At 69.4% G+C, this 230,686-nt stretch carries 207 protein-coding genes, 2 tRNA genes, 3 pseudogenes and 2 riboswitches; of the genes and pseudogenes, 119 read left to right on the forward strand and 93 right to left on the reverse strand.

The window, feature by feature from the left end:
• The first annotated feature begins 383 nt into the window (after positions 1-383).
• From ssd to FHX42_RS18930, 8 genes are all read left to right on the forward strand, one after another.
• Positions 384-1,487, forward strand: coding sequence for a septum site-determining protein Ssd (gene ssd / locus FHX42_RS18895; protein WP_182545775.1), 1,104 nt, complete (start codon positions 384-386; stop codon positions 1,485-1,487).
• Positions 1,487-2,656 (forward strand): TadA family conjugal transfer-associated ATPase, encoded by a 1,170-nt coding sequence (locus FHX42_RS18900; protein ID WP_182545776.1) that lies wholly within the window; start codon positions 1,487-1,489, stop codon positions 2,654-2,656. Before ssd ends, FHX42_RS18900 begins: the two co-directional genes overlap by 1 nt.
• Positions 2,650-3,483 (forward strand): type II secretion system F family protein, encoded by an 834-nt coding sequence (locus tag FHX42_RS18905; protein WP_328796414.1) that lies wholly within the window; start codon positions 2,650-2,652, stop codon positions 3,481-3,483. The genes FHX42_RS18900 and FHX42_RS18905 overlap by 7 nt, the downstream gene beginning before the upstream one ends.
• Positions 3,483-4,214 carry a type II secretion system F family protein gene (locus FHX42_RS18910; RefSeq protein WP_182545777.1) on the forward strand — a complete coding sequence of 244 codons (732 nt, stop codon included), beginning with the start codon at positions 3,483-3,485 and terminating at the stop codon, positions 4,212-4,214. Before FHX42_RS18905 ends, FHX42_RS18910 begins: the two co-directional genes overlap by 1 nt.
• Positions 4,215-4,254: 40 nt before the next feature.
• Positions 4,255-4,500, forward strand: coding sequence for a DUF4244 domain-containing protein (locus tag FHX42_RS18915; RefSeq protein WP_182545778.1), 246 nt, complete (start codon positions 4,255-4,257; stop codon positions 4,498-4,500).
• Positions 4,500-4,919 carry a TadE family type IV pilus minor pilin gene (locus FHX42_RS18920; protein ID WP_182545779.1) on the forward strand — a complete coding sequence of 140 codons (420 nt, stop codon included), beginning with the start codon at positions 4,500-4,502 and terminating at the stop codon, positions 4,917-4,919. Before FHX42_RS18915 ends, FHX42_RS18920 begins: the two co-directional genes overlap by 1 nt.
• Complete coding sequence (locus FHX42_RS18925; protein WP_182545780.1) at positions 4,916-5,275, forward strand: Rv3654c family TadE-like protein; 360 nt, start codon at positions 4,916-4,918, stop codon at positions 5,273-5,275. The genes FHX42_RS18920 and FHX42_RS18925 overlap by 4 nt, the downstream gene beginning before the upstream one ends.
• Before the next feature lie 221 nt (positions 5,276-5,496).
• Positions 5,497-6,120, forward strand: a complete 624-nt coding sequence (locus tag FHX42_RS18930; RefSeq protein WP_182545781.1) for a bifunctional DNA primase/polymerase — start codon at positions 5,497-5,499, stop codon at positions 6,118-6,120.
• A 16-nt stretch (positions 6,121-6,136) separates the two neighbouring features.
• On the opposite strand, the gene FHX42_RS18935 is transcribed toward FHX42_RS18930, so the two are convergent.
• Positions 6,137-8,467 (reverse strand): DEAD/DEAH box helicase, encoded by a 2,331-nt coding sequence (locus tag FHX42_RS18935; protein WP_182545782.1) that lies wholly within the window; start codon positions 8,465-8,467, stop codon positions 6,137-6,139.
• A 376-nt stretch (positions 8,468-8,843) separates the two neighbouring features.
• Between FHX42_RS18935 and FHX42_RS18940 the strand changes: the two genes are divergently transcribed.
• The 8 genes from FHX42_RS18940 (at position 8,844) to FHX42_RS18975 (ending at position 18,868) form a co-directional block, all read left to right on the forward strand.
• Positions 8,844-11,237, forward strand: a complete 2,394-nt coding sequence (locus tag FHX42_RS18940) for a sodium-translocating pyrophosphatase (protein WP_182545783.1) — start codon at positions 8,844-8,846, stop codon at positions 11,235-11,237.
• A gap of 126 nt (positions 11,238-11,363) precedes the next feature.
• Positions 11,364-12,020 (forward strand): hypothetical protein, encoded by a 657-nt coding sequence (locus FHX42_RS18945; protein WP_182545784.1) that lies wholly within the window; start codon positions 11,364-11,366, stop codon positions 12,018-12,020.
• An 84-nt stretch (positions 12,021-12,104) separates the two neighbouring features.
• Entirely contained in the window at positions 12,105-12,689 is a 585-nt protein-coding gene (locus tag FHX42_RS18950) for a hypothetical protein (protein WP_182545785.1), read from the forward strand.
• Between the two features lie 188 nt (positions 12,690-12,877).
• Positions 12,878-15,793: a type I DNA topoisomerase gene (topA, locus tag FHX42_RS18955; RefSeq protein ID WP_182545786.1), complete on the forward strand. Its 2,916-nt coding sequence runs from the start codon at positions 12,878-12,880 to the stop codon at positions 15,791-15,793.
• 17 nt (positions 15,794-15,810) lie between these two features.
• The gene (locus FHX42_RS18960; RefSeq protein WP_182545787.1) at positions 15,811-17,028 is read left to right on the forward strand and encodes a DNA polymerase III subunit delta'; all 1,218 of its coding nucleotides are present in this window, start codon (positions 15,811-15,813) and stop codon (positions 17,026-17,028) included.
• A gap of 172 nt (positions 17,029-17,200) precedes the next feature.
• A tRNA-Thr gene (locus FHX42_RS18965) sits at positions 17,201-17,274 on the forward strand.
• 197 nt (positions 17,275-17,471) lie between these two features.
• Entirely contained in the window at positions 17,472-18,302 is an 831-nt protein-coding gene (locus FHX42_RS18970; RefSeq protein WP_182545788.1) for a DUF4231 domain-containing protein, read from the forward strand.
• A 170-nt stretch (positions 18,303-18,472) separates the two neighbouring features.
• Positions 18,473-18,868 carry a hypothetical protein gene (locus FHX42_RS18975; RefSeq protein WP_182545789.1) on the forward strand — a complete coding sequence of 132 codons (396 nt, stop codon included), beginning with the start codon at positions 18,473-18,475 and terminating at the stop codon, positions 18,866-18,868.
• 143 nt (positions 18,869-19,011) lie between these two features.
• Here FHX42_RS18975 and FHX42_RS18980 read toward each other — a convergent pair whose 3' ends face one another.
• Positions 19,012-19,500 (reverse strand): inorganic diphosphatase, encoded by a 489-nt coding sequence (locus FHX42_RS18980; RefSeq protein ID WP_182545790.1) that lies wholly within the window; start codon positions 19,498-19,500, stop codon positions 19,012-19,014.
• A gap of 144 nt (positions 19,501-19,644) precedes the next feature.
• Between FHX42_RS18980 and dacB the strand changes: the two genes are divergently transcribed.
• The 10 genes and pseudogenes from dacB to folK all read left to right on the forward strand — a co-directional run bounded on the left by dacB (position 19,645) and on the right by folK (position 30,729).
• Positions 19,645-21,666 carry a D-alanyl-D-alanine carboxypeptidase/D-alanyl-D-alanine endopeptidase gene (gene dacB, locus FHX42_RS27490; RefSeq protein WP_182545791.1) on the forward strand — a complete coding sequence of 674 codons (2,022 nt, stop codon included), beginning with the start codon at positions 19,645-19,647 and terminating at the stop codon, positions 21,664-21,666.
• A gap of 189 nt (positions 21,667-21,855) precedes the next feature.
• Positions 21,856-22,917: a zinc-dependent metalloprotease gene (locus FHX42_RS18990; RefSeq protein WP_328796415.1), complete on the forward strand. Its 1,062-nt coding sequence runs from the start codon at positions 21,856-21,858 to the stop codon at positions 22,915-22,917.
• A 21-nt stretch (positions 22,918-22,938) separates the two neighbouring features.
• Positions 22,939-23,931 carry a tRNA lysidine(34) synthetase TilS gene (tilS, locus tag FHX42_RS18995; protein WP_182545793.1) on the forward strand — a complete coding sequence of 331 codons (993 nt, stop codon included), beginning with the start codon at positions 22,939-22,941 and terminating at the stop codon, positions 23,929-23,931.
• A gap of 35 nt (positions 23,932-23,966) precedes the next feature.
• Positions 23,967-24,524 carry a hypoxanthine phosphoribosyltransferase gene (hpt, locus tag FHX42_RS19000; protein WP_182545794.1) on the forward strand — a complete coding sequence of 186 codons (558 nt, stop codon included), beginning with the start codon at positions 23,967-23,969 and terminating at the stop codon, positions 24,522-24,524.
• A 285-nt stretch (positions 24,525-24,809) separates the two neighbouring features.
• Entirely contained in the window at positions 24,810-27,329 is a 2,520-nt protein-coding gene (ftsH, locus tag FHX42_RS19005; RefSeq protein WP_182545795.1) for an ATP-dependent zinc metalloprotease FtsH, read from the forward strand.
• Between the two features lie 164 nt (positions 27,330-27,493).
• A pseudogene (locus tag FHX42_RS27495) lies at positions 27,494-27,691 on the forward strand (GTP cyclohydrolase I); the annotation flags it as partial.
• Between the two features lie 894 nt (positions 27,692-28,585).
• Positions 28,586-29,002: pseudogene (gene folE, locus FHX42_RS19015) on the forward strand (GTP cyclohydrolase I); the annotation flags it as partial.
• A complete protein-coding gene (folP, locus tag FHX42_RS19020; protein WP_182546109.1) occupies positions 29,002-29,856 on the forward strand; it encodes a dihydropteroate synthase in 855 nt (284 codons plus the stop codon). The pseudogene folE and the gene folP, both read left to right, overlap by 1 nt.
• Complete coding sequence (gene folB / locus FHX42_RS19025) at positions 29,849-30,238, forward strand: dihydroneopterin aldolase (RefSeq protein WP_182545796.1); 390 nt, start codon at positions 29,849-29,851, stop codon at positions 30,236-30,238. Before folP ends, folB begins: the two co-directional genes overlap by 8 nt.
• Positions 30,235-30,729: a 2-amino-4-hydroxy-6-hydroxymethyldihydropteridine diphosphokinase gene (folK, locus tag FHX42_RS19030; protein ID WP_182545797.1), complete on the forward strand. Its 495-nt coding sequence runs from the start codon at positions 30,235-30,237 to the stop codon at positions 30,727-30,729. The genes folB and folK overlap by 4 nt, the downstream gene beginning before the upstream one ends.
• On the opposite strand, the gene FHX42_RS19035 is transcribed toward folK, so the two are convergent.
• On the reverse strand, positions 30,726-31,670 hold the full coding sequence (locus tag FHX42_RS19035) for a MerR family transcriptional regulator (protein ID WP_182545798.1): 945 nt from the start codon (positions 31,668-31,670) through the stop codon (positions 30,726-30,728). The two genes, folK and FHX42_RS19035, sit on opposite strands and share 4 nt — an antisense overlap.
• Positions 31,671-31,769: 99 nt before the next feature.
• Between FHX42_RS19035 and FHX42_RS19040 the strand changes: the two genes are divergently transcribed.
• From FHX42_RS19040 to FHX42_RS19100, 14 genes are all read left to right on the forward strand, one after another.
• Positions 31,770-32,276 carry a DUF3180 domain-containing protein gene (locus FHX42_RS19040; RefSeq protein ID WP_328796416.1) on the forward strand — a complete coding sequence of 169 codons (507 nt, stop codon included), beginning with the start codon at positions 31,770-31,772 and terminating at the stop codon, positions 32,274-32,276.
• A 213-nt stretch (positions 32,277-32,489) separates the two neighbouring features.
• Complete coding sequence (locus FHX42_RS19045) at positions 32,490-33,497, forward strand: DUF6779 domain-containing protein (protein WP_182545799.1); 1,008 nt, start codon at positions 32,490-32,492, stop codon at positions 33,495-33,497.
• A 69-nt stretch (positions 33,498-33,566) separates the two neighbouring features.
• Complete coding sequence (locus FHX42_RS19050) at positions 33,567-34,790, forward strand: PrsW family intramembrane metalloprotease (protein WP_328796417.1); 1,224 nt, start codon at positions 33,567-33,569, stop codon at positions 34,788-34,790.
• 127 nt (positions 34,791-34,917) lie between these two features.
• Positions 34,918-35,847, forward strand: coding sequence for a Rossmann-like and DUF2520 domain-containing protein (locus FHX42_RS19055; RefSeq protein WP_182545800.1), 930 nt, complete (start codon positions 34,918-34,920; stop codon positions 35,845-35,847).
• On the forward strand, positions 35,847-36,758 hold the full coding sequence (gene panC, locus FHX42_RS19060) for a pantoate--beta-alanine ligase (protein WP_182545801.1): 912 nt from the start codon (positions 35,847-35,849) through the stop codon (positions 36,756-36,758). Before FHX42_RS19055 ends, panC begins: the two co-directional genes overlap by 1 nt.
• Positions 36,759-36,786: 28 nt before the next feature.
• Complete coding sequence (gene panD / locus FHX42_RS19065) at positions 36,787-37,278, forward strand: aspartate 1-decarboxylase (RefSeq protein ID WP_182545802.1); 492 nt, start codon at positions 36,787-36,789, stop codon at positions 37,276-37,278.
• Between the two features lie 68 nt (positions 37,279-37,346).
• Complete coding sequence (locus FHX42_RS19070; protein WP_182545803.1) at positions 37,347-38,147, forward strand: type III pantothenate kinase; 801 nt, start codon at positions 37,347-37,349, stop codon at positions 38,145-38,147.
• A gap of 164 nt (positions 38,148-38,311) precedes the next feature.
• On the forward strand, positions 38,312-39,823 hold the full coding sequence (lysS, locus tag FHX42_RS19075; RefSeq protein WP_182545804.1) for a lysine--tRNA ligase: 1,512 nt from the start codon (positions 38,312-38,314) through the stop codon (positions 39,821-39,823).
• A gap of 187 nt (positions 39,824-40,010) precedes the next feature.
• Entirely contained in the window at positions 40,011-40,361 is a 351-nt protein-coding gene (locus FHX42_RS19080) for a histone-like nucleoid-structuring protein Lsr2 (protein ID WP_182545805.1), read from the forward strand.
• A gap of 846 nt (positions 40,362-41,207) precedes the next feature.
• On the forward strand, positions 41,208-41,342 hold the full coding sequence (locus FHX42_RS27180; protein ID WP_268898429.1) for a hypothetical protein: 135 nt from the start codon (positions 41,208-41,210) through the stop codon (positions 41,340-41,342).
• Between the two features lie 77 nt (positions 41,343-41,419).
• Positions 41,420-42,511, forward strand: coding sequence for a FecCD family ABC transporter permease (locus FHX42_RS19085; RefSeq protein ID WP_182545806.1), 1,092 nt, complete (start codon positions 41,420-41,422; stop codon positions 42,509-42,511).
• Positions 42,508-43,608, forward strand: coding sequence for a FecCD family ABC transporter permease (locus FHX42_RS19090; RefSeq protein WP_182545807.1), 1,101 nt, complete (start codon positions 42,508-42,510; stop codon positions 43,606-43,608). Before FHX42_RS19085 ends, FHX42_RS19090 begins: the two co-directional genes overlap by 4 nt.
• A gap of 29 nt (positions 43,609-43,637) precedes the next feature.
• Entirely contained in the window at positions 43,638-44,489 is an 852-nt protein-coding gene (locus tag FHX42_RS19095) for an ABC transporter ATP-binding protein (protein WP_182546112.1), read from the forward strand.
• A gap of 267 nt (positions 44,490-44,756) precedes the next feature.
• Positions 44,757-47,327, forward strand: coding sequence for an ATP-dependent Clp protease ATP-binding subunit (locus FHX42_RS19100; protein WP_182545808.1), 2,571 nt, complete (start codon positions 44,757-44,759; stop codon positions 47,325-47,327).
• A gap of 162 nt (positions 47,328-47,489) precedes the next feature.
• Here the strand turns inward: FHX42_RS19100 and FHX42_RS19105 are convergent, their stop codons facing one another.
• The 4 genes from FHX42_RS19105 to FHX42_RS27895 form a co-directional block, all read right to left on the reverse strand.
• A complete protein-coding gene (locus tag FHX42_RS19105; protein WP_182545809.1) occupies positions 47,490-48,005 on the reverse strand; it encodes a putative immunity protein in 516 nt (171 codons plus the stop codon).
• A 235-nt stretch (positions 48,006-48,240) separates the two neighbouring features.
• On the reverse strand, positions 48,241-48,927 hold the full coding sequence (locus tag FHX42_RS19110; RefSeq protein WP_182545810.1) for a DUF899 domain-containing protein: 687 nt from the start codon (positions 48,925-48,927) through the stop codon (positions 48,241-48,243).
• A gap of 59 nt (positions 48,928-48,986) precedes the next feature.
• Positions 48,987-49,151, reverse strand: a complete 165-nt coding sequence (locus tag FHX42_RS19115; protein ID WP_182545811.1) for a hypothetical protein — start codon at positions 49,149-49,151, stop codon at positions 48,987-48,989.
• Positions 49,152-49,173: 22 nt separating this feature from the next.
• Positions 49,174-49,458 carry a Scr1 family TA system antitoxin-like transcriptional regulator gene (locus FHX42_RS27895; protein ID WP_407926282.1) on the reverse strand — a complete coding sequence of 95 codons (285 nt, stop codon included), beginning with the start codon at positions 49,456-49,458 and terminating at the stop codon, positions 49,174-49,176.
• Between FHX42_RS27895 and FHX42_RS27185 the strand changes: the two genes are divergently transcribed.
• Positions 49,396-49,530, forward strand: a complete 135-nt coding sequence (locus FHX42_RS27185; RefSeq protein WP_268898430.1) for a hypothetical protein — start codon at positions 49,396-49,398, stop codon at positions 49,528-49,530. The two genes, FHX42_RS27895 and FHX42_RS27185, sit on opposite strands and share 63 nt — an antisense overlap.
• 36 nt (positions 49,531-49,566) lie before the next feature.
• Here the strand turns inward: FHX42_RS27185 and FHX42_RS19120 are convergent, their stop codons facing one another.
• The gene (locus FHX42_RS19120) at positions 49,567-50,307 is read right to left on the reverse strand and encodes a DedA family protein (protein ID WP_182545812.1); all 741 of its coding nucleotides are present in this window, start codon (positions 50,305-50,307) and stop codon (positions 49,567-49,569) included.
• Positions 50,308-50,493: 186 nt separating this feature from the next.
• Here FHX42_RS19120 and FHX42_RS19125 point away from each other — a divergent pair, with 186 nt between their 5' ends.
• Together FHX42_RS19125 and FHX42_RS19130 are read left to right on the forward strand one after the other, a co-directional pair.
• On the forward strand, positions 50,494-53,667 hold the full coding sequence (locus FHX42_RS19125; RefSeq protein ID WP_182545813.1) for a BTAD domain-containing putative transcriptional regulator: 3,174 nt from the start codon (positions 50,494-50,496) through the stop codon (positions 53,665-53,667).
• A gap of 94 nt (positions 53,668-53,761) precedes the next feature.
• Positions 53,762-55,312, forward strand: a complete 1,551-nt coding sequence (locus tag FHX42_RS19130; RefSeq protein ID WP_182545814.1) for an SLC13 family permease — start codon at positions 53,762-53,764, stop codon at positions 55,310-55,312.
• Positions 55,313-55,511: 199 nt separating this feature from the next.
• On the opposite strand, the gene FHX42_RS19135 is transcribed toward FHX42_RS19130, so the two are convergent.
• Positions 55,512-56,342 (reverse strand): ABC transporter permease, encoded by an 831-nt coding sequence (locus FHX42_RS19135; protein WP_182545815.1) that lies wholly within the window; start codon positions 56,340-56,342, stop codon positions 55,512-55,514.
• The gene (locus FHX42_RS19140) at positions 56,339-57,304 is read right to left on the reverse strand and encodes an ATP-binding cassette domain-containing protein (protein WP_182545816.1); all 966 of its coding nucleotides are present in this window, start codon (positions 57,302-57,304) and stop codon (positions 56,339-56,341) included. The genes FHX42_RS19135 and FHX42_RS19140 overlap by 4 nt, the downstream gene beginning before the upstream one ends.
• A gap of 150 nt (positions 57,305-57,454) precedes the next feature.
• Between FHX42_RS19140 and FHX42_RS19145 the strand changes: the two genes are divergently transcribed.
• Positions 57,455-58,471, forward strand: a complete 1,017-nt coding sequence (locus tag FHX42_RS19145; RefSeq protein WP_182545817.1) for an endonuclease/exonuclease/phosphatase family protein — start codon at positions 57,455-57,457, stop codon at positions 58,469-58,471.
• Between the two features lie 165 nt (positions 58,472-58,636).
• Here the strand turns inward: FHX42_RS19145 and FHX42_RS19150 are convergent, their stop codons facing one another.
• From FHX42_RS19150 to FHX42_RS19185, 8 genes are all read right to left on the reverse strand, one after another.
• Positions 58,637-58,951, reverse strand: a complete 315-nt coding sequence (locus tag FHX42_RS19150) for an antibiotic biosynthesis monooxygenase family protein (RefSeq protein WP_182545818.1) — start codon at positions 58,949-58,951, stop codon at positions 58,637-58,639.
• Between the two features lie 27 nt (positions 58,952-58,978).
• Entirely contained in the window at positions 58,979-60,922 is a 1,944-nt protein-coding gene (locus FHX42_RS19155) for a YhgE/Pip domain-containing protein (protein WP_182545819.1), read from the reverse strand.
• Positions 60,919-61,632: an ATP-binding cassette domain-containing protein gene (locus FHX42_RS19160; protein ID WP_182545820.1), complete on the reverse strand. Its 714-nt coding sequence runs from the start codon at positions 61,630-61,632 to the stop codon at positions 60,919-60,921. Before FHX42_RS19160 ends, FHX42_RS19155 begins: the two co-directional genes overlap by 4 nt.
• Before the next feature lie 70 nt (positions 61,633-61,702).
• Complete coding sequence (locus FHX42_RS19165; RefSeq protein WP_182545821.1) at positions 61,703-62,230, reverse strand: 2'-5' RNA ligase family protein; 528 nt, start codon at positions 62,228-62,230, stop codon at positions 61,703-61,705.
• A complete protein-coding gene (locus FHX42_RS19170) occupies positions 62,230-63,147 on the reverse strand; it encodes an HhH-GPD family protein (protein ID WP_182545822.1) in 918 nt (305 codons plus the stop codon). Before FHX42_RS19170 ends, FHX42_RS19165 begins: the two co-directional genes overlap by 1 nt.
• Positions 63,148-63,322: 175 nt before the next feature.
• On the reverse strand, positions 63,323-64,396 hold the full coding sequence (gene disA, locus FHX42_RS19175) for a DNA integrity scanning diadenylate cyclase DisA (protein ID WP_182545823.1): 1,074 nt from the start codon (positions 64,394-64,396) through the stop codon (positions 63,323-63,325).
• The gene (radA, locus tag FHX42_RS19180; RefSeq protein ID WP_182545824.1) at positions 64,393-65,802 is read right to left on the reverse strand and encodes a DNA repair protein RadA; all 1,410 of its coding nucleotides are present in this window, start codon (positions 65,800-65,802) and stop codon (positions 64,393-64,395) included. Before radA ends, disA begins: the two co-directional genes overlap by 4 nt.
• A gap of 57 nt (positions 65,803-65,859) precedes the next feature.
• On the reverse strand, positions 65,860-66,474 hold the full coding sequence (locus FHX42_RS19185; RefSeq protein WP_182545825.1) for a copper chaperone PCu(A)C: 615 nt from the start codon (positions 66,472-66,474) through the stop codon (positions 65,860-65,862).
• A 270-nt stretch (positions 66,475-66,744) separates the two neighbouring features.
• Between FHX42_RS19185 and FHX42_RS19190 the strand changes: the two genes are divergently transcribed.
• The 6 genes from FHX42_RS19190 (at position 66,745) to rlmB (ending at position 71,648) form a co-directional block, all read left to right on the forward strand.
• Positions 66,745-67,233 (forward strand): CarD family transcriptional regulator, encoded by a 489-nt coding sequence (locus FHX42_RS19190; protein ID WP_182545826.1) that lies wholly within the window; start codon positions 66,745-66,747, stop codon positions 67,231-67,233.
• A 14-nt stretch (positions 67,234-67,247) separates the two neighbouring features.
• The gene (gene ispD, locus FHX42_RS19195) at positions 67,248-67,952 is read left to right on the forward strand and encodes a 2-C-methyl-D-erythritol 4-phosphate cytidylyltransferase (RefSeq protein ID WP_182546113.1); all 705 of its coding nucleotides are present in this window, start codon (positions 67,248-67,250) and stop codon (positions 67,950-67,952) included.
• Positions 67,949-68,425: a 2-C-methyl-D-erythritol 2,4-cyclodiphosphate synthase gene (gene ispF / locus FHX42_RS19200; protein WP_182545827.1), complete on the forward strand. Its 477-nt coding sequence runs from the start codon at positions 67,949-67,951 to the stop codon at positions 68,423-68,425. The genes ispD and ispF overlap by 4 nt, the downstream gene beginning before the upstream one ends.
• Before the next feature lie 113 nt (positions 68,426-68,538).
• Entirely contained in the window at positions 68,539-69,234 is a 696-nt protein-coding gene (locus tag FHX42_RS19205; protein ID WP_182545828.1) for an HAD family hydrolase, read from the forward strand.
• Positions 69,235-69,293: 59 nt separating this feature from the next.
• Entirely contained in the window at positions 69,294-70,685 is a 1,392-nt protein-coding gene (cysS, locus tag FHX42_RS19210; RefSeq protein ID WP_182545829.1) for a cysteine--tRNA ligase, read from the forward strand.
• 3 nt (positions 70,686-70,688) lie between these two features.
• Entirely contained in the window at positions 70,689-71,648 is a 960-nt protein-coding gene (gene rlmB, locus FHX42_RS19215; protein ID WP_182545830.1) for a 23S rRNA (guanosine(2251)-2'-O)-methyltransferase RlmB, read from the forward strand.
• A 1,059-nt stretch (positions 71,649-72,707) separates the two neighbouring features.
• Here the strand turns inward: rlmB and FHX42_RS19220 are convergent.
• The gene (locus FHX42_RS19220) at positions 72,708-72,938 is read right to left on the reverse strand and encodes a hypothetical protein (protein ID WP_182545831.1); all 231 of its coding nucleotides are present in this window, start codon (positions 72,936-72,938) and stop codon (positions 72,708-72,710) included.
• Positions 72,939-73,070: 132 nt separating this feature from the next.
• Complete coding sequence (locus FHX42_RS19225) at positions 73,071-75,434, reverse strand: MMPL family transporter (protein ID WP_182545832.1); 2,364 nt, start codon at positions 75,432-75,434, stop codon at positions 73,071-73,073.
• Between the two features lie 130 nt (positions 75,435-75,564).
• Between FHX42_RS19225 and FHX42_RS19230 the strand changes: the two genes are divergently transcribed.
• Complete coding sequence (locus FHX42_RS19230) at positions 75,565-76,155, forward strand: TetR/AcrR family transcriptional regulator (protein WP_182545833.1); 591 nt, start codon at positions 75,565-75,567, stop codon at positions 76,153-76,155.
• 303 nt (positions 76,156-76,458) lie between these two features.
• Here the strand turns inward: FHX42_RS19230 and FHX42_RS19235 are convergent, their stop codons facing one another.
• The 6 genes from FHX42_RS19235 to FHX42_RS19260 form a co-directional block, all read right to left on the reverse strand.
• Positions 76,459-77,043 carry an ester cyclase gene (locus FHX42_RS19235; protein ID WP_182545834.1) on the reverse strand — a complete coding sequence of 195 codons (585 nt, stop codon included), beginning with the start codon at positions 77,041-77,043 and terminating at the stop codon, positions 76,459-76,461.
• Positions 77,044-77,147: 104 nt separating this feature from the next.
• Positions 77,148-78,062 carry a HesA/MoeB/ThiF family protein gene (locus FHX42_RS19240; RefSeq protein ID WP_182545835.1) on the reverse strand — a complete coding sequence of 305 codons (915 nt, stop codon included), beginning with the start codon at positions 78,060-78,062 and terminating at the stop codon, positions 77,148-77,150.
• Between the two features lie 77 nt (positions 78,063-78,139).
• Entirely contained in the window at positions 78,140-78,847 is a 708-nt protein-coding gene (locus FHX42_RS19245) for a hypothetical protein (protein WP_182545836.1), read from the reverse strand.
• Between the two features lie 328 nt (positions 78,848-79,175).
• Positions 79,176-80,393, reverse strand: a complete 1,218-nt coding sequence (locus tag FHX42_RS19250) for an acyl-CoA dehydrogenase family protein (protein ID WP_182545837.1) — start codon at positions 80,391-80,393, stop codon at positions 79,176-79,178.
• A 74-nt stretch (positions 80,394-80,467) separates the two neighbouring features.
• Entirely contained in the window at positions 80,468-80,857 is a 390-nt protein-coding gene (locus tag FHX42_RS19255; RefSeq protein ID WP_182545838.1) for an SCP2 sterol-binding domain-containing protein, read from the reverse strand.
• A 987-nt stretch (positions 80,858-81,844) separates the two neighbouring features.
• Positions 81,845-82,696, reverse strand: coding sequence for a phospholipid scramblase-related protein (locus FHX42_RS19260; protein WP_182545839.1), 852 nt, complete (start codon positions 82,694-82,696; stop codon positions 81,845-81,847).
• Between the two features lie 139 nt (positions 82,697-82,835).
• Here FHX42_RS19260 and FHX42_RS19265 point away from each other — a divergent pair, with 139 nt between their 5' ends.
• Both FHX42_RS19265 and FHX42_RS19270 read left to right on the forward strand, forming a co-directional pair.
• Positions 82,836-84,269: an MBOAT family O-acyltransferase gene (locus FHX42_RS19265; protein ID WP_182545840.1), complete on the forward strand. Its 1,434-nt coding sequence runs from the start codon at positions 82,836-82,838 to the stop codon at positions 84,267-84,269.
• Positions 84,270-84,507: 238 nt separating this feature from the next.
• Positions 84,508-84,846, forward strand: coding sequence for a hypothetical protein (locus FHX42_RS19270; protein ID WP_182545841.1), 339 nt, complete (start codon positions 84,508-84,510; stop codon positions 84,844-84,846).
• A gap of 71 nt (positions 84,847-84,917) precedes the next feature.
• Here the strand turns inward: FHX42_RS19270 and FHX42_RS19275 are convergent, their stop codons facing one another.
• Positions 84,918-85,577, reverse strand: coding sequence for a class I SAM-dependent methyltransferase (locus FHX42_RS19275; protein ID WP_328796418.1), 660 nt, complete (start codon positions 85,575-85,577; stop codon positions 84,918-84,920).
• A gap of 182 nt (positions 85,578-85,759) precedes the next feature.
• Between FHX42_RS19275 and FHX42_RS19280 the strand changes: the two genes are divergently transcribed.
• A complete protein-coding gene (locus tag FHX42_RS19280; RefSeq protein ID WP_328796419.1) occupies positions 85,760-86,332 on the forward strand; it encodes a CGNR zinc finger domain-containing protein in 573 nt (190 codons plus the stop codon).
• A gap of 31 nt (positions 86,333-86,363) precedes the next feature.
• Here FHX42_RS19280 and FHX42_RS19285 read toward each other — a convergent pair whose 3' ends face one another.
• Positions 86,364-86,696, reverse strand: coding sequence for a sporulation protein (locus FHX42_RS19285; RefSeq protein ID WP_182545842.1), 333 nt, complete (start codon positions 86,694-86,696; stop codon positions 86,364-86,366).
• Between the two features lie 107 nt (positions 86,697-86,803).
• Here FHX42_RS19285 and FHX42_RS19290 point away from each other — a divergent pair, with 107 nt between their 5' ends.
• Positions 86,804-88,102: an alginate O-acetyltransferase AlgX-related protein gene (locus FHX42_RS19290; RefSeq protein WP_328796420.1), complete on the forward strand. Its 1,299-nt coding sequence runs from the start codon at positions 86,804-86,806 to the stop codon at positions 88,100-88,102.
• Here FHX42_RS19290 and FHX42_RS19295 read toward each other — a convergent pair whose 3' ends face one another.
• The 5 genes from FHX42_RS19295 to FHX42_RS19315 all read right to left on the reverse strand — a co-directional run bounded on the left by FHX42_RS19295 (position 88,103) and on the right by FHX42_RS19315 (position 94,506).
• Positions 88,103-90,289: an AfsR/SARP family transcriptional regulator gene (locus tag FHX42_RS19295; protein ID WP_182545844.1), complete on the reverse strand. Its 2,187-nt coding sequence runs from the start codon at positions 90,287-90,289 to the stop codon at positions 88,103-88,105.
• A gap of 217 nt (positions 90,290-90,506) precedes the next feature.
• Entirely contained in the window at positions 90,507-91,385 is an 879-nt protein-coding gene (locus tag FHX42_RS19300; protein WP_407926283.1) for a metal ABC transporter permease, read from the reverse strand.
• A gap of 17 nt (positions 91,386-91,402) precedes the next feature.
• Complete coding sequence (locus FHX42_RS19305) at positions 91,403-92,254, reverse strand: metal ABC transporter ATP-binding protein (RefSeq protein ID WP_182545846.1); 852 nt, start codon at positions 92,252-92,254, stop codon at positions 91,403-91,405.
• Between the two features lie 16 nt (positions 92,255-92,270).
• Complete coding sequence (locus FHX42_RS19310) at positions 92,271-93,224, reverse strand: metal ABC transporter solute-binding protein, Zn/Mn family (RefSeq protein WP_328796421.1); 954 nt, start codon at positions 93,222-93,224, stop codon at positions 92,271-92,273.
• 178 nt (positions 93,225-93,402) lie between these two features.
• Positions 93,403-94,506 carry an ABC transporter ATP-binding protein gene (locus FHX42_RS19315; protein ID WP_182545847.1) on the reverse strand — a complete coding sequence of 368 codons (1,104 nt, stop codon included), beginning with the start codon at positions 94,504-94,506 and terminating at the stop codon, positions 93,403-93,405.
• A gap of 208 nt (positions 94,507-94,714) precedes the next feature.
• Here FHX42_RS19315 and FHX42_RS19320 point away from each other — a divergent pair, with 208 nt between their 5' ends.
• Entirely contained in the window at positions 94,715-95,815 is a 1,101-nt protein-coding gene (locus FHX42_RS19320; protein WP_182545848.1) for a LacI family DNA-binding transcriptional regulator, read from the forward strand.
• Positions 95,816-95,975: 160 nt separating this feature from the next.
• Here the strand turns inward: FHX42_RS19320 and FHX42_RS19325 are convergent, their stop codons facing one another.
• From FHX42_RS19325 to FHX42_RS19360, 8 genes are all read right to left on the reverse strand, one after another.
• Entirely contained in the window at positions 95,976-97,607 is a 1,632-nt protein-coding gene (locus FHX42_RS19325; protein ID WP_182545849.1) for a polyamine aminopropyltransferase, read from the reverse strand.
• 48 nt (positions 97,608-97,655) lie between these two features.
• Positions 97,656-98,081: a DUF350 domain-containing protein gene (locus FHX42_RS19330; RefSeq protein ID WP_182545850.1), complete on the reverse strand. Its 426-nt coding sequence runs from the start codon at positions 98,079-98,081 to the stop codon at positions 97,656-97,658.
• A 21-nt stretch (positions 98,082-98,102) separates the two neighbouring features.
• The gene (locus FHX42_RS19335; protein WP_182545851.1) at positions 98,103-99,173 is read right to left on the reverse strand and encodes a hypothetical protein; all 1,071 of its coding nucleotides are present in this window, start codon (positions 99,171-99,173) and stop codon (positions 98,103-98,105) included.
• Positions 99,170-99,607, reverse strand: coding sequence for a DUF4247 domain-containing protein (locus FHX42_RS19340; protein ID WP_182545852.1), 438 nt, complete (start codon positions 99,605-99,607; stop codon positions 99,170-99,172). The genes FHX42_RS19335 and FHX42_RS19340 overlap by 4 nt, the downstream gene beginning before the upstream one ends.
• Before the next feature lie 24 nt (positions 99,608-99,631).
• A complete protein-coding gene (locus FHX42_RS19345) occupies positions 99,632-100,240 on the reverse strand; it encodes a DUF4178 domain-containing protein (protein ID WP_182545853.1) in 609 nt (202 codons plus the stop codon).
• 151 nt (positions 100,241-100,391) lie between these two features.
• On the reverse strand, positions 100,392-102,956 hold the full coding sequence (gene otsB / locus FHX42_RS19350; RefSeq protein ID WP_220480589.1) for a trehalose-phosphatase: 2,565 nt from the start codon (positions 102,954-102,956) through the stop codon (positions 100,392-100,394).
• A 135-nt stretch (positions 102,957-103,091) separates the two neighbouring features.
• A complete protein-coding gene (locus FHX42_RS19355; RefSeq protein WP_182545855.1) occupies positions 103,092-104,549 on the reverse strand; it encodes an alpha,alpha-trehalose-phosphate synthase (UDP-forming) in 1,458 nt (485 codons plus the stop codon).
• Positions 104,550-104,765: 216 nt separating this feature from the next.
• Positions 104,766-106,208: a threonine/serine exporter family protein gene (locus tag FHX42_RS19360; protein WP_182545856.1), complete on the reverse strand. Its 1,443-nt coding sequence runs from the start codon at positions 106,206-106,208 to the stop codon at positions 104,766-104,768.
• Between the two features lie 307 nt (positions 106,209-106,515).
• Between FHX42_RS19360 and FHX42_RS19365 the strand changes: the two genes are divergently transcribed.
• Positions 106,516-106,591: transfer RNA gene (locus FHX42_RS19365), tRNA-Thr, on the forward strand.
• A 1,036-nt stretch (positions 106,592-107,627) separates the two neighbouring features.
• Here FHX42_RS19365 and FHX42_RS19370 read toward each other — a convergent pair.
• Genes FHX42_RS19370 through FHX42_RS19395 form a run of 6 tightly spaced genes read right to left on the reverse strand, consistent with a single transcriptional unit; the run spans position 107,628 to position 111,625 of the window.
• Positions 107,628-108,047 (reverse strand): hypothetical protein, encoded by a 420-nt coding sequence (locus FHX42_RS19370; protein ID WP_182545857.1) that lies wholly within the window; start codon positions 108,045-108,047, stop codon positions 107,628-107,630.
• 49 nt (positions 108,048-108,096) lie between these two features.
• Positions 108,097-108,750, reverse strand: coding sequence for a hypothetical protein (locus tag FHX42_RS19375; RefSeq protein WP_220480590.1), 654 nt, complete (start codon positions 108,748-108,750; stop codon positions 108,097-108,099).
• A gap of 1 nt (position 108,751) precedes the next feature.
• Positions 108,752-109,405 carry an urea transporter gene (locus FHX42_RS19380; protein WP_220480591.1) on the reverse strand — a complete coding sequence of 218 codons (654 nt, stop codon included), beginning with the start codon at positions 109,403-109,405 and terminating at the stop codon, positions 108,752-108,754.
• 42 nt (positions 109,406-109,447) lie between these two features.
• Positions 109,448-110,629 (reverse strand): hypothetical protein, encoded by a 1,182-nt coding sequence (locus tag FHX42_RS19385; RefSeq protein ID WP_182545858.1) that lies wholly within the window; start codon positions 110,627-110,629, stop codon positions 109,448-109,450.
• Between the two features lie 53 nt (positions 110,630-110,682).
• Complete coding sequence (locus FHX42_RS19390) at positions 110,683-110,991, reverse strand: hypothetical protein (protein WP_182545859.1); 309 nt, start codon at positions 110,989-110,991, stop codon at positions 110,683-110,685.
• Positions 110,984-111,625 carry an SAV_915 family protein gene (locus tag FHX42_RS19395; RefSeq protein WP_182545860.1) on the reverse strand — a complete coding sequence of 214 codons (642 nt, stop codon included), beginning with the start codon at positions 111,623-111,625 and terminating at the stop codon, positions 110,984-110,986. Before FHX42_RS19395 ends, FHX42_RS19390 begins: the two co-directional genes overlap by 8 nt.
• 739 nt (positions 111,626-112,364) lie before the next feature.
• Between FHX42_RS19395 and FHX42_RS26795 the strand changes: the two are divergent.
• From FHX42_RS26795 to FHX42_RS19415, 4 genes and pseudogenes are all read left to right on the forward strand, one after another.
• Positions 112,365-112,742, forward strand: a pseudogene (locus FHX42_RS26795) (DUF5753 domain-containing protein); the annotation flags it as partial.
• Positions 112,743-112,844: 102 nt separating this feature from the next.
• Positions 112,845-113,033 carry a DUF397 domain-containing protein gene (locus FHX42_RS26800; protein ID WP_182546118.1) on the forward strand — a complete coding sequence of 63 codons (189 nt, stop codon included), beginning with the start codon at positions 112,845-112,847 and terminating at the stop codon, positions 113,031-113,033.
• 217 nt (positions 113,034-113,250) lie between these two features.
• Positions 113,251-113,973 (forward strand): GAF and ANTAR domain-containing protein, encoded by a 723-nt coding sequence (locus tag FHX42_RS19410; protein WP_182545861.1) that lies wholly within the window; start codon positions 113,251-113,253, stop codon positions 113,971-113,973.
• 51 nt (positions 113,974-114,024) lie between these two features.
• Entirely contained in the window at positions 114,025-114,744 is a 720-nt protein-coding gene (locus tag FHX42_RS19415) for a GAF and ANTAR domain-containing protein (RefSeq protein WP_328796423.1), read from the forward strand.
• A gap of 160 nt (positions 114,745-114,904) precedes the next feature.
• Here the strand turns inward: FHX42_RS19415 and FHX42_RS19420 are convergent, their stop codons facing one another.
• Positions 114,905-116,029: a hypothetical protein gene (locus tag FHX42_RS19420; RefSeq protein WP_182545862.1), complete on the reverse strand. Its 1,125-nt coding sequence runs from the start codon at positions 116,027-116,029 to the stop codon at positions 114,905-114,907.
• Between the two features lie 186 nt (positions 116,030-116,215).
• On the opposite strand from FHX42_RS19420, the gene FHX42_RS19425 reads away from it, so the two are divergent.
• The 6 genes from FHX42_RS19425 to thpD all read left to right on the forward strand — a co-directional run bounded on the left by FHX42_RS19425 (position 116,216) and on the right by thpD (position 122,328).
• Positions 116,216-117,412 (forward strand): aminotransferase class V-fold PLP-dependent enzyme, encoded by a 1,197-nt coding sequence (locus FHX42_RS19425; RefSeq protein WP_328796424.1) that lies wholly within the window; start codon positions 116,216-116,218, stop codon positions 117,410-117,412.
• A 308-nt stretch (positions 117,413-117,720) separates the two neighbouring features.
• Positions 117,721-118,461, forward strand: coding sequence for a S1 family peptidase (locus FHX42_RS19430; protein WP_182545863.1), 741 nt, complete (start codon positions 117,721-117,723; stop codon positions 118,459-118,461).
• 348 nt (positions 118,462-118,809) lie between these two features.
• Positions 118,810-119,364, forward strand: a complete 555-nt coding sequence (gene ectA / locus FHX42_RS19435; RefSeq protein ID WP_182545864.1) for a diaminobutyrate acetyltransferase — start codon at positions 118,810-118,812, stop codon at positions 119,362-119,364.
• Positions 119,365-119,500: 136 nt separating this feature from the next.
• A complete protein-coding gene (gene ectB / locus FHX42_RS19440; protein ID WP_182543164.1) occupies positions 119,501-120,748 on the forward strand; it encodes a diaminobutyrate--2-oxoglutarate transaminase in 1,248 nt (415 codons plus the stop codon).
• Between the two features lie 77 nt (positions 120,749-120,825).
• The gene (locus tag FHX42_RS19445; RefSeq protein ID WP_182545865.1) at positions 120,826-121,218 is read left to right on the forward strand and encodes an ectoine synthase; all 393 of its coding nucleotides are present in this window, start codon (positions 120,826-120,828) and stop codon (positions 121,216-121,218) included.
• A 210-nt stretch (positions 121,219-121,428) separates the two neighbouring features.
• Entirely contained in the window at positions 121,429-122,328 is a 900-nt protein-coding gene (thpD, locus tag FHX42_RS19450) for an ectoine hydroxylase (RefSeq protein WP_182545866.1), read from the forward strand.
• 191 nt (positions 122,329-122,519) lie between these two features.
• Here the strand turns inward: thpD and FHX42_RS19455 are convergent, their stop codons facing one another.
• A complete protein-coding gene (locus FHX42_RS19455; RefSeq protein WP_328796425.1) occupies positions 122,520-123,560 on the reverse strand; it encodes an ADP-ribosylglycohydrolase family protein in 1,041 nt (346 codons plus the stop codon).
• Positions 123,561-123,871: 311 nt separating this feature from the next.
• Between FHX42_RS19455 and FHX42_RS19460 the strand changes: the two genes are divergently transcribed.
• Entirely contained in the window at positions 123,872-126,730 is a 2,859-nt protein-coding gene (locus FHX42_RS19460; RefSeq protein WP_182545867.1) for an AfsR/SARP family transcriptional regulator, read from the forward strand.
• Between the two features lie 768 nt (positions 126,731-127,498).
• On the opposite strand, the gene FHX42_RS19465 is transcribed toward FHX42_RS19460, so the two are convergent.
• Positions 127,499-128,314, reverse strand: coding sequence for an SGNH/GDSL hydrolase family protein (locus FHX42_RS19465; protein ID WP_182545868.1), 816 nt, complete (start codon positions 128,312-128,314; stop codon positions 127,499-127,501).
• A gap of 459 nt (positions 128,315-128,773) precedes the next feature.
• Here FHX42_RS19465 and FHX42_RS19470 point away from each other — a divergent pair, with 459 nt between their 5' ends.
• From FHX42_RS19470 to cutA, 4 genes are all read left to right on the forward strand, one after another.
• Entirely contained in the window at positions 128,774-130,051 is a 1,278-nt protein-coding gene (locus FHX42_RS19470) for a hypothetical protein (protein ID WP_182545869.1), read from the forward strand.
• A 10-nt stretch (positions 130,052-130,061) separates the two neighbouring features.
• Positions 130,062-130,775: an ESX secretion-associated protein EspG gene (locus FHX42_RS19475; protein WP_182545870.1), complete on the forward strand. Its 714-nt coding sequence runs from the start codon at positions 130,062-130,064 to the stop codon at positions 130,773-130,775.
• 62 nt (positions 130,776-130,837) lie between these two features.
• Positions 130,838-131,515 carry a DUF3159 domain-containing protein gene (locus FHX42_RS19480; RefSeq protein ID WP_407926274.1) on the forward strand — a complete coding sequence of 226 codons (678 nt, stop codon included), beginning with the start codon at positions 130,838-130,840 and terminating at the stop codon, positions 131,513-131,515.
• A 65-nt stretch (positions 131,516-131,580) separates the two neighbouring features.
• On the forward strand, positions 131,581-131,898 hold the full coding sequence (gene cutA / locus FHX42_RS19485; RefSeq protein WP_182545871.1) for a divalent-cation tolerance protein CutA: 318 nt from the start codon (positions 131,581-131,583) through the stop codon (positions 131,896-131,898).
• On the opposite strand, the gene FHX42_RS19490 is transcribed toward cutA, so the two are convergent.
• A complete protein-coding gene (locus tag FHX42_RS19490; RefSeq protein WP_182545872.1) occupies positions 131,889-133,172 on the reverse strand; it encodes a helix-turn-helix domain-containing protein in 1,284 nt (427 codons plus the stop codon). The genes cutA and FHX42_RS19490 overlap by 10 nt on opposite strands.
• A gap of 388 nt (positions 133,173-133,560) precedes the next feature.
• On the opposite strand from FHX42_RS19490, the gene FHX42_RS19495 reads away from it, so the two are divergent.
• Positions 133,561-133,812, forward strand: a complete 252-nt coding sequence (locus FHX42_RS19495) for a hypothetical protein (protein ID WP_182545873.1) — start codon at positions 133,561-133,563, stop codon at positions 133,810-133,812.
• 57 nt (positions 133,813-133,869) lie between these two features.
• Here the strand turns inward: FHX42_RS19495 and FHX42_RS19500 are convergent, their stop codons facing one another.
• Together FHX42_RS19500 and FHX42_RS19505 are read right to left on the reverse strand one after the other, a co-directional pair.
• Positions 133,870-134,823 (reverse strand): N-acetylglucosamine kinase, encoded by a 954-nt coding sequence (locus FHX42_RS19500; RefSeq protein WP_182545874.1) that lies wholly within the window; start codon positions 134,821-134,823, stop codon positions 133,870-133,872.
• A 150-nt stretch (positions 134,824-134,973) separates the two neighbouring features.
• Positions 134,974-136,035 carry an SIS domain-containing protein gene (locus FHX42_RS19505; RefSeq protein ID WP_182545875.1) on the reverse strand — a complete coding sequence of 354 codons (1,062 nt, stop codon included), beginning with the start codon at positions 136,033-136,035 and terminating at the stop codon, positions 134,974-134,976.
• Positions 136,036-136,298: 263 nt separating this feature from the next.
• Here FHX42_RS19505 and FHX42_RS19510 point away from each other — a divergent pair, with 263 nt between their 5' ends.
• On the forward strand, positions 136,299-137,057 hold the full coding sequence (locus FHX42_RS19510; RefSeq protein ID WP_182545876.1) for a GntR family transcriptional regulator: 759 nt from the start codon (positions 136,299-136,301) through the stop codon (positions 137,055-137,057).
• Here the strand turns inward: FHX42_RS19510 and FHX42_RS19515 are convergent.
• A complete protein-coding gene (locus tag FHX42_RS19515) occupies positions 137,038-137,997 on the reverse strand; it encodes a threonine/serine dehydratase (RefSeq protein ID WP_182545877.1) in 960 nt (319 codons plus the stop codon). The genes FHX42_RS19510 and FHX42_RS19515 overlap by 20 nt on opposite strands.
• A 148-nt stretch (positions 137,998-138,145) precedes the next feature.
• Here FHX42_RS19515 and FHX42_RS19520 point away from each other — a divergent pair, with 148 nt between their 5' ends.
• Positions 138,146-139,099 carry a hypothetical protein gene (locus tag FHX42_RS19520; protein WP_182545878.1) on the forward strand — a complete coding sequence of 318 codons (954 nt, stop codon included), beginning with the start codon at positions 138,146-138,148 and terminating at the stop codon, positions 139,097-139,099.
• A gap of 231 nt (positions 139,100-139,330) precedes the next feature.
• Entirely contained in the window at positions 139,331-140,464 is a 1,134-nt protein-coding gene (locus FHX42_RS19525; protein ID WP_182545879.1) for an alpha-lytic protease prodomain-containing protein, read from the forward strand.
• A gap of 76 nt (positions 140,465-140,540) precedes the next feature.
• Here the strand turns inward: FHX42_RS19525 and thiE are convergent, their stop codons facing one another.
• Positions 140,541-141,215, reverse strand: a complete 675-nt coding sequence (gene thiE / locus FHX42_RS19530; protein WP_182545880.1) for a thiamine phosphate synthase — start codon at positions 141,213-141,215, stop codon at positions 140,541-140,543.
• 89 nt (positions 141,216-141,304) lie between these two features.
• Positions 141,305-141,413, forward strand: a riboswitch (TPP riboswitch).
• Here thiE and thiO point away from each other — a divergent pair.
• The 3 genes from thiO to thiG all read left to right on the forward strand — a co-directional run bounded on the left by thiO (position 141,405) and on the right by thiG (position 143,486).
• A complete protein-coding gene (gene thiO / locus FHX42_RS19535) occupies positions 141,405-142,520 on the forward strand; it encodes a glycine oxidase ThiO (protein WP_182545881.1) in 1,116 nt (371 codons plus the stop codon). Its footprint overlaps the riboswitch before it by 9 nt.
• Positions 142,517-142,717 (forward strand): sulfur carrier protein ThiS, encoded by a 201-nt coding sequence (gene thiS, locus FHX42_RS19540; protein ID WP_182545882.1) that lies wholly within the window; start codon positions 142,517-142,519, stop codon positions 142,715-142,717. Before thiO ends, thiS begins: the two co-directional genes overlap by 4 nt.
• Positions 142,718-142,721: 4 nt before the next feature.
• Positions 142,722-143,486: a thiazole synthase gene (gene thiG, locus FHX42_RS19545; RefSeq protein ID WP_182545883.1), complete on the forward strand. Its 765-nt coding sequence runs from the start codon at positions 142,722-142,724 to the stop codon at positions 143,484-143,486.
• Between the two features lie 64 nt (positions 143,487-143,550).
• Here the strand turns inward: thiG and FHX42_RS19550 are convergent, their stop codons facing one another.
• From FHX42_RS19550 to thiC, 6 genes are all read right to left on the reverse strand, one after another.
• Entirely contained in the window at positions 143,551-144,759 is a 1,209-nt protein-coding gene (locus FHX42_RS19550; RefSeq protein ID WP_182545884.1) for an ABC transporter permease, read from the reverse strand.
• A complete protein-coding gene (locus FHX42_RS19555; protein WP_182545885.1) occupies positions 144,760-145,449 on the reverse strand; it encodes an ABC transporter ATP-binding protein in 690 nt (229 codons plus the stop codon).
• A gap of 16 nt (positions 145,450-145,465) precedes the next feature.
• On the reverse strand, positions 145,466-146,368 hold the full coding sequence (locus FHX42_RS19560; RefSeq protein ID WP_182545886.1) for a hypothetical protein: 903 nt from the start codon (positions 146,366-146,368) through the stop codon (positions 145,466-145,468).
• 242 nt (positions 146,369-146,610) lie between these two features.
• Positions 146,611-148,584 carry an FUSC family protein gene (locus FHX42_RS19565; protein WP_328796429.1) on the reverse strand — a complete coding sequence of 658 codons (1,974 nt, stop codon included), beginning with the start codon at positions 148,582-148,584 and terminating at the stop codon, positions 146,611-146,613.
• Positions 148,585-148,781: 197 nt separating this feature from the next.
• Positions 148,782-149,654 (reverse strand): bifunctional hydroxymethylpyrimidine kinase/phosphomethylpyrimidine kinase, encoded by an 873-nt coding sequence (gene thiD / locus FHX42_RS19570; RefSeq protein WP_182545887.1) that lies wholly within the window; start codon positions 149,652-149,654, stop codon positions 148,782-148,784.
• Between the two features lie 156 nt (positions 149,655-149,810).
• Positions 149,811-151,463, reverse strand: coding sequence for a phosphomethylpyrimidine synthase ThiC (thiC, locus tag FHX42_RS19575; protein ID WP_182545888.1), 1,653 nt, complete (start codon positions 151,461-151,463; stop codon positions 149,811-149,813).
• A 453-nt stretch (positions 151,464-151,916) separates the two neighbouring features.
• On the opposite strand from thiC, the gene FHX42_RS19580 reads away from it, so the two are divergent.
• A complete protein-coding gene (locus tag FHX42_RS19580; protein WP_235987577.1) occupies positions 151,917-152,330 on the forward strand; it encodes a Uma2 family endonuclease in 414 nt (137 codons plus the stop codon).
• A 19-nt stretch (positions 152,331-152,349) separates the two neighbouring features.
• On the opposite strand, the gene FHX42_RS19585 is transcribed toward FHX42_RS19580, so the two are convergent.
• Positions 152,350-152,925, reverse strand: a complete 576-nt coding sequence (locus tag FHX42_RS19585; protein ID WP_182545889.1) for a peptide deformylase — start codon at positions 152,923-152,925, stop codon at positions 152,350-152,352.
• Positions 152,926-153,050: 125 nt separating this feature from the next.
• Between FHX42_RS19585 and FHX42_RS19590 the strand changes: the two genes are divergently transcribed.
• Together FHX42_RS19590 and FHX42_RS19595 are read left to right on the forward strand one after the other, a co-directional pair.
• Positions 153,051-153,491, forward strand: a complete 441-nt coding sequence (locus FHX42_RS19590; RefSeq protein WP_328796431.1) for a DUF3263 domain-containing protein — start codon at positions 153,051-153,053, stop codon at positions 153,489-153,491.
• Positions 153,488-154,156, forward strand: coding sequence for a LytR C-terminal domain-containing protein (locus FHX42_RS19595; RefSeq protein WP_182545890.1), 669 nt, complete (start codon positions 153,488-153,490; stop codon positions 154,154-154,156). Before FHX42_RS19590 ends, FHX42_RS19595 begins: the two co-directional genes overlap by 4 nt.
• Positions 154,157-154,196: 40 nt before the next feature.
• Here FHX42_RS19595 and FHX42_RS19600 read toward each other — a convergent pair whose 3' ends face one another.
• The 7 genes from FHX42_RS19600 to moeA all read right to left on the reverse strand — a co-directional run bounded on the left by FHX42_RS19600 (position 154,197) and on the right by moeA (position 163,898).
• Positions 154,197-156,419 (reverse strand): AAA family ATPase, encoded by a 2,223-nt coding sequence (locus FHX42_RS19600; RefSeq protein WP_182545891.1) that lies wholly within the window; start codon positions 156,417-156,419, stop codon positions 154,197-154,199.
• 33 nt (positions 156,420-156,452) lie between these two features.
• Complete coding sequence (gene pssA, locus FHX42_RS19605) at positions 156,453-157,391, reverse strand: CDP-diacylglycerol--serine O-phosphatidyltransferase (RefSeq protein WP_182545892.1); 939 nt, start codon at positions 157,389-157,391, stop codon at positions 156,453-156,455.
• Complete coding sequence (locus FHX42_RS19610) at positions 157,388-158,104, reverse strand: phosphatidylserine decarboxylase (protein WP_182545893.1); 717 nt, start codon at positions 158,102-158,104, stop codon at positions 157,388-157,390. The genes pssA and FHX42_RS19610 overlap by 4 nt, the downstream gene beginning before the upstream one ends.
• Positions 158,105-158,584: 480 nt before the next feature.
• Positions 158,585-160,549: a M48 family metallopeptidase gene (locus tag FHX42_RS19615; protein ID WP_182545894.1), complete on the reverse strand. Its 1,965-nt coding sequence runs from the start codon at positions 160,547-160,549 to the stop codon at positions 158,585-158,587.
• Positions 160,550-160,606: 57 nt separating this feature from the next.
• Positions 160,607-161,161, reverse strand: coding sequence for a hypothetical protein (locus FHX42_RS19620; RefSeq protein WP_182545895.1), 555 nt, complete (start codon positions 161,159-161,161; stop codon positions 160,607-160,609).
• A 1,105-nt stretch (positions 161,162-162,266) separates the two neighbouring features.
• A complete protein-coding gene (locus FHX42_RS19625; protein WP_182545896.1) occupies positions 162,267-162,629 on the reverse strand; it encodes a hypothetical protein in 363 nt (120 codons plus the stop codon).
• A gap of 42 nt (positions 162,630-162,671) precedes the next feature.
• Positions 162,672-163,898: a molybdopterin molybdotransferase MoeA gene (gene moeA, locus FHX42_RS19630; protein WP_328796434.1), complete on the reverse strand. Its 1,227-nt coding sequence runs from the start codon at positions 163,896-163,898 to the stop codon at positions 162,672-162,674.
• Between the two features lie 109 nt (positions 163,899-164,007).
• Between moeA and FHX42_RS19635 the strand changes: the two genes are divergently transcribed.
• The 5 genes from FHX42_RS19635 (at position 164,008) to FHX42_RS19655 (ending at position 170,418) form a co-directional block, all read left to right on the forward strand.
• Positions 164,008-164,685, forward strand: coding sequence for a TIGR00266 family protein (locus FHX42_RS19635; RefSeq protein ID WP_182545897.1), 678 nt, complete (start codon positions 164,008-164,010; stop codon positions 164,683-164,685).
• A gap of 167 nt (positions 164,686-164,852) precedes the next feature.
• Positions 164,853-165,056 (forward strand): cold-shock protein, encoded by a 204-nt coding sequence (locus FHX42_RS19640; protein ID WP_182545898.1) that lies wholly within the window; start codon positions 164,853-164,855, stop codon positions 165,054-165,056.
• Positions 165,057-165,154: 98 nt separating this feature from the next.
• Positions 165,155-166,372 (forward strand): serine/threonine protein kinase, encoded by a 1,218-nt coding sequence (locus FHX42_RS19645; RefSeq protein ID WP_182545899.1) that lies wholly within the window; start codon positions 165,155-165,157, stop codon positions 166,370-166,372.
• A 223-nt stretch (positions 166,373-166,595) separates the two neighbouring features.
• Positions 166,596-168,260, forward strand: coding sequence for a chaperonin GroEL (groL, locus tag FHX42_RS19650; RefSeq protein WP_182545900.1), 1,665 nt, complete (start codon positions 166,596-166,598; stop codon positions 168,258-168,260).
• Between the two features lie 157 nt (positions 168,261-168,417).
• A complete protein-coding gene (locus FHX42_RS19655; RefSeq protein ID WP_328796437.1) occupies positions 168,418-170,418 on the forward strand; it encodes a beta-N-acetylhexosaminidase family protein in 2,001 nt (666 codons plus the stop codon).
• A gap of 5 nt (positions 170,419-170,423) precedes the next feature.
• Here the strand turns inward: FHX42_RS19655 and FHX42_RS19660 are convergent, their stop codons facing one another.
• Positions 170,424-170,648: a PspC domain-containing protein gene (locus FHX42_RS19660; RefSeq protein ID WP_182545901.1), complete on the reverse strand. Its 225-nt coding sequence runs from the start codon at positions 170,646-170,648 to the stop codon at positions 170,424-170,426.
• 218 nt (positions 170,649-170,866) lie between these two features.
• The gene (locus FHX42_RS19665) at positions 170,867-171,424 is read right to left on the reverse strand and encodes a suppressor of fused domain protein (protein ID WP_182545902.1); all 558 of its coding nucleotides are present in this window, start codon (positions 171,422-171,424) and stop codon (positions 170,867-170,869) included.
• 119 nt (positions 171,425-171,543) lie between these two features.
• Here FHX42_RS19665 and FHX42_RS19670 point away from each other — a divergent pair, with 119 nt between their 5' ends.
• The 6 genes from FHX42_RS19670 (at position 171,544) to FHX42_RS19695 (ending at position 178,356) form a co-directional block, all read left to right on the forward strand.
• Positions 171,544-172,437, forward strand: a complete 894-nt coding sequence (locus FHX42_RS19670; RefSeq protein WP_182545903.1) for an AAA family ATPase — start codon at positions 171,544-171,546, stop codon at positions 172,435-172,437.
• A complete protein-coding gene (locus tag FHX42_RS19675; protein ID WP_182545904.1) occupies positions 172,434-173,558 on the forward strand; it encodes a vWA domain-containing protein in 1,125 nt (374 codons plus the stop codon). Before FHX42_RS19670 ends, FHX42_RS19675 begins: the two co-directional genes overlap by 4 nt.
• 126 nt (positions 173,559-173,684) lie before the next feature.
• Entirely contained in the window at positions 173,685-174,236 is a 552-nt protein-coding gene (locus tag FHX42_RS19680; protein WP_182545905.1) for a (2Fe-2S)-binding protein, read from the forward strand.
• Positions 174,233-176,683: a xanthine dehydrogenase family protein molybdopterin-binding subunit gene (locus tag FHX42_RS19685; protein ID WP_182545906.1), complete on the forward strand. Its 2,451-nt coding sequence runs from the start codon at positions 174,233-174,235 to the stop codon at positions 176,681-176,683. Before FHX42_RS19680 ends, FHX42_RS19685 begins: the two co-directional genes overlap by 4 nt.
• On the forward strand, positions 176,680-177,534 hold the full coding sequence (locus tag FHX42_RS19690; protein WP_182545907.1) for an FAD binding domain-containing protein: 855 nt from the start codon (positions 176,680-176,682) through the stop codon (positions 177,532-177,534). The genes FHX42_RS19685 and FHX42_RS19690 overlap by 4 nt, the downstream gene beginning before the upstream one ends.
• A 27-nt stretch (positions 177,535-177,561) precedes the next feature.
• Positions 177,562-178,356, forward strand: a complete 795-nt coding sequence (locus tag FHX42_RS19695; RefSeq protein WP_220480643.1) for an SRPBCC family protein — start codon at positions 177,562-177,564, stop codon at positions 178,354-178,356.
• A 133-nt stretch (positions 178,357-178,489) separates the two neighbouring features.
• On the opposite strand, the gene FHX42_RS19700 is transcribed toward FHX42_RS19695, so the two are convergent.
• From FHX42_RS19700 to FHX42_RS19715, 4 genes are all read right to left on the reverse strand, one after another.
• The gene (locus tag FHX42_RS19700; RefSeq protein ID WP_328796440.1) at positions 178,490-179,476 is read right to left on the reverse strand and encodes an o-succinylbenzoate synthase; all 987 of its coding nucleotides are present in this window, start codon (positions 179,474-179,476) and stop codon (positions 178,490-178,492) included.
• Positions 179,477-179,628: 152 nt separating this feature from the next.
• The gene (locus FHX42_RS19705) at positions 179,629-180,225 is read right to left on the reverse strand and encodes a suppressor of fused domain protein (protein ID WP_182545910.1); all 597 of its coding nucleotides are present in this window, start codon (positions 180,223-180,225) and stop codon (positions 179,629-179,631) included.
• Positions 180,226-180,314: 89 nt separating this feature from the next.
• A complete protein-coding gene (locus FHX42_RS19710) occupies positions 180,315-181,976 on the reverse strand; it encodes a DNA repair helicase XPB (protein ID WP_182545911.1) in 1,662 nt (553 codons plus the stop codon).
• A gap of 445 nt (positions 181,977-182,421) precedes the next feature.
• Positions 182,422-183,450 carry an ABC transporter substrate-binding protein gene (locus FHX42_RS19715; protein ID WP_182545912.1) on the reverse strand — a complete coding sequence of 343 codons (1,029 nt, stop codon included), beginning with the start codon at positions 183,448-183,450 and terminating at the stop codon, positions 182,422-182,424.
• A gap of 712 nt (positions 183,451-184,162) precedes the next feature.
• Between FHX42_RS19715 and FHX42_RS19720 the strand changes: the two genes are divergently transcribed.
• From FHX42_RS19720 to FHX42_RS19735, 4 genes are read left to right on the forward strand one after another with little or no spacing between them, the layout of a single operon-like run.
• Positions 184,163-187,405 (forward strand): sensor histidine kinase, encoded by a 3,243-nt coding sequence (locus tag FHX42_RS19720; RefSeq protein ID WP_182545913.1) that lies wholly within the window; start codon positions 184,163-184,165, stop codon positions 187,403-187,405.
• A 20-nt stretch (positions 187,406-187,425) separates the two neighbouring features.
• On the forward strand, positions 187,426-187,830 hold the full coding sequence (locus FHX42_RS19725) for a roadblock/LC7 domain-containing protein (RefSeq protein WP_182546127.1): 405 nt from the start codon (positions 187,426-187,428) through the stop codon (positions 187,828-187,830).
• Positions 187,831-187,861: 31 nt separating this feature from the next.
• Positions 187,862-188,605 (forward strand): DUF742 domain-containing protein, encoded by a 744-nt coding sequence (locus tag FHX42_RS19730; protein WP_182545914.1) that lies wholly within the window; start codon positions 187,862-187,864, stop codon positions 188,603-188,605.
• Positions 188,586-189,188 (forward strand): GTP-binding protein, encoded by a 603-nt coding sequence (locus FHX42_RS19735; protein WP_182545915.1) that lies wholly within the window; start codon positions 188,586-188,588, stop codon positions 189,186-189,188. The genes FHX42_RS19730 and FHX42_RS19735 overlap by 20 nt, the downstream gene beginning before the upstream one ends.
• Positions 189,189-189,296: 108 nt before the next feature.
• Here FHX42_RS19735 and FHX42_RS19740 read toward each other — a convergent pair whose 3' ends face one another.
• Positions 189,297-191,561, reverse strand: coding sequence for a helicase-associated domain-containing protein (locus FHX42_RS19740; protein WP_182545916.1), 2,265 nt, complete (start codon positions 191,559-191,561; stop codon positions 189,297-189,299).
• Between the two features lie 99 nt (positions 191,562-191,660).
• Here FHX42_RS19740 and FHX42_RS19745 point away from each other — a divergent pair, with 99 nt between their 5' ends.
• The 4 genes from FHX42_RS19745 to FHX42_RS19760 all read left to right on the forward strand — a co-directional run bounded on the left by FHX42_RS19745 (position 191,661) and on the right by FHX42_RS19760 (position 194,900).
• Positions 191,661-191,873, forward strand: coding sequence for a hypothetical protein (locus FHX42_RS19745; RefSeq protein WP_182545917.1), 213 nt, complete (start codon positions 191,661-191,663; stop codon positions 191,871-191,873).
• Positions 191,874-191,955: 82 nt separating this feature from the next.
• Positions 191,956-193,416, forward strand: a complete 1,461-nt coding sequence (locus FHX42_RS19750; protein WP_182545918.1) for an NAD-dependent malic enzyme — start codon at positions 191,956-191,958, stop codon at positions 193,414-193,416.
• A gap of 48 nt (positions 193,417-193,464) precedes the next feature.
• The gene (moaC, locus tag FHX42_RS19755) at positions 193,465-193,971 is read left to right on the forward strand and encodes a cyclic pyranopterin monophosphate synthase MoaC (protein WP_182545919.1); all 507 of its coding nucleotides are present in this window, start codon (positions 193,465-193,467) and stop codon (positions 193,969-193,971) included.
• On the forward strand, positions 193,968-194,900 hold the full coding sequence (locus FHX42_RS19760; protein ID WP_182545920.1) for a molybdenum cofactor biosynthesis protein MoaE: 933 nt from the start codon (positions 193,968-193,970) through the stop codon (positions 194,898-194,900). The genes moaC and FHX42_RS19760 overlap by 4 nt, the downstream gene beginning before the upstream one ends.
• 578 nt (positions 194,901-195,478) lie before the next feature.
• Here the strand turns inward: FHX42_RS19760 and FHX42_RS19765 are convergent.
• The 3 genes from FHX42_RS19765 to moaA form a co-directional block, all read right to left on the reverse strand.
• On the reverse strand, positions 195,479-196,141 hold the full coding sequence (locus tag FHX42_RS19765; protein ID WP_182545921.1) for a LysM peptidoglycan-binding domain-containing protein: 663 nt from the start codon (positions 196,139-196,141) through the stop codon (positions 195,479-195,481).
• A 1-nt stretch (position 196,142) separates the two neighbouring features.
• A riboswitch (cyclic di-AMP (ydaO/yuaA leader) is annotated at positions 196,143-196,299 on the reverse strand.
• A 618-nt stretch (positions 196,300-196,917) separates the two neighbouring features.
• The gene (locus tag FHX42_RS19770; protein WP_182545922.1) at positions 196,918-197,229 is read right to left on the reverse strand and encodes a MoaD/ThiS family protein; all 312 of its coding nucleotides are present in this window, start codon (positions 197,227-197,229) and stop codon (positions 196,918-196,920) included.
• 5 nt (positions 197,230-197,234) lie between these two features.
• Complete coding sequence (moaA, locus tag FHX42_RS19775) at positions 197,235-198,293, reverse strand: GTP 3',8-cyclase MoaA (protein WP_182545923.1); 1,059 nt, start codon at positions 198,291-198,293, stop codon at positions 197,235-197,237.
• Between the two features lie 183 nt (positions 198,294-198,476).
• Here moaA and FHX42_RS19780 point away from each other — a divergent pair, with 183 nt between their 5' ends.
• From FHX42_RS19780 to FHX42_RS19800, 5 genes are all read left to right on the forward strand, one after another.
• Positions 198,477-198,881, forward strand: coding sequence for a TOBE domain-containing protein (locus FHX42_RS19780; protein ID WP_182545924.1), 405 nt, complete (start codon positions 198,477-198,479; stop codon positions 198,879-198,881).
• Entirely contained in the window at positions 198,878-199,633 is a 756-nt protein-coding gene (gene modA / locus FHX42_RS19785) for a molybdate ABC transporter substrate-binding protein (RefSeq protein ID WP_182545925.1), read from the forward strand. Before FHX42_RS19780 ends, modA begins: the two co-directional genes overlap by 4 nt.
• Before the next feature lie 77 nt (positions 199,634-199,710).
• Complete coding sequence (locus FHX42_RS19790) at positions 199,711-200,466, forward strand: ABC transporter permease (RefSeq protein WP_220480594.1); 756 nt, start codon at positions 199,711-199,713, stop codon at positions 200,464-200,466.
• On the forward strand, positions 200,463-201,554 hold the full coding sequence (locus FHX42_RS19795; protein WP_182545927.1) for an ATP-binding cassette domain-containing protein: 1,092 nt from the start codon (positions 200,463-200,465) through the stop codon (positions 201,552-201,554). Before FHX42_RS19790 ends, FHX42_RS19795 begins: the two co-directional genes overlap by 4 nt.
• A 38-nt stretch (positions 201,555-201,592) precedes the next feature.
• Positions 201,593-202,357, forward strand: a complete 765-nt coding sequence (locus FHX42_RS19800; protein WP_182546128.1) for an HAD-IIA family hydrolase — start codon at positions 201,593-201,595, stop codon at positions 202,355-202,357.
• Positions 202,358-202,405: 48 nt separating this feature from the next.
• Here FHX42_RS19800 and FHX42_RS19805 read toward each other — a convergent pair whose 3' ends face one another.
• Positions 202,406-202,807, reverse strand: a complete 402-nt coding sequence (locus tag FHX42_RS19805) for a YccF domain-containing protein (protein ID WP_182545928.1) — start codon at positions 202,805-202,807, stop codon at positions 202,406-202,408.
• Between the two features lie 62 nt (positions 202,808-202,869).
• Positions 202,870-203,646 carry a PhzF family phenazine biosynthesis protein gene (locus FHX42_RS19810; protein ID WP_182545929.1) on the reverse strand — a complete coding sequence of 259 codons (777 nt, stop codon included), beginning with the start codon at positions 203,644-203,646 and terminating at the stop codon, positions 202,870-202,872.
• Between the two features lie 131 nt (positions 203,647-203,777).
• Here FHX42_RS19810 and FHX42_RS19815 point away from each other — a divergent pair, with 131 nt between their 5' ends.
• The gene (locus tag FHX42_RS19815; protein ID WP_328796448.1) at positions 203,778-205,433 is read left to right on the forward strand and encodes an AMP-binding protein; all 1,656 of its coding nucleotides are present in this window, start codon (positions 203,778-203,780) and stop codon (positions 205,431-205,433) included.
• Between the two features lie 89 nt (positions 205,434-205,522).
• On the opposite strand, the gene FHX42_RS19820 is transcribed toward FHX42_RS19815, so the two are convergent.
• Positions 205,523-205,738, reverse strand: coding sequence for a hypothetical protein (locus tag FHX42_RS19820; protein WP_182545930.1), 216 nt, complete (start codon positions 205,736-205,738; stop codon positions 205,523-205,525).
• Positions 205,739-206,059: 321 nt separating this feature from the next.
• Between FHX42_RS19820 and FHX42_RS27500 the strand changes: the two genes are divergently transcribed.
• Positions 206,060-206,455 (forward strand): cold-shock protein, encoded by a 396-nt coding sequence (locus FHX42_RS27500; RefSeq protein WP_182545931.1) that lies wholly within the window; start codon positions 206,060-206,062, stop codon positions 206,453-206,455.
• 35 nt (positions 206,456-206,490) lie between these two features.
• On the opposite strand, the gene FHX42_RS19830 is transcribed toward FHX42_RS27500, so the two are convergent.
• Complete coding sequence (locus FHX42_RS19830) at positions 206,491-206,988, reverse strand: DUF2771 family protein (protein ID WP_182545932.1); 498 nt, start codon at positions 206,986-206,988, stop codon at positions 206,491-206,493.
• Between the two features lie 66 nt (positions 206,989-207,054).
• Positions 207,055-207,906 (reverse strand): glutaminyl-peptide cyclotransferase, encoded by an 852-nt coding sequence (locus FHX42_RS19835; RefSeq protein WP_328796450.1) that lies wholly within the window; start codon positions 207,904-207,906, stop codon positions 207,055-207,057.
• 57 nt (positions 207,907-207,963) lie between these two features.
• Between FHX42_RS19835 and FHX42_RS19840 the strand changes: the two genes are divergently transcribed.
• The 3 genes from FHX42_RS19840 (at position 207,964) to FHX42_RS19850 (ending at position 212,251) form a co-directional block, all read left to right on the forward strand.
• Positions 207,964-208,800, forward strand: a complete 837-nt coding sequence (locus tag FHX42_RS19840) for a DUF3027 domain-containing protein (protein ID WP_328796452.1) — start codon at positions 207,964-207,966, stop codon at positions 208,798-208,800.
• On the forward strand, positions 208,797-211,760 hold the full coding sequence (locus FHX42_RS19845) for a sacsin N-terminal ATP-binding-like domain-containing protein (RefSeq protein ID WP_182545934.1): 2,964 nt from the start codon (positions 208,797-208,799) through the stop codon (positions 211,758-211,760). The genes FHX42_RS19840 and FHX42_RS19845 overlap by 4 nt, the downstream gene beginning before the upstream one ends.
• A gap of 272 nt (positions 211,761-212,032) precedes the next feature.
• Complete coding sequence (locus tag FHX42_RS19850) at positions 212,033-212,251, forward strand: hypothetical protein (RefSeq protein ID WP_182545935.1); 219 nt, start codon at positions 212,033-212,035, stop codon at positions 212,249-212,251.
• A gap of 54 nt (positions 212,252-212,305) precedes the next feature.
• Here FHX42_RS19850 and FHX42_RS19855 read toward each other — a convergent pair whose 3' ends face one another.
• Positions 212,306-212,857, reverse strand: coding sequence for an ESX secretion-associated protein EspG (locus FHX42_RS19855; RefSeq protein WP_182545936.1), 552 nt, complete (start codon positions 212,855-212,857; stop codon positions 212,306-212,308).
• Between the two features lie 79 nt (positions 212,858-212,936).
• Entirely contained in the window at positions 212,937-213,236 is a 300-nt protein-coding gene (locus tag FHX42_RS19860; protein WP_328796453.1) for a DUF2530 domain-containing protein, read from the reverse strand.
• 104 nt (positions 213,237-213,340) lie between these two features.
• Here FHX42_RS19860 and FHX42_RS19865 point away from each other — a divergent pair, with 104 nt between their 5' ends.
• The 4 genes from FHX42_RS19865 to FHX42_RS19880 all read left to right on the forward strand — a co-directional run bounded on the left by FHX42_RS19865 (position 213,341) and on the right by FHX42_RS19880 (position 217,410).
• The gene (locus FHX42_RS19865; protein WP_182545937.1) at positions 213,341-213,772 is read left to right on the forward strand and encodes a MarR family transcriptional regulator; all 432 of its coding nucleotides are present in this window, start codon (positions 213,341-213,343) and stop codon (positions 213,770-213,772) included.
• Positions 213,773-213,794: 22 nt separating this feature from the next.
• A complete protein-coding gene (locus tag FHX42_RS19870; protein WP_328796454.1) occupies positions 213,795-215,117 on the forward strand; it encodes an MFS transporter in 1,323 nt (440 codons plus the stop codon).
• A gap of 531 nt (positions 215,118-215,648) precedes the next feature.
• On the forward strand, positions 215,649-215,915 hold the full coding sequence (locus tag FHX42_RS19875) for a hypothetical protein (protein WP_328796456.1): 267 nt from the start codon (positions 215,649-215,651) through the stop codon (positions 215,913-215,915).
• 1 nt (position 215,916) lies between these two features.
• A complete protein-coding gene (locus tag FHX42_RS19880) occupies positions 215,917-217,410 on the forward strand; it encodes a sodium:solute symporter family protein (RefSeq protein ID WP_182545938.1) in 1,494 nt (497 codons plus the stop codon).
• A gap of 96 nt (positions 217,411-217,506) precedes the next feature.
• On the opposite strand, the gene FHX42_RS19885 is transcribed toward FHX42_RS19880, so the two are convergent.
• The 4 genes from FHX42_RS19885 to FHX42_RS19900 all read right to left on the reverse strand — a co-directional run bounded on the left by FHX42_RS19885 (position 217,507) and on the right by FHX42_RS19900 (position 222,308).
• Positions 217,507-218,136, reverse strand: a complete 630-nt coding sequence (locus FHX42_RS19885; protein WP_182545939.1) for a superoxide dismutase — start codon at positions 218,134-218,136, stop codon at positions 217,507-217,509.
• Positions 218,137-218,268: 132 nt separating this feature from the next.
• Positions 218,269-219,765 carry a glutamate-cysteine ligase family protein gene (locus FHX42_RS19890; RefSeq protein ID WP_182545940.1) on the reverse strand — a complete coding sequence of 499 codons (1,497 nt, stop codon included), beginning with the start codon at positions 219,763-219,765 and terminating at the stop codon, positions 218,269-218,271.
• Positions 219,766-219,956: 191 nt separating this feature from the next.
• Entirely contained in the window at positions 219,957-220,892 is a 936-nt protein-coding gene (locus FHX42_RS19895; protein WP_182545941.1) for an aldo/keto reductase, read from the reverse strand.
• Between the two features lie 96 nt (positions 220,893-220,988).
• Entirely contained in the window at positions 220,989-222,308 is a 1,320-nt protein-coding gene (locus tag FHX42_RS19900) for a multidrug effflux MFS transporter (protein ID WP_182545942.1), read from the reverse strand.
• 172 nt (positions 222,309-222,480) lie between these two features.
• On the opposite strand from FHX42_RS19900, the gene FHX42_RS19905 reads away from it, so the two are divergent.
• Positions 222,481-223,287, forward strand: coding sequence for a TrmH family RNA methyltransferase (locus tag FHX42_RS19905; protein ID WP_182545943.1), 807 nt, complete (start codon positions 222,481-222,483; stop codon positions 223,285-223,287).
• 4 nt (positions 223,288-223,291) lie between these two features.
• Entirely contained in the window at positions 223,292-223,906 is a 615-nt protein-coding gene (locus tag FHX42_RS19910) for a DUF2537 domain-containing protein (RefSeq protein ID WP_182545944.1), read from the forward strand.
• Positions 223,907-224,104: 198 nt separating this feature from the next.
• Here FHX42_RS19910 and sepH read toward each other — a convergent pair whose 3' ends face one another.
• From sepH to FHX42_RS19925, 3 genes are all read right to left on the reverse strand, one after another.
• Positions 224,105-225,058, reverse strand: coding sequence for a septation protein SepH (sepH, locus tag FHX42_RS19915; protein ID WP_182545945.1), 954 nt, complete (start codon positions 225,056-225,058; stop codon positions 224,105-224,107).
• A gap of 213 nt (positions 225,059-225,271) precedes the next feature.
• Positions 225,272-226,414 carry a phosphoserine transaminase gene (serC, locus tag FHX42_RS19920; protein WP_182545946.1) on the reverse strand — a complete coding sequence of 381 codons (1,143 nt, stop codon included), beginning with the start codon at positions 226,412-226,414 and terminating at the stop codon, positions 225,272-225,274.
• 254 nt (positions 226,415-226,668) lie between these two features.
• Entirely contained in the window at positions 226,669-227,232 is a 564-nt protein-coding gene (locus FHX42_RS19925; RefSeq protein WP_182545947.1) for a sigma-70 family RNA polymerase sigma factor, read from the reverse strand.
• 131 nt (positions 227,233-227,363) lie between these two features.
• On the opposite strand from FHX42_RS19925, the gene FHX42_RS19930 reads away from it, so the two are divergent.
• Together FHX42_RS19930 and FHX42_RS19935 are read left to right on the forward strand one after the other, a co-directional pair.
• Positions 227,364-228,128 (forward strand): zf-HC2 domain-containing protein, encoded by a 765-nt coding sequence (locus FHX42_RS19930; protein ID WP_182545948.1) that lies wholly within the window; start codon positions 227,364-227,366, stop codon positions 228,126-228,128.
• Positions 228,129-228,251: 123 nt separating this feature from the next.
• Entirely contained in the window at positions 228,252-230,519 is a 2,268-nt protein-coding gene (locus tag FHX42_RS19935; protein ID WP_328796460.1) for a heavy metal translocating P-type ATPase, read from the forward strand.
• Positions 230,520-230,686: the final 167 nt, after the last annotated feature.

Here is a 230,686-nt window from a genome sequence, read left to right on the forward strand (position 1 = left end):
CGGATGGCTGCTTACCTGCTGCTCATATTCCTCCGAATGGACGGAAAGCATCACTCGGTGGGGAGGGGATACAGTATGGGGGGTCCGGTACTCCCGGACCGGTTCAGCTCGACCCCCCGGAGCTGAACCTTCGGCGGCCCCCGTCCCTCCCCCCTGGCGGGGGTCGCCCTTTCTCTTCCGCTCTTCCCCGCTGCCCCTTTCCTCGCGCCGTTGTCGACGGACCGCCCGATCCCCGCGGTTTTCCGCTTCGGCTGCTTCGTGCCGTGAGCTTGTTCGTCCACAGGGGCCGGAGTTGTCCACAGGCGTGGGAAATGAGGGTGGGCAGCGGATCGGCACCGCGCCAGGCTGGACTCAAAGCCAGATCACTTCGGGGAGAGGTCGAGATGTCCACGACGCAGCCGCTGTTGGTCACCACGGACGAGGGACTTGCCGAGGAGGTGTTCCGACTCGCCGCCGTGGCCGGGTGCGACCTTCGGCGGCTGACCGATCCCGCCGCCGCGGGGGCGGAGTGGCGCAGTGCCTCCCTGCTCCTGCTGGACGGGCCCGCCGCCACCGCGGTCGCCGGTGGCGGGGTTTCGCGCCGTACCGGGATCGTGATCATAGGAACCAAACCTCCTCCCGACCTGTGGCGCGTGGCCTTCGAACTGGCAGCCGAGCGGGTCGTGGAACTTCCCCGGGACGAGACGTACCTGGCCGATCTGCTCGCCGAAGGCGTCGAGGCCTCCGCACCGCGAGCGGGGCGGGTGCTGGCCGTCATCGGAGGGTGCGGAGGAGCGGGTGCCTCCACGCTCGCCACGGCCACCGCCGTGGTCGCCGCTCGTCAGCGGCGGGACTGCCTGCTGCTGGACTGCGATCCACTCGGCGGGGGCCTGGACCTGGCGGTGGGCGCCGAAGCTCTCGGCGGACTGCGCTGGTCCGGACTCAGCGTTTCCGGAGGTCGGGTGTCGGTCGGTGCCCTCCACGAGGCGTTGCCGCGACGCGGAGTCGGCTCGGGTGCGCTCACGCTGCTGTCCTGCGATCGGGACAACGCGACGCGGGGACGGACCCCCGGGGCCGTGCGATCCGTGATCGCCGCGGGTCGTCGAGCGGGGGAGACGGTCGTCTGCGATCTGCCGCGAGTCCTCGACGAACCCGCCGCGGAGGCGGTACGCCAAGCCGATCTGACCACCGTGATCGTTCCCGCGCAGGTGCGGGCCTGCGCGGCGGCGGCCGGGCTCGTGACCGGGCTGCGCGACGTGACCACGGCGCTGTCGCTGGTGGTGCGCGGTCCCGCGCCCGGCGGACTCAAGGTCGCCGACGTCGGGCGGGCGGTGGGCCTCGACGTGCTCACCGCCATGCGGTCCCAGCCCGGTCTTCCCGCGACTCTCGACCGGTCCGGGCTGTGCTCGTCCGGGGCGGCGCTGCGGGGACCGTTGGCCCGGGGTGCGCGCGAGATCCTCACGGCCCTGGACGGTGAGCTCGAGGCGAGCATGTCGGTGGGGGCGTGATGAGTGCCGACCTCGTGGAGCGAGTTCGTGCCCGCCTGGTCGTGGACGGAGCCGAAATCACCTCTTCGGCGGTTGCCACCGCCGTGCGGGAGGAGGCCGGTGGGCTGGTCGGGGACGCCGACGTCCTGACCGCGATGCGGATGTTGCAGCGGGAGTTCCTCGGAGCGGGCGTACTCGAACCGCTGCTGCGTGACCCGGACGTGACCGACGTGCTGGTGACCGGACCGGAGGCGGTGTGGGTGGACCGGGGCGCGGGACTGACGCGATCGTCGGTCACGTTCGCCGACGAGGACGGGCTACGCCGGTTGGCACAACGGCTCGCCCTTTCCGCCGGACGCAGACTCGACGACGCCCGACCGTGGGTGGACGCCTGGCTGTCGCATCTCGGAGTGGCCCACGCGGTGCGACTGCACGCCGTACTCCCGCCCGTGTCCGCGGACGGAACCTGCCTCTCCCTGCGCGTCCTGCGCCCGGCGGTGCACGACCTGCGGTCCCTGGAGCGGATGGGCACCTTCGACGCCCCCGCGGGACACGTCCTGCGCTCGATCGTCGCGGCCCGGTTGGCCTTCCTGGTCGTCGGCGGGACGGCGAGCGGCAAAACCACGTTGTTGTCCGCGTTGCTGTCCGAGGTCGATCCCCGTGAGCGGATCCTCAGCGTCGAGGAGGCGGGGGAGCTGCATCCCGAGCATCCCCACGTGGTCCGGCTGATCACGCGGCCCCCGAACATTGAGGGGGCCGGGGAGGTCCGGATGCGCGATCTCGTGCGGCAGGCGCTGCGGATGCGCCCGGACCGCCTCGTCGTCGGCGAGGTTCGCGGATCGGAGGTCTGTGAGCTGCTGAGCGCGCTGAACACCGGCCACGACGGTGGTGCGGGCACCGTCCACGCCAACTCACCGCTGGAGGTTCCGGCACGGCTGGAGGCACTGGCCGCGCTCGGTGGCATGGGACGCGCCGCGCTGCACAGCCAGCTGGCCGCCGCCGTCCAGGTCGTGCTGCACGTTCGCCGGACTCCGTCGCACGGGCGGCACCTGGCGGGAATCGGGGTGCTGCGGCGCGATCGGGAGTGGGTCCGGGTGCTTTCCGCCTGGGACCGCGATACCGGGTGGGGCCCCGGCCGTGATCAGCTCGCCGAACTGCTGAGCAGCGCGGGGGGTGTGCCACAGTGCTGAGTTCGTCCGTGCTGTCCACGCCCGTCGCCGCCCTGGTGGTTCTCGCGGGATCGTTGCTGTGCTGGCCACGCGTCCGTGTCGTCCACCGTGTACGAGACGGACGCTCGAAGCTGCCGAGAGGCACGCTGCCGTGGCGCCCGCGTGGCACGAGCCTCGTCCTGATCCCCGCCGCGGGGGTGCTGGGTGCCGTGGTGGCGGGGGTCGGCGGGTGCTGCGCCGGAGTCGCGCTGGCGGGACTGGGCAGGTGGTACTGGCGAACGCGCCGCGAGCTCCGGCGGAGCCTGGAGCACACCGCCGACTTCGCCAACGGCGTCCGCCTGTTCGTCACCGAGCTCCGGGCCGGAGCGCACCCGGCCACTGCTGCCGCCGGCGTCGCCGCCGAGGCGGTCACCGGAGTGGCCGAAGTGTTCGGTGAGCTGGCCGCGGCCGGGCGGCTCGGTGGTGACGTGTCCACAGTGCTGAGTGACAGCGATCGGGTGTCGGTGCAGCTGCGCGCTCCGGTGGGCCGGTTCGCCCGCTCCTGGGAGCTCGCCGAGCGGCACGGCATCGCCCTGGCCGAGCTGCTCGACGCGGTGCGGCGCGATCTCGAGCACCGCGTCGCTTTCATCCGCGACGTCGAATCGAAGATGGCCGGACCGAGAGCGACCGCCGCCGTGCTGGCCGGCCTGCCCGTCCTGGGGCTGTTGCTGGGGCAGGCGGTGGGGGCGGCACCGCTGGCCGTGCTGACCGGAGGTTCGTTCGGCCAGGTGCTGCTGGTCGTCGGCGTCGGACTGCTCTGCGGCGGTCTGGTGTGGACCGTTCGGCTGACCGGGGCGGTGGTGCGGTGATGACGCTCGCCGTCGCGTCGCTGTTGTCGGCTGTCGGGCTGTTGTTCGTTCCCGTTGTCCCCGCCGAGGCCAGGTTGCGTAAGTGGCTGCTACCGCGGCGCACCGACGAGCCGGGAGCGCGGAGGAGGTTCGCCCCGAACGTCGGCCCGCGCAGCGTGCTGCCGCTGGTGACCGGTATCTGTGCGCCGGTCGGCGGTGTGCTCTTCGGGTGGCCCGTGGCCGTGGTGGTCGTCGCGCTCGGTGGTGGCTGGTGGTACCGGGCGGGACGGGGCCACCGGCGGGAGACGAACGAACCGCTGAGACTGGCGGCGGGGTGGGACCTGCTGGCCACCGGGCTCCGGGCCGGGATGCCGCTCCCCGTCGTCGTCCGCGCGGTCGCGGCCGAACTCCCCGACGAGCCGGCCGACGCGCTGCGGCAGGTGGCCGACTCGCTCGCGCTCGGGGCCGATCCGGTGGCCGCGTGGGAACCCGCGCTCCGACATACCGACACCGCCGGGCTCGCCCACGCGGCCCGGCGGACAGCGCGCACCGGCAGCGGGCTCGCCGCTGTTGTCGAGGACATCGCCTCCCGCGCCCGGTCCTCGATGGCGGAACAGGCGCAGGCGCGGGCGCAACGGGCGGCCGTGTGGGTCTCGGCCCCGCTCGGACTGTGCTTTCTCCCCGCTTTCCTGTGTCTGGGGGTGTTGCCGGTGGTGGTGGGGATGGTTCACGAGATCAGCAGCGCGTGGTGAGAGAAGTCGTCGACCACGCCCAGCGGAAGAGGAGGCAGTGATGATCTTTTCGACGGCGACCGTCGAGGTGTTTTCGGCAAGGCTCGGACGGTGGCTGCGCGACCGCGCGCTTTGGGCGCGGATCCGGCCGCTGCTGCGCGACGAGGGCACCAGTACGGCTGAATACGCTATCGGGACCTTGTCGGCAGCCGCGCTGGCTTCGGTGCTTTATGTCGTCGTCACCAGTGACGCCGTGACCGACGCGCTCACCTCGCTGATTCAGCGTGCCCTGGAGGTTCGCTTCTGATGGGCACCGATGCGTCGGAGCTGTCGGAGCGGTCCCGTCGGGACTCCGGTGCGGTGACCGTGGAGGCGGCGTTGGGGATCTGCTCGATCGTGGCCGCCTTCGCGGTGGCGTTGGCGGGAATGGGAGTGGTGATCGGTCAGCTTCGTTGCACCGACGCCGTGACAGAAGCGGCCCGCCTGGTCGCCCGCGGCGACCGGGAGCGGGCGGCGAAGGCGGTGCGCCGGATCGCCCCCGAGGGGGCGAACCTGACGGTGACGGTGCGCGGAGACGAGATCACGGCCGAAGTCACCGCTCCTTCGCTCGGTGGGATTCCGGGGATCCACCGGTTGCGCGCCACCGCGTTCGCCGTGATGGAACCCGGTGCGTCGGGTGGTTCCGCCCGTTCACCGGGACACGTCGACGAGGAGGTGCCGCGATGAACCGTCGAAGTCGTGATCGAGGTGCGGCCACCGTGTTGTCCGCGGTGGTGTCGACGGGGCTGTTGGTGGTGTTGTGGATGGGTGTGCAGCTGGGTGCGGTGTTGCTCGGCCGGCACCGCGCTGAAGGCGCGGCCGATCTTGCCGCGTTGGCTGCGGCGTCCCATGTCTCCAGCGGTTCCGAGTTCGGTTGTTCCCGAGCGCGCTGGGTGGTTTCCAACATGAACGCCACGATGGTGTCGTGCAGGTGGGACGGCGAGGACGCACTGGTGCGGGTTCGCACGGCCCTGCCGGGGATGTTGTCCGAGTTCGGCTCCGTGTCCGCCCGCGCACGCGCCGGTCCCGTCGCACGAGCGTGACCCACGGCGACGCCGCTCGCGGAGCGGTCCCGGTACGGCGCGACTCTTAGGCTCCACCGATCACCGGTTACGTTCGTCGCTGTTCGAATACCGGTCGTCGACGCGGGACTATGGAAACCGGGGCCGCATGACGTTAAGTAGTGATGTGAGCCACGTGGCCACGACAACGGAGTCGGGGGTTCACCACGTGGTGCTGACTACTCGTCAAGGAGGCGACAGGAATGGATTGGTCGGCGGACGGTTGGCGTGGAGCCTTCCGGGTCGAGTCGCGCGTGGAGGCAATGGAGCTCACCTCACGCGGCTGGCCTGTGCTGCCAGGAACCTATCCGACGAACTCCGGGTGGGCCGGTCGTGAGGGCGAGCACGCCGAGGACGCCCGGGGTCCCGTGCCGATCCATCGGGACTGGCGGCAACGGATCGATACCCGACCGGACGAGGTCGTGTCGTGGTGGTCGGGTGAGCCGTACAGTCTGCTCCTCGCCACCGGCCCCGGCGTCGAGGCGCTCGAGGTCGGTACCGAACTCGGCCGTCGCACGGCAGCGGTGCTGCGTGGGCTGGACGTGCTGGTGCCGATCGTGGCGACGCCGGGAGGACGTTGGTACTTCCTGACCCGGGGTGGTCAACGGCTGTGTTCCGAGCTCGACACCGAGCCGGACGTCCGGCTGCACGGGGAGGGGAGCTGGGTGCCGATGCCTCCCACCGTCTTCCCCGTCGGACTCGTGCACTGGCGGGTCAAACCGCACATGTGCGGTTGGCGGTTGCCGGATCCCGAGTTGGTGCAGAACGCGCTGTGTGCCGGCCAACCGGGCGAGGCCGCGGCACCGCTGCTCGCCGCTGCTGGTTGACGGTGTGGGTAGCCGGTCAGTCACCGGCCTCACGGGCGGTTGCCAAGGCGTCCAGCACAGCCACCGCTCCAGCCTTGTCCAGCGGTTCGTTGCCGTTCCCGCACTTCGGCGACTGAACGCAGGACGGGCAACCGGCCGGACACTCGCAGGAAGCGATCGCCTCCCGCGTCGCGGCCAGCCAGGGAAACAGTGCGGCGAAACCGCGGTCGGCGAATCCGGCGCCTCCCGGATGGCCGTCGTGCACGAACACCGTCGCCTCCCCGGTGTCCTCGTGCCGTGCGGTGGACACGCCGCCGATGTCCCAGCGGTCGCAGGTCGCGAACAGCGGTAGCAGGCCGATCGCCGCGTGTTCGGCAGCATGGAGCGCGCCGGGGACGCGTGCCGGTTCCAGCCCGGCACCCCCCGGCGCGCTCCTCCTCAGCACGTCGTCGTCGAGGGTGTACCAGACGGCGCGGGTCCGTAGCGTGTGTTCGGGCAGCTCCAGCGGCACCTGGTCGAGGACCTCTCCAGAGGGAAGCCGGCGCAGGTATCCCACGACCCGGGAGGTCACCTCCACCTCGCCCAGGTTGATCGAGACCTGCTCGGTGACCCGGTGCCGCCGCACCGTGCTCAGGATCGAGATGTCGGTCTCCTCCCGTGCCGAGGTGGACCACTCCGGGTCCTCGGGGTGGACGAGGGCCAGTCCGCCGTCGAGGTCGAGCTCGTCGACGACGAAGGATTCGCCCCGGTGCAGGTACACGGCCCCGGGATGCACCATCGTGCGCGCTGATTCCGGATCCACCGTGCCGAGCATCCGCCCCGAGTCGCCTTCCACCACCGCGATCTGTTCCCCGCCCGAGCCACGCAGTTCCACCGTCCGGTGTGGACGGTCCTGCGACGTCCAGTACCAGCCTCGCGGGCGGCGGCGCAGTACTCCCGCCTCGGTCAGCGCCTCCACCGCGGAGCGGGCGGCGGTGGTGTCGAAGAACTCCAGCCCCGCCTCGGTCAGCGGGAGTTCGGCGGCGGCGCAGGCCAGGTGGGGTTCCAGCACGTAGGGATTGGTCGGATCCAGCACGGTCGCCTCGACCGGCCGCTCCAGCACGGTGGAGGGGTGGTGCACCAGGTAGGTGTCCAGGGGGTCGTCCTGGGCGACGAACACGACCAGCGCTCCCTCACGCTCGCGGCCGGCTCGGCCCGCCTGCTGCCAGAAGGAGGCCAGCGTGCCCGGGTACCCGGCGACCACCACGGCGTCGAGGCCGGCGATGTCCACACCGAGCTCCAACGCGCTGGTCGAGGCCACCGCCAGCAGTTCCCCCTCCAGCAGGGCCCGTTCCAGCTCGCGGCGTTCCTCCGGCAAGTAGCCGCCGCGATAGGCGGCGACCTTGTCCGGGAGGTCACCGGCCACTTCGGAAAGGGCTCGTCGGGCCGTGAGCGCGGTCAGCTCCGCACCGCGCCGCGACCGGACGAACGCCAGGCAGCGCGCGTTCTCCACGACCAGGTCGGTGATGATGCGTGCCGCTTCCGCGCCCGCCGAGCGGCGCAGCGGAGCACCGTTCTCACCGGTGACCTCCTCCATCAGCGGTGGCTCCCACAGCGCCACCGTGCGCCCGCCGCGTGGTGAGCCGTCCTCGGAGACGGCGTGGCACTCCACCCCCGTCAGTCGCAGCCCCAGCGCGGCGGGGTCCGAGACGGTCGCGGAGGCGAGCACGAACACCGGGTCCGCGCCGTAGTGGCGGGCGATCCGGCGCAGCCTGCGCAGCAGGAGCCCCACGTGCGAGCCGAACACGCCTCTGTAGGTGTGGCACTCGTCGACGACGACGTAGTCCAGCCCGCGCAGGAACCGTGCCCATCGGGTGTGCCGGGGCAGGACGCCGTGATGCAGCATGTCCGGATTCGTGAAGACCCAACGTGCGTGCGCCCGCACCCAGTCCCGTTCGGCCCCCGGCGTGTCGCCGTCGTAGCTCGCCGCACGGACTCCGTGCCCGGCGAGGTCGATCGCCGCGCGTAGCTGGTCGGCGCCGAGCGCCTTGGTGGGGGCGAGGTACAGCGCCGTGCTGTTCGGGTCGGCGTGCAACCGTGCGAGCACGGGGAGCTGGTATGCCAGCGACTTCCCGGACGCCGTTCCGGTGGCCACGACGACGTCGTTGCCGGCCCGCGCCGCTTCGGCCCCCTCGACCTGGTGGGTCCACGGACGTGCCACCCCGCGTTCTCGCAGGGCTTCGACCAGTTCGTCGGGAGCCCATTCCGGCCAGGCGGTATGGGCGGCCGGGCGTTCGGGAAGGTGCTCCGCATGGCGCAGCGGTGATTCACCCACCGGTGTCCCGGCCAACACCCGATCGAGCAGTCGCCGTCCACTGTCCTGTCCCACGCCACGAGCCTCGCACAGCGCCGGAGTGGGGATGCGACCACGCGCTGAGTTCCGTCCGCGCGTGTCGGCACACACGATCGTGTGCTTTTCGGGTACACGGTGCAGGTGCTGCTACCTCATTTCACCCGTTCGGGCCAAATCACGATGTCCCCGTTTGGGTGATCGACAGGGGTTGTGAATCGGTGCAGTGCGCGAAAAACCCACGTCAAACAGAGTGACGAATCACACCGTGAGGTAAGCCACTCGCAGTCTGAATAGACTCCCCGGCCACGACGTCGCTCACGGTCGATCCGTTCGGCAGGGGCGAGGCCGCTACCGCGCACCGGAGCCGCACCCCGTCTCCGGTGAACGAACCGAGCACAAACCAGGAGGACGGATGTCCCCGCTCACGGAGGTCCGCTACGGCTGGACCCAGGGCACCGCACCATCGGGGTCGCCCCCCGCAGACCCCGCACCGCTTCCGACGGCGGCCCCGGACACGTCGGGTATCCAGCTCGACGGCGCCGACTACACGATTCTCGGCGTCGTCGGCGCGATCGCGCTGGCCGCGCTGGTATTCGCCTTCGTGCTGCGCAGGGAGGTGTTGGCGGCCGGTCAGGGCTCGGCGCGAATGCAGGAGATCGCCAGGGCCGTGCAGGAGGGCGCCGCCGCGTACCTCAACCGGCAGTTCAAGACCCTGGGCGTCTTCGCCGGGATCGTGTTCCTGCTGCTGTTCGCGCTGCCCGCCGAGACCCTGGCCCAGAACGTCGGCAGGTCCGTGTTCTTCCTCCTCGGCGCGGCGTTCTCCGCCGCCATCGGTTATCTCGGCATGTGGCTGTCCACCCGCGCGAACCTGCGTGTGGCCGCGGCCGCCAACGACCCGGCCAGCGGGCGTGGCACGGCGATGCGGGTGGCTTTCCGGACCGGTGGCGTGGTGGGGATGACCACCATCGGGCTGGGCCTGCTGGGCGCGACCCTGGTGGTGCTGGTCTACGCCGGTGAGGCACCGCGTGTGCTGGAGGGCTTCGGCTTCGGCGCCGCGCTGCTGGCGATGTTCATGCGTGTCGGCGGCGGCATCTTCACCAAGGCCGCCGACGTCGGCGCCGACCTGGTCGGCAAGGTCGAGCAGAACATTCCCGAGGACGACCCGCGCAACGCCGCCACGATCGCCGACAACGTCGGTGACAACGTCGGCGACTGCGCGGGGATGGCGGCGGACCTGTTCGAGTCGTACGCCGTCACGCTGGTCGCCTCGCTGATCCTGGGCACCGCCGCGTTCGGGACGAAGGGACTGCTGTTCCCCCTGATCGTGCCCGCGATCGGTGTCGTGACCGCGGTTCTCGGCGTCTACATCACCAAGGCCAGGACCGGAGAGAGCGCGTTGACCGCGATCAACCGCTCGTTCTACATCTCGGCCGGGATATCCGGGGTGCTCTGCGCGCTCGCCGCCGTGCTCTACCTGCCCGGTTCGTTCGCCGAACTCGGCGGGATCTCCCCGCAGCTGCGCGACCAGCCGGGGAGCCCGGCGCTGATCGCGCTGGTCTCGGTGATCATCGGCATCCTGCTCGCCGTGGTCATCCTCAAGATCACCGGCTACTTCACCTCCACCGAACACCGCCCGGTGCGCGACGTCGGCAGGTCCTCGATGACCGGTTCGGCCACGGTCATCCTCACCGGGATCTCGGTCGGGTTCGAGTCCGCCGTCTACACCGCCCTGGTGATCGCGGCGGCCGTGTACGGCGCGTTCCTGCTGTCCGGATCGCTGGCGGTGGCGCTGTTCGCGGTGGCGCTGGCCGGGTGCGGACTACTGACCACGGTCGGCGTGATCGTGGCCATGGACACCTTCGGCCCCGTCGCCGACAACGCCCAGGGCATCGCCGAGATGTCCGGCGAGTTCGAGGGCCCCGGAGCCGCCGTGCTCACCGAGCTGGACGCGGTGGGAAACACCACCAAGGCCATCACCAAGGGGATCGCGATCGCGACCGCGGTCCTGGCAGCGACCGCGCTGTTCGGCTCCTACCGGGACGCGATCAACACGGCGCTGGCCGAGATCGGCGGCACGCTGGCACGGCAGGAGTTCTCCGTCTACGCGCCGAACGTGCTGGTCGGTGTGGCCATCGGCGCGGCCGTGGTGTTCCTGTTCTCGGGACTGGCGATCAACGCGGTCTCCCGCGCCGCAGGAGCGGTCGTCTACGAGGTGCGGCGGCAGTTCTCCAGCAAGCCGGGAATCATGGACGGCACCGAACGACCCGAGTACGGCAGGGTGGTCGACATCTGCACCCGGGACTCGTTGCGTGAGCTGGCCACTCCCGGTCTGCTCGCGGTGCTGGCCCCGATCGCCGTCGGCTTCGGTCTGGGCGTCGGTTCGCTGGCCGGCTACCTCGCCGGAGCCATCGCGGCGGGCACCCTGATGGCGATCTTCCTGGCCAACTCGGGCGGGTCCTGGGACAACGCCAAGAAGCTGGTCGAGGACGGTTACCACGGCGGGAAGGGATCCGAGGCGCACTCGGCCACGGTCACCGGCGACACCGTGGGTGACCCGTTCAAGGACACTGCCGGGCCGGCCATCAACCCGTTGCTCAAGGTGATGAACCTGGTCTCGGTCCTGGTCGCCCCCGCCGTGGTGACCTTCGCCGTCGGGCCGACCGCGTCACCGGTGGCGCGGATCACGATCGCGGTGCTCGCCACGGCGGTGATCGTGACCGCTGTGGTGGTGTCCAAGCGGCGCAGCACCGCCATCACCGACGACAACGCCGAGGACGAGGGCAAGGTGCCCAACGGGGCCGTCTGAGCTCACCGCGAGGGGACGTGCCCGACTCCGCTCGGAGCCGGGCACGTCCCCGGTCGGGTGCGTGCCGTGCAGCGGGTACGGCACAGTCGAGGGGAACCGTCGCATCCCAATCTCGGGAGCCTGAGTATGAACTTGCGTTCCGCGCTCCTCGCGGGCGTCGTCACCGTGCCACTCGCCCTGGCGGGTTGCTCCCAGGGTGGCGCTCCTTCGAGCGCTTCCCCCGGCACGCCGCCCGCCTCCGGGACACAGTCGGCTCCCGAGCGCTCCGCGCCCGCCGGCGATTCAGTGGCCTGGGCCAACGAGTTCTGCGGACTTGTGGGGGGTTTCACAGCCGCGCAGAAACAGGCGCCTCCCGTGGACAAGAGCAGCCCCGAGGCGTTCAAGGCCTCCTCGATCAAGCAGCTCGAATCCACGAGTCAGGACGCCCGCGACACGCTGGGGGGCCTGCGCGGGATGAAACCGGCACCGATCCCCGGCGCGGAAGGGGTCGTCAACACCTTCGAACGGGGCTTCGTCCGGGCGCTGGACGTGCTGAACTCGGCGAAGGCCAAGGCCGAGAAGGTCGACACCAGCGACAAGCGGGCGTTCACCTCGGGCATGGTCGCCGTGCAACAGGAGGTCAAGAAGGGTCAGGGCATCAACTTCTCCGCCGGGTTCTCCAAGCTCAACAACAGCGGGAAGCTGAACTCCGCCGCCTCGAAGGCCCCCACCTGCCAGGCCCTCATGAAGCCCGCCAAACCCGAGCCCCAACAGCCCCAACAGCCCCACCAGCCCCAGCGCTGAGACCCCGGCGCCGAGACAGCTCCGGGGACCACACCTTCCGGTGAAATCTTGGCGGATACGGAACGGAGCTCTACAGTTCTCGCCGTGGATCAGCTGTCCCTGTTCTCCGCCGAGGCCAGGCACCCTCGCGTCGCCGACCTCGCCGGTTTGCTGTGCGGGCAGGGGCAGGCGGTCGGTTTCGGCCGGGGCACCGCGGCCCGGCTGTCCGTCGTGGTCGCCGACACCCGGCGTACCGGGCCGCTGGTGACGGCGTGTGCCGAGCGTGGCGTCGAGGCCGAGGTGTCCGGATCCGAAGCGGGCACCCCGCTCGTGCGCACGGCTTTTCGGTCCGACCTGACCGAGTTGGCGGGGCACTGGCTGCGTGGCGCGGTAAAATCGGTGCCGAGCGGGTTCGCCCCGGACGGCGCCGCCCTGCGGATCTGGGTACTGACCTCGGGACATCCGGACGGGGACGGCTACCTTCTCGGGCTCGACCCGCACGCGCCGGACACGTACGAACCGTTGACCTCGGCACTGAGCAGGGTCGGGCTCCCGGCCAAGCTGATCGGGCCGCGCGGCGGTGGGCCGGCGTTGCGGTTGGCGGGCAAGCGCCGCCTGCGGCGTCTCGCCGAACTCGTTGGCCCCTGCCCGGCTGCTTCGATCGGGGGAATTTGGCCTCCGCGACGCTGAGGCGTTCGACACAGCCACCGGCCCGCGACGTACCGCGACCCCCCGTCGACTGGCTACTTTCGTACTGGTGAAGCGCGCGAAGACGGCGCATGGTGTGCCACGCTGTGCGTTCCCCCGGCACGGCGTGATGAACCGTGCACGGTGCACACTGGCGAACCGGACATCGTGAGAGACGAGAGCAGGTAGGCGTGGCTGGCTCGACGCGGACGAAGAAGACCGGCGGCAACGGCCGGGCTTCTCAGACACCTGACCGGGAGGGCTCCGGTGGCAGAAGGCTGGTGATCGTCGAATCCCCGGCCAAGGCTCGCAAGATCGGATCCTTCCTCGGGTCGGACTTCGTGGTCGAGTCCTCGCGCGGCCACATCCGGGACCTGCCGCGGGGAGCCGCCGACGTGCCCGCCGAGTACAAGGGGCAGTCCTGGGCACGGCTGGGAGTCGACGTCGACAACGACTTCGAACCGCTGTACCTGGTCACCTCCGACAAGAAGTCCACGGTCTCCGAACTCGCCGAGGCGCTCTCCGGCGTCGACGAGCTCTACCTGGCCACGGACGGTGACCGCGAGGGCGAGGCGATCGCCTGGCACCTGATGGAGACGCTGCAACCGGAGGTACCGGTGCGGCGGATGGTGTTCCACGAGATCACAGAGTCGGCCATCCAGGCGGCGGCGGCCAACCCGCGCGATCTGGACAACGCCCTGGTCGACGCCCAGGAGACCAGACGCATCCTCGACCGGCTCTACGGTTACGAGGTCAGCCCGGTGCTGTGGAAGAAGGTCATGCCGAAGCTCTCGGCGGGCCGGGTGCAGTCGGTGGCGACCCGGATCGTGGTCCAGCGCGAACGCGAGCGGATCTCGTTCGTGCCCGCCTCGTACTGGGACATCTCCGCCACGATGGACGCGGGTGGAGACGCCTCCGAGTCCCCGCGCACCTTCGGCGCACGGCTGGTGGCCGTCGACGGAACCAAGCTCGCCGGTGGGCGTGACTTCGGCCCGGACGGGCGGCTCAAGAACGACGACGTCCGGCTGCTCGACGAGGACTCGGCGCGACGACTGGTCGAGGAGCTGGCCGAGGCGCCGCTGTCGGTCTCCGGCCTCGAGGAGAAGCCGTACACGCGGAAGCCCTACGCGCCGTTCATGACCTCGACCCTGCAGCAGGAGGCGGGGCGCAAGCTGCGCTTCTCCGCCGAGCGGACCATGCGCACGGCCCAGCGGCTCTACGAGAACGGCTACATCACCTACATGCGCACCGACTCCACGACGCTGTCCGAGACAGCGCTGGCGGCGGCGCGTGACCAGGCGCGGGAGCTCTACGGCGAGAGTCACCTCTCCGCACAACCCCGGCAGTACACTCGCAAGGTCAAGAACGCTCAGGAGGCGCACGAGGCCATCCGGCCCGCGGGGGAGAACTTCCAGACACCGGGAGCGGTCTCCGCCGAGCTCGACGCCGACGGGTTCAAGCTCTACGAGCTGATCTGGCAGCGCACCATCGCCTCCCAGATGGCCGATGCCAAGGGCACCACCCTGTCGGTGCGCATCACCGGGACCAGCTCCGGTGGCCAGGAGTGCACCTTCGCCTCCTCCGGCCGCACCATCACCTTCCCCGGTTTCCTCAAGGCCTACGTCGAGTCGGTGGACTCCGAGGAGGGCGGTGTCGCCGACGACGCCGAGTCCCGGCTGCCACGGCTCGAGCAGGACCAGGCGATCGCCGCCACCGAACTGGCCCCGGACGGCCACAGCACCAACCCGCCTCCGCGCTACACCGAGGCGAGTCTGGTCAAGGCGATGGAGGAGCTGGGCATCGGTCGTCCGTCCACCTACGCCTCGATCATCAGCACCGTGCAGGAGCGTGGCTACGTCTGGCGCAAGGGCTCGGCGCTGGTGCCGGCCTGGGTGGCCTTCGCGGTCGTCGGGCTGATGGAGAAGCACTTCGGACGACTGGTCGACTACGACTTCACCGCCGCGCTGGAGGACGAGCTCGACCGCATCGCCGAAGGCCGCCAGGAGCGCACCAAGTGGCTGTCGGGCTTCTACTTCGGCGGGGAGGTCGGCCCGGACGACTCGATCGGCCGCGCCGGGGGGCTGAAGAAGCTCGTCGGTTCCGGAGTCGAGGAGATCGACGCCCGAGAGGTGAACTCGATTCCCATGTTCACCGATGACGAGGGGCGCACCGTCTACGTCCGGGTCGGGCGCTACGGCCCGTACCTGGAGCGTCCGCTGGGAACCGACTCCGAGGGCAACACCGAGTCGCAGCGGGCGAACCTGCCCGACACGCTGCCGCCGGACGAGCTCACCCCCCAGGTCGCGGAGAAGCTGTTCGCCACGCCGATGGAGGGGCACAGCCTCGGCACGGACCCGGAGACGGGCAACGAGATCGTGGCCAAGGAAGGCCGCTTCGGCCCGTACGTCACCGAGGTGCTGCCCGAGGGCACCAAGTCCAAACCGCGCACGGGCAGTCTGTTCAAGTCGATGTCGTTGGACGCGGTCACGCTGGACGAGGCGCTCCGGCTGCTGTCGTTGCCGCGTGTCGTGGGTGCGGACCCGGAGACCGGTAACGAGATCACGGCGCAGAACGGTCGCTACGGCCCCTACCTGAAGAAGGGCAGCGAGTCGCGGTCGCTGGAGACCGAGGAACAGATCTTCTCGATCACGCTGGACGAGGCGCTCAAGATCTACGCCCAGCCCAAGCAGCGCGGGCGGCGGGCACCCGCGCCGCCGCTGCGCGAGCTCGACAACGATCCGGAGACCGGTAAGCAGCTGGTGATCAAGGACGGCCGGTTCGGTCCCTACGTCACCGACGGCGAGACCAACGCGTCCCTGCGCAAGGGTGACGAGGTCGAGGCGCTGACGATGGACCGCGCCGTCGAGCTGGTCGCCGAGCGGCGTGCGAAGGCACCGCCGAAGAAGAGCTCCGGTGAGAGCAAGAAGAGCGCGGGCAGCAAGAGCTCCGGCAGCAAGGGCACGGGCAGCAAGGGCACGGGCAGCAAGAGCACGGGCAGCAAGAGCTCCGGCAGCAAGGGCACGGGCACCAAGGGCACGGGCACCAAGGGCACGGGCAGCAAGAGCTCCGGCAGCACGTCGAAGAAGGCGAGTACCTCGAAGTCCTGATCCAGCAGGAGGCGGTAATGGCCGATCCGGACGTCCCGGACAGCGGCGTGTGGTCCGAGATCGTCGGCCAGCCCGGTGTCGTCCGGTCACTGCTCGCGGCCGTGCGGGCCGCCGACCTGAGCGTTCGTGGTGATTCGGACACCGGGGCGATGACGCACGCGTGGCTGTTCACCGGCCCTCCCGGCTCGGGACGGTCGGTCGCGGCCCGCGCTTTCGCCGCCGCGCTCCAGTGCGAGGCGGAGGGCGGCACACCGGGCTGTGGGCAGTGCTCGGCGTGTCGGACGGTGCTGGCGGGGACCCACGCCGACGTGCGGGTGGTCGCGCCGGAAGGACTGTCCATCTCGGTCGCGGAGATGCGGTCGTTGGTGCAGGCAGCCGCTCGCAGACCTGCCACGGGACGCTGGCGGGTGGTGTTGATCGAGGACGCCGACCGGCTCACCGAAGGCGCGGGCAACGCGCTGCTCAAGGTCGTCGAGGAACCCCCTGAGCGGACGGTGTTCCTGCTGTGCGCGCCCTCGGACCATCCCGAGGACGTGCCCGTCACGATCCGTTCCCGCTGCCGCCCGGTGCGGTTGAGCACTCCGCTGGTCGCTCCGATCGCGGACATGCTGCGGAAGCGTGACGGCGTGGACGACGAACTCGCCGACTGGGCCGCGTCGGTGTGCGGGGGGCACATAGGGCGCGCGCGGCGGCTCGCGACCGACTCACAGGCGCGACAGCGGCGGGAGGACATCCTGCGCATCCCTCGGGGCTTGCAGCGGTTCTCCGACGTGTTCACGGCTTCCTCCGAGCTCGTGCGTTCCTCCGAGGCCGAGGCGGGCGAGTCGGGGGAGTCGCGCGACGAGGCGGAGAAGGAGGAGCTGCGCACCGCCATGGGAGCGGGGGGTAGCGGCAAGGGGACGGCGTCGGCGACGAAGGGGGCCAACGCGGCGGTACGGGAACTGGAGAAGCGTCAGAAGTCGCGGGCCACGCGTTCCCAGCGGGACGCCCTGGACCTGGCGCTGGTGGACCTGGCCGGTTTCTACCGGGACGTCCTGATCGCCCGCAGCGGATCCACGGCCGCTCCGAACCACCCGGACTTCGCCGACGACGTGGCCGAGGCCTGCTCGGAGTGGACCTCGGAGTCCACCCTGCGCCGGCTGGAGGCCGTGCTGTACTGCCGTCGTGCCCTGGCTCGCAACGTCAAACCCCTCGTCGCGGTCGAGGCCATGATCACTACTCTCCACCACGGTTGAGGCCGCTCCGGGCGAGTGGAGGTTTTCGGGCTCCTCGGCCTCGCGCGCCGGTTTGGACGCCCGTCACGACCTCTCCCCAGCCACCTCGCTTGTGATGTAACTCACTCACGTGTTCGACGTGGTGGGGGCCTGCTGGTGGCGTGAAGGCTGCCGCTACACTTGAACACGCTTCGCCGCCTTAGCTCAGTCGGTCAGAGCGACGCACTCGTAATGCGTAGGTCACCGGTTCGAATCCGGTAGGCGGCTCCGGCGATGACCGGCCACTTTCCGATCCGCGGAAGGTGGCCGGTCTTTTTTGGCTCCACTGTCGAGCACTGCTTCGAAAAGCACCCCCGGCGGGTGATATGACTCTCCTCTGACTCAGTGTGTTCACCCTGTCAGCCGATTGCGTTCATGCGGCTGGCCTACTTCGATCACATTGGCGTCTGGAAGGGATCTATGTGATGAGCAGTACGCAGGTGACGACGGGAATCCTCGGAGGAGGGGTGATTTCCGGTGACTCGCATCCGGATGATTTACGGCGCCGGGTCGGCGAGCGATCCGAGCAGCTGCACCGGTCGAGGCTGGTGCAGCGTCTTCTTGCAGCGTGGACGTTTCCGGGCAACCTCGTGCTGCTCGTGCTCGGGGTGGGGTGCTTCACCTGGCTGAGGACTCCACCCGTGTGGTTGTTGGTGCTGGCCGTGCTGCTCCCGCTCGCCTCGTCCGCGGCGTCGTCCCGGGTGTTGTACAACCAGCACTTCCGGGTCCGGAGTCTGGGCATGGAGCTGCGGGAGCTACGACGTGCCCAACGTGAGCACCAGCTGGACGATCTCGGCGGCGACGACCTGCTGGCCGCGCACAAGCGCTACCGAGCGGAGCTTCCGGACACGATCGAGAGGTACCGCTGCGAGTCGCGTGGACACCGCCACAAGCACAACGTCCTGCAGGGGATGACCATAGCGGGGGCGATCGTGACCTCCGTGGTCGTGGCCGTGTCGGTGTCCGTGGTCGAAGCCCGCTGGTTGGCCGTCGGCGCGAGCCTGGTCGTGGCCATTTCCGCGGCCTTCGGCGGCTACGCCAAGTACCGGGAGCGCAGCCTCAACCTGCAGCAGACGGCCGACGCGTTGGAACGCGAGTACCATTCCGTGGAACTGCGGGTCGGTCGGTACCGACGGTTCGAGGACGAGCGTGCGGCTTACGCGGAGTTCGCCCACGAGGTCGAGTCGCTGCGCGAGGAGCACACCAGACGCCTCCAGCAGACGGGCCACGTCGCCGGACCGGAGTTCGCGGTGTGAGCGGTATGTGACCGCAGCGGAAATGATCTTCTGGAGAAGATCCCCAAATGGCGAAAAAAGTCACGTTGTGTACATCAAAAGCGGTCGGGTGATCGCTGAATCGTGGCCGGTGATCCTTCCGTAATCTCTGCGCGGCGCAGGGAAGTACCTGCGCAGGAAGGAGCAAGGCGATGAAACGCACCCTGACCGCAGCGGCCACTCTGGTGGCCGGTGGCGTGGGCGTCGTCGGCTTCGCCGGCACCGCCGCGGCCGACACCCCCCAGCTTCCCGCGGAACTGCCCGTGGACAACAACGTCGCGCAGACCGCCTACCACACGGCGGCCACGATGGACTCCGCGACCAAGGTGGTCGGTGACGTGGTTCCGGCACCGGAGAAACTCACCGGGCAGTCCGCGCGGTCGGCCGACGGTGGTGGGCCGCTGGGCCTGCTCGGCCTCGACAAGTTGGTGAAGAACAGCCCCCTGGGCAGTGTGACCGGCAAGAGCGCCGCTCCGGCCGAGACGGACGGTGGCGGTGGCCCGCTCGGCGGACTGCCGCTGGACAAGGTCACGAAGCTGGTCGGCTGATTTCCCGATCCCGGCGGACGGCCCCTCGCAACGGAATGCGAGGGGCCGTCTCATGTCCGCCGGGAGGGAGAGCGGGCCGGTGACGCGGTCGGGTGTTCCTTCCCGACCGCGGGAGCGGCCGGGCCGCCGTCGTGAGATGTGCCTCAGTGTTCCTGCTGCTTGGCCCGCTCGTAGGACTTCTTGATCTCGGCCTCCGCGTCCGTGCGGCCGACCCAGGTCGCCCCTTCCACGCTCTTGGCCGGTTCCAGGTCCTTGTAGACCTCGAAGAAGTGCTGGATCTCCAGCTTGTGGAACTCGGCGACGTGATGGATGTCGCGCAGGTGCTCCTGGCGCGGGTCGTCCGAGGGCACGCAGATGACCTTGTCGTCACCACCCTTCTCGTCGCGCATCCGGAACATGCCGATCGCACGGGCCGTGATCAGGCAGCCGGGGAAGGTCGGCTCCTGGACGAGCACCAGGGCGTCCAGCGGGTCGCCGTCCTCGCCCAGGGTCTCCTCGATGAATCCGTAGTCGGCCGGATACTGGGTGGCGGTGAACAGCGTCCGGTCGAGACGGATCCGGCCCGTCTTGTGGTCCACCTCGTATTTGTTGCGGTTCCCCTTGGGGATCTCGATCATGACGTCGAAGTCCACGCGGTTCCTCACTAGTCTTGCGTTGGGTGCGGCCGCCCGAGTGCGCGCGCGGCCCCATCTAGTGTGGACCACGACAGTGGTCAGGACGCATCGCAGTGTGTGAGTTCGCACCCGTCAGCCAGGCGATCCGCCGAGGAGGAGCACGTGTCACAGCCCCACAAACCGCGAGGGGAGGACTCCGAGTCCGGCGTCGACGAACCGGCTTCCGAGCCCACGCGCTTACCGGCGGAAGCTGGTGAGCAGGGGTCCGAGGCTTCCGAGCAGCCGGAGTGGCCGGCGGGGAGCCCGTCGCCGGTCGACGACGCGGACGAGGCTGATGCGGAGAGCTCCGAGTCCACGGCGCAGGAGTGGCCGACCGAGGAGGAGGCCGCCGGGGCTTCGGAGGCCACCGCTCAGTCCGCCGACGTCGAGCGGACGCAGCAGATCAGCCGTGTCGAGCTGGACGAGGGGCTGAATCAGGAGACGGTGCGGACCGACACTCGCGAGGTCCGGGACGAACCGGAGCCCGACAACGGCCCGCCGACCGTGCGCATACCGCCGGTACCGCCCGCGCCGGTGGAACAGCCCACCGAGCAGTTCGCCCGCCCGGACTTCGCCGCGCAGCCCTCTCCCCGGCGCAGCGCGCAGCCGAGCGACTTCTTCGGGCTCACGGGGTCCCAGCCCGTGGTCCCCGCCGCGGAACCCGCTCGGCCGGATCCGGCCCCGGCCCCGGCGCCACCGGCAGAAACGCAAGCCCCCGAGCGGGACGAGCAGCCGCAAGCCCCCGAGCGGGACGAGCAGCCGGGGGCACCGCGCCGCAGGCGGGGCCTCATCGCCGTCGCACTGGTGGCCGTGGTCGCGCTGGGAGTCGGTGCCGCGTTCGGGATCCCCGCGCTGTTCGGTGGTGGTCCGCGTGCCGCGGCACCGGCTCCCGTGCAGCTCGATCCGCGGATCGAGCCGGTCACGGGCACGGCCCCGACCCCCGACCAGCAGCAGCTCTCCGAGGCACTGGCTCCCGTCGTGTCGAATCCCGCCCTGGGGGAGTTCGGCGGTGTCGTGATGGACCCGGCCAGCGGGCGAACGCTGTGGAAGCAGAACGCGGGCCGGCCTCTGGTGCCCGCGTCGACCGGCAAGCTCCTGACCGCGGGGGCGGCGATGATCGCGCTCGACCACCGGCACCGGTTCACCACCAAGGTGGTCCGGGGTGACGAACCGGGCAGCGTGGTCCTGGTGGGTGGGGGAGATCCCACGCTCTCCGCGTTGTCCGGGGACGAGCAGTCGGTCTACCCCGCGGCCCCCAAGCTCGGGAAACTGGTGCAGGAGGTGCGCGAGGCCACCGGGGGGGAGGTGACGTCGGTCACCGTGGACACCTCCCGCTACACCGGCCGGCAGCTGGCCCCCGGATGGGTCCCCGCCGACGTGACCGGCGGATACATCGCCCCGATGCAGCCGGTGATGCTCGACGGCGGGCGGGTCGACCCCACCAAGGCCGTGAGTCCCCGGTCGAAGACGCCGGCCCTCGACGCCGGACGTGAGCTGGCCAAACGCCTCGGCGCGCCCGAGGCCGGCGTCAAGACGGGCACGGCCCCCGAGGACGCGCGGGTGCTCGGCGAGGTCAAGTCGGCGACAGTGCGCAAGATGACCAGAACCCTGCTGCAGCATTCGGACAACGTGCTCGCCGAGGCCCTGGGCAGGCAGGTCGCGATCGCCACAGGACACCAGCCGTCCTTCTCCGGGACGGCCGAGGCCGTTCACGAGGTGCTCACCGAGCACGGTTTCGACCTCTCCGGGACGCGGATGGTCGACGCCAACGGGCTCTCGCCCAAGGACCGGGTGACACCGCGGGCGCTGGGCTCGGTGCTCGCGGCGACCACGGTCCCGCGCGGCCGGGACGGGACCCTGCCGAAGCGGACCAGGGAGCTGCGCGACCTGCTCCTCGGTCTGCCAGTGGCGGGCAGCAGCGGAAGCCTGGCCGGGCGCTACGAGCAGGCCGCCGCGAGCGGTCGAGGTTGGGTCCGGGCCAAGACCGGAACGCTGACCGACGTGAACGGCCTCGCGGGCACGGTCGTGACCAGCCAGGGCAAGCTGCTGGTGTTCGCGCTGATCTCCAACGGCACCAGCTCCGCGGTCGCCCGCCCGGCACTCGACAGGGTGGCGGCGACCCTGAGCGGAGTGGGATCTCCCTGACCACGGTGCTTTCGGTGGTGAGCGGACTCCGCGGGAAACCGCTCACCACCGGACACGGTCGAGGTCTCGCTCGCCCCGTCGAGCGCGGGTACCGTCGGTGAAGTGAACGTTCGGACGCCCACACAGTCGCACGTACCGTCCTCGCGAGCTCATGGTTCCGATGGTGACTCCGGTGCGACCGGACAGGCCGTGGACTGGGATGTCGCGGTTTCCACCGCCAAGCGGCTGATCAAGTCGGGACCCGAGATCCCAAGGGCGGACGCCGACCGCGCGGTGCGGTCCCTGCGCGAGTTCAGCGTCGAAGCCGAGACGCACGTGCGGGAACTGACCGGGCTGGGACGGGACCTGCCCGTCCTCGAAGGCGACGTCGTCGACCGTCCTGGCTGGTTGAACGGCTCGGCACGGGGACTGGCCGAACTCACCGACGCCGCGCTCGCCACGACGAACACCGCCTCCACGGGCCCCTTGTCCGACCTGATGAGCGGGATCAGCAGCCGCGGCGCCGGAGTGCAGACCGGTGCCGTACTGGCTTACCTCGCCACCAAGGTGCTCGGGCAGTACGACCCGTTCACCCCGCCCGGTCCCGGCGGCGAGCGGCCCGGACGGCTGCTGCTGGTCGCCCCGAACATCGTGGCCGCCCAACGCGCCATGGACGTCCCCGAACGGGACTTCCAGATGTGGGTGTGCCTGCACGAGTCGACCCACCGGTTGCAGTTCAACGCCGTGCCGTGGCTGCGCGAGCACTTCGCGAACAGCATCGGCGAGCTGCTCACCGAGATGGAGAGCTCCGCGGGTGAAATGCTGGGGCGGCTGCCCACGGCGGCCCGCGAGGTGTTCTCCGGACGCCACGGCGAGTCCAGTCCCGGGATGCTCGGCTTCATCGAACTGATCCAGACCCCGCGGCAACGGGCCGCACTGGATCGCATCATCGCGATCTCCACCCTGCTGGAGGGGCACGCCGACCACGTGATGGACGCCGTCGGGCCGCAGGTCGTACCCAGCGTGCACACCATTCGTCAGCGGTTCACCGACCGGCGCGCCGGGGGCGGAATCCTCGACCGGCTGCTGCGCAGCCTGCTCGGCGTGGACGCCAAGATCAAGCAGTACGCCCAGGGCGCCGCCTTCACCCGGCACGTCGTCGACACCGTGGGCATGGAGGGTTTCAACGCGGTGTGGTCCGCACCGGAGCACCTGCCGTCCCGCGCCGAGATCACCGACCCGGCGGTCTGGCTCCGCCGGGTGCACGGCTGACCGGCCTGCCGGCCGTTCGCCGTGCCCGTCCCCTCCGCCGTCGCCGCCGTCCGCACCGCCGTCCGCCGTCTGCTCGGCTCCGCCGAGGCGGCGCCGTACGCCGGTGCGCCGGTGGTCGTGGCGTGCTCCGGTGGCGCCGACTCGCTGGCGCTCGCCGCCGCCACCACGCACGTGACCCGTCGACCGGTGCACGGCGTCGTCGTCGATCACCGAATCCAGGACGGCTCCGCCGAGGTCGCTGCGCGCGCCGCCGACCGGCTGACCCGGCTGGGCTGCGCCGACGTGCGCGTGGTCCCCGTCGACGTCGAGGGACCGGGAGGGACCGAGGCCGCCGCCAGACGCGCCCGCTACGCCGCCCTCGCCGAACAGCGCCCCGACGGAGCACTGGTGTTGCTCGGACACACCCTCGACGACCAGGCCGAGACGGTGCTGCTCGGTCTCGGCAGGGGCTCCGGGGCGCGCTCGATCGCCGGGATGCGGTCGTTGGACCCGCCCTGGGGGCGTCCGCTGTTGGGAATCTCTCGTGACACGACCGTGCGCGCCTGCGGGGAGCTGGGGCTGGACCCCTGGCAGGACCCGCACAACGAGGACGCGCGGTTCACCCGCGTGCGCCTGCGTACCGAAGCGCTCCCGCTGCTCGAAGAGATCCTGCAGGGCGGGGTCTCCACCGCGCTGGCACGCACCGCCGAGCAGCTGCGCGAGGACGGCGACGCCCTGGACGCGATAGCCCGTGACGTGCGTCGGAGCGCCGAGTCGGGTGAGACACTGGACGCGCGAGTGCTCGCCGGGTCTCCCGCAGCCGTTCGCCGCAGGGTGTTGCGCGAGTGGCTCCTGGAGCGAGGTGTCACTCGACTGAGTGACGCCCACCTGCGAGCGGCGGATGCCCTCGTCGGTCACTGGCGAGGACAGGGCGGTCACGCTCTGCCGGGCAACTTTGTCCTGCGTCGTAGCCGTGGCACGCTTCTGGTGGAATCGGGTGGTCACCCCGCTGCCGAATGGTCGAACAGCGGGTGAACGTCCACCGAAGAACCGAGAGGGGAAGCCGGGCCGTGTACGACGGCGATATCGCGTCGGTGCTGATCACCGAGCAGCGAATCAACGACAAGGTCACCGAACTGGCCAAGCAGATCGACGAGGACTACCAGCACGTTCAGAGCAACGACCTGGTGCTGGTCGGCGTGCTCAAGGGTGCCGTGATGATCATGACCGACCTCGCCCGTGCGCTGCCGCGCCCGGCGCAACTGGAGTTCATGGCGGTCAGCTCCTACGGTTCGTCCACCTCATCATCCGGAGTGGTGCGCATCCTCAAGGATCTCGACCGCGACATCGCGGGCAGACACGTGCTCATCGTCGAGGACATCATCGACTCCGGACTCACCCTGTCCTGGCTGCTGAAGAACCTGGCCGCACGCAGTCCCGCCTCGATGGAGGTGTGCACTCTGCTGCGCAAGCCCGACGCCGTGCAGGTGGAGGTGCCGTTGCGCTACGTCGGCTTCGACATCCCCAACGAGTTCGTCGTCGGTTACGGATTGGACTTCGCCGAACGTTATCGTGATCTCCCCTACATCGGCACTCTCGATCCGAAGGTCTACACCTCAGGAGCGTGAGGGGGGGCAACCGCGGCGGCTCGTCGCCGCGGTTGCGTCCGCCCGTATCGTCGTCGAGTGTTCCGGGGCACACAACCGGATGCTCACCCGGGGAACATATGTGGTTTTCCGGACGTTGTCGGTGTTGGGCGAATAGCCTGAAGCACCCGCGGTACAGCTCGCTCGGTTTCACCCCGACGGCGAGCGGTACGCTGGTGGAACCGGGGGTGGACGTTGACATGAACGCCTACCACTGCCCGACGTGAAAGTCAGGGAGGGTCGAGGCCGCCCGCCGGCCGCAAGTGAATGGACCGAAAGCGCCTGCTCCGCAACCCGCTGCTGTGGTTCCTGGCGGTATTGCTGCTGTTCTACGGCTTCAACGTGCTCTTCGACGACACGCGAGGCTATACCGATGTGCCCACGTCGCAGGCCCTGCAACAGATCAACCAGGGTCATGTGTCCGAGGTCACCATCGAGGACAAGGAACAGCGGCTCAAACTGACCCTCGACCAGGGCTCTCAGGTCGAAGGCAGCAACCGCCTGATTACCAAGTACCCCGCCGGGGCCGCGGACTCCATCGTCAGTGAGATCCGCCAAGCCGACATCGGCACCTGGAACACCGAGGTCACCCAGAGTTCCTTCTGGACCCAGATGTTGATCTACCTGGTCCCGTTGGGCCTGATCGTCCTGCTGCTGATGTGGATGATGAACAATCAGGGCGGCGGCAGCAAGGTTCTCAACTTCGGCAAGTCCAAGGCCAAGCAGTTCACCAAGGACATGCCCAAGACGTTGTTCGGCGACGTCGCCGGGGCCAACGAGGCAGTCGAGGAACTGCACGAGATCAAGGACTTCCTGCAGTACCCCACCCGCTACCAGGCACTGGGAGCCAAGATCCCCAAGGGCGTGCTGCTGTACGGTCCGCCGGGGACCGGTAAGACGCTGCTGGCGCGGGCCGTGGCCGGTGAGGCCGGTGTCCCGTTCTACTCGATCTCCGGTTCGGACTTCGTCGAGATGTTCGTCGGCGTCGGTGCCTCCCGCGTGCGTGACCTGTTCGAGCAGGCCAAGCAGAACGCCCCGTGCATCGTGTTCGTCGACGAGATCGACGCCGTCGGCCGTCAGCGCGGAGCCGGGCTGGGCGGCGGCCACGACGAGCGCGAGCAGACCCTCAACCAGCTGCTGGTGGAGATGGACGGGTTCGACTCGCGCGGCGGCATCATCCTGATCGCCGCGACGAACCGCTCGGACATCCTGGACCCGGCGCTGTTGCGGCCCGGCCGCTTCGACCGCCAGATCCCGATCCCGCCGCCGGACCTGCGCGGCCGCAAGGCGATCCTGGAGGTCCACTCCAAGGGCAAGCCGCTGGCACCGGACGCCGACATGGACGGGTTGGCCAAGCGCACGGTCGGGTTCTCCGGTGCGGATCTGGAGAACGTGGTCAACGAGGCCGCGCTGCTCACCGCGCGGGAGAACAACCAGCTCATCACGGCAGCGGCCCTGGAGGAGTCGGTCGACCGCGTCATCGGTGGCCCACGCCGCAAGAGCAAGGTCATCTCGGAGCGGGACAAGAAGATCACCGCCTACCACGAGGGCGGTCACGCGCTGGCCGCGTGGGCGATGCCCGACCTGGAACCGGTGTACAAGCTCACGATCCTGCCGCGCGGCAAGACCGGTGGGCACGCCCTCGTCGTCCCCGAGGACGACAAGGACATGATGACCCGCTCGGAAATGATCGGCCGACTGGTGTTCGCCATGGGTGGGCGTTCCGCGGAGGAGCTCGTCTTCCACGAGCCCACCACCGGTGCCTCCAGCGACATCGAGCAGGCCACCAAGATCGCCAGGGCGATGGTGACCGAGTACGGCATGACCGCACGGCTCGGAGCCGTCAAGTACGGCAAGGAGGAGGGCGACCCCTTCCTGGGCCGCTCCGCCGGTCAACAGCCGAGCTACTCCTTCGAGGTCGCCCACGAGATCGACGAGGAAGTGCGCAAGCTCATCGAGACCGCGCACAACGAGGCCTGGGAGATCCTCCACACCTACCGGGACGTGCTCGACAACCTGGTGATGGAGGTCATCGAGCAGGAGACGCTGAACCGCAAGGAACTGGAGCGGATCTTCTCCCAGGTGGAGAAGCGTCCCCGCATCACGGCGTTCGACGAGTTCGGTGGTCGTACTCCCTCGGAGAAGCCGCCGATCAAGACGCCGGGTGAGCTCGCCATGGAACGTGGTGAGCCGTGGCCGCCGCCGGTCGAGCAGCCCACTCCAGTGGGAGCCGGTCAGCAGAACGGTCCCGGGCCGCAGTCGCAGCAACCGCAGCAGCCCCAGCAGCCCGTGCCTCAGTCGAACGGGCCGGTGCCCTACGGGCAGTACCCGCCGACGGGTGGCCAGCAGCCGGGAACGTTGCAGTTCCCCCCGCCGGGGCAGCAGCAGGGCCAGCAGCCGAGCCAGGGCGGCCAGCAAGGTCAGCCGGGGCAGCCGCAGGGTCAGGCTCCCCAGGGCGTTCCGCCGAACTACGGTGCCCCTCCGGGCTGGACCCCGGCCACCTCGCCGCCGGGGTACCAGGCTCCCGGGCAGTCGGTGAACAACCAGTACAACTGGGTGCCCTCCTGGGAACGGGACCAGCAGTCCCAGTCCGGGCCGGCACAGCCGGGGCATTTCGGCGGGCAGCAAACCAACGGTCAGGGAACCTCCGGAATCGACCAGCCCACCCAGCGGACCCAGGACGATCAGCAGGGCCGCCAGGAGCAGGGTGATTCCCAGGGTGGTTCGTCCGACGGCAACGACGAGTCGGACGACGACCGAAACGACAGCGGTTCCGGCAACCGGTAGCCGAGGACTCCGAGGAAGGCGCCCGGACTCCGGTCCGGGCGCCGTACTTGGTGGAGGAACAGCACGTGACCAGTTCGGTCGAGGGATCCGGAGCGGACGACGACCACTCCGGCCACCACACTTCCGGTCGTCCCCAGTTTGATCACGAGCGTGCCGCGGCGGCCATTCGCGAGCTGCTGCTGGCCGCGGGAGAGGATCCCGAGCGGGAGGGCCTGCGCGAGACACCCGCCCGCGTCGCCCGCGCCTACCAGGAGCTGTTCGCCGGGCTCTACACCGATCCGGACGAGGTCCTGGACCGCACGTTCGACGAATCCCACGAGGAACTCGTTCTCGTTCGCGACATTCCCATATATTCACAATGCGTGCCGAGCAAGCAGACCGTCAATCTCGTCGACGGTGTCAAGCAGGCACGGGAAGTCACCGTGGGCGATCGCTTCTGGACGTTGGTGAACGGCGAGGTCGATGAAACCGAAGTCGTCGACGTCACTTCACGCAAGACCCGTGAGCTCGTGGAAGTGGTCACGGAAAAGGGAACGTTCCAGGTGACTCCGGATCACCCGCTGGCAACGCCGGAAGGGTGGCAGGAAGCCAAGGACGTCGCCGGAACGTTCATCGAGTGGACCCACCCGAGCAAACTGCGCCGCCAACGGTGGAAGCCGAAAATCGGGTACGAATTCGGCTACGCGATCGGTGCTTTGTGCGCGGACGGCACCGTCGGTGATCGGTACGTCTCCTTCATCGTCGACGAGCGGGACTCCGCGAAGCAGTTCGCGTACTCGGTGGAGAAGGCTTTCGGCGTCACCGCGAACATCGAGAGCGTGGAGCGGCCCTCCGGCTCCCTGGATCGTCAGCTCCCCGGATTCCGGGTGCGCGTGGTCTCCTCGTACCTGGCCGACCTCATGCGGCAGTACGTCGGTGGGGACCCGCACCACCAGCGGCAGCAGTTCCCCCGCGTGGTGCTGGCGGACGAGATCACCTTCCGAGGTTTCCTCGACGGCTACGTGGAGGGCGACGGTCGCCGATCGAAGCAGGGCCGCGGGAGGACGATTGCCAGTTGCAACGCCTCTTTCTTGCAGGACTTCGCAAATGTGATCGGTGCACGGTTCACGCCTTCGGTCGACAAGATTTCTCGACTCTGGATCGCCGACGACTGGATTCTGCGGCACGGTTTTCCGCAGGAGTCGCACCAGACGGATCTGATCGAGTCGGACTGGGTGAAGGTGGAGTCCGTGCGCACCCTGGAGGCGACCGGGGCGGAGCCGTACACGGTGTACAGCTACACCTGTGATCCGCATCCGACATTTCTTGTTGACGGCCATCTGACTCACAATTGTGAGCACCATCTCCTGCCCTTCCACGGAATGGCGCACGTCGGTTATATCCCGAATGAGCAGGGACGGGTCACCGGGCTTTCCAAGCTGGCGCGGCTGGTGGATCTCTACGCCAAGCGGCCCCAGGTGCAGGAGCGACTCACCTCACAGGTCGCCGACGCGTTGGTGCGCAGGCTCGAACCGCGTGGTGTGATCGTGGTGGTCGACGCCGAGCACCTGTGCATGGGAATGCGCGGGGTGCGCAAGGCCGGTTCGACGACCACGACCTCGGCGGTGCGGGGTATCTTCCGGTCATCGGCGTCCTCGAGGACCGAGGCGCTGTCGTTGATTCGAGGGAAATGATGCCGAAATCCACCACGTCGCTGCCCGATCCGGGACGTTGCGCGGTCGTGGGCGTGCTGAACGTGACGCCCAACTCGTTCTCCGACGGCGGTCAGTACCTGGATCACGCCGCGGCCGTGGCCCACGGCATCGAGATGCGCGAGCAGGGTGCGGACATGATCGACGTGGGTGGTGAGTCCACTCGGCCGGGGTCCGAGCGGGTGGACGCGGACACCGAGATCGCCCGCGTGCTGCCCGTGGTCTCCGACCTCGTCGCCGCCGGCGTGCCGGTCAGTGTCGACACGACCCGCGCTCGGGTGGCCGCGGCGACGGCGGAGGTCGGCGCGGCGGCGATCAACGACGTCTCGGGGGGTCTCGCCGATCCCGAGATGGCGAGTGTCCTCGCCGACACCGGATTGCCGTGGATGCTGATGCACTGGCGCGGTCACAGTCGTGACATGAACTCGTTGGCGGTCTACGACGACGTGGTCACCGACGTGCGTGACGAACTGCTGCGTCGGGTGGATGCGGCGTTGCACGCGGGGGTTTCCGAGTCCGCGATCGTGCTCGACCCGGGGTTGGGTTTCGCCAAGACCGGTGAGCACGACTGGGCTTTGCTGCACCGGCTGGACGTCTTCGTCGATCTGGGTTTCCCGGTGCTCGTCGGCGCTTCCCGCAAGCGTTTCCTGGGCCGGTTGCTGGCTGATGCCGACGGCACGCCGCGTCCTGCGGCGGGACGGGAGACGGCGACCGCGGTGGTTTCGGCGCTGGCCGCGGAACGCGGTGCGTGGGGAGTGCGAGTGCACGACGTCGTGGGGTCGCTGGATGCGGTGTCCGTCACCGGGGCGTGGCTCGGGGGAGGTACCGATGGCTGATCGGATCACCGTTACCGGGCTGCGCGTGTGGGGGTACCACGGCGTGCTCGACCACGAGAAGCGTATCGGCCAGGAGTTCCTGGTCGATCTCACGGTGTGGGTCGACCTCACCGATGCGGCGGCCACCGACGAGGTCGGGCGGACGCTGCACTACGGTGTCCTCGCCGAGCGGGCGGCCGCGGTGGTGGGAGGACCGTCGCGGGACCTGATCGAGACCGTCGCCGCCGAGATCGCCGACGACGTCATGACCGACGAGCGCGTGCAGGGCACCGAGGTCACGGTGCACAAGCCCGCCGCGCCGATCCCGCTGACCTTCGACGACGTCGCGGTGACCGTTCATCGTTCCGCGTGGGACGAGCGCGGTGGGGTCGTTCCCGCATGAGCAGGGCGGTGCTTTCCCTCGGATCGAACCTCGGGAACAGGCTGGCCTATCTCCGGTTGGCCGTGAACGGTTTCGCCGATGTGCTGGTGGCGTCCTCACCGGTGTACGAGACGGCTCCGTGGGGCGTGACCGACCAGCCGGACTTTCTCAACGCGGTGATCGTCGTCGAGTCCGACTCGGTCGACGAGTGGGGTTGGCTGCGCCGTGGTCAGGAGCTGGAGCGCGAGGCGGAGCGCGGCCGGGAGCGGCGCTGGGGTCCGCGCACCCTCGACGTCGACGTGGTCACCGTGGACGACGTCCGCAGTGACCACCCCGACCTGCTGCTTCCGCACCCCGGCACGGCGAGCCGTGCGACGGTGCTGATTCCGTGGCTGGCCGTCGATCCGGCGGCCGAGTTGCCAGGCCTCGGTGCCGTGGCGGGCATCGTCGAGACTCTGCCCGCGGAGGAGCTCGCCGAGGTGCACCGGCGCGACGACCTACCGCTGGTCTAGCTCGCCGAGGCGCGCAGGGCGGCGACGAGCCACGTCGTGTCGGCGGCCGAGAGCATTCCCCGCTTCGGCCAGTCGTTGATCGTGGCCAGCAGTTCCCAGTATCGGGTCAGGCGCGGGTCGTGCTGCTCGAACTCGTCGGCGAGCGTGTTCCTGAACCGGGTGTCGTCCTCGACGGCCCGGTCGTGGGCGACCATGCCCGCGAACCGGTCGACCAGCGCGCGGGCCCGCTCCGAGTCCGGTGCCGCCGCGGACTTCCGCGCCGCGATGATCTCGTCCATGACGTCCCAGGACTCCTCGACGCGGTCCTGGGAGAAGTCGGCTTCGGGCATGGTGTCGCGGACCCTCGCCTGCTCGGCGTTCAGCTCGCGGACCGTTCGGCGGAATCCGGGGTCGCGGACGAGCTCGGCCAGTTCGATCCAGGCCTCGAGCTGTTCCGCGGACGGGTCCTCGGGAAGCCGGGGCTTGGCCGAGCGCATCCACGCGATGAACTCGGGGTCCACGTTGAGCCCCTCGGCCGCTTCGTCCCAGAACTCGTCGATGAGCCGGTCGCGTTCCTCGTCGGACATCTTCGCCAGTTCGTGCATGATCCTCATCTCCTCGGTCGTGCTCTGCTGCTTCACGACCGCACGGAGTACGGCTCTGCGGGTGGTCAACTGACGCAGCTGGTCCTCGACGAGGTCCAGGTGCGTTCGCGCGAGCTGCCCGAGCGTGGTCCGGCTGGACAGGACGTGCCGGACGTCGTCGAGTCCGGCTCCCAGTTCCCGCAGGGTGCGGACCAGTTCCAGCCGGGTGACCGCCTCGACGTCGTAGAGGCGGTAGCCGGAGTGCGTGCGGTCGGTCGGTGGCACCACGCCGCTGTCGGAGTAGAACCGGATCGTCTTGACCGGCAGGCCGGTGCGACGTGCCAGTTCCCCGATCGTGTAAAGCCTGGTGTCGTCCACGGGAGTTACTGTGGTCCTTCCAGTCGGTGGAGACTCAAGAGGCGCGTGCGCGCTGGTGGGTCACGGATCCGGCATCGGCCTCGGGTGGGATCCTGGGACGTGGCAGTCTTTCCCGCCTCCGGAGTGCAGATGACCTACACCAAGTCCCGGCACCTTCTCGCCGCCGCGCTGGTCGCGGCGATGCTGGCCTACCTCTGGGTCTCCGTCGATTACGGTTCGTTGCCGCGACTGCCCCTGTTGGCCGGGGTGGCCCTGCTGGTGGTGGCGATCGTGGATGCCGTGCTGGCGTTGACGTTGCGACCGCGGGTTCGGCGGGAACAGGGGGTGGAACCCATCGAGCCGATGACCGCGACCAGGGTGGTGGCGCTGGCCAAGGCCTCCTCGATGGCCGGCGCGATCATGGCGGGTGCGTGGCTGGGACTGCTGGCGTATCTGTTGCCGATTCTCTCGCGGGTGGATGCCGCCCGGTCCGACACGGCGTCCTGCGTCGTCGGGCTGATCAGCGCGTTGGCCGCTGTCGCGGCGGGGCTGTGGCTGGAGTACTGCCTGCGCAATCCCGACGAGCCGGAGGAGGACGACGTCGACGAAGACCGTCGCGACTGGTGAGTCCTCGCGCAGTGGCTCCACCGTTTTCCGAAATGGGCCGGGGCGGATTTGGCGATGACCGTCCGAGCGTTCACCCGAATGGGCGGTGTATTTCACCTGCATGGGTGGGTTTCTTGTTTTGCGGGCATCATCCGACCGCAGTAGGTGACCACAGTGGACTCGAACGTTCTCCCGGGGCTCCGAGTCACGTTCGGGTATAGGTACCGTGGTGGCATGTCCTCTCCGAACGGCTCCGGTCGCGCAACAGTGCTGTGGGGCGGTGCCGTGCTGCTGGCTCTGGCGGCCACGGCGATCCTGGTTCTCGGCGAAGACGCTCGACTGCTGCGACTGGGGCTGCTGGCCGCCCTGTGGGCCGCGCTGATCGCGGCGTTGGCCGCAGCGCGGTTGCGTGGCCGGGTGGCCGAGGACGACGAGAGTGCCGAGCAGCGCAGGCGTGTCTACGAGCTGGAGCTGGAGCGCGAGGTAGCCGCGCGCCGGGAGCACGAACTGGAAGCGGAGAACGAGGCTCGCCGCCGCGTGGCCGAGGAGTCCGACACCGAGATCCAGCGGCTGCGCGAGGAGCTGCGCACGCTGCGCGAGGCTCTGGAGCCGCTGCTCGGTGGTGATGTGATGTACGAGCGGGTGGCGCTTCAGGCGGAGGCCACCCGGATGCGGTCGCTGGGTGAGCAGCGGACCGGTGAAGACGGGTCCTCCGCTCGGCAGCAGGGCGTGGTCCCGTCGGCTGAAGAACCCGCTCCGGTGACATCGGCCCCGGCGGCGCCGGCTGCCCCGGCGGCATCAGCGCACTCCGCACCGGCGGAACCGGCATCGCCGGATTCCGCCGGCACGAGAGTGATCGGCCGGGTCGACACCGAGTCCGCGTCCGCTCACCCGCCCGCGCAGGACCGTCCGCGGCAGTCCGGGGCGCAGCAGTCCGCTCGACCCCCGTCCCGGGGCGCCCCGTCACAACCGGGTATCGATCCTGCCGCCGCGGCGTCGCGGGCCCCGGCCCCCTCGCGTCCGGCGCAGTCACGTCCGGCCTCGCAGCGGGCGACGGCCTCCCGGGGTGCCGCCGAGCCGTCGGGAGAGCAGGCGGTACGGGAGCAGGAGCGGGAGTCCACGGGTTCGGAGTGGACTTCGCAGGTCGCACCGGGTGCTCACGCCGAAGGGACCTCGGTCACCGATCTGCTCGCCGCGTACGGTGACGCGGAATCCCCCCGGCGTCGCCGCCGCGGACGGTGAGTCACCCCATCGGGCGGGAGCGGTAACGCCTGCTGTTCGTGGATCGGGACGGCGTTTTAGGGTTCAACCGTGTCCACTCCTGATCTTTCGGGCGCGCGCAGGCTGCAGTCCTACAAGCACCACGTCGTGGGCTGGCCTGTCGCGGGGTTGATCGCGCTCGGCATGTGTGGCCTGACCATGCTCGGCATCGTCACGGCCCGCGTCGGTGTTCCTGCCGCGACCATCGGTGCGCTGGCCGCCCTGCTGCCGGTCGGCGTCGTCTACGCCGCCATCGTGTGGATGGATCGGTGGGAGCCGGAGCCGCCGGTGCTCATGCTCGGCGCGTTCCTGTGGGGAGCGGGCGGGGCGACCGCGTGCGCGTTGCTGCTCAACGACGCGATGGTCGGCTTCGGTGAGTTCCTGGTCCCCGACGCCCGGACGTTTTTCACGACGGTGGTGGCCGCGCCCCCGGTGGAGGAGGCGGCCAAGGCGCTGTTCGTGGTGGCGTTGTGGTTCCGGCGGCGTGCGGAGTTCAACGGCATGGTCGACGGTGTCGTCTACGCCGCGCTGACGGCGGCGGGTTTCGCCTTCACCGAGAACATCCTCTACTTCGGCAAGGCCTACGCCGAGGGCGGCTTGGGCAGCGTCGGTGGTGGCGTGATCGCGCTGTTCATCATCCGCGGGATCCTCTCGCCCTTCTCGCATCCGCTGTTCACCTCGATGGTCGGCATCGGGATCGGGCTGGCCACGCGGAGTCGGCATAGTGGCTGGCGGGTCGCCTGGCCGCTGCTGGGATATCTCGTCGCCACCGTGCTGCACGCGGTGTGGAACGGATCGACCCGGCTGGGCGGCGTGGAGTTCCTCAACGTCTACTTCCTGATCATGGTTCCGATCTTCGCCGGTACCGGGTGGCTCGTGGTCTGGCAGCGCAGGCGCGAGCAACGCATCGTGGCCCGGCAGCTTCCGGTGCTGGAGCGGGCCGGGTTGATCATGGCCAGCGAGATGGAGATGCTGGCGAGCCTGCAAGGTCGGCGTGGCTGGCAGCGCAAGGTGCGTCGCAGCGGTGGTGCCGAGGCGGCCAAGGCGGTGCGTGACTACCAGATCGCAGTGACCGAGCTGGCGTTCCTGCAACACAGGGCGGACGAGGGGCGAACCACGAGCGCCGCGCGCCGGGCACGACGGGAGCGGCTGATCGCCGACCTCAAGTCGGCTCGTCGTTCGGCCAGTGGTTCCCACAACGCGTTGCAGACCGCCCGCATCAAGCTCGGCGAGCTGACGCAGATGACTCCCCAGCCTCCCGAACGCGGGAAGTGACGGTGCCCACGCGCTTGATGCTCGTGGTTCTCACCACCCGCGGCCCACGTCGGGGCGGTTTTCCGGCTACTCTCGCGCCGCTGTCCGGTACCCGGAGGATGGGACCGGAACGGTTGAAAGGACTTCGATGTCCGTACCTGTTGATGGTTCGGCGGACGGTGCGGCCGCTCGGGGTGAACGTCCCCGGCTCCGGGTCGGTGTCGTCTCCGCCGGTCGAGTGGGATCCGTGCTGGGCGCCGCGTTGCAGCGTGCCGGTCACCACGTCGTCGCCGTGGCCGGAGTGTCGGCCGCCTCCCTGACCAGGGCCGAGGAGTTGTTGCCGGGGGTGCCGGTGCTGCCGCCCGACGAGGTGGTGCGGCAGGCTGACCTGGTGGTGCTGGCGGTGCCCGACGACGCCCTCGGCGGCATGGTGCGGGGGCTGGTGGCCACGGAGTCGCTGCGTGCGGGCCAGATCGTGGTGCACACCTCGGGGGCCCACGGCGTGGACGTGCTCGACCCCGCCGCCGAAGCCGGTGCGCTGCCGATCGCGTTGCATCCCGCCATGACTTTCACCGGCCGCTCCGAGGACGTGGAGCGCCTGGCCACGGCGTGCGTGGCCATCACGGCGGGGGAGCAGGACGAGGCCGGCTTCCACGTCGCCGAGGCGCTGACGCTGGAACTGGGGGCCGAGCCGGTCCGGGTCCCCGAGCAGAGCAGGAAGCTTTATCACGCCGCGCTGACGCACGGGGCGAATCACCTGGTCACGCTGGTCAACGAGTGCGCGCAGTTGTTGCGCGACGCCGGGGTCGCCACACCGGAGCGGGTGATGGCGCCGTTGCTGTCGGCCTCGCTGGACAACTCCCTGCGACACGGTGACCGCGCGGCCACGGGACCGGTGGCGCGCGGGGACTCGGGAACGGTGCGGGCGCACCTGGACGTGCTGGACGCGGCCGACCCGGCTGTGGTGCCGGCGTATGTGGAATTGGCCAAGCGCACCGCGGAGCGTGCCGTCCGGTCCGGGGTGCTCCGGTCCGGAGACGCCACCGAGGTGCGCGATGTACTCGACGGGGAGCAGTGATGACACCGAAATCCGCCTACGACGCCGGTGCGGGGCCGGGTTTCACGCCGGGTGAGGTGACCGTTCACGAGCAGCCCGCCGAGCTTGCCAAGGTCACCCGGGCGTTGCGCGGTACCGGGCGCAAGATCACCCTGGTGCCCACCATGGGGTCGCTGCACGAGGGACACCGGGAACTGATCCGGCGCGCTCGTCGTGTTTCGGGCGGCGTCACGGTGGTTTCGAACTTCGTGAATCCGCTGCAGTTCGGTCCGGACGAGGATTTCGAGCGCTATCCGCGTTCGTGGGAATCCGACGTCGAAGCTTGCCGTCAGGAGGGCGCGGAGCTGGTTTTCGCGCCATCGACCGAGGCGCTCTACGGACCGGACCCGCAGATCACCGTGAACCCGGGGCCGTTGGGTGACCAGCTCGAAGGTGCCAGCAGGCCGGGCCACTTCGCGGGAGTGCTCACCGTCGTGGCCAAGCTTTTCGGGATCATGCGCCCGGACCTGGCGCTGTTCGGGGAGAAGGACTACCAGCAGCTCGTGCTGCTGCGACGGATGGCTCACGAGCTCCATCTCGGCACCGCGGTGCAGGGCATCCCGGTGGTGCGGGAATCGGACGGGCTGGCGTTGTCCTCGCGCAATGCTTATCTCGCCTCCGAGCAGCGTGGCGCCGCGCTGGCCCTGTCGGCGGCTCTCGCGGCGGGGGCCCACGCGGGCGCCTCCGGTGCGGATGCGGTGCTCGAAGCCGCGCGTGGGGTGCTGGAAACCGAGCCCCTGCTGGAGTTGGACTACCTGGAGCTCCGCGACACCGAACTCGGTCCGGCCCCCGCCGAAGGTGAGGCTCGGCTGCTGGTCGCCGCCACGGTCGGTGGCACCAGGCTGATCGACAACGCGTTGGTGCTGCTCGGCAGCTCCGGCGCGCCGGAATGAGGCGGATCGTCGGTAGGAGGAGGTCGCGATGTTGCGCACGATGCTGAAGTCCAAGATCCATCGCGCCACGGTCACCGAGGCGGATCTGCACTACGTTGGCTCGGTCACGATCGACGCCACGCTGATGGAGGCCGCCGACCTGCTGGAGGGCGAGCAGGTCACGATCGTCGACGTGACCAACGGGGCGCGGCTGGAGACCTACGTGATCCCCGGGGAGCGCGATTCCGGCGTGATCGGCATCAACGGTGCCGCCGCGCACCTGGTGCACCCGGGGGACCTGGTGATCCTCATCGCCTACGGCGTCATGGACGAGCTGGAGGCCCGGTCGCTGCTGCCGCGGGTGCTGTTCGTCGACGCGGACAACCGGATCACCGAGCACGGCCGGGATCCGGGGCACGCCCCCGCCGGGTCCGGCCTCGCGAGCACGGCGGTGTCGATGCCCTCGGAGATCGCGGAGCAGGATCCGCCCGAGACCGACGACGCCGCCCGTCTCGACGCGCTGCTGCATCCCGATACCTGACGGATCGCGCGAAACCCTCCGGTGCCGTCGACAGGGGCCGGATCATGTGACAGGAAAGGAAAACGACGGTGCTGCTCGCCATCGACGTCGGCAACACCAACATCGTGCTCGGTCTCTACGACGATGGTGGTGCGGCGTGTTCCAAGGCCGAGGCGTCGCTGGTCCGCAACTGGCGGATGCGTACCGAGCCGCGGATGACCGCAGACGAACTCGCGTTCACCATGCGCGGTCTACTCGGCGAGTACGCGGACAAGATCACGAGTGTTTCGGCGCTGTCGACCGTGCCCGCGCTGCTGCGTGAGCTGCGGGTGATGCTGGGGCGCTACTGGAGCGAGGTTCCCCGCGTGGTCGTCGAACCCGGGGTGCGCACCGGTGTTCCCCTGCTGGTGGACAACCCCAAGGAGGTCGGCGCGGACCGCGTGATCAACACGCTGGCGGCCCACCACCTGTACTCCACCAACTGCGTCGTCGTGGACTTCGGGACCTCGACCAACATCGACGTGATCTCGGCCAAGGGCGAGTTCCTCGGTGGCGCTTTCGCCCCGGGAATCGAGATCTCGCTGGATGCCCTGGCCTCCCGGGCCGCGCAACTCCGCAAGGTCGAGCTGGTGCGGCCACGTTCGGTGATCGGCAAGAACACCGTCGAGTGTCTCCAGTCGGGGATCCTCTACGGCTTCGCCGGGCAGGTCGACGGCCTGGTGCGCCACATCGTGTCCGACCTGGAGGCCTCCCACGGTGGTCCGACGACCGTGCTGGCCACGGGTGGGCTCGCCCCGCTGATCGTGGCCGAATCCAGCACGATCTCCTACCACGTTCCCGAGCTCACGCTGCTGGGGCTGCGCCTGGTCTTCGACCGCAACTTCGGGTGATCGGGTTTCCCGGTTCGGCTTGCGCGCGTGGTGGGAAACGGCCGGCGCCACTTGTCGAAAAACGATTCGTGAAGGAGCGCGAGCAGTCCCGGCCCGCGTGGCGGTGCTGCCGAGCGGGTGGCCGATAGACGGGTTTGTCAGCACGGTCAGTACCCTGGGGCCCCGTGAACGACCAGGAAACACCCACCTCTGCCGATGCCGCCGATGGCCTCCCCGAACAGCTGCGGGTGCGGCGGGAGAAACGGGAGCGGCTGCTGGAGGCGGGCGAGGACCCGTATCCGGTGACGTTGCCGGTCACGCACTCGCTGGCCGAGGTACGCGCCGCACATCCGGACCTGCCCGCCGACGCCGCCACCGGTGATCGCGTCGGCGTGGCCGGACGCGTGATGTTCCTGCGCAACACCGGCAAGCTGTGCTTCGCCACGCTGCGTGGTGGTGACGGCACCCAGCTCCAGGCGATGCTCAGCCGCGACGAGGTCGGTTCGGACGCGCTGTCGGCGTGGAAGTCCGACGTGGACCTGGGCGATCACGTGTTCGTCTCCGGCGAGGTCATCACCTCGCGACGCGGTGAGCTCTCGGTGCTGACCGACGAGTGGCGGATGGCGGCCAAGTCGCTGCGCCCACTGCCGGTGACGCACAAGGACCTGGCCGAGGAAACGCGGGTGCGGCAGCGCTACGTCGACCTGATCGTGCGCGATCGTGCGGCCGAGACGGTGCGGACCCGTGCCGGTGTGCTGCGCTCGTTGCGGAACTCCTTCGAGAACAGGGACTACATCGAGGTGGAGACCCCGATGTTGCAGACCCTGCAGGGCGGCGCCGCGGCACGGCCGTTCGTCACGCATTCCAACGCGCTGGACATGGATCTTTTCCTGCGAATCGCCCCGGAACTCTTCCTCAAGCGTTGCGTGGTCGGCGGTATCGAAAAGGTCTTCGAGATCAACCGGAACTTCCGCAACGAGGGGAGTGATTCTTCCCACTCCCCCGAGTTCGCGATGCTGGAGTTCTACGAGGCTTATGCCGATTACGACTCGATGGCCGAGCTGACCCGGGAGCTGATCCAGGAAGCCGCCCGGACCGTGTTCGGCACCGAGCTCGTGACGTGGGCCGACGGCAGCCAGTACGATCTCTCCGGCGAATGGTCGACGATCACGATGTACGGCTCGCTGTCCGAGGCGCTCGGCAGCGAGGTGAGCCCGGACACATCGGTGGAAACGCTGCGCAAGCACGCCGAGGACGCCGGATTCACGTTCGATCCCTCACACGGGCACGGCAAGCTGGTCGAGGAACTGTGGGAGTATCTCGTCGGCGATCACCTCCACGCCCCGACTTTCGTGCGGGACTTCCCGGTGGAGACCGCTCCGCTGACCCGGCAGCATCGCGACAAGCCGGGAGTCGCGGAGAAATGGGATCTCTACGTTCGTGGTTTCGAGCTCGCCACCGGCTACTCCGAACTCGTGGATCCGGTGGTGGAGCGGGCTCGCCTGGAGGAGCAGGCCCGGTTGGCCGCCGGTGGTGACGAGGAAGCCATGCCCGTGGATGAGGACTTTCTGCGTGCGCTCGAGTACGGAATGCCGCCGAGTGGTGGCGTCGGAATGGGGATCGACCGGTTGCTGATGGCACTGACCGGACTCGGTATCAGGGAGACGATCCTCTTCCCGTTGGTACGCCCGGAATGACGGTCTTCGCCCGGTGCGTTGTAGCGCCGAACCTTACCCGCGCGACGCGCGGGTAAGGTTTTCGCCGGGGGGTGAGTGCGGAATCGGCTTTACTGCGCTAACCTGACGACGAGAATCGTTCGGCGATGAGGCTTTTCGACTCTTCGTCGCCGCTCGGCATTGGAATACTCCGGGGAGGACTCCCACGATGGCGCAGAAGGTCACGGTCAGCCTTGTCGATGACTTGGACGGCGGGCAGGCCGACGAAACAGTCGACTTCGCGTTGGACGGTGTGTCGTACCAGATCGACCTTTCCAACGAGAATGCCACCGAGTTGCGGGAGGCGTTGAGCAGCTTCCTGTCCAGCGCTCGCCGCGCGGGTGGTCGTAAGAAGCCGGGGCCGAAGGCGGGATCTTCCCGCAGCACCAGCGGCCCCACCAGCGCGGACCGCGAGCAGAACCAGGCGATCCGGGAATGGGCGCGGAAGCGGGGGCTGAAGGTTTCCGACCGTGGCCGTATCCCCGCCGACATCGTGGACCAGTATCACAAGGCCCACTGATGAAGTGGCGGCGCGCAGCGGGATGCGGCGCGCCGCCTTCGTGTCGGTTCGCCGAGTCGGCTCGACCGTCGAATGCGGTGGCGAGGTCGCCGCTGGACAGGTGTGCGCTGCTGATGCGGTGCGTGCCGTTCGGGCCCACCGACGTCATCCACACGTACATCACCGACGAGGCGTTGCCGGTTGGTGAACTCGCTTCACGACGGGCCGGGCCGCATTCGAGGGTCCACCGGGTTTCGGCGGCTTTTCCGGCCTGATCGGGATGGACGCTGACGCAGATGTGGTCGACGTCGAGTTCCGCCGATCTCCTTCGGCGGCTCGGGTTCACCACGATGTCGTTATCGGTGGGTAGGCCCGTCGGGAGGGGCGCCCCGGCCTCGTTCCGCACGATTCCGGCGAACGAGTTCTCGGTGTGGCGCCGTACTCCGGTGTTCACCGGCGAATCGCACGATCGACATCGCCGGGGTCGCGTCCGAGTGTGGTGCGGATGGCATCACCGATCGTTTTTCCCCCGCTTCTCGTCGGTGACGAGCTCCCGGCGCGCGAGGTCGGACTTTCCGAGTGCGCGCGGTCGACCGGGGGTTGTCCTTCCCCCACCGTCCCGGTGGTTTTCGCTGAACACGGTGGGGTGATTCCCGAGAGCTGTTCGTAGAGTTGTTCGCGTCGGACTTTCGCCGAGCGGATGTCCGGCTTGCGAACGCCGGATCTTTTCCTGGTGGGGGGGTGGAGAGCGTTTCGGTCCCGGGTCTCCGCGCTTCGCACGGTCGGCGCGATGCGTTTCGGTGTGCCGTTGGTCTCGGTTTTCGCCCGTCGCATCGCCGAGCGCCCGGTCGAGCACGGGGTCGGTGCGTGGTTTTCGGTGCCGTGCCGCACACGACCGGTTCCGGAGTGAGCAGGCCCGGTGAGCAGTTCCACGACTCCGCCGTCCCCGCGGTGCTCGTCGTACGGCGGTGTGCGGTGACGGGCATGGACATCCCGTCCTGATCGGTTAGCCTTAGGTGGGCCTAACCTAAGTAGGGCTAACCTAAGTCAGCGATCCCGTGCGGCCGAAGGAGTGGGATGTGAGTCGCAGCGTCACCACGGGCAGCTCCCCCACCCCGGGGACCGACCGTGCCGCCGACCGTCCCGCAGACAGTCCCGGCGGGGTGCTCGCCTCCCGGCGTCGTAGACGTCTGTTCGGCCTCGGAGTCCTGCTCGCCCTGCTCGTCCTGAGCTGCCTGCTCAGCATTCTGATCGGTGCGAAGACCATCCCCGTCGGTGCGGTCTGGCAGTCGCTGGTGGCATCGACCGGCTCCGAGAACGACCTGATCGTGTGGCAGCTGCGGATTCCGCGCACGCTCGTGGGCGTGCTGGTCGGCTGTGCTCTCGGCCTGGCCGGTGGGTTGTTGCAGGGGCACACGCGCAACCCGATCGCCGATCCGGGGTTGCTCGGCATCACCCAGGGCGCCGGGCTGGCCGTCGTGCTGGCGGTGTACACGCTGGGAGTGACCAGCCTGTTCGGTTTCGTCTGGCTCGGCTTCCTCGGCGCCCTGCTCGGAGCGCTGGCCGTGTTCGCCATCGGTTCCGTCGGCAGGGGCGGGGCGACTCCGGTGACGCTGGCGCTGGCGGGGGCGGCGCTCAGCGCGCTGTTGCAGGCGATCACCTCGGCGCTGGTGCTGCTGGACCGCCAGAGCCTGGACACCTACCGGTTCTGGAAGGTCGGCTCCGTCGCGATCACCGACGTCTCGGTGGTCTGGCAGGTGCTGCCGTTCCTGGCGATCGGTCTGGTGCTGGGCCTGGCCAACGCCTCCGGCCTCAACGCGCTGTCGCTGGGCGAGGACGTCGCCCGCTCGCTCGGCCACCACGTGCGGTGGTCCCGCGGACTGGGCATCGCGGCCATCGCCGTGCTGGTGGGGGCCTCGGTCGCGGTGTGCGGTCCGATCAGCTTCGTCGGCCTCGTCGTGCCCCACGTGGCCCGCTTCATCACCGGTGCCGACCACCGGTGGTTGTTGCCGTTCAGCGCGCTGCTCGGCTCGTGCCTGGTGCTGCTGGCCGATATCGCGGGCAGGGTGGTGGCCCGGCCCTCGGAGATCCAGGTCGGGGTCATGCTGGCGATGGTCGGCGCGCCGTTCTTCATCGTGCTGGTGCGTCGGAGGAAGTTGGTGCGGCTGTGACCGAGACCGTCGGCTCCACCCGCCGGGCTTCCGCGCCGAAGGTGCCCGGGCGGGCACCGTTGCGCCTCGGCCCCGTTTCGACGGTGTTGCGCCTGCGCCCGCTGCTGGTGCTGCTGGGGGTGCTGCTGGTGCTGGTGGCGGTGTTCGCCGTCAACATCGGCCTCGGCACGTACCCGATCAGCCCGGCCAGGGTGGTGACCGTGCTCTTCGGCGGCGGGGACCACTACGACCAGCTGGTCGTGTTCACGCTGCGGATGCCCCGGTCGTTGACGGGGCTGCTGGTGGGGGCCGCGCTCGGTCTGTCCGGCGCCATCATGCAGGCCATCGCCCGTAACCCGCTGGCCAGCCCGGACATTCTCGGAATCTCCGGGGGCGCGGGTGTGGCGGCCACGGCCACGATCGTCTTCGGAGGTGGTTCCGGCCTGGGCGGGCTGCTCGCTGCGGCCGGGTTGCCGGTGGTGGCCCTGCTGGGAGGGGTGGGTACGGCGGTGGTGCTGTACCTGCTGGCCTATCGCGGTGGCATCGACTCGTTCCGGCTGGTGCTGGTCGGCGTGGGCATCAACGCGCTGGCCGCCAACGCCACCGTGTGGTTCATGACACTGGGTGGCGTCAACGACGCCGGCCGCGCCACGGTGTGGTTGACCGGGAGCCTCAACGCGCGCGGCTGGGAACACGTGGTGCCGGTGGCGGTCGCGCTGGCTGTGCTGGTGCCGGTGACGCTGATCGGCGCGCACGTGCTCGGCGCGTTGCAGTTCGACGACGACACGATGCGCGGGATCGGTGTGAACACCATCGCCTCCCGCAGCGTCCTGCTGCTCGGGGCGGCGGTGCTGGCCTCGGTCGCCACGGCCGCGGCGGGCCCGATCGCCTTCGTCGCGCTGGCGACGCCGCAGATCGCCCTGCGGCTGGCCCGTGCCTCCCGGCCGCCGCTGGTGACCTCGATGGTGCTGGGGGCGGCGCTGGTCGTGGGGGCCGACGTGATCTCGCGAACGGTCTTCGGCGACCTCGAACTCCCGGTCGGCATCGTCACCGCTGTGCTCGGTGCCCCCTACCTGATCTATCTGATCGTCCACCGGTATCGGGAGGTGCGCACTTGACCGAGACGACCGAGAGGGCCGAGGCGGCGATGTCGGACACCGGCGCCGAGCGGGCCTCGACGCGACTGCACGCCAGGGACCTGCGGCTGGCCTACGGGGAGCGGGTGGTCGTCGACGGGCTCGACATCGACGTCGTCGACGGCACCATCACCGGGGTGATCGGTCCGAACGGATGCGGCAAGTCGACCCTGCTGCGTGCGCTCGGCCGGCTGTTGCAGCCGAAGCAGGGGCAGGTGCTGCTCGACGGCAAGCGAATCCACAAGATGTCGACCAAGGAGGTCGCCCGGGTGCTCGGGCTGCTGCCGCAGTCTCCGGCCGCTCCGGAGGGGCTCAGCGTGGCCGACCTCGTGGCGCGGGGTCGGCATCCCCACCAGGCCTGGTACCGGCAGTGGTCCGGTGGGGACGAGAACGCGGTGGCCGAGGCGCTGGAGATGACGGGCATCCTGGACCTGGCCGAGCGGGGGGTCGACGAGCTCTCCGGCGGACAGCGTCAGCGGGCGTGGCTGTCGATGGCGCTGGCCCAGGGCACCGACCTGCTGCTGCTGGACGAGCCGACCACCTACCTGGACCTGTCGCACCAGGTGGACGTGCTCGACCTCATCGGGCGGCTGCACGACGACAGCGGCCGCACGGTGGTCATGGTGCTGCACGACCTCAACCTCGCCGCGCGCTACGCCGACCGGCTGGTGGCGATGAAGGACGGGGCGGTCGTGGCCGAGGGGTTGCCGCACGAGGTGCTCACCGAGTCGCTGCTGGCGGAGGTCTTCGACCTCAAGGCCAGGGTGATCGACGACCCGGTGACCGGCACCCCGATGGTCGTTCCCGTGGGGGGGCGCCGTGCGAGTTCGCCTGACAAGGGGCATACTCACCCATTCGGGTGAAGAAATCCGGGGGCGAGCTCTGCGGGTGTTCGCGGTGAGCGGACAATCCGCGCCGCGGTGCCCGTGACGGGAATTTCAGCAGCTCAGCGGCTTGTTGGTCACGGTGTCGGTACAAGTATGTGAACAGCGGACTGCGAGCCGGAAAGGCCCTGCGCGGGCCGGAACTACTACAGTGGTCTTTCAAGAGTGCTGAACCAGGGCTCGGCTCGAACGAACGGGAGTCGTGATCCGGTAGGAGACCGCCGGCGCAGCAGTCAGGGAGTGCGAATGTTCGAGAGGTTCACCGACCGCGCGAGGCGGGTGGTCGTCCTGGCACAGGAAGAAGCCAGGATGCTCAACCACAACTACATCGGCACCGAACACATTCTTTTGGGTCTGATCCATGAGGGTGAGGGTGTCGCCGCCAAGGCGCTGGAGTCACTGGGTATCGCCCTGGAGGGTGTACGTCAGCAGGTCGAGGAGATCATCGGCCAGGGCCAGCAGGCACCGAGCGGTCACATTCCGTTCACCCCGCGGGCCAAGAAGGTGCTGGAGCTGTCGCTGCGCGAAGCGCTGCAGCTCGGCCACAACTACATCGGCACCGAACACATCCTGCTCGGCCTGATCCGCGAGGGCGAGGGCGTCGCCGCACAGGTGCTCGTCAAGCTCGGTGCGGACCTCAACCGCGTGCGTCAGCAGGTGCTGCAGCTGCTGTCGGGCTACCAGGGCAAGGAGCCGGCCGAGGCCGGCGGCCGGAGTGAGGGCACCCCGTCCTCCTCGCTGGTGCTCGACCAGTTCGGCCGCAACCTGACCCAGGCCGCGCGCGAGTCCAAGCTGGACCCGGTCATCGGCCGGGACCAAGAAGTCGAGCGCATCATGCAGGTGCTCTCGCGTCGTACCAAGAACAACCCCGTGCTCATCGGCGAGGCCGGTGTCGGCAAGACCGCCGTCGTGGAGGGGCTGGCTCAACGAGTGGTCAAGGGCGAAGTGCCCGAGACGCTCAAGGAGAAGCAGCTCTACACCCTCGACCTCGGGTCGTTGGTGGCCGGCTCCCGGTACCGGGGTGACTTCGAGGAGCGCCTGAAGAAGGTGCTCAAGGAAATCAAGACCCGCGGCGACATCATCCTGTTCATCGACGAGATTCACACTCTCGTCGGAGCCGGAGCGGCCGAAGGCGCCATAGACGCCGCGAGCATCCTCAAGCCGATGCTGGCCCGTGGTGAACTGCAGACCATCGGTGCCACCACGCTGGAGGAGTACCGCAAGAACGTCGAGAAGGACGCGGCGCTGGAGCGTCGCTTCCAGCCGATCCAGGTGGGCGAGCCCTCGCTGGACCACGCCGTGGAGATCCTCAAGGGCCTGCGGGACCGCTACGAGGCGCACCACCGCGTGTCCATCACGGACTCGGCGCTGTCGGCGGCTGCCAGCCTGGCCGACCGCTACATCAACGACCGCTACCTGCCGGACAAGGCGATCGACCTGCTCGACGAGGCGGGCGCGCGGATGCGCATCCGCCGGATGACGGCTCCGCCGGACCTGCGCGAGTTCGACGAGAAGATCGCGAACGTGCGCCGGGACAAGGAGTCCGCCATCGACGGGCAGGACTTCGAAGGGGCCGCGCGCCTGCGGGACGAGGAGAAGCAGCTCCTCACCCAGAAGGAGGAGCGCGAGACCCAGTGGAAGGCCGGTGACCTCGACGTCGTCACCGAGGTCGACGAGGAGCAGATCGCCGAGGTACTGGCGAACTGGACCGGCATCCCGGTCTTCCGGCTCACCGAGGAGGAGACCACCCGCCTGCTGCGGATGGAGGACGAGCTGCACAAGCGGGTCATCGGCCAGGAGGACGCGGTCAAGGCCGTGTCCAAGGCGATCCGCCGCACTCGTGCCGGCCTGAAGGACCCGAAGCGTCCGTCCGGGTCGTTCATCTTCGCCGGGCCCTCCGGTGTCGGCAAGACCGAGCTGTCCAAGTCGCTGGCGCAGTTCCTGTTCGGCGACGACGACGCGCTCATCCAGATCGACATGGGTGAGTTCCACGACCGCTACACCGCCTCGCGGCTGTTCGGCGCCCCTCCGGGCTACGTCGGCTACGAGGAGGGCGGTCAGCTCACCGAGAAGGTGCGCCGCAAGCCGTTCTCGGTGGTGCTGTTCGACGAGATCGAGAAGGCTCACCAGGAGATCTACAACACGCTGTTGCAGGTCCTGGAGGACGGCCGCCTGACCGACGGTCAGGGCCGGGTCGTCGACTTCAAGAACACGGTGCTGATCTTCACCTCGAACCTCGGCACGGGCGACATCTCCAAGACCGTGAACCTGGGCTTCACCTCGGGCTCCGAGGCCGACTCGAACTACGAGCGGATGAAGGCCAAGGTCAACGAGGAGATGAAGAAGCACTTCCGTCCGGAGTTCCTCAACAGGATCGACGACGTGATCGTGTTCCACCAGCTCACTCAGGAGGAGATCCTGAGCATGGTGGACCTGCTGATCGGCAGGGTGGAGACGGCGCTCAAGGGCCAGGACATGTCCATCGAGCTGACGGACAAGGCCAAGCGGCTGCTGGCCAAGCGCGGCTTCGACCCGGTGCTGGGCGCCCGGCCGCTGCGCCGCACGATCCAGCGCGAGCTCGAGGACAAGCTCTCCGAGAAGATCCTGTTCGGCGAGGTCGAGGCCGGTCAGCTCGTCCTCGTCGACGTCGAGGACTGGGACGATGAAGGCCCGGACGACAAGGCTCACTTCGTCTTCCGCGGCGAGAGCAAGCCGTCCGCGGTGGTTCCGGACACCCCGCCGGTCGACATGGCCGGCCCCGGTGGTTCGACCCAGTCCGGCTCGGACGAACCCCAGGAGGGCAACCCGGAGGAGTGACTCTCCCCCCGGTAGTCCCGTCCTCGTGACAGTGGCCCCCACGCCTTCGGGTGTGGGGGCCACGTCCGTACTGTTTCCCGGCTTCGCGCGAAACCGGGAAAATCACTGCTGCCGGGTGTCGCCCGATGCGGTTGGGGGCGGTGCCGGCGCCCCGGCGCGCGCTCAGCAGTTGAACACCGACCAGCAGATGTCGTTCCGCAACCGCTGGTCGTCAAGTACGAGCTCGCGAATCGTCTCCGGGAGCTGGTCACGCTGCCACTGGCACTCGAGTCGCCCCGCCGCCCCGCCCTCGTCTTCCGGCGCGGCAGCACGTGCGGCCTTGATCGCATAGGCGGCCGCACCGAGTTCGTGCGCGGCGACGTGCGCGACGGCCCCGGCCTGGCCAGCAGCGTACGCGGCATGCCGTGCTGCCCCACGGAGGTCTCTGGCCGCGCCCATCGCATGGCCGCCCGCCGCGCGAGCCTGCATCATCTCGACCTCGCCACGCACCCAGGCGCGGGCTTGCTCGATCGCCTGGCGCGGTCGTGGGTCCTCAGGCTGAGTCGACTCGAAGAGGTCAAGGACGTGCTCCGCGCACGATGCCGCCCAAAGAGCGAGGAGATGGTGATCCGAATCGGTGAGGGTCCCACCGCGGCGGATCGTCACGAAGCGAGGATCCCGGACCTTCGGGAGGATCATGGTGGGCACTCCTTCTGCTTGCATCCGCCCAACGCCCAGGGGCGCGCACGCGCGACCGGGCACGCCCCCAAGCCCAAAACATGCCTACCCGACAAGAGAAGTGCTGGCTCGGGAGGACCACGTAGCAGATGCTCGGCACGAGCCGCGAGCCGTCTCGACAGGCGGATCCCTTCCGTACGTGCGGCCGGGATTCGGCACTGACCGGGGTTGCCGACCCCGGGTGCGCCCCGACTCCCTACGCGGGGTACTCGTCGCGCTTGCGCGGCCAGTCGGAGAAGTCCTCGCCGCGGCCCCTGGGGGCCCGGTCCAGCAGCTGCCAGGTCGCGTTCAATGCTTCGGTGCCGCGATCGTAGGTCGAGTAGGTGTGATACACGACCCCGTCCTCCAGCGCGAAGCAGCTCAGCGCCATCAGCTCCATCACGTCGAGCATGTCGCCGCTGCCCGACCCGTAGTCCCGGCGCGACGTCGGCACGTGCATGTACTCGAAGAAGTCGGCGTCGAAGTCGCTGCCGCCGGAGGACACCCACTCGACGTCCCAGCCCATCCGCTGCTTGTACGCGGTGAGCACCGGCAGCGGCGAGCGCGAGGAGAGCAGGAACGTCACGTCCCGACGGGCCAGGTGCGGCACCGCGCCGATCAGGTTGTCCGTTTCGAAGGTGCAGCCCGGGCAGCCCTCCGGGGTGTTCGGCCCGTGCATGAAGTGTCGCACGATCAGCTGTGAGCGTCCGTCGAACAGTTCGGCGAGCGTGCGCCGGCCGACCGTGGTATCGAAGCGGTACTGCTTGTCGACCGGTACCCAGGGCAGCTCCTGCCGCTTGAGGGCCAGCTCGGTGGCCTGTCGGCTCAGCTCCTTCTCTCGTGCCAGCTGCTGCTCGTAGGCGGCTCGCCACTGTTCGCGCGTTCCGACCGCGTGCGTCGTCATCGTGTCCTCCCGGTGGTACGGACGGGGCCACCGGGGCAGACTCCCGCCGGCGCCGAAACTCATCGGCCGGGCTCCACCTTGGGGGTCCAGTCGAGCGGCGTGGTGTTCGACGGCTGATGCGTGATCTTCGTGTCGTCGGGCGCTGAGCGCCGGGACGGTCTCCCGTTGGCGTGGTCAACACCGGCGCTGCGGCTGCTCTTGAACCATCCGGGGGCGTAGTTCATGAGTGCAGCCCCTCCAGCTTGCTCAGGAGGAGGTCGGTGGACTCCTGCGGGATGAGGGAGGGGGCAGCTCTCGCTCGCGATCCAACGCGCGGAACATGGGTCCAGCTTCCTTCTCCTGGTCGTGGTAGGTCGATGGTCCGTAGGTGACCGGTGAGAAAGCGATACGAGGCGCGGCGTCGCCGAGGTCGAGCGTGCTCAGACTGCCGCCGAGAATCGGGTTGTTCGGTACGTCGCGTCGGAGGGCTTGCACCGTCAGATTCGGTCGCTCGGCGAGCTGGAGCAGGTGGAGGATTTGACCGCGCGTGATCGCGGTGTCACCGACGAGCTGGTCGAGGCGATCAACACCGTCCACGCCGAGTTCGGTGCCCGGCGGTCCTGACGGCCGGGTTCGTGCGCCTCGTCGGGGCGCGCGGACTCACCGCACGCGCCGGATCTCCTGGGTGGGCGCGTCGAACGGCTGCGTCACCGCCTCCAGCTCCTGCGTCGGCCAGTCGTCCTCGAGAAGCTCCTGGTCGCCCTCGCGGCGCTGCTTCAGCCGGGACACGACGAAGTACACCACCGCCAGCACCACGGCCACGAGCACGGCCTTGGAGAAGAAACCCGCGTAGTGCTCCACGAGGTGCCAGTTGCTGCCCAGGGCGTAGCCGGCCAGCACGAACGCGCTGTTCCAGATGAGGCTGCCGAGCGTGGTGAACATGACGAACGTGGTCAGCGACATCCGCTCGACCCCGGCGGGCAGCGAGATGAAACTCCGGAACAGCGGCACCATCCGCCCGAAGAACACCGCCTTCACGCCGTGCTCGGCGAACCACGCCTCGGTCCGGTCGACGTCGGACAGCTTGATCAGCGGCATTCGCGCGGCGATGGCCCGCATCCGCTCGTTCCCCAACCACGCGCCGAGGTAGTACAGCACCAGCGCACCGACCAGCGACCCCAGCGTCGTCCACAGGATCGCGCCGAGGACGCTCATCTCGCCCCGACCGGCCACGACCCCGGCCAGGGGCAGGATCACCTCGCTGGGTACCGGGGGGAACAAGTTCTCCAGCGCGATGATCGTTCCCGCGCCGGGGGCGCCGAGGGCTTCCATGAAGCCGATCGCCCAGCCCGCGAAGCCCGTCGGCTCGGCGGGGGCGGCTGCCAGGGTCGTGGAGTCCATGCTCGAGCAGTACCACCCTCGTCGTAGCTGGAATGTCCTTTCTCACCATGATTCCAGGCGATGGGAGCGCGGCCTGACGCAGCCTCGGTGACCCTGATCACGAACGGGTTTTCGCCCGCGGGAAAAACGCTGGGCGTACCGGTGGCGGTCTCTGCGAAGCTGGCGGTGCGCCGGTCGGGAGGCTGAGTGAATCGGGAAGCTGTGTTGATCGGGTTGCTGGGGCCGTTCCAGTTGCGCGGCGATGACCACCGTCCCGTCGAGGTCGGCGGGGCTCGGGTGCGGACGTTGCTGGCACGGCTCGCGCTGGAGGCCGACCGCACGGTGTCCACCGAGGCCCTCATCACCGATCTCTGGGGTGATGACCAGCCCGCGCGGGCCCTCAACGCCCTGCAGTCGCTGGTCTCCCGCGCCCGTCGCGTCCTGCCCGCGGGGATCGCGCTGCGTTCCGAGGGCACCGGCTACGCGCTGGGCGTGCCGACCGAGGAGGTCGACGTCCACCGCTTCGAGCGGTTGGCCGCGCGGGGACATCGCCTGCTGGACGACGACGTCGCCGGGGCCGCCGAGACGTTGCGGGGTGCCCTGGAGCTGTGGCGTGGGGACGCGCTGGTCGACTTCGTCGACGCGCCCTTCGCCGCGTCCGAGGCGGTGCGGTTGCACGAACTGCGCCTGACGGCGCTGGAGGAGCGCATCGACGCCGACCTGCGGCTCGGTCGCCACGCCGAGCTCGTGGCCGAGCTCGACGGGCTCGCCGCCCGGCAACCGCTGCGGGAGCGTTTCACGGCTCTGCGCGTTCGCGCGCTCCACGCCTGCGGCAGGCAGGCCGACGCGTTGGCCGCCTACGACGCCCTGCGGCACCGCCTCGCCGAGGAGCACGGTGTCGACCCCTCACGGGAACTCAGGGACCTGCACATGGCCGTGCTGCGCGGTGATCCCGGTGTCGACCCCGTCGAACCCGTCCCGGCGCGGGAGCCCACGTCCTCGCTGCCGACGCGGTTGAGCAGCTTCGTCGGGCGGGAGGACGAGGTCGATCAGGTCCGGAGGTCGCTGGGGCGGTCGCGGCTGGTGACCCTGTTCGGACCCGGTGGAGCGGGCAAGACCCGGTTGGCGACCGAGAGCGCGGCCGGAGTCGGTGACCGCCGCGTGCTGTTCGTCGAGCTCGCCCCGGTGCGCGACGAGCACGACCTGATTTCGGCGGTGCTGGGCACGCTGGGCCTCCGGGAGACGCGGTTGCTGGAACGCCAGTCCGCGGCCACGCACGCCATGACGCGACTCGTCGAGGCCCTCTCGGGCGGACCGACACTGCTGGTGCTGGACAACTGCGAGCACGTCATCACCGCCGCCGCGGAGTTCGTCGGCGAGCTGCTGTCCCGCTGCCCACGGCTGGAGGTGCTGGCCACGAGCCGGGAACCGTTGGCGCTCACCGGTGAGAAGCTGCTGCCGGTCGGTCCGCTGGGACTGCCGGACAGCTCGGACGAGCAGGACAAGGCGGCAGCGGTGCGGCTGTTCGTCGAACGGGCGGCGGCGGTGAGCCCGACCTTCGCCCTGTCCGAGAGCAACACCGCCGACGTGGTGGAGATCTGCCGGCGGCTGGACGGGATGCCGCTGGCGATCGAGCTCGCGGCCGCTCGGCTGCGCGGGATGAGCGTGCGCCAGGTCGCCGAACGGCTCGACGACCGGTTCCGGCTGCTCACCAGTGGTAACCGGAGGTCGATGCCCCGGCACCGCACGCTGCGGGCGGTGGTCGAGTGGAGCTGGGAGCTGCTCGACGACGCCGAACAGGTCCTGGCCCGGCGGTTGGCGGTGTTCGCCGGCACCGTGCGGGCGGAGTCGGTGACCGCCGTGTGCGCGGGTCCGGGGCTGCCCGCCGCCGACGTCGTGTACGTGCTCAGCTCGCTGGTCGAGAAGTCGTTGGTGGAGGCGGTCGACGGGGGCCGGGGGATGCGCTACCGGATGCTGGAGACCGTGCGAGTCTACTGCGCCGAACGGTTGGTCGCGGCCGACGAGCGGGAGAGCACTCGGACGGCGCACGCCGAGCACTTCCTGGAGCTGGCCGAAGTCGGGGGCCACCAGGTCCATCTGGCCGAACAGCTCGACTGGATGGAGCGGCTCGACGCCGATCACGACAACATCCTGGCCGCGCTGCACCGGTGCACGACGGTGGTCGACGCCGATCGCGCCGTTCGCTTCTGCGCGGCGCTGGCCTGGTACTGGTCGATGAGCGCGCAGTACTCCGAGGTCGAGGGCCGGTTCGATGCGGCCATGTCCCTCGGCGGCGACGCACCGGCGGCGAGCCGCGCCGCCATCGAGCTCATGCGCGGTTTCTTCGCCCGGACCGCGGACTGGACCGAGCAGCTGCGTGGTTCGGCGGCCGCGGCGCGGGACACCGACGCGATGGGCCACTACCTCTACGTGGCGGGCATGGAGCCGGTGGCATGGCTGATGTCGGGGGAGGCGGAGGAATTCGAGCGCAGCGTGCGGCGTGCCTTCGCCCATCCGAACCCGTGGGCCAGGGCCGCGGCTCGTTACGCGCGCTCGGCCGGAGCCGAGCAACGGGGCGATGTCACTGGTGGCGAGGAGGACGCCCGGGAGGCCGCGCGGGAGTTCGAGGCGGTCGGGGATCGCTGGGGAGTGGCGCAGGCCGTCAGCAGTCAGGCCGGATTCCGCTCGCTGCGCGGTGACCACGCGGGAGCCATCGAGGTGCTCGGGGAGTCCGTGGAGACGATCCGGCAGCTGCGCTCGAACGAGGACCTCGCCGCACTGCTGGTCGTGATCGGGACCGAGAAGCTCCGAGCGGGCGACCTAGCCGGGGCACGCACCGACATGCACGAGGCCGACGAGCTGACGGAGCCGTTCTCGCCGCACCGGATGCTCGTCTGGTCCGGGCTCGTCGAGGTCGCCCGGCACGGTGGCGAGCTCGGACGGGCCGAGGAGTACCTCCGGCGGGCGCACGAGGACCTGGACGGGTCGTCGCACGTGTCCCATCCGGTTCGGCAGCTGGTGCTGTTGTCCGAGGTGCGACTGCGGCTGTATCAGGGCAGGCTCGACAGGGTGCGTGTATTGCTGCGTCAGGGTCTCGGGATCGGCAACGGCATCGAGAACATGCCGATGAGCGCGGTTTGCGCCGAGCAGGCGGCGCGCTGGTTGTCCGCGTCGGGGGAACCGGAGCGGGCGGCGCGTGCCCTGGGCACCGCCGTGGCACTGCGTGGCCTGCTCGACGAGGGCGACCCCGAGGTCCGGGCACTGCGTCGCGAGCTCGAGGAGTCGCTCGGCGTAGCCGACTGCCGCCGACTGTTCGAGCGTGGTGCCGCGTTGTCCCGTGCCGATGCCCTCACCGAGCTGTCCTCGGTCCTGCATGGTTGAACACCGTTGACACCGCCGCAGTATCGGTTACCGTCTGTTTCTTGACTCATCGGGCTGGTACATCCACCCGAGTGATCGTCGAGGTGGAGGTGCCATGGAAAAACAGTACGGTGAAGACGTTGTGTCGCCCGGTAGCGGACTCAGTCCCGAAAGTGGTGAAGTCGAGGAACCCGCTCGGGCGTCCCGACGAGCCTGGATCGGTCGGGGGCTCGGCCCGGTGCTGGCCGTCGTGGCGTACTTCCTGCTGCCGAGCGGTATCGGCCACCAGGCTCGCGGCGTGGCCGCCGTGGGAGTGCTCATGGCGGTCTGGTGGGTGTGCGAGGCGCTGCCGCTCGCCGCCACCGCCCTGCTGCCGATCGCGCTGTTTCCCCTGGTGGGGGCGGCCGACATCGAGGAATCCACCGCTCCCTACGCCAGCGACATCGTGTTCCTGTTCATGGGTGGGTTCATGCTGGCGCTGGCCATGCAGCGCTGGGGCCTGCACCGCAGGATCGCGCTGCGGACCGTGCTGGCGGTGGGCACCAGACCGTCCCGAGTGGTCGGCGGGTTCATGCTGGCCACCGGCTTTCTGTCCATGTGGGTGAGCAACACCGCCACGACCGTGGTGATGCTGCCGATCGGCCTGTCCGTGCTCACGCTGGTCTTCGACCGGGTGCCCACCGGTTCCGAGGTCGGGGCGCAGTCCGACACGTTCAAATTCGCGACCTGCCTGATGCTGGCGATCGCCTACTCGGCGAGCATCGGCTCGCTGGCCACTCTGATCGGCACCCCGCCCAACCTGTTCATGGCCGGGTTCCTTTCCGAGACCTACGGCATCGACATCGGATTCGGGCAGTGGATGCTGTTCGGTCTCCCGGTGGCCGTGGTCCTCATGGGAGTGGCCTGGCTGCTGCTGACGAAGGTGCTCTACCCGACGACGATGAGCGACATCCCCGGCGGCCGCGAGTTGTTCCGGGGCGAGCTGGACAAGCTGGGTCCGATGAACCGCGGCGAACGGGTCGTGGGGATCGTGTTCGTGTGCACGGCGCTGATGTGGATCCTCCGCGAACCGCTGACCCAGGTCGTGCCCGCGCTGAGCAGCCTGGACGACACCGGCATCGCGATCATCGCCGCCCTCGTGCTGTTCGCAGTTCCGGTGGACGCCCGGCGCGGGGTGTTCACGCTGGACTGGACCTCGGCGGCGAAACTGCCGTGGGGCGTGCTGCTGTTGTTCGGGGGCGGGTTGTCGCTGGCCTCGGCGATCGACTCCAGCGGGCTGGACGACTTCATCGGCGGCAGCGTGGGCGCGCTGGGCGGAGTGCCCACGTTCGTGCTCGTGCTGATCGCGGTCCTCGCGGTGATCCTGCTGACCGAGTTGACCAGCAACACGGCCACCACGGCCACGTTCCTGCCGATCCTGGCGGGAGCCGCCCTGGGTCTCGACCTCGGCGTGATGTTGTTGGCGGTGCCCGCGGCCGTGGCGGCGACCTGCGCGTTCATGATGCCGGTGGCCACCCCGCCGAACGCGATCGTGTTCGGCTCCGGTTACGTGAGCATCCCGCAGATGGTCAAGGCGGGGTGGTGGCTCAACCTCGTGGCGATCGTGCTCATCCCCGTGGCCGTCTACACCCTGGGTGCCTGGGTGCTCGGCATCACCCTCGGGTGAGAAGGTGGACAATTTTCCCTAAAATTGTTCACGGTCGCCCGAAGGGGTGATGCCCGGTCCCTCCCGCCCCCGATACGGGAGGGACCGGGCGTTCGCCGGGAGTGCCTCCCGGAAAGCGGCGCAGCCGCTTCGCACCCGTGCAAGCAGGCCGACCCGGCTGAGGTCCCGGCCCACGACGCAGGCCATTCTCCGAGGGCTCTCAAACGCGGCGGCGGTAGCTCACCATGGCCAGTGGGAAGAAAACCGCCACGAGCGCGACCATCCAGATCAGCGTCACGGCCAGCGGAGCCATCACGGGCCCACCGATCATCAGCCCCCGCGCGGTGTCGGCGAGCTTGCTGACCGGATTGATCGAGACCCAGGCCTGCAACCACCCCGGCATCGTCTCGGTCGGGACGAACACGTTGCTGCCCATCGTCATCGGGAACATGAACGCCATCGCCACGCCCGGCAGCGCCTGCTGGCTCCGGACCAGCATGCCCAGCCACACCGACACCCAGCACATGCACAGCGCGAACCCGATCACCAGCAGGATCGCCAGCACCGTGGGAACCACGCCGGTCCGGATCCGAAAGCCCATCAGCGTGGCGACGACGAGCAGCACCGCGATCGAGACGAGGTAGCGCACCACGTCACCGAGCACGGCGCCGATCAGCGGTGCCGACCGCGCCACCGGCAGGCTGCGGAAGCGGTCGAAGACCCCCTTGCTGATGTCGGTGTTGAGCTGCATCCCGGTGCCGAGGCTGCCGAAGACCATGGTCATGGCCATGACCCCGGGCAGGGTCCGCTGGAGGTAGATCCCGGTGTCCGCGGCGATCGCCCCGCCGAAGATGTAGACGAACATCACCAGGAACAGGATGGGCTGCAGGGTGACGTCGAGCAGGGCCTCGGGCGACTTGCGGATCTTGAGGGTGCTCCGCCCCGCCAGCGTCAGCCCGTGCTTGATCGTGCGTAGCGGTCCGATGTGCTCCGGGGCCGCCGCTGCCGGGGTCGGCGGCTCGGTCGTGGCACTTTCGACGGTGGTCGTCATGCTGCCGTGCCCTCCTCGGCGTCGTCGGCGGCGGGCTTGCCGGTGATCGACAGGAACGCTTCGTCCAGACTGGGCAACCGCAGCGAGAGCTCGTCGGCGGTGATGTCCGCGTCGTCCAGCCGGCGCACCAGCGCCGACATCAGCACCGGATCGTCGGCCGGGGCCGTGAGCAGCCCGGTGTCGGCGTTCTTGGTCGGCTCGGTGCCGGTGAGTTCGGCGAGGATTCCGGAGATCGTCTCCAGCTCGCTCGGGGAACTCGAGCGCACCTGGAGCGTCTGACTACCGGTGCGGCGCTTGAGCTCGTCGGCGCGCCCCTCGGCCACCACCCGACCGTGGTCGATGACGCTGATGCGGTCGGCCAGCTGGTCGGCCTCCTCCAGGTACTGGGTGGTCAGCAGCACCGTGACCCCCTCGTCGGTGAGCGTGCGCACCATCTCCCACACCTGGTTGCGGCTGCGCGGGTCGAGCCCGGTCGTGGGCTCGTCCAGGTACAGCACCTCGGGGCGGCCCATGAGGCTGGCGGCCAGGTCGAGCCTGCGCCGCATCCCTCCCGAGTACGTCTTGAGCGCGCGCCCCCCGGCTTCGGAGAGCCCGAAGCGCTCCAGCAGTTCGGCGCCGCGTGCCTTGGCGTTCCGGCGCGACATCTCCAGCAGCCGACCGATGAGCAGCAGGTTCTCCGAACCGGTCAGCTCCTCGTCCACCGAGGCGTACTGACCGGTCAGCCCGATCCTGCTGCGTACCGCGACCGGTTGGCGCCGCACGTCGTAGCCGGCGACGGTCGCGTGCCCCTCGTCGGGGCGCAGCAGCGTCGCCAGGATGCGGACCGACGTGGTCTTGCCCGCACCGTTGGGACCGAGCACGCCGAGGATCGAGCCCGCGGGTGCGGCGAGGTCGACACCACCCAGCGCCGTCGTCGACCCGAAGCGTTTGACCAGGCCCTCGGCCTGGACCGCGAAAGTCATTCGTCCTCCCTGGTTTTTCCGCACTCATCATCGGGTCAGGGGCTGACAAGATGCGCACACTTCGCTGTCAGCGCGCGTGACCCCGCTTACGCCTCCGCGGGCGGGAGCGCCCCGGACTGCTGTATTAGTGGACGGGGAACGAGGAGGGTCATGGACGACACGATCGAGATGGTCGAGACCGGCACGGTGACCGGGAGACGGCGTCGCTCCCCCGGAGGCGGCAAGGTCACCGCCGTCCTGCTGGTGGTGGCGGTGCCGTTCCTGCTCTGGGCTGCCCTGCCGCTGGCCAGCTTCGACGGTACGCGCTACACGTCGGCTCTCGTGGCTCTTACGCCCTACGCCGTACCTGCGGGTGTGGTGATCGCCGTGGCGGCGCTGCTGCTGAGGCGGTGGTTGATCACCTTGGTGGTCGGCTCGGTCACGGCTCTGCTGGTGGCTTCCGTGCTGCCGCGGGCGATTCCGGACAGCCCCGTTCCCGTGCGGGGGCGATCGGTGACGGTGATGGCCTCGAACACGCTCTTCGGAGGCGCCGACGCCGGGCGCATCGTGGAGCTGGTGCGCAGCCACGGCGTCGACGTGCTGGCGCTGGAGGAACTGACCCCCGGCATGGTCGAGAAGTTGAACCGGGCGGGGCTGGGCAAGGTGCTGCCGCACCGGGTCTTCGACGCGGGGCCGGGCGGCGAGGGCACCGGCATCGCTTCGCGCTACCCGCTGCGGGAACTGTCACTGATGCGGTCGACGACGATGAGTCAGCCGTCGGCGCTGGTGGACCTGCCCGGCCCGCGCGACGTGCAGTTCGTCGCCGTGCACCCGATGATTCCCGTGGGGGAGGGGACGGTGGACACGTGGGAACGCGAGATCGCTGCCCTGCCGGATCCGGCCGAGGGGCGTCGCGGACCGGCGCGGGTGCTGGCGGGCGACTTCAACGCCACGCTGGACCACACCCCGCTGCGCAACCTGCTCGGACAGGGCTACTCCGACGCGGCAGAGGTCACCGGTGACGGGTTCTCCCCGACCTGGCCGATGCGCGGACGCTCGCTGGTTCCGCCGGTCACCCTCGATCACGTGCTGACCAGCGGTGACATCGTCACCCGGGGGTATCGCACCTTCGAGATCGCGGGGACCGACCACCGGGCCGTACTCGCCCACCTCGCCGTCCCGAGCTGAGAACGCGAAACCCGGGGGCGCGACCGCCCGGGCCGCTGCCTCAAAGGGTGAACGGGCCGTTCGGGCGATCACACCGCCACGACGGTCCGTTCACCACGACGCGGTGAGGCGCCTTCAACCGGACGACCTGACAGGGGGAAGCCTGCTGAGATCGTTCCGACGAGCTCAGCCCTGCTCGCCGGGATGGGACTCCAGGACGACCTCGAAGCCCATGAGGGTGGCTCCGGTGGCGACCGGCTGCTGGTTCTCCTGGCTGTGGGCCTCCTTGGCGGGGCCGTTGGCCCAGGCCTGGAAGTCCTCCTCGGTCTCCCAACGGGTGTAGACGTAGTAGCGGTTCTCGCCGTTGACGGGGCGCAGCAGCTCGAAGCCCAGGAAGCCCGGTGCGCTGTCCACGGCACCGTGGCGCTGTCCGAAGCGCCGCTCCAACTCCTCGCCCTTGCCCTCGGGAACCTCGATCGCGTTGATCTTCACGACAGCCATGCCGCCAGGTTACGCCTTTCGGAGCACTCACAGCTCGATCTGCGGGTGGAGTCGTCGGAGCGTCCAGGTGCGGTGTCGTCGCACGACGAGGGTGGTCAGGGCCAGGAAGGCGACGAGGAAACCGCCCAGGACCGCGAGGTCGAGCCGGAGGTGCTCGACGAGTCCGCCGGAGATCGTCACGCGGAGTCCGTCGACGAGGTAGGTCATCGGCAGGTACGGGTGGATGGCCTGGAAGAACACCGGAGTGGTCTCCATCGGGTAGAGCCCTCCGGAGGCGGTCAACTGCACGATCAGCAGCACCAGCGATACCGCGTCGCCCACCACGCCCAGCCACGTGCGCAGGAAGTGCACGACAGTGGTGAAGGCCGCCGCGGCCAACGCCACCAGTCCGACCGTCCACAGCGGATGGATCGGGTCGAGTCCGAGCCCGAGAACGAGCACGCCCAGCAGCGTCAGGCCGCCGACGATCCCGAGCACGGCGGCGGGCAGCAGTCCGGCGAGGGCGACGACGAAGGCGCTGACCCGTCCGCCCAGCGCACGCAGGTTCACGGGTTCGAGCAGCAGATACGCCGCCATCCCGAAGACCCACAGCGCGATCGCGAAGAAGAACGGTGCCATCCCCCGGCCGTAGACCTTGGCGGGGTTGAGGTTGTTCTCCTCGATCAGCGCGGGGGAACCGAGTACCTCGGCGGCCCGTGCCACCTGAGTGGGGCTGGTCGGCGGGATCTTGGCCAAACTGTCGTCGATCAGCCCGGAGAGCTCGCGCGCCCCGCCGCTCAGCCGGTTCGTGGCGGTGTGCAGGGTCTCGCTGCTGCCCACCAGTCCCTGCAGCCCTCCGACCAGTGTTCTGGTTCCACTGGCGAGCTGCTCGGTGCCCGAGCTGAGGTCGTCGGCCGGAGCGGTCAGCGTGCGGACCCTGCTCTGGAGCGAGCTCGTGTTCTCGCGCAGGGCGAGCGCCCTGTCGTTGGCCTGCCGGGCGTCGCCCAGTGCCTGGTCGGCCTCGGTGTCCGCGTTCGCGGCGGCATCGGACAGTCGTCGAGCGTTGTCCATCAGTCGTTGGTACCCGGGATCGTCGAGCAGCACCGGATGGTCGCGCCCGAGCTGTTCCAGGCCGGAGACGTTCTCGGAGGTCCGTTCGGTGATCGAACCGGTCGCCGTGGTGACAGTGGAGAGCCCGTTCACCACCACACCACTGGCGTCGACCAGCGACGTGACGGCCCCCGGAATCCGGTCGGCGGCCAGCTCGGCGACGGCGTCGATCCTGCCGTCGAGCTGTTCGGCGGTCTCCGAGATCTGCTCGACACCCCCGGAGATGTCCTCGGCGCCGTCGTGCACCCCCTTCAGCCCCTCGGTGAGCCCCCCGGCGCTCTGTTCGGCGAGCCCGCTGCCTTCGACCAGCCGGCCCGCCGCGTCGGAGGCCGACCGCAGCTTCTCCCGCACGGCGTCGACCTCGCCGTAGATCGCCCGGGCGTAGGCGGTGTGGGCGGCCGAGTTGACCTGGTTCTGCAGCCGTGCCTCGACGGTGTCGGCCATGATCCCGGCGATGTAGCCGTTGGCGTCGTTCTTGGTGATCGTCATCTCGGCGTGGCGCGGATTCGGCCGCGTGGCCGTCGCGAGGCCGGCGCTGAACCCGCGCGGCACCGTGATCGTGAAGTAGTAGCGTCCCTGCCGCAGCCCCTTCCGGGCATCGGCGGCGTCGGTGAAGTGCCAGTCGAACAACTCGGTGGTCTTGAGCTGGCGCACGAACTGGTCACCCGCGTTGATGTACTGCCCGGACTGCTGCACCGGCTGGTCCTGGTTGACCACCGCCACCGGTACCTCGTCGAGGCTGCCGTAGGGATCCCAGTTCGCCCACAGGTACAGCGACCCGTACAGCAGCGGAACCAGGGCGAGCGCCACCGGTACCAGTCGCCGGAGCGGACCACCCCGGAAGCGCCGCAGTTCCAGGAGCGCGAGCCTGAACGCCTTCATCGGACGGTCCCGCCGTTCTGCGGCGGTTCGATGTCGAACAGGGTGAGCGGTTCCGTGGTGTCCTCGGAAACCTCGCCCTCCGGCCACAGCCGGATCACCGTGGTCTCGTCGGCCGTCCGCGGTGGATCCGCAGCGCTGGCCAGCACCGTGGTGCCCGTGCGCGCCACCTCCGACAGCGCCGTCCACGCTCTGGTCCGCGCCGCCTCGGGCAGGCCGAGGTCCACGTCGTCGACGATCAGCCCCGGAGGAGCCTGGGCGGCGCCGAGTGCCACGGCCACCAGCAGCTGGCCGCCAGGATGCAGGTCGGAGATCAGCGCGTCCGGATCGGGGTCGAGCCCGACCAGGTCGAAGGCGGCGGTCACGTCGTCGTCGGTGACACCGGTGGTGAGTCGCCGCTCGCGGATCACCTCCTTGACGCGCAGGCATTGCTGCAGCTCGAAACCGGGTCGCACGCGGGCCGGTACGACCAGTCCGCGCACGGTTCCGGCCCGGTCGGGCAGCACGTGTCCGGAGACGTCCAGGTGACCGGCGACCGGGCGCAGCCGTCCGGACAGGGTCAGCAGCAGCGACGTCCGGCCCGTCCCGGCATGACCGACCACCGTGGCCAGGGACCCGGGTTCGACGTGGGCACTGACGTTGGCGAAGACCACCCCCTCCGGCCCCACCACGGTGATTCCCCTGGCGGTGACGCTGACGCCGTCGACGTCCATCGGGTTCCCTCACTTCGGATCGGCTGCTGATCCAAAGTGGCCCCTGCACCACGGGTGGGCAACTCGAAAGCTACGGGCGCAGGAGCACGTCGACCTCACCTGTGCGGGTGTCGGTGACACCGACGCCGGTGACCGAGGCCCTGATCGGCTCGGTGGGTTGCAGAGCCGCGAAGCCGGCCGAGAGCTGGCTCGGAGCCAGACCGTGCGCGAGCGTGCAGTGCGGTACCCACGCGCCGGGGAAGTAGTAGGCGGACGGGTCGCGGACCCTGCCGGCCAGGGTGTCGTGGGCGGCGGTGTGCACGGCCAGCAGTTCGGTGTCGACGATCGCGCCCAGCAGCAGGACGGAGTCCTCACCGGGGAACGTGCCCAGCGTGTACAGCCACAGGTCGGGGATCGACAACGCCGCGAGGTCACTGCGCAGCGCCTCGCGCGTGGCGGGTGGGATGGTGCCCGCCACGGCCATCGTGACGTGCGGCCGGTATCGCTGGTGACCACGCGCGGCGACGCTGGGTACGCCGACCTCGTCCAGGCGACGCCACAGCTCCCGCACGGCGGCGTCGGCGGCCTCGTCGAAGAACAGCTCCAGCGTGTGGGCCACTAGTGCTCTCCGGGGAGCGCGAACCTGCCGTCGTCGGTCTGCTCCATCAGGCCGTCGACCAGCAACGAGTCCAAGCAGCGGTCGCGCTGGCCCGCCTCGTTCCACGCCGCGTCCAGCTGCTGCCTGTTCACCGGCCCCTCGGCGGCGCGCAGCACGTCCAGCAGCCGTCCCCGCACCTGGCGATCGGTACCGGCGAAGCGCTGCACCTTCTTCGGCGGCCCCGCGTAAGCCGGGCGTCCCGCCCGTTGCCAGGCGCAGTCGCCCACGATCGGGCAAACCTCGCAGCCCGGCGAGCGTGCCGTGCACACGGTCTGACCGAGCTCCATGAGGGCGGCCGACAGCTTGGCCGCCGTCGCTTCGTCGTCGGGGAGCAGCGCCTCGACGTCGGCGAGGTCGCGCTTCGGGGACGGGTTCCCCGCGTCGCCGGCACCGTGCACGGCGCGCGCGACCACGCGACGCACGTTCGTGTCCACGACCGGGGCGCGCCTGCCGTAGGCGAAGGTCGCCACCGCCCTGGCCGTGTACGTGCCGATACCGGGCAGCGCCAGGAGGGTGTCGACGTCAGCGGGGACGACGTCGTCGTGCTCGGAGGCGATGGCGCCCGCCGCCTCGTGCAGGCGCAGCGCGCGGCGTGGATACCCCAGCTTGCCCCACGCCCGCAGCACCTCGGCCTGGCTGGCGGCGGCGAGGTCGGACGGTCGGGGCCAGCGCTCCATCCACTCCTGCCAGATCGGCAGCACGCGGCTCACCGGCGTCTGTTGCAGCATGGTCTCGCTGACCAGCACCCCCCAGCCGGTCGTACCGGGAGCGCGCCAGGGCAGGGCCCGGGCGTTGTGCTCGAACCAGTCGATCAGTTCGGTGGTGTCCGGGCCCGTCTCGGCGCTGCGGGGGGCCTCGGTCGTCCTGTTGTCAGCCATCTCGCCGTCGATCCTGCCAGGTGTCGCCGGAGGCCGGTGCGCCGGGAGGAGGTGGCCGTGCCGTGGGGCCGTGACGATTTTCCCTAAAGTTGTGCCACAACTTTAGGGAAAATCGCACCACCACCGGCCACGCCGACTGCCGCGGGTCCTGAGCAACTTGTTCCGAGCAACCCGATCAGACGTAGTGGTCGGAGAGGGAGGACTCGACCAGTCGGGAGAGCCCCTCTCGGATGAGCCTGGCCTGGGACTCGTCGACCTCTGCCACCGTCCGCAGGTCCTCGGCCGAGGTCGCGAGCAGGTTCTGCACCGACCCGAAGTGCTCGACGAGCTGGCGGCGCACGGTGTCGGGAAGCCGCGGGATGCGGGCGAGCAGCCGGTAGCCACGCGGTTCGAGATGCTGTTCGAGGGTCTCGTCGGAGTAGCCGTAAGCCGTCGCGATGGCCGTGAGGTCCAACAACTCGGTGTTGTCCAGCCTCTCCAGCGCAGCGGTGACCTGCTCCCGCGTGGGCACCTCGCCGCCGGTGGGCAGGTACTCCTGCGTGAGGACCTCGCGGTCCACGCCGACACCGCCGACCAGTTCGTCGAGCTGGAGTTCGATCAGCCGCCCGTCCTCGCCGAGCTCGACCACGTCGCCCTCGATCTCGTCGGCGATCCGCCGCACCATCTCCAGCCGCTGCACCACCAGCATCACGTCCCGCAACGTCACGGAGTCCTCGATCTCCAGCGCGGACAACGTCTGGCTGACCTCGGCCAGCCGGGAGGTGTACCGGCTCAGCGTGGCCAGCGCCTGGTTGGCGCGGGAGAGGATGTCCGGTGACCCGGTCAGCACGTGCCGGTGCCCTCCGATGTAGACGCTGGCGATGCTCATCGACTGGCTCACCGACACCACCGGATACCCGGTGTGGATGGCGGTGCGTTCGGCGGAGCGGTGTCGGGTGCCCGATTCGTCGGTGGGGATGGCCGAGTCCGGGACGAGCTGGACGTTGGCCCGCAGGATGCGGGTGGCGTCGCCGGAGAGCACCACGGATCCATCCATCTTGGACAGCTCGCGCAGCCTGGTGGCGCTGAACTCGACGTCGAGGTGGAACCCGCCGTCGCACAGCGACTCGACCGTCTCGTCGTAGCCCAGCACGATCAGCCCGCCGGTACGTCCGCGCAGGATGCGTTCCAGGCCGTCCCGCAGGGCGGTGCCCGGAGCCAGCCACGCCAGCGTGGTCCGCAGCTTCTCGGGGTGGCCGCGTTCGGTCATGATGTCGACTCCCGGTCACCGCGGCGGCGCTTGGAGGGCTTGACCAGTTTCAGCGCCGACGTGAGGTCCTCGACCACGGTGGCCTGCACGCCCTCGGGCAGTGGTCCGCAGTCCGGTGGCACCAGGGCGTGGTCGTAGCCCAGCCGGGCGGCCTCGGCGAGGCGGCGCCCGACGCCGGTGACCCGCCGGATCTCGCCGGCCAGCCCCACCTCGCCCACGGCGATCACGTTCGAGCGCAGCGGAACGTCGGTGGTGGAGGAGGCCACCGCCAGTGCCACCGCCAGGTCGGCGGCGGGCTCGGTGACCTTCATCCCGCCGACGGTCGCGGCGAAGACCTCCTGGTCACCGGTCTTGATGCCACCACGCTTGTCCAGCACCGCCAGCATCATCGACACCCGCGCCGAGTCCAGACCGCTGACCGCGCGTCGCGGCATCGTCATGTTCGTCGGTGTCACCAGCGCCTGGACCTCGGCCAGCAGGGGGCGCTTGCCCTCGACCATGACCGTCACGGCGGTACCGGGAACCTGGGTCTCCGGGCGGTTGATGAACAACCCCGACGGGTCGGCGACCTCGACGATGCCCTGTTCGCCCTGCTCGAAGCAGCCGACCTCGTCGGCGGGGCCGAAGCGGTTCTTGACCCCGCGCAGCATCCGCAGCGAGGAGTGTCGATCGCCCTCGAACTGCAGGACGACGTCCACGATGTGCTCGAGCGCGCGGGGACCGGCCACCGCGCCGTCCTTGGTCACGTGGCCGACGAGGATCACGGGCAGTCCCCGCTCCTTGGCCAGGGCCACCAGCGCGGTGGTGACCGCGCGGACCTGCGTGACTCCCCCGGGCGTGCCCTCCGACTCACCGGCCTGCACGGTCTGGACCGAGTCGATGATCAGCAGTCCGGGGCGGACGGCGTCGATGTGACCGAGCACCGAGGCCAACTCGCTCTCGGCGCCGAGATAGAGCTCGGAGTGCACCGCGCCGGTGCGTTCGGCACGCAGCCGGACCTGCCCGGCCGACTCCTCACCGGTGACGTACAGCGACGGGCCCCCGGATCCGCCGGCGGCCCAGCGGTGGGCGACCTCCAGCAGCAGCGTGGACTTGCCGACGCCGGGTTCCCCGGCCAGCAGGGCCACCGCACCGGGAACGATGCCGCCGCCGAGTACCCGGTCGAGCTCGTCGATGCCGGTCGCCACGGCGCGGGCGGAGTCCAGGTCCACCTCGGCGATCGGGCGGGCCGGAGTGGCAGGAGCGCCCGCGGTGACCTGTGACAGCGCCGGGCGCGCCGGAGCGGCCTCCGCGACGGAGTTCCACTCCTGGCACTTCGGGCACTTGCCGACCCACTTGGCGAGCTCGTGGCCGCACTCGGTGCAGCGGTAGCCGACCCGCGTCGCACGGGCGTTTTTCGAAGGCACGCCACGAGGCTATCCAATCCCCGTATCGCCCCTGCCGGCGCGCGGGGCGGGAACCCCTCAGTGCGGGCTGCCGTGCTCCGGGCGGGACTCCGGGCTCGGGCCGATCGGCACGTGCACCGTGATCTCACCCGCTTGTCGGAACCTCAGCGTCACCGGGACGACCGTGCCGGGGCGGATGGTCTGGGTCAGCCCCACCAGGGCGATGTTGACCTGCGGGTGCTGTACCGGGCCGGTCTGCTGCGGCTGCTCGGCAGCACTGGTCGGCTGTCGGGTCGCCGAAGTCGACTGCTGGCGCTTGGGAGACTCACCGTTCGAGTGCAGCCGAGTGCCACCGGGGATCGTGGTGTCGCCGGTGATGCGCACGGACTTGGCGTAGGGACTGCTGGCGCCGATCAGCCGATCGACCGCGTTGGCCTTGTTGATCAGGACCACGTCCATCGGTGCCGAGGAGCCCTTCGGGTAGTGCGCCTCGCCTCCGGGGAAGGCGAGCACGGCGTCCCGGACGGCCATGCTCCCGGCCTGGGCGTTGTCGCCGAAGACGGCGGCGTTCACTTCGCTGGTGTCTGCGTCCTGACCGGCTGAGCAGCCGGTCAGCGCCATGACGGCGCCGAGTCCGATCACGACCGGTGCCAACCGCAGGCGGACTGCCTTGTTGTACTGTGGGCGGCTCACGGTTGCAGCGTCCCTCCTGATTGCCGGACAACCGTCCCTGAGCCTAATGGTCGTCCCCGCTGGTCGTGCGCGCGCCCCGGGTGGAGGAGCGCGACGACCAGGGTGTCCACAGTGGATAAGCTCGTGAACGGCGCACTTTCTCGCTTGCACAGTCGTGGGGTGTTTGTCAACCCCTGTCTGCCCTCTGACCTGCAATGAAGCGGGTGAGCCGGTCGAGGCGGCGTTGTCGCCCATGCTAGACTGAAGACCAGCGAAAGGGGCAGAGGACACATGGTTTTCAAGGTCGGAGAGACCGTCGTCTACCCGCATCACGGTGCCGCGCTCATCGAAGCAATCGAGACTCGCGTGATCAAGGGTGAGGAAAAGCAGTACCTCGTCCTCAGGGTCGCGCAGGGCGACCTGACCGTGCGCGTTCCCGCCGACAACGCCGAGCACGTCGGTGTCCGGGACGTCGTCGGCCAGGAGGGTCTGGACCGGGTTTTCGACGTGTTGCGTGCGGCTCATACCGAGGAGCCGACCAACTGGTCCCGGCGGTACAAGGCCAACCTGGAGAAGCTCGCCTCCGGCGATGTGAACAAGGTGGCCGAAGTGGTGCGCGACCTCTGGCGACGCGAGCAGGACCGTGGGTTGTCCGCGGGTGAGAAGCGCATGTTGGCCAAGGCGCGGCAGATACTGGTCAGCGAACTGGCGCTGGCGGAGGGCACCGACGAGGGCAAGGCCGAGTCCCTGCTCGACGAGGTCCTCGCGACGGCCGTGTGAGCGCGCCCGGTTCGATGCGGGTGGTGGCGCTCGTCCCCGCGGCGGGAAGTGGACGGCGACTGGGTGCCGGTGTGCCCAAGGCACTGGTGCCGGTGCTGGGCGAGTCCTTGCTCGTCCGTGCGGTCCGCGGATTGTTGAATTCGGGGATGATACATCATGTCGTCGTCGCCGCGCCTCCGGAAGCTCCCGAGGAGGTCCGTGCGGAGCTGAATCCGCTCGGACCGGTGGCGCGGGTGGTTCCCGGCGGTTCCGATCGCACGGAGTCGGTTCGGTTGGCGCTGGCCGAGGCCGAGCGAGTGGTACCCGACGCCGGAGCGGTGTTGGTGCATGACGCGGCTCGCGCGTTCACGCCGGTACCCGTGATCCAGGACGTGATACGTGCTGTCGAGGGCGGAGCGCGCGCGGTGGTTCCGGTGCTGCCGGTGGCCGACACGGTCAAGCAGGTGGACAGCTCGCAGCGGGTGACCGCCACCGTGGACCGCTCGCACCTGCGAACCGTGCAGACTCCCCAGGGGTTCGCCGTCGACACGTTGCGCGCGGCCTACGACAACGCCGGGGACGCGGCCACCGACGACGCCGGACTCGTGGAGCAGGCGGGCGAGACGGTGACCACGGTGCCCGGGCACGCCCACGCTCTCAAGATCACGACAGCCTTCGATCTGGCCATCGCCGAGACGGTGCTGGCGGCGGAGCCGGTCCCGGAGGACGACCTCCCGTGAGTGGTTCGGAACTTCCCCGAGTGGGGCAGGGAGTGGACGTGCACCCGGTGCGATCCGGCCGGGAGTGCTGGGTGGCCGGGCTGTACTGGCCCGACGTCGACGGGTGTGCCGGTCACTCGGACGGGGACGTGGCCTCCCACGCGCTGTGCGACGCCGTGCTCTCGGCCGCCGGGCTGGGGGATCTCGGCGGCATGTTCGGCACCGACGACCAGCGTTGGGCGGGTGCGCACGGCGTGGACTTCCTCGCGGAGGTGCGTTCCAGGGTCGATGAGGCCGGGTATCGCATCGGCAACGCCGCGGTGCAGGTGGTCGCCACCGCGCCCCGGATCGGCAAGCGTCGTGACGAGGCGCAGCGAGTGCTCTCCGAGGCCCTGGGCGCTCCGGTCTCGGTTTCCGGCACCACCAGCGACGGGCTCGGTCTCACCGGGCGAGGCGAGGGCATGGCCGCCATCGCCACCGCCCTGGTGGCTTGAGATCGGCGCCTTCGAGGCACCACTCGAACGCGTGCTCCTCGCCGGTGCGCTTCGTGAGTGAAATTCACCGCAGGAATGCGGTCGGATGCCGCGCGTCCACGTACGGTGGTCGAGTGACCGTGCGCGCCGTACTCTTCGACTTCTCCGGCACCCTCTTTCGCTTGGAGCAGGACGAGTCCTGGTTCAACGACCTCACCGACGACTTCGGGGCCTCCTGGGACCCCGTGGCGCAGACAGAGCTGATGCGCCGGATGACCGCTCCGACCGGGCAGATCGCCGAGCTCTCCCCCGAGTACCAGGAAGCCTGGGACAAGCGTGACCTCGACCCGCTGCTGCACCGCAAGGTCTACCTCGAGGTGCTGCGCCGCTCCGGGGTCACCGACAGCCAGGCCGAGGGGCTGTACGCACGGCTGATCGACCCCGACTGCTGGACGCCCTACCCCGACACGGTCGAGACGTTGCGTCGCCTGCACGACGCGGGAATCCGCATCGGCGTCATCAGCAACATCGCCTTCGACATTCGTCCGGCCCTCGAGCGCGTCGGCGTGTCCGAGCTGGTCGACGAGGTCCTCATGTCCTACGTCGAAGGTGTGATCAAGCCCGACCCCAAGTTGTTCCTGCGGGCCTGCGAGCGCATCGAGGTGGATCCCGAGCAGGCCCTGATGGTCGGGGACAGCGTGGAGGCCGACGGGGGCGCGGCCGACGTCGGATGCCGGATCGCGATCGTCGACCCGCTGCCGACCTCGGAGCGACCGGACGCGCTGCTGTCCGCCCTCGCCGACAACGGGTTGCCGGAAGCGCCCGCGTGAGGTCGATTCCGCAGGCCCTGGGGTGATTCGGCGGCTCACCGCACCCGTATCATCGCGGTGTGAGCCTGTACCTGTATGACACCGCGACCCGTACGACGCGCGAGTTCCACCCGTGCCGCGCCGGGGTGGCGTCGATCTACGTCTGTGGTGCCACGGTGCAGAGCGTGCCGCACGTCGGACACGTGCGCAGCGGGCTCAACTTCGACGTGCTGCGGCGCTGGCTGATCCACACCGGTTACGACGTGCGGTTGGTCCGCAACGTCACCGACATCGAGGACAAGCTGCTGACCAAGGCCGCGGATGCGGGGCGTCCCTGGTGGGAGTGGGCGGCCACGCACGAGCGCGAGTTCGAGAGCGCCTACGACCGGCTCGGCTGCCTGCCGCCCTCGGCGACCCCGCGCGCCACCGGTCACATCCCCCAGATGGTCGAGCTGATCCAGCGACTGCTCGACCGGGGCCATGCCTACGTCTCCGGTGGGGACGTCTACTTCTCGGTGACCACCGTGGCCGAGTACGGGCGGCTGTCCGGCCAGCGCCTCGACGAGGTGCAGCAGGGTGAGGACGCCGCCTCCGACAAGCGCGACCCCCGTGACTTCACGCTGTGGAAGGCGGCCAAGCCGGGCGAGCCGAGCTGGCCCACTCCCTGGGGACGCGGTCGTCCGGGCTGGCACCTGGAGTGCTCGGCGATGGCGACCACCTACCTCGGCGGCGAGTTCGACATCCACGGCGGTGGCCTGGATCTGGTCTTTCCGCACCACGAGAACGAGCTCGCCCAGTCCAACGCGGCCGGGGACGGTTTCGCCCGGTACTGGATGCACAACGCCTGGGTCACGGCCAGCGGTGAGAAGATGTCCAAGTCGTTGGGCAACACCCTGTCGATCCCGGCGATCCTGCGCCGGTTCCGCCCCGCTGAACTGCGCTATTATTTGGTCACCCCGCACTACCGCTCCACCGTCGAGTTCTCGGACGAGGGCATGGCCGAGGCGGTGGCGGCCTACGGGCGCATCGAGTCGTTCGTGCGCCGGGTGGTTCAGCGCACGGGAAGCGTCGAGCCGGGCACGGTGTGCGGGGAGTTCGCCGCAGCGATGGACGACGACCTGTCGACCCCGCAGGCCATGGCCTCCGTGCACACCGTGATGCGGGAGGGCAACGCCGCCCTGGACGGCGGTGACGATGCCACCGCGCGGGGGGCCGCGGCCTCGGTGCGAGCGATGACCGGTGTGTTCGGCCTGGACCCCCTCTCGGAGCAGTGGGCCGAGGACACCGCGACGTCCGACGCCGCGCAGCGGGCGTTGACGAACTTGGTGGAGACTCTGCTGGAGCAGCGTCGGCAGGCGCGGTCCGAGCGCGATTTCGCGACCGCGGACCTGGTGCGGGACCGGCTGCTGGCCTCCGGCATCACCGTCGAGGACACTCCTGACGGTCCGATGTGGACGTTGAAGGACGGGTAACACGTGGCGGGAAACGACAGGCGCCGAGGAGCTGTCCGCAAGTCGGGCACGAAGAAGGGCATGGTCGTCGGTTCCGGCGGCCAGGGGCGCAAGGCACTGCAGGGCAAGGGGCCGACTCCGAAGGCGGAGAACCGCGTCGGGCACCAGGCGAAGCGCCGTGCGGACGCGAAGGCGCAGGCCGACAAGCAGCGGCAGAAGCAGCGTAGGAGCGCCGAGAACGCTCCCGAGCTGGTGGCCGGGCGCAACCCCGTCGCCGAGTGCGTCCGTGCCGAGGTGCCGGCCAACGGGATGTACGTGGCGCAGGGCATCGACACCGACGACCGCGTCACCGAGGCCGTCCGGAACGCCGCCGACCAGGGGATCTCGGTCGTGGAGGTGCCGCGCGGCGAGCTCGACCGGATGACGGGAGGCGCCCTGCACCAGGGGGTCGCGCTCCAGGTGCCGTCCTACAAGTACGCGGAGCCCGAGGACCTGCTGACCAAGGCGCGGAACTCCGGCATGCCGCCGTTGCTGGTCGCGCTGGACGGGGTGACCGACCCGCGCAACCTCGGTGCGGTGGTGCGTTCGGCGGCCGCCTTCGGTGCTCACGGGGTGCTGCTGCCGCAGCGGCGCAGTGCCGGGATGACGGCCGTCGCGTGGCGGACGAGCGCCGGAGCGGCGGCGCGGATTCCGGTGGCCAAGGCTTCGAACCTGACCCGCTCACTGCGGGACTTCAAGTCCGAGGGGCTCATGGTCGTCGGACTGGACGCGGACTCCGACGTCTCCTCCGACGAGCTCGAACTCGCCACGGATCCGCTGGTCGTCGTCGTGGGCTCGGAGGGACGTGGACTGTCCCAGCTGGTGCGCAAGACCTGCGACCAGGCCGTCTCCATTCCGATGCAGTCGGGCGTGGAGTCGCTCAACGCCTCGGTCGCCGCCGGTGTCGTCCTCTCCGAGGTGGCCCGCCGGCGTCGCGTGCGCTAGTGCCGCATACCACGCGGGTCCATCGGGTCGGTGGCTGTGGCGGACGGACGTGCGGTGACGTCCGATCCGACCGTTGGAGGCGTGGTGGTTGCAGCGGATCATGTGCCCGGGCAGCGTGAGTCCGGGCAGTTCGGCGCGTTCGGTGGCCCACAGCAGGGTGGGCCGGGGATCCGTGGATTCCGGTGCGTCCGGGAACAGGCGGGCGAGCACTCGCGCGCACGGACCGGCGGGCGGGTTCCGGACCGGCCCGAGTCCTCGGGCCGGCCCGTGCGTGTGCACCAGGGTCTCCACGACCCCCATCGCGGCGAAGCCCTCGGGTTCCGAAACCCCGAAGACGTGGTGGGCGCGAACTTGCGGTGACGTCGTGCGCACCATCGCGACCAGCGGCGTGCCACTGGCCTCCAGCACTCGCAACAGGCTGACGGGCCCCGCCTCGTTCGCGTGAACGGCGTTCGCCGGGAGCCGGGCCGTCGGCTCTCCCACACGAAGGGCACCTTGCCGTCCCAGGGCGGTGCTTGGGCCCCAGCTGCACGGCGTAGGCGAAGAGGTCGTCGCTGAGGTGCTCGGTGGTCCCCGCAGTCCCATTCCAGCGAACCGGCCCTGCCGTGTCACACCGCCGGGGGTGCCTCGTGAAGGACCGCCACGGCGAGCCGCACGGCATGGTCGAGTTCGTCCGCGGTGACGGGGCGCAGAGGGGGCCCTCTCGGCTGGTCGGGACATGGCGGGACCGTACCGTGGCCGGGACGGGGCCACCTTCCCCTTTTGACCGGGGGCTGAGCAGTCCGGCGGAGATGCGCGGCCACGGCCGGGCCCGCGCGCCCGTTTCGGCACCTTCTTCGAAGTCGCCGGAAGCTCCGCTTCCGTGGTCCGAACCGACCGGACCCGGCGGCCGGTACCGCCACGATCGCGGAGATCCGAGGACGACCACCACGATGCGGCGGATCGCGGCGCACTGCCGTCGGCCGTCCGCGAGCGGGACCGTCCCGGCTGCTGAGCGTCCCACGATCGGGTCGTCGGTACCGCAGCACCGAGGCCGGGTTCTCCCCGGCCGAGGAGCGGTCACCCCACGAGGCCGGTGAGGACCAGGGAAGCCAGGATCGCGGCGGCGGCGAGCGAGGGGAAGAGGATCATGGCGAAGCGCCGCCAGTCCGTCCCGCCGTAATCGTCGCCGAGGCCGCCTTCGCCGTGGTTCGACGTGTTCTCCTCGGTCGTTCCTCTCCCCGGGAGATCCGCGAACGGATCCGGTTTCGTGATCTCGGATTCGAAGACCATCGCGTCCTCGTTGTTCATGATGACGGCATCCCTGCTGGTCGGAGTGCTTTCTCGAGTGGTTTCCCGCCGGGTGACGAGTCCGGTGCGGTGGAAAGCGATCCGCGTTTTCCACCGCACCGTTCGGCCCGTTCGCGGTACGGGGGCCTGTCGTCACGGTACTCGGCTTCGGATCATTTCTTTCTCCTCAACTGCGGTACTGCCGCCGGAGCGCCTCCCCGGAAGCCACCAATTCCAACTCCCCATGAGGCGCATGGTGGCCGGCACGAGGATCAACCGCACGATCGTCGCGTCGATCAGGATGGCCAGCGCCATTCCGAACCCGAGTTGTTCGATGGGGACCATTCCCGTGAAGGCGAACGCGCCGAACACGGCCACCATGAGAACAGCGGCTCCCGAGATCAGCGGGGCGGTGGACTGCAGTCCCGTCGCCACGGCGGCTCGGTTGTCCCGGGTCTGCACGTGGTTCTCCCGGATTCGGTTGAGCAGGAACACCTCGTAATCGGTGTTGAGGCTGAACAACAGGGCGAGCAGCAGAATCGGTACGAAGTTCTGCAGGTACCCCGTTTCGTTCAGTCCGAGAAGTCGCGTACCGACACCGTGCTGGAACACGGCGACCAGAATTCCGTAGGTGGCCGCCAGGGACAGCAGGTTCATCGCGACTGCCTTCAACGGCAGCAGCACGGAGCGGAAGGTGATCAGTAGCAGCGTGAACACCACGATGAGCATCAGCGCGATGACCCAGGGAAGGCCGTCCTGGATGACTTCGTTGGCGACGAGTCCTTCGGCGGTCTCCCCGCCGACCATCACGTGGAAACCGGGGTACTGGGCCGAGGCGACGGTGCGCTGGGCCGCGTGGACCAGATCGATGGTGCTTTCATCGGAGGCAGGCCCGTTCGGTATCAGTTCGATGACCGTTGTACGCCCGTCGTCCGACAAGAAGTGCCTCAGGGACTGCCGCGCGTCGTCGGGCATTCGTTCGCGGACCGACGGCTGCAGGGCGTTGAGCGGCCGTTCGGGCGAGATCCGGCGCAGGGTGGTTACCAGTGACTGGGTGCGGGAAACCCCGGGCAGCTCGGTCAGCGAGTCGTGAAGAGCGATCAGGTCGGAGCGGGCTCCGGGCTCGGAGAGCCCCGGCGTGCGCACCACCACCTGGACCGGCGACGTGGTGCCGGAGCCGAACTGTTGCTGAATGTGATCGTAGCCCGTCCGGACGGGAGAGCTCTGCGGAACGATCCGCGCGTCGGGGGTGAACATCCGCAATCCGCCCGCGGGTAGCGCGAGGAAGCAGAGCACGACGGCTCCGGTCAGGCCGATCACGACCGGGCGGCGCATGACCGCCAGTGCGAACCGGTGCCATCGCCCGGTTTTTCGCGTGCTGCTGTCGCTGCCGAGCCCGCTTCCCGAGAGGAACGGCAGTCGTCCCTTGTTGATCCGATGCCCGAGCACGTGGAGAAGAGCGGGCAGGACGACGGTGCTCGCCAGAACGGAGAACGCCACGACCGTGATGGCACCCAGAGCGATCGACCAGATGATGTTGAGATCGACGACGAACAACGTCGACATCGTCGCTATCACGGTCAGCCCGGAGAACAGGACCGTGTGGCCGGCGTACCGCAGGGCACGGGTCACCGCGTCGTGCACGCTCCTTCCTCCGCGCAGTTCCTCCTGGAACCTGGATATGACGAAAAGTGAGTAGTCCACGGAGATGCCGAAGCCGAGCATGGTGGCGGCGTTCTCGAGGAAGATCGACAGCTCGGTGTGGTGGGCCAGCGGGGAGAGCGCGCCCAGGGTGAAGACGATCGCCGTGATTCCGACGACCAGCGAGGTAGCGGCGGCCACGACGCTGCGGTAGAGCAGGAGGAGGATCACGGCGATCAGCGGCAGGGTGATGATTTCGGCCCATATCAGACCTTGCCTGCTGAGCTGGTTTACCTCGCCCCAGAACGGGGCGTCGCCGACCAGCGTGATCTCCAGGCCACGCTGGTCGAAGCGCTGGGTGAGGCGGTCGTTCACCGCGGGCATTTCTCGACGCGCGGCGCCGTCGTCCATGGCCAGCCCGAACGAGGTGATAGCGGTCCTGCCGTCCTCGCCCAGAAAGGGGGCGCGGGATCCGGGACTCAGCGTCGCCCACCCGTAGGACCCGCTCACTCGCAGGGCCGGGTCCTGTTCGACCGCGTCGGCGACTTCGCGCACACGTGTTTCGAACCCGGGATCGTCCGCGGTCAGCTTCTGGTCGTGCACCACCAGCGTCACGGAGACCTGCCCGCGTCCCAGCATCTTCGCCTCGGCGAGTTCTTCGGCAGCGCGCTGCGACTGCGACCCGGCGACGGCCCAGCCGCCGCCGCTGAGTACATCGCCGATGGAGAGGGCTCCGAACGAGGCGAGGAGCAGCGCGATCACCCAACCCGCCAGTACGGGACGTCGGTGTTTGCGGGTCAGCCGTGACACCGCGGCGGCCGTCCCGCTCTCGGCGGTCACGCCCTCCTGATGCGAGATCGTGGATTGCTTGTGCACCAGCCAGGCCCCTCGTTCCGTTACCGACTACGCGTCTAAAACAGTCTCGTAGACTGTTACCGACTTTGCGTCGGTCAGTATGCTGGCCTCCATGGATGGCGTCAAGTCGAGAAAAGAGCGATACGCGGCCATGACGAGGGCCGCTGTGCTGGAAGGTGCCCGCGAGCTGTTCGTGGAGCGTGGTTTCGATGCCACCTCGGTCGACGAGATCGCTCGGGCGTCCGAGGTGAGCAAGGGAGCGGTGTACCATCACTTCTCGGACAAGAAGCAGTTGTTCGCGGAGCTGTTCAGCGAGGTGCAGGGCAGCGTGATGCGCACCGTGACCGAGGTCGCGGCAGCTGCCGACACCGATTGGCAGCAGGCTGTTGAAGCTGCCCGCACCTTCCTGCGCAGCTACGCTGCCGACGAGTCCGCTCGCGTGATCCTCCGGCAGGCACCGGCGGTCCTCGGGCAGGAGCGCATCAGGGAGATCGACGAAAAGGTCGCGCTGCCGTTCGTCCGGGGACTGCTGGAACACCTTCGCGATACGGGGCAACTCCAGCCCGTGCCAGTGGTGACCACGGCGAGGATGATTTTCGGTCTCCTCTGCGAAGCGACCACGTTGGTGACGGAGGGGGCGGATCCGAGCTCCGCCTCGGAGGAGGCGGAGACCGTCATGTTGTTCATGCTCGGTGGACTGCTCCGCACCCCGCAGACGTCCGGGCCGCCCGCGCAGGCGTGAAGGGACGCTTCCTCCTCGACGGCGAGCGCCGGAGCGGGAGGAACGGGTGGATGCTCGGGGAGCCGACGGACGTCACCTGTCCGACGACGTCGGCGGCACGGGCGGTGCACCGCCGACGAGCCCGATCAGCGGGGCGTCGACGAACAGCGGGTAGGCACCCGGTGAAACGGGTCGTGTTCCGATCACGAGTGCGTGCCGGAGTCGCGTGTCATCCTTTCCGGATCTGCACACCGTCCGCATCCGACTGTGCGCGGAGAACAACCGACCGGTGCGGGGGTCGTGCAGCAACAACCCCCGGGGCGATTATTCCGCGCGCCTTCCGAAAACTCCCACCAGTCGCTTCACGCCCACGATCGAACTGAGCACCATCCGGCCGGCGGGGCTCCGGATCGTCCGAAGGGCGGGCATGATCCCCAGCTGCCTCATCGCCGACATGCTGTCGAAGAAGAAGTTGTCCCTCACGAACTTTCCCGCGCTCATTTCGATCGAGCTCACACCGGTGATGTGAACACTTTTTTTCGTCGGTGGTATCCCGATGAATGTCCCGCGATGCGTTCCCCGGATGGACCATCGCTCGCTGACTTCGTCACCGCGGGCGAAGCGGTTATCGACGGTGAAGGTGAGATCGGGGAACCCTCCGATCAGCTCTTCGAGGAAGCTGCGAACCTCGTTGTGACCCCGGTAGGTCTCCTCCAGGGCGGCGTTGTACCAGACGATGTTCGGGGCGTAGAGCTCCAGGAGCGCGTCCAGGTCGTGCGCGTTCCAGTGGGTCACGGCTTCGGCGACCACCTCGATGTTTTTCCGCTCGATTTCAGAGTGGTCCTCCTCCGCCTCCTCCCTGGCGCCGGAATTCGTCGTCGCCCGAGCGGGAACAGCCTTTTCTTCCATGTTCGTCTCCGTGGTCTCGTCCGTGTTCCCGACCGCGATTCCGGAGAGTGCGCGCCGCGGCGGAGCCGCCGACGTGCACGTGCCGATGTGGCCGGGACCCGGTTTCAGCGTGCGATGGTCGGGGTCTTCTCGGCGGAAGCTCCGCTGAACAACCTGAGGATGTCGGCCCCAGCCCTGGCGAGCTCGAGTGCGCGTCGCCCGGCGACCCGGGCGCGCGCGGGGCGGCGGCGTACGATGTCGTGCAGGTCGATCACCACTTCGGGGCGTGGCTTCCGTCCGCTGAGGATCTCCGCGGACATGTGGCTGATCAGCGCGCCGAACAACTGTGACGTGTACACCAGCTGGGGGACGTGGTAATCGGGGTTTCCCAGGTTCGGCCGCACGCTCTCGATCATCTCCAGCGGGATCGTGCGGATCGGGATGACGCGTATCAGCAACCTCCAGGGGTCAGATTTCTTCAGATCACTTCCCCTGATCTTCCCCTGCAGGGGAGCGGTTCCCCCCGATCGGTAATCGTAGTACCGAACGTACTGGACGCCGGCCATGTCGTACCCGGAGAGGACGGGTTTCCCGGCGGCCGCCGCGGTCTGATGGAGCATCAATTTCGCGTGCCACCCCCGCATGTCCGTCACGTCGACTCCGTCGATGACGAGTTCTGCGCCGTCGGTCAGGCGCGCGACGTTTTCCGCGTTGATCCCGGACGGCTCCACCAGGACGTCGGCGTGTGGGTTTATCTCCTGCGCACGCTGTGCGGCGACGTCGGCTTTGTTTCGTTGCAGATCGGAGTAGCGGGCATGTTGACGATTGAGGTTGTTCAGCTCGAACTCGCCGTTGTCCGCGAGGCTGAATTTCTGAACACCGATCCGTACGAGTGGCTCGACGGCGGCCCCGCCGGTGGACCCGCATCCCGCGATCAGGACTCGGGAGCGTCCGAGTGCCTCCTGCGTCCGTTCGGTTACTATTCCTTGGTTGCGCCTCGTGAACTCCTGGTAGAAGTCCTCGGCAGTGAGTGTTCCCATGCTGATCCGGTCCTCGTCGACGAGATGGTGAGCGTGCTGTTCCGACGACGCGTGTCGTTGTACCCGGGGTCGGCTCCCTACCGCACCGCGACTCTTTCCACGGTCCCGCGCACCTCGCGAAGCAACTCCCGCAGCGCAGTCGGGGGAGAGGAGCTCGAAAGCACCTCTTCGAGGCAAGCGGCGCGGTGGCTCAACCCGCTCGGGGCGGGGACCCGGGCGTAGAAGGGTTCGACGACGTCGCGGGTCGCGTAGGTCGGGTACAGGATGTTGTCCCGGTTCAGCCGGGGATCAGTCCCCGTTACCGAGGTCACGTTCAGCCCCATCATCAGCAGGTGGCGAAGTGCTACGCTCGCCTCGGCATCGCCGACCAGGGCCCGAATGCGCGGAGTGCAGGACTCCAGGGTGCGCGTCACGGCCAGGATTAGCTCCAGGCTGATTTGCAGCCGCCGCTGCGCGTCGTCCAGCCAGCACGCGTGAACGAACCTCTTGATCTCGTACACCTCGTGCGTGGTGAGCTCCGCCGGAGCGTCCACCGCGCCGAACAGGTCTACCTCGTGCGCTCCCTCCACCGGAAACCTGTGGCGCGATTCGTGGTCGCGGACGGAAACCGGTTGCGGATCGGCGTTTTGCGCCAGCGTGATGTAACCGAGGATTTCGCCGGTTTTTTCGTCCAGCGTCACGAAGTGCAGATCATGGCGGCGAAGGCTGCGCATCGGTTCCGTGAACAGCGCTCGCGTGGTGACGACCTCCGGGCTCGCCCAGCCGATTTCCAGGTACTGTGCCAACCGAAAACCTGTGATTCCCAGCAGGTGGCGATGCGATATGTCGGAGGTCCGCAGGCCGATGGTGGTCAGTCCGTCCCGGCCGGGCACGAAGTACGCCGAAGGGGTGGTGGCCGCTCGCTCGATGAGTCGGCCGTAGCGAAGTGATCGATGCAGTCGGATGATGTCGCGGACGTATCGGGAATTTCTGTTCCTGCCGTTGTCCCCGATCGTCGGACTCGAACGACCGGGGGGTTCCGGACAGAACGATGTCGATCGCGTTGATCGTGGGGAGGCCGTGTGCTCATGTGTCGCGTCCACCGTCGTCGTCGCTCCTTGCCTGGCGTGATGGTCAGAAGTCCTCTTCGTCGGCATAGAGCGCTTCCGTGATCGCAAGCGCGAGGACCTCGGGGGTTCCCTCGTAGATGCGCGCTCCGAGTGAATCGCGCACGAATTTTTCGAGGCCCTGATCGAGCAGGTACCCACGTGCTCCCATCAGGGACATGGCCTCCTCGGCCACGTCGATGGCGACACGATCGGCGAACAACTTCGCGCTGGCCGGTTCGTAGGCCGGGGCGGGAACTTCGTTGTCGGCCACCGACGCGGCGTTGAGGTACAACATCCGCGCAGCATCGATCTTGCTGGTCATCTCCGCCAGCTTGCGCGCGCTGAATTGATGCCGGTAGAGCGGAGCTCCGCCCTGTGTGCGTTGCCCGCACCAGTCCTTGGCCAGTTCGAAAGCTCCACGGGCGACCCCGGTCGAAATGGCGGCCACCGTGGCGCGCGCCATGTTCATCTGCTGGGTGCTGATGATCATGCCGTTGTTCTCGCCGCCCACCATGTTCTCCGCGGGCACCCGGACGTCGCGAAACACCAGTTCGCTGCCCAGGCAGGCCCGATACCCCATCTTGTCGGCCACCGGACCGCGCTCGACCCCGGGAGTTCCCAGCGGGACGAGGAACGCCGTGAGCCCCGTGGCTCCGGGTGCCCCCTCGATATTGGCGTAGACGCAACCGAAGTCGGCCACCTCGGCGTTGGTGATGAAGCGCTTGCGCCCGTTGAGCACGTAATGATCGCTCTCACGCCGCGCGGTGACGACGTCGGTGGCGTGCACCACGTTCTCGGGAATCAGCAGGTCACAACCGGCGAGCTCCTCCGTGACCGCGTTGCAGGCGAGTACCGGATCATCTCCGGAGAACATCGGCAGAAACCGCGACTGTAGTTGGGGGTCTCCGGAAAGGAGCACAGGAGCCTGCCCCAGCATCGTCGCACCGAAGATCAACGCGGTACCCGCGCAGGCCGCGGCGATCTCCTCCAGCGCCACCGCCACACCCAGCACACCGTATCCGGCTCCCCCGTACTCCTTCGGTATGACCAGGCGGAACAATCCGCGGTCGTGTCCGGCACGTACCAGTTTCCAGTCGAACTCGGAGGCGGTGGCGCGATCGTTGTCGACGACGCTCGGACGCACGTGCGCATCGACGAATTCGCGTACCTCCCGGCGGAGCTCCTCCAGGTGCTCGGGAAGTTGCGTGGGGGAGTAGGTCGCGGTTTCACTGCTTTCGGGCATCGTTATCGGATTTCTCCTTCGGTGTGGCTGGTGCTTCGCTCGTGCTGGGAAATTCGCGTCCCGGGGGTCGGCGCTCAGCTTTCGATTTTTCGCGCGGCGATGATTTCGGGGTAGCGGTCAAAGGCGGGTTGCAGGATCGGCACGAATTCCATGACCTTGGAAACGCTTCCCTTGATGCGGACCTTGCCGGTTCCCAGGGCCATCGGCATCAGGAGTTCTCCCTTCCACAAGGAGTGGGCGGTGTCGCAGGACATCTTGATCCGAATGGTGGCGCGAGATGGTGGGGGTCCATCGTGCACTCCGTCGGGAGAAACGAACATCTCCACGTCGGGCTTGGTCTGGACGAGGTGGAGGGACAGGTTCGAATCGGTCATCCTGAACAGGAAGACGTCGTCTTCGAGCAAGATCTCAAAAAGTGTTCTGAAAACTTCTTGCGCCTGCTCCGAGGAAGAGAATACGGGCATGGAGGGCTTCCTTTGGCGACAAGCTGGAAAGTGTCGAAATGATCGGCGCGGGAGGTTGCCGTCGGTTTCCTCTCGTTCTTGTTGTCCCAGTTTGCTAGCGGTTTCCCGTTGGACCCGAGAAAGGATTATGCATGTCAGGATCGGAGTCAGTCAAGTACTGAGAGTCGGCCGGTTACGGGGCCTTTTGGATGTTGTCGACTAGGCCGAACGGCGGTACTCGTCCCGATGAGTGGAGTGCGTGCGGGGGAAAACATGACAAATGGTTCTTACTGGGCGGCGCGTCGCCCCCCGGGGGGCAAGATGCCCGACGCCAGTGCTATCGATCACAATCTTTTCTTCGGATTCGGGGTGGCGGATCAACGGCCGATCGGATAATCGCTATTGCGAGACTTTTCCGTCCCGAATTCCCCTGGGGGCTCGTTCGGGCCCCGCGGCCGGGTCGACGCGTCCTCGAACGGGACGAGTGGGACGAACGGGGTATTCGTCGGGGTCGTCGGGTGGACGAGTCGGCGCGGGCGGCCGGGTGACTCGGAGGGGGAAGCGGCATCGCGCCGGCGTCGACACGCCGCGGACGTCCTCGGCAATGAGCGCGTGCCACGGCGTCGGGCGCTTCCCGGCCGGTGGAGTCGGTGCTTCCGGGGAGTCGAGACCGCGGAGGGGTGAACCCCCGGTGCCTCCGGGGCCGAATCACGGCCGCCTACGGTCCGTTGCCGGCGCGGAACTTCGGTGGATCAGGATCCCGCCGCTCCCCGATGGTTCGGGGAGCGGCTCACGCTCACGGACCTTCCGGCGTCTCGCGCGTGCGGGCCTCGCCGGTCGTGGGAGCTGCCGCGCTCGCCCCCGGACGTTCCCGCGACCACGGGAGCCCGGTGGCATCGAGGAGGCCCGTTGCACCAATCCGACCGGCGGGGGACCGGATCGGTGGTCCGAGGGGTGGGGGGGCTTTTCACAGGGGCGAACGGGCGGTTCGTGCGCCCCGCGGACTCCCTATCCCTGTTGCTGGTTGATGACGGTGTCGATGGTCAGCGCCGAGGCCACGACCATGCTCGCCAGCGGGTCCGTCAGCGGTCGGTGCAGCTGAAGCACGTAGTTGTCGGCGGTGCTGAACATGGCCTTGGCCACTCCGGCGAAGGTCTTGCTGATCGTGCCGATCTGCTGCTCCTGGGCGTCGTTGACGACGAAGTCCCAGGCCCGCAGGTTCTGGGCCAGTAGCGCGCCGACAGGTTGGCCGCCGACCTCGAAGGCGAACCGCGCCTTGCCGAGGACGTTCTCCTGCCGGATCTCCCCGATCGGCATGCCGTCACCGCGCTCGATGTGCACCTTCGACTTCCACATCGTGCCGGGACGCGTCATCCGCAGCACCGGCCTGCCGTAGGCGTCGCGGATCTCCAGCTTGGTGGTCATGAGCGCGTCCAGCTTGCTCAGCACGCGCAGCGCCTTCTGCAGGCCGCTCTGCCCGACCTGGACGACCGAACCCAGTTGACGGCCGTGCTGGTCGTAGACGGCGTACTCGTTGGCCATCTCGATGAGCTTGGCCTTCTGGTTGATCACCAGCACCGGTTCGGTGAACAGCGTGCCCCCGCCGCCGGCCACCGGGCCGCCGGTCTCGCGCTGCACCTGCTGCTGGATCTGGTCGGGGCTGCCGGTGCCTCCGACCGCCAGCTCGGCCTCGTGCGCGTCTCCCCGGGGAGCGTGGGGATGTTGCGGCATGGGCTGCTGCGGTGCGGCCTGCTGGGGCGCGGGCTGTACGTGTGGAGTCCACTGCTGCCCGTCCCACCAGCGAACGTACCGGGGGTCGGCCTGGTCGGGGTACCAGGCAGGCGGTGGCGGATTGTTCATGTCTCCAGCCTAGGTCACCGGGCTTCGCACCGTACGCGAATCACCTGTTTCGGGCCTGAAGTGAATACGGTTCGGATAGGATCACCGAGCCGACAACGAGGGAGGCTCGGGCTTCCCGGACACCGAGGCCTGAGCATCCATGTCGTTCGCGAGTCCACTGTTCCTGTGGTACTTCCTGCCCGCCGTGCTCGTAGTGCTGCTACTGGCACCCCGTTCCGGGCGCAACGCGGTCGTGGCAGTGGCCAGTCTGGTGTTCTACGCCAGCGGCGCGGGCGGAACCACGCTGCTGCTGTTGGCCTGCATCACGGTGAACTTCCTCGTCGGCCGTCACCTCGAACCCGACGAGTGGCGGGTCGGCCGCGACAAACGCGAGGTGCTGCTGAGCTGCGTCGTGGTGTTCGACGTGGCGGTCCTGGGGGTGTGGAAGTACGCAGGATTCGCCACCGAGCAGCTCGCGGTGCTGGCGAGCTGGTTCGGCGGGGACTCTCCCGTGCTGCACATCGCGTTGCCGATCGGGATCTCCTTCTACACCTTCCACCACATCTCCTACGTCGTCGACATCTACCGCGGTGAACGCCCCGCACTGCGCAACCCGGTCTCGTTCGTCACCTACATCGCGATGTTTCCGCAGTTGGTGGCCGGCCCGATCGTGCGCTACCGGGAGATCGCCGACCAACTGCCGCAGCGGCGCTCGCACCGGCTGGACGACATCGCCTCCGGCTTCCCGCGCTTCGCGTGGGGGTTGACGAAGAAAGTCGTCATCGCGGACACGCTCGCTCCGGTGTCCGACGCCGCCTTCGCCACCCCCGCGGGGGAGATGACCTTCGCGATCGCCTGGCTGGGGGCGCTGACCTACACGGTCCAGCTCTACTTCGACTTCTCCGGCTACTCCGACATGGCCATCGGGCTCGGGCGGATGCTGGGGTTCCGGCTGCCGGAGAACTTCGCCCGGCCCTACTCGTCGACGACGGTCACCGAGTTCTGGCGCCGCTGGCACATGTCGCTGTCGCGGTGGTTTCGCGACTACGTCTACATCCCGCTGGGCGGCAATCGGCGAGGAGTGGTGCGCACCTACCGGAACCTGACCCTCGTCTTCGTGCTGACCGGCTTTTGGCACGGTGCCGCGTGGACTTACCTCGTCTGGGGGCTGTACCACGGCCTGCTGCTGGTGATCGAGCGCGCGAGCGGCCTGGCCCGGACACCGGTGAGCGTGGTCGGCCGGATCGGCCGCCGTGCGCTGACGATACTGCTGGTGGTGATCGGCTGGGTCTTCTTCCGGGCCCCCGATCTCGGTACCGCGATGACCGTGCTCGGGCACATGCTGGTGCCGGACCTGTCCGGAGTGGACGAGGTCATGACGGCCGCGCTGACCAATCGACGCACGCTGTTGCTGCTGGTCGCGCTGGCCGCGATGCTGTTGCCCGCCAACTCCGGCACGGGGCCGTTCCTGGAGGCCGCGCGCACGCGCACGGCGACCGCCCTGCGCGTGGGCGTCATGACGGTCGGCCTGGTCTACGCGGGTCTGCTGGTGGCCGCCGGCTCCTTCAGCCCCTTCCTGTACTACCAGTTCTAGGCCGCGGGGTGCATGGTGCGGGCCGCGGGGTGCGTGGTGCGTGGTGGCACCGCGGCGGTGCGGTGGTTCCGTGTCGTTCGGACGAGGGCTTGGTGGGAGCGGCGCTGCCCGCTATCGTCGTCGAAGAGTAAACGAGCCTGCACGGAGGGGACCTGCACGGCTCGTGGTCGCGAGGGCAGTACAGTGACCACTGTGGAGGGACCAGCACGGTCGGCGTCGAGGAGTGACGGCAATGGTGATGGACTGGCCCAGTGATTCGAAGATCACCACCAAGTCCCGCAGGCTCAGCAACGGTCAGATCATCACCGAGTACTTCATGCCGGTCGAGGAAAAGGGACCGTACCTGCTTCAGACGACGGGCGGTCAGAAGTACATGTCCTACGAGTGGGCCTCGTGGGTGTTCCACTGGTACCTCTCGGAAAGCACCGTCTACGTCGAGCACGGGGCCATCGAGGACATCAAGCTGCCCCAGTTCCGCAGCTTCACGCTGAACGTCCCGTGGAACCCGAGCGAGTTCGCCGAGGCCTGCAAGAAGTGGGCCCAGGGGATCGAGGAGGGCTGCCGGCTCCCCGAGTAGCCGCGCTTCTCGTCGGGACGGGCGGAACTTCCCGAGTGATCGCCCCCGGTGCTCCGAGCGGATCCCGGGGCTCAGCGCACGCCGACGAGGACGTGGTCGTCGCCGGACTGCCACACGGTTCCGACTTCGGAGAAGCCCGCCTTGCGCAGGAGTGCGCCGTGGTCGTCGGCGGAGAGCCCGTTCGCGCCCCCGTGGTCGATCGTTCGCCGGGAGCGCTCGTCCACCAGCGGCGCGAGGACGCGATCGGCCAGCACGCCCTCCCACCATTCTCGCCAACCCTCGTTCTCGGTAACGCCGACACGTGCCGCGCGGGAAGCACTCACCCGCCGGGCGAGCTCCCCGACGGCCGGGGTGGCGATGTGGAGGTGGTCGGCGTTGACGAACACCCCGCCCGGCCGGATGCGCTCGGCCAGCCGTGCGTACAGCTCCTCCAGCTGCGCCGGTTCGAGCCAGTGCAGGGCCGTGGTGGACACGGCCGCGTCCACCTGCTCCGGGAGCCCGGCTCGCCGGGGCCAGGTGGAGTCCGCGAGGTCCGCCTCCACGAACCGAATGCGGTCGCCGCAGCGGGCGCGCCCGAGTCCGACCAGGAGCGGGTCCGCGTCCACACCGATGATCTCGGCGTCCGGCAGTCGTCGAGCGAGCCGGTCGGACAGCGAACCGGGACCGCAGCCCAGGTCGACGATGACGGGTGGGTGAGGTCCGCTCGCGGTTCGCGTGTCCCACCACGTCACCGACGACGGCGAACCTCTCCTCCCGGTCGGCCACGTAGCGCTCTTGCTGGGCGTCCCACCGCTGGATCCAGAGCTCGGCATGGTGCTGGTCGACAGGTGTGGCCATCGCACTTCCCCGCTGCGTCACTGTCGTAAAATCCTATGACAGTGATGAACCTAGCGATCGAGGGGTAACTGGTCAAGTGGATTTCGACAGTCACGTCAGCGGAGTGATGCACGCCACGGTCGCCCTGGTCAACACGCTCACGCCGGGCTGGGCGGGTGGACGTGAGTGGCATACTGAGTACCTGCCCGAGGCCACCGAGCGGGCGCTCGCCCACGGTTCCTGGGGAAGCAGGGCGGTGACGCCCGGGGAGGTCGACCAGCTCGCCTCGTACGCCGCGAGTCTGCGAGAGGCCTTCGAGCACGTCGACCGCGGTGATACGGACGCGGCCTGCGAGCGCACCAACGCGCTGCTCACCGACACGGGCGCGGTTCCGATGCTCGCCCGACACGACGGCGAGCCCTGGCACCTGCACTTCCACGCCGCCGATGCGCCCTACGCGCGGGGGTGGGCGGCGGCGATGGCGACCTCGCTGGCGATCGTCCTGGGAAGCGTGCACGCGGACAGGATCGGCTTGTGCTCGGCGTCCTCGTGCGACCGCGTCTACGTGGACACCTCGCGTAACGGCACGCGCCGCTTCTGCTCCACCGCGTGCCAGAACCGCGCGAAAGCGGCTGCGTTCCGCGAGCGCCGTGCGAGCGAGAGCCGGTGACTTCCCGGAGCGGCGAGGAAGTGGAGACGGGTCAGGAGTCCTCGTGCTCGTTGCACCGGCAAGTCGCTTTGCGGGCGCGGCGGCGCTTGAGGGCGCGCGCGAGTGCGAAGAGCGCGGCCCCGGCGCCGACCACGGCCAGGATCTTGCCGGCGTCGGCCACGGGGCGCCAGTAGACCCGCCCCTCGTCCATGACCAGGGCTCCGATCGGTTTGGCGGTGCCGCCGAAACCGCTGCCGTCCGTACTGCCGCCCCCGCCGCCGGAGATCTTGGCGACCGGGATCAGCGACAGGCCCTCGTGCCGGATCGGCTCCCCGAAGACCTGCCGCACGGTGAACGCGTCGTCGAACTCCGCGATGTCGGTCATGCTCGCCTCCTCGTGCGGTATGGGAACGAAACTACGCGACGATTCCGAGCGGGACGAGTGCGCCGATTCCGCCCACGCGGTGATCTCCGGGCGATACCGTGAACACCGTGTCGATCCAGGAGCCCGGCGAGTTACCCGCCGTCCACGAGGCGTGGTTGCCACGGGAGCATCCGCTGCACCGCCCCCGACACGGCGGGCGCCAGGCCACGGCACTGGTGTGTGCGCTGCTGTTCTTCGCTGCACCCGTACTGGCCTGGACCTTCGGAGCGCGTGCTGCGCCGCTGGAGAACCGGCCGCAGGCCGAGTTCCCCAGCATCACGCGGGGGTGGGGATTCTTCACCGGCCTGAGCGCCTGGGCCACCGACCACCTCTCGTTTCGCCAGGGCGCGGTGCACTCGGTCGAGGCGCTCAGCCAAGGGCTGTTCGGGGAGTCCGCCCGGCTGGGGGAGTCCACCTCGGGGTCGCCCGTCGGCGGCGACGGCGGTGACGACAGCGATCGCGATCGTCGGCGTCGTGACCTCCGCATGAGCATGTTCCCCGACGTGATCCACGGCAAGGACGGGTGGATGTACCTGGGGCACGACGCGTCCTACAAGTGCGTGCCCGAGATCGGGATCGATCGGGTGATCGCCGGGCTGCGCCGGTGGCGCGACGTCGTCGAGGCCTCCGGGCGGGAGTTCCGGCTGGTCATCCCCCCGGACAAGTCCACGGTGTACCCCGAGCACATGCCGGATGAGTTCGCCGGTGAGCGATGCATGACCGAGGCTCGCGCCGAGTTCTGGCGACGGGTGCCCGCCGCGACCGGAGCTTTCGACATGCGCGAGCGGCTGCGCACGATCGCCGAAAGCGACGGCGAGCCGATCTACACCAAGCGCGACACCCACTGGAGACACCGGGGTGGAGTCGCGATGACCCGCATGCTCGCGGAGAGCCTGCGCTCGGGTGTCACCGAGGACTGGCAGGTGCGACCGAGCAGGCGCTTTCAGCACAACGCCGACATCCCGGACCTGCTCGGCAGGGAGGAAACCTGGACGGTGCAGGGGCACTCGTTGGCTCCGGACGGCGGTGCCGACAACACCCGGTTCGTGCCCAGCGACTTCCAGCAGCCGCTACACCTGGAGTCCGAACAGCGCCCCGGCATGATCACGCGCCCCACCCGGATGGTCGCCGACTCGTTCGCCCAGTTCGCCAGCCCGTACATGGCGGCGGCCTTCAGCGATCTCACGATCACCCATCCGGACAACGCGGCCGAACGCCCCCGGAAGGTCGCCCGGACTCTCGCCGAGGGCGAGGTGGTGATCTTCGAGCTCTCCGAGCGCTTCGTGGCCGGAGGGCGTTACCCGATGCTCGACCCGAAGGTGGCCGACCGGGTGGGCGAGTACCTCGCCGCCCACCCGGTCCGGTGATCAGTTCGGCCCCGACCGGACCACCCGCAGATCGAAAGCCCGGTATCGGGTGTGGTGACCGGACTGCCAGGCCGCGCGGTGCCTGCTGTTCCAGCTCTCGTGGCGACCGCGCAGGTCGAAGTAGGTGGACAGGGCCGTGTCCAGACCGCGGGAGAGCTCGTCGAGTCCGGATTCGGCCGCTATGGTGACCGTGGCCGCCAGCGCCTGTCGCTCGGCGTCGAACCAGGCCAGCGGATCGGCCACGAGGTCGTTGACCACGTCTTCCGGCGGATGCCGGTGGGACGCGGCGCTCGTCCCGCTCGCCCGCGCCTCCAGATCCCCGATCGCTCGGTCGGCCAGGGTCAACCACCCGTCCATCACGCGGGCGAGCGCGGCCCTGCGCTCCCGCTCCGGATCGTCGGCGAGCAGTTCACGCGCGTAGCAGTACAGCAGTCCGTGCAGCTGGTATCGAGGCTGGGCGATCGAGTCGGTTCCCACGAGCCGAAGGAGGTTGGCGTCCACCAGGGCGTCGAGCACGTCATCGGCGTGCCCGCGTTCCAGCAGCGCACCCAACACCCAACCGGGAACGGGCTGGGACCACAGCAGGCCCAGCAACCGAAAGGCCCTGGCGGTCTCGGCGGTCAGCTGTCGATAGCTGAGCTCGAAGCTCGCCCGCACGTGCAGGTCGCGCAGTCGCAGCTCCTCCAGCCGGCGCGAACGGTCCTCCAACCGTTCGGACAGCACCCGCAGCGACCACGCCCGCCGCCCGGCGAGCTTGGCACCGGCGATCCGGATCGCCAGCGGCAGATACCCGCAGGAGCGCAGGATCGCCGAGGCGTGCTGCGGCTCGGCGGTGACGCGCTGCTCACCGGCGATGTTCGCGAGCAGTGACCGGGCTTCCCGAGACCCCAGGACGTCCAGTTCCCGGTGCCGGGCACCGGCCAGTTCGGTCAGCTGCCAACGACTGGTGATCAGCACCGCTCCGGTGGACGGCAGCAGGGGACCGACCTGACCGGCACCGAGCGCATCGTCGAGCACGACGAGAACGCGCCGATCGGCCAGCAGGGACCTGTACAACCTCGCGCGTTCGGAGACGCTCCCCGGAACGTCCGAAGCACCCAGCGCGCGCAACGCCTCGGCCAGCAGGTCGGCCGGATCGTTCGGCTCCTCGGAAGTCCCCGCCAGCTCGAGGTACAGCTGACCGTCGGGGAAGGAGTCCCGGACGGCGTGTGCCACGTGCACCGCGCACGTCGACTTGCCGACTCCCGGAGAACCGACGACGGTGGCGATCGCCGGCCCGGAGCCCTCCGAGCGGGTCAGTAGCTCGGAGAGCTCGTGCACGAACCTGTCGCGCCCTGTGAAGTCGGAGACGTCCGGCGGGAGCTGGTGGATCGGGAACGCGTCCTGCCGGTGAGCGGTTCGGCCGCTCTCCGCGGTGACGGCCTCCTCGGGCAGGCCACCGGTCAGGATCTCGGTGTGCAGCCGGCGCAACGACGGGCCCGGCTCCACCCCCAGCTCGTCGACCAGCCTTCGCCGCAGGTCGGTGTAGGTGTCCAGGGCTTCGGCCCGTCGGCCGCTGCCGTGCAGCGCGAGCATGAGCTGCTGCCACAGCCCCTCCCGGAAGGGCTGTTCGTGGATCAGCCCGCGCAGCTCCGCGATCGCGGTGCCGTACCGGCCGGTGGTGATCCGAAGGTCGATCCGCTCCTCGGTGGCGCTCAGCCGCGCCTCGTTCAACCTGCTCAGCTCGGCTTCCCACCGGGGACTGGGAGTGAGGTCCTCCAGCGGTGCGCCCTGCCACAGGGCGTTCGCCCGGTTCAGCGCTTCCAACGCCTCCTCGGGGTGATCCCGTTCGCGGAGGTACCGCGCTCGGGCGAGGAGTTCGTCGAAGCCCAAGAGATCCAGTTGCCACGGCCGCACCACGGCGAGGTAACCCGGTGGCCGTGCCTGGATCGCTTCAGCCGAGTCGCGCTCGTCGTGCAGCCGGGAGCGCAGTGCGCTGACGTAGGTACGAAGGTTGGCCACGGCCGACGGCGGAGGGTCGTGCGGCCAGAGCACGTCGACGAGCGTGTCGACGGGCACGGGGCGGTTCGCGTTGAGCAGCAGGGTGGCCAGCAGCATTCGGGGCTTGGCGCCGCCGATGGGGACCGGAGTCTCCGCCGAGTTCAGCACCCGCAGCGCGCCGAGCACGCGAAACCGCACACCGGTCATCCTCGTCTCCCGTCCCGCGGACCGTTCGCAGGCGATTTTGTATCGCTTTTGTACACGCTGTGTACCACCGAACGTGATGATCGTTCATGGCGGACGGCGCAGCGGTTCGCGGGGTGGGTACCTCGGCCGATCCGGACCCTGGGGCGAAAGGTCTGGGGGACGAAAAAAGGGGGCGGGGACCCGATCGGCGGTCAACACCGATCGGGTCCTCCGACATTTACGAGACCGCCTGCGCGCCGCTTCGCGCAGCGGTCGGGGCCACCGAGCGCCGGGGACGTGCCGAGCCGATGCCGCGGCACACCAGGTAGATCACGAACGAGATGACCGTGACGAACGCGCTCACGGGCACTCCGGGAGCCAGCGAGAGCACGATGCCGCCCAGCGCCGCGACCTCGGCGAAGACCACGGACAGGATCGTGGCCGTGACCGGGCTGGCCGTGACCCGCATCGCCGCCGCACCCGGGGTCACCATCAGCGCCATCACCAGCAGCGCCCCGACGACGTGGACCCCCAGTGCGGTCGCCACGCCGACCAGCAGCGAGAACACCGGGGCCAGCACCCGCGCGGGCACGCCGCGCGCGGCGGCGACGTCCGGATCGACGCTGGCGAACAGCAGTGGCCGGTACAGGAAGGCCATGGCCACCAGCACCACGGCCGCGCAGCTGGTCAACAGCGTCACGTCGGCCGAGTCGACTCCGACGATCTGGCCCACCAGCAGGCTGAACTTGTTGGCCGTGCGCTCCGGGTTCATCCACAGCAGCAGTACGCCCACGCCGAGCCCGAACGACAGGATCGCGCCGATGACGGAGTCGCGTTCGTTGTCGCGCTGACCGAGCAGTCCCAGCAGCAGTGCGGCCACCACGGCACCCGCCAGCGCTCCCACCCCGACGCTCGCGCCGATCAGCAGCGCGGCGGCGGCGCCGGTGAACGCGAGTTCGGCGGTCCCGTGCACCGCGAAGGACATCCGACGGGTGACCACCAGCGGCGCGAGCACGCCGGAGACCAGCCCCAGTGCCGCCGCCGCCAGCAGGGCCTGCTGAACGAAGGGGTAACCGAGCAGGTCGGCCGTGGCCTCGACATCGAACATCCTGCCCAGCGCGTCGATCAGCTTGTTCACTTCTGTTCCGTTTCGTGCACGTGGTGGTCCTGCTCGTTGTCGGTGCCGGCGACCACGAGTCGCCCGCCGACGCGGGCGACCTCGACGTCGGTGCCGTAGAGCTCGGACAGGGTCTCGGAGTTCATCACCTCGTCGGGCGTGCCGATCCGGAACCTGCCGTCGACGAGGTAGAGCACCCGGTCCACCAGCGGCAGCACCGGGTTGATCTCGTGGGTGACGAACAGGACCGCCGCCCGCGACTCGCGGGCCTGCCGGGCGATCAGGTCGCTGACCCTGCGCTGGTGCGACAGGTCCAGCGACAGCAGCGGCTCGTCGCAGAGCAGCACGTCCGGTTCGCCGACCAGGGCCTGTGCGACACGCAACCGCTGTTGCTCACCCCCCGACAGCAGGCCCAGCGGGGTTTTCGCGTACGCGCTCGCCTCGACGGCGTGCAGGGTCTCGGCGACCCGTCGCTTGCGCCTGGCGCGTCCGCGCAGCCCCATCCCCCAGTGGTGGCCGTCCAGTCCGAGCCCGACGAGGTCGCTGCCACGCAGGGCCAGGGAGTCTTCGAGCGCCCGCTGTTGCGGGATGTAGCCGATCCTGCTGTTGCCCCGGTGCGCGGCCGTGCCTGCGATCTCGACCGTTCCGGAGGAGAGCTGCTGCAGGCCCAGCAGCACCCGCAGCAGGCTCGTCTTGCCGGATCCGTTCGGCCCGAGGATCGCCAGGAACTCGCCCGGTTCGACGTCGAGGTCCAGGCCGTTCCACAGGGTTCGGGAGTCGTAGGCCAATCCGGCCTCGCGCAACCGCACTGCCGAGTCGTGGAGCGGTGGAGCCTGCTGGTGCGTGAGTGGTTCGGGGTGGGCGGTCATCTACGGGTCCTGTTCGTCAGGCGGGGTTGTCCAGGGCGGTTCGCAGCTTCGAGATCCGCGCTCCCATCCATTCCAGGTAGGTCCGTCCCTCCGGCAGGCTCTCGCCCATCTCGACGACGGGGATCCCGGCGTGCTCGGCCTGCGACTCGATCCGCTTGGTCAGCGGGGAGGAGGTCTGCGGGTTGTGGACCAGGACCGCGGCCCGGCCGGACTTCACCAGGTCCCGGACTCGGGCGGTCGCCGCCGCCGAGGGATCGTTGCCCGACTCCACGGAGTGCACGAAGGACGGGGGAGTGATGTCGTTCAGTCCGGCCTGCTCGAGCAGCAGGTCGGCCACCGGTGCGGTGGCCAGCACCTGAGCGCCGCCGTGCGCGGACTTGATCCGGTCGACCCGTCCCTGCAGTTCCCCCAGGCGGCTGTGGAAGGTCTCCGCGGACCGCTGGAACGTCGCGGTCTCGGCGGGGCGCAGTTCGCCGAGTTTGCCGGTGATCTTTCCGGTCATCTCCTGGACCGCGGACAGGTCGTACCAGACGTGCTCGTTGCCGGAGTGCTCGTGGCCGTGCTCGTGGCCGGAGGATCCGTGCGGTGACTCGACCGCGCGCACGGTCGGGACGCTCCGGCCGTTGCCGGACAGGGTCTGGGGGATGAAGCTGTCGTAACCACCGCCGTTGTAGATCACGAGGTCGGCGTCGAGGATCTTCGCGGCGTCGCGCGGGGTGCTCTTGTAGGAGTGCGGGTCGGCCTCGTCGTTGCTGATGACGGGTTCGACCTCGACGGCGTCACCGCCCACGGCCTTGGCGACGCTGCCCCACATGCTGGTCGAGGTCACGATCTTGAGCTTGTCGCTCCCGGAGCTGTCCGACGAACCTCCCGAAGCGCAGGAGGTCACCGCCAGTGCGGTCGTGATCAGTGTCGCCACCACGGTGGCGGTTCGAGTGCGGCGACGACGTCTGTAGCTGGCGGTCCTCACGGCCCCTCCTCGTCCGCGGACGGTGTGTCACGCGAGAGTACTAACGCAGGAAATGGAAATCGTTGTCATCTGCACTCTACGCTTACACCGAGCGGGAATCCACCCGAAGGAGGGAACTCGGATGTGAGCATGACTACGCCCCCGCGGAAACGGGGGCGCAGGGAGGAGCGGTGGGTGTTCAGTGCACGAGGCGGTACCCGGTCTCGGGGTGGAAGAGGTGGACCTCCTCGGTGCTGCGCAACGTGACGGCGATCTCGTCTCCCAGTCTTGGCGGGGTGCGTCCGTCCACGCGGACGACGAACCGCTCCGGGGAACTGTCCGTGGAGCCGTGGACGAGGGCGTCGGCGCCGAGCTCCTCGACGAGTTCGACGGTCATGGACAAGGTGGCGTCGGCGGCCTCCTCCGTCGAGGTCAGGCGCAGCGACTCCGGGCGGATTCCCAGGGTGACCTCGCTGATGCCCTCGGCGGCCGCCGCCGACAGCGCGGTGCGCGGCAGGGCCAGGGTGTGGCCGTCGAGCACCGCTCCGTCACTGCCCAGCGGCACGGTCCGCAGGTTCATCGCCGGCGATCCGATGAATCCGGCCACGAAGGCGTTCGCGGGCCTTTCGTAAAGTTCGCGAGGGGTGTCGACCTGCTGTAGGAGGCCATCGGCGAGCACGGCGACCCGGTGACCCATCGTCATGGCCTCCACCTGATCGTGGGTCACGTACACCGTGGTCGTACCCAGCCGCTGCTGGAGTGCGGCGATGTTGGCGCGGGTCTCCACCCGCAACTTCGCGTCCAGGTTGGACAGCGGTTCGTCCATGAGGAACACGCTCGGCTCGCGCACGATGGCCCGCCCCATCGCCACCCGCTGCCGCTGTCCGCCGGACAGGGCCTTGGGCTTGCGGTCGAGGTGGCCCTCCAGGTCGAGCATTCGTGCCGCGTCGGTGACCTTCTCCTTGATCACGGTCTTCGGGGTCTTGCGCAGCTTTAGCGCGAACCCCATGTTCTCCGCGACCGTCATGTGCGGGTAGAGCGCGTAGGACTGGAACACCATCGCGATGTCGCGGGACTTCGGCGGTGTGTTGGTCACATCGGTACCGCCGATGCTCACGCCTCCCTCGTCGATGTCCTCCAGGCCCGCCAACATCCGCAGCGCCGTCGACTTGCCCGAGCCGGACGGGCCCACCAGAACGAGGAACTCGCCGTCGGCGATGTCGAGGCCGAGTCCGTTGACGGCCCGCACGGGTGGGCTGCCGGGGAATACCCGGGAAGCGTTGGCGTAGGCGACCTCGGCCATGTGTGACGCACCTTTCATCGGGTACCGGTAGTGGCCAAGCTAGCGAGAAAGATGAGTTAAGTCACGCTCTGAAGAGTGATAAGTTCACCCGTGGAGGTACTACTGAGCGTGTTGCCGGGGCATTCGGAGCCAGGTGGATGCGGTAACGTACCTGATAACCGAGTCATCCATCCTTCACCTGGGCGTACTGAACCGTTACGGTTCCTGCATGGTGCGGTCCATGAATGCCCGGCGACCGGCAACGCTCGCCTCCCTGGCGGCGGAGTTGGGGGTCTCCCGAACCACGGTCTCCAACGCCTACAACCGGCCCGATCAGCTCTCGCCGGAGTTGCGCAAGCGTGTCCTGGACACCGCGCGCAGACTCGGTTATCCGGGGCCGGACCCGGTGGCGCGGTCGCTGCGAACGCGTAAGGCCGGTGCCGTGGGGCTGCTGCTGACCGAGAACCTCTCTTACGCCTTCCGCGACCCCGGTGCGGTGGTCTTTCTGGAAGGGCTGGCGTTGGCCTGCGAGGACGCCGGACACGGGCTGCTGCTCGTGCCGGCCAGTCCCGAGCGGGAGGACGTGGCGGCCGTGCACCGCGCCGGCGTGGACGGTTTCGTCGTCTACTCCGTGCCCGACGACGATCCGCACCTGGCGGCGGTGATGGAACGTCCGGTTCCGGTGGTGATCTGTGATCAGCCCAACCTGGAATCCATCGACCGCGTCGGCATCGACGACTCCCACGCGATCAAGACGATGGCCGAGCACCTGATCAACCTCGGGCACCGCAGGATCGGCGTGTCGTGCATGCGGCTGGCGCGGGGGCGCAACGACGGGATCGCCTCTGTGCAGCGGCAGGCCAACGCGAGCTTCCACGTGCAGAAGGCCCGGCTGACCGCGTTGGCGGAGGCGTTCAGCGAGGTCGGGGTCGACTGGGAGCAGGTACCGGTGGTCGAGCGCTTCGACCACACCACCGCGTCGGGGGCCTCGGCGGTCAACCAGCTGCTGGAGATGGACCCCGAGATCACGGCCGTCGTGTGCACCTCGGACATCCTCGCGCTCGGTGCCCTCGACGAGGTCCGCGAACGCGGTCGGCGAGTGCCGGAGGATCTGACCATCACCGGTTTCGACGGGATAGTCGAGGCCGAGCGGGCCGGACTGACCACGGTTCGTCAGCCCATCCTGGAGAAGGGGCGGGCCGCGGGACGCCTGCTGCTGGACACCAGCGAGCCGGGGCGTCCCCGCGAGGTGCGGCTGGAGACGCAGCTGGTCACCGGTACCACGGCGGCGTCACCCCGATCCGTCGAGGAACGCTGGTTCGGCTTCTGACGACGGCGCTCGGACGCGTCCCCCGCACGTGGGCGGGTTCGGCGGTTTCGCGCGAAACCGGGTAGGCACCCAGCGGGACGAGGTGGTTGTCGGCTCGGGTCGGCCCGTGGGGCCGGAGACCGCGATTCCGGTGGTTCCCGGTCGCGGTCACCCCGCTGCTTCAGTAGTTCTGCCACTGGCTGCGTGAGTAGTCCAGGATCGTGGGGTGCATCAGGGTCGAGGCCTCGATGCCGCGCATGCGGTCGCGGTCCGGGGGGAAGTTGGTCGCCGCGCGCAGCGTGGCCCGATTCAACGACTGCAGTGGTGGGGCGTCCGCGGGCAGCCGCAACTTCGGCGGTGTGCCGTCTGCGTGGGCGAGCTGGAATCCCCACTTGCCGAAGGTCGGCACCGACACCGCGTAGGGCACCGTGGACAGTCCGGCCTTGCGCATGGTCTTCTCGATGCACCAGAACGCCTCGGGGGCGAAGTACGGGGAGCCCGACTGCACGTTGATGCGTCCGCCCGGAGCCAGTGCGTGCCGCGCCAGCGCGTAGAACTCCGCCGAGTACAGCTTCGACGTCGCCGTCGAGTCCGGATCGGGCATGTCGACGAGCACGACGTCGTAGCGCTGTTTGTTCTGCCGCAGCCAGGTGAAGGCGTCCCCGGCGATCGCGTCGACGCGCGGATCCTCGAAGGCGTGGTCGTTCAACGAGGTCAGCCGTGGGTTGGTGCGGGCCAGTTCGAGCATCGCCGGGTCCATCTCGACGAGCGTGGCCTGCTCGACGTCCGGATAGCGCAGTACCTCCCGCAGGGCGAGGCCGTCGCCGCCGCCGAGGATCAGCACGCGGGAGTGGTCGCCGACCATCGCCGGGTGCACCAGCGACTCGTGGTAGCGGTACTCGTCCACGGAACTGAACTGCAGATCCCCGTTGAGGAACAGCCGCGTGTCCTCGGTACCGCTCAGCAGTGACCGCGAGTGCGTCATCACGATTTCCTGGTACTGGGTGCGCTGCGCGTAGACGATGGGATCCGCGTAGAGGGCCTGCCGCGCGGTCGTCTCGAACTCGTCGGCGAGCGCGTAGGCGCTGCCCAGCACACCCCCGACCATCAGCGCGGCCACCACCAGCAGCGCGAGGACCTTCCGGGACAGTGCCCTGCGGTAGACCGTCAGCACCAGGCCGAGCCCGGCCGCGGCATTGATCATGCCGACCAGCAACGCGCCCTGGATCTGTCCGAACAGCGGGAGCAGCAGGAAGGGGAACGCCAGGCCGCCGACGAGCCCACCGACGTAGTCGGCGGCGAACAGGTCGGCCACCGCCGAACCGGCGGCCTGCTGCCTGATCCGCTGCAACAGCACCATGAGCAGCGGAATCTCGGCGCCGATGAGCACGCCCAGCACCAGTGCCGTGGCGATCAGCGCCGGCATGTACAGACTCAGCCAGGCGAACGCGGCGTAGAGTCCCAGCACGCTGAGACCGCCGATCAGCGCCAGCAGGATCTCCACGGCGGCGAACGCGGCGGCGGCCCACCGTTGCAGGGGCTTGGCCACCAGCGCCCCGACGCCCATCGCGAAGACCATCAGCGACAGCACGATCGAGGCCTGGCCGACGGTGTCCCCGATCAGGTAACTGCCGAGCGCGACCAGCGCCAACTCGTAGACCAGGCCGCACGCGGCGCAGATGAACACCGCGACCAACACCGCTGTCCGCGACACGCGCCCGCGCGGCCCCGCGTGAGCGGTTCCGTCCTCGGTTCCGGTGTCGTCATCGTGGTCGGTGTCGTGGTCGGTGCTGGCTTCAGTGCCGGTGGACATGGTCTCGAGTTTTCATGGCCGGGTCGAGGGTCCGGGAACGGGGGCTGGTCACCAGATGGCGGCGGCGATGATCACGGCGATCACCACGTGGGCGCCCGCCGAGACCCAGGTACCGGGGTGCAGGCGCTCGGTGGCGAGCTCGTCACCGAGCTTTCCGGGGGTCAGCGCGTCGATGATCAGGAAGGCCAGGCTCATCAGGATCAGCCCGAGCAGACCGTAGGCCAGCGATGCCAGCAGCCCGGCGACGAGGTCGTTGGGGCTGGCCGCGATCGCCGTGGTCAGCACGACGCCCACGCCGATCAGTCCCGAGACCAGCAGGAGGGCGGCGTTCGGATTGCGGTGCACCCAGATCAGGTCACTGAGCTTACCCGGAGTGGCCAGGTCCACGAGGACGTAGCCCAGAGCCATCATCGCTACACCGAGCACGCCGTAGGCGACCGCAGCCGCCAGGCCGGGGAGAATTTGCTGGAGCAAGGTGATGCCTTTCCTGACTGGTCAGTGTGGGGGTCGGTTCGGTGGCGGGCCCGGAGGTGGCCCGGGTGGTGGGCCCTGGGGTGGCCACTGTGGTGGCGGCGGCCCCGGTGGTGGTCCGCCCTGGGGATACCCGCCCGGTGGGGGAGGTCCGGGTGGTGGCCCTTGGTGACGTGGCGGTGGCCCGCCTTGCGGTGGCGCTCCTTGATGGGGCGGTGGAGGCCCGCCCGGAGGCGGTGGGTCCGGTTCCTGCTCGGCCCGCTGCTTCTGCCGCGACATCCCGACGAACCCGAACACCAGGGCGGCCGCGGTGGCCGTTCCCAGGAACCCGAGCGATACCCAGATCCAGACGGCTCCCGAGCTGCCCTCGGCCGGTGGCAGCGGCTGGTCCGGGCCGGTGCTCGGCGTGTCGGATTCCGGCGGCCTGTCCTTCAGCACGCCGGATTCGGTCATCAGCAGCGGCAGCGCCTTCGCGGCGTGGCCCGTCGTGGCCACCGGCGCCCCGATGAACGTCTCGGCGTCGATGCCGAGATCGGCGAAGTCGTAGCTCTCCGGAAGCCGGGACTCCGTGAAGTCGTTCGAGCCCACCACTTCGAGGTCGACGCCGCTCCACTCCGAGGCCGACGCAGAGGTGTAGGCGACGGTGGCCCGGACCTCGACCCACCGCCGGCAGGTGTTGGCGGGGGTGTTCGGACCGCGGCTGGATCCCCGGTCGAAGCTGGAGGGCGGGTCGGGCTCGTACGAGCTCCGTGAGTCCTCGCTGCCGTCGATGAGCTTCCAGCCGAAGCAGATCCCGTAGCGCTGTTCCGCGCTCGACAGCTCCTGGGACAACTTCCGCGAGTCCTCCGGGCTGAAGCGCGGGATCGGCTGTCCGGAGTAGTACTCGGACTTGGTGTACGTGTCGCTCTCGTCGCCCTGGAAGCTGGCCGTCTCGTCGGAGTCACTGCCGAACAGCGCGTTGAGCAGGATGGGAGTGCCGATGAGGAAGGCGAACACCACGGCGCATCCGATGCCCGCGCTGTTGCCCGACTGGGCCGCGTGCTGACCGGACGTCGAACCGGGTCGTTCGGGATGCTGTTGGATGCTGCCGTTCATTTACCCGATCCCGGGCCTCGACCTCGGAAACTCTGGCCGTAGGGGCTGCCCCAGCCCCAGAAGCCACCGACGTGGCTGTGGTAGTGCCGATAGGCCTTGTCGATCTCCATCACGTGGATCACCGATCCCCTCTTGCGGGGTTGGACGATCACGGCGTCCTCGTCGTAGCGCAGGTAGATCCCGGCGCCGTCGGTGTTCTGCGAGATCGGTTTCCACGCGGAGGTGATCTCCCTGGACACCCGACTGGGGGCCTTGCCGCTGGTGTACGCCTTGTTGTCGTCGTCGCCGCGGTGGTCCAGCTGCGTGGCCCGGGTGTAGTGGTTGGCCACGTAGCCGCGCACCCCGGTGCCGCTGGAGAAGATCGTCACCAGCGCGATGATCAGCGCCACCACGGCCGTCATGCCCGCGATGACGAACCAGAACTTGGGTTTCATGGCAGGAGCTCGGTTCCTTCCCCGTCAGTCCGCTGTCGGGTAGATGCGCACGTCGTAACGGGTGAGCTCCTCGCCCCGACTGGCCTCCCAGCCGGCTTCGCCGTAAGCCTCGAAGCTCAACAGCGATCCGCCCGGGCCCTCGTAGTCGTGGTACTGCATCGTGCCGTGCTCGTCGAGACCGGTGGTGGCCTCGCTGCGGAACGACGCCGTTCCGGACTCCTCCGAGCGGTAGGTCCGGTGCTCCACCTCGATCTTCGACGCTCCGGGACGCAGCTCGTCGGCATCGTCCAGCGGTTTCCACAGGGACAGCGACAGGTCCGGGTCCTCCTCGACCCCGAGCCAGACCTGCGTTCCCTTGGAATCGTCGAGCAGGTGTTCGGACCAGGTCCAGCCGCCCTCGGACAGCCGCAGGCTGCCGCGCACGGTGTAGGCGTCACCGCGTATCTCGACGATGTCCCCGGCCTTGAGCTCGCGCGGGTCGCCGCGGAGCGAGTCCTGGTCGCCGGTGTGGAACGGGTCGGTCGGTCCGCTGCGCTCAGTGGTGGTGCTCCGGGTCGACCGGCTCCACAACACGTACCCGATCACCACGAGGATGACCAGGACGACGACAAGGATGGCTAGCCACGTGTACACGCCCCCACCTTTCACATGATTCGACGAACTCCGACGAAGGGTAGTAGGCGCGGTCGGGCGTCGTACGGGGAACGGGTCAATTCGGGGGAGGTTTACCGAACCGTGTCACGGGGCGGGTGATTTCGCCGGAACCATCCGCCCCGTGACGAGGTCAGAGAGACAGCAACTGCGCGCAGCGGATGAGCCCGAGGTGGGAGTACGCCTGCGGGTGGTTGCCCAGGGAACGTTCCGCGATCGGGTCGTACTCCTCGGGGAGCAGGCCCGTCGGCCCGGCGTTGTCCACGATCTGCTGGAACAGCTCCTCGGCCTCGGTGCGCCGCCCCGTCAGCAGGTAGGCCTCGATCAGCCAGGTGGCGCACAGGTGAAAGCCGCCCTCGTTGCCGGGCAGCCCGTCCTCCCTGCGGTAGCGGTACACCGTCGAACCGCTGCGCAGCTCGGACTCGATCGCCGTCACGGTGGCGTGGAAGCGCTCGTCGCTCGGGTCGATCAGCCCGGACAGCCCCACGTACAGCGAGGCCGCGTCCAGATCGGACCCCTCGTAGGCGGTGGTGAACGCCTGGACGTCGGGGTGCCAGCCGTTCTTGAGCACGTCGTGGGCGATCTGGTCCCGCAGCTGCGTCCAGCCGGGTTCGGCGGGCAGGCCGTAGGTGTCGGCCATCTTCAGCGCGCGGTCCAGCGTCACCCAGCACATCACCTTGGAGTACACGTGGTGCCGCGGCACGTCACGCTCTTCCCAGATGCCGTGGTCGGGCTCGAACCAGCGCCGCGAGACGGCTTCGGCCATGCCCCTGACCAGTTCCCAGTCCGCGTCGCGGACCGTGCCGGTGGCCGCGGCCAGGTGGGCCGCCAGCTCCACCACGGGGCCGAACACGTCGAGCTGCACCTGCTGGTCGGCGAGGTTGCCGACACGGACCGGTCGCGACCCGGCGTAACCGGGAAGACTGTCGAGCACGGCCTCCGGTCCCAGGCTCGTGCCACCCAGCGAGTACAGCGGGTGCAGCCGCTCCGGCCCCGGAAGGGACTCCATCACCCCGTGCAGCCAGTCGAGGAAGCCCTCCGCCTCGACGGTGGAGCCCAGTGACACCAGCGCCTGCATGCTCATGGCTCCGTCGCGCAGCCAGCAGTAGCGGTAGTCCCAGTTGCGCACGCCACCGATCTCCTCCGGCAGCGACGTCGTCCCCGCGGCCATGATGCCGCCGGTGTCGGAGTTCCACAGCCCGCGCAGCGTCAGCGCCGACCGCGCGACCAGGTCGGATTCGCGGGGCGGGAGCGTGAGCGAGTTCAGCCAGTCCGACCAGTAGGAGTCGGCGACCGCGCGCCGCTGAGACTCGGTGCGCTCGGAATCGGCGAGGTCCTCGCTGCCGCACCGCATCTCCAGCACGACCGGGCCGGTCTCGCTCATGTCGAGCGTGGTGCGGGCGGACTCGTGCATCCCGTCGGAGGTGATCTCCCACTGCACGCCCGGCGAGTACAGCACCATCGGTTCCGAGGTGCCCAGCACGCGCAGCCCTCCCGCTTCGGGTGCCAGCCGCACGGGGACCTGCCCGAACTCCGGGCGCGGCACGAACTCGACGAACGCCCGGGTGTTGCCGCTGATCGTGCGGATCAGGTTGGTGTTGTGACTCTCGGTGTCGTGCTCCAGGTAGTCGGTGACCAGCAGCCGCGACCACCGGGTCTCCACGGTCATGGTGCCGGGGACGTAGCGCTGGCCCAGCGGCAGCGTGCTGCGGGGACTGCCGTTGCCCGCCTCGGGCTGAATGTCCGGCCCGACGGAGAAGTGCCCGGCGCTGGGGCCTCCGAGCAGGTCGGCGAACACCGCCGAGGAGTCCGGCCCCGGGTGACACATCCAGGTCACCCGTGCGTCCGGGGTGAGCATCCCGACCGTGCGCTCGTTGGCGAGCATGGAGATCCGCTCGATCGCCGGAGCCTGCTCCCCGTAGAGCCAGGTGCGGCGCTCCTCCATGAGCACCGCCAGCGCGGTGGCCACGTCGGTGGTGTCGGTGACCCGGTGCGTGGCCAGGCTCTCGCCCTCGCCGATCTTGATGCCGATGTCGGGACCGTGCAGCCGGGCGAAGGCCTTCTCGTCGGTGACGTCGTCGCCGAGGAACAGCGTGGCGGTCGCGCCGACCTGGTGGCGCAGCGCCTCCAGCGCGTTGCCCTTGTCGGTGGCCACCACGGCCAGCTCCACGACGGCCTTGCCGTCGGTGACGTGCACGCCTTCCCAGGTCGCCGGTCCGGAGCGGACCGAGTCGAGCACCTGCTCGCCGACCTCGGGGTCGGCCCCCCGGACGTGCACGGCCACGCTGGCCGGTTTGGCCTCCAGCTTCACGCCGCGCTTGCCGCGGGTGAGGTCCTGCAACGTGCGCTGCAGGCTGGTCCGCAGCTGGGTGGCCTCCGGGTCGAGTTCGTGGACGAAGCCGACGTCGAACTCCGAACCGTGACTGCCGACGAGGTGGACCTCGGCGGGTAACCGGGACAGGGTCGCCAGGTCGCGCAGCGCCCTACCGGAGATCACGGCGGTGGTCGTGGTGGGCAGGGACGCCAGCGAACGCAGTGCGTGTACCGATTCTGGCAGCGGTTTGGCCTGACTCGGGTCGGCCACGATGGGCGAGAGCGTTCCATCGTAGTCGCTGGCGACCAGCAGACGAGGCACGCGCGCGAGCTGCACGAGCATGCGTCGAAGCTCGGCGGGGAGGGCTTCGGCGGTCAACGCCATACTCCTGTGGAGATCGTCGGGGTGATATCGGCTATCGACCGGTCGTGTCGAGTCGGACCCGCCTTCCGGCGGTGGCCGCGGACACTGACCGCTGGTGGACAGTATGTCGGTACGGGGACAGGTCCGCCTTCCACACTAGTCCGCGAAGGGAGCACCCAGCGCTTCGAGGAACGATCGCGCCCATCGGTCCACATCGTGAGTGAGCACTTGCCTACGCAATGCACGCATCCTACGGCGGCCTTCGGCCTCCTCCACGTCGAGGGCCGCGAGCAGGGAGTCCTTGACCCCGTCCAGGTTGTGCGGGTTCACCAGGAACGCGCTCGTGAGCTCGGCGGCGGACCCGGCGAACTCGCTGAGCACCAGGGCGCCGCCCAGGTCGTTTCGGCAGGCCACGTACTCCTTGCACACCAGGTTCATCCCGTCGCGCACCGGCGTGACCACCATGACGTCGGCCGCGCAGTAGAAGGCGGCCAGCTCCTTCTTGTCCACCGAGGTGTGCAGGTAGTGCACGGCGGGATGACCGACCCGGCCGAACTCGCCGTTGATCCGGCCGACCTCGCGCTCGATGTGCTCGCGCATCTGCTTGTAGTGCTCCACGCGCTCCCGGCTGGGCGTGGCGACCTGGATCATGGCGACCTCCTCGACCGAGATGCGTTCCTCGGCGAGCAGTTCGTGCAGGGCGTTGATCCGGACGTCGATGCCCTTGGTGTAGTCCAACCGGTCGACACCGAGCACGATCCGCCGCGGGTTGCCGAGCTCGACGCGGATCTCCTTGGCCCGCTGCTGGACCTCCTTGGTGCGAGCGAGCTGGTCGAGTTCGGACGAGGCGATCGAGATCGGGAACGCGCCCACGCGCACCGTGCGGTCACCGACCTGCACCACGCCGGGACGCGAGCGCACACCGACCTGACCGCGACTCGGTTCGAACCCGCCCAACCTGCGAGCCAGCCACAGGAAGTTCTGCGCACCCCCGGGCCGGTGGAAGCCGACCAGGTCGGCCCCGAGCAGCCCGCGCACGATCTCGGTGCGCCACGGCAGCTGCATGAACAGCTCGACCGGCGGGAAGGGGATGTGCAGGAAGAACCCGATGCGCAGGTCCGGGCGCAGTTCCCGCAGCATCGCGGGGACGAGCTGGAGCTGGTAGTCCTGGATCCACACGGTCGCGCCCTCGGCGCTGACCTCGGCGGCGGCCTCGGCGAAACGCTGGTTCACCCGCTGGTAGGCGTCCCACCAGGAGCGGTCGAACACCGGCGGTGCGACCACGTCGTGGTACAGCGGCCACAGGGTCGCGTTCGAGAACCCCTCGTAGTACTGGCGCAGCTCCGAGCCCGACATCGGGACCGGGTGCAGGTGCAGGTCACCGTCGTCGAAGGGGTCCACGTCGATGTCGGCGACGCCGGGCCAGCCGACCCAAGCTCCCCGCCGGGCACGCAGGAACGGTTCGAGTGCGGTGACCAGCCCGCCGGGGCTGTGCTTCCAACGTTCGGTTCCGTCGTCGAGGCGCTCCAGGTCCACCGGCAGCCGGTTGGCGACGACGACGAAGTCCGCACCTGTACTCACCGGTGCATGCCTCCTCAAGTTGACCTTGCCCATCTGCTTACCCGCTGGCGAGACTAGCCAATCGTGCAATTCGGCGCGTGGTTCGTGTGGTGCAACACAGCACGTGATCCGGGACGCAGGTCGTGGATCTTCTGGAGGTGAGGAAGCGGGGGGACGAGCTGTTCGTCCGCACCGGTCGCCCGGCGAGCGGCGAAGCCGCCCACCGCACGTGCGTGGTCGGACCCGGTAGACCCCGCGGGGCTCTCGGAGTCAGTCGAGCCGGCGGCGGGTGGGGCGCAGTGGTCCGGACATGCGTGGTCCGGACATGCGGCGTCCCAGCCGGCCGAGTCGCTCGCGCAACGGGTGGGTCAGGTACTCGCCGAGCACCACGCCCGCACCCAGCGCCAGTCCCGTCGCCGCCGCCAGCATGAGGGTGGGAATTCCGGCCGGGTCGTTCTGCACCGAAAGCTGGTACAACCCCCGGTAGGTGGCCAGGCCGGGGAGCAGCGGCGCGACACCGGAGACCGCGACGACCAGGGTGGGAATCCGCAGCCGACGCGCGATGATGCCACCGAGGAAGCCGACGACCGTGGTGGCCACCGCCGAGGCCAGGATGGTGTTGACCTGGGCCAACGTCATCACGGCGTGCACAGTGGCCGCGACGGCTCCGCCGCCGCCGGCCACGAGCCACGGCTTCGGCGGGGAGTAGCTGGCCAGCGCGAAGCACACGGAGGTGGAGGCACCCGCGGCCATCTGGACGGGTAGTTGCAGCACGGGCGGGCCTATCTGCGCGCCGCCCATGGCCTGGACGGCGTCGAGTCCGCCCCCGATGGCGTCCGTGCCGAGCAGGCGCAGCGCCGAGTACAGGGCGAGCACGACGCCCGCGATGAGTCCGGCGGAGGTCAGGGCGAGCTCGGCTATGCGTCCGGCTGCCGTGACGTTGTAGCCGGTGATGGCGTCCTGCATCGAGCCGACCACCGTCATTCCCGACAGCAGCACGATGATGCTGGCCGCCACCGCGAGGGCGGCGCTGGGCAGCAGATCGGTGACGTAGCAGACCAGGGCGACGCTGGTGGCGATCGCACCGCCGACCGTCTGCTGGAAGAAGGCGGGCAGCGAACGCTGGTTCAGGATCCGCCCCACCCGGTCGACCAGGGCGGTGACCCCGGCGGCGACCAGCGGCAACATCGGAGTGCCACCACCGCCGAGCAACACCGACAGGGACGCCGCCATGCCGGCCCAGGCCAACGTGGCCACCCAGCGCGGGAAGGGGTGCGGCGCGTTGGTGATCCGGTCGAGCTCGGCGTAGGCTTCCGAGGCGACGATCTCGCCCGCGGTGATCCGGCGGACCAGGTCCTCGACCTCGGCCAGCCGGGTGTAGTCCAGGGAGCGGGTGCGGACCACCCGCAGGGAGGTGATCGGCGCCGCCTCGGTGCCGCGGTAGCAGGAGACGGTGATGGACGTGTAGATCACGTCCACCTCGCAGTGGGGGAGCCCGTACGCGCCGGTGACGCCCGTGATCGTCGCGCTCACGTCGGAGGCGCCCGCGCCGCTGGACATCTGGACCTCACCGATGCGCAGCCCCAGGTCCATCACCAGATGGACCGTGGACTCGTCGGGTAGTGCGGGCCCGTAGACGACGTTGCGAGTTCCCGGCGTCTCGGGAGTCTCGCGCCGCCGCAGCACACCACGGGCGCGCTGCGTGATTCCCACTGCTGTCCCACTTCCTCGCCGAGAGGACTTCTCGGCGGTGTCCGTCACCTGATCTTCCCCTCTGGCATCGGTATTCGCGTGATGACCGTTGCACCGATGCTCGGTGTCGTCCATCACGGCCTGCTCCACGGTGGGTGGGGGATGGGCTCCCAACCGATGAAAATGAAAGTCACCCCAGGTAAGAAGGCTACAGGTGGTCGCGCCCGCGCGGCGGCCATCCGTGGCGGTGCTCACTGTTACCGGCCACCTTCACCGCGTCGCCGGCCGACCGCTTAGGATGTCCCCACGCGCTCCGTACGGCGCGCGTGCCGCTGTAGCTCAGTTGGTAGAGCGCCCGCCTTGTAAGCGGAAGGTCAGGGGTTCGATTCCCCTCAGCGGCTCCATCGATTACCAGCGAAAACTGCCCCTGTCGGCATCGGCGGGGGCAGTTTTCGTATCGGGCGGTCTCAGCGGCCTGCTCAGTACACCCGGATCCGTCTTCACCGGGGACCCCGCTGCGGACCCGTTCGCCCGTGCTGATCGACCTCGACGGTTTCGCGATCGGGGCCGTGCGCGTGGGGGCCATTGAGCGTTCTGCGGTCCACTCGTGGTGGTTCGGTGTGTCGAATGTTTGGGCATCGAGGGCGTTCTCGTGGCGACGTGCCATGACGAGCACGGTTCCGATGCCGGTCCCGACGAGCAGGATGAGGACGGCGAAGATAGCCAGAGCCGGGTCGAGCAGTTCGGGGCGGAAGGAGGAGATCGCGGCGAACACGACGGCGATCACGAGCAGAAGCGTCCCAGCTCTCTTGGTCGGTATCGTGGGGCGGTACACCTCGCGGCGCAGCGACTCCAGACCGGGGCGCAAGCGCAGCATCCCGGCGGCGAGATTGTTGACCCGGGCGCCGTGGTGCACCGAGTGGGCCATCCCGTTGTAGGCCAGCGCCCACAGCTGCCGGTTAGCTTCGATGGTGGTCACGTAAGTACGGCCCCTGCGCCCCCCGCTGTCTCGAAGGCGCAACATCCAGCCGAGCACACCACCGCGGAGCGTGATGTCGGTCAGCGCGTAGGTCTCCACCCAGCGCCGATTCACCCGCAACCAGTCCGAACCGGCCACCAGTCGGGTCGTCCGGTCCCGGACGACGGTGATGACGAAGATCAAACCCATGAGGGTCCAGTGCACCGGATCCTCCAGCCAGGTCCAGTTCCCCTCGGAGGATCGCAGCGAAACGACGTAGATCGCCGTCAGGATGCCGGCAGCACCGAGCACGGCCACGCGGTCCGCGCCATGCACCTCCAGTGCCGGTCCGCGCCCTTCGGGAGGCTCGTCGCCCTTGCAGGCTCTGGTCGTGGGCTGCGCGGGACCACCGAGCACCACCGGCCCCGCCGGAGGGCGCGGCCGGCCGTTCGAGGCGTCCGGGCGCGGCGGAAGGTGCGTGGTCATGGCGCCGAGCCGCGCAGGCGACGGCGCAGCCACGGCTGTCGGGGAAGTCCGAAGAACTCGCGCACGGACTGGTCCTGCAGGAGACCGAACGTGATGGCCAGGGCGAGGTTGAGGACGAGCGAGGGCCAGGCTTGGGCCTGCAGGGCGCTGTAGAGGGATCCCAGGCTCAGCAGCGCGAGGATCATCAGGACCATGCGCGCCCAGCGCTTGCGCTGAGCCAAGACGAGCGCGGCAGGAACCGCCAAGGCGGCCTGCACGAGAGTGATGACGAGCGCGACCCCCGTGAAGACCGAGGGGGCCACGGCGATGGCGTAGACGGTGCCGAGCAGGGCCACGGCCATGCCGACCAACCAGATCCACTTGGTGACCTGGACGTAGCGGGGAACCCCCGGGGTGCTGTCCGTAGGCGTGGTCACGCGGGAACTCCTTCTTTCTGACGTTTTTCTGACGTGGCGCGCAGGATATTTACGATATGGAGTCCTCACGGCGAGGCACTCTGAATGCGCTGTGGATCAGTTTGTTGGTGTCGGCGTTGCTGGTGATGACGGAGTGGAGGATGCCGTTGTAGACGAGGTCCCACATGTCGCGGTCCTCCTGGATGTCGTCGGATTTGACCATGACTTTCCGTCCGGCGCTGTCGGTGAAGTCCAGGTGGATCGCGTTGCTGCGGTGCCGTGCCTTGATCTCCGTCAGCTCATAGAGCCGCACCCAGGCCTTTCCGACTTTGAGCCATTCGGCCCCGACTGCGGGATCCACCGTCCTGAATGAGCCGTAGACACCCAACGATCCGAGTGCGATGCCAATCCACATCCACCAGAAGGTCATCCATGTGAGGATGAAACCCTGCATGGCAGTGATGCCGAGGGTGATGATGCCGAAGGCGATCAGGCCGGCGGTGATGGCGCTGCGTTGGCTGTGGCGATACCACTCCAGCATGCGCCCCTCGCCCTCTGGTGGAGTCGGCATGCGGTGGGTGCTTTGGTCGCGGTCGCGGTCCTGGTCCTTGGGGGGCTTGTCCTCCTTGTGGAACCCCGGAGCGCGAGGTGGCCGTGGTTCACCCGAGACCGGATCGGGCTTCGGCGGCAGCTCGGAGGTCGTGCGAAAGAGTTGCTTCGTCATGTCACGCTTGCCAGCCTTCGGGGCGGGGCACTTTGAACGCGCTGTGCACTAGTTTGTTGGTGTCGGCGCCACCGGCGATGACCGAGTGCAGGATCCCGTTGTAAACCAGGTCCCACATGTCGCGGTCTTCCTGGATGTCGTCGGACTTGACCACGACCACCCGGCCCGCGCTGTCTTTGAAGTCCAGGTGGATGGCATTGCTGCGGTGCTTGGCCTTGATCTCGGTCAGCTCGTACAGCCGTACCCATGCTTTGCCGACCTTGATCCACTCGGCACCGACCGCGCACTCGACTGATCGAAACGAGCCGTAAACGACGAAAGCACCTGCGGCAACGATGAGCCACATCCACCAGGCAGTCATCCATAGGGGACTGAATCCCTGCATCAGAGTGATGCCAAGAGCGATGATGACTAAGGCTCCCAGACCAGCGGTGATGGCGTTGCGCTGGCTGTGGCGATACCACTCCAGCATGCGCCCCTCGCCCTCTGGTGGAGTCGGCATGCGGTGGGTGCTTTGGTCGCGGTCGCGGTCCTGGTCCTTGGGGGGTTTGTCCTCCTTGTGGAACCCCGGAGCGCGAGGTGGGCGCGGTTCACCCGAGACCGGATCGGGCTTCGGCGGCAGCTCGGAGGCTGCGAGGAAGGTTTTGTCGGCCATGGCCACCTCACTGTCGACGACGGGACTGCAGCTGTGTGCGGATCATTCTCCGGTGGCCGCGTCGACGCCTGCACCGGCTGCCCAGGTACCGATCGCGCCGCCGACGACACCGCCGATGACGGTGCCGACACCAGGACAAATCGCGGTGCCCACAGCTGCGCCAGCCCAACCTCCGGCGGCACCGCCACCGATGTCGGCTGCGGTGTCCTCCGTGGCCTCCCAGGTGTCTTTTCCATGAGCCACATCCCAGGCGCCAGAACCGATAGCCACAGCTGTACCGACGGCAGGCACACCGCGGACAAGGTTCTTCCCGACGCGGCTGACTTTTGAGGCGCCCTTGATGAACCCGCTGGCGTCGGCGGAGACGATCGCCCGGGTTTTCGAGCCGACTGGGTTGCCCATTTTTCGAGCGTCGGCGGCGTAGGAGGCTTTGGTATCGGCAACCCCGCGGTAGCTCTCGGCAGCCTTGCCGAAGCGTTCGCCGACGCTGCCACCGTGTTTCTCGGCCCGGGCCTGGATGGTGGAGGCGTCGGCGTACCACTGATTGGCCTTCTGGAGGAAGTCACCGGCGGTGTCGGTGGAGCTCTTGATGGTGTTGAGCCCCTGGATGACGGCGAACATCGTGTAGGTCTTGGTGCTTTTGACCGTGGCGAGCGGGTCCTTCATCGCCTTGTCCAGGGCCTTGTGGGCCTCTTCCTGCTTGGTGCGGGCGTCTTCGACCGTGGTGCGGGCTTCCTCGAAGGCGCGCTTCTTCGCTTCGTGGGCGGCGATGGCGGTCTGGGAAGCTTGCGATTGCCCTTGGTGGGCTTGCATCTGCTGCCCGGCCGGTCCGGGAGGCAGGTTTTCGGTGCCCGCGCCCTTGGGGGCCGGTCCGGGTGGCAGGATCGCGGTCGGGGTGACGATGAGTTTCCCGTCGCGGGCCACGGTGCGGGCCTGGTGCATCCGCTGGGTGACGGTGTCGATCTCGCCGGCGAAGGTCTCCAGGGCGGTTTTGACCTGCCCGACGAGTCCTTCGAGGGTATCGGCGTCCTTGCCCTGGTAGGTCAGGGTCTGGCGGGCGGCGTTGCCGGCCGTGCCCTGCCAGAAGCCTTCCGAGGCGTCGCGCTGCCCGTAGACGGTGTCGCCGATCGCGACCACGCCTGGTTTGACCTGGCCCAGCCAGTCGGCGGTGGTTCGGCACGAGGCCGGATCGTCGAGGACCTCGGTGTTGAGCTCGCCTGCCATCGCCCCAGTTCCTCCCCGTGCGGTCGTGCGATCGTGCTCGTGCTCGCGATACGTCAGTCCGGGCCGAGATCCTCGGCCTGGCGCTGCAGGTCGTCGGCGTTGGTGTTGTCGACCTGGCCGTAGCTGCCGTCGCTGGCGTCGATCTTGCCGGCGGTGTCCTCGAGACCGGCGATGAGGCCGGCGGCCGTTTTCGTGATCTCCGAGAGGGTGTGGCCGACCTGCTCCGCCGAGGTACTCACCTTCGGCGCGGGAGGCACTGCCTGCGCCGCTTTGGTCAGCTTGTCCGTGCTGCTGCGCAAGTCGCTGGCCATGGACCGCAGCTTCTCGTGATCGGTCTCGATGCCGTCCCCAGCGCTAGTCATCGTTCCAGTTCCCCTCGCTCGGCCCGTGTCGCAGGTGCGGTGGCAGCGGTGTGTCCAGACAGATCGTGTGGGCACCCGCCTGCTGGCGAACCTCGCTGAGCAGTCCGGCCGGAACCGGCACCGACGCCTGGTGCGGACCGCACCCGGCCTCCACGGCCGCCGTCGAGGTGTAGGCCATCATCGCCAACCGGTCGCCCGGCATCGGCTGCAACTCGGCGTGGGCCTGCTCGGCCTTGCCGGCCGGATACGCCGTGCAGGCCACGTGCACCGATGTCCAGTCCCCGGCCTCGTCGGTGTCCCAGACGGCCTCGTCGGTGGCCATCCCCCCGGCCGTGCCCCGCAGTTCGGGTGGCAGCGATTCGTCGAGCATCACGCCGAACCGGAAACTCGGCAGCCGCCACTCGTCACCCGCGTCCGCCGTGGCGAGCTCGGTCAACCGCGTGGTCGGGACCAGGATCCACGGCTGGTCCGGGCCGCACCCCTCCACGAAGCGCTCCAGCGAGGAGTAGGCCAGCACCACCTGCTGGTGCTCCGCTTCCCGGGTCTCCAGCATCACGTCCCCGGTGCTCTCGTCCGGGCGAGCGGCCAGGTACACCTGCCCCGGCAGGTACTCCGTCTCGTCCGGGTCCACCACGGTCGGACGATCCCCAGTTCCGGGCACATTCCCTCCAGTACGCATGTTCGGTCCGGCGCAGTCGCTCCGGCCGAAACCGCGCGAACGCTACCGAACCGCAACCGAGCAGCAACACCGTGGATCTACTCATCGGTGAAGCACTCTGATATCTCGCGGCAGCGAAACATCTCCCGGGTCAAACACGAGTGAGCTCGTGAAGCACTGCGCCCAGGTCGCTGCTGAGCATCTCCGGGTGCCAGAGCGGCCTGCTCCCGGAAGTCGCGGGCGACGGTGCTGGTGAGGCGCCTCGCAAGCGGGAGGTCAGGGATTCGATCCCCCTCGGCGGGTCCACGCTTGACCAGCGAAAACGCCGCGCCGGCGTGATCGGCGCGACGCTCTGGTCTCGTCGGGCTCTCGGTTGCGCCCGCGATTCTCTTCCGACTCATCGATCTGCGGCCCGTTCCGCCTCGTGCGGTGCGTCGTCCAGGGGATCCAGAACGACGCGCTCGTCGGCGGAGTGGAGGTCGCTGATTCGCGTGGAACGCTGATGGTCGTGCCGATCGACCAGCACCTGCTCGTCGCATTCGTCGCGACGACGTTCGTCGCGATGGTCGCTTCCGGGGCAGGACATGCTGTTCGCGCTGGGGGTGCGGCAGCCGGGGCGGTCCGCGTGCCGGTTCGTTCGCCACAGCCGGAGTGGCGACCAGCGAAGTCGCGCACGTTGCCGTGGCAGCGGCCGGACTCACCGATTCCCGGTCCGATGCAGACTCGTGCCTACGCCCGCGAGGTGATGATCAGTCTGCCAGCCGGTGAACAGGACCTCCGCGTCGAGCTGCGCGTGGCACGGGCAGCCGCGCTCAACACGCCACGGCAGGTCGATGTCATTCCCGCCGAGCGGGCTCTGCGTGACGCGTTCGGCGGCGACAAGGTCATGGCCGAACAGCTCCGCCATCTGGTCGAACTGTCCGAGCAGGACAACATCACCGTGCGCGCGCTACCGGCTGACCTGAGGCACCGGACCTTGGCCCACGACGGAGCATTCGTGCTCTACGAGTTCCCCGAGGCCGCGCCGATCGTGCACCTGGAGCACTACCGCGGGCCGGCTTTCCTCTACGACGCGAAGGATGTTCAGGCGTATCGAGAAGAGATGGGGTGCGCTCACGCAAACGACCATGAGCCCCGTGGAGACGGCGAAGCTCATGGCCACGATCGCGGACGATCCAGAGAGGAGCTCTCAATCATGACGGTACCGACGGGGTGGCGAAAGTCCAGCCGCTCCGGCCCGAACAGCAACTGCGTCGAGGTCGGTCGTGTCACGGACGGTGCCGCGGTCCGCGACACCAAGGACCGCTCGGCCGGCTACCTCACCACCGACCGCGCCCGGTGGTCGGCGTTCGTGGACGCGATCAAGGCCGACCGCTTCGCCTGACACGAGCGCGCAACGAGGCGTCCCCGAGCTTCGCAGTTCGGGGGCGCCTTCATGTCGGCGGTCGCACAAGCGTGCGAACTCCCCGCTCGCGCGTGTTGGCGGGGCACGGTGCGGGTATGACTGAGTCGGGTCGGGTGGATGCCCGGGAATCGGCCTGACCGAGGCTGCGGCGGTTGAGCTCCCAGCCGCCGTGACCGCCGTGATGTCGGGAGGGTTGATGAAGAGCGCTGATGATATCTACCCGCACGAACTGGCTCGGACGCTGAGCGACGTGGCACGGAGCCTGGAGGCCGAGCCCGACGAGGAGTGGACCCTGCACGGGATCGTGCACGCCGCCGTGTCCACGGTTCCGGGTGTGAGCAGCGCCGTTATCATCGAGGTCGTCGGTAAGCGGGCCGGTCCTCGGGTGTCCACCGACGAGTTGGTGCGCAAGTGCGACGAGGCGCAGTCCGAACTCGGCGATGGGCCCTGCTTGGAGGCGATCCGGGAACAGGACACGGTCGTCGTCGACGACATGAGTGCCGAATCCCGCTGGCCGCGTTTCGCCACCCGCGCTTCCGGTCTGGGGGTGGGCAGCATGATCTCGTTTCAGCTGTACGTCACGCGCGACACCCTGGGAGCGCTGAACCTGTACGGGGACACGGGGGTGAGCTTCGGGGAGGAAGCCCGGATCATCGGTGAGCTGTTCGCCTCGCACGCCGCGATAGCCATGTCCGTCGCCCGCACGCAGCGCCAGCTCGGCGAGGCTCTGAACACCCGAGACGTCATCGGTCAGGCCAAGGGCATCCTCATGCGGCGTGAGAACATCATCGGACTTCAGGCCTTCGACCTGCTGATACGCACCTCGCAGGAAACCAACATCAGACTGGCCGACGTGGCCGCCTGGCTCGTCCAGGACCACGAACAGCCCGGTGGCGCACCGCGCCCGCGGCGGCGTTGACCCGCTCGCGACGGTGGCGGTTCGCCGGGTGCACCGTGGAGGTGTTCCGCCGTGACCGATGACGACGATGTCCTCGCCGCCTTCGCCGAGATCGCCCGAGACCTGGCCATGCAGCCGACGGAGCAGGCCGTGCTGACCCGTGTCGTGACGCTGTCCGTGCGGTACTTCGACAGCTGCGATTTCGCGGGGATCATGCTGCTGCACCGCCAGCAGGAGATGGACACCGTGGCGGCCTCCGACCAGCGCGTGCGGGAGTCCGACCGGCATCAGGCCCGGCTGGGCGAGGGCCCGTGCTTCGACGCCGCGCTGGACTCCGCTCCTTGGCGAAACCGTGTCTACCGCAGCGACGACATCGTCACCGAGACCCGTTGGCCGTCCTACATGCCGTGGGCTCGTGAACTCGGCTTCGGCTGCATGATGGGTTTTCAGCTCTACCGCGACGAGGAGCTGTTCGGCGCGCTGGACATGTACTCCCTGCGATCCCGTGCCTTCGACGACGACACCGAGCGCAAGGGGTGGGTCCTGGCCTCGCACGCGGCGGTGGCGCTGATCAGCGCACGAACCGGCCAACAACCGCACGCGGCTCTGGAGCCGCGCCAGGAGATCGGTCAGGCCATCGGCATGCTCATCGAACGCTACGGGCTCTCCGAGCAGGAGGCGTTCGCCATGCTCAGATACGCTTCGCAGGACAACAACATCAAGCCGCAGACCGCCGCGGCGAGCTTCGTGCGCACGGGCGTGCTCCCCGGGGAGTCGCCGGAGCCCCGGTAGGCGGCCCCGCCGGCTGGGAGCTCAACCGGTGGGGCCTTGGTCGGGACAACACCCGGGGTGCTGCCCGCCCAGTTTCGAGAATGCCCGGAGCACCGTGGCTCGGGCACTCGCCCATTCGGTGATGATGTCCGCGACCGGGCGGCGTTACGGGAGCGGACGATCACCCTCCACCGGACTCCTGCTGTTCCCGCTGCTTCTCGCGCTCCTGCTCGATGCGGCGGCGCTGGGCTTCGCGGTAACCGTAGGCGGCCTGACGGACGGTGGCGTCGTTCTCCAGACCCGAGCCAAGCGCCCCGGCCGCCACGCCCATGGTGGCCGATGCCCAGGCCAGTCCGAGGTAGTGGGCGAACCCGACGGGGTGGCCGAGTTTGCTCGCCAACAACTCCGGCTCGATGAGCAGCAGCGCCGCGATGATGTTGAACACGAGCAGGCTGAGGTACAGGCAGCTCACTCCGACACCCAGGGTGGCTGCGGTCGAGACGTTGTAGAGCACCGCCTGTTCGCGGTCCACGGTTTGGTTGCGTTTGTCCCACAGCTTGTGGGACAGGATCAGCCAGGTGCACATCAGGGCCAGCACGCCGAGCACGATGACGCCCCTGCGCCAGGCGCCGAGGGCGTCACCGATCTGCCACACGGTCGAGGAGGTGAGCCCGAAGGCCGAGATGGCCAGGCTCGCCGCCAGGGCGCCGGACATGCCGAAGACGAGCCGCCACGGCGTGTTGCTGCGCACCATGCCCGACAGCAGGCGTAACCGCCCGCGCTTGCGCGTGGCCCGGTACCGGACGCCGATCTCTTCGCGGTTGGGGACCTCGCGCCGGATGGGGCCCAGTACCTCGGTCAACAGGCTGTGCAGTCCCCGGCGTCGTTGCTGTGTGGGCAGCTCGCGGGACTCCTCGGTGGCGCCGAGGATCTCGTCGAGGATCTGGATCACCACCTGCCGCGCCCGTCTGTAGGGCTGGACGCCGCCGAGCGCGGGCAGCGACATCAGTCCGACGCAGGCTTCGACGCCCACGTCGGCCAGCACCGGGTGGTTGTCGAAGCGCAGGGGCAGATCCGTCACGCAGATCGCGTAGTCCCACTCCCGGTGCAGCGACTGCTCGCGGGCGGCACGGAGGATCTCTCCGCCGCTCCGGCGTCCGGCGGCCACCGGATCGCGGAGCACTTCCACCGACCACTCCCGGTCATCGTTGAGCTGTTCGGGCAGCTGGTCCGGCAGCACCCTGGCCAGGTACTGCGCGATCTCCTCCGGAAAGTCCGGATCACTGATCAGTCCCAGACGGACCACGACGTCGCATCCTTCCCGATGTCTTCGGCCACACCTTCGTCCCACCGGCTTTCCCAGGGCGAGACGGAGTACACCACGCGGGTGTTCCACGGTGCGCGGTGAACGGGTGGGAGGCTGCGTCGATCCTCCACGTCGAGCACCCCGCCCGGTGAACGACCGTTTCGCCCGTGCGACGACACCGGTAGCGTGATCGGAAAGCAGGGAGGCGCGATGCTCGACGACCAGCGGATCCGCGACGACACCCCAGGCATCGACGGCAGCCGGGTTTTCCTGGACAGCGCCGGTTCCTCGCTGCCGCCGCGGCCGGTCCTGGGCACCGTCACCGCTCACCTGCACCGCGAGGCCGAGGTCGGCGGATACCGGGCCGCCGCCGAACGCGCCGATGACCTCGGACGCGTCCGGTCCGCCGTGGCCACCCTGCTCAACGCCCCCGAGTCGTCCGTCGCCCTGAGCGACAGCGCGACCAGGAGCTGGCTGGACTTCGTGACGGCGGTGCCCCTGCGCCCCGGACAGCGGGTGCTCATCAGCGAGGTCGAGTACCACAGCAACGCCGTGCACTTCCTGCATCGCGGTATCCCGTTCGACGTCGTGCCTTCGGACGACAGCGGCGCACTCGACCCTGCTGCGCTGAAGCGGATGCTCGACGACGACGTGGCCCTCGTCTCGCTCGTGCACGTGCCCACCAACAGCGGGCTGATCAACCCGGTCCGGGAGGTCGTCGAACTGGCCCACGCCCGCGGAGCCCTGGTGCTGCTGGACGCCTGCCAGTCCGCGGGCCAGGTGAACCTCGACGTCACCGAGCTCGGGGTCGACGGTCTCACGGGCACCGGCCGCAAGTGGTTGCGCGGGCCGCGCGGAACGGGATTCCTCCACGTGCGCCCCGAGATCGCCGACCGCCTGACCCCGGCCGTCCTCGACGGAAGCGGTGCCGAGTGGACCGGTGAGCGCGAGATACGTCCGCGTGCGGACAGCGGGCGCTTCGAACTGTGGGAATGCGATGTCGCCGCTCGGCTCGGCCTGGGTGCGGCGGTGGACTACCTGCTGGAGCTGGGGCCGGAGCGCGTCGAACAGGCGGTGCGGACGCGGGCCGCGCGCCTGCGGGCGGGGCTGTCCGGCATCGGCGGGGTCAGCGTGCGGGACCCGGGGCGGGACCGCTGCGGCATCGTCACCTTCACCGTCGAGGGGGTGGGTCCCGACGTCGTCCGCGCCGAGCTCGCCCGCCGCGACGTCACGGTGACCACCAGTACTCGTGCCTCGACGAGGATCGACATGGACCGCCGCGACCTCGCGGCGGTGACTCGTGCCTCGCCGCACTACTTCGTCAGCGACGAGGAGATCGACCGGGCCGTGGGCGCGGTCGCCGAGATCGCCGGGGAACGCTGACCACCGACGCGGTTGCGGGGCGGTGATCGCGGCCGTGACCCGGCGGCCGCTGTCTCAAGGGGTGAACGCGTCGTTCTGGCGCTCACGCCGCCACATCGACGCGTTCACCACGACGTGGGGACCGCCTTCAGCCGAACGAGCTGGCAAGAAAACATCAGTCCCTCTTCCACGCGGCGTTTCGGTACCGCCGAAAGGACGTATGTCCGATTGGCGAGTAGTGACCAATTCATTGACCATCCACACGATCGGGTGAATTTTTAAGCCGTTCTGTCACATAGCGTCTCTGATGAGATCCAGAGGAGAACGGTTTGTCACTCACGAGAACGTTGACTCGCGTGGTCGGTGCGACCGTGGCCACCCTTGCCCTCGTCGCGCCGGCACAGGCGGCATCGGCCGCACCGCCCGCTCCCGAGTCGGAGCCGATGATCATCGACGGTCGGAACGCGGACGAGGCTCCGTGGGCCGCCCGGATGTTCGCCGACGGCAGGCAGGCGTGCAGTGCCACGGTCGTCGCGTCCGAGTGGATCCTGACCGCCCAGCACTGCGTCGAGGGGGCCGACCGGGTGAGCTTCCACGTCGGCAGTCTCGACCAGACCCGGGGCAGGGAGGTCGTGGCCAAGCAGGGCGGTGTGCACGTGCATCCCAGCGCCGACCTGGCGCTGGTCAACATCCGGAGCTCCGCGCAGGTCACGCCCGCGCCGTTGGGCAGCCCCGGTGCCGCCGCCGTCGGCGAGACGGTGCAGACCTACGGCTGGGGCGCCACCTGCACCGATCGGCCGGAGATCGAGTGCCAGTCCCGGCTGCTGAAGGTCGCCGACGTCACGGTCACCGACAACCGGTGCTCCGACTACCGCGGTGGTACGGCGATCTGCGCCCGGCGCGGTGACGGCATCCCGGCCGGTGGCGATTCCGGCGGCCCCATGTTCGCCCAGGGGTCCAACGGTTACGTGCAGGTCGGCGTCGCTTCCACGAGCAACCGTTCCACGCGTACCGCCTACACCAACGTGACCCAGTACCGCGACTGGATCCGTTCCCTCGCCGGTGTGTGATCATCTTTCGTTCGGCCCCGGGATCCGGTCCCGGGGCCGACGTGTTTCTCGGGACCAGTGGCGGGGATCACGCCTGTGAGCTGTTCGACTCGCATGATGATCACCCGGGGTGTCGGAATGCTTTCGGAGTCGGTGCGTTACCGGTTTCACGCGAACGTTTTCGCTGCTCGTGGGGGTGTCATGGCGGGTGGGTCCGGCGCGGGGGCCCGGCGATTAGCACCCTCCGTGTTCACCGTGCAACTTCTTTGTTGTGCTCCTCACGGTACAAATATTGTCGTTCCTGGTAGCGAGGCCAGGAAACCTTTTCGTCGCTGACGGGTTGCGCGAGTTCTGTTAACTTGGGAAGGCATGACCGGCGAAAAGCCCAGCCATCCGGCCGACGATGGCACGACAGGGCCAGCCGAGCGGGTGGAGATCGCTACTCCGGCCGTCGCGGACGGCCCTGACCTGTACCGGATCACCCGCGATTCGGGAGTTCTCGACGTCAACTCACCCTACGTGTATTTGTTGTGGTGCCGGGACTTCGCGCAGACCTCCGTGGTGGCGCGTGTCGACGGCGTGACCGTGGGATTCGTGATCGGCTACATCAGGCCGGACGCCCCGGACACGTTCGTGGTCTGGCAGGTTGCCGTCGACGCTTCCCAGCGCGGTGGTGGTGTGGCGGGCACATTGCTGGCACGTGTGCTGGACCGCATGCTCGCGCGCGGTGTCCGCTACCTGGAAACGACGATCACCCCGGACAACGCCGCGTCGATCAAGCTCTTCTCCGCGTTGGCCAGGAAGCGCGCGGCGGAACTCACGGTCGAGGAGCTGTTCCCCGCGGAGCTGTTCCCGGACGCCCACGAAGGTGAGGACCTGTACCGCATCGGCCCGTTCGACGGAGCGAGTACGTCGGTCCGGTGAAGGGCCGACACGTGGACGAAGCCGTCCACGAACCGATGCCAGCCGTGAGTGCTGTGTCCCTTCGCGGTGGAAAACAGACGTACGCAGCCGGTGACCGCGCGATGACAGCGCCGGTCGCCAGGCCGGACGGAGGATCATGAACGACATCTTCGCAACTCTGGAATCCGAAGCTCGCAGCTATAGCCGCACCTGGCCGACGACGTTCGACCGTGCGGTGGGTAGTTGGATCTACGGCGAGGACGGGACGCCCTACCTGGACTTCTTCGCCGGTGCCGGGGCGTTGAACTACGGGCACAACAATCCGCTGCTGAAGCGAAAACTGCTCGAGTACATCGAGCGGGACGGTATTCATCACGGTCTCGACCAGGCCACCGCGGCCAAGCGCGAGTTCCTGGAGACCGTCGACGAGAAACTGCTGAAACCGCGCGGGCTGGACTACAAGCTCCAGTTCTCCGGCCCGACCGGGACGAACTCGGTGGAGGCGGCGCTCAAGCTCGCCCGCAAGATCACCGGTCGCGAGTCGATTATCAGTTTCACCAACGCCTTCCACGGCATGACGCTGGGGTCGCTGTCGGTGACCGGGAACTCGATGAAGCGCGGTGGTGCCGGCATTCCGCTGGTGCACGCCACACCGATGCCCTACGACAACTACTTCGAGGGCCAGTACCCGGACTTCCTGTACTTCGACCGGCTGCTGGCCGACAGCGGCAGTGGGCTCAACGCTCCCGCGGCCGTGATCGTGGAGACCCTCCAGGGCGAGGGCGGCATCAACTCCTCGCGCCCCGAGTGGCTGCGCGGGCTGTCCGATCTGTGCAAGCGTCACGACATGCTGCTCATCGTCGACGACGTGCAGATGGGCTGCGGCCGGACGGGGCCGTTCTTCAGCTTCGAGGAAGCCGGGATCACCCCCGACATCGTCTGCCTGTCCAAGTCGATCGGCGGCTACGGCAGCCCGCTGGCGACCACGCTCATCAAGTCCGAGCACGACGTCTGGGAGCCCGGTGAGCACAACGGCACCTTCCGGGGCAACAACCCGGCGTTCGTGACGGCTACCGAGGCGCTGCGCCAGTACTGGAGCGACGACGCCCTGCAGCGCTCCACCGTCGCCAAGGGCGAGCGCGTCGGCCAGGTGCTCGACGAGCTGGTGAACACCCACGAGGGCACCGTGGCCAAGGGTCGCGGCCTGGCCAGGGGGCTGGGTTTCGAGGACCCGGACCTGGCGGGCAAGGTGTCCAAGGCGGCCTTCGACCGCGGGATGATCCTGGAGACGGCCGGACCGAACAGCGAGGTCGTCAAGATCATGCCGCCACTGACCGTGACCGACGAAGAGCTCGAACAGGGTCTTGGGATCATCACGGACTCGGTGCAAGCTGTCACGGCCTGACCCATCTCGGGTGACCGGGCGGTTCCCCGCGGGCCGCCCGGTCGTCGACGCGTTGACGCAGTCTTCAAGGAGGAACTTTGCTCGTTCGTACTCTCGACGAGATCACCGACACCGACTCCGACATCAAGACCGAGAACTGGCGCAGCAAGCGCATCATCCTGGCCAAGGAGAAGGTCGGTTTCTCGGTGCACGAGACCACGCTCTACGCGGGCACGGTCAACGAGTTCTGGTACGCCAACCACGTGGAGGCGGTCTTCGTCTACGACGGCGAGGGGGAGATCACCGACCACGGCACCGGTGAGACCCACCAGCTCAGGCCGGGGTCGTTGTACCTGCTCAACAACCACGACAAGCACCAGGTCCGGCCCAAGACCGACATGCGCACCGTGTGCGTGTTCAACCCGCCCGTGACCGGGCGCGAGGTGCACGACGAGGACGGGGTGTACCCGTTGGTGACCGAGGAGGACTGAGGCGGGGCTTCGACTCCTGCATAACAGTTCTCGGCGGCGGGTAATCGGAAGCAACGGACCGTAGCACGGCTGTCCGGTTGCCCGCCGCGACGCACAGCGGACACAGAGGTCTTTGCCTTCGGGCAACGCTTTCGGACGAGGAACCGAGAAATGGCGGTGGTGCCGCGGGCACCGGCCGCTCCGGCGGGAATTCGAGAAGGAGGCGCACCGATGACCGTCGCCGACGTGAGTACCCAGGATCGCTATCCGACGCGGGGGGCCGAGTCCGCCCTGCTGGAGCGCCGGGATCCGACCGTGTGGCCCGGTACGGAGCTCGGGCCCGCGAGCACGGAGGACCTGGTCGCGCACGAGACCAGGGGTTTTCACATCGCCGAGGGGCTGTTGTCCCCGGCCGAGGTGCAGAGTTACTGGCAGGAGCTGGATCGCCTGACGCGGGATCCGCGGGTGCGCTCCGACGAGCGCACGATCGTGGAGCCGGATTCCGACGAGGTCCGTTCGATCTTCGAGGTGCACCGGACCAGCAGTGTGATCGCCGAGCTGATCCGCGATCCCCGGGTGCTCGACCGGGCGCGTCAGATCCTGGGCTCGGAGGTCTACGTGCACCAGAGCCGGATCAACTACATGCCCGGGTTCAAGGGCGGCGGTTTCTACTGGCACTCCGACTTCGAGACCTGGCACGCCGAGGACGGGATGCCGTCTCCCAGGGCGGTGAGCATCTCGATCGCGCTGACCGACAACCACCCGTTCAACGGCGGGTTGATGATCGTGCCGGGCGCGCACCGGACCTTCGTGGCCTGTGCCGGTGAGACGCCGCGCGACAACTACAAGTCCTCGCTGCGCCAGCAGGAGGTCGGCGTGCCGACGCGGGAGGACATCACCCGGCTGGTCTACGAGCACGGCATCGAGCAGTTCACCGGGGCCGCGGGCTCGGCGCTGTGGTTCGACTCGAACTGCCTCCACGGTTCCGGCAACAACATCACGCCGTTCCCCCGGTCGAACATCTTCGTGGTGTTCAACAGCGTCGAGAACGCCCTGGTCGATCCCTTCGCGGCGCAGGAACGGCGTCCCGAGTTCATCGCCTCCCACGACTTCACCCCGGTGACGCGATGACTCGGTGGGGTGATGACCGCTGACGCGGTGAGCGTTCCGGGGTGACCGGCTCGTTGCCCCGTGCCATCCCTCGGTGTGGGGGTTGGTCGGTTTCGCGCGAAACCGACCAACCCCCACACGCGCGCGACCGTCCACAGCGGCACGGGTCATCCACAGGGCGGCCAGCGAACGAGCGGTGTGTGGTTGTTACTTCAACCTCCGGGGAGACCGAGGTACCGGCGTTCGTTGAAGGGCTCGCCGACGCAGGAGGCACCGAGGTCGTGGCCGATGCGCTCGATGACGTCGGCCAACTCCAGGCAGCCGAGCCAGGGGCGGGGCAGCGCGGCCGTGCCGTGGCGGGCGCCGAGGAGCGCCCCGGTCAGCGCGGCGGTGGAGTCGCTGTGCCCGGAGTGGTTGGCGGCCAGCCGCACGGCGTCGGCGAACTGGTCGAACTTGGGCAGCGCCAGCGCGCAGTACACGGCGATGGCCAGCGCCTCCGGCCCGATCCAGCCCTGTCCGAGCCGTTCGACGTGGCCGACGCTGGCGCCGAGCCGGGCCAGGGTCGCGGCCTCCGCCAGTGCCGTGGCGGTCTGGTGGTCCTCGCGCAGCACCCTGCCCGCGGCCTGGTCGACTGCGGCGGGCAGCCGTCGGTCCCGGACGGCGACCAGGTGCACGATCAGGGCCATCGCCCCCGCCGAGGCCCACCCTCCGGTGCCGCCGTGGGTGAGCGCACCGAGCTGGCACCCCAGGGCGTAGGTCATCTCCATGCCGGGGGCGAACCCCACCGGTGCGCTGCGGTCGACCCCGCCGCACCCCTGCGAGCTGTTGCGCGGGTGTTCGGGGGTCCCCAGTTCCTCCTCCTGCAACGCGCGCAGGCTCGTCAGCCCGGGGGAGCGGTTGGCGTAGAGCTCCGGCTCGGCGAGCAGACCGGTGGCCCCGTGCGGTGGTCTGCTCTCCTGCTGGGTGACCAGCCAGCGCCGGTAGGCGGAGGCCGTGGACTCCACGGGACGCCATCGTCCGCCGCTGTGCCCGGTGGCCCAGGCGTGCAGGTATCCCTCGCCGGTGAACAGCGCCATCTGAGTGGCGTCACCCAGCAGCGCCTGTGGTGGTGGAGCGGTGATGCCGTCCTCGCCGTAGGTGCTTCGGATCTCGGCGCGTTGCAGGAATTCCACGGGGGCACCGAGCGAGTCGCCGATGGCTCCGCCGAGCAGGCACCCCACGGCGCGATCGACCACCGTGGGCGAAGCGGTCACGTTGACTCCTTCCACTGCGGTCCGGCTCGGGCTGGCTGACACGCGTCCCGACTCTACTGGCCACGGGTGCGGAACTCCGATCGCCGGCGGCGTCGCACCCGTTCGCGGTAGGTGATTCACCTCTCTCGGCGACGTCGAACGGTTACCTCCGTTGGGGTGAATCCTGATGACGTGTCCCACTCGGAGGGGGGTGTGGCTGGTTAGCGTGGGGCTCGAGCTCGCGGCGGCGCTGACCAGGTTTGTCGACGGCGGCCTGGTCGGACAAGATGTGAATATCTGTCAGTTTTTGGGGTCTCACGATTCGGGGGAGTATGCCAGCGCAGGACAGCTCGACCAGGGCGCCGAGCACGGGATTCGAGTTCCGCGTGCTCGGCCCGCTGGACGTGCTCTACGACGGCGTTTCCCAGCCGCTGGGAAACTCTGGCCTGCGCAGCGCGCTGGCCTGCCTGCTGCTGGAACCGAACCAGGTGGTTTCGATCGATCGGCTCATCGAGACGTTGTGGGGCCCCGCTCCGCCGGCCACGGCACGCACGATCGTCCACGGCTACGTCTCGCGGTTGCGCAAGCTGTTCTCGGTGGGTTCGACCGACGCCGCCGAGGATCGGCCGCAGATCGTGACCAGCTCGCCCGGCTACCTGCTGCGCGTCGACAGCGACCGCGTCGATGCGCACCGCGCACGAGCGCTGGTCAACCACGCCCAGGGCCTCGAACCGGCCGAACGGTCCCGGGTGCTGGCCGAGGCGCTGACCCTCTGGCGGGGCCCGGTGCTGTCCGACATCTCCTCGGACCGACTGCACAGGATGGTCGTACCCAACCTCGACGAGCTGCGGCTGCTCGCGCTGGAGGAGCGCATCTCCGCCGATCTCGACCTCGGCGACGACAAGCGGTTGGTGGTCGAGCTCTCGACGCTGGTCGAGCGGTACCCGTTGCGCGAGCGGCTGACCGGACAGCTGATGCTGGCCAACTACCGGTCGGGCCGCCGCGCCGAGGCGCAGTCCTGGTACCACGCCCTGCGCGGGCGACTGGCCGACGAGCTCGGCATCGATCCCGGACCGGAGCTGCGCACGTTGTACGAGCGGATGCTGCGTGACGACGAGTCCCTGCAGCGACCCCCGCGGCGTTCCGGGAAGGAACGGGACACCGGACCCGCGCCCGCGGAACTGCCGCCCGCGGTGGCCGGTTTCGTCGGCAGGCAACGGGAGCTGGCCGCGCTGGACCGGATACTGGCCGAGCACGAGCAGGGTCAGGCGAACCTGCTCGCCATGCTGACCGGGACCGCAGGTGTCGGCAAGAGCGCACTGGCGATCACCTGGTCGCACCGCGTCACGCACCTCTTCCCGGACGGGCAGCTCCACGCCTCGCTGCGCGGGTTCGACTCCGAGCGTGCCCCGCTGTCTCCCGGTGAGGCGCTGACCGGTTTCCTCAAGACCCTGGGGGTGGCCGCCGACGGCATTCCGGTGGATCTCGACGAGCGCGCCGCGCTGTACCGCTCGTTGCTGGCCGAACGGCGTTTCCTGATCCTGCTGGACGACGCCCGGGACGCCGAACAGGTCAAACCGCTGTTGCCGGGAAGCGCCGGGTCGCTGGTGCTGGTGACCAGTCGCCGCAGGATGGACGGGCTGGTCGTGCGCAGCGGTGCACGCATCCTGCCGCTGGAGACCCTGCCCACCGAGGCTGCCGTCGAGCTGCTGGACCGGGCGGGGGTTCCGGGGCGTTCGGAGGCCGAACCGGCCGCGGCGCGCGAACTCGCCGAACTCTGCGGAGGGCTGCCGCTGGCCCTGCGCATCGCCGCGGCGCGGTTGGCGACCAACCCGGGACGTGGTGTGTGCGACCTCGTGGACGAGCTCGCCGACGAGCGCGACCGGTTGCGCGCGCTGGACATAGACGACCCCGACGCCAGCGTGCGGCGGGCGTTCGACATCTCCTACCGCACCCTGCACCCCACCCACGCCACCACGTTCCGCCTGCTGGGGCTGGTGCCGGGGCACACGTTCACCGTGCACGCCGTGGCGGCGTTGTGCGGCACCGATCCGGTGACGTCCCGGCGCAGGTTGCGGGTGCTGGCACTGGCACACCTGGTGACCGAGTACGAACCGGATCGGTTCGGGATGCACGACCTGCTGCGGCTCTACGCCCGCGATCTGCTCGCCACCGGCGATCCCGGCGCCGAGCAGGAGTCCGGGGCGGCGCTGGGGCGGCTGCTGCACCACTACCTCGTCGTGGCCGACCACGCCAGGCGCTTTCTGCGGCCCACCCGTGACGACCTGGACTTCTCCGCCGACGAGACGGTGGTCCGGCCCAGGATCACCGGGCGCTCCGGTGCGCTGGAGTGGTTCGACGTCGAGTGGCCGAACCTGGTCGCCGCCATCGTCACCGCCAATGCCGAGCAGTGGCACGAGTCGGCCTGGCGGTTGACGCGGTTGCAGTTCAACTACCTCATGGTTCGTTGTCCCTGGGAGGACTGGATCACGATCTACACCAAGGGGCTCGACTCGGCCCGCAGGGTCGACGACCCTCCCGGCAAGGTGCTCATGTCGGCGGGGCTGGGGGTCGTGCACTCCCGGTTCGGCAACGCCGACGCCGCACTGGAGTACTACGCGGAGTCCCACGAGGGCGCCGTGGCCACCGGGGAGCCGGGCTGGTTGGCCATGGCCCAGGTCAACATGGGCAGTGTGCTGTTCCGGCTGGGACGTTACGACGAGGCGCAGCGCCACTGTCAGGACGCGTTGCGCACGTACCGGAGGCTGGGGGACCGTTACCGGGAGGCGGGGGCGTTGAACAACCTCGCCCAGGTGGAGCAGGTCAACGGTCATCGCGAGGCCGCGCTGGAGCATCTGCGGGAGGCCGTGGTGATGTACCGGGAGGCCGACGACCTGGAGACCCTGGCGATGGTGCTGAACAACTGCGGTGAGGTCAGTGTCGAACTGGGGCGGTCCTCCGACGCGGAGCGCTACCACGACGAGGCGCTGGGCGTCGCCCTGCGCTGCGGTTCGGCCATGCGCCAAGCCGCGGCCCACCTCGGTCTCGGCGACGTCGCCCGTGCCCGGCGGGACTTTCCGGTGGCGCGGGTCAGGTGGGAGACAGCGCTGTCGATCTTCGAGAGCGGAGGTTCACCGCGCGCGTTGGAGGTGCGAGCTCGGCTGGACGAGTCCCAACGAGGTGTCGGCTGAGTGGGGTTGTGCGGGCATGTCGTCGATTGCGGGGCTCGTGAACAGGCTAAACGCCCCGAATCGCGGTAGCGTTTAGTCATCGTTTAGCTGGCGATTAGTGGTGTCTGGAACCTTGGTGATCGTGCGGGTTGGTTCCACCGGCTCGGCGTGACCGATCCGCACGTGGATGACTCCGGGGAATCCACGGGGGGATTGCCTGACCGTTGCGGTGCTTGCAAGGGGAGAGGCAGGCGCCGGAACGGCCGGTTGTGGGGGTCAGGCATCCGGGAGCGCGCTCCCGGATGGGATGTGGGGGTGAGTGCGGGTCTCCGTGCCGGAGGCCCGCACTCCGTCTTTTCGGGGGCGACGTTTCACCGGGTGTTGTCGTACCCCTGAGGTACGGATGCCCCGTGTCCGGATCGCAGGACGTTCTCGACGGTCTCGGCCGGCTGCCTGGCGAAGCTCGACGAAGGCCGGGGCGCCGTCGCCCGGGCCGAGGACCGCCGGGCTGGCCCTGATGCGAGGTTCGGGGCCTGGTCACCACGCCACCGCCGTTGTCGCATCCCGGCCGAGCGAGACCATGAGCGCCCTGGGCGTCGTCCAGGACGGTGAACCGATCCTGCGGCGAACCGCCGCAGGATTCGACGTACGTTGCCGCGCTCCCACCCGCTCGTGATCCACGTCGAGCACCGGAACCCCGCCCGGCACTCACCCGGTGACCGAGGGCTCCGGCCGAGTCGGCGACCCCCGAAGGGACTCACCAGCACGTCCTCATCGAAAACGCGGGCCTTACCGGGTCGAGGACAGCGGGGCCGGGTGGGGGCGCTTGGGGCCACGGCCGTCGCCGGAGGAGTGCCCACGCAGGCGACGGCCGATCCACGGCCCGAGGTGCTCGCGTACCCAACGCAGGTCCTCGGACCGCTGCGTGCGCCAGGACCGGACGGGAAGCGGTGGCCAGGGGCGGCGCCAGTCGTCGTCGGTCTCCAGGCCGAGCGCCTCTCCGGCACGCAGCGCGACCGCGCGGTGTCCTTCCGGCGACAGGTGCAGTCGGTCCTCGCCCCAGGCGCGCGGATCCCGCAGCACCGGCATCGACCAGAGGTCGGCGACCCGGCAGTCGTGTCGGTCGGCGATGGCGCGCAGATGGGCGTTGTAGGTACCGACCCTGCCCCGCACGTGCCGCATGACCGGCTTTCGCCGGGTGTCGAAACCGGTGCCGATGAGCACGTCGGCACCGGCGGCGCGCAGCTCGGTCACGGCGGCGTCGAAGCGCTCGGCGAGCAGGTCGGGATCCCCACCGGGCCGCAGGATGTCGTTGCCTCCCGCGGCCAGGGAAACCAGGGACGGGCGCAGCGCGATCGCCGCCGGAACCTGATGCTCGACGATCTGATCGAGTAGTTTGCCGCGTACGGCGAGGTTGGCGTAATGCAGACGCGGGTTGCCCACGGACAGGTTCTCGGCGAGGCGATCGGCCCACCCGCGGTAACTTCCGTCGGCGTAAGGGTCGTCCAGGCCTTCAGTGAAGCTGTCGCCCAGAGCGACGTAACTGTCCCAGTGGTGTCTGGGTGTTTCCGGTCGCCGTGGACGCTCGCTCTGGTCGTTGCTCATCGACACTCCTTCCACGGGCGGGCTGTCCCCTCGTGGTCCCCGCGCGGTGACAGGACCGTGCGCAGGGGCTGAGGTGGTCGATAACCACATTGAACCGCGCGGGACGACCTACGCCACCGTCGGTACGGCGTAAGTGACATACGGCACGGGACAGTTTCGTTTATCCTCGGTCGCTCCCACCGCTCCTTCCGGCGTGGCGAACTGAGGCTGATCAGCGGTTTTCCCCGACAGCGGTGGTACGAGATCGACGGACTCCGGAGAAACGGCGTGAGGCGTGCGCGACAACTGCTAATGTCCGTCGGCGGTAAGGGAAGCAACGAGGGGGATGTCGGCATCGACGTCCGTGGCCGTGCCGGTCGACGGTGCTGCCACGACCGCGTGAGTGGGGAACGACGGCATGTTCGCTTGCGTCGGACCGGATGTGTCCGCCGATAGGAGTCAGGATCTGGGGGAGCAGTGATGTCACCGCAGGATCCGGCAGCGCCAGTGGGACCACATCAACGCGCTCCCACGCCACCCGGCCACGAACCGTCCGCGGCACCTGCCGGGCCGCCACGGTTCGATCTGCGTTCGGAGTTCGCCGCGCTGGCGAGCGTGCACGATCCCCACGCCTTCTGGGACCGCGTCGACCGGCTCGGTGACAGGTTCGAGCACGAGCAGCGCCTGCGGGAACAGGCGAGCAGACCGCAGGCGGCGGCGGATCGTCCCGACTCGGCGACCCGCTCGGGGTTCAGGCCGGTCTCGGCGCTGTCCGGGGAACTGGGCGGGGATGCCGACAGCGCCCCACCGGTGTGGCCCGAACCCGCCGCGCCGTCACCGGGATCCGTTCAGCGCCCGGCCGGGCACTCGGGCTCCCTGAGCGGTTCGTTGTCCTCGCCGGGCACTTCCGAGGCACCGCATGCGGAAGCCGCGCCGTCGCCCGCCCAGCCACCTCCGCCCACGTCCGAGACATCGCCGCCTCGGGGAGTGCCGCGACCACCCGCGGGACCGCCACGATCAGGCCCTCCTGCGGGAGATGCCCCGCCATCCCCGCCTCGTCACGGTGACGGCCCCGAGTCGCAGCGCACCGAGCCACAGCCCCAGCCGGAACGGCCCTTTCCTCCGCCGCCCGCCCAGTCGCCTCCCCCGGCCGCTCCCGGGGCCTCGCCGCCTCGGGGAGTGCCGCGACCACCAGCGGGGCAGCAGCCAGTACCCCCGCCGGCGCAGCAGTCGGGGCCACCGCCTGCGCAGCCTCCTCCGGGCCCGCCTCCGGCGCAGCCTCCCCATCCGGGGCTCCCCGCGCAGGAGCAGGAACCACCTTCCCCACCGGCCGGGGTCTCGCGCCCCGCTGCCGGGCCACCGGAGGGAGCACCGCCCGCCGGACCGCCCCCACCTCCCCAACCGCCGCAGCCCGCGTCGCAGGCACCCGAGCCGGCGGCGCCCCAGCCACCCAAGTACGTACCGCGTCCCGACGGCGGGTTCGGGCCGCTGGGTTCGGGGGCGTGGACGGGAGGGGGCGGATCCTCCTACCAGAACAAGGTCGCGAGCGGGGCGCGTCACGACGCCGAGGAGCCCGAGGCCGGCGCCGACAACGCCGCCGACTTCCGTGCCGCTCGCGGTGATCGGTGGGCGGAGGAGGAGGCCGCACCCCAGTTCCTCGTCGATGCCGACGACCTCTACGACGACGACTACGGATCGAGCAGATTGGTCGCCCCGCCGGTCATCGGTGAGGCTCCCCCGAGTTACCGAGATTACTGAGGGACTACTGATGGTCGACACGATCACGTTGTCCATCCCCGCGGTGGACGTACTGGGCGAACAACTGAATCTCGGCGTGCGGCAGTACCCGTTCGAGTTCCCCCGGGTGGGGGGCTTCCCCGAGCACCGCGAGCAGGTGGTGCGGCAGGTCCACGAGGAGCTGGACGCGGCGGGCCTCGCCGGTTCGGGAAGACCGGAGCCGGAGGTCGAGGACGCCCTGTACCTGCTGTCCAGTTCCGAGGTCTCGATCGCGGCGGCGGGGTTGCTCGACGTGCGCGCGGGTTACCGGTTGGCCGCTCGAGTGGTGGCCACCGGCGAGGTCGGCGTCGTCGCCGTGCTGACCGGGCGTGGTCTGCGGATGGACTTCATGTCCCCGGACGATCTCCCGGGAGTCTGCGCCGACCTGCTGCCGGAGGCGCCCCCGGGAGCGGGTGAGCCGGCCTCGGTGGCGGGGGCCCCGGGAACCGACGCCGAGGGGACGCGGGCAGTGGAGGCGATCACTTCGCTGCCGAAATACCGTCTCGGCCACTACGTCGTCGCCAACACCGAGCGCAGGCGGCGGGTGCGGTTGTCCGGTCCGGCCTGGTTCGACACCGACCGGGGGCGCTACGCGCTCTCCGCCGAGCAGGCCTCCGGGCAGCACGTCCTGACCTGCGCTCCGGTGGACCGCCACGGCATGGCCGAGCGGATCGGCTCGTTGCTGGAACAAGCCCGTGCGGGGTGAAGGGGTGTTGGGCCGAACACCGATGGGTGCGTCGTCACGCGTGGGTGAGGCAGGCTGAAAAAGTGAAGCAGCACTCCACCGAGGCGAAGACGGCCGCGGACACCGACCGGGACTCGTTGATGCACTTGCTCGGAGGTCGGGCCAGTGCTGTCGACGCCAGTGTGCCGCCGGTCGTGTTCGGACTGGCCTGGCTGCTCGCCGGCGAGTCGATCGTCGTCGGCGGTGCGGCGGCCGTGGCGGCGGGGATCGCCATCGGTGCGGTGCGACTGCACAAGGGGGCGCGCCCGCGTGCCGTGCTGATCAGCCTGCTCGGGGTCATGCTCGGTGCGGTCATCGCGTTGCGCACCGGTGACGCGGCCGACTTCTACCTCGTCCGGGTGGTGAGCAACGCCGCCAGCGCGCTGGTCTGGATGACCAGCATCGCGCTGCGGTGGCCGTTTCTGGGCCTGGTCGTGGGCACGTTGCTCGGCCAGCGCGCGCGGTGGCGGCGCGATCCCGCGTTGCGGAGTGCTTACAACCGCGCCAGCTGGGTGTGGGTCGGCCAGTACGTCACGCGACTGCTCGTGTTCATCCCGCTGTGGGCGGTCGACGCCGTGGTCGCTCTCGGCATCGCCCAGGTGGTGCTGACCTGGCCGCTGGTGGCCGTCTGCGTCGTGTCGAGCTGGTGGGTGCTGCGGCGAAGCCTGCCCGCCGATCACCCCGGTGTCCGTCGCCCCCGCGTCGCGGAGAACGCCACCTGAACCGGACGGGAAATCGTGGCGATTCATGCGTTTTGATGCTTACATTTGCCCGTTACCCTGGCTCCATGGCTGAGTATATGCAGGTCGTGACGACGACCGACTCGGAGGAGGCCGCGGCCGACCTCGCCCGCAGCATCGTCGATGCCCGCGCCGGAGCGTGCGTTCAGGTCGTGCCCGTGCGCAGCTTCTACCGCTGGGAGCAGGCCGTCCAGGACGATCCCGAGTGGCAGCTCCAGGTCAAGACCGCTGCCGGCAGCCTCGACGCGCTGATGAGGTGCATCAAGAACAACCACACCTACGACGTCCCCGAGATCATCGCTACGCCGATCACGGTAGGCAACGAGGCCTACTTGTCGTGGGTGGACGAGGAGACTCAGGCCTGAGCCGCGGTGAGCAACCCCGATGTGACGTGCTGCCGCAGTGCTTCGGCCGTGCCCGGGCCGTCGCCCCGCGGCAGTGTTTCCGTCAGCTCCCACAGCCGGTCCTGAGCGAGACTGGCCTCGGTACGGGTGGCGAGCGGAAGTGCTTCGGCCGCCAGCTCGTCGGCACGATCGAGATCCGCGCGGATCGCGGCCGACAAGGCGAGATCCGAAATCACCAGCGCACGGACCTTGTTCTCCGTGGGGCCCAGGGAGGAAAGCAGTGAGCCGGCGAGTGCGTCGGTCTTGCGATGCCCCATGCGTCCGTACGACGAGACCGCGAGGCTTCCCAGCCTGCTCGTGCTGAAGAAACTCGTCCACGATCGCTCACTGTGCGGGCGGGCGTAGTCGTAGGCGGTGAACGCCCGCTCCAGCGCCCGTTCCGCCGTGTCGTGGTCGCCGATGCTCGCCGCTTCCTCCGCCTGCCTGCCGGATATCCAGGCCTGCGTTGTGGCGGCGGAACCCCGCACGTACGTGCTCGCTTCGGCGAGCACCTTCACGGCTTCGTCGGACCTGTCCTGGGAGGCGAGCAGGTACGACCAGTAGTTGAGCGTGCAGGCGGTCAGCGGCCCGTCCCCGGCTTGGGTGGCCATCGTCAGTGCCCGCCGGTACCGGGCCACCGCCTCGCGGGGGCGCGACAGGTCGAAGGCGCACCAGCCCGCCAGCGCTTCGGTCTCCCCGGCCGTCGAGAGCAGGTATCGCCGACTCCGCTCGTCCGGGCTCGCCTCGATGAACCGGTGCAGCGTCCTGCCGTGCTCGACCAGCGACGTCAGGATCGTCCGGGAGGGAGCCGTCTCCTCCTCGTGGAAGAACTCGGTGGTGCGGTCCTGCGCGAGACGAAGAACCAGCTGGTCGGGGCGGTGTCCGCGCTCGGCCGTTTCCGTGATCCGTTGCCACGGCGTGGCGCCCAGGACGGTGGCGCCGGCCAGTTTCAGGGCATCCCGGCGATGCACGTCGTCATCTCCCTGGTCGTGGTGCGGTGTGATGGGCGCGGTCGTGACGGGCCCCTCGGGGGGAACGCGGAACCAGAGCAGCGATTCCGGTGCCCTGAGCGTCACCGCCCATCGTTGGAGCTTTCGCAGGTCGCCCGGCGGTTTCCCGCGCTCGATGCGGCTGATCTGGCTTTGGCCCACACCCAGCCGGTCGGCCATGTCGGACTGGTTGATCGGTGGTGTGAACGCGAACCGGTAGGCGCGGATCACACGGCCGAAGTGCTGTGCCTCGATAGCGGCGCGCACGTCCTCGCGGTCCCAGAACCCGGGAGGAGGTGACGGAAACCCTCGCGTGGTGCTCCGTCTTTGGCGGCCGCACGGCGTGCACAGCTTGTCGGCATGGTCGCTGGCGATTCTGCATCCGCAGCGTTGACAACCTGCCATTGAATTCACCCCGCAGTGTTTCGAACGGGGCAAGTGTATGTGATCAACGGCACACGCCTGGGGGTTTATGGATGAAATGCATGTTCCCTGCGCACGAATATGCGTTCGATAGCTTTGGTTCGGCGGTATCGAGCGTCACGGTCCGTGTATGTTCAGGAGCGTTCGTTTTGTCGTCGGGCGGGATTCCCATCGGGTGCACGCGACGGGGAGGCACCTCGTCAGGTACGCGGGTGCGGGTCGGATTCGTGGCTTGTGCGGGGAGAGCCTCGAACTCGCGTCCGCGCCGCCGAAGCGGTTCGTCGGTGGCTACCACGACTACTGCGGAGAGTGCGCCGCCGCGTTCTTCGCGTTCACCGAGGGGCCTCGGAGAAGGGTGCCCGCGAGATACCCGCGATGGTTGGTCGAAGCCGCCTTCGGTGCGGGCGTGGTGGACGACGAGCGGCCCGCCCCGGAGGCGCCGCCCGGCGGCTGCCGGATGCGCCGGATGTCGGAGGCGCCGTAACCACCTCGTCCGCTTTGGTAGGTACCCGGTTTCGCGCGAAACCGGGAAACCGCGGAGCTAGGGGTTCGAGGGCGCGTCGAGGTCGAGCGCGGCCAGCCGGACCGCGCCCTCGGCGCCGGGACCGGCCGTGCCGAGTTCGCCGCTGTTCCTGCCGGCCAGTTCGGTCCGCAGCGCGGCACCGAGTGGATTGTCCGCCCCCGTGAGGCTGCCCGCGAGGACGATCGGCGTGGTGTCACCGGCGTCCCGGACGGCCTGTGCCGTGTCGGCCAGCAGGGTCGCCGCGCGGGCCACGATGTCGTGGGCGAGGACGTCCCCGGCACCGGCGGAATCCGTGACCAGCGGAGCGAGTTCGGCCAGCCGGATCGGTGCGACGTTGTTGACCGTCGCGATCAGCCGCTTGCTCAGGTCGTCGGCGTGGCCGGTTTCGTCCCCCAGCGTCCTGTCGAGCACGGCGGAGACCAGCGGGTCGCGCGGGTGCTCCTCCCGGTCGAGGGACTCCAGCGTCGCTCGCACCGCTTCGCGCCCGAGCCAGAACGCCGAGCCCTCGTCGCCGAGCAGCCAGCCGTAGCCGCCACTGGTGGCGACGAGTCGGTGATCGCGGATCCGCGCGGCGATGGACCCGGTTCCGGCGATGAGCACGGTGCCCTCGGGCGAATCGGTCCCGGCGGCGAAGGAGACCTCGCAGTCACTGGCCACCCGGACCGTGCCCGCGAGCCCCAGCTCGTCCCAGATCCGGGTGAACGGCTCGGCCACGGCCGGGTTCGTCATCGCGCTGACACCCGCCATGCCGAGGACACCACCGCGCACGCGTCCCGGATCGATGCCCGACAGCGCGGCTCGGGCGGCCGAGGCGACCTGCTCGGCGGCTCGCTCCGGCCGGTGCGAGTTGGGATTGCCACCACCGGCGGTGCCCGCCCCGAGCTCCCGCCCCGACACGTCGGCGACCAGCGCCCGGCTCGACGTGCCGCCGACGTCGAGACCGAGGACGAGCGCGGGGTCGTGGTGGGGCATGGTGGCGAGCCTCCTGGTTCGTCCGCTGATCGCAACCGGACGTGCGCCCTACAGTTGCCGTCTCGTCTGTTCGGCGTAATCTGTGGGTGCCCGTCTCACCCCGCCCCCTCGGTGAGGCGGGTCTTTGCCGGCGTTCTTCGTCGGCGTGCCTCACCTGGTGCGGGTGACCTTGTTCAGCCCGCGCGGACTGTCCGGGTCACCGCCGCGTGCCAGGGCGAGTTCGAGCGCCAGTCGTTGGACTGGCAGTACCTCCAGCAGTGGGGCGACCTCCTCGGCGCAGTCCGGCACCGCGATGCGGTGGGAGGCGTCGACCCGGGTGGTCGCCGACCCGATCGCGCAGATGTCGGCACCACGTTCGTGCACGGTGCTCAGGACCTCCCGCATGGCTTCGCCGCCCCTTCCGGATCCGCACAGTGCCAGTACCGCCGTCTCGGTGTCCACGGCCGCGATCGGGCCGTGCAGCAGGTCCGCGCCACTGTAGGAGCGGGCGGAGAGGTAGCTCGTCTCGGCGAGCTTGAGCGCGGCTTCGGCGGCGGTGGCCGAGGAGTAACCGCGGCCGGTGGTGACCATCCGGTCGGCGAACCGGTACCGGCGGGCGGCCTCGGACACCGCGTCCGCGCTGGTGTCCAGCGTCGTCCGGGCGAGTTCGGGCAGTCCCCGGGCGTGTTCGCCCCGGCCGCCGCGGACGGCGTCGATCAGCAGGTACAGCGCGAGCAGCGTCGCGCCGTAGCTCTTGGTGGCGGCTACCGCCCGCTCCGTCCCGGCGCGGATGTCCACCGACAGCTCGGCGGTGGCGTTCAGCGCGGAGTCCGGATTGTTGGTCACCGCCACGGTCGTCGCGCCGTTGCTGCGCCCGGTTTCGGTGACTTCGACCAGGTCGGGGGAACCACCGCTCTGGCTGATCGACAGCAGCAGGACGTCGGTGAGGTCCGGACTGGCGCCGTAGAGCGTCGTCGTCGAGGGCGAGACCAGTCCCACGGGCAGTTCCAGCAGCACCTCGACGAGGTACTTCGCGTACAGCGCGGCGTGATCGCTGGAGCCCCGCGCGGCCAGCAATGCGAAGCGCGGCCTGCGCTGCGCGATGATCCCGGCGATCTCGGCGATTCCCGGACGTTCCGCGAGCAGGCCCTCGAACACGCTCGGCTGCTCCTCGACCTCGCCCCTCATGTGCCGACCGGGGTCGGCGGAGTTCCGATCGGAGGCCTCGGTCATGGTGCTACCCCTTCACTGCGTGCAAAGCCCGGTCTAGACCAATATTACCGTGTCGCTCGGCGTGGTTCGCTCCGGAGGGCGCAGTACGATCCCTCCGTGACGAAATCCGGTACTCCGGAGGCCTTCGGCAGCATCACCAGCACCCCCGAACGGAGGACGTCGACCGCGGCGGTCGCACCAATCCCAGTGGGTGGGCGATGCCCCCACCGGTTTTAGGGCATCCTGAAAGGCACAGGCGCGCAAGTTCGGCGGTAGGAGGAACGATGCTCGAAACGTCGGTGCCCGGTGAGGTGGACACACCGGCACGGACCCAACGCGAACCCAAGTACTGGGGGCTCAAGCAGCATCTGCTGGACATGCTGCGGTCACTGCCGCCGGGCTCGTCCATCCCGACCGAACGGTCGCTGGCAGCCGAGTTCGACGTTTCGCGCACCACGGTGCGGCAGGCACTGGCCGAGCTGACCGTGGAGGGCCGACTGCTACGGGTCCAGGGCAAGGGCACGTTCGCGGCCAAGCCCAAGGTCGCCCAGCGGCTGCAACTGAGCAGTTACACCGAGGACATGCGCGCGCAGGGCCGCCAGCCCACTTCACGGCTGCTGGAGGTCACCGAGCAGGCCGCCGATCAGGAGCTCGCGACGCTGCTGGGCACTCGCGGGGGGTCGAGCGTGCTACGGCTCCGCAGGCTGCGCCTGGCCGACGGCGAGCCGATGGCCATCGAGACCACCCACCTGCCGCTGGCTCGTTTCCAGGGACTGACAGCCCAGCTGGAGGCGGGGGGCTCGCTGTACCAGGTGCTGCGGGAACACTTCGGCGTCGACTTCGCCAACGCCGACGAGACCATCGAGACCGCGCTGGCCAGCCCGGAGGAGGCCGAGCTGCTCGGCGCCGACGTGGGGCTGCCGATGCTGTTGCTGTCGCGGCACTCGTTCGACGCCGGGGGCAGTCCCGTCGAGTGGGTCCGCTCGATCTACCGGGGCGACCGCTACAAGTTCGTCGCCCGTCTCAATCCGCCAGCAGAGTGACCAGGTCCCGGTGGTCGATGTTGCCGCCGGAGACGACCGCGACGGTCGTTCCGGGCGGCAGCAGCTCCGGGTGGTAGCGGTGCGCCGCCGCTGCGACGGCACCGCTGCGCTCGACCACCAGCCGGTACGTGCGGGCGAGGTGACCCACCGTCTCGGCGATCTCGTTCTCCGAGACGGTCACGATGTCGTCGACGACCTCCCGGAGGTGGGCGAAGGTCAGTTCGGACGGCTCGGCCGTCAAACCGTCCGCCGCGGTGCTCGTGCGGGACCCGACCGACCAGTGGCGACGGTGCCCCGCGTGCAGGCTTTCTCGTGCGTCGGCGGCGAGCTCGGGTTCGACGCCGATCACCCTGGCGTGCGGGTGCAGCGCCTTGACCGCGACACCGACGCCGGAGATCAGGCCGCCGCCGCTGACCGGGACGAGCACCGCGTCCGGCCGCGCATCCTCCGCGATCTCCAGTCCCACGGTTCCCTGACCGGCGATGACGGTCGGGTCGTCGAACGGCGGCACCAGCGTCGCCCCGCGTTCCTCGGCGATGTCGCGTGCCCGCTGTTCGCGTTCGGCCACCTCCACCGGCACGATCTCGGCTCCCAGCTCCCGCGCGGCCGAGACCTTGGCCGCGGGGGCGGTGTGCGGGACGACCACCGTGGCGGGCATTCCCAGCGCCCGCGCCGCGTGGGCCACCGCGCGTGCGTGGTTACCGCTGGAGTAGGCCACCAGCCCGGCCGCGCGTGACCGTTCCGGTACGGCCGCCGCCGCGTTGAGCGCTCCCCGGATCTTGAAGGCCCCCGTCGGTTGCAGATTTTCCGGTTTGAGCAGCAGCGGACGTACGGGATCGGATTCGGGCAGGGGCAACAGCGGAGTACGCACCGTCCCGGCGGACGCGGTGGTGATCACCGTGCGGGCCGCTGTGATCTCGGTAAGGCCGACCAAGCGCATGGGACCGCATCCTGCTCCATCCGGTCTTCGCGCCGGTGACCCGGGTGTTACACCCAGTGGGAGTATTCACGCCAGGGCGCTCGGCGGGAGAAAACGAGCGCGCTCGGGCGTTGGGGCTGTGGGGAAGTGCCGCGAGGCGGGGAGTCGTATGACGCAGCACCACAGCCGGGAAGCATCCGACGAGAACAAGGACACCAAGTCCAAGAAGATCGACGTTTCGACGACCCAGGTGGCGGGGACGGCGCTGGCCTCGGTCACGGCCGCGTTCCTCGGCGGTCAGCTCGGAATGGCGGGCACCGTGGGAGGGGCGGCCCTGACCAGCGTGGTCATCACCGTCGGCGGCGAGGTGTACCGGCGCTCGTTGGAGACCACCAAGGAGAAGGCCGCCGTGACGGCGGCGAAGGCGACGATGAGGCGGGTGGGGTCGCGCTCGGTCGCCGGAGCGGAGGAACGGACCCGCCGCATCGACACGAGCCACTACGGCGGCCAGGAGCTGTACTGGCCCGGGGGTGAGCGGGTCGCCGACGATCGGGACGCGCAGCGTACCCGCAGGATCGAGTTGCCCGGGCGAGCGGAGTCCGCCGCGGCGTCCACCACGGTGTCCGAGCACCCCACGCCGTCCCGGCGCCGCTTCCGCTGGACCGTGATCGCGGTGACCAGCGGGCTGGCGTTCGTGCTGTGCATGCTGGTCGTGACCGGTTTCGAGGGAGTCACCGGACGCACGCTCTCCGGAGGCGAGCACGGCACGACGGTGGGAAAACTGGTTCGGCCGGGGCCGCGGCAGGACCAACCCCCCGTCCCGGCGCCGGAGGGGAGCCGTACCGCCGATACCCCGGAACCTTCCCGGCGGTCGTCCCCGACGACGGGGCCCGCGGTGGAGCCGAGTCGGGAGCGATCCACCTCCGAGCGGCCCACCCGCGAGCGCGCTACCGAACAGCCCACGCCCACACGGACACGGGCTCCGATCTCGGAGTCCGCTCCGGTGGAGCAGCCCGAGAGCACGCCGAGTCAGCAACAGGGCCAGCAGCGAACGGACACACAGCGTCACGGCAAGCAAGAAGAACGTGTGGTTCCCAGCACGAACAGTGGAAGCGGACAGTAGTCGATGTTTGGGTATCAAGCAGTAATGTCCTCCCCGGGCGTCGCTGTGCCGTGAATTGAACACTCTATGTACGTACCGTGCGGTAGCACTCGTCGGTAATTAACACCACCCACTCATGTGGGTGAAATTTTCGTGCTATCTACGCCGAAAGGCGGCTGCCCTGCGTGAGTGAGCCAGGCCATACTCCCTGGCCAGGGGGGACGGAGATCCGTTCTACGAGGGAGACAGCACATGAAGCGCAGACTCGCGGCCCGCATGACGGGAACCGTGGTGGCAGCGGCCGGAACCGTGGCCGCGCTGACGATGCCGGCGGTTGCCACCACGCAGCAGCCGGCAACCGCGTCCCCGGAAGCCAAGGCATCGACCATGCTGGAGGCCATGCAGCGCGACCTCGGGTTGAGCCCGGAGCAGGCGCAGCAGCGGTTGCACCAGGAAACCACCGCCGAGCGAGCGGACCAGCTCGTCCGGAAGACCCTCGCGGGTACTTTCGGAGGGTCCCACTACAACGCCGAGCTCGGTAAGCTCGTCGTCGGTGTCACGGACAAGGCCTCCTTCGACGAGGTTCGTGAAGCCGGAGCCGAGGCCCGTCTGGTCGACGACAGCGTGGCGCACCTCAACGCCATCGCCGACGGGTTCGATCAGCGGATGAAGTCCGCACCGTCCGAGGTGACCGGGTGGTACGTCGACAGCAAGAGCAACTCCGTCGTCGTGACCACCGCCAAGGGCACGGCCGCGAAGGCCGGTGACTTCGTCCGATCCACGAACACGGACGCCGACGCGGTGCGCGTCGTCGAGTCCACCGAGTCGCCCCGTACCTACGCCGACATCGTCGGCGGTAACGCCTACTACATCGGCAGCGGTGCGCGTTGCTCCATCGGCTTCGCGGTGCAGGGCGGTTTCGTCAGCGCCGGGCACTGCGGCAACACGGGCGACAGCACCAGCCAGCCCAGCGGGACGTTCGAGGGTTCGGTCTTCCCGGGCAGTGACTACTCCTACGTCAGCAGCTCGGCCAACCCGACCCCGACGGTCAACGGCTACGGCAACGGCAACGTGACCGTGGCCGGTTCGCAGGAGGCCGCCCAGGGTGCCTCGGTGTGCCGGTCCGGTTCCACCACCGGGTGGCACTGCGGCACCATCCAGGGCAAGAACCAGACCGTGCGCTACCCCCAGGGCACCGTGCGCGGTCTGACCCGCACCGACGTCTGCGCGGAGCCCGGCGACTCCGGCGGCTCGTTCATCTCCGGTAACCAGGCCCAGGGCATGACCTCGGGTGGCTCGGGTGACTGCACCCGGGGCGGTACCACCTACTTCCAGCCCGTCAACGAGGTGCTCAACGCCTACAACCTGAGCCTCGTCACCGGTTGATCCGTCCCCCGACCGACGACCCCCGGCGCTGTCCGGGGGTTCGTCATGTCACGAGCGGTTCCGCTCCGGCCCGCGTTCACCCACGCAGGCGCTCGGCCAGCGAGGCCGCGGCCGCGCGGGGGTCCTCGGCTTCGGTGATCGCCCGGACGACGACGGCGCGTTCGGCACCGGCGGCCATCGCCTCGTCCAGGTTCTCGTGATCGATCCCTCCGATGGCGAACCACGGCCGACCGTGCCCGTGGTGCTCGGCTGCGTGGCGGACGAGCTCGATCCCCGCCGCGTCACGCCCCGGCTTGGTGGGCGTGGACCACACCGGCCCGGTGCAGAAGTAGTCGACTCCGGGCTCGGTGGCCGCGGAGTCCGCCTGCACCACGTCGTGCGTGGAACGGCCGACGATCATCTGGTCGCCCACGATGCGCCGGGCCTGCTCCACCGGTAGATCCTCCTGCCCCAGGTGCAGGATGTCGGCGTCGGCGGTGAGCGCTATGTCGGCACGGTCGTTGACCGCCAGCAACGCCCCGTACCGGGCGCACGCTTCCCCCAGCACCTCCAGGGCGGCGAGTTCGTGACGGGCTTCCGGCGCGGCGCCGGTGCTGCTCTTGTCGCGAAGCTGGATGATGTCCACCCCGCCCGCGAGCGCGGACTCGGCGAACTCGGCCAGATCCCCGCGTTCACTGCGGGAGTCGGTGCACAGGTACAGCCGTGCCTCGTCGAGTCGGGCGCGGATCCCGTGGCCGTCCATTCCAGGCATACCCCCAGCCTATCGCGCTTCCGCGGGTCGAAGCCGCCTCGTGAACGGGTGGGAGCTGACGACGGGCGGTCGGATCGGTAGTCTGGATGTTGGTGAAGCACGGGAGTCCGTACGAGAGCGGACTGAGAGGGGGCTGACGCCCCGACCGTCGAACCTGATCCGGATGATACCGGCGCAGGGAGCGTGTGAGTGTCCGAACGACGCAGGCAACGTGTCGCCGTCGTTGGCGGCGGCGTTATCGGTATGTCCACGGCGTGGCGACTGGCCTCCGAGGGACATCCCGTCACGATGATCGATCCGGAGCCGGCTTCCGGTGCCTCCCGGGTCGCGGGCGGGATGCTCGCGCCGGTGGCCGAGGCCTGGCCCGGTGAGGAGTCCCTGCTGGAGCTCGGGGCGGTGTCGCTGGGGCGGTGGCCCGAGTTCGCCGCCAGGCTGAGCCGGGAGTCGGGCCGCTCGTCCGGACTCAACCGGGAGGGCACGCTCGTCGTCGGTGTGGACAGTGCGGACCGCGCGGAGCTCGACAACCTCGCCGAGTACCTCGCGTCCCGGGGACGTTCGGTGTCCCGCCACTCCGGCCGTTCCCTGCGCAGGGCGGAACCCTCGCTCGGCCCCGCCGTACGAGCGGGGCTCGAGGTTCCGGAGGACCTCTCCGTCGACAACCGCGTCACGCTCGAAGCACTGCGTGCGGCGGCGGTGGCGGCGGGCGTCGAGTTCGTCGACGCTCGCGCCCGCGCCGTCGGCCCCGGGAGGGTCGAGCTCGACGAGTCGACGGTGCGCTGCGAGTTCGTGGTGATCGCGGCCGGTTCGCACGCGGGAGAACTGCATTCCGGGCTGCGGGAGACCATCCGTCCCGTCAAGGGGGAGATCCTGCGGCTGCGCGCTCGTGGCACGGCGCTGCCGCCACCTCGCCGAACCATCCGCGGCCCGGTGCACGGGCGTCAGGTCTACCTGGTGCCCCGCGAGAACGGTCTGGTCGTCGGTGCCACCCAGTACGAGGTCGGGTTCGACACCGAGGTGACGGTGGGGGGTGTGCGCACCCTGCTGGCCGATGCCGAACGGTTCGTGCCCGGGATCGCGGAGTACGCGCTGACGGAGAGCAGCGCCGGTCTCCGGCCGAGCACCGAGGACAACCTGCCGCTGATCGGCTGGGTCGAGCCGGGGGTCCTGGTGGCGGCGGGGCACCACCGCAACGGCTTCCTGCTCGCCCCGATCACGGCCGAGACCGTGGTCGGTCTGGTGCACGGTTCGGCGGTCGCCGACGAGGCGAAGGCCGCCGACCCCGCGAGGTTGGGAGAACAGCAGTGACGATCACGATCAACGGGCAGCAGCGTCGGATCGAGGAGAGCACCACGCTGGCCGACGTGCTGGAGGAGTTCGGCACCCCCGCTCGGGGCGTGGCCGTGGCCGTGGACGGTGCGGTGGTTCCCCGCGCGTCCTGGCCGCGAACGCAGCTACGACCGGAGGCCACCGTGGAGATCCTGACCGCCGTACAGGGAGGCTGAGGAGATGGACGACCCACTGGTGATCGCCGGACGCGAGTTCGGCTCACGACTGATCGCGGGGACGGGCGGTGCGACGAACCTCGCCGCGCTGGAACGCGCGCTGATCGCCTCCGGCACGGAGTTGACGACGGTGGCGATGCGCCGCTCCGACACCGAGGGCGGCACCGGTGTGCTCGAACTGCTGAACAAGCTCGGCATCGAGGCGCTGCCGAACACGGCGGGTTGTCGCACCGCCGCCGAAGCCGTCCTCACCGCTCAGATGGCGCGGGAGGCGCTGGGGACGCACTGGGTCAAGCTGGAGGTGGTGGCCGACGAGGACACCCTGCTACCGGACCCGACCGAGCTGCTCGACGCGGCCGAGCAGCTCGTGGACCAGGGCTTCGTTGTGCTGGCCTACACCAACGACGATCCGGTGCTGTCCTGGCGCCTGGAGGAGATCGGCTGCGCCGCGGTGATGCCGCTGGGGTCCCCGATCGGTACCGGGCTGGGAATCCGCAACCCGCACAACATCGAGATGATCGTCTCCCGCGCCTCGGTGCCCGTGGTGCTCGACGCCGGGATCGGCACGGCCTCGGACGCCGCCCTGGCCATGGAGCTCGGCTGCGACGCCGTCCTGCTGGCCACGGCGATCACCCGCGCCCGGGAGCCCGAGCGCATGGCCGCAGCGATGCGCTCGGGCGTCGACGCGGGGCGCCTGGCCTCGCAGGCGGGCCGGGTTCCGCAGCGCTTCTGGGCGCAGGCTTCCAGCCCCGGCCGCCCGATGGAGTGAGGATCCGCTGGGTGACGGGCGGCTTCGGCGCCGGAGCCGCCCCTCACCCCCGGTTCGGGGCTGCTCAGGTTTGTCGGCGGGTCAGCAGGTAGGGGTCACGTCGGAGGGCGACCCGTCCTCCGACGAGCGCTCCGATCGCCAGGCCGAGCAGGGGGGTCAGCGCGGCGGCCGTACCCCACAGTGGATTCGGCAGCATGCTGGTCACGGGCACCTCCAGGCCGAGAAGCCCTTCGACAGGTCCGCGCAGGAGCAGCGCACCGCCGATACCGACCGCGCTGCCGAGCACTCCGGCGAGCAGCCCGGTCAGCAGCGCTTCGCCGAGCAGGATCCGGCGCAGTCCGCTCACCGAGTTGCCGAGGATGCGTAGCACCGCGAGTTCGGACAGCCGGCTGCGGATGCTGGAACGGGCGTTGGACAGGCCGGTGAGCACGGCGATGGCGAGTACGACGAGGATGCCGACCCGGTAGCCGAGGTCGGCGGCTCCGAGCACGCCCGGCAGGTTGCGCACCCGATCGGTGACCGGTGCTGCGGAGAAGTCGAGCTGCTGCAGCTCCTGAGCCACCGTGGACACGTACTGCTGTTCGGTCACCGAGACCACCGCCGACGTGGCTCCCGTGGTGGACCTGTACCGCTCGGGAGGCATTCCCGCCTTGGCGGCTGCCAGGGTGGCTGCCGCTTCCGGGGAGACGTAGGCGGTGTCCGGGCCGTCCAGCTGCCATTCGGGATCGTAGGTGGCCACCACCGTGAAGGTGGTGTGTTCCGGGGTTCCCGAGCGTTCTCCGGTCGCCCGGGTGTAGGCGGCGGGGAACTCCTTTCCCACGTATCGGGTGAAATCGACGCCCGCGCTGCGTGCGGGGAGCACGATCTGACCGGGTTGGAGCGGCTGCGGTACCTCTCCTCGGGTGATGGAGGGACGCGTCGAGGGGCGCCAGGAGTGCGTGGTCAGATCGAAGGTCGGAGCCGCTGGATCCCGGGTCCCGGTGTAGATGGAGGAGACGTAGTCGGGCACCACTTCCGCCACGTGCTCGATTCCGCGCGCTTGGTCGAGGCTTGCGGTGTCGAGGCTGCGGACCGATCGTCCGGTCTCGATCGAGGACAGCTCGATCTGAGTCAGTCCGCCCGAGTGCAGGACGTCGCGTTCGACCGCTGAGCGAGCTCCCGCTGTCACACTAGCCAGTCCGCTGACCAGGATCGTCAATATCACCAGCAACCCCAGCGTGCTCCGGACCGAGGAGTCCGAACGTCGCCAGGTCAGCCATGCCCACCGCCACATTCAGTTTTCCTCCTGTTCGGAGAGGTCCTGTTGCGGACTCGCGACGATGTTCCCTTGATCCAAACGTATTTCCGCGTCACAGCTGGAGGCCACCTCCGCGCTGTGGGTGGCGATGAGGACGCTGGTGTCGTTGTCCGCGAGGCGCCGGAGAAGACGCATGACCGCCTCGCCGTTGTCCGGGTCCAGACTGCCGGTCGGCTCGTCGGCGAGTACGAGGGACGAGCCCTTGACCTGTGCTCGGGCGACCGCCACGCGTTGGCGCTCACCGCCCGAGAGGTTGCCCGCCGGTGTCTCGCAGCGGTCGCCGAGGCCGACCTCGCTCAGCATGTTCTGCGCTTTTTCGCGGTTTTTCCCCAGTCGTGGACCAAAAGCGGAGGACACGTTCTCCCACGCGTTGAGGAAGGGGAGCAACGCCAAGTCCTGAAGGATGATTCCGATGTTGTCCCTCCGGAACGAGTCACGTTCGTTCGGGGACATGTCACGGGTCTCGTCTCCGTCGAGGGCGAGTTTGCCGGACGTGGGGTGCAGGATGAGGCCGAGCAGTGCGAGCAGGGTGCTTTTCCCTGCTCCCGAAGCTCCGCGAACCGCCGTTATCATTCCTTTGTGAAGGTGCAGGTCGATGTTGTGCACGCCGAAATCGGCGCTGTACTTGTAAGTGAGCTCGTGCGCTTCGATACCGGTCTTCGTCATGGGGGTGCCCTACTTTTCAGGGTGCAGTCAGGCCGAGGAGTGTGTATCCCGCCAAGGTGGCGTCGATGTTGGCCGCCCCTTCCGGGGAAGAGGAGAAGAGGCCCGGGGTTCCGGAGGCGCGGAACTCTTGAACCTCGTTGTGTATTCGCCGCGATTCCTCTCGGTTCGGTTGGGCGCCCGCCAAAGTGGCCGTATACCAACTACGGGAAGCGACGACCAGTTTTCCCGACTCCATGGATCGACTTGTGCGAGCCATCAATTTTTCCGGGTCGACCAGTTTCCGCAACTGCTTTTCGCAGCCGACGTGCCCGAGCAGTTCCAACGCGTGCAGCCAGGGCTCAGATAGTTCGCTCGCGTCCTTGTTCGGCAGTTGGACAGTGGTCTCGGGGCATTCGAAACCGAACTCGAAGCGAGTGACCATCGCATCCGTCCACTTTCCCATGTTCTGTCGAGTCAGCGTCGACGGAACCGGAAATTTTTTCGCAATCCTCTGCCCACGTTCGACGGTGTCGCCACAGTCCATGACGAGTCGCTCGCACACCAGGGCGACGGTGATTTTGTCCGATTCAGGTAGGTCGTCTCTATGTGTGGCCTTTTTGACCGATTGGCGAATCCATTTCGGAGTCGCGTCAAGAGCTCCTGCGGCAGCCAGGACGCGTGCCGCCGTGTACGTTCCACGTAATGTGCCAAGCTGATCGGGATTCGTGCTCGCCGATCCCGAGTCGATGGGTCCCGCCCTGACGAGTCCGCCGCGGCCACGTAGCGCGGGTAGATCTTTCGCGAGCTTTTTGTGATTTTCGTGCTGCTTTTTCGGTGTCTGTTGTTCTCGGTCGCCCCAGTGGGGAGTTAAAACCAGTGCAGTGACTGCCAAGGCAGCTACCAGTGTGACTGTCAAATAGGTTGTTTTGTATTTTGACACGATTTCCTCTTCGTGCGGACAACTCTCGAAAAACGTGTTTCCGCCCCATCTTCTCGGCGGGTCGGCAACACTGACGGCGTGTGGACCGTACCTCCCCGTGGTGGAAGCAGGAAAGACCGTTCGCGATGTAGCTAATCACTGTACTGGTTTTTGTTCGTGATTGTTATTCGAAGTTCACGAGAGGGCGTTCTTTTCGTGTTGAAATTCTGGGCACGGGAAGATGTGCTTTGCGGAGCCGCCCCTCACCGGATGTGCAGGCGTTCGGGGCGGACGAAGGAGATCGTGTAGCTCTTCCAGGGTTCGGGGTAGCCCAGCGTCTGGTCGATGGCGGCGCGCGCGTGCAGCGCGTTTTCCAGCAGCGAGCTCGCCAGCAACTCGGTCGCCGGGACGTTGCTGGAAGGCACGTCCGGAATCGTGGCGGTCGTGTCGCCACCGAGCAGCGTGTCGACGGCTTGCAGGGCCGGTACGGCCACCGCGAGTTCCAGATCCGGCCGGAAGACCAGTGTCGCGAGGTCCTGGCGCAGCGCGTCCAGCGCCACTGCCGCTTCGCGGACCGTGGCCTCGTCGCCGTGCTCGATCTCCGCGCCGTCCGCCCCTTCGAGCAGTGCGGGCATTCCCAGCAGATCCTGCGTACGGCGCAGCGCCAATACGTGCGCGGACCGCAACGCCTGTCGCGGCTCCACGCCACGTCCGGCGGCGCGCACACTGCGCAGCAGTTCCGACAGCGACCACACGGTCGCGCGCACGGTACCGCGCACGTCGGGGACGAGGCTGCCGGGCAGCACCACGTAACTGACGAAACCGACGACGAGCGCGACGGCCGCGCCGATGGCGGTGTTGGCCGCGAAGCTGATGGCCGCGTCGACCAGCGAGCGCTGCACGCCCATCGCCTGGTCGCCGACGGTGATGCCGATGAGAGCGCCCAGCAGCAACCGGTAGTCCCCGCGAAGCTGGTCGACACCCAGCAACATCACGCCGATCGCGACGGGAACGAGCAGGAAAACACCGGGAAGCAGCGTGATGACCACGGCCAGGGCGGTGACCCCGAGCACGGCACCTCCGGTGCGTTCCAGCGCTCCGTTCATGCTGTCGCGGGCCGCCGGTTGCAGGACGACGTACAGGCTCAGCAGCAGCGTGGAGGCGGACGGGTCGTGCATCAGGAACACGAGGACCAGTCCGGCCGCGACCGCCAGCGTGCAGCGCGACGCGTGCCGGAACAGCGAGGAGCGAAACGACAGGTGCGCTCGTACAGCGCTGCTCGCCCGCTGCCGGGTGCCGCCCGGTGTGGCGGGGGCGGTGCTCGTGGTGTCCCGGTCGATCACGGCGGAGCGGACCCGGTGCAGCCCCTCGTTGATGCCCCTGACGGTGTCGGGGACGTCCGTCCCGTGCTGCACCACGGAGTCGGCCGGGTTCATGCGCGCGAGGGACGGTAGGCCGGTGCAGGACCGGGACCGGACGGCCTTGGCCAGCTCGTCGGCCACGAGATCGGCCTCGGCCACGATCTGGCGCAATCGGTCGGCCTCGGTGCGGTTCGCCCGCTGGGCCTGCGCGAGCAGCGTCTCCCTGGCCGCGCGGAACCGTGCCGCCCCGGCCAGCACCTGACCCAACCAGGTGACCCCGCCGTCGGCGCGCCACACCGCCGCGGACTGTTCGATCACCCCCGGCCCCGGCTGTACCAGCGTGCGAGCCACCGCCGCCCGGGTCGCCCTGGTGGGGTCACCGAGGCCGAGCACGATTCGCAGCAGCAGGGCGAACAGCGCACCGAGCACCGCGGAGCCGACCAGCATCGGGGGTGACTGCTCGGTTCCGATGCTGGTGGTGGTCGAAACCAGGGTGGCGGCGGCGACCGTCTGCCCCACGATGCGGTGGTGCTCGCCGAGCGCGGGCAGCATTCCCGCGCCGAACACGATGACGGCGACGAACAGTCCGGCCAGCACCGGCACGTCGAGCAGCAGGGGGCCGCCGGCCATGACCAGCACCAGGACGGGAGCCAGCCGGACGAAGCGACGCAGGTCGGCGCGCAGCGACTGGCCGCCCGCGCCGACGAGCGTGAACACGGCCGTCAAGCCGGCGATCAGAGCGGGAGTGCGCAGGTCCAGCGCCCAGCCGGCGGCGGTGGTCACCACGGCGGCGAGCACGACCATCACGGTGTACTGGTGCTGCCGCGGGTCCGGTGCACCCGCTTCGGTGGCGAGCAGTTCTCGTATTCGTTTCACGCCGATCCAGCCACGTCGTCGATCGTTCCTGTAGTGGAGTCGCGGTGATACGCGCAACCGCGTGGTGGGCGTCCGTCGGGCGTCTCGCGTCTCACCAGGTGTGTCGAACGCGTGCGGGTGTGAAGTTACTTCGTCGGGACGAGAGTCACTCGTTCAGGTGTTGTTCGGATCCGTCGGGCCGCGTGGAGGGCGTCCGCTCAGATCGAACGCGGGCTGTTGCGCCAGAACATCGACACCGGTCCGACGCCGGATCCCAGCGGGTAGGCGTGTTCGACCGAGCGGGTGACGAAGCGCTTGCCCTGCCGCACGGCTTCGGGAACGGTGGCGCCCCTGGCCAGTGCCGCCGTCGTGGCGGAGGCGAACGCGTCCCCGGCGCCGTGAGTGTGCACTGTGGAGTACCGCGGCCCGGTCAGCGGCGTGACCTCGTGACCGTCGAAGAGCAGGTCGACGCACTCGGGATCGTCGCGCAGGTGCCCGCTCTTGATGAGCACCCATTCCGGCCCGAAGTCGTAGATCGCCTTGGCCGCGTCCCACAGTTCCGAGCGGGTGCGCGCGTCGATACCGGTGAGCAGCCGTACCTCGTCCAGGTTGGGCGTCACCAGCGTGGCGCGCGGGAAGGCCCGGTAGCGCAGCGCGTCGAGGGCGTCGGTGCGCAGCAGCGGATCTCCGCCGCGCGAAGCCGCCACCGGGTCGACGACGAACGGGGCGTGCCCGCCGCGTCCGATGCCGTGCGCGTCACAGGCAGAGACCACGGCGTCGATGGTCGCGGCCGAGGCCAGCACGCCGGTCTTGGCGGCGTTCACGCCGATGTCGGCGGCCACGGAGTCGATCTGCGCGGCGACCGTCTCGGACGGGATCTCGACGACGTCGTCGACTCCCACGGTGTTCTGCACGGTCACCGCTGTCACGGCGGTCATCCCGTGCACACCGCAGGCGAAGAAGGCGCGCAGGTCGGCGTGCATTCCCGCGCTGCCACCGGAGTCCGACCCGGCGATCGTCAGCGCCGTGGGCGGCGCCGGATCGTTGGCGGGACGGGCCTCGTGGGAGTGTCGTTCCTGCTCATCGTGCATCGGACTCATGCTACGTGGTCTCGGCGGTACTGCTGGTCGCACGCTCCGCCCTTCCGCGGGAGGGTGCGATTTTCCCTAAAGTTGTGGCACAACTTCAGGGAAAATCGCCACGACCCTGGCGTGGAGAGGGGTCGGGCACCGCTCAGCGGCGGCTGGTCACTCCGCGACGGGCAGGTACACCCGCCCGCCTTCCTCGACGAATTCCCCGGACTTCTCCCGCATGCCGGCGTCGATGGCCTCGACGCTGGTCAGGCCGTACTTCTCGGCGTAGTCGCGCACGTCCTGGGTGATCTTCATCGAGCAGAACTTCGGCCCGCACATGGAGCAGAAGTGGGCCGTCTTGGCCGGCTCGGCGGGCAGCGTCTCGTCGTGGAAGGCCTGGGCGGTGTCCGGGTCGAGCGCGAGGTTGAACTGGTCGTTCCACCGGAACTCGAACCGGGACTTCGACAGCGCGTCGTCGCGCTCCTGCGCCCGCGGGTGTCCCTTGGCGAGGTCGGCGGAGTGCGCCGCGATCTTGTAGGTGATCACGCCGGTCTTGACGTCGTCGCGGTTGGGCAGCCCGAGGTGCTCCTTCGGCGTGACGTAGCACAGCATCGCCGTTCCGGCCCGGGCGATGTCGGCCGCGCCGATGGCCGAGGTGATGTGGTCGTAGGCGGGCGCGATGTCGGTGGCCAGCGGACCGAGCGTGTAGAACGGGGCCTCGCCGCAGAGCTCCTCCTCCAGGCGCACGTTCTCGGTGATCTTGTCCATCGGGACGTGGCCGGGGCCCTCGATCATCACCTGCACGCCGTGGTCGCGGGCGATGTGGGTCAGCTCGCCGAGGGTCTCCAGTTCCGCGAACTGGGCGCGGTCGTTGGCGTCGGCGATGGAGCCGGGGCGCAGGCCGTCACCGAGCGAGAACGTGACGTCGTAGGAACGCAGGATCTCGCAGAGCTCCGAGTAGTGCGTGTACAGGAAGCTCTCCTGGTGGTGGGCCAGGCACCAGGCCGCCATGATCGATCCGCCGCGCGAGACGATGCCGGTGACGCGCTGGGCGGTCAGCGGCACGTAGCGCAGCAGCACCCCCGCGTGCACGGTCATGTAGTCCACGCCCTGCTCGCACTGCTCGATCACGGTGTCCCGGTAGATCTCCCAGGTGAGCTTGGCCGGATCGCCGTCGACCTTCTCCATCGCCTGGTAGATCGGCACGGTGCCGACCGGGACCGGGGAGTTGCGCATGATCGACTCGCGCGTCTCGTGGATGTGCCTGCCGGTGGACAGGTCCATGATCGTGTCGGCGCCCCAGCGGCTGGCCCAGACCATCTTCTCCACCTCCTCCTCGATCGAGGAGCTCACGGCGGAGTTGCCGATGTTGGCGTTGACCTTCACCAGGAAGTTCTTGCCGATGATCATCGGCTCGCTCTCCGGGTGGCAGCGATTGGCCGGGATCACCGCGCGTCCGCGCGCGACCTCGTCGCGGACGAGCTCGCCGCTGACGTTCTCGCGGGTGGCGATGAACTCCATCTCGCGGGTGATCGCGCCGTCCCGCGCCCGTTCGAGCTGGGTGCGGTTCTCGCGTCCGTCGGCCCACCCGGCACGAGCGCGATGGAGCCCACTGTGGACGTCGATGTGCCGCTGGTCGTCGGTGTAGGCCCCCGAGGTGTCGTAGACGTCGAGGTGCTCGCCGTTGGACAGTTCGATGCGCCTGGCGGGCACCTTCAGGCCGGACTCGGTGGTGTGGTGGGTCTTGTGCGAGCCACGGATGGCTCCGGTGGTGATGGCGGGTCGAGCGTCGGACTGATCGGTGCTGATCGGAGACACGTCGGCCATGGCCGTCTCACTCCCTACGCCGGTATTACCCGGTCAGGTTCTGCGGTCGGCGGCGCCGGAACTCGTCCAGCCGCCCTCTCAGCCCGCTTCGGGTGCGAGCTCCCGCGGTTGTCGTTGTCGATGGGCCCTGGGCCCGGTCGCACACACTAGTAGTTGTCGGGCCGTCCGCAAGTGTCGCCGCGGGGAGGAGTTCGCGGCTACGCTGTGAGCAGCCGAGACGATTTCCTGTCGGGGTAGGTGGATACGGTGCGCGGTGACAACGGCACAGGAGGTAACCGCACTATGTGTGCTGCCCCGATCCTCTCGCCCTCGCCCCGGGAGAACCTGGTCGAGACCTGGCGGGGGCTCGACGTGCCCGAGGCTGGCGTGCGGAGGTCATCGAGGAGAGCATCGTCATGACCCCGCCGCCAGGACACGGCCACAACTTGATCGCCAGTTACGTGCACCGCGCACTTGTTCACGGGGCCCCCGGATGACTGGGAGATCTTCCAGACCGCGGGAGTGTCCGTCCCGACGCGTAGTGGCCTGTTCATTCCCGACCTGGTGGTCATTCCCCGGGAGCGGATAGATCGGCTACCGCCGGAGGACGAGCCCGCCCCGATCCCGATGGAGTACGCGCTGCTCGCGGTGGAGATCACCTCGAAGGGCAACCCGGGGACCGACCGCAAGACCAAGCTCCGGGGCTACGCGCACGCCGAGGTGCCGCTGTACCTGCTCATCGACCGGTTCGCCGAAGGAGAGCCGACGGTCATGCTGTACTCCGAGCCCGCTGAGGGGCGGTACCGGCACCTGCTCAGCGTTCCCTTCGGCGAGAAGATCGCGCTGCCGGAGCCGTTCGACCTGATTCTGGACACCGCCGAGTTCTAAAGAGCGCTGCCGTGCCGGGTCAGCCCTCGTCGAACGGGTCGGCCTCCTCGCTCGGATCCCAGGAGAGCCCCGGAACGCCCCAGCCGTTGCGCTTGACGGTCTTCTTTGCCGCGCGCGCGTTGCGGCCGACCAACCTGCTCAGGTAGAGGTGACCGTCCAGGTGGTCGGTCTCGTGCTGCAGGCAGCGGGCGAAGTGCCCCGTGCCCTCGACCTCGATCGGCTTGCCGTCCGCGTCGGACCCGGTGACCCTCGCCCAGTCGGCTCGCCCGGTCGGGAAGGACTCCCCGGGTACCGACAGGCACCCCTCCCAGTCGTCCTCGGGGTCGGGCATCCCCTCCGGGATCGTGCTGGTCTCCAGCGCCGGGTTCACGATCACACCCCGGTGGTACACGTCCTCGTCGTCGGGGCAGTCGTAGACGAACAACCGCAGGTCGACGCCGATCTGGTTGGCGGCCAGCCCGACCCCGTTGGCCGCGCTCATGGTCTCGAACATGTCCTCGACCAGGGTGCGCAGTTCGTCGTCGAAGCGCTCGACCGGGCGTGTCGGAGTGTGCAGCACCGGTTCGCCGACGATGCGGATCGGGTGTACAGCCATGCGCGAAACCTTATCGCCCGGCACCGATCCCGGATGAGATGCGTGACGCGTCCGCGTTATGGATCATGACGTGTTGTAATGAGGGGTGGGAATTACAGCGTTGTGATTCTCCCGCTCGTTGGGCCGTGAGTGAGGCTTGGAGTTACATGGACGCCGCCCAGATGCTGACCGCGAAGGAGATCGCTCGCCAGTGTGAGCAGCTGGCGCGTGGTGTCGAGCCGGACGAGGCACAGGGCCGACGCCTGCGCGCCGTGGACCCCGCGACGCAACCGATCGAGCGACCCGTCAAGCCGGAGGAGCACGGTTCGAGCGGTGATCTCACGGCCCGTGAACGGGGCGTCATGGCCTTCGAACGTCAGTGGTGGAAGGCTTCCGGGGAGAAGGAACGCGCCGTGCGAGAGCTGTTCGACATGTCGCTGACGCATTACGGACGGTTGCTCGACGCGCTGGTGGACAAACCGGCCGCGGTGCGGGCGGATCCGATGTTGATCAAGCGGCTGAGTAGGGTGCGGAAGAACCGGCAGCACGCGGGCTCCGCACGACAATGGGGAAGCGAGCACTCATGACATCCGGGGAACCACCGGCCGGCCCGTCGGCGGCCAAGATCGGCGGATACGTACTTGTCGGCATCGGCGCGCTCGCGGCCGTGTTCGGCGTGGGGACGATGATGACGGGGGAGACGCACAACACCGCGCAGCCCACCGGTGTGACCACGAACCCGCCCGCGTCCTCTTCGACACCGCACCCCACGTCCGAGGCCGATTCCCCGAAGCCTCCGACTCCCTCCTCCGAGAAGAATCGTGCCCCGGCACCGGAGACGAGCGCCCCGCGGGAACCGTCCCGGTCGCAGTCCCGGTCGCAGGCGCCCCCGCGACCACCGGCCGAGGGGACGCCCGAGCGGCCGCGCCCGCAGGAGCCCGAGCAGTCGTCCGATTCGCGGGTCGCCCTCCGGGTCTACAACAACAGCAAGATCCGCGATCTCGCGCACCGGGCCGCCGCCGACTTCCGCGCGGTCGGGTACAAGGTGACCGAGATCGACAACTACTCGGGCCTCATCCCCGAGACCACGGTCTACTACCGGCCCGGGACCCCGGAGAAGGCTCGGGCCGAGGCGGTCGCCGAGCGTTTCGGAGCCAGCGCGAAGCCGCGCTTCGACGGCATCGAGCAGGCGAGCCCCGGGATCATCGTGATCGTGACCAAGGACTACGACGGCCCCGAACCCGGCAAGTGACTTCGGGATTCGCCCGTCCGTGTAGTCGGCACCCGGTGCCTCAGAAGTAGCCGTCGAAGGCGGTGAGCTGTTCCGCGTCCAGGGAGGGACGCACGGTGGCCCGTGCGGTCTCCAAGTGGTTCGCGCGGACCTCGGCGGCGGACAGCGACTCGCGCATCGCAGTCAGCGCTGCCTCGCGGATCAGCGCCGCGCAGTCGGCCGCCGAGTAGCCCTCCAGACGCGCGGCCAGCGCCGTGAGGTCCACATCGGGGGTCAGCGGGGTGTTCTTCGCCGCCGAACGCAGGATCTCCGCCCGCGCGGCGGAGTCCGGAGGGGGAACGGCCACCATCCGTTCCAGCCTTCCCGGCCTGGTCAGCGCCGGATCCACCAGTTCCGGCCGGTTCGTCGCGCCGACCACGACGACATCGCGCATCGGCTCCACCCCGTCGAGCTCCGTCAGCAGCGCGGCCACCACCCGGTCGCTCACCCCGGAGTCCGCCGACTGGCCGCGTCGGGGTGCGAGGGCGTCCACCTCGTCGAGGAACACCAGCGACGGAGCCGCGTTCGAGGCGCGCAGGAACAGCTCGCGTACCGCCCGCTCGGACTCTCCGACCCACTTGTCCAGGAGTTCGGCGCCCTTGACGGAGAGCACGTTGAGCTTGCCGCTGCCGGCGAGGGCACGGACGAGGAAGGTCTTGCCGCACCCCGGCGGGCCGTGCAGCAGCACCCCGCGCGGCGGATCGACCCCCAACCGGGTGAAGGAGTCCGGATACTGCAACGGCCACAGCACGGTCTCGGTGAGCGACTGCTTGACCTCGGTCATGTCGCCGACGTCGTCGAGGCCGATCCCGCCCGTGCTCAGGCTGTCCGAAGCCGACATCGACAGTGGCCGCACGGAACTCACGGCGTCGAGGAAGTCCTGCTGTCGCAACCGGGGCTGTTCGGCTTCGCTGCCGTGCTGGTGCCGCAGGGCGGCGCGGACCGCCGATTCGCGGCACAGCGCGGCGAGGTCGGCGGCGACGAACCCCGGTGTGTACTCGCCGAGCTCGCCCAGGTCGACGTCGGTGTCCAGCGGAGTCTCCCGAAGCAGCACCCGGAGCAGGTCGGCGCGGGTGCGTCCGTCCGGCTGGGTGATGGTGAGTTCGCGGTCGACGAGGTCGGGATCGCGCAACCGCGGGTCCACGGATTCCGGCCGCGCGCTGGTGGCCACGATCGCCAGCCGCGGACGGTCGATCACCGCCGCCAGCTCCTCGAGGACGACGGTGGCCAGCGGTGGCGGGTCGGTGGCGGGCAGCAGGCTGTCGACGTCGGTCACCAACAGCACGCACGGGGCGTCGCTCTCGACCGTGTCCGTGGCCCGCCCGAGCGCTTCCCGGAACCGACGGGCGGCCGTGGCGGCTTCGAGCGCGCCGATGCCGGGAGCGGCGACCTCCACGAGCTCGGCGCCGACCGCGGCCGTCACCGCCCGCACCAGCGTCGCCTTGCCCACGCCGGACGGGCCGCTCAGCAGCACGCCCAGCCGGGGAGCGGCACCGAGCCGTTCCAGCAGCTCGGGTTGCTCGAAGGACAGCCGCAACCATTCGGTGAGCCGGTCGGCCACCTGGCGGGAGCCGACGAGGTCGGAGACCCCCACGGACGGCGGGGCGGACTGCTCGACGGGAGCGGACTGCTCGGCGCGCTCGGGGGCCGCGGCGGGGGAGGGCCGTGGTGCGCTCTCGGTGCCGTCACGCCAGCGCAGCACCGTGGAAGGCGCGACGGTGACGGCTCCCTCGGGATCACTGCCCGCGATGGTGATCAGTTCGTTGGTCCAGGTGCCCCCGATCGCGGCCGACAGACTCCTGCGGACCTGCCCGGCCCCGCTCGCGTTCCTCGGGGCGAGGTCCTGCGGCAGCAGCGAGACGGTGTCGCCGGTCGTGAAGACCTTGCCCGTCAGGGCGAGGCGCACGGTCTCGGGTGCGACCGAGGCGGCGGCCATCCGGGAGCCCGCGATGGTGACGCTGGTGGCGGTGCCGACCCGGGCGGGAGCGACGGCGATCTCGGTGCCCTCGGTCATGCCGAGGTTGATCAGCGTGAGGTCGTCGACCAGCACGACCCCGGCCGGTGATCCGGGGGTCGTCGCCGCGGCGAGCGCGACCGTGGCCCTGGCTCCGGTCAGCCGCACGGCGTCCCAGGGCCGCAGTCCCAGCGCGTCCAGCACTTCGGGGTGCAGCCGTACGACACCTCGTCGGGTGTCCGAGGCGGAAGAGGACAGTCGAGTGGTCAGAGTGATCGACGGGTAGCCCACGCCCCGAGCGTAGGCGGCACTCGCGGAACGCGGTTACCGGGAGCCGGGGCGGTTGCCGCGCAGACCCAGCCTGCGGGAGCTGCGTCGGTCCGCGCCGGAGTGGCCGTTGCGGCGTGGCAGCCGTCGCACGCGCCGCGCCGCTCCCGCCACGCTGCGCCGCAGCGGCGGTCGCAGCCCGAGGCGCTGGTTGCGTCGGCGGATCGCGCGCCGCTCACGCGGTGGCGCCTCCCATGCCTCCGGGTGCTTGGACAGCCACGCGTGGCGGTAAGCGGCGTAAGGCACGTGCACCAGGTAGAGCACCAGCGCCAGCGCCAGCGAGACGCGCGGGAAGGTGACGATCCCGGCGGCGAGCACGGCCACGAGCACGAGCAGCGGCGCCACCATCTTCGGCGGCACCTTGACCGTCTTCAGCGACAGCGTGGGGATTCGGCTGACCGCCAGCACGGCGATCGCCACGATCCACACCATCACCACCGGTTGGGACGCCCACCAGCCGCTCGAACCGAAACGGGCGGTCAGCACCAGCGGCAACAACGCGAGCAGCCCCGCGGCCGGTGCGGGCACGCCGACGAAGAACTCCTTGCTGAAAGGAGGGCTCTCGGTGTCGTCGAGCAGCGTGTTGAACCGGGCCAGCCGCAGGATCATGCACACCGCGAAGATCAGCGAGACCACCCAGCCGACCTTGTTGCCCTGCAACTGCCACACGTACAGGGTCAGCGCCGGTGCCACCCCGAACGACATCGCGTCCGACAGCGAGTCCAGTTCGGCACCCATGCGCGTGGTCGCGTCGAGTAGCCGGGCGATGCGCCCGTCCAACCCGTCGAGGACGGCGGCCACCGCGACCGCGGCGATCGCGCCGTCGAGCTGGCGGTTCAGGGCGAACTGCACGGCCGACAGTCCCGCGCACATCGCCAGCACGGTGATGGCGTTGGGCAGGAACCGCACTCCCGGATTGCTGCGGACGGTGATCATGCTTGTTCCGCCGACGGCAGCTCGGCCAGTGTCGTCTCGCCCCCGACGGTACGTTGACCCGGTTCGACGAGGACCCGTCCGGAGTTCGGGACGTAGAGGTCGACGCGAGAACCGAACCGGATCAACCCGTAGGTGTGCCCGGCCAGCACCCGATCGCCCTCGCGCGCCGAGCACACGATGCGGCGGGCGACGAGTCCGGCGATCTGGACGACGGCGACGTCGTGGCCGTCGTCGGAGCGCACCAGCATCGAGTTGCGCTCGTTGTGCTCGCTGGCCTTGTCCAGGTCGGCGGAGACGAAGGTGCCGGGCCGGTAGACGCGGCCGGTGACCTCCCCGGTGACCGGGACGCGCTGCACGTGCACGTCGAAGACGGTCAGGAACACGCTGACCCGGGTCATGGGCGCCTCGCCCATGCCGAGCTCCGGTGGCGGGCTCGCCTGCTCGACGTGCGAGACCGTGCCGTCGGCCGGGGCGACGGCCACGCCCGATCTGGTCGGTGGTGTGCGCCGCGGTTCACGGAAGAACCAGGCGCACCACGCGGTGGCGATACCTCCGAGAACTCCTGCCGCCCGCCAGCGCCGCCGTAGCAGCAGGGTCGCGGCGGCGGCGCCGAGCACGAACGGACGCCCGGCCGGGTGCATCGGCGGGATCGTCCCGCGCACGAGTGTCACCAGGTGCGTCAACGGACTGCTCTTGGGTGTGGTCTCGCTCATCGAGGTGATTCGCCCCTGTATCGGCGGTCGCGGCGCGGTGACCGAAGCACGGTCGTCGCCGTTACAGCATCGCTGACGCCTTCGCACCGATGTTTCAGGGGGCGGCCTCGATCCAGTTCCGGTACCGTCGAGGTCGACTTCACCTCGGCCTTGCTCCCATACAGGCCCGGGTCGGTACCGGCATCCCCGAAATGCCGGTACCGACCCGGCACCACGGCCGTCGGCACCGCTCTCCGTCGGCGCCGTACGGCCTCCTCATCCGCGGGTTCGTGCACCCCCCGACGGCACACGTACCCGGTGTCCGCGGTCGTTCCCGGGCAAGCGGAACGGGAACGCCCGGACGTCTCGAAGGAGGTCAACGAGCGACGTGGTGTTACGCATCTTCCATTGTAGTTGAGCTCACAAAAAGTCCGTAGCCGCTAATGGAGGACATTAGATACGAATTTTGTGACCCGCAGTAGTTAGACGGCGAGGCGGCTCTCACTCGTTACGGTCCGATTGATCGTCCACGCTCATCCGGGCCCCCATCAGCTCGCCGATACCCTCGTACGGATCGTGGCGTTCCCCCGAGTCGGCGGTGCTGCCGAGCACCAGCACGGCCAGCTCGTCCTCGCTCGTGCTCGTGTTCGCCGGGTCGACCGTGGAGATCGAGTAGTCGTCGAGGTAGAGCTCCAGGGACAGCTCCCACCCCGAGCGCCGTTGGGCCAGTCGGGCCGTGGCGACGTCGCGACTGTCCACCCACTCCACGTCCCTCCGCTCGCGAAGCTCGCCGACCGGTGTCCGTTCGAGCTCGTCGAGCTGTTCGTGCTCGCTGCGGCGCACGCGGGCGAGCACCCCGGCCAGCAGTCGTTGGGCGGTACCGGCGTGGCTGGGCACCAGCAGCAGGCCGCGATCGGTCACCAGCAACTCGTACAGGTTCGAGGCGTACTGCACCGGACTGACGATGCCCGCCAGCGTCGCTTCCGGCTCGTCGGCCGCGGGCTGGGAGTGATCCAGGGGTACGCCCAGCTGCAGCAGGGTGCGATGCAGCCCCGGGACCAGCCGGGGGTCGGCGACCGCGGGGCGGACCAACCGGTCCGGATCGAGCAGCTGCCCGTTGGTCAGGCGGACGTTCGGGGGGCCGTTCCAGTCGAGCTCGTGCTGGGCGTGCCCGGTGCGAACCAGCGCGTCGACGACGGCGGCACCCAGCAGTTCGGTGAGCGTGTCGACCACGGCCTGGTCGAGGTGTTCGGGGTCCATTCCCGGGTTCAGCACCGGGTTGACCAGTTCGCCGCCCTGCTCCCGATGGATCGTGGCCAGCACCCCGGCCAGCGTCGTGTCCTCCGAGACCCCGCTCTGCAGCACCGCCGAGGTCAGCCGCGCGGCCCGCCGCTCGACTGCCCGCGCACCGGCCAGCCGCGCCATCTCCGGCCACGGCACGCGAGGTCCCATCCCCTCGACCATGAGCCGGTCCTCCAGCTCGGGGACGGTCTGCCGGGGATTGCGCACCAGTGCCATGCCGGGACGGTCGTCGGACTCGGCGGGAGCCGACGCGGACAGCCGTTTGATCGCCTCGATGCGCTCTCCGGTCGAGGGACTGTTGCGCTCGGCGACCTCTTCGAGGATCGACTCCTTGGCCCGTTCGGCGAGCTGCTTCTTGCGCTCGACGGTCTCCACGAACGAGCGGAACCCGAGCAGCAGGTCGGGCGTGCGCTCGGCGCTGAGCGCCATGCTCAGGTACTCCTCGGAGTAGTCGCTCCAGCCGAGTTCGATCGCCCTCGTCTTGCGCAGGGTGGTGGCCAGCACCCGTTTGCCCGCCACGCGGGCGGCGCGGGCATCGGCCCCGAAGCGGATGTCGCGTTCGACGGGGGCCGTCAGCTTCGCGTACAGGCCGGCGTAGCCGCTGAAAAGCCACTTGGTGGGGCCGCCGATGAGCTCGGAGGTGGTCGCGGCGACGCCGGCCGCCGTGCGGTGCACCAGCCGTTCGAGCCCGTTGCCCCCCGGGAGCGTCATCTGCTGGGCGATGGCGGTGCGCAGCTCGTCGACCGCGAGACCGGCGACGAAGGGAAGACCGAGCTCCAGCGAGCGGCTCCGCAGGTGCAGACCCAGCAGTGCGGTGTCCTCGCGGAGGACGATGCGGGGTTCGGAGGTGATCCGGAGCCGGTCGGGGGCGGGGGCACCCGTGGTATCGGCGATGTCGCTGATCGTCCGCCACAGTTGCGGCTGCGCCGACTTGTCGATCGCGACGCCGCGCGGCCGCGCTCGCGGGCGCAGCACCGCACGCAGCCCCAGGAAGACCATGGCGGTGACGACGGCGGCGGCGACTCCGGCTCGCAGGCCGTTGCCCGTGTCATAGCGGTAGGTGTATGCGGCGTTTCCGAGCAGTCCGACGACGAGGGCCACCGGCAGGGCGAAAAAGCCGATGTGCAACGCCAGCGCCAAGGCGGCGCGCCAGAGGCTACGCACTGTCTGAAGAACTCCCGATTCCGGTACACGGTCGCGGTGTCAGGCTAGCCGTGCCCGTCAGCCGGGACGCACGGTGCCCACCTCCGGTGCCGGGTTCGTCCGGTTCGGTCCCTGGAGGGGGTTCTGCGGGTCTTCGGTGTGAGGTGCGGTTTCCGGTAGTGGCGGGAGCGGGCGAGGGCGGAGGATGTCGAGGGCGGCCGCCGCGAGGGTGAGGTATTCGGGCAGCGGGCCGGTGGCGGCGGTGAGCCAGTGCGACCGCCCTCCGGGCTGGTTCGTGGGCGGCAGCTCGACGGGACGTCCGGCGTGGAGGTACTCGACGCCGTGCTCGGTGAGGTCGGTCGCGATCTCGTCGGGATCGGAGCGCCGTGGCCGCACGAGGAAGGTCCACAGCGGACCGAATCGCCCCGGCGCGACGAACAGGGGGCCGTCCGCTCCGGAACGACGCAGCGCGTCACGGACGCAGACACCCGCCATGACGGGCATGCGCAGAGCTTCGACGGGCTCGCCCGCGCGAAGGTGGACGGCTTCGGCGGTGGCTTCGACGGACCAGCCGCAGGCCTGGCGGTAGTAGGTGGCGGCGGCGTGCGGTGTGGTGAAGGTGGTACGGGACATGCGGCTCCCTCGGTCTCGCTGAGAGCACACAAAGTAGCAGATCGATGACGCTACGTGAGAACACCTTGCGGATCGGTGCGGGACGCGTTGCTCGAGGTCTCGTGAGTCGCCGCCGTGCTCGTCCGAGCGTCGCATGAGGTCGGCGGTGCCCCGTGGTGGACGCTGCGCGCGGCTCGGGCAGCTTGGGTCGACGTCACTGTCAAGGTCAGCTGCTTCGAGCGCTGATTCGTCCCCTGATCCCCGACACGCACTTCGAGAGTCAGGGTCCGTCACGTCCTCGGGGCGGCTCTGGTCGGTGCCCGCCCGACCCGGTCGACCACCCCGTGCGGCCGCTCGGGAATCCGGACGTCGGTCCGTTTGATGTCCTCGTGCGGATCGAGGGGGGAGCTCCGATCTGCATGACGTGCTGCCCGCAGCGCATCCGTACGATCCGTGTGTCGTGTTCTTCGCTGGTCAGGTGTGGTCGGCTGCAGCAGTGGTGAACCGCGTCGGCATTTCGGGGAATCCGCTTTGGCGTGAATCCTTTGGCTTTGCCGAAATTGACGTCGTTTTCTGCTCGCTGCTTTGGGTTTGCGAGGTGGAACTGAGGCGTCGCTCGTGCCGGGGAGGAAAACCCGTGTGCGGTCTTCACGAGTTCTCCGCCCTTGGGGGGCGGTTGCTTCCGGTCCCACATCCAGCTTTCCTGCGGCGGGGGGTCGAATCCAATGGTATCCGGGGTCTTTGCCGCATGCTGCGTTCCAATTTTCGGGCAGGTTGGTGTTCGTCGGAACCGGGTTCTCGGCGGGGTGCTTGGCGCGCCATTTAGCCTGGTGGGGGGTGTTCGGGCTGCGACGGTGCCGCCGAGTGTCGATGCGACCACGCCGAGCGTGGCCACCCACCTTTCTTTGTGGTGGTCATTGGTGGTTTATCGATTGACTTTTTTTGACCTGTTTGGTCCCTTCTGGGGAAGCGCGTCGATTTCGTTCGCTGTCTCCGTGGCCTTCTGGTGGAACTGCTCCTCGGTGAGGTCGTCGCCGTACTGCTGGTAGAGCTCGATTCCGGCGGGCACGGTGACCTGGACCCTTGGTCGTCCTTGCCGGCGCTTCGCCGATGGAACTCCCCTCGATCAGGAACTCCGGGTCGGTTCCCATCGCCGCGCCGACGTGTCCGGAGTGCATGCCGGCCCGGATGTCATAACTGACCAACCGGTTCTGAGCAGGGTGGGTCCGAGCTTGAATTCCTCCTGCTCCAGGCTGCCCGCCGCCTCGGAGGTGGCGTCGTCGGCGTGATGGTGATGGCCGTCGGTGCCCGGACGTCGGTGAACGTCGGCCGCCGCGCGCGAGGCGCGGTCCAGCACTTCGGTGTTCACCCGGATGCCGTTCGACGGCCCGAAGGCGGCGGGTCCCGGCGGCCCCTGGGAACCGTCGGGATCCAGCCCCTCCTCGCACTGCTCACGTGCGACCTCCTTCGTCCAGCTGATCGACACCAACCGGGGAAAGAGGCCGCACGGGGTGATTCGCGAAAACGGTCCTCAGTCGACGAGCCAGGTGGTGACCGGGCTGCCCGCGGGAATCTCCGCGGCGTCCTCGTCGATGTCGAGCAGGCAGTTGGCCCGGGCCATGGCCGACAGCAGGTGCGAACCCGGTCCGCCGTGGGGGGTGACCGTGCCGGTCTCGGCGTCGAAGAGCCCCCTGCGGTACTGGCGCTTGCCCGGCGAGGAGGTCAGCGACTCGGTCAGCGTCGCCTCGCGCCTGGGGCGCAGCGTCACCTCGTGACCCGCCGCCCGGCGCAGCGCGGGACGGACGAACACCTCGAACGAGACCATCGAGCTGACCGGGTTGCCGGGCAGCGTGACCACGGCCGGCCCTCCCCGGTACCGTCCCAGCCCCTGCGGCTTGCCCGGCTGCATCGCGACGCTGGTGAACTCCACGCCGTTGTCGGTCAGCGCGTCCTTGACCACCTCGTAGGCGCCCGCGCTGACCCCGCCGGAGGTGATGATCAGGTCGGTCGTGTCCAGGTGCGGGGCGAGGGCGGCGTGGAAGGCGTCGACGTCGTCGGGAACGAAGCGCAGCAGGTGGGCCTGCCCGCCGGCCTGGCGCACGGCGGCGGCCAGCATCATCCCGTTCGACTCGTAGATCTGCCCCGCCCGCAACGGTTCTCCGGGCGCGACGAGTTCCGACCCCGTGGACAGCACCAGCACCCGAGGGGGTCGGTGCACCGGTAGTCGGGCGGTCCCCACCGCGGAGGCGACGCCGAGATGAGCGGCATTGAGGGAGGTGCCCACCGCGAGCACGCGCGTCCCCGCACTCACGTCCTCGCCCGCGCGACGCAGATGTGCGCCCGGACGCGCGGCCTCGTACACGCTCACCTGCTCGGTGCCTCCGTCCGTGCGCTCCACGGGCACGGTCGCGTCCGCTCCCGGGGGCACTTGCGAACCGGTCATGATGCGGTGCGCGGTTCCCGGCTCCAGCGCGGGCAGTTCGATGCGGCCGGCCGGGATGTCGGCGGTGACCGGAAGCATCACCGGCTGCTCCGGACCGGCCCGGGTGAGGTCCACCGAGCGGACGGCGTAGCCGTCCATCGCCGAGTTGTCGAACGGCGGCAGCGGGATCGTGCTGGTGAGGTCCTCGGCGAGTGCGAGCCCGAGGCAGTCGTCGAGCGAGCGGTGTTCGATCGCCGTCGGCTCCAGCAGCGCCGCGACCTTCGCGCGGTGCTCGGAAACCGGAACCAGCGGGGAAGGATGAGTCGTGTCGGCCACGTCCCCGATGGTCCGATACCGGCCGAGGCCGGGTGAACCCGAGGCCGGAGAACCGTGTCGTGGCAGACTTTCCGCTCGGCCGCGACAGGCCGTTGCGAAGGAGGCGTTCGTGCAGGTGTGCACTCGGCACACGCCGTCGTTCGGCGTGGCTCGACTGATGCTCGCCGCGGGGGAGTCGGCCGGAGTCGAGTCCGGTGCGATGTTGGCGACCAGCTACGGACTCGCCGTCGACACCCGTCCCGGGGGCGGGATGCTGGCAGCGGCCAGGGCGGCCTTCGGTGGCGAGCACTCCTCGGTGGTGACCTACACCGCTTCCGGGCAGAGCGGCTGGGTGGACGTGGCGCCGAGCCTGCCCGGCGATCTCGACGTGCTCGAACTCGACGGCCAGGGGGGATGGTGCGTGTCCCGCCAGTGCTGGTTGGCGGCAGCGAGCACCACCAGGGCGCAGGCGCAGTGGAGCGGGTTCCGGAACCTCTTCGGTGGCGAGGAGGGCTTCCTGACCCATGTCACCGGCCAGGGGCCGCTGGTGGTGTGCTGCTACGGCGCGCTGGACGTGGTGACGTTGTCACCGGGGGAGTTCGTCACGATCGACGCGGGGCATCTCGTGGCCTACGCGGATTCCGTGCAGTCCCGGCTGCGCCAGCTCGAACAGGGAGGTGCGCAGTCGTTGCGCACCGGTGCGGGGCTGGTGTTCGACTTCGCGGGGCCCGGTCGGGTGCTGACCCAGACCCGCGACCCGCGCGGACTGGCGGCCTGGCTGCGCCACCACGGCTCCGTCGGCCGCTGAGTCGACGGGGCTACGTGCGGTGAGCGTGAACACCACCCGTTCGGCCCAGCGCCGCGGGCGTTTTCGGCGGGTCGAAGCCGAAGACGAACCCCCCGACGTCGGGTAGCGTGTTCCGTGCTCCAGCGGCGCTTCGTGCGTCGTGCATCACAGTTCACGAGGAGGACGCCGTGGCGGTCGGCACGGTCAAGTGGTTCAACGCGGAGAAGGGGTACGGGTTCATCGCCACCGATGGTGGATCCGACGTCTTCGTCCACTACTCCGCGATCAACATGTCCGGGTTCCGCACCCTCGACGAGGGCGAGCGGGTCGAGTACGAGGTGACGGCGGGACGCGACGGTCGTAGTCAGGCCGACGGCGTTCGCAAGCTGTAGGTGCCGACGGTCCGGTCCGCTCGGGCCGGGCCGTCGTCCGTTGACGGACTCGTCGAACCGGCAGACGGCGGTATCGGCGGAACGTTAGGCTGCGGTGCGTGTCGGAAGACCTCACCGGACGCCGTCTTGGCCACTACAAAATCGACGAGGTGCTCGGTCGCGGCGGGATGAGCGTCATGTACCGCGCCACGGACACCCGTCTCGGCCGCAAGGTCGCCCTCAAAGTCATGGGTGAACACATCACCGGTGACGCGGAGTTTCGAGAACGGTTCGTCGACGAGGCCCGCAACACCTCGGCCATCGACCACCCGAACATCGTGCCGCTGTACGACTTCGGCGAGGTCGACGAGATGCTCTACATCGCGATGCGACTCGTCGAGGGCTCCGACCTGGCCAAGCTGATCTCGGAGGGGCCGATCTCGCCGCAGCGGGCCGTCGACCTGCTCGAACAGATCGGTGAGGCGCTGGACCTGCTGCACGAGCGGGGGCTGGTGCACCTGGATCTCAAACCCGCCAACGTGCTGGTGACCTCCAAGGAGGCCTCCCACGAACACGTCTACCTCGCGGACTTCGGCCTGACCCGCAGGGGCGCGACCGGGCACCGCACCAGCAGTGGTGACTTCCTCGGTTCGCCGACCTACGCCGGTCCCGAGCACCTGCGCGGTGAGCCCGTGGACGGGCGCACCGACCTGTACGCGCTGGCCTGCATGCTCTTCGCCTGCCTGACCGGGCGTCCACCGTTCAAGGGCCAGGTCCAGGAGGTCATCCAGGGCCACCTCGGCGGCGAACCGCCCACCGTGACCTCGCAGGTCGTGTTGCCTCCGGCCATCGACGACGTGCTGCGCAAGGGGATGGCCAAGACGCCGGACCAGCGCTACGACGACTGCAAGGAGCTGATCGCCGCGGCGCGCGGTGCGCTGGCTCCCGCGCTTCGCTCCGGGAACCAGCCCGCGGGAGCCCAGCCCGGTCCGCAGGCTCCCGGGCCGCCCTCGGGACCGCAGCTGGTCCAGCCGCCGCCTCCGCAACCTCAGGGACCGTCCCAACCCGGGCCACCCCAGCCGGGGCCACCCCAGCCCGGGCCCCCTCAGCCGCCCGGCGGCTACGCGCCGCAACCTCCGATGCAGGGGCCTCCGAACACGTTGCCGCCGCCGAACAGCGACCCGGTCCGGCTGCGTCCACCCATGCCCGCCCAGCCCGCCTCCTTCGCCACGCGCAAGGAGAGCTCGGCCCGCTGGGTGGTTCCGCTGCTGGTGGGCTCGGCCGTGATCCTGATCGTGGTGCTGTTCATCATCATGGGTAGTTCGATCGGCTCCTGAGACGCGTCAGCTTGCACTCCATGCCCGGGAGTGCTAAACACGGAGTTGGCACTCGTTAGGATTGAGTGCCAGGTCGGGACGGTGAGGCCGGTACCGCTGGTGTCCACTGCGACACTCGCGGAACGGTCGTCCGTCGCGGGCACCGGGCCTGGCCGAGCACGAGTCCTGCCGTGGGAGTCCCTGTGGCTTCGCGGCGTCCAGACAGGTGGAGGACCACACCGCAATGGCCAAGATGATCGCGTTTGACGAGGACGCCCGCCGCGGTCTTGAGCGCGGCATGAACACCCTCGCCGACGCCGTCAAGGTGACGCTCGGCCCGAAGGGTCGTAACGTCGTGCTCGAGAAAAAGTGGGGCGCGCCGACCATCACCAATGACGGCGTCTCCATCGCCAAGGAGATCGAGCTCGAGGACGCCTGGGAGAAGATCGGCGCCGAGCTCGTCAAGGAGGTCGCCAAGAAGACCGACGACGTCGCGGGTGACGGCACCACGACCGCCACCGTGCTGGCCCAGGCGCTGGTGCGCGAGGGTCTGCGCAACGTCGCGGCCGGCGCGAGCCCGACCGCGCTGAAGAAGGGCATCGAGAAGGCGAGCGAGGCGGTTGCCGAGCAGCTGCTCAAGTCCGCCAAGGAGATCGAGACCAAGGAGCAGATCGGCGCGACCGCGGCGATCTCGGCCGGCGACTCCCAGATCGGCGAGCTCATCGCGGAGGCGATGGACAAGGTCGGCAAGGAAGGCGTCATCACCGTCGAGGAGAGCAACACCTTCGGGCTCGAGCTGGAGCTCACCGAAGGCATGCGCTTCGACAAGGGTTACATCTCGCCCTACTTCGTGACCGACCAGGAGCGGATGGAGGCGTCGCTGGAAGACCCCTACATCCTGCTGCTGAGCTCGAAGGTCTCCAACATCAAGGACCTTCTCCCGCTGCTGGAGAAGGTCATGCAGTCCAACAAGCCGCTGCTGATCATCTGTGAGGACGTCGAGGGCGAGGCGCTGGCCACCCTGGTCGTCAACAAGATGCGCGGCACCTTCAAGTCGGTCGCCGTCAAGGCTCCCGGCTTCGGCGACCGCCGCAAGGCGATGCTGCAGGACATGGCCATCCTCACCGGCGGCCAGGTCATCAGCGAGGAGGTCGGCCTCAAGGTCGAGAGCGCCGAGCTGGACATGCTCGGCCGTGCCCGCAAGGTCGTGGTCACCAAGGACGAGACCACGATCGTCGAGGGCGTCGGCGACGACGAGCAGATCTCCGGCCGGGTCAACGAGATCCGTGCCGAGATCGAGCGTTCCGACTCGGACTACGACCGCGAGAAGCTGCAGGAGCGGCTGGCCAAGCTGGCCGGCGGCGTGGCCGTCATCAAGGCCGGTGCGGCGACCGAGGTCGAGCTCAAGGAGCGCAAGCACCGCATCGAGGACGCGGTGCGCAACGCCAAGGCCGCCGTCGAGGAGGGTGTCCTCGCCGGTGGTGGCGTGGCCATGCTGCAGGCCGCCGTGGCCGCGTTCGACGGTCTGAACCTGGAGGGTGACGAGGCGACCGGCGCCAACAGCGTCAAGGCCGCCGTCGAGGCCCCGCTCAAGCAGATCGCCGTCAACTCCGGTCTGGAGGGCGGCGTCGTGGTCGAGAAGGTCAAGGGCCTGTCCGCCGGCCAGGGTCTCAACGCCGCCAGCGGCGAGTACGAGAACCTGATCGACGCGGGCGTCATCGACCCGGCCAAGGTCACCCGCTCGGCGCTGCAGAACGCGGCTTCCATCGCGGGTCTGTTCCTGACCACCGAGGCCGTCGTGGCCGACAAGCCGGAGAAGAACGGCGGCGGCGGCGAGGCCGGCGGCGGCGACCCGACCGGCGGCATGGGCGGCATGGGTGGCATGGGCGGTATGGGCGGCATGATGTGAGCCAGTCTCACTGACGCCCGTGCCCACGCACGGACATGCGCGAGAGGGCCGTTCCCCCGAGGGGGCAACGGCCCTCTTTCGTGTCGGGGGTGATGTGTCAGTCTGGTCACCGGCGATCGTCACCCGCCGGTCGCCCACCGGGAAACGAGGAGGCACAGTGGCTCGGTCGCATCGTGGGCGTTCGATGGTGCTGGCTTCGCTGCTGTGCACGTTGCTGGCGGCCACGGCCTGCACCAACACCGCACCGCCGGAACGGGGCGGTTCGACATCCGGTGCCGAGGCGCACGACGCCGGTATGCCCGGTGTGACGCCGAAACCGCGGATGATGGTCGACCTGGGGCGGGACATCCGGGTGCACGGCAAGGTCGCGGTCGTGGTGGACCCGCTCGTGGACCCCTCCACGCGGGAGCTGGCCGTGCGCGTGCTGCGTGTGGCCGGGGCCGACGAGGTGATCGTGCGCGAGCCCGGTCCGACGGTCGAGGGCGTCACGTTGCGGGTCCGGCTCGGTGATCGGGTGCGCCCCGGCATCGTCAAGGGCTTGCAGCGGGTCGGCTTCGGTGCTCCCAGGCCGCTCGAGCCCGAGGGCTACGTGGTGGCCGCCAAGGGCGGAGACGAACCGACCCTGCTGCTCGGGGCCAGTGACTCCGACGGCGCCTACTACGCCGTGCAGACGCTGCGGCAACTGGTCACTCCCGGCGGCATCGCCGGAGTCGGCATCGTCGATCACCCGGCACTGCCCGTGCGTGGCACGATCGAGGGTTTCTACGGCAGTCCGTGGACCCACGCCGAGCGCATGGACCAGCTCGCCTTCTACGGTGCGGTCAAGTTCAACACCTACGTCTACGCGCCCAAGGACGATCCCTACCACCGGGAGCGGTGGCGCGATTCCTACCCGAAGGCCAAGCTCGCGCAGCTCCGGGAGCTGATCGGGCAGGCGGCGGCCCACCACGTGGACTTCACCTTCGCGCTCTCGCCGGGAACGTCGATCTGCTACAGCGATCCGTCCGACTGGGACGCGCTGGTGGCCAAGATGCAGCAGATGTACGACGCGGGTGTGCGCAGTTTCGCGCTGCCGCTGGACGACATCACCTACACGCGGTGGAACTGCGCTGCCGACCGGAGGGCCTACGGTGCGCCCTCCCCGGGCGCGGCCGGTCGGGCGCAGGTGGACCTGCTCAACCGGTTGCAGCACGAGTTCGTCGACACGCACCCGGGCACGCGGCCGTTGCAGATGGTGCCCACCGAGTACTCCGACGTGGAGGACTCGGCCTACAAGAGCGCCCTGCGCGAGCGGCTCGATCCGCGTGTGCGGGTGATGTGGACCGGTGACGGTGTCATCCCCGGGGACGTCACGGTCGACAAGGCGAAGCAGGCGACCGAGGTGTGGGGCCGCGAGGTCATGCTGTGGGACAACTACCCCGTCAACGACTTCGACGCCTCCGAGGGGCGGTTGATGGTCGGGCCGTACGCCGAGCGCGAGCCCGGGCTGTCCGAGCACCTGAGCGGGCTCGTGGTCAACCCGATGAACCAGGCCGCGGCCAGCGAGGTCGTCGAGATCGGAGCCGCCGCCTTCGCCTGGAACGACGAGGAATTCGACCCGCGGCGAGCCTGGCGGGCGGCGGCCGAGTACCTGTCCGGCGACCGCCTCACCGACGGTGGGGACCTGCGGCCGGATCCGGCGACCGTCGAGGCGCTGATGGTGTTCTTCGACCTCAACCACGCGGCACCGCTGGCAGATGGTGACCTGTGGCTGCGCTCGGCTCCCGAGCTCTCCCGCCGCCTGGACGAGTTCCGCGCCGCGTGGAACAGCGGTGACCGCGCCAAGGCACTGGCGGACCTGCGCGGTTACGCCCAGCGGATCGCGGACGCGCCCGAACGGATTCGTGCCGGTGCCGCGCAGGACTTCGTCGCCGACGCGAAACCCTGGCTGCGGGCCACGGACCTGTGGGGGGACGCCTTGCTGGCCACATTGGACGGTTTGCGGGCGCGGCTGGACGGCGGTTCGGCGCGTGCCGAGGAGCGTTTCGCGGCGGCCGCCGAGCTGGCGCGCCGGGCCGGTGCCGTGCGGACCATCCCGGGCGAGAGCAGGCCGCAGGGGCCGGTCAAGGTGGCCGAGGGCGTGCTCGACACCTTCGTCCGCCGGGCCCCGGAGATGTAGTCGCCTCAATCCTCCGGTACCAGCAGCCAGCAGGCCGCGTAGACGAGGATGCCGGTGCCGAAGCCGAGCAGGGTGGCGGCGACCAGGAAGATCCGCACGAGGACGGCGTCGGTGCCGAACAGCTTCGCCGCCCCGCCGCACACTCCGGCGATCATGCGGTCTTCCCGGCTGCGCCGGAACCGGCGAATGCCCGAGTCGTTCTTGGGGGTGATCGTGTTGTGGTCGGTCATGTCCCCAGTGTGGGAGCGCCCGCGCCCCGTTGCCTCGGGGGAGGACCCCGACCTTGCCCGGAGGTGCCCCCGGTGTTCGGTGCGGGAGTCGCGCTTCGGTGCCGCCGCGGCGGGGCGTGGTGTACATCGCCGTGGTCCGATGCGATTTTCCCTGAAGTTGTGCCACGACTTCAGGGAAAACCGTGCGCCCGACGCCCTCGGGTTGACGGTGCCGCGTCTCAGGCGACGGCGCCGCGGTGCACGTCGAGCAGGTCGCTGCTGTACTGCTCCCACCGGTCGTAGAGCACGTCGCTGCCGTATCGGGCCACGAGCTGGGCCTCGGCCCGGGTGATCGGGATGAGCGTGATGATCCGCAGGACCCCCGTGCCCTCCTCGTCGCGCAGCACGTCGAAGTCCTCGCCGAGGTAGGGGTGCGGTGCGGCCAGCGCTCCGCTGATCTCGGTGTCCGGCAGCAGCGAACGGTCGTTCATGATCAGCGCGCCCGGCCCGACCCTGCTCTGCGACTCGCTGAGCAGTTCGGCGATCACCCCGGTGAGATGGCGGGCGTAGCGCTCCTGCCCGGCGTAGAGGGTGCACACGAGCTCGTGCGGCAGCGGCGCCCCGGCGGTGTGCGAGCGCAGCCCGCTTGTCAGCACCGACACGTGCGCGCCGTGCGCGGGGTCGCAGTAGACCAGGTGGTAACCGCGATCCCTGTCGCCCACCTCCGGACTCTCCGCACCGCGAATCCTCCCCAGGTGCGCTTCGACGTGCGCGGGGAAACCACTGAACCGGCTCATGCTCCACCTCGTCCGGACCTGCGAACCGACTCAGTATGGCCCGTACCGGTCCGGGTGGTGACAGCGGGACTGCTCAAGATCGTCTGCTCGGGACGTGACAGGTCGAATACGCTCGCGCCATGGCGGATCGCGATGGTGCCGGTGCGGTGAACTCGCCGGCGGAGATGGCGGCGGCGCTGGACGGTGCCGGATACCTACCGGACGACGGGATTGCCACCGCCGCCTTCCTGGCGGTGCGGATGGGACGCCCCCTGCTCTGCGAAGGCGATCCCGGGACGGGGAAGACGGCGCTGGCGCGGGCGTTGGCCGCGGCGCTCGGGGTGCGGCTCATCCGGTTGCAGTGCCACGAGGGCATCGACGCGGCCCAGGCCCTCTACGACTGGGACTTCCCCCGCCAACTCCTGCACCTGCGCACCCTCGAGGCCGCCGCGGGGGAGCTGGACGTCGCGGCGACGGAGTCCTCCCTGTACACCTCGCGGTTCCTGCTCGCCCGCCCGCTGCTACGCGCCCTGTGGGAGGCGCCGTGCGTGCTGCTGGTCGACGAGATCGACCGCGCCGACGACGAGTTCGAGGCGTTCCTGCTGGAGGTGCTGTCGGAGTACACGGTCAGCATCCCGGAGTTCGGCACGGTCACGGCTCCGGAACCCCCGGTGGTGCTGTTGACCTCGAACCGCACTCGCGAGGTGCACGACGCGCTGAAGCGTCGGTGCCTGTACCACTGGCTGGAGCACCCCGACCTGCCGCGCGAGGTGGCGATCCTGCGGCGCAGGCTGCCGGACCTCGACGAGCGGTTGGGAGAGCAGGTGGCCACGGCGGTACGGCGGATGCGGGGGATGGAGCTGTTGAAGCCGCCGGGAGTCGCCGAGTCCCTGGACTGGGCGCAGGCCCTGCTCGCGCTGGGCAGTACCGAGCTGGACACCGAGCTCGCGGCACGCACGCTCGGAGCCGTGCTCAAGTACCGGGAGGACGCCGAACGGGTCCGCGCCGACGGCGATTTCCGCGGAGCGCCATGACGGTTCGAAATGGTCACGAGTACCCGGTCGGGCTGGTCGGCTTCGCCCGAGCGTTGCGTCATGCCGGTGTGGCCTGCGATCCCGGCCGGGTCCGGACGTTCCTCGCTGCCACCGAGCACGTGGATCTCGACGACCGGTCGGGACTGTACTGGGCGGGACGCCTGACGCTGTGTGCCGAGCCCGACGACCTGCCGCGCTACGACCGGGCCTTCGAGCACTGGTTCGGCTCCGCGCCGTTGCCCCGCCCGGAGCGCGGTTCCCGCACCACGAAGCGCACCCGCACGGCGGCGCCGGAACCGGGCGAGTCCGGCACCACCGAGTCGGAACCGCTGGCCACCGCCGCCAGCGACGCGGAGGTACTGCGCGGCAGGGACGTCTCCGAACTCGGACCCGCCGAACGAGAGCAGCTGCGCCGGATGTTGGCCGAGCTGGACCTCCGACCTCCGCGTCGGGCCGCGCTGCGCCGGAAACCGTCCCGGCGCGGGGAGATCGACCCCCGGGCGACGATGCGGCAGCTGCTCCGCAGCGGGGGAGAACCGCTGCACCTGCGGCGGCGTGATCGGGTGCGGCGAGCACGCCGGGTCGTGCTGCTGATCGACGTGTCCGGTTCGATGGCTCCCTACGCCGACGCGCTGCTGCGCTTCGCCCACGTCGTGCTGCGTCGCTCCCCGGCGAGCACCGAAGTGTTCACCCTGGGTACGCGGATGACGCGGGTCAGCAGGCAGCTCCGGCAACGTGACCCCGAAAGCGCGCTGGCCGCCGCGTCCCGCGCGGTGCCGGACTTCTCCGGAGGTACCCGGCTGGGTGAAACCCTGGGTGCCTTCCTCGACCGCTGGGGGCAGCGCGGGACGGCTCGGTCGGCGGTGGTGGTGGTGTTCTCCGACGGCTGGGAGCGCGGTGACACGAGTGTCCTCTCCGGACAGATGTCGCGACTGCGCCGCCTCGCCCACGCCGTCGTGTGGGCCAATCCGCACGCCGGGCACGCCGGGTACGAGCCGGTGCAGTCCGGCATCGCCGCCGCCCTGCCGTACGTGGACCACCTCGTCGCGGGGCACAGCCTGGACGCGTTGCGGCGGCTGTGGGCGAGAGTGCACGGGTTGGCGAGCTCCGAGCGGGGCTGAAAGCGGCTTCGGGCTTGCCTCGAACGCCGTTCCGTAGCAGGCTCGGGGGATGTGACTCCGGTCACCGAACCCGGGTTCGGCCGGGGAGCACCCACACCGCGGGTCGTGTCCGTTCGAGGAGGCCCAATGCCGCGCATCACCGTCCACGTCGACGGCACCACCTACACAGACGACGTCTCAGCACGCACCCTGCTCGTGCAGTACCTACGCGAACACCTCGGCAGGACCGGCACCGTCGTCGGCTGCGACACCAGCAACTGCGGTGCCTGCACCGTTCACCTCGACGGGCAGAGCGTGAAGTCGTGCTCGGTGCTGGCCGCGCAGGCCGACGGCCACGAGATCACCACCATCGAGGGGCTGAGCGGCGACGGCGGGCAGCACCCCATGCAACAGGCGTTTCACGACAACCACGCGTTGCAGTGCGGGTTCTGCACACCCGGAATGATCATGCAGGCCGTCGACCTGCTCTCCGACACCCCGGAACCGGACGATCAGCAGATTCGCGAGGGCCTGGAAGGCAACCTGTGCCGGTGCACCGGTTACCAGAACATCGTCCGCGCCGTACGGGACGCCTCACGACGCATGCGTGCCGGTGCCGAGGCCGAGCACACCGGCGAGACGCCCGCGCCGCGATCCGCCGAGGAGCGGACCGCACAGCCGACGGGAGGGCAGTCATGACCTCCACCGCGGAACCCGAACTCGGTCGTTCGCGCAAGCGCAAGGAGGACGCGCGGCTGGTCACCGGAGCCACGCGCTGGACCGACAACATGGCGTTGCCGGGGATGATGCACCTGGCCGTCCTGCGCAGCCCGGTCGCTCACGCGCGGATCACCTCCGTCGACACCTCCGAGGCCCGCCGCATGTCCGGGGTGCGGGCGGTGGTCACCGGTACCGACATCGCGGCCGATCAGGGCAGCCTGCCGTGCGCCTGGCCGATCACCGAGGACATGCGCAGCCCGCAGGCGCCGCCGATGGCCGTCGACACGGTCAACTTCGCCGGAGAGGCCGTGGCGATGGTCGCCGCGCGCAGCGCCGCCGAGGCCCGCGACGCGCTGGACGCCATCGACGTCGACTACGACGACCTGCCGGTGGTGCTGGACGTGGAGTCGGCGGCGCAGCCGGGGTCGCCGCTGGTGCACACCGAGCTGGGCACCAACCGCAGCGCGACCTGGACCTTCGACTCGGCCGAGGCGGGAACGGGCGGTGACGTGGACAGGGCGCTGGCCGATGCGGAGGTGCGCGTCGAGCGCACGTTCCGCCAGCAGCGGCTGATCCCCGCGTTCATGGAACCGCGGTCGGTGCTGGTCGACCCCACGTCGGAGCAGATCACGGTGTACTCGGCCACGCAGGTGCCGCACATCCTGCGCACGATGCTGGCGATGTCGCTGGGCGTGGACGAGCACAAGATCCGGGTGATCGCTCCCGACGTCGGTGGCGGCTTCGGCGGCAAGCTCCAGGTCACCCCGGAGGAGGTGCTGACCTTCCTGATGGCCCGCCGGCTCGGCTGCCCGGTGAAGTGGACCGAGACCCGCTCGGAGACGATGGTCTCCGCTCATCACGGCCGCGATCAGGTGCAGCGGCTCGCGCTGGCGGCCCGCCGCGACGGCACGGTCACCGGCCTGAACGTGGAGCTGCTGGCCGACATGGGCGCCTACCTGCGGCTGGTGACACCGGGCATCCCGATCCTGGGCGGCCTGATGTTCAACTCGATCTACAAGTTCGACTCCTACCGGTTCACCTGCACCAACGTGTTCACGACCAAGACACCCACGGACGCCTATCGCGGTGCGGGCAGGCCGGAGGCGACCTTCGCCATCGAGCGGATGATGGACGAGCTCGCCGCCGAGCTCGACATGGACCCGCTGGAGGTGCGTCGCAGGAACTGGATCGACCGCGCGGAGTTCCCGTACACCACCGTGGCCGGGCTGACCTACGACTCCGGTGACTACGAGGCCGCCACCGGCCGGGCCGAGGAGCTGTTCGGCTACCGGCAGTTGCGCGAGGAGCAGGCCCGGAGGCGCCAGCGCGCCGACACCGTCCAGCTCGGTATCGGCGTGTCGACCTTCACCGAGATGTGCGGACTCGCGCCCTCCCGGGTGCTCGGATCGCTGTCCTACGGCGCGGGCGGCTGGGAGCACGCGCAGATCCGGGTGCTGCCGACCGGCAAGGTCGAGCTCGTCACCGGTGTCTCGCCGCACGGCCAGGGGCACGTGACGGCGTGGAGCCAGCTCGTGGCCGACCGGATCGGCGTGCCCTTCGACGACGTCGAGGTGTTGCACGGTGACACCCAGATCTCCCCGCGCGGTATGGACACCTACGGTTCGCGTTCGTTGTCGGTCGGGGGGATGGCGGCGGTCAGCGCCACCGACAGGGTGATCGAGAAGGCCCGGCGGATCGCCGCGCACATGCTGGAGTGCTCCGAGGACGACCTGGAGTTCTCCGCGGGGCGCTTCGGCGTGCGGGGCACCGATCGCGGCACCGGCATCTCCGACGTCGCGCTGGCCGCGTTCACCGCCCACGACCTTCCGGAGGGGGTCGAGCCGAACCTGGACGCCGAGGCCACCTTCGACCCGGAGAACTTCTCGTTCCCGCACGGCACCCACCTGTGCGCGGTCGAGGTGGACACCGACACCGGCGAGGTGCGCATTCGTTCCTACGTCTGCGTCGACGACGTCGGTACCGTGGTCAACCCGCTGATCGTGGAAGGGCAGGTGCACGGCGGTTTGGCGCAGGGCATCGCCCAGGCGCTGTTCGAGGAGGCCGTCCACGACGAGGACGGGACGCTGACCACGGCGACGTTGGCCGACTACCTGGTGCCCACCGCCGCCGATCTGCCGGAGTTCACCACCGACCGCACCGAGACGCGGGCGACGTCGAATCAGCTGGGTGTCAAGGGTGTCGGCGAGGCGGGCACGATCGCCTCCACCCCCGCCGTGGTCAACGCCGTCGTCGACGCCGTGCGCCACTTCGGCGTCGACGACGTGCGGATGCCGTGCTCGCCGCAGCGGGTCTGGCGGGCGATCCGGGGAGTTCGCGCGAGTTCCGAGACCGCCCCGGAGGCCGGTGGCGGGCTCGGATCGATGGAAACCGGTGGTTTCGCAGGCTCGGAAGGAGACCTCAGGTGATTCCGGCACCGTTCGACTACATCGCACCCTCCACAGTGGCCGAAGCCGTTTCCGCGCTGGAAGAGGCCGGCGAGGACGCCAAGGTCCTCGCGGGCGGGCAGAGCCTGTTGCCGGTGCTGCGAATGCGGATGGCCGACCCCGGCGTGGTCGTCGACCTCGGCGGCGTGACGGCGCTGCGCGGGGTCCGGGAGGAAGGGGGATCGCTGGTCATCGGATCGATGACCACCCATCACGACGTGATGCGCGATCCGCTGGTCCACCACCACGCGAAGCTGTTGGCGCAGACGGCCCGGACGGTGGCCGATCCGCAGGTACGACACCGCGGCACCTTCGGCGGGGCGCTGGTCCACGCCGATCCGGCGGGTGACCTGGCCGCTCCCACGCTGGCGCTGGACGCCGAGATGGTGCTGGCGGGTCCGTCCGGGGCCCGTGTGGTGCGGGCTTCCGAGTTCTTCGTCGACTACTTCACCACCGCCCTGGACCCGGCCGAGGTGCTGGTCGAGGTGCGGTTCCCGATGTTCACCGGGTGGAGCGCGCACTACGAGAAGTTCAACCGCGTCGCCCAGGCGTGGTCGGTGGTCGGGGTGGCGGCCGCCGTGCGGGTGGAGGCGGGTGCGATCGCCGAGGCCAGGGTCGGACTCACCAACATGGGGTCGACCCCGGTGCGCGCGTTGGCCGTCGAGCAGGCACTGCTCGGCAGGCCCGCCACGCCGGAGGCGATCCGTCACGCGGCCCGGCACGCGACGGAGGGCACCAGCCCGGTCAGCGACGCCGGCGCCGACATCGACTACCGCGAACATCTCGCCCAGGTGCTCACCGGCAGGGCCGTGACCGCGGCGGCCGGCGTGTGAGGCTGATCAGGAGGGTTTCTCGTGCGGATGCAGCACCAGTTCACCGTTCCCGCGCCGGTCGACGTCGCCTGGTCGACGTTGCTGGACCTGGAGCGCGTCGCGCCGTGCATGCCGGGGGCGACGTTGAAGGAGGTCGACGGCAACGACTTCACCGGCTCGGTCAAGGTCAAACTCGGGCCGGTCTCGCTGCTCTACAAGGGCTCCGGCACCTTCACCGAGACCAACAGCGCCGCGCACCGGGTGGTGATCGACGCGAGCGGCAAGGACTCGCGGGGCAACGGTACGGCCGCCGCCACGGTCACCGCGGAGCTCTCGCCCCTGGGGCAGGGCACCACGGTCGCCGTCGACACCGATCTGAAGGTCACCGGAAAGCCCGCGCAGTTCGGGCGCGGGATGATCCACGACGTCGCCGAGAAGCTCATCACGCAGTTCTCCGACTGCCTGGAGGAACGACTCGTCGAGCCCGCGGCCGCCGAGGAGGTCGAGGAACGGTCCGTGACCGAGCGGACCGGGCCGGTCCCGGGGCCCGTGGTGGGGGAAAGCGGTCCCGAGGTGCACGGGACATCGGAGCCGCAACCGGTCACTCCGGCCGGGGAGGTTCCCGAGCAACCGGGGGAGTCCGAGGCGGCGACCAGAGCGACGACCGCGGACTCCGCCGGGGGTGCCACGCGGACCGAGTCCGCACCGAGTTCCGAGGAGGCGATCGATCTGCTCGGCACCGCCGGGGGGCCGGTGCTCAAGCGCCTGGCTCCCACCGTCGTCGGGCTCGCCGCGCTGGTCGCCGTCGCCGTGCTCCTCCGGCGTCGACGGCGTACTCGCTGACGGGTTTCGCGCCTCGGCTTTCGGTGCGGACCCCCTCGCGGTCGGTGTGGTGGTGAACGCGTCGTCGCGGCGGTGAGAGTGCCCCCGCGACGCGTTCACCACGCGGGGGCGGGTGACACCTGCGCCCGCTCCGCTACAGCAGGGCGTGGACGCGGCCGAGCCGGTCGAGCCAGCGGCGCTGGGTGGCGGCCGACGGAGTCGCCGCCGCCACCCGCGCCGGGTCCGGCGCGGGAGCGCGCCGGGGCACCGGCAGGTGTCCCTCCGATGTGTGCAGCGAGTCGGCGACGGTGTCGCCGTCGAGCAGCGACATCGTGCCGAGGCCGCAGGCGAAGGGCAGCTGCGGCAGCGAGCCCGCGAGAGCGAGTTGCGCGGCCAGCCCGACGCTGCTTTCCACCGCGGAAGAGACGACGCAGGGCAACCCGCAGGACTCGGCCACGCGCAGCGCGCGGTGAACGCCGCCGAGCGGCGTGGCTTTGAGTATCGCGACGTCAGCCGCGCCCGCCACGGCCACGCGCAGCGGGTCCTCGGCGCGGCGGATGGACTCGTCGGCGGCGATGCGCACGTCGACCCGTCGCCGCACGGCGGCGAGCTCGTCGAGCGTGGCGCAGGGCTGCTCGACGTACTCCAGACCTCCCGCCGCTCGGTCGAGTTCGCGGATGCGGGTGGTGGCGCTGTCGACGTCCCACAGGCCGTTGGCGTCGACGCGGACGGCTCCGGACCCGCCGAGCGCGTCACGGACGGCGGCCACGCGCTCGATGTCCTCACCGGGGGTTTGCGCGGCGTCGGCGACTTTCACCTTCGCCGTCGAGCAGCCGGAGTTCGCGGCGATCTCGTGGCAGCGGTCGGCGTCGACGGCCGGAACCGTGCAGTTGACCGGTACCACCTCGCGCACCGGCTCCGGCCAGTTGCCCGCGCAGGCCTCCAGAGCCGCGTTCAGCCAGGGCACCGATTCGGCGTCGGAGTAGTCCTCGAACGGACAGAACTCGCCCCACCCGGAGGGGCCGCCCAACAGGACGCCCTCACGCACGGTGATTCCACGGAACCGCGTGTGCATCGGGAGCGCGTACACGCGCACGGCGTCCAGGTCGGTCAGGTCGATCGTCGCCTCGTTCGAATCCACACCCCGATCCTGGCACGTCAGTACCATCTTGGCTGCCGGTCATGGCCAACGCCTCGTCGCGGTGATCGTCGGGAACAAGCCGGCCGGTTCGAGGGGTACGGGTGCTCCCCGTCCGCATCACGGGCACGAGACGTGCCGCGAAGGTGCTCGGCTCAGGCCACGCTGGGGCGGCCGAGGTCGAAGACGTCGACCTCGAAGCGCGCCCACTGCCTGCGCAGTGCGGCGACACCGCTGTCCAGCACGAAGTTCAACTCGCCCAGGGTCACCGGCAGCAGCGTGAACACCTGGAGTTGTTCGGTGCCCTCGGTGTCGGTGAAGCGGGTGAACTCGGGAGGGAAGAGCGGGTGCCCGCTGGCCAGCACCGCGTGGAACTCCGTGCCGGCCAGCAGGGGCTGCTCGTTGGGCACGATCTGGTCCGGGACCAGGTGCGTGTTCAGCCCCACGAGCAGTTGGGAGGTGAGGTCGACCAGGTACCGCGCCGCCTCGGCCTGCTCCCGGTAGACGGTGCAGGCGAGCTCCTGGGCGGGGTCGGCGCCGATCGGCTGGAAGCGCAGTCCGGAGCTGATGACCGTGGTCAGGTGGTACTCCTCGCGTTGGAAGAACACCAGGCCGTAGCCGCGGTCCTCACCACGCACGTTCGGCGGCTCGGCTCCGCTGGGTGGACCGGCGTGGTGTTCGAGGTTCTCGGCCAGTCCCACGAACCGATGTGCGCGGCCCCCCGTGGTGATGCCCTGCTTCTCGGCGCTCATCCGATCTCCTGGTACTGCGTGTTTCCTCGCTACCGCAACCGGCCGCACGGCGTGCGTGGTCACGCTTGGCTCATACAGTACCGCCGCCCTCAGGTGCTGTCGGCGATGGCCGGTCCGAGCAGATCGTCGGAATCGACGATGCGATAGGCGTAGCCCTGCTCGGACAGGAAACGCTGTCGGTGCGCGGCGTAGTCGGTGTCGATGGTGTCGCGGGAGACCACCGAGTAGAAGTGCGCCTGTTTGCGCTCGTTCTTCGGGCGCAGCAGTCGACCGAGTCGCTGTGCCTCCTCCTGACGGGATCCGAAGGTGCCGGAGACCTGCACGGCCACCGACGCCTCGGGCAGGTCGATGGAGAAGTTGGCGACCTTGGAGACCACGAGCCTGTCGATCTCGCCGCGGCGGAACGACTCGTAGAGCGCCTCGCGATCCTTGTTGTTCGTGGACCCCTCGACGATGGGCGCGTCCAACGCCTTGCCGAGTTCGTGCAGCTGCTCCAGGTAGGCGCCGATGACCAGCGCGGGTTCACCGGGGTGCTGATCGAGGATGGCCCGCACCACCGGGGCCTTGGTCCTGGCGGTGGAGCACACCTTGTAGCGCTCCTCCGCCTCGGAGGTGGCGTAGTTCATCCGCTCGTCGTCGGTGAGCGTGACCCGGACCTCGACGCAGTCGGCCGGCGCGATCCAGCCCTGCGACTCGATGTCCTTCCACGGCGCGTCGTAGCGCTTCGGCCCGATCAGGGAGAACACGTCGCTCTCGCGGCCGTCCTCGCGCACCAGGGTGGCGGTCAGCCCCAGCCGCCGCCGGGACTGCAGGTCGGCGGTCATCCGGAACACCGGTGCGGGCAGCAGGTGCACCTCGTCGTAGACGATCAGCCCCCAGTCGCGGGAGTCGAACAGTTCCAGGTGCTTGTACTCGCCCTTGGACTTGCGGGTGATCACCTGGTAGGTGGCGATGGTGACCGGGCGGATCTCCTTCTTCTCGCCCGAGTACTCGCCGATCTCCTCGGCGGTCAGCGAGGTGCGCTCGACGAGCTCGCGCTTCCACTGCCTGGCAGAGACGGTGTTGGTGACCAGGATCAGCGTCGTGGCCTGCGCCTCGGCCATCGCCGCGGTGCCGACCAGGGTCTTGCCCGCGCCGCAGGGCAGCACGACGACACCGGAGCCTCCGGCCCAGAACGAGGTCACGGCCTGCCGCTGGTAGTCGCGCAGGTGCCAGCCGTCCTCGTTCAGCGCGATCGGGTGAGCCTCACCGTCGACGTACCCGGCGAGGTCCTCGGCGGGCCAGCCGATCTTGACCAGGGCCTGCTTGAGCCGCCCGCGCTCGCTGGCGTGGACCACGACCGTGTCGTCGTCGACGCGGGCGCCGAGCATCGGTTTGATCTTCTTGCTGCGCAGCACCTCTTCCAGCACCGCGCGGTCCCGCGAGCTCAGCACCAGCCCGTGGGCGGGGTCGTGGTTGAGCTCGAGCCTTCCGAAGCGGCCCATCGTCTCGACGATGTCGACCAGCAGCGGCTGGGGCACGGGGTAGCGGGAGTGGTTGACCAGGGCGTCGACGACCTGCTCGGGATCGTGCCCGGCCGCGCGCGCGTTCCACAGCGCCAGCGGGCTGATCCGATAGGTGTGTACGTGTTCGGGGGCACGTTCGAGCTCGGCGAACGGTGCGATGGCGATGCGTGCCTCGTCGGCCCCGGGGTGGTCGACTTCGAGCAGCACGGTCTTGTCCGACTGGACGATCAGCGGTCCGTCAGTCACCTCGGGCGGCTCCTTGGAATGGGTCTTCACTGGGGGCGGGCGGCGCTGAAACCAACGGTCGCACCGCGCTCCAGTATTCCACTGCCGCAGCGGACCGGAACATGTAAGCCACTTCACCGGTCGCCCGATGGCGTCGTAAGTACATGTGTGACGCCGTGCGTCACAACGGCGGGCTGTGGTGGAGCGACGAGGAAGCCGATCACACGCGGAACCGTTCCGAGCGCTGTCCGGATGCGACCGACATTCGGCCGGCGTGGACGCCGGAAGTGGCCGCCGGAAGTGGACGCCGAGGTCGAGCGGATCGCTCGCCGGGCGGTCGAGGAGTCCCGCGAGCGGGAGAGCTCCCGTCAGCAGGAGGGGGCCCGGCGGGAGTCCGACGAGCGGGGGCGGGCCGCCCGACGACGAGCTCCGGCTCCGCCGGCCCGTTCGTCGCCGGAGCATCGCCTCACTTCTTCGGGGGCGCTTCGAACAGCATCGACTCGACGTCGACGTCGCCGGACGGCAGCACGCCGTGGGACCTCATCAGCTCCACGACGCGTTCGAGCCGGGAGGCGTCCAGCGTCGTCGGGTAGCTCCCGATGTTGACCAGGGCCGCCGTGCTGGGGTCGATCTCGGTGTACTGAGGTAGCAGGTCCTCGACCTTGCCGCGGTCCTTGCCCACCTCGGCCTGGGCACGTGCCATCACTCGCTGGAACCTGGCGGCGGCGTCGCGGTGTCGCTCGACCCACTGCCGGGTGGACGCGTACCCGGCGATCGGCATGCCCGTCGTGGGGCCCTTCGCGGTGTCGGCCAGGGTTTCGGCACCCAGCCGATTGGCCCGGGAGGCGAAGGGCTCGATCATCGCGGCCGCCGCGACGTCGCCGCGCTGCAGGGCCGCGGGCATCTCGGAGAAGTCCATGACGACGAACTCGACGTCGGAGGGCTGGAGACCGTGGGTCTTCAGGGTGACGCTCGTGGTCAGCTCCGTGATGTTGGAACGGGTGTTGACCGCGATCTTCTCGCCCGCGAGGTCCGAGGGCGATGAGACCGGCCCGCCGGGCATGTGCATCAGCAGGAGCGTTCCCGTGTCGGCCTGGTAGCCGTCCGACACGGCCCTGAGCTCGACGCCCTCCCGCTGCTGTGCCCGGAAGAACGTGACCCAGTTGCTGAAGGTGATGTCCAGCGATCCGTTGTTCAGCAGCGGGATTCCGTCCGCGCCACCGGAGATGGTTCGCGGCTCGACCCGCAGCCCCGCTCGTTCGAAGTAGCCCTCGCGCATCGCCAGGTGCAGGGGTGCCACGTCGACCGAGGGCATGATGCCGACGTCGATCGTCGTCGGTTCGGGAGCCGTGGAGCCGCCGCTGTCGCCCTTCACCTCGCCGAGCGGACCGCACCCGGACAGGAGGAACAGGCACAGGGCCACGAGGACCGCGGGTGCGCGGCGGGCGTTCGCCGGTCCGGGAGCGTGACCGGCTCGCGTGGGACGCCGAACCATGTGGAGGGCTCTCTTCTGGGACGTGGCGGGCTGCCGACAGGACAGTAACTCTCACGCGTCGAACACCGTGAGTCAACAGTGAATCGCTCACCGCCCCTGCGGGGGACGTCACTCCGAGGATCGGGTCCACACTGTGAAAACGTCGATCGTCCCGGCGCGCTGGTTGCGGTGCGTACGACGGTTTCACGAGGAATACGAAGGGCGATGTTTTACACACTCGATGTAACGAAACTGCGGAATATGTGCTCGCGGTATTTGGCTGTGTGACCGCTGTGAGGTGGTGTTACTCGGAAGAGTGAACGTAGAGCAGGTGTGAACTACGCTACGTATAGCGCCCCACTTCCCCGGTCGCGGACTTCGCCAGTACGCTGTGTGCCGCCCGTGGGGGTAAGCAACCCCCGTGCTCCCATGGAGCGACGGAGGGGGATCCTGCGCGGTTTCCCGTCCTGTGAGCTGCAAATTTCGGCTTTTCGTGGTGACAGGACCCCGGTTGCCGCGCCACGTGCCCGTAACTGTCGGAATGAGGAAGCCTCGAGTGGCCCGAGGAGAGAAAGGTCCCGATCGGTTCAACGCGCTCGGGACGACGGGTTCTCACCCAACGGGTGACGACTCTGTCGGTACTGACGAGGACCCCGTGTCCGCACAGGGTCCTATTCACGGACCGCTTGACATCCCAGGCAGCGGTGGCGGCGCTCGGACCAGCAAGTGGTACATGCGCAACTGGCGGCTGCGGACCAAGCTGCTGCTCGTGCTGCTGATCCCCTCGATCGCAGCGCTGTCCCTGGGCGCGTTCCAGGTGTCCTCCGACTACGCGCAGGCCGACACGTTGGCGGCCAACAGCAAGCAGGTCGAGCTCGACACCAGCGCGGGCAAGGTCGTGCACGAGCTGCAGCGTGAGCGCGACCTGACCGTGGCCTACATCGCGTCCGGGCGGACCGCCAACCGCGCCGAGCTCAACGAGCAGCGCGCCGCGGTGGATCGCGCCATCGAGCAGTTCCGCTCCGACATCCGTCAGGCCAGGCAGAGCTCGCACTCCGAGGTCGCCACCCGCTTCGCCGCGGCTGCTTCCGACCTCGATCGGTTGGCCAACCTGCGGAAGGTGTCGGACAACAGCGACTACCCGGCCGACGCGGCCGTGAGGGCCTACACGGAATCGGTGGATCGCCTGCTCAGGCTCGGTGAACGGGGTATCACCGAAATCAACAACCCCGAGCTGGTGCAGCTCTACCTGGCCACCAACGCGTTGTCGCGTGCCCAGGAGCAGGAATCGGTCAAGCGAGCCCTGCTGGCCGCGGCGCTGCACTCCGGTGGCTTCGGCCCCTCCGACCAGCGCGCCCTGCTCTCCGCCGACGCCGAGCTCGACGCCGCGCTGAGCGACTTCCGCAAGTGGGCCACTCCGGCCCAGGAGCAGGCCTACAGCGACACCGTGACCGGTCTTATGGTCGACCGGGCCCGCACCGTCGAGGAAACGGCGTTGGTGCGTGCGCAGGAGGGCAACTCGTTCAGCGACCTGTCACCGCAGGAGTGGATGCGGTACTCGACCGAGACGGTCAACCTCAACTACCAGGTGACTCGGCAGCTGCGCGACCAGTTGCAGAACAAGGTCGACTCGCTGGCCTCGGCCGCGAACACCCAGACGTACGTGGCGGCCGTACTGGTGGTCGGTGCGCTGATCCTGGCCTTCGCGATCGCTCTGATGGTGGCCCGGTCGCTGCTGCTTCCCCTGCGCACGCTGCGCCGCTCCGCCCTGGACGTGGCCGACAACAGGCTGCCGGACTCCGTCGACTCGATCCTCGAGGAGTCCAACCCGGACGGCGGTCACGGCGGCTGGATCGAGCCGATCCCGGTGCACACCCAGGAGGAGATCGGCCGCGTGGCCCGCTCCTTCGACGCGGTGCACTCCCAGGCCCTGCGGCTGGCCTCCGAGCAGGCGTTGCTGCGGAACAACGTCAACGACCTGTTCGTCAACCTCGCCCGGCGCAGTCAGACGCTGGTACAGCGCCAGCTGGCGCTGATCGAGCGACTGGAGCAGGACGAGCAGGACCCCGACCAGCTCAGCAGCCTGTTCGAGCTGGACCACCTCGCGACCCGGATGCGGCGCAACAACGAGAACCTGCTCATTCTCGGTGGCACCGACCTGACCAGGCGGATGGTGAAACCCGTCGCGCTGACGGAGGTCGTCGGCGCTGCCGTGTCCGAGGTCGAGCAGTACGCGCGGATCGCCATCTCGGAGGCGCCGGAACTCGCGATCCAGGGACGCATCGTCAACGACGTGGTGCACCTGATCGCCGAGCTGTTGGAGAACGCCACCGTGTACTCCAACCCGGACACCGAGGTCACCGTGCACACCGCCTATCGCAGGCAGGAACTCGTGCTGGAGATCCGGGACCGTGGCGTGGGCATCGACGCCTCCGATCTCTCCGAGATCAACGAGCGCCTGGTGCGCACTCCGGAAGTCGACGTCTCGGTGTCCCGCCGGATGGGCCTGTACGTGGTCGGCCAGCTCTCGCGGCGGCACAACATCGGCGTCGAGCTGCACAACAACGACGACCTCGAAGGTGGCGTCACCGCGCGGGTGCACATCTCCGGTGAGTTCGTCGTGCAGCTGACTCCGAACGGCCCGATGCCGATGCCGGACGTGCAGCGGCCGGCCGACGAGCAGCGGGACGCGTTGTCCGACACCGGAACGCAGAAGGGCCTGGCGGCGGCCTTCGCGCAGAACGGCACCGAGCGGAACCTTCCCGAGCCCGAACCGCCCCAACGCGGGCTGCCCCAGCGGGAGCCCTCCGAGCCGGTCGCTCCGCTCGGGTCACCCGAACCGGAGCCGGACGACGAGCAGTCGTGGCCGGTTTCCGACATCGGTGAAGAGTTCGCCACGAGCTACTCGGTGCAGATCGCCTCGGGCGATTCGTACGGTGCTTCGGACGTACCGCGCTGGGAGGACGAACCCGACGACGTGGTCGCCGAGGCGGAGTGGCCCCGTGAGGATGCCCGCATCGACGTGGACCCGGGTGACGGGCACGATGGTCGGTGCGGGGTGCCTCCCGGGATCGACGATCCCGGTGGGCTTTTCCACAGTCCTTTCGAAGCCGAGAAGACCACCCAGTTCGAACGCATCACGGAGTCCTACGACACCGGGTGGGAGGACGCACGGGAAGGTACTGCGGAAACCCCGATACCAGTGGACAGCGGCGTGGGGGCTCCGGCAGTGGCGGCCACGTCCGACAGTCAGCCGGAGGGGACCGCCAGCGACATGGATGACGCGCCGACCCAACGTCTTCCCATCTACGAGGCCGTGCTTTCCCAGTGGTTCCGTGAACCGGAGGAGGAAGGACAACCGTCCCCGTCCGAGCCGGTGTCGTCACGCGACGGTGCGGCTCACAACGGCCACGGCGAATCGGCCGCCGTCGGTGCGATCGGCGGTCGAGCCAGGGCCCGGCGTGAGAACGAGCCGCACGAACCGGGCATCGACGAGGCCCGGGCACCGGGGTCGATGTTCAACGGTGCACCCGTCGACGACGCTGAGACCGGTGTCTCCGACGTGCCTCGTGTGGGGCGGCGTGCGGCCACCCGCGACCAGCGGGATCGTGTCGCGCAGGCTCGCCAGGACGAGGCGCAGAGCACCGCCGACCCCGGTTGGGGTGCCGGTGATGCCGGGTGGCAGGCGGCCGAGGCGCTGGCTTCGCAGGATCAGCAACAGCAGGAAACCACTACGGCAGGGCTGCCCAAGCGCAACCCGAAGTCGAATCTGGTCCCTGGGTCGGCCGCGGCGCAGCCGCAGTCCCCGGCCCCGGCCCCGGAGAAGCCCACCGCGCCCCGCTCGGCCGACGCCGTGCGCGGCAGGATGTCGAACTTCCAACAGGGCGTCCGACGTGGTAGGCACGCCAAGGCCGAGTTCGACTCGACCGACGAACAGTCCCGCTCGATCCCGAGCCGTCCCGAGGAGCAGGAGTGACCGGGTCCGTCCAGAACCCCATGAGCAGCAACAGTTTCAGTTGGCTGATCACCGACTTCGTGCGTCGCGTCCCCGGCGTCGCGCACTCGGTCGTGGTCTCCGCGGACGGGTTGCTGCTCGCAGGCTCGCAGGGCCTGCCACGCGATCGTGCCGAGCAGTTGTCCGCGGTCGCTTCCGGACTGGTCAGCCTGACTCAGGGCGCGGCCCGGTGTTTCGAAGCCGGCGATGTGACTCAGACCGTGGTCGAGATGGAGCAGGGTTACCTGTTCCTGATGTCGATCAGCGACGGGTCGTGTCTGGCGGTGCTCGCCGCCCCCAACGCCGACATCGGTTTGGTCGCCTACGAGATGACCCTGCTCGTCGAGCGGGTCGGGCGCCAACTCACACCCGAGTTGCGCGCGCAGTTGCAAGGAATGGGTCGATGACCGTCCTCGCCGGCGTTGAGGAGTGCAGAGCATGACCGATGGCGCGGATCCCAGCTGGGACGGTGACCTTTTCCGCCTGTACAGCAGGCGTTCTGGCGCGGACTCCTGGCAGGACGACTTCGTGGACGACCCGCGTGCGGGCGGGCGCTCGTCCGGACCCCCCCACGACGCGGGGGCCCGCCCCGGCGGTAACGACGGGGACTACGACCGCGGGCTCTTCGGCGGTCCCGGGGCCGACCTGTTCGGTTCCGAGTACTCCTCGGAGCAGTCGGATCCCGGTCGGTCCCGCGGCGGCGACGGTTCCGAGGGCGGCCCGTTGTCCATGCCGTCGATCTCGCAACCGATGTCGCCGATCTCCCAGTCCATGCCGTCCATCTCCGGGTCCATGCCCGCGCTGTCCGGGCAGGACGGAGGCGGTCAGGATGACGTGGAAGGTACCGGCTCGCTCATGCGGCCGTACGCGAGAACGCGGGGTCGTACCCGTACGGATTACGACCTCGCCATCGAAACGTTGGTGACCACCAGTGAACGTGGTCGCACGCAGAGCGCCCAGTCCAGTCCGGAGCACCGCTCCATCTGCGGGCTGTGCACGGACGCTCGGTCGGTGGCCGAGATCTCGGCCCACCTGCGGTTGCCACTGGGGGTGGTGCGGGTGCTGATCGGCGACATGGCCGGTCTCGGCTTGGTTCAGATTCACGATAGTGGAATGGTCGTGGGCGACCGGCCGTCCATGGAGTTCTTGGAAAGGGTGCTCAGTGGGCTTCGCAGGCTCTGATCCGGCAGCGGCCAGCAACCACGGCGGCAAGACCTCGACGAAGATCGTGGTCGCCGGTGGTTTCGGGGTCGGCAAGACGACCTTCGTGGGCTCGGTCTCCGAGATCCTGCCGCTGACCACCGAAGCGGTGATGACCGAGGCCAGCGTCGGTATCGACGACCTCAGGCAGACTCCGGACAAGTCCACCACCACGGTGGCGATGGACTTCGGCCGTGTCTCGCTGGACGAGGACCTGATCCTGTACCTGTTCGGTACACCGGGTCAGCACCGTTTCTGGTTCATGTGGGACGACCTGGTGCGGGGAGCGATCGGCGCGGTGGTGCTGGTCGACACCCGCAGACTCGCGGACGCGTTCGCCTCGATCGACTTCTTCGACGATCGCGGATTGCCGTACGTCGTGGCGGTCAACACCTTTGACGGCGTCCTGCACCATCGGGTCGAGGACGTGCGGGAGGCGCTGACCATCGAGGAGTCGGTGCCCATCCTGACGTGCGACGCCAGGAACAAGGACTCCACCAAGGAGTCCCTGATCACGCTGGTGCAGCACGCCATGAAGCAACGCCTGGCCGCGGCCTCGGGCTGAGGGTGCGGTCAAGCACGCGGTGGTGGTGCGATTTTCCCTAAAGTTGTGCCACAACTTTAGGGAAAATCGTCAAACCCCCGGCACGGACCAGCACGTACCACGGACGCGTCACTTCTCCACGACGGCGACTGAGGTGATGCGGTGCAGCGGGAAGTCACCCACCTCACCGCGTCCCCGGTCGAAGCCCTGGAGCACGCCTCCGCCGACGCTGACCGGCTCCACGACGCGCTGCGTCGCTCCGCCGTGGGCATCGACGAAGCCGAGCCAGACGTCGCGGCGCTGCCGCGCCGCGTCGCGCAGCAGCTCCAACGTCGCCGCCGCACTGGGGCGACCGCGCTCGGGGGACACGGCGCTGCCGCGCCGTGCCGCCGCCGCGTGGTCTCCCGCCCGCATCTCGTGCACGCGGCGGGCGAGCTGCTCGTCGTCGGGAACCGTCGACGCGGTCGGTTGCGCGCTCGCGCGCTCGCGCACGCGGACACGCCGTGCGCCGGAGCGCAGATCGAGGATCCGACCGTCCGGCCCCTCGGCGACCGGTGCGAATCCGGCCTTGCGAAGGCCCTCGACCACCTCGGAGACCAGCAGCGGACTGACCAGCACGGTGGGGGCGATCCGACGCAGTTCGAGCCCCGCGACATCGGGGTGGGCCTCCACCTGTGCCAGCAGCACGGGATCGTCGCAACGCAGGAACGCCGAAGCGGTGCCGGCGCGAAGCCGACCGTGCCTGCGGGCGACGTCGTCGACGAGGTAGGTCAGCGACTGCGGTATCGGTGTCCGCGACCGGTCCCGGAACAGGGCGTGCAGGTCCTCGGCGGTGCGCCCGGAATCCAGCGCCCGGCGCAGGCTGGACTCGCTGATCCGGTAGACGGTGGCGCTGCCCGCGGACTCGACGTCGGCGACCAGGTTCATCTCGGTGGCGAGCTCCGGTTGCAGCCGCCCCGGCGCCACGACCGTCAGGTCGGTCTGCACGAGTACGTGGTCGAGCGGCTCGGGCAGGGCCGTGGCCAGTTGCCGCGCGGCCTCGCCGGTGTCGCCTTCCAGCAGGGTGCGTCCGGCCGTGGTCAGCGCGCCGAGGGCCACGAGGCCCAGGGAAGTGGCTTCGGCCAGCGTCCAGCGCACGATGTCGTCCCTGAGCCGCCCGCCGCGCCTCGGCGCTCGCCAGGCCAGCACGTTCACCGCTTCGTCCGAGCCGCGTAGGCCGTGTCCGGCGGGCATCTCGTCGAGCAGGTCGAGCACCCGGCGTCGTTCGCGGGGTGCCGAGCCGCGGCGCAGTTCCTCCGAGAGCGGGCCGATCAGCCGGTCCTTCTCGTCGCGTCCGCCGATCAGGCCGGGCAGTCGGGGCAGGTCGAGCCAGGTGCGGGCCAACAGGGCCCAGCGTTGTTCGGGAGCGGAGGCCAGCCAGCTGTCGGCCTGCACGGTGGGCACCCACTGCGGCTCGTCACCCTCGCTGTTGGCCACGAGCCCCGCCGCCACGGCGAGTTCCACGACTAGCGCCAGCCGGGTCTCGTCGACGTCCAGGGCCTTGCCGGTGCGGCGCAGATCACGGACGCCGACCCCACCGGAGCGCAGCACGTCCGGGGGCTGTTCCCCCCAGGCGTCCAGCAGCAGTTCGGTGTGCCGCGTCCACTCCAGCACCTCACCGGCCGCGGTGGCATCCACCGTGGAGCGGTCGTGGGCACGCTGCTCCAACGCCGGTTCCTCGTCCTCGACGGTGCCCATCGGGTACTCCCCGCGCACCGCCCACGCCAGTTGCCGGGGCAGCTCCACCGTCTCGGTGTCGTGCCGCAGCAGCAGGCCCCTGGCGAGCAGGCGCTGCACCGGGGTCTCGGCCCGTTCGAAGGGGACCTGATCGGCGGCCTCCTTGGTGCGGCCGATCGGCGGACCCTGCGCGAGCCTGTCCACCAGGCGCCGCTCGTCCTCGGCGAGCTCGTCCACCACCCGCCGTGCCTCGTCGGTGGTGATGCCCTCGACGCTTCGGCCGAGGCCGCCGGGGAAAGCCTGTACGGTCTCCCGCGCCGCGGGCGTCAGCGACAGCTCCGCGTCGTCGCCCCACACGAGCATTCGCTCACGCAACTCGCTCAGTGAGCGCCGGACGCGTTCCGGCGTGATCCCGGCACCCAGCATGTCGCTGACCGTCGACAGCGACACCGGCGACTCGTCGGCGTCCAGCAGCACGAACGCCTCGAGCACGGTCAGCGTGAACGAGTCGAGGTCCTCGCAGGCTCGCGCCACCGACGCGCGCACGCCGGCGCGGGTGGCCAGCACCGACGAGTCGGCGGGCGGGGGAGTGGCCAGGTCGGGCCTGGCGCGCAGCAGCGCGACCAGCTCTTCGTCGCTGCGCGCGCGCAGCCAGTCCACCAGTGAGCTACCGGGCATCCCTTTCACGGTACCGGGTGAACCGGCCCGGTGGAGCGCAGCCGCCCTTCGGGGTGGCCGCCTACCCGAAGCGGGGATCGGGCAAACTGGGGGTGTCGCATGTACCGGACCCAGGAGGATGACGTGGCGGGAAAGAAGGCCGAAGACGACCGTGTCGACCCCACATGGCCGGAGGCCCCCGACGGAAAGTCCCCGGTGAGCGAACTCGCCAGTGACCGGCAGGGATCGCTCTCCCCGTTCGGCGATCTCACCTTCCCGATGCCGCAGGACAGCGTTTCCTACGAGCATCCTGTGACTGAGATCAATAAATAATTCCTCACGACGAGGAGAGGGTACGACCCGGCAGGCTCTAACCTCGTTCGTGCGCAGCAACGACATTCGAAGGGGCAAAGTCATGCCGGTTCCAGGTCCCGGGTACTCGATCACCGTTCGGTTGGAGGCCCCGCCCTCCGCCAGCGCGGCGGGCGACCTGACCAGCGCCATCGGCCGCGCGGGCGGCGTCATCACCGCGTTCGACGTCGTCGAATCGCACGCCGATCGTATCGTGGTCGACATCACGTGCAACTCGTTGTCGACCGACCACGCCGACGACATCACCAGCGTGCTGCGAACGTTGTCCGGGGTCAGCGTCCGCAAGATCTCCGACCGGACGTTCCTGGTTCACCTCGGCGGCAAGATCGAGGTCAACTCCAAGGTCGCGCTGGCCAATCGTGACGACCTCTCCCGCGCCTACACGCCCGGCGTCGCCCGCGTGTGCACGGCTATCGCGGAGAACCCGGACGACGCGCGGCGGCTGACCGTCAAACGCAACACCGTGGCCGTGCTCACCGACGGCTCCGCGGTGCTGGGACTGGGCAACATCGGCCCGGAGGCCGCGCTGCCGGTCATGGAGGGCAAGGCGGCGCTGTTCAAGAAGTTCTCCGGCGTCAACGCCTGGCCGGTGTGCCTGGACACCCAGGACACCGAGGAACTCATCCGCGCGGCGGAGCTCATCGCCCCCGTCTACGGCGGCATCAACCTGGAGGACATCGCCGCGCCCCGTTGCTTCGAGATCGAGGCGCGGCTGCGCTCCAAGCTCGACATCCCGGTGTTCCACGACGACCAGCACGGCACCGCGATCGTGGTGCTCGGAGCGTTGCGAAACGCCCTCCGCGTGGTGAACAAGGACATCTCCGACTGCCGCATCGTGGTCTGCGGCGTCGGCGCGGCGGGATCGGCCATCATCCGCTTGTTGCGGCACAAGCAGCCTCGTGACGTCATCGCCGTCGACATCGACGGCATCGTGCACCAGGACCGCGGCGACACCGACGACAACCTGCGTTCCATCGCCGGGAGCACGAACGGCGAGGGCCGCACCGGGACGCTCTCCGACGCCGTCGACGGTGCCGACGTGTTCATCGGTGTCTCGGCGCCCAACACCCTCGGCACCGAGGACGTGGCGGCCATGAGCACCGACGCGATCGTGTTCGCGCTGGCCAATCCGGACCCGGAGATCGACCCGCTGGAGGCGCAGAAGCACGCCACCGTGGTCGCCACCGGCCGCAGCGACCACCCGAACCAGATCAACAACGTGCTGGCGTTCCCCGGGTTCTTCCGCGGTCTGCTCGACGCCCACGCGCACGACATCACCGACGACATGATGATCGCCGCGTCGAACGCGATCGCCGATGTCGTCGACGGCAACGACCGGGTCAACGCCTCGTTCATCGTGCCGAGCGTGTTCGACTCGACCGTGGCGCCCGCGGTGGCCGACGCCGTGCGCCGGGCCGCCGCGTCGGAACAGAGCCCCGAGGGCTCTCCCGCTCTCTCCGGCAGTGCCGCCTCCGCCGGGTTGGGCGAGGACCTGGAGTTCTGAGGCGGGTGACCGCACCGCGGTGACGGTGTCGTGTTCTAGAGTCGCCGCATGGCCCAGCAGGACCGCTCACCGCAGGAGTTCACCCACGTCGACGAGACCGGCGCCGCCCGGATGGTCGACGTCGCCGGGAAGGAGGCCACCGCCCGCAGCGCGGTGGCCTCCGGCGTCGTCCGTACCACCGCAGAAGTCGTGAGTCTGCTGCTGCGGGACGACCTGCCGAAGGGCGACGCGTTGGCCACCGCCCGCATCGCGGGAGTCATGGCGGCCAAACGAACCCCCGACCTGGTCCCGCTGTGCCATCCGATCGCGATTTCGGGCGTACGGGTGGATCTGGAGACGGCGCGGGACCGGGTACGGATCACGGCGACCGTCCGCACCACCGACCGCACCGGTGTGGAGATGGAGGCGCTGACGGCCGTGACGGGCGCCGGTCTGGCGCTGCACGACATGATCAAGGCCGTCGATCCGGCCGCGACGCTCGACGACGTTCGCGTGGAACGCAAAGAGGGCGGCAAAACCGGTACCTGGGTACGGGAGACGGGAGCCAGCACATGACGGCACGCACGGCACACGTGGTCGCGGCCTCGAACAGGGCGGCCACCGGCGTCTACGAGGACCGCACGGGCCCGATCATCGTCGCCTGGTTGCGTGAGCGCGGTTACGAGGTTTCCGATCCGGAGGTGGTCGCCGACGGCGATCCCGTGGGCCGAGCGCTGCGATCCGCCGTCGCCGCCGGAACCCACGTGGTGATCACCACGGGTGGTACCGGAATCAGTCCCACCGACCGCACCCCGGACGTCACCGCCGAGGTGCTCGACTACCGGGTTCCCGGACTGGCCGACGCCGTGCGGTCGGCGGGCCTTCCCGAAGTGCCCGCAGCGGTGCTCTCGCGGGGAGTGGCCGGAGTGTCCGGTCGGACACTCATCGTCAACCTGCCCGGCTCGCGAGGCGGTGTGCGGGACGGTCTGGGAGTGCTGGACGGCGTGCTCGACCACGCGGTGGACCAGGTCCACGGTGGAGACCACGTGACCGCCCGCGAATCCTCGGAGCCCACCGCGGCGGCCGAGGTGCTGCGCGCCGACGTCACGGAGGAGCTCGTCGAGGTCGACGCGCTCGCTCGTGCCGTCCAGCATCGTTCCGCGGGCGCCGTGGTCACCTTCGGTGGTGTGGTCCGTGATCACGACGGTGGGCGCGGGGTGCGCGAGATGGAGTACGTCGGGCATCCGAGCGCGGGGGAGGTCATCGCGACCGTTGCCGACGATGTCGCGTCGCGTTTCGAAGGGGTCCGCGCGATCGCCGCGTCCCACCGCGTCGGGCTGCTCGACATCGGCGACGTGGCACTCGGTTGTGCTGTCGCGGCCGAGCACCGCCGTGCGGCTTTCGAAGCCTGCTCCGAGCTGGTGGACGAGGTCAAGAGGCGGCTTCCGGTCTGGAAGCGGCAGGTTTTCGACGACGCCACCGAAGAGTGGGTCAACTGCCCCTAGCCCTGATTGTCCTGATTGGCTTACGTGGGACTCCTGCAGCGGAACCTCGGACAGGGTCTCGCTGGGGGGATCTGGGACATCGAGTGGCCACCTACGGCCCGCCCGTAACCCGGCCACCGCCCCTCATGGAGACGCCGCGCGTCGCAGTGATGGTGCCAGCTTTCCTCGCGAGGCCCTGTCTGACTGATGTTTTCTTGTCGGGTTGTTCACCCGAAGGAGGTCCCGGCGTCGTGGTGAACGGGCCGTTGTGGCGGTGTGAGTGCCAAAACGGTCCGTTCGCCCTTTGGGACAGCGGCCCGGGCTCTGACGACAACCCGACCGGAGAACCTCAATGAGAACCCGCGGGTGGTCGGCTCGCGTGCATGGGGAGAAAGCGGCTTCGCCGCTTGCCTGACGGACTGGTTGGCCGATCGGGCATCCTCCCGGCTTACACGGTCGCTCAATGGCTCTGTGGCCGGTTTGTGGAGCAATGGAACGGGCCCTCGCCGCTGGGGGTCGGCGGCGAGGGCCCGGGTACGAGGAGCGGTTCGTCCGACCGTTTCGGGGAGACGTGCCGGACGACCGCTACCGCGCGGGGATCAGCGGATGTCGAGCTGCTGACCCGGGAAGATCAGGTTCGGGTTGCTCAGGATATCGGTGTTGCGCTGGTAGATGTCCTGGTAGTTCACGCCGAAACGCTGACCGATCTTGCCGAGCGTGTCGCCCGCACGGACGGTGTAGTCGGCCCCGTTGGACCGCACCGAGCTGGACTGCTGGGCGGAGTAGCTCTGCTTCGTGGAGGAGCTCTCACCGGACGAGCTCTCGTTGGAGCTGCTGGAGCTGCTCTGCTCCGAAGCGGAGCTGCTCCCGGAGGAGACATCGCCGGAGCTGCTGCTCCCGCTGGTCCAGTTGGTGCTGGAGGTGCAGGCCGGCCATGCGCCGGGGCCCTGGGCTTCCAGCACCTTCTTCGCGACGGCGATCTGCTGGGCCCGAGTGGCCTGGTACGCCTGGTCGGCGTACTGATCGCCGCCGAATGCGCTCCAAGTGGACGGAGTGAACTGGAGACCACCGGAGAAGCCGTTACCGGTGTTGATGTGCCAGTCGCCGCTGCTCTCGCACTGGGCGAGTTCGTCCCAGTCGGCTGCACTGGCCGGAGCCGCGATCGCGATCGGGGAAGCGACCACGGCGCCCGCGACCGCGATGCGTGCGGCGTTGCGGGCCGTGTTGGAGGACTTACGGTGCTTGCCCTTGTAGCGAGCCATTTCCCTCTCTCCTGCCGCGCCTGCGAAGTGAGCTGTCGGGTTCGGACTCGGTGAGCCCGGCCGGCTCGGTGAGTCGGCTTCACCCCTAGGGCGTCGGGGCGCCCGGTGGTGGTTCCCCCGCCCCTGTCCGGTTTTGTTTCGTTCGGGGGTAGGAAGCCCGCTGGACAGGGTTAGGCGCTGCGGACTCCCGGCTCCTTGCTGGTCGGTTCGGGGCCGACCGATGAGGACGGTACGTAATCGTGAACGGGAACGGAAATCGCAGTGATGGTGACGCTGATCACAGTAACGCCATGTACGGGTGTTCCGATCCGGGGTGTTTTCGCTGATCAGAGCGTTGTTATCGAGTCGTGTCCTGATACAACTCGATCACCGACAGTGAGGCGTGGCTCACCCTTGAGGGGGGGCCTGAACTCGTTGGTCAACTCGGCGTTACGTCAGATTGGACATTTTTGTGGCTGTGTGCCTCGTGTTGCGCGTTACCGGCAGGTCACTGAAGAGGTGCATGTGGACGCGGTCGGTGACTGTCGACTGTGTACCAAGTGATGAGTCACTCGACCGAGTGATCGGCATGGTTCAGCCCTCCGAGAACGGGCTGATGGGCCCCTGAAGAACCACTCGAAAGAGTGCATCCGACACGCCGACGTGAGTTGTGGCGTGCGGTAATTACGTACGCGCACACGTGCGCGCGTACGTGTGCCCGCGCGCACGCGCGGACAAGTATTGCCCCGGCCCATCGGCCGGGGCGGAAGGGCCGTTCGGCGCGAAGGCCCCGAAGATCAACCGCCGGCGAACGGTGGAAGCACGTCGAACTCGCACCCGTCGGTCACCTCGACCGACCTGTCGCGTACCGCCACCCCGTTGAGCAGGAAGCTGGAGGCGGCGACGACCTGGGCGAGTCGGTCGTCGTGCGATGCCACCACGGCGTCGATCACGTCCGCGGCCGTGGGGCCGGTACCGGAGGCGGTGACACGCACGCGCTCCTCGGAGGCTCCGGCCGCCGCTCGTGCACCCGCGAAGTACCGCACACGGACGAGCGCGGCGCCGTCCTCGTCCGTGGCGGCACGAGAGCGTTCCGGGTGGACGGACACCGCGCTCAGCCCCCGATCGCGCTCATCGGTCGGGACGGCTGGGCGAAGCCCTCGCTGTCCATGCCGTGGCCGGCGGCCTTGGCCCACATCGTTTCCCGCCACAGGCGGGCGATCTCCCCGTCGTCGGCTCCCGCGCGCAGCGGCTCCCGCAGGTTGGTCTCGGTTTGGGAGAACAGGCAGGAACGCAGCTGCCCGTCGGCGGTGAGCCTGGTGCGGTCGCAGTCGGCGCAGAACGGGCGCGTGACGGAACCGATGACTCCCACGGTGGCCGGGCCGCCGTCGACCAACCAGCGCTCGGCAGGCGCCGAACCGCGCTCGGCGGAGTGCGGCGTGAGGCTGAACTCGGTGCCGAGGATCTCGAGGATCTCGTCCGCGGTGATCATCTCCTCGCGGTCCCAGCCGTGCTGGGGATCCAGCGGCATCTGCTCGATGAACCGGAGGTGATAGCCCCTGTCCAGGCAGAACCGCAGCAGATCGCACGCCTCGTGATCGTTGACCCCCCGCAGCAGTACCGCGTTGACCTTGACGGGCTCCAGGCCGGACGACTTCGCCGCGTCGAGGCCACTCAGGACGTCGTCCATCCGGTCCCGTCGCGTGAGTTCCCGGAACGTCTCGGGGTCGAGGGTGTCCAGGGAGATGTTGACCCGGTCGAGTCCGGCTCGGGCGAGCTGGTCGGCGTAGCGACCCAGGTTGATGCCGTTGGTGGTCAGCGAGGTCTTGGGGCGGCCGGTGAGCTCGGTGGTGGCCGTGATGACGTCCACGAGGTCCTGGCGCAGCAGCGGCTCGCCGCCGGTGAAGCGCACGGTCGTCACCCCGAGTTCTTCGACCGCGAGCCGGATGAGGCGGATCATCTCCTCTGTGTCGAGCATCTCGGTGCGCTTGAGCCACGGCAGTCCCTCGGCGGGCATGCAGTAGGTACAGCGCAGATTGCACTTGTCGATGAGGGATACCCGAAGATCCGTGGCGACCCGACCGAAGCGGTCCACCAAGTACGGCGTGTCCGGACGTGCGGATGTATCGGTCGTGGGTGCCACGACCGGGAGTCCCAGGTCCACGGCTGTCACACCCCGAGCCTAACCGCAGATCCCGACGAAGTTCGACATGCTCAGCGGGCTTTTGTGCCGGTGTTCAAACGGGCACTCGGTGACCGAGCGTCGTTAGGAGGAACCGACGAATTTCTCATGCTTCCGCTTATGCGGAATTTATACCCTGGATTTACCCGTGGATGCGGGCTTATCGTGTCTGTCGTGCCGCAATACCGGATTTCCGAAGTGGCCGAGCTGTTCGGCGTCAGCGACGACACGGTTCGCCGCTGGGTCGATGCCGACCACCTTCGTGCTCAGCGGGACCTCTCCGGGCGCCTGGTCGTGGACGGATCGGTGCTCGCCGGTTTCGCGCGTTCGCAGGCCCGATCGACGCCGGATCCCTCCGGTATCGGGTGTTCGGCCCGGAACCGCTTCGTCGGGCTGGTCACCGAGGTGCTCTCCGACGAGGTGATGTCCCAGGTCGAGCTCCAGTGCGGGCGACAACGGGTGGTCTCGCTGATGAGCACCGAGGCCGTGCGCGAGCTCGGTCTCGAACCGGGAGTTCAGGCGGTCGCCGTGGTCAAGTCGACCACGGTCGTGGTGGAGACACCGGGAGAACGCGAATGAGAAACAGGTTCCTCGTCGGCGGGCTGGTGTTGCTGCTGGCCGTGCTCACCGGATGCGGGCAGGCCGGCAACCAGGGGAGAAAGGAGCTGACCGTGCTGGCCGCGGCTTCGCTGATGGAGTCGTTCCGCGAGATTCGCGACGCGTTCGTGGCCGAGCACCCCGATGTGGGCATCGACTTCGACTTCCAGGGATCGTCCCTGCTGGCCGAGCAGATCAGGCAGGGTCGTCCCGCCGACGTGTACGCCTCGGCCGACGCCCGGACCATGCGAAAGGTGGTCCGCTCCGGTCGCGCCGCAGGAGACTCGAAAACCTTCGCCACGAATCGGCTGACCATCGTCGTCCCGCCGGACAATCCGGCCGGCGTCACCTCCTTCGCCGATCTCGCCGGTCCCGGCGAGAAGGTGGTGACGTGCGCACCGCAGGTGCCGTGCGGCGCGGCGACGGAGAGGGTCGAGCGCGTCGCGGGAGTTCGGCTGAGCCCGGTCAGCGAGGAAACCGACGTCAAGGACGTCCTGAACAAGGTCGTCGCCGGTGAGGCGGACGCGGGGCTGGTGTACGTCACCGACGCGCACGCGGCGGGCGAACAGGTCCGGTCCATCGACTTCCCCGCTTCGCACGAGGTGCTCAACACCTATCCCGTCGTGTCCCTCGAAGATGCGGCCGATCCCGAGCTGGCTACCGAGTTCATGGCGTTCGTACGCGGCCCGAAGGGGCGCGAGATTCTCGCCGAGTACGGATTCGGCGCACCGTGAGGTTCGGGACTCGGCGCGGAACGAGGCGCCCGCCCGCATCGGCGTCGGCCCGTGTTCGGGTACCCGTTCCGCTCTGGTTGCCCGCGATCGTGGCGCTCGCGCTCGTGGTGCTGCCGGTGCTGGGGCTGCTGACGCGCATCGACCCCACCAGGCTTCCCACCCTGCTCACGAGTCCCGAAGCGCTGGCCGCGCTGAATTTGTCGCTGCACACCTCCCTGATCTCGACCGCGCTGTCGGTGGTGCTGGGTGGGCCGTTGGCCCTGGTGCTGGCCCGCAGCCGGTTGCCCGGTCTGCGCGTCGTGCGGGCGCTCGTACTGCTGCCGCTGGTGCTGCCTCCGGTCGTGGGTGGTCTCGCCCTGCTGTACTTGCTCGGCCGCACCGGAGTGCTGGGCGGCCTGCTGGAGAACGTCTTCGGCCTGACCATCCCCTACACCACCTCCGCCGTCGTGCTGGCCCAGACCTTCGTGGCGATGCCGTTCCTCGTGGTCGGGCTCGAAGGGTCGCTTCGTACGGCCGGCGCTCGCTACGAGCAGGTGGCGGCGACCCTCGGGGCGGGGCCGTGGCTGACTTTTCGCCGGGTGACCCTGCCGCTGCTACTGCCCGCGCTGGGATCGAGCCTGGTGCTGACGTTCGCCAGGGCGCTGGGCGAGTTCGGTGCGACGATCACGTTCGCGGGCAGCTTGCGCGGTACCACTCGCACCCTGCCGCTGGCCATCTACACCACGGCCCAGTCCGATGTGGATGCCGCGGTGGCGATGTCGTTGCTGCTGGTGGTGATCGCCCTGGTGGTGATCGTGGTCGCCAGACCGAAGGCGGTGGAGGGTCGATCATGAGCGCAGCGAGACTGCGGGCCGGGATCACGCTGCGGCGCGCGGCGTTCACCCTGGAGGTGGCGTTCGCCGTGGAGCCGGGTGAGGTGCTCGCGATCGTGGGCCCCAACGGTGCCGGTAAATCCACCGTGCTCTCGGCGCTGTCCGGCCTGGTCGAGCCCGACCACGGGAGCATCGAGCTCGGTGACCACCGTTGGTTCGACGCGGAACGGGCCGTGTCCGTGGCGACGCATCGCAGAGGTGTCGGTCTGCTGGCCCAGCAACCGTTGTTGTTCCCGTACCTGTCGGCGCTGGACAACGTCGCCTTCGGTCCCAGGGCCGGCGGTGTCCGCAAGGCCGCCGCGCGAGCACGCGCCCACGCGTGGTTGGAGGAGGTGGGGGCGGCCGAGCTGGCCGCGCGCAGGCCCGGCGGCCTCTCCGGAGGGCAGGCCCAGCGGGTCGCGTTGGCCAGGGCGTTGGCCGCCGACCCCGACCTGCTGCTGCTCGACGAACCACTCGCGGCACTGGACGTCGACGCAGCACCCGACATGCGCGGACTGCTGCATCGGGTGTTGCGCGGGCAACGAAGGCCCACGGTGCTGGTGACCCACGACGTACTGGACGCCGTGGTCCTGGCGGACCGCGTCCTCGTGCTGTCCGAGGGTGGCGCCGTGGAACAGGGGGTGACGCGGGAGGTGCTGGCTCGACCGCGGACGGCCTTCACCGCGCGCATCGCCGGACTCAACCTCGTCGGCGGCACGGGAGGCGACTCCGCTGTCCTGGCCGGTGACGTCGCGATCAGCGGACGGGTCGTCGAGCCGATCGAGCGGGACCGGCCCGCGGCCGCGGTGTTCGCTCCCTCGGCCGTGGCCGTCCACAGGCAACCGCCCCACGGGAGCCCGCGCAACGCCGTTCGGGTACGGCTGACGGGACTCGAACCGCGCGGGGAGGACGTGGTTCGACTGCGTGCCGCGACGCGCACCTTCGAAGCCGTGCTCGCCGCCGACGTCACTCCGGCCGCCGCCGCGGAGCTGTCCCTGGCCGTCGACGACGAGGTGTGGTTCGTGGTGAAGGCCACCGAGGTGGCCATTCACCCGGCCTCCGATGGATGATCGGGGGCGTGACTGAGGAATCCTCCTGGAACTACCTGATGGACATGGACGGCGTGCTCGTGCACGAGGACCGCATGGTCCCGGGCGCGGACACGTTCCTCGCCGAGCTGCGCGAGCGTGAGCTGCCGTTCATGGTCTTTACCAACAACTCCATTTACACCCCGCGTGACCTGCGTGCGAGGTTGCTGCGGTCGGGATTGGACATTCCCGAGTCGTCGATCTGGACCTCGGCGCTGGCGACCGCGCAGTTCCTGAACAACCAGCGGCCGGGCGGTACGGCGCACGTGGTCGGCGAATCGGGGCTGACCACGGCGCTGCACGGAATCGGTTACGTGCTCACCGACCGGGAACCCGACTACGTCGTCCTCGGTGAGACGCGCACGTACAGCTTCGAGGCGATCACGAAGGCGATTCGGCTGGTCGAGGGCGGGGCGCGGTTCATCGCCACCAACCCCGACGAGAAGGGGCCGAGTCCGGAGGGCACCCTGCCCGCCACCGGGGCGGTCGCGGCGCTGATCGAGCGGGTCACGGGCCGGGGGCCGTACTACATCGGCAAGCCGAACCCGCTGATGATGCGCTCCGCGCTGCGCGCGTTGGGAGCGCACTCGGCGAACACGCTCATGCTCGGTGACCGCATGGACACCGATGTGCGGTCGGGGCTGGAGGCCGGGTTGCAGACCATCCTGGTGCTGTCGGGCATCTCCCGGGAACACACCGCTGAGTTGTTCCCGTACCGACCCACCAAGGTCATCGGCTCAGTGGCCGACCTCGTCGACCACGTGGACGATCCCTTCGGACTGTGAGTGGTGTGGGCGGTTTTCGTCGAAGCTGCCCACACTCGTCCGAAAGTACTAGCCGCGCGGCACCGTCGCGTTCGCCTCGTCGGTGTCGACGATGCGCTTGCCCAGCGGGAACAGCGATACCGGAACCAGCTTGAAGCTCGCGATCCCCAGCGGGATGCCGATGATGGTGACGCACATGGCGACACCGGTGAAGATGTGGCCCAGCGCGAGCCACCAGCCCGCCAGGACCACCCACAGCACGTTGCCGATCGCCGAGAAGGCCCCCGCGCCGTCCTCGTCGACCAGGCGCCGACCGAAGGGCCAGAGCGCGAAGTTGGCCATCCGGAAGGAGGCGATCCCGAAGGGAATGCCGAGCACCGTGACGCACAGCACGAGGCCGGCGACCACGTATCCCACGGCCATCCAGAAGCCGGAAAGCACCAGCCAGACGACGTTCAGCAACAACCTCATAAAACCAGCGTGCCATGTCGCGATCGAGCCGCCATCGGTGATCGCCCCGAGATGGCGTCGGTTCAGACCCGTAGGGTGCCGCTGAGGACCGTGACGGCGCGCCCGGAGATGCCCACGCGATCACCGCGCAGACTCATCCGCACGATTCCGCCGCGCGGTGATGCCTGCTCGCCGACCAGGTCCTCGCGCCCGAGCAGAGGAGCCCACCAGGGAGCCAGGGCGCAGTGCGCCGATCCGGTCACCGGGTCCTCGGGGACGCCGGCTCGAGGGCCGAAGAAGCGGCTGACGAAGTCGATCCCCTCCCGGTCGCCGAGCGCGGTGACGATCACTCCACGAGCGGGGATCCGCGCGAGGGCGTCGAGGTCGGGCCGCAGCGCGCGTACCTCGTCGGCCGAGCCCACCCGGACGAGGGTGTCGAAATCACCCTGGAAGACGTGCTCGATCGTCGCACCGGGCAACCCCGCGACCAGGTCCTCGGGCGTCCGTACCGGCTCCGACGGCTTGGCGGGGAAATCCATCTCGATCCGGCCGTCCGCGGTCGCGGTGCAGGTCAGCACGCCGCTGCGGGTGTCGAAGCGTTGCTCGCCGCCGAGGACGTGCGCGGTGGCCAGCGTGGCGTGGCCGCACAGGTCGACCTCGGTGGTCGGGGTGAACCAGCGCAGTGGCTTCGGTTCGTCACCGGATCCGCCCGCGACGACGAACGCCGTCTCCGCGTGCTTGAACTCCGCGGCCACCGACTGCATCCAGGAGGCCTCGGCAGGGGCGTCGAGCACCACCACTCCGGCGGGGTTGCCACTGAAGGCGGTCTCGGTGAAGGAGTCCACGACATGAGCGTCCATGATCGAGGAGTCTATGCCCGGCGGGCTCCACCGGGCACGCCCGCTTCCGAGGTCCCGGCGCGGGTCTCGACTGTTCGCCACCGGTGGGGTAACCATTGTGATTCGGTACACACGGCTTTCGGGAGGCAACCGTGACGGAGACCGGATCGACGACGATCCCCACGAGCCCCAGCTACGCGTCGGGGACCTCCGACGTTCCGCTGCTGGGGGACACCATCGGGGCGAACCTCGACCGCACGGCGGCGCGCTTTCCCGGGCACGACGCGCTGGTCGAGTACGCCACGGGACGCCGCTGGACCTACGGCGAGTTCGACGCCGACGTGAGCACGCTCGCGCTCGGGTTGCTCGACCTCGGCATCGGCAAGGGCGACCGGGTCGGGATCTGGGCGCCGAACCGGGCGGAGTGGACGCTGCTCCAGTACGCCGCGGCCCGGATCGGCGCGATCCTGGTCAACATCAATCCCTCCTACCGCGAGCACGAACTGGAGTTCGTCCTCAACCAGGCCGGGACTCGGCTGCTCGTCGCGGCGAAGCGGTTCAAGAGCTCGGATTACGAGGCCATGGTCGAGCAGGTGCGGTCCCGTTGCCCGGACCTGGAGCACGCCGTCTTCCTCGACAGCCCGGAGTGGGAGTCGCTGTGGCGTCGTGGCACCGCGGCCGACCCCGGGCGGTTGACCGCGGCGAAGGCCGAACTCTCGGCCGACGACCCGATCAACATCCAGTACACCTCGGGAACCACGGGGTTCCCCAAGGGCGCCACGCTCTCGCACCACAACATCCTCAACAACGGGTTCTTCGTGGGCGAGCTGTGCGGCTACACCGAGCACGACCGGGTGGCGCTCTGCCCGCCCTTCTACCACTGCTTCGGCATGGTCATGGGCAACCTCGCCTGCACGAGCCACGGCTCGGCGATGGTGATCCCGTCCGAGGGCTTCGACTCCGGCGCGGCGTTGGCGGCCGTCGACGCGCAGCGTTGCACCTCGTTGTACGGCGTGCCGACGATGTTCATCGCCGAGCTGGACCGGCCGGACTTCGACGGTTACGACCTGAGCTCGTTGCGCACCGGGATCATGGCCGGATCTCCGTGCCCGGAGGAGGTGATGAAGCAGGTCATCGACCGGATGGGCATGACCGAAGTGGCGATTTGCTACGGGATGACCGAAACGAGCCCCGTGTCGACGCAGACCCGCGCCGACGACTCGCTGCGGCGGCGCGTGTCCACGGTGGGCAGGGTCGGGCCGCACCTGGAGGTCAAGATCGTGGATCCGGCAACGGGACTGACCGTGCCCGTGGGGGAGTCGGGTGAGCTGTGCACCCGGGGCTACTCGGTGATGCTGGGCTACTGGCGCCAACCGGACAAGACGGCCGAGGTGATCGACTCGGCCCGGTGGATGCACACCGGCGACCTCGCGACGATGGATCCGGACGGCTACGTGAGCATCACCGGCCGCATCAAGGACATGATCATCCGTGGCGGGGAGAACCTCTACCCCCGGGAGATCGAGGAGTTCCTGTACACCCATCCGGACATCCTGGACGCGCAGGTCGTCGGCGTTCCCGACGAGCGCTACGGCGAGGAGCTCATGGCGTGGGTGCGGCTGCACGAGGGATCCCCCGAGCTCACCGTCGAGTCGTTGCGCGAGTTCTGCACCGGCAAGCTCGCGCACCACAAGATCCCCCGGTACGTGCACGTGGTGGAGGAGTTCCCGATGACCGTCACGGGCAAGGTGCGCAAGGTCGAGATGCGTGAGCAGGCCAAGCGGTTCCTCGGCCTCGGCACCGCGTGATGTCGGCGGGTCGGGCGGCTCTCGGCGGGGCCGCCCGACCCGCCTGGAGGTGACGAAAGTAACAAACCGCTCTCGCCGTCGGTGTCGGCTCAGGGGTGGTAGGTTCCACGAGCTCGGAGGATCACCGTGACCACGCCCGTGATCAGGCCGAGCGGTGCCAGCATCGCCGCCAGGTTCAACCACAGGGGCAGGTTCCGGACTCCGGTGGCGCCCATCCCGAAGATGACGACCACGGCCACCAACCCGACCCCGAACAGGCACACCGAGACGGGAAGCGTGGCGGATTTGGACGTGAAGCGAGGCATAACAGCAGCGTAAGTCGACGTGTCCGGGAATGTGCGGGAAGGTGGTGGTGGGCACCGCGCCGGGCTCGCGGGGTATCACAGGACAAGACGGTGCTGTCTGCCACGTGGAAGGTAGGCTTAGGAGGACGCGCCCTGGGAGCGCCTGATCGCGTGGCGTCTCCCGGGCGCTTTCGTCGTGCCGGGGCGAGAACGACATCGGTCCCGTCGACGGGACGTGCAGGAAACGACCGCGGACCGCTCGCGGTGTCGCCGGGCAGCCACGTCGGTGCCCGCCGCACACGAGCGAGGGGTCCCAGCATGTGACAGGGAACGGTGAGGACAGTGCCGACCGGCAGGGTCAAGTGGTACGACGCGAACAAGGGCTTCGGCTTCGTGACCCAGGACGGTGGGGAGGACGTGTACGTGCGGGCCTCCGCGCTGCCGTCCGGGGTGGAGGCGCTCAAGACCGGCCAGCGGGTCGATTTCGACATGGCCCAGGGGCGGCGCGGACCGCAGGCGCTCAAGCTCAAGTTGCTGGATCCCCCGCCGTCGGTGGTGGAAGCACGGCGCCGTCCGGCCGACGAACTACACGGCATGGTCAACGACATGATCAAGCTGCTGGAGGACAGCGTGCTCCCGGAGCTGCGCAAGGGTCGTTATCCGGATCGCAAGTCGTCCAAGCGCATCGGTGAGACCGTCCGCGCGGTCGCGCGTGAGCTCGATCCGGGCAATTCCTGAGGACCGCGTGGGTCTTCCGGAACCGTCCGGGAGGCTCACGCCCTGCTCGAGGGCTCGTCCTCGGCGTGCGTGTCGAGGACCCAGGTTCCGCCGATGCTGAACAGGATCCCTCCGCTGGGAGTGATCGTCACGGGTGCCGAGTAGCGCTGCACCTCGATGTGCTCGACCTGCCCGTCGCCGGGAACCCGCAGCGTGTAGGCGTGGCGCTTGCCCGGGTCGAAGACGGGGCTGCGCTCCTTCACCTGCTTGCCGTCGGGACCGCGGTAGCGGAACACGACCTGCCACGGTGCGGAGGACAGCTCCTCGGGTACCGAAATCTGCACCGGTGCTTCCGTGGGCACTCCCAGCTCCCCCACGTTGCTCCGGTCGGGACGCGAGCACTGCTTGCCCAGCTCGTTGCAGAACAGCACGGGGGCGACCCTGGTCGCGTCTCCGTGGGAGTAGAAGGTGACCTCGGGACGGCTCTCGCCCGCGGAGCAACCGGTCAGGGCGATCCCCGCCACAGCCAGCAGTGATATCAGTCCTCGGCGCACGTGTCCGAGCCTACGACCCCGGCCGGAGCCCTCCGTCCCCCGGTTCGGGTCGCGCTGTCGGGAAGGTCATCGGGGCACGAAGCGGACGCGGTAGAGCCGCGGCCAGTTCTTCCCCGTCAGCAGGAACTCGCCGTCGACCGCCGCGATCCCGTTGAGGACCCCGGCCGCGGCGCGCTCCCCCTTCGGCAGCAGGCCCGCGGCGTCGACCACGGCGGTCACCCGCCCCGAACCGGGGTCGACGCGCAGGATCTGGTCACTGCCCCACAAGTTGGCCCAGACGTGTCCGCCCGCGCACTCCAGCTCGTTGAGCTCGGTGACCGGCTCGCCGCCGAGCCGGACCGTGGCCCCGCCGGTGGCGGCGAAGGTGTTCGGGTCGCGAAACGTCAGGCGGGAGCTGCCGTCGCTCATGACCAGCTTCGTCCCGTCGTGGCACAGTCCCCAGCCCTGACCGTCGTAGTGCACCCGTCGGATCTCGTCGAGACTCGTGCGGTCGCGCTGGAACGCCACTCCGGCTTTCCAGGTGAGTTGCCAGACGCGGTCGCCGACGACGGTGAGGCCCTCACCGAAGAACTTCTCGGGAAGTCGCCGCTGCTTCAGCACGCGCCCGTCGCGCGGGTTCAGCGCACGTACCGTGGACTCTCCGTGCTTGCCCGTGCTCTCGTAGAGCGAGCCGCCCGCGACTTCGAGGCCCTGGGTGAACGCGCGCGGATCGTGTTCGAGCGCACGCACCACATCGACGCTGAGATGTGGCACGCTGCTGGCGTGCCTCAAGCCCTGTTCGGTGTGCTCGCGGTCGTCGTGGCCGTGCTGCTCCGCTGGTACCTGCGCCGATCCGCAGCTCGCCGCCAGCAGCACCAGACCGATGGCGAGCGCGCCTCGAAACCGATTCCGGACCGTCCCCCGCACGCGTATTCGCACTCCGAAAGGGTGACACGGTCGGTACCTTCGGCGCAGTCGTGCGGCACAATCGGGGACGTGACGCCTACGCCTGCTCCGACCAGTGACACCGAGACGGCCTCGGGATCCGGGCCGCGGCGTCGGCCCGATCCGGTACTGGCCGATGCGGTCGACATCGCCCGCGGTGCGGCTCAGGAGGAGGCGACCGCAGGTGCGAACCCCCTTCCCACGGAAAACGTCGACGAGGAAGCGGTGGGTACGCACGCGGGTGTGGTCGCCGAGTCCGCCGAGTCCGCGACGCACTTCTTCGAGGCGAACTACGCCGGATACGTCGGCTGGCGCTGGGCAGTGGCGGTGGCTCGGGCGGGGGCCGGAGCGCCGGTCACCGTCAGCGAGGTCGTGCTGCTGCCCGGCCCGGACGCCCTGACCGCTCCCGACTGGCTGCCCTGGAGCCACCGGATCCGCCCCGGCGACCTCGGAGCCGGGGACCTGCTCCCCGGTGAGCACGAGGACCCGCGGCTGACCTCCGGCGCCTCCGACGATCCCGAGCTGGCGCAGCTGGCCGGCGAGATCGGGCTGGGACGCAATCGGGTCATGAGCAAGGAAGGCCGGTTGCGGGCCGCCCAGCGGTGGTACACCGGTGACTTCGGCCCGGACAACGAGATGGCGCAGCTGGCCCCGGGCTCCTGCGGCACGTGCGGGTTCTTCATGCCCCTGGAGGGCTCGATGCGGGTGGCCTTCGGGGCCTGCGGCAACGCGCTGTCCCCCGCGGACGGCCGCGTGGTGCACACCGAGTTCGGCTGCGGTGCCCACTCGGAGGCCGAGGTGGACGTCTCCTCGACCGTGCCGGTGGCCGAGGTCGTCTACGACGACACGACGGTGGACTACGAGCCGCGCGAATCGGGGCGGGAGTGACGCAGGCCGACCCGTTCGGCACGGCGGCGCTGCGAGATGCCGTCACGCGATCGTGGGAGCGGTCACCGGCCCGGTTCCGGGAGGACGCCAACACCGAGGAGGACCTGCGGCTCGGTGGTTACCGGGACAGGCTGCTGGTGGAACTGGCGCAGAACGCCGCCGACGCCGCCGGTTCCGGGGGCGTGCTGGCCGTGGAGCACGTCGGCGGGGAACTCCGGGTGGCCAACACCGGTGAGCCGCTGACCGAGCAGGGGGTGGTCGGGCTGGCGTCGCTGCGCGCCTCGGCCAAGCGCGACGGCACCTCGGTCGGCCGGTTCGGCGTCGGTTTCGCGGCGGTGCTCGCCGTCAGCGACGAACCCAGGGTGCTCTCGACCAGCGGCGGAGTGGCGTTCTCGGCGGCGCGCACTCGCGAGCAGGTGGCGGCTCTGCCGGGAGCGGCCGCGGAGATGACCGCGCGCGGGGGGGAGGTCCCCGTGCTGCGGTTGGCGTGGCCGGTCGAGGAGGTCCTCACCGAGGGATTCACCACCGAGGTGCGGCTGCCGCTGCGTGCCGGGATCGACGCGCACGCGCTGCTGGAGTCCTTTGCCGAGCAGGTGCCCGACCTGCTGTTGGCGCTGCCCGCCCTGTCGGAGATCCGCATCGGCGAGCGTGGCTGGCGACGGCAGGACCTCGACGCCGATCGCGTCACCGTGCACGGCCCGGAGAGCAGTGAGAGCTGGTTGCTGCACCGCGGCGGTGGGCACCTGCCGGGATCCGCGCTCACCGGGCTGGGGGCCGAGGCCAGGGACAGCACCGGATGGTGGGCGTGCTGGGCGGTTCCCCTGGACGACGAGGGCGCTCCGGTCGCGCTGACCGGGGACGTCCTGCACACCCCGACGCCGACCGAGGAACGGCTCTCGCTGCCGGCTCGGTTGCTGGCGAGCGTGCCGGTGGAGGCCGATCGACGCCGTGCGGCCTCCTCGGCCGCGGCGGACGCGGTGCTGGATCGGGCCGCCGAGTGCTACCCGGAGCTGATCGCCAAGGTCGCTCCGGAGCAGCGTGCGGAGCTGGTCCCCGTTCCGGGCTTCCCGGCATCCGATGTGGACGAAAAGCTGCGGCAGGCGGTGCTCGACCGGCTGCGGGTCGCCTCCTGGCTGCCCGCCGCCGACGGCGGCTTCGTGGCCCCGCACGAGGCGAGGGTGCTCGACGAGGCGTCCGAAGAGCTGGTCGGGCTGCTGGCGGAGGTGATCCCCGGACTGATCGTGGCGGAGTTCTCCGGCGCGCGGCACCGGCGGGCGCTGAGCGCGCTGGAGGTGCGACGGCTGGGAGCGGCCGACCTGGTCGAGGCGGTGACCGGACTGCGGCGCTCGGCCGAGTGGTGGCGGAGTCTCTACGCGGCGCTGCTGCCCATCGCGCGGGAGGAGACCCGCGAGGAGCTCGCCGCGCTTCCCGTCCCGCTGGCCGACGGCAGAACCGTGACCGGGGTGCGCGATGTGCTGCTCGGTGACGGTGACACCGAACCCGATCCGGTGGCCCTGCTGTCCACTCTGGACATTTCCGGTCTGCGCATCGCAGACCCGCGAGCCGTGCATCCGTTGCTGGAGCGGCTGGGAGCACACCGCGCGGGACCGGCCGAACTGCTCGACGTATCGGCGTTGGCCGACGCCGTCCGGCACAGCGTCCCCGACGCGCGCTCGGGTACGGACCCGCGCCCGCTGGCCGAGGCCGTGCTGCGGCTCGTCGACAGCGTCGGTGGGCGGGACTGGCTCGGTGCCCTCGCGCTTCCCGACGCCGACGGCGACCACCGCCGGGCCGACGAGCTGCTGCTGCCCGGCGCGGCACTGCTGGACGTGCTCGACTCCGAGGTCGTGGGCGGGGAAGGACCGCTGGGCGTCGTCGCCGACGACTTCGCCGCACGATGGTCGCCGGAGCTGCTGCGCGCGGTCGGCGTGCTGGACACCTTCGAGGTCCACGTCGAGGAGGAGCCCACCGAACCACCGGAGGGACTCGCCGACACCGAGCGCTGGTGGAGCGGGCGGGGGACGGAGCAGCCGCCGGAGCGCTTCGTCGGCGTCCGTGACCTCGACCTGGTGTCCGACGACGCCTGGCCCGCCGCGATCCGCCTGCTGGCACGTGAGCGGCACACGCTGGAGGCACTGCGGGAGCCCGGGGGTTACACGTCCTGGTGGATCGCCCGGTTCGCCCTGCTGGCGGGGAACCCTCCGCGGCAGTGGCGGCTGCCGGAGTCCGAGGAGCTCGCGGGGCTCTACGAGCCGGTGCCCGACGTCGGGCTGGAGCCCGAACACCTCCGGCTGGCCGGTGTGTGCGCCGAGCTGTCCGTGGCCGACATGAGCGACGTCCGCGACCTGACTCGACGCCTGGGCGACCGCAATCGCACGGTTCGCGCGGGTACGGCACTGCGCGCGCACCGCGCGCTCGCGGAGGCGGTCACGAACGGAGTCGTCGACTCCGCCGACGCGGAACCGCCGGAGGCGGTGCGCTCGGTCACGGGAGCGGTGGTCGGCGCGGAGCGTGCCGTGGTGCTCGACGAGCCGTGGTTGCTCGGCGTGCTGGAGGCACCGCTGGTCGTGGCGGGCGGCAGTCCCGAGCAGTTCGACGCCGAGGCACTCGCCGAGCTGCTCGACCTGCCGTTGGCCTCGGAGAACGCCGTGATTCAGGTGAGCCACGGCGGCGGAGTGACCCAGCGGTGGCGGGACGTCGGTCGTGTTCCCGCCGCGTGCGAGTTGTTGGGGATGCCGGTGCCCTCCGGCGAGGTCGTCCTCCAGGACGGCCTGAAGGTGCACACCGCCGACGGGGAGCAGTCGGTGCACTGGTGGGTCGACGGTGCCGGCACGGTCTACGCGGAGCGCACGCCGGACGGCCTCTCCCGGGCGCTGGCCTGGGCGGCGGACCGCTGGAGCGAGCGCTTCGCCCTCGCCGCCCTGCTGGCCGACCCCGCCGCCGTGACCCTGCTGCGCTGACGGCGCCCGGCGGTGCGTGGTGAGTCGTGCGGTTTCGCGTGGAATTGGGAAATCCCGGTTTCGCGCGAAACCGGGAAAACGCACCGCACGCGGTGCCGCCGGTGCCGCTCGCCGACTCGCTGCGTAGCACCGCGTGCGCCGGTCGTGGAGGATGTGGTGGCGGGAGTCGGAGTGCGCGCCGCCTTCCGGCGCTCGGAGTGCCGTACACCGACCCGCCACCGGGCGGCAGCTGCTGACCGGAACCGGTACGGTCACCGATCGGAGGTGTGGGAGTGCTGGGATTGTGCCAGGAAGACTCGTTGTCCGCCGGGTCGGTCCCGCCCGAGCCGGATCCCGGGGCGGTTCCTCCGGAGCCGGACCCCGATCCGGCCCCGCCGGAACCGGAGCCGGAACCCGAGCCGGACCCGTTCCCGCTGCCCGATCCGTTTCCGGACCCGGACTCCGACCCGCCCTTCGAACCGGATCCGGAAACACCACCGCCGCCGGAGTAGGAACGCCGCGCGTAGGGGTCGCTGTCTCGAAGGATGAACGGGCCGTTTGGGCAGTCACACCACCAAGGCGGTCCGTTCACCACGGCGTCGGGGCTGCTCCTGGCCGCCGGGTTTCGCCGCCTGGTCCTCGCCGTCCGTCTCGGCCGTCGCGGCCCGCAACGCCGAGAGGTCGATGCTCAGCGGCTGCATCCGCATCGGATCGACCGGAGGCAGCGCGGAGACCAGGGCGGGAATCGCCTCCCCGGCACGTAGCTCCTCCAGGCGGACGCGGTCGCCGTCGACGATCGTGCGCACCGCCCCCCGGCTGGTGCGCGAGACCGACGCCGGCACCTCGGTGCCCTCCTGGGCGGAGAAGCGCGGATCGAACTCGACGCTGGTGGAGGGGTAGATTCCGAGCAGGTCCCAGACCTCGTCGCTGGCCCGCCCGCTGCCGTTGATCAGTCTGCGCCGTCTGCACCGCTGCTCGGCGTTCTCGAACTCGGCGACGACGTCGGTGACGGCGGTGCCGTGGTTGCTGTAGGAGGCGATCGTCGGAACGCGGTTGATGCCGGACTTCTCGGCCAGCACGGCGTACTCGAGCAGGTCGAGCTCGGTCGTGGTCGGCACGGTGTCCCCCGTATGTCGATTGTCGTGGTCGAAGCGACGGTAGCGACCACGGCGTCCCGGCGGGGGCGTCACCGAGAATTCAGCCGTCCAGACCGGATAACCCTCTCCACGCGCCGCGTGACCCGCGACGGGAGGCCGAACGTTGCCAGCGGAACACTCCGTAACCGGCGACTCCCAGGAGTCCTCCGATCAGCGAGGTCCAGAACCGGATGGTGAGGTCACCGCTCATCCACTCCGTGATCCCGAAGAAAGCACAGGCGGCGAACCACAGCAGGGTTCCCACCAGAACGACCGGGGTGGGTTCGGCCAACCGGTGTGGCAGCGGTGGCACCGCGTGCATCGGTGCCGGTCGCGTGGGGGTCTCACTGTCGCTGGCCACATCGGGAAGGCTACGCCACCTCCCGCGCGGTCGTGACACGATAGGGGACACGATCGGGTGACTGCTTTGTCCTGATTCCGTGGATGGTTTGGTAGACTAACGACGTGGTCGACACCGCCGAACGCGAACGCACACTGGCCAGCCGAGTGCGGCTGGCGGTCGTGCGGCTGAACCGCCGGTTGCGGGCACAGGCGGACTCCGGTGTGACGCTGTCCCAGCTGTCGATGTTGTCCTGCCTGCGCAACAACGGGGCGTTGACTCCGGGCGAGCTGGCCTCCAGGGAAGGTGTCCAACCGCCCTCGATGACGCGGGTGATCGCCGCGCTGGAAGGCATCGGGCTGGTGGCCCGCCGCAAGCACCCCACAGACGGTCGTCAGGCCATCGTGGAGCTGACCGAGCTCGGAAGCGACCGCATCGAGCGGGAGATCTCGGCGCGCGAGCAGTGGCTGGACACGAAGGTCGCCGAGCTCACCACGGAGGAGCGCGAGACGCTGTCCCGAGCCGCAGCGATCCTGGACAGGATGGCGAGCACGTGACCGAGGAGTGGAACGCGTAACAGTGACCGCGCATACCCCTGACCGACCGGGCACCGAACCGGAGGGGGACGCGGATACCCGGGCGCGCGAATCCACGTCGGACACCTCTGTCGACGCGGGCGGCGGCATGTTCCGCTCGCTGCGCGAGCGGAACTACCGCTACTACGCCTCCGGGCAGGTCGTCTCGCTGACCGGGACTTGGATGCAGCGGGCCGCGCAGGACTGGCTCGTGCTGGATCTCTCCGGAGGCAGCCCGGCGGCGCTGGGTGTGGCGGTGGCCCTCCAGTTCGTTCCGACGCTGGTGCTGACGCTGGGCGCCGGAGTCGTGGCCGACCGCTTCGACAAGCGGCGGCTGCTCATCGCGGTCCAGGTCGCCATGGGGCTGTGCGGACTGGCGCTGGGCCTGCTCGACGTCTCCGGGATCGTGCTGCTGTGGCACGTTTACGCGCTCGCGTTCGTGCTGGGCTGCTTCTCGGCGATCGACTCGCCGGTTCGTCAGTCGTTCGTGGTCGAGATGGTCGGCCCGGCGCAACTGACCAACGCGGTCGCGCTGAACTCCATGACGTTCAACCTGGCCCGCATCGTGGGGCCCGCCGTGGCGGGGATGCTGATCACGGTGGTCGGTACCGGTTGGGTGTTCCTCGGCAACGGTCTGAGCTCGGCGGCTGTGGTGCTGGGGTTGGTGGCGATGGATCCCACCCGGTTGTACCGCGTGTCGCGGTCGCCGAAGGAGGGCAACCAGCTGATCGCGGGCCTGCGCTACGTGCGCGAGCGGCCCGACCTGATCGTGATCATGGTACTGGCGTTCTGCGTCAGCACGTTCGGTATGAACTTCGAGAGCGTGTTCGCGGTGATGGCGCGCAACGTGTTCCACCGCGCCGCGTCGGGGTACGGCCTGCTGATCACGATGCTGGCCATCGGGACCCTCGCCGGTGCCGCACTGGCCGCGCGTCGTGGTGGACGCCCGCGGCTGCGGTTGCTGTTCGGCAGCGCGGGGACCTTCGGTGCGCTGGAGGCGGCGGCGGGGTTCATGCCCGGCTACACCACCTTCGCGGTGTCGTTGATCCCGGTCGGCCTGGCGGTCATCAGCTTCACCACCAGCGCGAACTCGAGCGTGCAGCTGTCGATCGACCCGGAGATGCGGGGCAGGGTCATGGGGCTGTACATGATGCTGTTCCTGGGCGGGAGGCCGATCGGCGGGTTGGTGTCCGGCTGGTTGGCCGAGGTGCTGGGAGGTCGGGCACCCCTGGTGCTGGGTGGGCTGGCCTCGCTGGTGGCCGCGTGCGTGGGGGCGGCGGTGCTGTGGCGACGCGGACGGGTTGCCACATCGAGCAGGTTAGGCTAACCTAAATCATGTCCGCTTCGTGGTGGGAGCGGCAGTCAGTTCGGGAACTGACCGGGGCCCGGTCTCCCTCGGGAGTTCGGGCCCCGATCATGCCCGCTGTGGCCAGCCACCGCCACAGCAGGCCTACGTCCTCGCTCTGGTTCTCGGCGCTGAGGACGTCGGCATGTTCAGTTGTGGCCAGTCGTGGGTGGCCTGCCAGGCCAGCGTGGGAATCGTCGTCACCGCGACCAGCCCCGCTCAGGCCCGCAGCAGCGCTCGTCGCCACCATCAGCAGCGCCATACCGCCCGCGACGAGGGGAACGGGTGTCTTCGCCAGCGCGTGCGGGCGTTCCCGTGCGAACCGCGACCGTGCTGGTCATGGAGACCTCGTTCGGGAGGTGGCCACCGCTCGGCGCGGCCACGCTCCCGTGAAAGGACGTCCCCACGGGGTTCGTGGTCGCCGCCTCAGCACGATCGGGCCACGAAGAACGCTCTTGACTGCTCGGGCCGCGCGCGGTTTCTTGGGAGATCAGCCGTACGACAGGAGGCCCGGTGGATCCGTCGCGTGTCAGGGAACCCGTCCGCAATCCCCGGATCTGGGTCGGAATCGGAGTCATCCTGCTGGCCGGGATTCCCTGGTACCTGCCGGAGGGCACGATCGGTCCGACGGTACTCGGCATGCCACTGTGGACGCTGGTGGCGATCGGCTCGTCGGTGTCGTTGTGCGCGTACCTGTCCTGGGTCCTGACTCACCACTGGAACCTCGTCGAGGACGCGGAGGAAGCGGACGCGGCCGAGGACTCCGAGGGGCGGTGCTGACGTGGGCGAGCTGGCCTTCGGAGGTGCCGCCGGTGTCGTCGTGCTGGTGGCCTATGCCGCGATCATGCTGCTCATCGGGTACTTCGTCGGACGTGGCGGGCGTGACGACCTGAAGAGCCACTACCTCGCGGGTGGCAACCTCGGCGTGATCGTGTTGTTCTTCACGCTCTACGCCACCCAGTACAGCGGCAACACCGTCATCGGATACCCGCCGCAGGCCTACCGCGAGGGGTTCCCGTGGTGGCAGTCGGTCACCTTCTTCACCCTCATCATCGCGGGTTACCTGCTCTTCGCCCCGCGCATGTACGTGCTGGCGAAGAAGCACTCGTTCGTCACCCCCGTCGACTGGCTGCGCCACCGGTTCGACTCGCGGGGGCTCAGCCTGCTGGCGACCTTCCTCATGCTGTGGGGGCTGGCGAACTACCTGCTCGAACAGCTCATCGCCATGGGGCACGCGATCGCGGGGTTGACCGGGGAGACCGTCCCGTACCAGCTCGGCGTGCTGGCCTTCGTCTGCGTCATGCTGGTGTACTCGTGGTCGGGTGGCATGCGTGCCGTGGCGCTGACCGACGTCATGCAGGGCGTCGCGTTGCTGATCGGCGTCGTGTCCCTGCTCGTCGGTGCTTTCGTGCTGACGGGCGAATCACCGTCCGACACGGCGCGCTACCTGGTGGCCAACGAGCCCGAGGTCATGGCGGTGCCCTCGCTGCGCGGGTCGATCAACTGGCTGTCGATGATGCTCATGGTCGCCATCGGCATCGCGCTGTACCCCCATGCCATCCAGCGCGTCTTCGCGGCGCGCAGCGAGCGCACCCTGAAGCGGTCACTGCTGCCGATGGTGTGGATGCCGCTGATCACGGCCGGTGTGGTGTGGTGCATCGGCATGGTGGGCATCCGCCTGTTCCCGGGCCTGTCCGACTCCGAGTCCGAAAGGCTCGTCGGCATGATCGCCAACGAGGTGGCCGGTCTGAACGTCGTGTTCTACGTCGCGATGATCCTGCTGTTCGGCGGGGTCGTGGCGGCGATCGTGTCCACGGCCGACTCGGCGCTGCTGAGCCTGTCCTCGATCGTGTCCAGGGACTTCTACGCACGTCACGTGCGGCCCGACGCCTCCGAGCACCGCCAACTGCTCGTCGGCAAGCTCGTCGGTGGCGTCGTCGTCTTCGGACTGCTGCTGCTGGCCTGGAACCCACCGGGCACGTTGGTGAACATCTTCGTGCTCAAGATCGAACTGCTGATCCAGCTCGCCCCGGCCTTCGTCCTCGGGATGTACTGGCTGCGACTGCGGGCGCGGCCCGTCTGCTGGGGCATGGGCGCGGGCGCGGCGCTGGCCGGGGGAATGACGCTCGCCGGGACGGAGACGATCTACGGCGTGCACGGCGGCATGGCCGGCCTGTTGCTGAACCTGGTGATCTGCGTGGTCGGATCCCTGCTGCCCAGCCGGGGTCCGGACGACGTCGGGGAGACGAACTCGTCGGCTCGGGTCCGGACGTGAAAAACCTCGGGCCCTCCGCGCCGGCGCGGAGGGCCCGAGGTTTCCGGCAGTGTCGCTTGTCGGAGCATTCACCACCGGGTCCGGGTGAGGCGTACCTCAGGACTGCGGAAGCAGCAGGCCGTTGTAGCCCTTGCGGGCGGCGTCGAACCGGCGGGCGACCTCGTCCCAGTTGACGACGTTCCACAGCTGCTTGACGTAGTCCGCCTTGACGTTCTTGTACTGCAGGTAGTAGGCGTGCTCCCAGATGTCGAACACCAGCAGCGGGGTGGTGGCGATCGACAGGTTCGAGTGGTGGTCGCGCAGCTGCTGGGTGATCAGCCGCTGACCGACCGGGTCCCAGGCGAGCACGCCCCAGCCGTTGCCCTGGATCGTGGTGGACACGGCCTCCATCTGGGCGCGGAACTTGTCGAAGGAGCCGAAGTCCTGGTCGATGGCCGCGGCCAGCTCGCCGGTGGGCTTGTCGCCGCCGTCCGGGCTCAGGACCTTCCACCACACCAGGTGCAGCGAGTGACCGGCCAGGTTGAACGTCAGCGTGGTCTCCAGGCCGACGATCGAGGAGAAGTCGCCCTTGTCCCGCGCCTCGGCGATCTGCTCGATGGTGGTGTTCGCGCCCTTGACGTAGGTCGCGTGGTGCTTGCTGTGGTGCAGCTCGTTGATCTCACCCGAGATCGCGGGCTCCAACGCCGAGTAGTCGTAGTCCAACTCGGGCAGCACGTACTGAGCCATGAAACGTCTCCTTCGTGCTTACAGATGCTCACTGCGATTCTGTCCTACTTGCAACTTAGTGGCAACTACCGCAGTCTGGCATCTCGGGGAGGTGTTGATCTCATCGGTGAGGTCGGTGATGCCGGGGGTTCCCTATTTCACCGGCCAGGTGTGCACGGGTTCGCCGGCCTGGCTGAGCTCGACGTAACGTCGCAGCATCGCGCTCAACGCGGCGGTGCGGTCCATACCGCCCTCCTCCAGCAGCGCGACCGTGTCCCGCTGCCAGGTCGATCCCGTCTGGCGGCGCAGGCAGCGCTGCTCGATCACCCCGAGGTGGCGCTCCCTGACCGCGTCCGAGACCCCGCACGCGCGCAGTCCCTCGTGAGCCATGGGCAGCAACCTGCGCAGCACCAGTTCGTCCGGGGGAACCCAGCCCGAACCGGGCCAGTACAGGTACCCGTCCATACCGGTGCGCGCACCGACGTAGAAGTTCTCCTCCGCGGCGGCGAAGGTCATTCGTGTCCAGAGAGGACGATCCTGTTGGGTGAGCGCCCGCTGCACGCCGTAGAAGAACGCGGCATTGGCCAGCACGTCGATCACCGTGGGGCCCGCGGGCAGCACCCGGTTCTCCACCCGCAGGTGCCCCACGCCCTCCACCAGGTCGTAGACCGGCCGGTTCCAGCGCCAGATCGTGCCGTTGTGCATCCGCAGCTCGGCCAGCGTCGGCGTCCTGCCCGCATCCAGCGCGGCCACCGGATCCTCCTCGTCCGGCTGCGGGAACAGGGCGGGGAAGTAGCGGACGTTCTCCTCGAACAGGTCGAAGATCGACGTGATCCAGCGTTCGCCGAACCACGCGCGCGGACGCACGCCCTGGTTCTTCAGCTCTTCCGGACGCGCGTCGGTGGCCTGCTGGAACAGGGGAATCCTGGTCTCCTGCCACAACGCCTTGCCCAGCAGGAAGGGCGAGTTCGCACCGATGGCCAGCTGCACTCCGGCCAGGCACTCCGCGGCGTTCCAGTGGGCGGCGAAGTCCTCCGGCGCCACCTGGAGATGCAGTTGCACGGAGGTGCACGCCGATGCGGGCAGGATCGAGTCGGCGTGGGAGTACAGTCGCTCCTCGGCGCCCTCGCTCAGCGACACGCCCTCCATGTCCAGCAGGATCTGTTCGCCCCGTGCGTCGCAGATCTGCTGGTTGAGCAGCGAGTAGCGCTGGGGCTGGGACAGCCAGCGCGGATCGAAGTGGGGGCTGCGCAGGGTCGGCAACGTGCCGATCATGACCAGCGTCGCCTCCGTGTCCCCGATCTTGTCCGTGGCGTTGGACAAGGCCGCCTGGAGTTCCTCCTCCAGTTCGAGCGCTCCCTGACCGGCGAGCGCACGCGGGGGCACGTTCATCTCGATGTTGTGCTGGCCGAGCTCGGTGGTGAACATCGGATCGGCGATCCTGGCCAGTACCACCGCGTTCGACATGGACGGCTCCATCCGGTCGTCGACCAGATTGAGCTCCATCTCCAGGCCCATCTGTTGATAGGGGAAGGAGAAATTGCCGTGGGCCAGCATGCGCGCCAGCGCGTCCAACCCGCGCTGCATCTTGTCTCGATAGCGCTGTCGATCCACCGGTGCGAACGTCCGGTTCGCCAGATGCTTCCCCATGCCGCTCTCCCGCCCGGTCGGCACGTGCGCATTAGCAGCCGCACAGCAGGAAACTCACGGTGACACATCGATACCCGGTGTGTCAGCGGCCAAAACGGCGTATCGGGGGTGCCGCCGGACGGCTCAGTACCCCTTCGCGACCGCTGCCTCCCCGCCGGGGTTACCCGATTTCGCGTGGAACCGGAGGACACCTACACCGAGGGGTCGGACAGACGGTTCAGCTCGCTTTCGGTGAGCACGAGCCGGGACGCGGGCAGGATCGCGGCGAGCTGCTCGGTGTTGCGGGCGCTGGCGACCGGGGCGGCCACGGCGTCCTGTCCGAGCAGCCACGCCAGCGCGACCGAGGCCATCGGCACGCCCCGCAGGGTGGCGATCTCGTCGAGCGCGGCCAGCACCTTGACTCCGTGCTCGTCGAGGTAGGCGCGGGCGCCCTCGGAGCGAGGGCTCTCCGAGAGCTCGTCGCCCGGGCGGTACTTGCCGGTCAGGAAACCCCTGGCCAGCGCGTAGTACGGCAGCACGGTGAGTTTCTCGGTGGCGGCCAGCTCGGCCAGCTCGCCCTCGAAATCCGTGCGCTCGACGAGGTTGTAGTGCGGCTGGAGGGCCTGGTAGCGCACCAGTCCCTCGCGGTCGGACACGCTCAGCGCCTCGGCCAGCCGCGGAGCGGTGTAGTTCGACGCCGCGATGTGGCCGACCTTGCCCTCCCGCACCAGCTCGTCGAAGGTGCCGAGGGTTTCCTCGAGCGGAGTCGAGCGGTCGTCGGTGTGGGCGTAGTAGAGGTCGATGTGGTCGGTCCCCAGGCGCCGCAGCGAGTCCTCGGCCGCCGCCCGGATGTTCGCCGCCGACAGGCCGGAGCGCTGGTCCCACAGGCCGACCTTGGTGGCGATGACCATGTCGTCCCGGTTGCCGCGACTGCGCAGCCACTCGCCCAGCACCGTCTCGGACTCACCACCGACGAGGCCCGGCGCGAAGGCCGAGTAGGCGTCGGCGGTGTCGATGAAATTTCCGCCGGCCGCGGCGTAGGCGTCGAGCACGGAGAAGGACTCGTCGCGATCCGCCGTCCAACCGAACACATTGCCACCGAGGCAGATCGGAAAAACATCCAGATCGGTGCTACCGAGCAAGGGCATAATTCGAAACTAGCATCACTCGGACGGCCCTGTCCGCCCCCTCGATCGTGTGGTTGTGCACCGTCCCGCCGTCGCTGTGCGTCGTTTCAGGCGATTTCACCCGGAATGTTTTTCTTGTTCGGCGCGGGTTTGCGTTCCCGTTTCGGCGGCGGCCCCGGTGTCGTCGACCCGTTCGGGCTCGATCGGCGCGGACCGTTCGCGCCGGCGTCCGAACGTCAGGTAGACGACCAGGGAGGCGAGCACGACCCCGAACATCACCAGTGCCATCGGCAGTGCCGAGCCGGTGCCTCCCAGTCCGACCAGCGGTGCCGCCAGCGCACCCACGACGAACTGGCAGACCCCCAGCAACGCCGATGCGCTGCCGGACACCTCGCGCTGGTCGGCCAGCGCGATCGTGGTGGTGTTGGGCATGACGAAGCCGAGGCTGGAGATCATCACGAACAGCGCGGCCAGCAGCACCGCCAGCGGCATCCCGGTCAGCACGGCCGTGACCAGCAGGGCGCCCGCGGTCGCCGCCGAGACCAGGGCGGTGAGCAGCAGTTGCGACTCGGTGGCCACACGCCCCACCAGCCTGGCGTTGATCTGGCCACCAGCGACCAGCCCCACGGCGTTCATGCCGAAAACGAGCCCGTAGGTCTGCGGTGACAGGCCGTAGATGTCCTGGAGCACGAACGAGGAACCGGAGACGTAGGCGAACATCGCCGCCATCGCCAGCCCCGCGGCCAGCGCGTTGCCGAGGAACGACGGCCGGGTCAGCAACCGGCCGAAGGTGGTGAACGTGGCCCCGAGGCGCGCGGGTTGACGCCACTCCCGCGGCTTGGTCTCCGGCAGGGCGAACGCGGCCACCGTCATGAGCACGACCGCGAAGACAGTCAGCACGACGAAGACGCCGCGCCAGTTGGTGTAGGTCAGCACCTGTCCGCCGATGACCGGGGCGAGGATCGGAGCCAGGCCGGTGACCAGCATCAGCGCCGAGAAGAAGCGGGCGACTTCCACGCCGGAGTAGAGGTCGCGCACGGACGCGCGGGCGATGACCATCCCCGCGGCGGCTCCGAACCCCTGGAGGAAGCGCAGGGCCGCCAGCGCGTAGACCGAGCCGGACAGGGCGCACAGGACGGAGGCGAGGATGTAGACCGCCAGGCCGGTCATGAGCGGTTTGCGTCTCCCCACGGAGTCGCTGACCGGGCCGGCGACGAGCTGGCCGAACCCCAGCCCGAGCAGCACCGCGGTCAGCGTGAGCTGTGCCGCCGAGGAAGTCGCCCCCAGGTCCGCGGTCAGCTGTGGCAGGGCGGGCACGTACATGTCGATGGACAGTGGCCCGAACGCGGTCAATCCGCCCAGAATGAGTGCGAAGCGCGCCTTGCGACCTAAGCGAGAGTTGTCGACGCTGGCTCCGGCCCCCTCGGCAGTGGACATGCTTCTCCCTCGGTCGTGTTGCTGGCGCCCCGCTCCCCGGAAACGACCGACGCCCCGTTACTTATGCCGCGCACGGTCGTTTCCCGAGTGTGATATCGGTCACCTGCGCGCTTCGGTTTCGCGGGAGCGGCACGCGGCCGAGATCGTTGGGGCGAATGCGAAAATGTGATACGTGGCGCGGTTCATCGAAGTGACGCAGGCGGACGACCCCGGCGTCGACGACTTCCGCGATCTGTCGAACGCCGACCGGCGTCCGGACCGGCCCGGGGGGCGCGGACTGGTCATCGCCGAAGGAGTGGCGGTCGTCGAGCGCTTGATCGCCTCGCCGTATCCGGTACGGGCGTTGCTGGGCGTGCGTCGCCGCATCGACCAGCTCGCCGAATCGATCGACGACCTCGACGTGCCCGCCTACGTCGCCGATCCCGACGTGATGGCCCGGGTCGTGGGATTCCACCTGAATCGGGGCGTGCTGGCCGTGGCCGACCGCACCCCACCCGTCGATCTCGCTCGGATGGCCTCATCGGCGCGCCGCCTGGCGGTGCTGGAGGGGGTGGGGGACCACGAGAACCTCGGGTCGCTGTTTCGCAACGCCGCCGCCTTCGGCATCGACGGCGTCCTGCTCGGCCCCGGCTGCTCGGACCCGCTGTACCGGCGCAGCATCCGGGTCTCGATGGGACACGTGCTGCGGGTCCCGTTCGCTCGGCTTCCGGAGTGGCCCGGGGACCTGAAGTGGTTGCGTCACGAGGGGTTCCGCGTCGTCGCGCTGACTCCGCGCACGGCGTCTCCGGTGTCCTTGCGCGAGGCGGGGCTGGAGCGCGGTCGGGTCGCGATGCTGCTGGGCTCCGAGGGGCCGGGGCTGACCGAGGAGGCGATCGGCGCCGCCGACGTCGCGGCCGGTATTCCGATGGCCGACGGCGTGGACTCCCTCAACGTCGCGACGTCGGCCGCCATCGCTTTCCACGCGGCGGGCGGGTGTTGAACGAATGCGCACGAGGACTGGGCTCACGAAGACGGGGCAGCGGAAGAGCTCCGGCATCGTGGAGCTGCGCGTGAGCTCGGGGCGAGCGGTGTTGCTTCGAGACGGGAACGAACTCGATCCACGGCGACTGCGGCTGTCCGCACCCCTGGTCGCGGCGCTGCGCGAGTGGGCATCGGTGGTCGAAGAGGTCGCCGACGAGTCGACCGGGCAGGCGGTTTCCCGGCGCGGGCGGCAGCTGGCGGGGAAGTTGGCGGAGGAGACCGGTGAAGTCCGCTACGTGGATCCGCTCGACGGCCGGGTTCGCCGCGTGGGCGGACAGCGGGCGGCGGCGAGCGCTCCGGAGGAGCGCGAAGCCGCCGAGCCCGTTCCCTGGGGCACCGGTCTGACGGTCAGTGCGATCGTCGCGGCGATCGTGGCCGTGGCGATGGTCGTCGTCTCGGCGGGTATGGCCGAGGTCAGCATCCTGCTGGCGGCGATCGTCAACATCGTGGTGGCCGCCGGTTTCGCCCCGTCCATCTGGATCGGCCGCCGCGTGCTGGTGTGGCGCTGGGTCGCGCTGGGCACCGCAAGCGGCATCGCCCTCGCCTGGTGCGCTCTCCTCCTCGGCCTCCTGGGCTGAAAGAACTTTGGTGGTTGCCCAGTTTCGCGCGAAACTGGGCAACCACCAAAGTTGTAGCAGTGGTTAAGTATTTCCTGGGATCCTCCGCGAGGAAAGCCCTGCGGAGACACTGCGGCGCGCAGCGTCTCCGCGGGGGTCGCGGGCGGGAGTTCGAGGTTCCCCTACCGACCCGCTGTGCAGGCCGACCGGAGGAACCATTCACCGATGGGAACGGACACCGAGGAGTACGTCCTCCCAGGAGGGCACGATCGGGTGATTCTTGCGCGCCTGGCGCTGTTCCGGATCCTCGTCGTCGGCGTCCGGTTCGACGTCGTCCTCGGTGCCCGGTTCCGGTGGTTCCGGGGCGGGGACCTCGGCGGTGGCTTGTGGCACCTGCGGGGGCCACACCGGTGACCGCGGGAACTCCCGAACCTCCGGCTCGTCGAGCCCGCGGGCGGGGTGCGGCTCGGGCTCCGCCGGTTCCTCGGCAGGCACCGCGTCGGCGCTTTCCTCCGGAGCCGCATCGGGCTGGTCGAGTTCCAGCGCCTCCCTGGCCAGCTCGGTCACCGGACGCACCGTGCGCAACGGGCGGTTGGGCGAGGGGTCGAGCAGGTCGGCGGCGTCGCCGTCCAGCGCCGCCACCGTGCCACCGTGCGCCCCTGGGTGGAACACCCAGTGCGCGGTGTTCTCCGAGCGTCCCGCCTGCCAGCTCAGGCGCACGACCCACTTGTTGTCGTCCCCGCGCCACGCGTCCCAGCTGGTGTCGGCGTACTCGTGACCGCGCATCCCGAAGGTGTGCGCGACGACCTCGCTGAGCGTCTGCACGTCGGGTCCGTCCTCACGGACCGGGTGGGCATGCTGCGCCCGCTCGGCGGTCTGGGCGCGCTCCAGCAGGACGGGGTAGGCGTAGCGCTCGACACGTTGCTCCGGGATGCCGGAGGCTTCGGAGACCTGGCTCACCGAGGCGCCGGCCCGGATCCGGGCCTGGATCTCGCGCGGGCGCATCGAGGACTCCAGTTCGATCTGGACCTGACCGAGCCGGGTCAGATCGCCGCGCGCCGCCGCGCGGAGGCGTTCGTCGGCAAGGAGCGAAAAGCGTTCGCCGTTGTCGGGGTCCTCGCAAATGACGGTTTCACCGTCTTCGTCGAGTCCGACCACCCGTAGCGCTCGCATACTGGCCTCCCCGCGCCTCCCGCTGGCTACACATCACCAAGTCGTAACGATAACCCGACGGGCCCACTCATCGCGCCAGGCGCGCCGGGTTCACGACCATCCTGTCACGAAAGTGGCCAGAAGGAATCTTTTTCGGTGACCCGGGCGGCCGTTCTTGTCCGAACATCGCACTGTCCGTGATGAAAAACGGCCGCCAGTGTCACTCGAAAGGAGTCAGCCGAGTCGCTCGACGAGCCAGTCGATGCTGCGGGTCAACGCGGTGATGTCGTCCGGCTCGACGGCCGGGAACATCCCGATGCGCAGCTGGTTACGGCCGAGCTTGCGGTAGGGCTCGGTGTCGACGATGCCGTTGGCGCGCAGCGCCTTGGCCACCGCCGCCGCGTCCACGGACTCGGCGAAGTCGATGGTGCCGACCACCTGGGAGCGCTTGCTCACATCGGTCACGAACGGCGCCGCGTGATCGGAGGCCTCGGCCCACGAGTACAGGCGGCGGGAGGACTCGCCGGTGCGCCGCACGCACCAGTCCAGACCGCCCTGCTCGAGCATCCAGTCGATCTGGTCGGACAGCATCAGCAGGGTGGCCAGTGCCGGCGTGTTGTAGGTCTGGTCCTTGCGGGAGTTGTCCAGCGCCGTGGTCAGCGACAGGAACTCGGGGACCCACCGGCCGGAGGAACCGATCTCACCGATGCGCTCCAGCGCCGCCGGGCTCATCGCGGCCAGCCACAGTCCGCCGTCGGCGGCGAAGGACTTCTGCGGTGCGAAGTAGTACACGTCGACGTCGGCGGGGTCGAACGGCAGACCGCCCGCTCCCGAGGTCGCGTCCACGGCGACCAGCGCGTTCTCCGAACCCGCGGGGCGGGACGGTGGCAGCATCACGCCGGTCGAGGTCTCGTTGTGCGCCCAGGCGATGAGGTCCACGCTGGGGTCGGAGATCGGCTGCGGAGCGTCACCCGGGTCGGAGGAGACCACGACAGGATCGTTGAGGAACGGTGCCGACTCGGTGACCTTGGCGAACTTCTGGGTGAACTCGCCGTAGGTCAGGTGCAGCGCACGCTCACGCACGAGGCCGAACGACGCGGCATCCCAGAAGGCCGTGGTACCGCCGACACCGAGCACGATCTCGTAGTCCTCGGGCAGCGAGAACAGGCGGTGAAGGCCTTCCCGCACGTGGCCGACGAGCGACTTCACCGGCTTCTGGCGGTGGGAGGTGCCCATCACCGATCCCGAGTCGGCCAGCCGCGCCAGCTGCTCGGTGCGCACCTTCGAGGGCCCGCAGCCGAAGCGGCCGTCCGCGGGCTGCAGCTCGGTGGGCAACCGTAGGGTCGTCGGGTCGATATTGGTTTCGGCCTGCGTCATACCGGCGTCTTCCGATCGTTGTCGTGTTGGACAGATACCGTCTTGCCACCAGCACGATTGTCGCGCGATGACCGGCGCCGTTGCCGGTTTGAGCAAGGGCATGTCGCGGTCGACGGTGCCGAGGTGCCGGCCCGTCCCCACGGACATCCGTGGGCAACTTACTGCTTTGAGTCGCTTGTTGGCCAGCATGTGAACAGCGTTCGGGACTTTGGTCCGTACTCGCGAGCCGTCCGTGGTGACTCGGGTGGACGACCTCAGCCGGGGGAGGCCCGGCCGGGTGGGGTCTCCGTGCGCAGGGCGTCGGCCAGGTCGGTGCGCGCCCGGGAGACCCGGGAGCGCACGGTGCCGATCCGGCAGCCGCAGACCCCGGCGGTCTCCTCGTAGCTGAGCCCGAGTACCTGGGTGAGCACGAACGCCTCCCTGCGAGCCGGGTCGAGCTCGTCGAGGGCGGTGCGCAGCGCGTAGTTGTCGGTCATCCCCGGCAGGCCGCGCGGTTGGGCGCGATCGGCGGCGCCGACCCAGTCCTCGTGGTCGGCGACTCGGGGGCGTCGGCGGCGTCGCCGCAGGTGATCGGCCGCGACCCTGCGGGCGATGGCCAGCAGCCAGGTACGCGCCGAGGAGTCACCGCGGAAGGACGGCAGCGCGGAGAACGCCCGCAGGTAGCACTCCTGGGTGAGGTCCTCGCCGGAGCGGGCATCGGTCAGGTGGCGCAGCAGTTGCCAGACCTGACGCTGCGTGGCCCGGACGAAGGTGGCGGCGGCTTCCCGGTCACCCTGCTTGGCCGCGATCGCGTAGCGCGTCAGCTGCTGGTCGTCCATCGCGCCACCCAACTGCAGTCCCGGCGTTGCCGGGCGGAACCCTACGCGCCGGACGCGGTGACCAGCAGGAGCCATCCGCCCGAACGTGTGCGGGGCAACAGGTGGAATCGGCCGGGAACCACGCGGGCGCCGTGGGCGACGAACACCGTGTGGACTGCACGACGACGGCCGAGATCCTGTCCGCGGAGCTGGACGGCGAGGCGGGCGAGCGGGAACGCTCGGCCGCCGAAGCGCACCTGGAGTCCTGCGCGAGCTGCCGGGACCACTACGGGGACATGATGACGATCACCCGCGCGGTACGGGTGATGCCGGTCGAGTCCGGACCGGACGTGACCGAGGTGGTCCTCCCGGCGTGGCGGCCCCGGTGGCGGGACCGGGTGCGCGGTCCCGCGGGCGACCGGCTGCGCCGAGTGCTGCGCGGGCTGCTGGGCGTGGTCGCACTGGTGCAGCTGTGGGTGGCCTTCGCCCAGGTCACCGGCTTCGGCGTGGATGTCTACCCGGGTAGTGCCGGAGCGCCGATGTCGCACGTCGACCACGAGACGGGCGCGTGGAACGCGGCGATCGCGGTGGCGCTGGGCTGGATCGCCTTCCGCGCCCGCTACGCCGCCGCGCACCTGCCGGTGCTGGCGAGCTTCGGCTGCCTGCTCACGGGCCTGTGCGTGTGGGACCTCGTGCTCGGGCAGGTGAGCATCGCCAGGGTCGTCTCGCACCTGCCGGTACTGCTCGGGCTGCTGCTGGTGACCGGCCTCGCGGCCGTGCGCGACGAGCGAGGCCGTCCGGACACTCCCACGGCCGGACGGCCGGAGTCGCCGGAGCAGGCGGTCGAGACGGACGGTTCCGCGGCCGTGTCGGGCTCGGCTCCCGCGCCGCCCGCCGCGTACCGCGAAACGGCCTGAGAGATGTTTTCGCAGCACACTCGTACGAGAACGGATCGGCAGCGCGCGTACAGTAGCCTCCGGCGCGCCGCGTGCGCGGTCGGCGAGGTGTCATCGGAGATCGCGGAAGGGAGCGGGTGAGCAGTGCCATCGACTCCGTCGCTGGAGGAGAGCACCGAGCGGGACGTGGAGCTGGCCGTGGACGGCATGACCTGTGCCGCGTGCGCGGTCCGCGTCGAGCGGAAGCTGAACAAGCTCGAAGGCGTCACCGCCAGCGTCAACTACGCCACCGCCAGGGCGAGCGTGTCCGCCTCGCCGGAGGCCGACGACGACACGCTCACCGGCACCGTCGAGAAGGCCGGTTACCAGGCGGAGGTCATCCGGCCCTTCGTCGCCGAGGAGCCTCGGCAGCACGCCACCGACCGCACGCGCGACCTGTGGCGCCGGCTCGTGGTCGCCGTGCTGCTGTTCATCCCGCTGGCGGACCTGTCCATCCTGTTCACGGTGCTGCCGCAGGCGCGGTTCACCGGCTGGCAGTGGGTGCTGGTCGCGCTGGCCCTGCCGGTGGCGGGGTGGGCGGCCTGGCCGTTCCACCGGACCGCGTTCGTCAACGCCCGGCACGGGTCCTCGTCGATGGACACGCTGGTCTCGATCGGCGTCCTGGCCGCGAGCCTGTGGTCGCTCTACTCGACGTTCTCCGGCAACGGCGCCCCGGCCGGGATCTCCGGACTGGGACTGCTGCTGAACTCGCAGGGCGCGGCGTACCTGGAGGTCGCAGCCGGGGTCACCACCTTCGTGCTGGCGGGCCGCTACTTCGAGGCCAGGGCGCAGCGGAAGGCGGGCGACGCGCTGCACGCGCTGGCCGAGCTCAGTGCCAAGAGCGCCACCGTGCTGCTCGACGACGGCTCACAGCACGAGGTGCCGGTCGAGCGACTGCGGGTCGGGCAGCGCTTCGTCACCCGGCCCGGCGGCACGATCGCCACCGACGGCCGCGTCGTCGAGGGGCGCTCCGCCGTCGATCGCAGCTCCATGACCGGGGAGTCGGTGCCCGTGGAGGCCGCGGTCGGCGACGAGGTCGTCGGTGGCACGACGGTGACCAACGGATGGCTGGTGACCGAGGCCACCAGGGTCGGCCGCGACACCCGGCTCGCCGGGATGGTGCGACTGGTCGAGGAGGCCCAGACCGGCAAGGCGGCGGTGCAGCGGTTGGCCGACCGCATCTCGGCGTACTTCGTGCCCGCCGTGCTCGTGCTCGCGGTGCTGACCTTCGGCGGCTGGTTCCTCGCGGCGGGCTCGGTGGAGGAGTCGTTCACCGCCGCGCTGTCCGTGCTGATCATCGCCTGCCCGTGCGCGCTGGGACTGGCGACGCCGACCGCGCTGATGGCCGCCTCGGGGCGGGGAGCCCGGCTCGGGATCTTCCTCAAGGGGTACCAGGCCCTGGAGTCCACGCGCGACGTCGACACGGTCGTGCTCGACAAGACGGGCACGGTCACCTCGGGGGAGATGTCCCTGGTGGACGTCGCCTGCGGGGAGGGCGTCGACCGGGCCCGGGTGCTGCGGTTGGTGGGCTCCCTGGAGGAGGCCTCCGAGCACGCCGTCGCCACGGCGATCAGCGCGGCGGCCCGCGCGGAGCTGGGGGAGCTGGACCGGGTCGAGAGCTTCGACAACGAGCCGGGGCTCGGAGCCGTGGGAGTCGTGGACGGCTGCGAGGTGCTGGCGGGACGCGCGAAGCTGTTCGACGAGCGGGGACTGACCGTTCCGCCCGAACTCGAACGGCAGCGCGGGGAGTGGGAACAGCAGGGCAGGACCACCGTCGTCGTCGGCTGTGACGGTGCGGTGCTCGCCGTGCTGGCCCTGGCGGACCTGGTTCGGCCCTCGGCGGAGCGGGCCGTTCACCGGCTGCACCGGCTCGGTCTGCGCACCACGCTGCTGACCGGGGACAACGCGGCCACGGGCCGGGCGGTGGCCACGGAGGTCGGCGTCGGCGAAGCGATCGCCGAGGTGCTGCCGGGGGAGAAGGTCGAGGTCGTGCGTCGGTTGCAGGCCGAGGGCAGCAGGGTGGCCTTCGTCGGTGACGGGGTCAACGACGCTCCGGCGCTGGCGGCGGCCGATCTCGGATTGGCCGTGGGAGCCGGCGCCGACGTCGCCATCAACGCGGCCGACCTGATCCTGGTGCGCCAGGACCTGACCGTGGTGCCGGACGGGATCGAGCTCGCGCGCGGCACCCTGCGCACCATTCGCGGCAACCTGGTGTGGGCCTTCGGCTACAACCTCGCGGCCATTCCGCTGGCGGTGCTGGGGCTGCTGAACCCGCTGATCGCCGGAGCCGCGATGGCGCTGTCCTCGGGCTTCGTGGTCTCCAACAGCCTGCGCCTGCGCCGCTTCTCCTCCGGTACCGACCGCCAAGGGTGACCGCTGTAGCCACAGCGCCATCCCCTGAGCGAGCACCCGGTGGAGTGAAGGTCGTGCGGTTTCGCGCGAAACCGCACGACCTTCACTCCACGGACCGGTGAGGCTCCTCTCCCCGGACCCGCGGAAAGTGCTCGTCGTGCTCTTTCGGCTGCCCCGTCGGTGCTGAC

It is taken from the genome of Halosaccharopolyspora lacisalsi (assembly GCF_014137975.1).
Classification (GTDB): domain Bacteria; phylum Actinomycetota; class Actinomycetes; order Mycobacteriales; family Pseudonocardiaceae; genus Halosaccharopolyspora; species Halosaccharopolyspora lacisalsi.

Excerpts from the sequence above, each read along its gene's own strand:
- ssd (WP_182545775.1), top strand. The coding sequence starts at position 384 with ATGTCCACGACGCAGCCGCTGTTGGTCACCACGGACGAGGGACTTGCC.
- FHX42_RS18900 (WP_182545776.1), top strand. The coding sequence starts at position 1,487 with ATGAGTGCCGACCTCGTGGAGCGAGTTCGTGCCCGCCTGGTCGTGGAC.
- FHX42_RS18910 (WP_182545777.1), top strand. The coding sequence starts at position 3,483 with ATGACGCTCGCCGTCGCGTCGCTGTTGTCGGCTGTCGGGCTGTTGTTC.
- FHX42_RS18915 (WP_182545778.1), top strand. The coding sequence starts at position 4,255 with ATGATCTTTTCGACGGCGACCGTCGAGGTGTTTTCGGCAAGGCTCGGA.
- FHX42_RS18920 (WP_182545779.1), top strand. The coding sequence starts at position 4,500 with ATGGGCACCGATGCGTCGGAGCTGTCGGAGCGGTCCCGTCGGGACTCC.
- FHX42_RS18925 (WP_182545780.1), top strand. The coding sequence starts at position 4,916 with ATGAACCGTCGAAGTCGTGATCGAGGTGCGGCCACCGTGTTGTCCGCG.
- FHX42_RS18930 (WP_182545781.1), top strand. The coding sequence starts at position 5,497 with ATGGATTGGTCGGCGGACGGTTGGCGTGGAGCCTTCCGGGTCGAGTCG.
- FHX42_RS18940 (WP_182545783.1), top strand. The coding sequence starts at position 8,844 with ATGTCCCCGCTCACGGAGGTCCGCTACGGCTGGACCCAGGGCACCGCA.
- FHX42_RS18945 (WP_182545784.1), top strand. The coding sequence starts at position 11,364 with ATGAACTTGCGTTCCGCGCTCCTCGCGGGCGTCGTCACCGTGCCACTC.
- FHX42_RS18960 (WP_182545787.1), top strand. The coding sequence starts at position 15,811 with ATGGCCGATCCGGACGTCCCGGACAGCGGCGTGTGGTCCGAGATCGTC.
- FHX42_RS18970 (WP_182545788.1), top strand. The coding sequence starts at position 17,472 with ATGAGCAGTACGCAGGTGACGACGGGAATCCTCGGAGGAGGGGTGATT.
- FHX42_RS18975 (WP_182545789.1), top strand. The coding sequence starts at position 18,473 with ATGAAACGCACCCTGACCGCAGCGGCCACTCTGGTGGCCGGTGGCGTG.
- ftsH (WP_182545795.1), top strand. The coding sequence starts at position 24,810 with ATGGACCGAAAGCGCCTGCTCCGCAACCCGCTGCTGTGGTTCCTGGCG.
- folP (WP_182546109.1), top strand. The coding sequence starts at position 29,002 with ATGCCGAAATCCACCACGTCGCTGCCCGATCCGGGACGTTGCGCGGTC.
- folB (WP_182545796.1), top strand. The coding sequence starts at position 29,849 with ATGGCTGATCGGATCACCGTTACCGGGCTGCGCGTGTGGGGGTACCAC.
- folK (WP_182545797.1), top strand. The coding sequence starts at position 30,235 with ATGAGCAGGGCGGTGCTTTCCCTCGGATCGAACCTCGGGAACAGGCTG.
- FHX42_RS19045 (WP_182545799.1), top strand. The coding sequence starts at position 32,490 with ATGTCCTCTCCGAACGGCTCCGGTCGCGCAACAGTGCTGTGGGGCGGT.
- FHX42_RS19055 (WP_182545800.1), top strand. The coding sequence starts at position 34,918 with ATGTCCGTACCTGTTGATGGTTCGGCGGACGGTGCGGCCGCTCGGGGT.
- panC (WP_182545801.1), top strand. The coding sequence starts at position 35,847 with ATGACACCGAAATCCGCCTACGACGCCGGTGCGGGGCCGGGTTTCACG.
- panD (WP_182545802.1), top strand. The coding sequence starts at position 36,787 with ATGTTGCGCACGATGCTGAAGTCCAAGATCCATCGCGCCACGGTCACC.
- FHX42_RS19080 (WP_182545805.1), top strand. The coding sequence starts at position 40,011 with ATGGCGCAGAAGGTCACGGTCAGCCTTGTCGATGACTTGGACGGCGGG.
- FHX42_RS19095 (WP_182546112.1), top strand. The coding sequence starts at position 43,638 with ATGTCGGACACCGGCGCCGAGCGGGCCTCGACGCGACTGCACGCCAGG.
- FHX42_RS19100 (WP_182545808.1), top strand. The coding sequence starts at position 44,757 with ATGTTCGAGAGGTTCACCGACCGCGCGAGGCGGGTGGTCGTCCTGGCA.
- FHX42_RS19105 (WP_182545809.1), bottom strand. The coding sequence starts at position 48,005 with ATGATCCTCCCGAAGGTCCGGGATCCTCGCTTCGTGACGATCCGCCGC.
- FHX42_RS19110 (WP_182545810.1), bottom strand. The coding sequence starts at position 48,927 with ATGACGACGCACGCGGTCGGAACGCGCGAACAGTGGCGAGCCGCCTAC.
- FHX42_RS19115 (WP_182545811.1), bottom strand. The coding sequence starts at position 49,151 with ATGAACTACGCCCCCGGATGGTTCAAGAGCAGCCGCAGCGCCGGTGTT.
- FHX42_RS19120 (WP_182545812.1), bottom strand. The coding sequence starts at position 50,307 with ATGGACTCCACGACCCTGGCAGCCGCCCCCGCCGAGCCGACGGGCTTC.
- FHX42_RS19130 (WP_182545814.1), top strand. The coding sequence starts at position 53,762 with ATGGAAAAACAGTACGGTGAAGACGTTGTGTCGCCCGGTAGCGGACTC.
- FHX42_RS19135 (WP_182545815.1), bottom strand. The coding sequence starts at position 56,342 with ATGACGACCACCGTCGAAAGTGCCACGACCGAGCCGCCGACCCCGGCA.
- FHX42_RS19140 (WP_182545816.1), bottom strand. The coding sequence starts at position 57,304 with ATGACTTTCGCGGTCCAGGCCGAGGGCCTGGTCAAACGCTTCGGGTCG.
- FHX42_RS19145 (WP_182545817.1), top strand. The coding sequence starts at position 57,455 with ATGGACGACACGATCGAGATGGTCGAGACCGGCACGGTGACCGGGAGA.
- FHX42_RS19150 (WP_182545818.1), bottom strand. The coding sequence starts at position 58,951 with ATGGCTGTCGTGAAGATCAACGCGATCGAGGTTCCCGAGGGCAAGGGC.
- FHX42_RS19155 (WP_182545819.1), bottom strand. The coding sequence starts at position 60,922 with ATGAAGGCGTTCAGGCTCGCGCTCCTGGAACTGCGGCGCTTCCGGGGT.
- FHX42_RS19160 (WP_182545820.1), bottom strand. The coding sequence starts at position 61,632 with ATGGACGTCGACGGCGTCAGCGTCACCGCCAGGGGAATCACCGTGGTG.
- FHX42_RS19170 (WP_182545822.1), bottom strand. The coding sequence starts at position 63,147 with ATGGCTGACAACAGGACGACCGAGGCCCCCCGCAGCGCCGAGACGGGC.
- disA (WP_182545823.1), bottom strand. The coding sequence starts at position 64,396 with ATGACCGAACGCGGCCACCCCGAGAAGCTGCGGACCACGCTGGCGTGG.
- FHX42_RS19190 (WP_182545826.1), top strand. The coding sequence starts at position 66,745 with ATGGTTTTCAAGGTCGGAGAGACCGTCGTCTACCCGCATCACGGTGCC.
- ispD (WP_182546113.1), top strand. The coding sequence starts at position 67,248 with ATGCGGGTGGTGGCGCTCGTCCCCGCGGCGGGAAGTGGACGGCGACTG.
- FHX42_RS19220 (WP_182545831.1), bottom strand. The coding sequence starts at position 72,938 with ATGAACAACGAGGACGCGATGGTCTTCGAATCCGAGATCACGAAACCG.
- FHX42_RS19230 (WP_182545833.1), top strand. The coding sequence starts at position 75,565 with ATGACGAGGGCCGCTGTGCTGGAAGGTGCCCGCGAGCTGTTCGTGGAG.
- FHX42_RS19235 (WP_182545834.1), bottom strand. The coding sequence starts at position 77,043 with ATGGAAGAAAAGGCTGTTCCCGCTCGGGCGACGACGAATTCCGGCGCC.
- FHX42_RS19240 (WP_182545835.1), bottom strand. The coding sequence starts at position 78,062 with ATGGGAACACTCACTGCCGAGGACTTCTACCAGGAGTTCACGAGGCGC.
- FHX42_RS19250 (WP_182545837.1), bottom strand. The coding sequence starts at position 80,393 with ATGCCCGAAAGCAGTGAAACCGCGACCTACTCCCCCACGCAACTTCCC.
- FHX42_RS19255 (WP_182545838.1), bottom strand. The coding sequence starts at position 80,857 with ATGCCCGTATTCTCTTCCTCGGAGCAGGCGCAAGAAGTTTTCAGAACA.
- FHX42_RS19260 (WP_182545839.1), bottom strand. The coding sequence starts at position 82,696 with ATGAACAATCCGCCACCGCCTGCCTGGTACCCCGACCAGGCCGACCCC.
- FHX42_RS19265 (WP_182545840.1), top strand. The coding sequence starts at position 82,836 with ATGTCGTTCGCGAGTCCACTGTTCCTGTGGTACTTCCTGCCCGCCGTG.
- FHX42_RS19270 (WP_182545841.1), top strand. The coding sequence starts at position 84,508 with ATGGACTGGCCCAGTGATTCGAAGATCACCACCAAGTCCCGCAGGCTC.
- FHX42_RS19285 (WP_182545842.1), bottom strand. The coding sequence starts at position 86,696 with ATGACCGACATCGCGGAGTTCGACGACGCGTTCACCGTGCGGCAGGTC.
- FHX42_RS19295 (WP_182545844.1), bottom strand. The coding sequence starts at position 90,289 with ATGACCGGTGTGCGGTTTCGCGTGCTCGGCGCGCTGCGGGTGCTGAAC.
- FHX42_RS19305 (WP_182545846.1), bottom strand. The coding sequence starts at position 92,254 with ATGACCGCCCACCCCGAACCACTCACGCACCAGCAGGCTCCACCGCTC.
- FHX42_RS19315 (WP_182545847.1), bottom strand. The coding sequence starts at position 94,506 with ATGGCCGAGGTCGCCTACGCCAACGCTTCCCGGGTATTCCCCGGCAGC.
- FHX42_RS19320 (WP_182545848.1), top strand. The coding sequence starts at position 94,715 with ATGGTGCGGTCCATGAATGCCCGGCGACCGGCAACGCTCGCCTCCCTG.
- FHX42_RS19325 (WP_182545849.1), bottom strand. The coding sequence starts at position 97,607 with ATGTCCACCGGCACTGAAGCCAGCACCGACCACGACACCGACCACGAT.
- FHX42_RS19335 (WP_182545851.1), bottom strand. The coding sequence starts at position 99,173 with ATGAACGGCAGCATCCAACAGCATCCCGAACGACCCGGTTCGACGTCC.
- FHX42_RS19340 (WP_182545852.1), bottom strand. The coding sequence starts at position 99,607 with ATGAAACCCAAGTTCTGGTTCGTCATCGCGGGCATGACGGCCGTGGTG.
- otsB (WP_220480589.1), bottom strand. The coding sequence starts at position 102,956 with ATGGCGTTGACCGCCGAAGCCCTCCCCGCCGAGCTTCGACGCATGCTC.
- FHX42_RS19355 (WP_182545855.1), bottom strand. The coding sequence starts at position 104,549 with ATGGGCAAGGTCAACTTGAGGAGGCATGCACCGGTGAGTACAGGTGCG.
- FHX42_RS19375 (WP_220480590.1), bottom strand. The coding sequence starts at position 108,750 with ATGACGAAGCAACTCTTTCGCACGACCTCCGAGCTGCCGCCGAAGCCC.
- FHX42_RS19380 (WP_220480591.1), bottom strand. The coding sequence starts at position 109,405 with ATGGCCGACAAAACCTTCCTCGCAGCCTCCGAGCTGCCGCCGAAGCCC.
- FHX42_RS19385 (WP_182545858.1), bottom strand. The coding sequence starts at position 110,629 with ATGGCAGGCGAGCTCAACACCGAGGTCCTCGACGATCCGGCCTCGTGC.
- FHX42_RS19390 (WP_182545859.1), bottom strand. The coding sequence starts at position 110,991 with ATGACTAGCGCTGGGGACGGCATCGAGACCGATCACGAGAAGCTGCGG.
- FHX42_RS26800 (WP_182546118.1), top strand. The coding sequence starts at position 112,845 with ATGACGGTACCGACGGGGTGGCGAAAGTCCAGCCGCTCCGGCCCGAAC.
- FHX42_RS19410 (WP_182545861.1), top strand. The coding sequence starts at position 113,251 with ATGAAGAGCGCTGATGATATCTACCCGCACGAACTGGCTCGGACGCTG.
- ectA (WP_182545864.1), top strand. The coding sequence starts at position 118,810 with ATGACCGGCGAAAAGCCCAGCCATCCGGCCGACGATGGCACGACAGGG.
- ectB (WP_182543164.1), top strand. The coding sequence starts at position 119,501 with ATGAACGACATCTTCGCAACTCTGGAATCCGAAGCTCGCAGCTATAGC.
- thpD (WP_182545866.1), top strand. The coding sequence starts at position 121,429 with ATGACCGTCGCCGACGTGAGTACCCAGGATCGCTATCCGACGCGGGGG.
- FHX42_RS19460 (WP_182545867.1), top strand. The coding sequence starts at position 123,872 with ATGCCAGCGCAGGACAGCTCGACCAGGGCGCCGAGCACGGGATTCGAG.
- FHX42_RS19465 (WP_182545868.1), bottom strand. The coding sequence starts at position 128,314 with ATGAGCAACGACCAGAGCGAGCGTCCACGGCGACCGGAAACACCCAGA.
- FHX42_RS19470 (WP_182545869.1), top strand. The coding sequence starts at position 128,774 with ATGTCACCGCAGGATCCGGCAGCGCCAGTGGGACCACATCAACGCGCT.
- FHX42_RS19475 (WP_182545870.1), top strand. The coding sequence starts at position 130,062 with ATGGTCGACACGATCACGTTGTCCATCCCCGCGGTGGACGTACTGGGC.
- cutA (WP_182545871.1), top strand. The coding sequence starts at position 131,581 with ATGGCTGAGTATATGCAGGTCGTGACGACGACCGACTCGGAGGAGGCC.
- FHX42_RS19500 (WP_182545874.1), bottom strand. The coding sequence starts at position 134,823 with ATGCCCCACCACGACCCCGCGCTCGTCCTCGGTCTCGACGTCGGCGGC.
- FHX42_RS19505 (WP_182545875.1), bottom strand. The coding sequence starts at position 136,035 with ATGACCGAGGCCTCCGATCGGAACTCCGCCGACCCCGGTCGGCACATG.
- FHX42_RS19510 (WP_182545876.1), top strand. The coding sequence starts at position 136,299 with ATGCTCGAAACGTCGGTGCCCGGTGAGGTGGACACACCGGCACGGACC.
- FHX42_RS19515 (WP_182545877.1), bottom strand. The coding sequence starts at position 137,997 with ATGCGCTTGGTCGGCCTTACCGAGATCACAGCGGCCCGCACGGTGATC.
- FHX42_RS19520 (WP_182545878.1), top strand. The coding sequence starts at position 138,146 with ATGACGCAGCACCACAGCCGGGAAGCATCCGACGAGAACAAGGACACC.
- FHX42_RS19525 (WP_182545879.1), top strand. The coding sequence starts at position 139,331 with ATGAAGCGCAGACTCGCGGCCCGCATGACGGGAACCGTGGTGGCAGCG.
- thiE (WP_182545880.1), bottom strand. The coding sequence starts at position 141,215 with ATGCCTGGAATGGACGGCCACGGGATCCGCGCCCGACTCGACGAGGCA.
- thiG (WP_182545883.1), top strand. The coding sequence starts at position 142,722 with ATGGACGACCCACTGGTGATCGCCGGACGCGAGTTCGGCTCACGACTG.
- FHX42_RS19550 (WP_182545884.1), bottom strand. The coding sequence starts at position 144,759 with ATGTGGCGGTGGGCATGGCTGACCTGGCGACGTTCGGACTCCTCGGTC.
- FHX42_RS19555 (WP_182545885.1), bottom strand. The coding sequence starts at position 145,449 with ATGACGAAGACCGGTATCGAAGCGCACGAGCTCACTTACAAGTACAGC.
- thiD (WP_182545887.1), bottom strand. The coding sequence starts at position 149,654 with ATGCACGATGAGCAGGAACGACACTCCCACGAGGCCCGTCCCGCCAAC.
- thiC (WP_182545888.1), bottom strand. The coding sequence starts at position 151,463 with ATGGCCGACGTGTCTCCGATCAGCACCGATCAGTCCGACGCTCGACCC.
- FHX42_RS19585 (WP_182545889.1), bottom strand. The coding sequence starts at position 152,925 with ATGGCTGTACACCCGATCCGCATCGTCGGCGAACCGGTGCTGCACACT.
- FHX42_RS19595 (WP_182545890.1), top strand. The coding sequence starts at position 153,488 with ATGACATCCGGGGAACCACCGGCCGGCCCGTCGGCGGCCAAGATCGGC.
- pssA (WP_182545892.1), bottom strand. The coding sequence starts at position 157,391 with ATGATCACCGTCCGCAGCAATCCGGGAGTGCGGTTCCTGCCCAACGCC.
- FHX42_RS19610 (WP_182545893.1), bottom strand. The coding sequence starts at position 158,104 with ATGAGCGAGACCACACCCAAGAGCAGTCCGTTGACGCACCTGGTGACA.
- FHX42_RS19620 (WP_182545895.1), bottom strand. The coding sequence starts at position 161,161 with ATGTCCCGTACCACCTTCACCACACCGCACGCCGCCGCCACCTACTAC.
- groL (WP_182545900.1), top strand. The coding sequence starts at position 166,596 with ATGGCCAAGATGATCGCGTTTGACGAGGACGCCCGCCGCGGTCTTGAG.
- FHX42_RS19660 (WP_182545901.1), bottom strand. The coding sequence starts at position 170,648 with ATGACCGACCACAACACGATCACCCCCAAGAACGACTCGGGCATTCGC.
- FHX42_RS19665 (WP_182545902.1), bottom strand. The coding sequence starts at position 171,424 with ATGAGCCGGTTCAGTGGTTTCCCCGCGCACGTCGAAGCGCACCTGGGG.
- FHX42_RS19670 (WP_182545903.1), top strand. The coding sequence starts at position 171,544 with ATGGCGGATCGCGATGGTGCCGGTGCGGTGAACTCGCCGGCGGAGATG.
- FHX42_RS19675 (WP_182545904.1), top strand. The coding sequence starts at position 172,434 with ATGACGGTTCGAAATGGTCACGAGTACCCGGTCGGGCTGGTCGGCTTC.
- FHX42_RS19680 (WP_182545905.1), top strand. The coding sequence starts at position 173,685 with ATGCCGCGCATCACCGTCCACGTCGACGGCACCACCTACACAGACGAC.
- FHX42_RS19685 (WP_182545906.1), top strand. The coding sequence starts at position 174,233 with ATGACCTCCACCGCGGAACCCGAACTCGGTCGTTCGCGCAAGCGCAAG.
- FHX42_RS19695 (WP_220480643.1), top strand. The coding sequence starts at position 177,562 with ATGCAGCACCAGTTCACCGTTCCCGCGCCGGTCGACGTCGCCTGGTCG.
- FHX42_RS19705 (WP_182545910.1), bottom strand. The coding sequence starts at position 180,225 with ATGAGCGCCGAGAAGCAGGGCATCACCACGGGGGGCCGCGCACATCGG.
- FHX42_RS19715 (WP_182545912.1), bottom strand. The coding sequence starts at position 183,450 with ATGGTTCGGCGTCCCACGCGAGCCGGTCACGCTCCCGGACCGGCGAAC.
- FHX42_RS19720 (WP_182545913.1), top strand. The coding sequence starts at position 184,163 with ATGCGCAACTGGCGGCTGCGGACCAAGCTGCTGCTCGTGCTGCTGATC.
- FHX42_RS19725 (WP_182546127.1), top strand. The coding sequence starts at position 187,426 with ATGAGCAGCAACAGTTTCAGTTGGCTGATCACCGACTTCGTGCGTCGC.
- FHX42_RS19730 (WP_182545914.1), top strand. The coding sequence starts at position 187,862 with ATGACCGATGGCGCGGATCCCAGCTGGGACGGTGACCTTTTCCGCCTG.
- FHX42_RS19740 (WP_182545916.1), bottom strand. The coding sequence starts at position 191,561 with ATGCCCGGTAGCTCACTGGTGGACTGGCTGCGCGCGCGCAGCGACGAA.
- FHX42_RS19745 (WP_182545917.1), top strand. The coding sequence starts at position 191,661 with ATGTACCGGACCCAGGAGGATGACGTGGCGGGAAAGAAGGCCGAAGAC.
- FHX42_RS19750 (WP_182545918.1), top strand. The coding sequence starts at position 191,956 with ATGCCGGTTCCAGGTCCCGGGTACTCGATCACCGTTCGGTTGGAGGCC.
- moaC (WP_182545919.1), top strand. The coding sequence starts at position 193,465 with ATGGCCCAGCAGGACCGCTCACCGCAGGAGTTCACCCACGTCGACGAG.
- FHX42_RS19760 (WP_182545920.1), top strand. The coding sequence starts at position 193,968 with ATGACGGCACGCACGGCACACGTGGTCGCGGCCTCGAACAGGGCGGCC.
- FHX42_RS19765 (WP_182545921.1), bottom strand. The coding sequence starts at position 196,141 with ATGGCTCGCTACAAGGGCAAGCACCGTAAGTCCTCCAACACGGCCCGC.
- modA (WP_182545925.1), top strand. The coding sequence starts at position 198,878 with ATGAGAAACAGGTTCCTCGTCGGCGGGCTGGTGTTGCTGCTGGCCGTG.
- FHX42_RS19795 (WP_182545927.1), top strand. The coding sequence starts at position 200,463 with ATGAGCGCAGCGAGACTGCGGGCCGGGATCACGCTGCGGCGCGCGGCG.
- FHX42_RS19800 (WP_182546128.1), top strand. The coding sequence starts at position 201,593 with ATGGACATGGACGGCGTGCTCGTGCACGAGGACCGCATGGTCCCGGGC.
- FHX42_RS19805 (WP_182545928.1), bottom strand. The coding sequence starts at position 202,807 with ATGAGGTTGTTGCTGAACGTCGTCTGGCTGGTGCTTTCCGGCTTCTGG.
- FHX42_RS19810 (WP_182545929.1), bottom strand. The coding sequence starts at position 203,646 with ATGGACGCTCATGTCGTGGACTCCTTCACCGAGACCGCCTTCAGTGGC.
- FHX42_RS19820 (WP_182545930.1), bottom strand. The coding sequence starts at position 205,738 with ATGCCTCGCTTCACGTCCAAATCCGCCACGCTTCCCGTCTCGGTGTGC.
- FHX42_RS19885 (WP_182545939.1), bottom strand. The coding sequence starts at position 218,136 with ATGGCTCAGTACGTGCTGCCCGAGTTGGACTACGACTACTCGGCGTTG.
- FHX42_RS19890 (WP_182545940.1), bottom strand. The coding sequence starts at position 219,765 with ATGGGGAAGCATCTGGCGAACCGGACGTTCGCACCGGTGGATCGACAG.
- FHX42_RS19895 (WP_182545941.1), bottom strand. The coding sequence starts at position 220,892 with ATGCCCTTGCTCGGTAGCACCGATCTGGATGTTTTTCCGATCTGCCTC.
- FHX42_RS19900 (WP_182545942.1), bottom strand. The coding sequence starts at position 222,308 with ATGTCCACTGCCGAGGGGGCCGGAGCCAGCGTCGACAACTCTCGCTTA.
- FHX42_RS19910 (WP_182545944.1), top strand. The coding sequence starts at position 223,292 with ATGCGCACGAGGACTGGGCTCACGAAGACGGGGCAGCGGAAGAGCTCC.
- sepH (WP_182545945.1), bottom strand. The coding sequence starts at position 225,058 with ATGCGAGCGCTACGGGTGGTCGGACTCGACGAAGACGGTGAAACCGTC.
- serC (WP_182545946.1), bottom strand. The coding sequence starts at position 226,414 with ATGACGCAGGCCGAAACCAATATCGACCCGACGACCCTACGGTTGCCC.
- FHX42_RS19925 (WP_182545947.1), bottom strand. The coding sequence starts at position 227,232 with ATGGACGACCAGCAGCTGACGCGCTACGCGATCGCGGCCAAGCAGGGT.